The organism is Pseudomonas sp. E1BtOHC1, assembly GCF_058744285.1.
Genome location: NZ_CP196023.1, coordinates 980,172 through 1,204,120, shown reverse-complemented (window position 1 = coordinate 1,204,120; position 223,949 = coordinate 980,172). Strand labels below are relative to the sequence as shown.

Genomic DNA, 223,949 nt, shown 5'->3' with positions numbered 1-223,949 from the left:
CCACTCATCTGCGACGACCTTGGCACGCGGGCGCGGTCGTTTTATTGAGTAAAGCTCCATTTGGGCAGACGCGACATTAAGTCGCACAAGGGCGAACGAACCGCGAGAGGTTACCATTTGCGACAAACTAAAAAACCAAACTGACATTACCTTTTTTCCCGCAACTGCTTCGCCCGCAGGCCAGGCCACTGGCAAAAAAATGGCCGCCACGACGAAAAAACCTCTAACTGCAATGGGTGACCAGTCGTCAGGTTCAGAGCGTTATACTCCCTCGCTAAATTTTGAATTCGACATACAAGGACTCGCCCATGAAAGCGTTCGGCAAAATCCTGGGTCTGGTAATTCTCGGGCTGTTGCTGATCATCGTGGCTCTCGGCTTCGCCTTGACCCACCTGTTTGATCCCAACGACTACAAAGAAGAGATTCGCCAGATTGCCCGCGACAAGGCCCACATCGAGCTGACGCTCAATGGCGACATCGGCTGGAGCCTGTTCCCCTGGCTCGGACTGGAACTGCACGACGCCGGCGTGGCCACCCTGGCCAACCCGACCCAACCTTTCGCCGACCTGCAGATGCTTGGTCTGTCGGTCCGGGTATTACCGCTGCTGCGCCGTGAAGTGCAGATGAGCGATGTGCGGGTCGAAGGCCTCAACCTGCGCCTGAACCGCGACAAGGATGGCCACGGCAACTGGCAGGACATCGGCAAGACCGCTCCTACCGACAAGCAGGCCGCAACCCCGGCCACCAGCACCGGCGAAGCGGGCCAGCCAAGCGTCGGCGCAGACAAGCCCTCGCAACCGATCCGCCTGGACATCGACAGCCTGACCGTGAACAACGCCCGGGTTGAGTACAACGATGAGCAGACCGGCAAGCAGTTCACCGCCGAAAGCATCCAACTGAGCACCGGGCCGATCCACGAAGCCAGCAACACCCCGGTCAAGCTCACCGCCTTCCTCGCCAGCACCCAGCCCGCCGTGCGCGTGCGCACCGAACTCAATGGCGAGCTGCGCTTCGACCGCGCCCTGCAGCGCTACCAGTTCGAAGACATGCGCCTGTCCGGCGAAGCTACCGGTGACCCGCTGCAAGGCAAGACCCTGACCTTCGCTGCCCAGGGCCAGCTGTTGCTGGACAAGGCCGCCAACGTCGGCCAGTGGACCGGCCTGAAAGTCTCCCTCAACCAGCTGCGCGCCCTGGGCGAACTCAAGGTCAATGACCTGGACAAGACCCCGCAGATCAGCGGCGGAATTTCCATTGCCCAGTTCGACCTGGCGAAATTCGTCGACAGCATCGGCCAGACCCTGCCGGCCATGGCCGAAGGCAGCCTGAGCAAGGTCGAGCTGGTCAGCCGCCTGCAAGGCACGCCCAGCAGCCTGGCCCTGGAAGACCTGAACCTGAAGCTCGACGACAGCGCCTTCAGTGGCCGCCTGGCCATCGAGGACTTCGACAAGCAATCCCTGCGCGCTCAGCTCAAGGGCGACACCTTCAATGTCGACCGCTACCTGCCGCCCAAATCCGCCGCAGCCAACAGTGCCGCCACAGCACGCAAGGCTGAGGTGCAAAGCAGCGAAGCCGACGCCATGGCCGGCGCCGGCACCACGCCGCTGCCCAACGCCCCGACCAAGGGCGCCTGGAGCACCGACAAGCTGCTGCCAGTGGAGCGCCTGAGCAAACTCGACGTCGATGCCGACCTGAGTTTTGGCCAGTTGACCCTGGACAAGCTGCCGATCCAGAACGCCGCGCTCAAGGCCAGCGGCCAGGGCGGCCTGCTCAAGCTTTCCAGCCTGCGGGGCGAGCTGTACAACGGCAGTTTCGAAGCCAGCGGCAATCTCGATGTGCGCCAGAGCACACCGCAGTTGAGCCTGCAGACCAAGATCAACCGCGTACCGGTGGAACGCATCCTGGAAAGCCAGGGCCAGAATCCTCCGGTCAAAGGCCTGGTGACTCTGAACAGCAACCTCAGTGGCAGCGGCAACAGCCAGAAAGCGCTGATCGATAGCCTCAACGGTACTGCCAGCTTCGTGATCAACAACGGCGTGCTGCTCAACGCCAACATCGAACAGCAGCTGTGCCAGGGCATCGCGGTGCTCAACCGCAAGAACCTCAGCAGCACGCCACGGGGCAAGGACACACCGTTCCAGGAGCTCAAGGGCAACCTGACGTTTCGCAACGGCGTGGCCAGCAACCCGGACCTGAAAGTGCGCATCCCCGGCATGACCGTCAACGGCAATGGTGATATCGACCTGCGGGTGCTGGGCATGGACTACCGGGTCGGCATCGTCGTCGAGGGCGACCTCAGCGACAATCCGGACCCGGCCTGCCAGGTCGGCGAACGCTTTACTGGTGTTGAACTGCCGCTGCGCTGCCGGGGCCCGCTGGAGCTGGGGGCCAAGGCCTGCCGCTTGGACAAGGACGGCCTGGGCCAGGTTGCCGCCAAGCTGGCCGGTGACCGGCTGCAGCAGAAGATCGACGAGAAACTCGGTGACAAGGTCAGCCCGGAACTGAAGAACGCACTCAAGGGGTTGTTCAAGCGATGAGAGCCGAGGCCTTTGCACCGGCGGTGCTGGACTGGTACGACCGCCATGGTCGCCACGACCTGCCCTGGCAGCAGGACATCAACCCGTATCGGGTGTGGGTCTCGGAGATCATGCTGCAACAGACCCAGGTCAGCACCGTGCTCAACTACTTCGACCGCTTCATGGCCTCACTCCCCACGGTGCAGGCCCTGGCCGAGGCCCCGGAAGACGAAGTGCTGCACCTGTGGACCGGCCTGGGCTACTACACCCGGGCGCGCAACCTGCAAAAGACCGCGAAGATCGTCATGGCCGAATACGGCGGCGAGTTTCCCCGGGACGTGGAGCAACTCACCGAGTTGCCGGGCATCGGCCTGTCCACCGCCGGCGCCATCGCCAGCATCAGCATGGGCCTGCGGGCACCGATTCTCGACGGCAACGTCAAGCGGGTGCTGGCCCGCTTCACCGCCCAGGAGGGCTACCCGGGGGAACCCAAGGTGGCCAAGCAGCTGTGGGCCGCCGCAGAACGCTTCACGCCCCACAGCCGGGTCAACCACTACACCCAGGCGATGATGGACCTGGGGGCGACCCTCTGTACCCGGAGCAAGCCCAGCTGCCTGTTGTGCCCTCTGGAGCGCGGCTGCGAAGCCCACATGCTCGGCCTGGAAACCCGCTACCCGATTCCCAAGCCGCGCAAGGAGGTGCCGCAGAAGCGCACCCTGATGCCGTTGCTGGCTAACCGCGAAGGCGCCATCCTGCTCTACCGACGCCCCTCCAGCGGGCTCTGGGGCGGCCTCTGGAGCCTGCCGGAGCTGGACGACCTGCAAGACATCCAGCACCTGGCCCTGCAGCACTCCCTGGAACTGGGCCAGCAACAGCAAATGCCCGGCCTGGTGCACACCTTCAGCCACTTCCAATTGGCCATCGAGCCCTGGCTGGTCCGGGTCGAAGAGTCGGCGCTGCACGTCGCCGAGGCCGACTGGCTCTGGTATAACCTCGCCACCCCGCCGCGCCTGGGCCTTGCCGCCCCGGTGAAGACACTGCTCAAACGCGCGGCCGAAGTCTTGAATGCAGGAGAGTCGTCATGACCCGCACCGTAATGTGCCGCAAATACCAGGAAGAACTACCAGGCCTGGAACGCCCCCCGTACCCGGGCGCCAAAGGCCAGGATATTTTCGAACACGTTTCGGCCAAGGCCTGGGCTGACTGGCAGAAACACCAGACCCTGCTGATCAACGAAAAGCGCCTGAACATGATGAATGCCGAAGATCGCAAATATCTGCAGGGCGAGATGGACAAATTTTTCTCCGGCGAGGAATACGCCAAGGCCGACGGCTACGTGCCACCGGCTGAGTAAACCCGTTGAAAATCGGGGGTGGAACGTAAGCGACGGTAATAATTAAACATTTTTTTCAAAACTTGCTTGACGCCCCCCTGAAAAACCCGTTTAATGCGCCCCGTTGCCCAGATAGCTCAGTCGGTAGAGCAGGGGATTGAAAATCCCCGTGTCGGCGGTTCGATTCCGTCTCTGGGCACCACCTTCAGCTTTCAGGTGGTGTTTACATCACGTGAAAGCAACCAGAAAACCCGCCTAGTGCGGGTTTTTTGTTGCCTGTCATTCAGCCCTTCCCTTCCCCCTGCTCGACACCCCGGCCTTCTTTCCTGCACAACCAAGCCGCTGCGCGACCATCACGCCACCCACACAGCGCATCACGCCTCGCTTTTTCTCAAGCGTTCACTTAAGCGAAGTACCATTTTGAGATAATCATCTTTTGATATTCGAGCAGAACCCCTATAGAACAGGGCCTATGGCAAAAAAATCATAGATAATTTTTTCGGCTTTCGAGATGTTTGCACAATGCCTGCATTCTTCCATCACGATCTTGAGCTGCTAAACCCATCCTTCGACTCCCCTCTGGTGGACGTGCTGAGCGAGCTTGAGCACCTTCGGCGCTTGCGATTGGAAGGCGATACGCCTCCTGCGGTCTTCTATCAGCTGAAAACGATCTTCCACATCCTGGAAAGCCTGGGTTCGGCGCGCATCGAGGGCAACCACACAACGCTTGCCGACTACATCGAGAGCAAGGTGGAAGGCACAGCGCAGGACTCCGACCCGTTACGCGAAGTGGCGAACATCGAAAAAGCCATGGATTACATCGAGCAAACCATTGGCCCGGGAACACCAATCACCGAGCTCACCATCAGAGAGCTGCACGCGATGACCGTCCAGGACCTGGAGCGAGAAGGCGATAAGACGCCTGGAGCGTATCGCCAGGGCGAAGTACAGATCGCTCAGGCCGCCCACCTACCTCCTGATGCCCTGATGGTACCCAGCTACATGCAAGAGCTGGTGGAGTTCGTCAATCGGGAGGACCTCCCCAAATACGACCTGATGAAAGTGGCCTTGACCCATCACCGGTTTGGTTGGATTCACCCATTTGGCAACGGCAATGGCCGCGTGGTGCGCCTCCTGACTTATGCACAGCTGATGAAATATGGCTTCAACGTCGATACGGGTGGCCGTGTACTCAACCCTACCGCTGTTTTCTTCAATGATCGGGAACGTTACTACGCCATGCTCGCCACCGCGGACCAAGGAACCAAGGCCGGGCTGGAGACCTGGTGCACTTACGTTCTAGAGGGCATTAGGGACGACCTGGAAAAGGTCAATCGCCTCACCGACTACCGCTACCTGACCCGGCACATCCTGGCTCCTGCCATTACCTTTGCTCGGGATCGACAATGGATCACTGCAGCGGAAGAAACGGTACTGACCACAGCGATCAAGTCAGGCGTTGTTAAGTCGAGCGACATCGCCCAGGTACTGCCCAAGCTGACTGCCGGACAAAGGACCTATCAAATAAAGAAACTGGTGGACCAGGGCATGCTATTGCCCATCAGCGCCAACGCCCGGCAATACACCATCGGTTTCTCCAACAGCTACCTCATCAGAGGAATGATCAAGGCGCTTCGAGAGCAAGGGTTCATACCGGCACCGCTTGAGGCGCCATGACACTCTCTCGGACTCTCCAAGGGCGCCCAGAATCAAACTGATCCTGGGGCTGGCGCAGCGCCCACGCCAATCAGAAGGCCTTATCCGCCCGCTCCATCGCCTGCCCCTGGGCCACATCGAGCAGAGCCACGCCATCACCGAGCAACAGCGCGGCGATGTCGGCGATCTGGAACAGGTCGCTGGCATCAGCCGTTTGCGCGGTCATGCAGGACAGGCTGTTCATCAGTTTGTGAAGGGCGCGTATGCGCTGATCAGCGCAAGCCCTCACCTGGTGACTGAAAGTAACCCGCCCACTCAGTGTTTGTGCCGATGATGAACATCAGGGAAGTGCGCATGGCTATGCCGGATCGGTGCGTGTTCGTGGGGATGGCTGTGGGGCTCTGAGCCGTCCCACTCAAAGCCGTGTTCATGCTGGTGGTGCTCGTCATGCCTATGGCGATGGTTGTGCGCGAGAGGCTCGTGCTGATGCTCGTGAACGTGGTGTTCCATCAAGTGAATCCACACGCCGATGGCCATCAGTGCCGCCGCCACCAGGAACCACAGGGAAACCGCCTCGCCCAGGATCAGAATCGACAGCGCTGCGCCAAGGAAGGGCGCCGTGGAGAAGTAGGCCCCGGTGCGCGCACTGCCCAGCCCTCGCAGGGCCAGGACGAACAGCACCAGGCTGACGCCGTAACCCAAAAAACCCACCAGCAGTATCGGCCCCAGCGTGGCAGCAGCAGGCAGTTGCGCGCCAACAAGCAACGCCAGGCCGGCATTGACCACCCCCGCCACCACTCCCTTGCTGCCGGCGATGAACAGCGCATCGGAGGCCGAGACCTTGCGGGTCAGGTTGTTATCGATGGCCCAGCACAGGCAGGCGAAGGCCACGGCCAGCGGCCCCAGCCAGTCATCAGTACCGGCGTGCTGCTGCGGCCACGACAAGACCACTCCACCCAACACGATCGCGAGCATGCCGATGACGATCCGGCGATCGGCGTTCTCCTTGAACACCAGCCACGCCAGCATCGCGGTGAGTACCGACTCCAGATTGAGCAGCAACGAAGCGCTGGCGCCCGCGGTCCGCGTCAGACCAAACATCAGCGCGACCGGCGCCAGCACACCACCAAACAGGATCGCCCCCAGCAGCCACGGCCACTCGCGCGCCGTCAGCCCCGCCGGCTGCCAACCCCGATCGCGAACGCAACGAACAATGGCCAGGCCCACACCACTGCCCAGATACAGCAGCCCAGCCAGGAGCATTGGCGGAACATTCAGCCCCAGCAGTTTGGCCAGTGGTGTGCTGGCGCCGAACAAGGCGGCCGCCGCCAGCGCGCAGAGAACACTCAAGCTCATGGTCGGATCACCCTTCAGGCTCATTGCAAGACGCTGAACATGATGACCCTGTCCATGTAGAAATGCCGTGAACCGGAGCGACGCAACCGCTTCACCCCGAAGCGGCATCCATCAACACCTTGAGCGCCGCATCGGCCTCGGCACGTTGTGCCTTGGTGGGTTTGACGGCAAATCGGCTGCGCTGCTTGTTGAGGGTCAGGTAGGCGTTGTCGCCATCGCCCCAGATGTAGGAGTAGATCAGCAGAAAACTGTCGGAGCCGGGCTGGCAGTAAGGGGCGACGCTGCGCAGCGGCGCCAGCAACTGGATCATCTCGCCATAGTTTTCAGTGAACTGCAGCAAGGCAAACTGCCAACGCCCTGTCTGCGGGTCGTAGTGAGAGGTGCCGCCCGCCCCCGCCCACATCTGCGCCACTTCCTGCAGGCTCTTCGCACCAGAATCCTCCAGCGACTCGGCATCGACCCGGGCCGAGCCGTACATGTCCTTGCTGTCGAACCACTTCTGCCAATCGTTGTAGGCGATCGCCGGGCGTGGCGGCGCGGCCATGGCTTGGGCGTAGTGCTCGGGCGTCATGCTGCAACGCAGATACACCGAGGAAGGCTCGCTCGCCTGCACCTGCCCGGTCGCGGCCAATAGCACCGCCAGCGCCAACCCTGTCCATGAGCGAAATTGCATCATTGTCATCCCTGATCCCTCGAAAAAAGGCCGCCAGCATACCCGCGCCGATGCTGATCCAGGGAACGGGCCGCCATCAGCAGCAGAACCCGATCAACACTGAGCGCCGGCAATCAGCCTCAGGCAGGCGCCTGCGCCGCCTGCCAATGCTTCATCTCCTCGGCGATAAAGTGCTGCACCAGATCGCTGTACAGCTTCTCGATGGCATCTGCGCTCAGGCCTTCGGCCTCTGCCCACTCGCGGCGGGTGGCGAGCATCGCCTTGAAGCGCTCCTCGGCCCGCACCGTGGCCGCCGAGGTCTTGAACTTCGACGCTGCCAGCACGTACTTGAAACGTGCACCCAGCAGCGCAATGACCGCTCGATCCAGGGCATCGATTTCCCGGCGGATGTCTTCCATGCCCTGGCATTGTTCCGGGCTCATCTGATTTTTCACTTCCATGCTCAACACTCCATCGGGGTCAGGGGCCCGGATTATTCTCACGGGCCGCAGCGAGAGTAAAGATGCCGGCGCCACCCGGCTGTCGGGCGCGCTGGCAGTTGCCGCGCCGTGGATCGGCCGGGTATTAATGGGCACACAAAAAAATATCGCTGACGCCGAATGCCGCTCCGGCACATTGCAGCCGCCAAGGAACAACCGTCCATGCCCCTGCTGTCCTCGCCCGACCTGCCTGCCGCACAACCCGCCATTGCCGGGCCGACACCTGGCCCCAGCGAAACCTTCAACGAACCGGCGGCGGACGGTTACCTGATCGGTGGCTGTGCCTGGCGCCACCCGCAAGCCGATCCAGCGCGACCGGTGGTGATCATCAACGCCGCGACCTCGGTGCGCTGCCGTTATTACTTCCGTTTCGCCGACTACCTGTTCGCCAACGGCTTCGACGTGATGACTTACGACTACCGCGGCATCGGCGAGTCGCGCACGGGCTCCCTCAAGGGCTTCAAGGCGTCCTGGTCGGATTGGGCTGCGCTGGACTTCGAAGCCATGCTGCAACGAGCCCAGCGCGAGTTTCCCGAGCAGCCGATCGATGTCGTGGGCCACAGCTTCGGCGGTTGCGCCGTGGGCCTGGCGGCCTCTGCCGGGATGATCCGTCGCGTGGCCACCATGGGCGCACAGTTCGCTTACTGGCGCGACTACGAACCCAGGCTGCGCTGGCGCATGCTGGGCAAATGGCACGTGCTGATGCCCCTGCTGACCTGTCTCTACGGCTACTTTCCCGGCAAGCGCCTGGGTTGGATGGAGGACACCCCCGCCGGCGTGGTCAGCGACTGGTGCACCCCACACACGCGCTACGAAGGCCGCCCCAGCGGCCGCAGGCTCGCTGGAGAACGCAACGGCCAGCCCTTCGCCCAAGTCACGGCAGCGATCCTCGCCATCAGCCTCAGCGACGACCCCTTCGGCACCGTGCCGGCCATCGAACGCCTGCTGGCTTACTTCAGCAACAGTCCGCGCACTCACTTGCGCATCGCCCCGCAGGAAATCGGCGAAACCGAGGTCGGCCATTTCGCCTTCTTCCACAGCCGTTTCGACACGCGGCTCTGGCCCATCATCCTGGGCTGGCTGCGCCACGGCGAACTCGACAGCCGCAGCCCGGGACGAGTAATCCCACGCGCCTGAACCACCCTTCTCGCCCGGTGGCAGATGCCCCGGCCGGCATTTACTGGCATCCTTGGCCGCCTGAAAGGTCGCCGCTGTCTGGCGACCCACGCGACACACCTCCAAGCATCAAGGTAAGACGCCCATGGCATCTGCGAACAAGCAACACAAAAGGGCCCAGCGGGCGAAAACCAAGGCCAAGCAAAACCGCGCCAAGCGCACTGCACCGACCTCTGAGCTGGAACTGGACCCCAACGACAGCCGCATCGACTTCGAATCGGTGGACCTGACCGAACTGTTCGTGAAAATGCGCGATGCCGAAAAAACCAGCCAGCAGGCGCTGTGCACGGTCTTCCTCTCGGACCCGCTGCTGGAGCTGGTCTATGAGCAGGAAGGCGAACAGGGCGCCACGGACTTCATCCTTGCGGCGCTGATGGAGTACCGCAACTGGTCCACCGAGGCCGACGAGGCCACGGCCCTGGCCTGGATCGAGTCCGAGGCCTTCCAGGCCGACTACATGGCCGCATCCCAGGCACTGTTCAGCGCCGAAGGCTGAGTTTCATCCGGGCATGAAAAAGGGCGCATTCAGCAATGAATGCGCCCTTTTCCGTTTCAGCTAAACAGCCTGGCGTGATGCTCAGGCAGCTTCCAGCCGAGGGATTTCCATGCCGACGTTGGCACTGGCGAAGCCCAGGTCGCCGCTGGCAATGGATTGAGCCTTGTAGCCTTCACCGATCAGATCGCGAACGTGCATCTTGTTGTAGATGAAGCAGAACACAAAGTTGCTGAAGCCAAAGGTGAAGAAGCCCACGGCGAACATGATGGCAGCCCATTTCCAGTCGGAACGGAACAAGGCCGGAATGAAGCCGAAAAGGAGCACGGTCCATGAGAAGCCGACTGGCGCTACTTTCATGGCGCCGGTGTTCGGGTTTTTGAAGATAATTTTAGTGAACGCCATGCGCGTCTCCTTGCCGCCCTTTTTTGAGAGACCAATGGCCGGGCGATCACCATTGAACCCTGAATGCTCGTTCTTCGAGCCGGGACTGTCGGGCATGCCGCAGGCAGGCGCGGACAATCAGGAACCAGGGCTAGTGCGCACGGATCAAGGGAGAGAGGCGAAGACGGATTCAGAGCCCCGACAAGCATTCAGTCCCTTGCAATACAGCGCTATTCCTTAGCTCCTCTCACGCTGGCACGCAAGAGCTCTTATCGAAGAGCGCGCAGGCTACTATTTCGCCAGCGGGCTGTCCATGAAACGCCATGTAACAAGTCACAGTTCCGACAAAAAAGGCCACCGTCAATGCTGACAGCCATCTTTTTGCCGCTCAAACAGCCAAATTTTCAGCATCCCCGGCCGGGGCCTTCGTCGTTGCCTGGTAATACTGCTCGGCACTGATTTCGCTGAGTGTCGCGTAGCCGTCGTACTGGTAAAAACGCTGCTTATCCCGAGCATAGCGGTCCGCGACAAACTCCAGGCTGGCCAGGTCGATGCGCTTGGCACTCACCGGGCGCCGGCCACAGAACAGCTTGCGCGTGCCCAACTGCAAGAAATCCGGATGAGGAACCCTCACTTCTTCCGGGCTGAACTCCACCTCCAGCGCCTTGCCGGCAGAAAACATCTGCGTCGCGCTGAAGGCGTAGCTGCCCATGAAGCGCGTGTGGGCCGGGTCGAGGTTCCTTTTTCTTTCGCTGTAGTAGTACACCGCGCCCTTATCCCTGGCCCAGCCATGCCCGCAGGACTCGAAGCTGGCCAGATCCGCCTTACCCAGCGGCTCAGGCGCCTGGTAAAAGATCCTGTGGCAAAAAACCGTCCGGCCATCGGCCAGGTAAGGCCCGCCCAGGGCACGGTACTGGTCGACGGAGGCTGAAGAAAATCGCTCCGGCACCTGGGTCTCGGCACGATGAAAGGGGATCAGGTACAAGCCGTTGGCATCACCGCACAGGTGTGTGTCCAGCAGCTTGAAACTGCCGGCATCCAGACCATTGATAGCGCGACCATGAAAGTGCACCTGGTGCCCCAGCTCAAACCCCAAGCCGATGGCGCGCAGGGCTGGCGTTGTCGACGCTGACACGCTGGGCTCCTGCAGACGGTGCCACCAGTAGCCCTGCAACTGCGGGTGAGCCTCGAAGAACGCGGCCCACTCCTGCAGCATCCCGTCATCGATCACCCCACCCGAACCGAGAGGACCGTGCTTGTCGCCCACCAGCACCGGCGAGTGGTGGTGCTCACCGCGCTCCAGCTGGGTTACCACAAAGCTCTGCACATCCACATCCAGCGGCTTATTGAACAGGTAGGCGCGATGCTCGTCGGCGTAGTAATGGAATCCCAGGTGACGAAAACTCGGGGCGTGGGCTCCACGCAGGCGGGTGCCATTGCAGTAGACAAACTGGTCATCCACGGCCACGTACGGGTCCGGAGTTTCACTGCGGCTCAAGACTCGGCCGGCAGCATCGAACACGGACTGAACGCGATTCAGCAGGCGAAAGTCGCCGACATAGCGCAGGTTTTTTCCGGTCAGGAAGTAGGCCCGCTGTGCGTCCTTGGCGTAGCGCTCGTTGAGCACACTGAAGGTGGCCAGATCGACGTTGTCGATGCGGTAGAAATACTCGTAGGCAATGCTTGAGCCCTGCTGCGCCTGGACGATCACCGAATGCCCGTCGGTGCCCCAGCGCTGGGCCAGCATCTGAAAGCCCTGCGGATTGGCTATCGGCAACGGCGAGCCGTCCTTCTGGTGCAGCGGCACACCGCCCCGACAGACCTGATCGTTGATCACCTGATAAGCCGGATGGTTGCTGCCACGCACCCGGTCCTCGGCGCTGGCGATCGCCCGTGCGCCCAGGAAGACCTTGGCCCCGTCACTGAACAGCACCGCGGATGAAGGCCAGTTCTCCGGCACCGGGTGCAGCAGTGCCAGGCGCTCAGGCTGTGCGCCCTCGATCACCGCCAACCCGTAGTCGTGACAAAAGTAGGCACGCTGCTGATCGCACCAATGGTCATGGCCCAGGCTCCGCAACCCGCGGCACACACGCATCGGCAACGTCTGCAACGGGTGGTAGCCATAACGGGCGAAGTAGCGGGGCAAGCCATAATAGTCGGCCCGCGCATCACGCAGCAGGTGCCGATGAACACGATGGCGCCAGAGCGGTTCGCCCTCTACCAGGAGGGAAACCGGGAACTGCTCGGCCGCGGCCTGAGAAGCCTGCTCAGCCGGCGTCCGCCCTTCAAGCTGCAGCATGAGGTAGACGTCCCGGGCGCGCTCTTCCACCAACAGCGCGCCCTCCACGAAGGCGAACCCCTGATGCCACTCAAGGTCGAGCATTTCCCACTCGGCAAAATCCATGTCCAAGTCCTTCATCGCTGCATCCCAAGCTGACCGAGCGGTGGATTATCAGTAGGCAACCTACCAGCGTAAAGCGCCCCGTCGCCAGACCGCGACTGAGCATCAGCCCGCCACAAACAGACACGCCAAATTGCATTCGGACATGAAAAAGGCCGCGGTCATCTCTGAGCGCGGCCTTTTTTACAAGCAGTGGAGCAAACCGTCAGCTCAGCGCCAGGGCACCATTGCGCTCGGCCTTGCGCCGACGGGCCACCAATAGGCCCGCAGCGATGACGATGACACTCAGCAGGCCGGTGGCGAGGATCTCCACCCGATGCTCTTCCTGGAACAGCATGATGCCCAGGATCGCGACGATGAACACGATCACCGCGTAGGTCAGGCCAGGGAACAGCCACATGCGGAAGGCGATTTTCTCACCGGCGGCCATGCGCTTCTGGCGCATGCGCAGTTGCGATACGGCAATCACCAGGTACACCAGCAAGGCGATGGCGCCGGAACTGGCCAGCAGGAACTCGAACACCGCAGCCGGAGCTACATAGTTGGCGAACACCGCAAGGAAGGCTGCTGCAGTGGACAGGATCACCGCCCAGTAAGGCGTGCCACTGGCATTGGTGCGCTTGGCGACCGCTGGAGCATCGCCCCGCTTGCCCAGGGAGAAGAGCATGCGCGAGGCGGTGTAGAGCGCCGAGTTCAGGCAACTGGTCACCGCCACCAGCACCACCAGATCAACGATCAGCTTGGCGTTGGGGATGCCCATGCGATCGAGCACGGTCTGGTAGGAGCCAACCTGGGCCAGGCTTGGGTCGTTCCACGGCACCAGAGCCACAACGATGAAGATCGACACCAGATAGAACAGACCAATCCGCCAGATCACCGAGTTGGTGGCCTTGGAGATCTGTTTGCCCGGGTTATGGGATTCCGCCGCAGCGATGGTGACGATCTCGGTGCCCATGAAGGAGAACATGGTGGTCAGCATGGCGGCCAGCACCGCGCCCATGCCGTTGGGCATGAAGCCCTGGGTGTCCACCAGATGCGAGACGCCGCTGACCTGGCTGTTGGGCAGCAAGCCGCAAATGGCCGCCAGGCCGAGGATCACGAAGCCGATGATGGCCACGACCTTGATCAGGGCAAACCAGAACTCGAATTCGCCATAGTTCTTCACGCTGAACAGGTTGGTGGCGGTCAGCAGCAGGGTAATCACCAGGGTAAAGACCCAGATCGCCACGTTGGGGAACCAGGCATGCAGGATGGTTGCAGCGGCGTTGGCTTCCAGCGGGATCACCAGCACCCAGAACCACCAGTACAGCCAACCGATGGTGAAACCGGCCCAGTGGCCAATGGCGCGATCGGCGTAGGTCGAGAACGACCCGGTATCCGGCGAGGCGACGGCCATTTCCGCCAGCATGCGCATCACCAGTACCACCAGGGTACCGGCGGCGGCATAAGCCAGCAGCACGGCCGGACCGGCCTCGGCGATAGCGTGGCCGGAGCCGACGAAGAGACCCGCGCCGATAACGCCGGCGATCGACAGCATGGTCACATGCCGTGGTTTGAGCCCCTGCTCGAGGTCATTGGAGAGTTGCGTACCGCTCATGAAAAGCACCTTTGCAACGAAAAAAGAGTAACTCCACCCGGTCTGCATTCGTTCTCGTAAAAAGAATTCAACAGGGCGTTCTTTATTTCGTACGCAAGAATTGCGCCAAAATGTTACAGAGTCCCGGGCAATAGGGGTTGGCGAGCCGACCGATGGAAATCCCAAGTCATTGAGAACAATGGCATTTCGCCATTTCGTTACCGGGTGACTCACTTTGTAGGACGAAACAATGCACCAGAAACACACCCCCAAAGTGCCTGATGCACAATTAGCAAGCAGATCCGTGACCTTTGGCCCGTTAACCCTTCCAACACCCGGCCAAAGCTGGCACCATCGCGCCTTTTTTTACGCGACACCTACCGGATTTCAGGCGGTTTCTGGGTTCAAACGGGCGTTCGGTTGTTGATGGGGCGACAGTCTTCTGTGCTGATGCGACAACCTGCCACACGCCGTCTGTTTACCTCCGGTAGCGCTGTTGGCTGCGATTCGAACCCTATGCTAGCTTGGCGCCTCGCCAGGAAGGCCGCCAACAGCAGGAGCACAATGAACTCTATGAGGACCGCACATGGCTGAGGCCACGCCCGCGCTTGAAATCCGCAACTTGCACAAACGCTACGGCTCTCAGGAGGTACTCAAAGGTATCTCGCTGACCGCACGCGACGGTGACGTGATATCGATCCTGGGTTCCTCCGGCTCCGGCAAGTCCACTTTCCTGCGTTGCATCAACCTGCTGGAAAACCCGCACCAGGGCCAGATCCTGGTGGCCGGCGAAGAGCTCAAGCTCAAGGCCGCGAAAAACGGCGAGCTGGTGGCCGCCGACGGCAAGCAGATCAACCGACTGCGCAGCGAAATCGGTTTCGTCTTCCAGAATTTCAATCTCTGGCCGCACATGAGCGTCCTCGACAACATCATCGAGGCACCGCGCCGGGTGCTGGGCCAGAGCAAGGCCGAGGCCATCGAAGTGGCCGAGGCGCTGCTGGCCAAGGTCGGCATCGCCGACAAGCGCCACGCCTACCCGGCCCAACTGTCCGGCGGCCAGCAGCAACGCGCCGCCATCGCCCGCACCCTGGCGATGCAACCCAAAGTCATCCTGTTCGACGAGCCGACCTCGGCCCTGGACCCGGAAATGGTCCAGGAAGTCCTCAATGTGATCCGCGCCCTGGCCGACGAAGGCCGTACCATGCTGCTGGTCACCCATGAAATGAGCTTTGCCCGCCAGGTCTCCAGTGAAGTGGTGTTCCTTCACCAGGGCCTGATCGAAGAGCAGGGATCGCCACAGCAGGTCTTCGAGAACCCGCTTTCGGCACGCTGCAAACAATTCATGTCCAGCAACCGCTAACGGAGCTACACGCATGCAGAGCTATAAGAAGATCCTCCTGGCCGCTGCCGTCACTCTGGCTTTCAGCGCCAGCGCTGCCGCCGAAACCCTGAAAATGGGCATCGAGGCCGCCTACCCACCGTTCAACAACAAGGATGCCAGCGGCCAAGTGGTCGGCTTCGACAAGGACATCGGCGACGCCCTGTGCGCCAAGATGAAAGTCGAATGCACCGTGGTCACTTCCGACTGGGACGGCATCATCCCGGCCCTGAACGCGAAGAAGTTCGACTTCCTGATCTCCTCGCTGTCGATCACCGACGAGCGCAAGCAAGCGGTGGACTTCACCGACCCGTACTACTCCAACAAGCTGCAGTTCATTGCGCCCAAGGCCAAGACCGAGTTCAAGACCGACAAAGCCTCGCTCAAAGGCAAGATCATCGGCGCGCAACGGGCGACCCTGGCCGGCACCTGGCTGGAAGACCAACTGGGCGACGACATCACCATCAAGCTCTACGACACCCAGGAAAACGCCTACCTGGACCTGACGTCTGGCCGCCTGGACGCGATCCTGGCCGACAAATACGTCAACTACGAGTGGCTCAAGAGCGAAGCCGGCAAGCCTTACGAGTTCAAAGGCGATCCGGTTGAAGAAAGCGACAAGATCGGCATTGCCGTACGCAAGAAAGATCCTCTGCGCGAGAAGCTGAACGCCGCCCTGAAGGAAATCGTGGCCGACGGCACTTACAAGAAGATCAACGACAAGTACTTCCCGTTCAGCATCTATTGATACTGACTTGCCTGACCGGCGCTCGCCCCCTGGGCGCCGGTCCTTAGCAAAGCCATCCAGACCCCATGAATATCGATCTCTACGGATTCGGCCCGGCGCTCGCCGCCGGCGCGCTGATGACCGTCAAGCTGGCCCTCTCGGCGTTATGCCTGGGACTGGTGCTCGGTCTGCTCGGCGCCTTGGCCAAGACTTCTCCGTACAAGCCGCTGCAATGGCTTGGCGGCGCTTATTCGACCCTGGTGCGCGGCGTTCCCGAGCTGCTCTGGGTCCTGCTCATCTACTTCGGCACGGTCAACCTGATGCGGGCCCTGGGCGAGTTCTTCGGCAACCCCGAACTTGAACTCAACGCCTTCGCCGCCGGGGTGATCGCCCTTGGCCTGTGCTTCGGCGCCTACGCCACCGAAGTGTTCCGCGGCGCGATCCTGGCCATTCCCAAGGGTCACCGCGAGGCTGGCATGGCCCTGGGCCTGTCGAAATGGCGGATCTTCACCCGGCTGATCATGCCGCAGATGTGGCGCATCGCCCTGCCGGGCCTGGGCAACCTGTTCATGATCCTGATGAAGGACACCGCCCTGGTGTCGGTGATCGGCCTGGAAGAAATCATGCGTCACTCGCAGATTGCAGTGACCGTTTCCAAGCAGCCGTTCACCTTCTACATGGTGGCCGCCTTCATGTACCTGGGCCTGACCGTACTGGCCATGACCGGCATGCACTTCCTGGAAAAACGCGCCGCTCGCGGCTTCGCAAGGAGCGCCCAATGAACTGGGAAGTGATCATCAAATGGCTGCCGAAACTGGCTCAGGGCGCGACCCTGACCCTGGAGCTGGTGGCCATCGCGGTCATCGCCGGCCTGTTGCTGGCGATCCCCCTGGGCATCGCCCGCTCATCACGGCTGTGGTACGTGCGCGCCCTGCCCTACGCCTACATTTTCTTCTTCCGCGGCACGCCGCTGCTGGTGCAGCTGTTTTTGGTGTACTACGGGCTGGCACAGTTCGATGCGGTGCGTGAAAGCGCTTTGTGGCCCTACCTGCGCGATCCGTTCTGGTGCGCCACCGTGACCATGACCCTGCACACCGCGGCCTACATCGCCGAGATCCTGCGCGGTGCGATCCAGGCCATTCCGCCGGGAGAAATCGAGGCCGCGCGGGCCCTGGGCATGTCCCGACCCAAGGCTTTGTTCTACATCATCCTGCCGCGCGCTGCGCGGATCGGCCTGCCGGCCTACAGCAACGAAGTGATCCTGATGCTCAAGGCCAGTGCCCTGGCCAGCACCGTGACCCTGCTGGAACTGACCGGCATGGCACGCACCATCATTGCCCGCACCTACCTGCCGGTGGAGATCTTCTTCGCCGCCGGGCTGTTCTACCTGGTGATGGCCTACGTTCTGGTACGCGGCTTCAAGCTGCTGGAACGCTGGCTGCGGGTCGACGCCTGCCAGGGACGCTGACCTTCCCCCGCTCCCGCGCGGGAGCGGGCCTGCCCGGACTCACCGCCCATGCCCTCGATCCTCCAAGGCCCCGCGCTGCTCGATCGTTTCCAGGCCCTGGACGGCTTCCTGCTTGAACACCAGATGCTCTGGCGCCCGCGTCCGTTCAACCATCTGCAACTGCCGTGGGAAACCGCTCATCCCGAACTGGCCCAGTGGTTGCGCCAGCGCTCCCTGGAAGACGCCGAAGCGGCCCACAACCACCCGGAGCAACTCCAGGCACCGGCGCCCTTTGCCCAACTGGCGGAACAGGCCCGAGCACTCGGCGCGGTGGGCGCACTCCCCATAAAGGCACTGCCCGCGCCAAACCAACGCCTCAAGGTCGACGTGCCCGGGCGCAAATGGCAGCAGATCGAAGCCTTCGCCACCTGCCTGCAATTCGACCGCACGCCGACTCACTGGCTCGACTGGTGCTCCGGCAAGGGCCACCTCGGCAGGCGCCTGCTGCAACCCGAGCAGCAACTGACTTGCCTGGAATACGACCCGGCGCTGATCGAGAGTGGCGAGCAACTGAGCCGGCACCACGGTTTGCCCGCCCGCCATCGGCAACAGGACGTGCTGGCCGATGACACGGCCCAGCACCTGCGCGCCGAGCACAGCCCGGTGGCCCTGCACGCGTGCGGCGATCTGCATGTGCGCTTGATCCAGCTGGCCAGCCAGCAGGGTTGTCCACAGCTGGCCATTGCCCCCTGCTGCTACAACCGCACCCGCGCCAGCCGCTACCAGGGCTTATCCACAGCCGCGCTGGCATCAGGCCTGGAACTGTCCCTGGAAGACCTGGCCCTGCCCATGAGCGAAACCGTCACTGCCGGCGCCCGAGTCCGGCGCCAGCGCGACACTTCCATGGCCCGGCGCCTGGCATTCGACCTGCTGCAACGGCAAGTGCGTGGCCTCGACGAATACCTGCCGACACCCTCCCTGCCCAGCCACTGGCTGGACAAACCCTTCGCCGACTACTGCCGCGACCTCGCCGCCCTCAAGGACTTATCCACAGTCGATTGCCAGGATTGGGCCGCGCTGGAAGTCGCCGGCTGGCAGCGCCTGGCCCAGGTGCGCAACCTGGAACTGCTGCGGGGCCTGTTCCGCCGCCCCCTGGAATTGTGGCTGGTGCTGGATCGCGGGCTGTTTCTGCAAGAGCAGGGCTATGCCGTGCGCCTTGGAACCTTCTGCGAAGCCCCCTTGACCCCGCGCAATCTGCTGCTGCTGGCAGAGCGCCGGTAACCGCCTGCGCCGACCCAGGCCCGTTGTGCATAACCACTGCGGCCAGTGACCTCACTAACGGACATCGGACACCCCATGGGAAACCCGCACCCCATTGAAAGTCGCCGATCACGCCGGGGGATGCCCCTCAACTTCACGAAAGAAAAAAACCAAGCTCATTACGCCTACTAGTCTCTAAGGCGAGCTGGACATGTGCAGCACTCAAGCCACAGCTCTGGCGCAACTAAAGCGGTCATTTTTCGACAGGAAGTCGCCAAGTCCACCCACACATACAGGGAGTTAACCATGAACGTCATAGACCCTCAGTCACACACCTACGAAACCCTGCAAAAGGGGTTCAACTTGCGCTGGCCGCCCAGTATCGAACAGGGCGCACAGCGGATTTATGTATGTACAACACCCGATGAAGTTCTGGCGGCAGCCAATACAGCACTGCGTGATGGCTATCGCATCACAGTGCGCAGTGGCGGCCACTGCTACGAGGGTTTTGTTTCCAACAAGTTGAGCGGCGAGACAGAAAGCCTGGCAATTATCGACATCGGTGAAATGAAAGGCCTGAAGTACGACGAAAGCCAATCCATCACGTCTCCCTGGGACAGCCAGAACAAGCAGTATCGATTCATGGCATTGACCGGCAATCAGAACTGGGACGGTTACCTGTCGCTGTACAAGCAGGCCGGGCGCACCATTCCTGGCGGCTCATGCTATTCGGTCGGTTTGGGCGGGCACATCAGCGGCGGCGGTTACGGTTTGTTATCGCGCCTTCAGGGCTTGACCGTGGACTGGGTAACCGGCGTCGACATGCTTGTGCCTGTGGAAAACTCGCGGCAACTGAAGTTCCGGCATGTTCGCGCAGACAGTCCATCAAACGAAGACAAGGCATTGTTTACCGCCTGTTGCGGGGCCGGCGGTGGCAACTTCGGCATCATCATCGGCTACTACTTCGACCAACTCCCCCAAGCCCCGCAAAAAGCCTACTGGATTCCCCTGGCCTACCCGTGGAAAGAGCTGATTCCCAACTTCTCGAACTTCCTGCGAGCCTATTGGCAATGGTTCTCGGATAACGACGCCAACGCGACCAGCCCGGTGGAAGGCGTAGGCAACGGCGGATTGTTCACCCTGCTGAAACTGAACCATGTGGATACCTCCGACCATGTGGTGCTGGCGATCCAATACACCGGTCCTAATGGCCTGGTCGGCGGCGCAAACGATATACCGCTCAACGACTTCATCAGCAAGATGAATGCCGCGGCGGGCATTACGCCGACCCTCCATGACGGTTTCATCGCACCCAACATTGCACCGCTCAGGCACCCGCTTGCCGGCAGGAAGTTCAGAGGGGCGGTGGCTGAACACACCGCGATGGATTGGCTATACGTCACTCAAATGATCAACGGCTCGGGCAACAATCAGCGGGGCAAATACAAGTCTGATTATCAGGTCGAACAATTCTCCGAGCAGGCCTGCAACGCGTTGCTGACCCACCTGACCGAAGCTACGCCAGACAAGCGCTTCAGCCAGTCCCTGGTACAGATCGACTCCTACGGCGGGGCGATCAATAAAAAGGGCATGGGAACCACCGCCGTTCCTCAAAGAAGCTCACTGCTTAAAACCCAATACCAGACGTACTGGACCCATGCTGCCGATGACTCGGTGCAACTAGCCTGGATTCGCAACATCTTCAATGCCGTGCACGGCGGCAAGCCGAAAAGACCCGCCTACGATGGCTGCTATATCAACTACCCCGATGTCGACATGAAGTACACCGATGCGGGCGCTGTAGACCCCAACTGGTTGAACTTGTACTACGGCTGGAACACACAACTCATCAACACACTTTGCAACCTGAAGGCCTCAATTGACCCCAACAACCTGTTTCGTCATGAAATGTCCATCCCGGCCACAAAGGCCGACTAGGTTCCGGCCCGGACCCAACGCAGGGGCCTAACCACAGCGTGCTCGGTCGAGCCTCCCGGCAGCCGTGCGCCATTGGCTTGATGAGCAGGCTGTGCGTTTCTGCGACAGGCTGTCGCGACCTGTGGATAAGTCTGTTGATGGAATCCTGACAAAGCCTTGTAATGCATGGCGCTGGAGCCCCTTCACAGGCTGGTCATTTTTTGTTCACAAAATAAAAGCCCGAAAAAACAGCCAGTTGCATAAAGATGAGAACGGCTCCACAAATCCGACAGTTCCCGACCCTGGCAACCCATCCGTTGTGCATAAACACCTGAGCGAACGGGCATAACGACCTTCGCTCAGGTGCCTTGCAACGACCTCAGGCAAGGGCCTGATACCGGCTCCTACTCATCGGCCCGCGCCGGAATCCACCACTCTTCGCCTCGGGCCGTGCTGATGTATTCCGGCCAGCGGAAGTCGTGGGGTACCTGGAAGTCCTTGGGCAGCAGCGGCGCCTGCCAGCGACTGCCGCCGATGCCGCCACCGGTGCGCTCGATGAACTCGGCCTTGGCCGCGCTGAGCAACGCCTCGTCGGTGAGCAGGTCCACCAGAGTCGCGGCAATGGTCTTGGCGGCGACCTCGATCATCGGATCGATGGTCTGGCGGATGCCCCCCAGGGCGTTGGACACCCAGTCCGGATAGACCGTCCCCGACGGCGCGCTGAGCATCGGTCGGGCCACCAGCAGGCGCACGGTCGGGCAGTGCCAGGTGTATTCCGGGTAGTCGTCGGAGGTCAGGTAGTTCTGCCAGGCCGGCATCTGCAGACGCATCTGGCGCTCGCATTCCTGGGGCTCGATCAAGGCTTCGGTGGCCGGCAGGAAGGGTCGTTCCATGGCTTCCAGACCGAGGTTGCGCTGGATCTCGCGGGCGATTTCTCGGGCTTCTTCGTCCCACTGCGGGGCGCCCACCGCCGCCAGGTTGTCGTAGGTGGCCTGGGCCATGACGTGGTTGGGCAGGCCGCCCCGGGACTTGCAGACCCAGGTCTTTTTCCAGCGACAACCGGTGGCCATGGCCGCGGCAGCGGCGTTGTTGTCCATCACTTGGGAGATGGTTTCAGCCTGTTCGATGGAGTCGCAACGCAGCAGGTACTGGATCTGCGACAGGTGCGGCGGCAGGTTGTCGGCGGTGGCCTGGCCGGCGGTGAGGATCGCCTCGTTGTAGCTCCACAGGCCGGTGAACGGCAGGGTCGAGCGGCGTAGGCTTTCGTTGAGGGTATAGAAATGCACCAGGGCATCGTTGGCCCCCGGAGCCCGGGCCGCCAAGTGATTCTGCGGAATGGGGCTGTAGCGGTCGGCAGCGATCCAGTTCTGCGGGTCTTCGCAGGTGAAGCTGTAGATGTAGGCGTAGGCGATGCCGCAGTGGGTGTCCCAGGTGGTGGTGTTGTTCAGCGGCAACATGTAGGTGGGGTGAAAGCTGATGGCGGCGTCGAGGTCGTCGTAATAACCCTTGGCGGCGTGGACCGGCTTGGAGGCGCGGAGCTTTTCCGCCGGCTCGCCGAAGAACCTGATGCTGCCCTGCAAGCCGAATTCCACCATGGTCGCCTTGGCCGCCAGGGCCCCACCGAGGGCGCTGATGCCCAGGGCCGAGTGCGGATCGGTGTGCCCCGGGGCGAAACGCGACAGGCCGTCCCGGGGCTGTTTGCGAGTGGTGGCCGCCTGGCAGTTGCCGGGCACCGCATCGTACTCGCCATAGGTGGCCAGCAGCGGTCCCTGGCCTTGGGTAAAGGTGGCGCAGAAGGCCGTGGGCATGCCGCCACTGCCGCGCTCGACGATGAAACCCTCGGCCTCCAGCAGCTCGACATACCAGGCGCAGGACTTGTATTCACGGAACGCCGGCTCGGCGTAATGCCAGATGATCTGGTGCCAGTCCGACAGTTGCTGGCGGTGGCGTTCAACCCAATCGAGAGCGAATTCTTTGTAGCGGGACATCCGCGGCACTCCTGGTTATCCAGGTTCCGGCCGGCCGCTGCCAGGACGCCTCGGCGCCCGCGCAAGACCTGCAGGACCTCTTGTTGTTATAGGGATGGTCCGGTCGGTTGCAGCCCGGATCGAGGTCCAGTATTGGTGAAGCGGTGATGACATCAATCGAATTTTTTCGCCAGCAATGTCAAAGAAAATTGACCAGTTCGGTGCCGCCACGGCCCATACTGCGACGCGGCCAGCCCCTCTCGGGGTCCTGCCTGGGCAGCATCCTGGCACCGGCCGGTTCCCTTCGAAGACAGGTTTCCTTGACCCGGAGTTTGCATGCGCTATCCCTCGATCACTGCCCTGCGCGCCCTCGACGCCGTGGCCCGGCTCGGTAGCGTGACCGCTGCCGCCCAGCAGTTGAGCCTGACCCGCAGCGCCATCAGCCACCAGATCATCAGCCTCGAACAGAGCCTGGGTTTTGCCCTCACCGAACGGGTGGGACGCGGCATCGGCCTGACCTATCAGGGCGAGTGCTATGCCCGGGAAGTGCGGCGCATCCTGGCGGATATCCAGGACGCCGGACGGCGCTTCGACGGCCTGGCGGTGTCGGGCAAATTGCGCATCAGCTGCAACCCGGGGTTCGCCAGTTTCTGGCTGTGCAATCACATCAACGGCTTCCTGCGCCAATACCCCCAGGTGCAGTTGCAGGTGGTCAGCCCTCGGGCCCAGGACGACACCAGCGACGCCGAGGCCGACCTGTTCATCGCCTATGGCATCGGCGACTGGCCGGGGCTGCTGGTGGAGCAGATCGTCACCCTGCGCTATTCACCGGTCTGCAGCCCGCGCCTGATCCATGCCATCGGCGGCCTGAAGAGCCCGCTGGACCTCAAGGACTTCCCGTTGATCCACATGAGCGACACCAGCGACTGGCGGGTCTGGCTGGCGGCCGCCGGTGCCAGCCAGGTCAACCCTGACCGTGGCATTACCTTCTCCGACGCCCATTGCGCGCAGTCCGCCTGCATCGCCGCCCAGGGCGTGGCCATCGGCGACAACCTGCTCAGCGGCGACGCCCTGGCCCGGGGGCTGCTGGTGCGCCCGTTCGATATCAGCATCAGCGCCCTGCGCGGTTATTTCCTGGTGATCGATCCGGCCAAGGCCGAGCGGCCGGCGGTCCAGGCGTTCAGCGACTGGCTGAAAAACCAGCTGCAGATCAGTGCCCAAAGCATCAGTGACAACCCGCTGATCGACCCTTGAAGGGGGCAACGACTGGGAAATTTCACTCACCAATGAGGCAAAAATTATTCCATTGATGTGGCGTTGCTTTTCACAATAATGAGTCCACCACCTGCTGCACACACAATAAAAACTCAATCGTGCAGGTGGGTTTCCGGGAGATCTCTGTAGTGTCCAGTAGCCCCTCGACTCAACTCAGCGCCCAAGGAATCAGCCAGTATTACGGCAACTTCACTGCCCTGGACGGCATCGATCTGGACGTTCGCCAAGGCGAATTCCTCACCCTGCTGGGCCCTTCCGGCTCAGGCAAGACCACCCTGTTGATGATCCTCGCGGGCTTTCTCACCCCCAGCGCCGGCAAGCTGCTGGAGCGTGGCATCGACATCAGCCGGCGCCCGGCAGAGAAACGCAACTACGGCATGGTGTTCCAGGGCTACGCCCTGTTCCCGCACATGAGCGTGGCCGACAACGTCGCCTACCCGCTGCGCATTCGTGGGGTGAAGGCCGAGGAGCGCCAGCGCCGGGTCAAGCACATCCTCGAAGTGGTGGGCCTGGGAGCTCACCTGCACAAGAAACCTTCCGAGCTGTCCGGCGGCCAGCAGCAACGGGTGGCCATCGCCCGGGCTCTGGTATTCGAACCGGACATGTTGCTGCTGGACGAGCCGCTGTCGGCCCTGGACAAGAACCTGCGCGAACAACTGCAGACCGAGCTGCAGCGCATCCACCGCCAGGTCGGCACCAGCTTCGTCTTCGTCACCCACGACCAGGGCGAAGCCCTGGCCCTGTCGACCCGGATCGCCATCTTCAACCAGGGACGGCTGGCGCAGATCGACACCCCGGAAGCCATCTACGACCGGCCGAAAAACCGCTTCGTCGCCGAGTTCCTCGGCAAGATGAACCTGTTTCCGCTGCAGGGCCTCTCCCGCAACGGCAGCCAGGCCAGCGGGCGCTTTGGCGACAGCCCGCTGCACGCCACCACAAACGGGGAAATCAGCAGCCAGCCGCAGTTGCTGGCGGTGCGTCCGGAACACATGACGCTGCACACCGAGCGACCGCAAGCGGGCGAGCACAACGTGCTGCCCGCCTGCCTCGGTGACCGGGTGTACCAGGGCTCCAGCACCCACCTGGCGCTGAATATCAGCCCGGAACTGGCGCCGGTGAACCTTTCGGTGCCCGGCGATCATCCCGGCGCCCGCTTGCCCAGTGGCACCCCGGTGTGGCTGAGCTGGCCGGTGCGCCACAGCTTCCTGCTGGAAGCCTGAACCGGCCACGCTCTCTGTCGATCGTTTTCGTAGAAAGCCAATAACAATATCGGCCGGCGCCTTGCACGTCGGCCTCGCGAGGACTTGCCCCATGAGCCAGCACCATCAACGCGACTGCATCGAAATCCTTATCGAAAAAGCCCGTGGCGGGCAGGTCAGCCGCCGCACTTTCATCCAGGCCATGGGGCTGCTGGCCGCAGTGCCCCTGGCGCTGCGCAGTGGCATCAGCTGGGCGGCGGACAAACCCCTGGTGGTGGTCAACTGGGGCGGCGATGCGCTCAACGCCTTCCGCAGTGCCTGGACCGACAGCTTCACCCAGAGCACCGGCATCCCGGTGCGCATCGACGGCGCCGGCCCCACCGAAGGGGCGATCCGTTCGCAGCTGGCCAGTGGCCGGCCGAGCTGGGACGTGGTGGACGTGGACAGCTACAGCGCCATGACCCTGGGCCGCGACAAGGTCCTCCAGCCCCTGGACTACAGCGTGGTGCAACGGGATCTGGTGGCCCCGGAGCTGTCCCACGAACACGGCGTCGCCGGTTACCTGTTCAGCTACGTGATCGCCTGGACAGTCAGAAATACGGCAACAACGGCCCCAAGGATTGGGCGGATTTCTGGAACGTGGAGAAATTCCCCGGCAAGCGCACCCTCTACAAGTGGATGAACGGCATGCTCGAGGCTGCGCTGCTGGCCGACGGCGTGGCCGCTGACCAGCTGTACCCGCTGGACGTGCCTCGGGCCTTGCGCAAGATCGATGAACTCAAGCCCCACGTCCTTTCATTCTGGGGCTCGGGCGCCGAAAGCCAGCAGTTGATGATCGAAGGCGAAGCCTCCATGGGCGCCATCTGGCACACCCGCGCCACCCTGCTCCATGAGGACAGCGAGGGCCGCATCAAGTGGGGCTTCGACAATGCCTTCCTCAACGCCAGCAGTTGGGGCGTGCTCAAGGACAACCCGGCAGGCGCCGCGCCGGCCATGCAGTTCATCCAGCACGCCTTGCAGCCCGCCGGGCAGCTGAAGCTGTTCGAAGCCCTGGGCAACGGCCCGTCCAACGCCGCCACGCAACAGTTGATGAGCGCCGAACAGCGGGAGATCAACTGCGCCTCCGAAGCCAACATGAAGAAGCAGATCTTCCTCAACACCCAGTGGTACGCCGACCACTACTCCAGCACCCTGGAGCAGTACCTGACCCACCTGTCCAAGTGAGCCGTCGACCATGAGTGCAACCCGAACCGCACGCCTGGAACGCAGCCTGCTGCTGTTTCCCCTGCCGTTGCTGCTGGTGGTGTTCTACCTGTTACCGTTCTTCGGCGTGGTGAGCTGGAGCTTCACCCTGCCCGAGCCCGGGATTGAGCAGTACCAGCGCATCGCCACGGACCCGGCGATCCACGACATGCTCCTGCGCACCCTGCGCCTGTGCCTGACCGTGAGCCTGCTGGCCCTGGTGATCGGCTACCTGCTGGCCTACTGCTGGGTGTTCAGCCCGCCGTTCTGGCAGCGCATGGTGGAAATCTGCGTGTTCATCCCGTTCTGGATCTCGGTGCTGGTGCGGGCCTTCGGCTGGCTGATCGCCCTGCGCAGCAACGGCGTGGTCAACGACAGCCTGCTGTCCCTGGGCTGGATCGATCACCCCTTGCAACTGACCCGCAACGAACTGGGGGTGGTGATCGGCATGCTGCACTTCATGATCCCCTATGCGCTGTTCCCGCTGCTGTCGAGCATGCGCCAGCTGGATCAACGGGTGCTGCTGGCCTCCCGCGGCCTGGGGGCCGGTGCGCTGCGGACCTTCTGGCAAGTGCTGCTGCCCCAGACCCTGCCGGGGCTGCTGGGGGCCTTCATCATGGTGTTCGTGTTCTGCCTGGGCTTTTTCATCACCCCGGTGCTGCTGGGTGGCGGGCAGACGGTAATGATCGCCGAGTACGTGTTCCTGCAGATGTTCCAGACCAGCAACTGGGGTCTGGGCGCGGCCCTGAGCCTGGTGCTGCTGACCCTGGTCAGCGCGCTGATCTGGCTGCTGCTGCGCATCACCCGTGTCAATCGACTGGTGGGTTGAGGTCACTATGAATACACATCGCACTGCATTGAGTACCCGGCTGATCGCCGTGGTCGCCATGGCCTTCATGCTGTTCCCGCTGCTGACGGTGATCCCGGTGTCCTTCACCGCCAAGCGCTACCTGTCGATGCCCGAGGGCAACTGGTCGCTGCGTCACTACGAGGCATTGCTGAGCAACCCCGACTGGCTGTCGAGCATCGGCCAGAGCCTGGCCATCGCCAGTGCCACCAGCCTGATCGCCACCTTGCTGGCGGTGAGCTTCAGCCTCGGCATCTGGTACCTGCGCTCGCGTCTGGCAACCCTGCTGATCGGCCTGGTGCTGCTGCCCATGGCCATTCCGCCGGTGATCTCGGCGCTGGTGCTGTACTTCATGGAAACCAACCTCGGGCGCATCGCCCCGGGCTGGGGCTACGACACCCTGCCCGGGGTGGTGATCGCCCACGTGGTGATGGTGGTGCCCTATGGCGTGGTGACCATGCTGGTGGCCCTGAGCCAAGTGGACCGGCGCATCGAGCTGGCCTCGCGCAACCTGGGGGCCAGCCTGATGCAGACCACCTTCCTGGTGATGCTGCCGAACCTCAAGCTGGGGATCTTCTCCACCGCGCTGCTGAGCTTTGCCCTGTCCTGGGAGGAGGTGGCGGTGACCCTGTTCATCACCAGTGTCGACGTCAACACCCTGCCCCGGCGGATCTGGAGCGGCCTGCGGGATAACGTCGATCCTAGCGTGGCGGCGATCTCGGTGCTGCTGATCGGCCTGACCCTGCTGGTGCTCATGGGCCGCCTGGCCCTGCAGTACGCCGCCCAGCGCCGCGCCCGCTCCTGATTGCCCCCTGTGGCGAGGGAGCAAGCGGCCTCGCCACACAGCCCCTCCACAGCCCTCCCCCGCGTCCGGCTATTCGCCACCGAGCTGACCGAAGTCATGCCTAGTCCCCCCGGTTTTGTCCGATAGTGCGCAGCTCGCTCACTCGGTTGCCCAGGCTCTTCTAGACTCAACGGGTGGTCGTATTCGGAACTGAGCAAGTCGCTTTCGTGCGGATCAATCAGAGGCAGCGTGTCAAGCTGCCCTTTATGCCCTGAACAGGTGCGGCAACGACCGCACCGGGTACAACAAGATACCCATTCAGGGTGCATGGCCAACGGCCTGAAACGCCGCGCTACCGTGACGTGGCAACAAGTGCCGCAGCCGACACTTTCGGACAGCCGACAACCACCAGGTTTGTCCGTGACCGTGAGGAATTGCTGTATGCCTGATGAAACACTGCATCTGCCGTTGATCCACACCCTGCTGGAGCGTCACAAAGGCTCCCCGGGTGCGCTGTTGCCGATTCTCCACCAGATCCAGGAAGAGCTCGGCTACATCCCCGATCTGGCCGTCCCCGAAATCGCCCATGCACTCAATCAGAGCCAGGCGGAAGTGCGCGGGGTGATCAGCTTCTACCATGATTTTCGTACCGCACCGCCGGCGCGCCACATCCTGCGCCTGTGCCGCGCCGAGTCCTGCCAGAGCCGCGGCGCCGAGCAGCTGGCGGCGCAACTGCGCGCACGCCTGCAACTGGATGACCACGGTAGCAGCGCCGACGGCTCCATCAGCCTGCGGCCGGTGTACTGCCTGGGGGCCTGTGCCTGTTCGCCGGCCCTGGAGCTGGACGGACAGTTGCATGCCCGGGTCAGCGCCGAACGTCTGGATGCGCTGCTGGACAGTTGCCGGGAGGACGCGTGATGCCAAGCCTCTATCTGCCCTGTGATTCCCTGGCCCGGGCCGTGGGCGCCGACGCGGTGGCCGACGCCATCGCCGCCCAGGCCGAGCAGCACCAACTACCGCTGCAACTGCAACGCACCAGCTCCCGTGGCCTGTACTGGCTGGAACCGCTGCTGGAAGTCGATACCCCGGACGGACGCCTGGGCTTCGGCCCGGTGAGCGTCGCCGACGTACCCTCGCTGCTGAACGCCCTGCAAGACGCTCCCGCCAGCCATCCCCTGGCCCTGGGCCGGGTGGAAGACCTGCCCTACCTGAAGAGCCAGCAACGCCTGCTGTTCGCCCGCGCCGGCATTACCCGGCCGCTGTCCCTGGCGGACTATCGGGCCCACGGCGGCTTCGAGGGCCTGAGCCGCGCCGTCGCCCTGGGCGGTGACCAGACCGTGGCCGCGGTGCTCGACTCCGGCCTGCGGGGCCGCGGCGGCGCGGCCTTCCCCGCCGGGATCAAATGGCGCACCGTGCGCGACACGCCGCAGCAGCAGAAGTACGTGGTGTGCAACGCCGACGAGGGCGACTCCGGCACCTTCGCCGACCGCATGCTGATGGAAGGCGACCCGTTCCTGCTGATCGAAGGCATGGCCATTGCCGGTATCGCGGTCGGCGCCAGCTACGGCTACATCTACGTGCGCTCGGAATATCCCCAGGCGGTGGCGACCCTGCGCGAAGCCCTGGAAATCGCCCGGGATGCCGGTTATCTCGGGGCCAATGCCGGCGGTAGCGGCCAGGCGTTCGACATGGAGGTGCGGGTCGGTGCCGGGGCTTATATCTGCGGCGAAGAAACCGCCCTGCTGGACTCCCTGGAAGGCAAGCGCGGCATCGTTCGCGCCAAGCCGCCGATCCCGGCGCTGCAAGGCCTGTTCGGCCAGCCGACCCTGGTGCACAACGTGCTGACCCTGGCCTCGGTGCCACTGATCCTGGAAAAGGGCGCGCCGTTTTATCGCGACTACGGCATGGGCCGCTCCCTGGGCACCATGCCCTTCCAACTGGCGGGCAATGTGCGTCACGGCGGCCTGGTGGAACGGGCCTTCGGCCTGACCCTGCGCGAGCTGGTGGAAGGCTACGGCGGCGGCACCGCCAGCGGTCGGCCGCTGAAGGCTGCGCAAGTCGGCGGCCCGCTCGGCGCCTGGGTGCCCCCTGCACAGTTCGATACGCCGCTGGATTACGAAGCCTTCGCCGCCATGGGCGCGATGCTCGGCCACGGCGGTGTGGTGGTGGCCGATGACAGCCTGGACATGGCCCACATGGCGCGCTTCGCCCTGCAATTCTGCGCCGAGGAATCCTGCGGCAAATGCACCCCGTGCCGCATCGGCTCGACCCGCGGCGTGGAGGTCATCGACCGCCTGCTGGCAGCCCCCGATCAAGGCCGGCGCGATGAGCAGGCGCTGATCCTCAAAGACCTGTGCGACACCCTGCAATACGGCTCGCTGTGCGCCCTGGGCGGGATGACGTCCTATCCGGTGGCCAGCGCCCTGAAGCACTTTCCCGCCGACTTCGGTCTGCAGCCCTCGGAGGCCGACCAATGATCAGTATTTTCGACCCAGCCACAGACATCGACCTCAATGCCGTGGACTTCGGCACCCCAGCCCGCGACAGCCAGGTGCAAGTCAGCCTGAACATCGACGGACGCAACATCAGCGTGCCCCAGGGCACCTCGGTGATGCGCGCCGCCGCCCTGCTGGGCACCACCATCCCCAAGCTCTGCGCCACCGACAGCCTGGAAGCCTTCGGCTCGTGCCGCATGTGCCTGGTGGAAATCGACGGCATGCGCGGCTACCCGGCTTCCTGCACCACCCCGGTCAGCGAAGGCATGGTGGTGCATACGCAAACGCCAAAGCTGGCGACCCTGCGCCGCAACGTGATGGAGCTGTACATCTCCGACCACCCGCTCGACTGCCTGACCTGCTCGGCCAACGGCAACTGCGAACTGCAGACCGTGGCCGGCCAGGTGGGCCTGCGGGAAGTGCGCTACGGCTATGACGGCGCCAACCACCTGGACGATCAGAAAGACACCTCCAACCCCTACTTCGACTACGACCCGAGCAAGTGCATCGTCTGCAACCGCTGCGTGCGCGCCTGCGAGGAAACCCAGGGCACCTTCGCCCTGACCATCAGCGGCCGCGGCTTCGAATCCCGGGTCGCGGCAGCCGGTGGCGACAACTTCCTCGACTCCGAATGCGTGTCCTGCGGCGCCTGCGTGCAGGCCTGCCCGACGGCGACCCTGATGGAAAAAAGCGTGGTGGAAATCGGCCAGCCGGAGCGGGCGGTGATCACCACCTGCGCCTACTGCGGGGTGGGCTGCTCGTTCCGCGCCGAGATGAAGGGCGACCAGCTGGTGCGCATGGTTCCGGACAAGAACGGCCAGGCCAACCACGGCCATTCCTGCGTCAAGGGCCGCTTCGCCTGGGGCTACGCCACTCACCCTGACCGCATCACCAAACCGATGATCCGCAAACACATCAGCGACCCGTGGCAGGAAGTCAGCTGGGACGAAGCGGTGACCTACGCCGCCAGCGAGCTGCGGCGCATCCAGTTCAAGTACGGCCGCGACTCCATCGGCGGTATCACCTCCAGCCGCTGCACCAACGAAGAAACCTACCTGGTGCAGAAACTGGTGCGGGCAGCCTTCGGCAACAACAACGTCGACACCTGTGCGCGGGTCTGCCACTCGCCCACCGGCTACGGCCTCAAGCAGACCCTGGGGGAATCCGCCGGGACCCAGAGCTTCGACTCGGTGATGCAGGCCGACGTGATCCTGGTAATGGGCGCCAACCCCAGCGACGCCCACCCGGTGTTCGGCTCCCAACTCAAGCGGCGTCTGCGTGAAGGGGCCAAGCTGATCGTCATCGATCCGCGACGCATCGATCTGGTGGACTCGGTGCACGCCCGCGCCGAGCTGCACCTGGCTCTGCGCCCGGGCACCAACGTCGCCATGCTCAATGCCCTGGCCCATGTGATCGTCACCGAAGGGCTGGTCAACCAGGGGTTCGTCGACGCCCGCTGCGAGCCGGAAGCCTTCGCCCAGTGGAGCGCCTTCGTCAGCCGCGCCGACAACTCGCCGGAAGTGCTCGGCGCCATCTGCGGCGTCCCCGCCACCGACATCCGCGCTGCCGCGCGCCTGTACGCCACCGGCGGCAACGCCGCGATTTACTACGGCCTGGGCGTCACCGAGCACAGCCAGGGCAGCACCTCGGTGATGGGCATCGCCAACCTGGCCATGGTCACCGGCAACATCGGTCGCGAAGGGGTCGGGGTGAACCCGCTACGGGGGCAGAACAACGTCCAGGGCTCCTGCGACATGGGCTCCTTCCCCCACGAGCTGCCGGGCTATCGGCACATCTCCAACCAGGCGGTGCGCCAGGAGTTCGAGCAGGCCTGGAACGTCACCCTGCAAGCCGACCCCGGCCTGCGCATTCCCAACATGTTCGAAGCGGCCCTGGGCGGCAGCTTCAAGGGCCTGTACTGCCAGGGCGAGGACATCGCCCAGAGCGACCCCAATACCCAGCACGTGACCGCGGCCCTGTCGGCCATGGAATGCGTGGTGGTGCAGGACATCTTCCTCAACGAAACCGCCAAGTTCGCCCACGTGTTCCTGCCGGGCTCCTCGTTCCTGGAAAAGGACGGCACTTTCACCAACGCCGAACGGCGCATCTCCCGGGTGCGCAAGGTCATGGAGCCCCTGGGTGGCAAGGCCGACTGGGAAGGCACCCTGGCCCTGGCCGCGGCCCTGGGCTACCCGATGCACTACAACCATCCTTCGCAGATCATGGATGAAATCGCCCGCCTGACCCCGACCTTCACCGGCGTCAGCTACGCCAGCCTGGACCGCCACGGCAGCCTGCAATGGCCGTGCAACGACGCCGCGCCGGACGGCACGCCGACCATGCACATCGACGAGTTCGTGCGCGGCAAGGGGCGCTTCATGCTCACCGGCTACGTGCCCACCGACGAGAAGGTCAATGGCCGCTACCCGCTGCTGCTGACCACCGGGCGCATCCTCAGCCAGTACAACGTTGGTGCCCAGACCCGGCGTACCGACAACGTCGCCTGGCACGCCGAGGACCGCCTGGAAATCCACCCCACCGACGCCGAGAGCCGGGGCATCAACGAAGGCGACTGGGTCGGCATCGGCAGCCGCGCCGGGCAGACCGTGCTGCGGGCCCGGGTTACCGAGCGAGTGGCGCCGGGGGTGGTCTACACCACCTTCCACTTCCCCGAATCGGGGGCCAACGTGATCACCACCGACAACTCCGACTGGGCCACCAACTGTCCGGAGTACAAGGTCACGGCGGTGGAAGTCAGCCGCGTCTATCACCCTTCCGAATGGCAGAAACGCTACCAGGCCTTCAGCGATGAACAGCATCGCCTGCTGGACAAGCGCGGCCGCTCCCGGGATGGCAAGGCGGAGGTGCGCCGATGAGCACCGCCAACTTGATCAAGATGGCCAACCAGATCGCCGCCTACTTCGTCAACGAGCCCAATCAGGACCAGGCGGTGCTCAACGTGCGCAACCACATGCAAATGTACTGGACCCCGGCCATGCGCAAGGAACTGCTGGCCTGGCAGACCGAGCAGCAAGGAGCGGACCTGCACCCTCTGGTGCAGAAAGCCGTCAGCCACGCAGGATGGGAGGCCTAGGCAAAGGCTCCCCGGACGGCTGAACGCCGGCCGGGGACATTCACTGACCGGGGCAACGCTGATCCGCTGGAGGCCTGGACTGGACCGCCAGCGGCAAGGTTGCCCCCGGTTTGCTCAGCGGCAGCAACTGGTACACCGCAAACGCACACATCGCCTGCACCTCGCCTCCGGCCACCGGGATGTAATTCAAGCCGACAAAGGCTTCGTAACTCTTGCCCGGCTCGAACAGCACCACCTTCTTCACCGGCGCACAGGTGCGATAGGTACTGCCATAACTGCCTGCAGCCACACCTCCCCCTTCCAGCAGAAAAGGCCTGCCGGCGGGCACCCGATACTCGGTGACGACCTCGGTGTAAGCCCCCTCGCCCATACGGATCGCACCCACATAGGACGGCAGCTTCGGCGCGAAACGCGGCAACATGTCGATCTGCCTCGGCTGCAGCGGGAACTGCGGATAGTTGATGTTCGCCTGTTGATCGCTGCCGAAACGCCCGGCCTTGGCCAGGCGCTTGCTGTCACCCTGGCAACCGGCATAGGCCTCACCGCGCACCTCGCCATTGGTGATCACCCGCAACTGCGCCGTCGGCACGCCAAGGGGCGGTTCCGAATAAGGCAGCACCGGCTTGACGCTGCAGGCGCCGAGCAACGACAGCAGCGCCAGCAAGGGGATATTTCCGGGGTTCATGACTGATCTTTCCTTTGTCTGAAGCGGCATAAGCGGCTGAGCAGGCTATCGGCCGAGTGAGGGCAGTCTGCACTGAATCATCGGCCAGGCAACCGCTGTTTGACAGGCGCCTGAGTCGGCACTAGCTTCCAAGGCCGTGCCTTTGAGTCAGCAACCAAAAACTCAGGTGAACCCAGTGCTCAAGCCCAATCCCTTGCACCACAACCAGCCCCCTCCGCGCGTTGCAGTGTGCCCCCGGCAACCGGCTCCCCTTGCCCTGCGCACTCGACGCCTTCTGCGCCCGATTTGCCGTCGCGGCATGAACAGATCGCTGCCAACGCTCGTCCCGCCCTATTAAGCGTCTCTTGCCGAACACCCCTGGCGTGTTCGTTGCTGCGTCTCACTGATCTTCGTTTACACACCTGGAACGCTTCGCTCTGGAGAGCGCTGCAGTGCGCGATAGGAACCCCCTAAAGGACTAGCGAGCCCGGCTGATGCCCGGGCGGGAGCCTCTATCCATGTCACAAAAAGTGATCGCCTTCTTTCCTGAAGCCGCCTACGGGCCGGCGTTGAACTCTGTGGGTATCGCCCAGGCCTGCGAGGCACTCGGGCACAAGGCCGTATTCCTCACGGACCCTGGCATGCAAGGCGTGTATGCCAGGTTCGGCTTTGAGGAACACCGGGTGAACATGTCCGCGCCGATGCCGGCCGCAGAGATGGCCCGTTACTGGGTCGACTTCATCAACGGCCACCTGCCGAACTTTCGCAAAACACCCCTGGAGCAGATCGACACCTATGTGAAGGAATGCTGGGCAGAGATCGTCGATACGGCGAAATGGGCGCAGAAGGAACTGCCTGCGGTGCTGGCGAGGGTCGAACCCGATCTGATCTGCGTCGACAACGTCGTGATGTTTCCCGCGATCAAGCAGTACCGCGCGCCCTGGGTGCGCATCATTTCCTGCTCGGAGAATGAAATCGGCGACCCGGACATCCCGCCGCACCTGTCCGGGATGAGCGTTCAGGACAAAGCCGGTCATGACGGTTTCCGAGCGCGCTTCGAGGAAGTGATCCGCCCGATCCACGAGGACTTCAACCTTTTCCTCCAGGCCCAGGGCGAGAAACCCTATCCCCTGGGCACCTTCTGCGAACCCTCGCCGTTCATGAACCTGCTGCTCTATCCCGATGCCGTCCGCTTCAAGCGACGCCACCCATTGCCTGCCGAGCGCTTCCACTACCTGCAAGGCAGCGTGCGCAAGGACAGCCCCTATGAGATCCCCGAGTTCCCGGTACAACGCCACCAGCCATTGCTGTACGTGAGCTTCGGCAGCCTGGGCAGCAGTGACATCCCCTTGCTCAAACGCCTGATAGACGCCCTCGGCAAACTGCCCTATCGAGCCCTGGTCAATGTCGGCGAGCACTTGGACCAGTACCCGGTATTGCCGGACAACGTACAGATTGCCGACTGGCTGCCGCAGCCCTCGGTGATCGCCCAGGTGGACGTGGTCATCCACCACGGTGGCAACAACAGCTTCACCGAGTGCCTGTACTTCGGTAAGCCGGCCATCGTCATGCCCTACGTCTGGGACGGCCATGACAACGCCATGCGGGCCCAGGAAACCGGCCACGGCTTCCGGCTCGACCGTTACCAATGGACCGAAGCGCAACTGGCCGAAGCCCTGAGCGCCTGCCTCAACGACAGCGTGCTGAGCCAACGCCTGCAACGCACCAGCGCCCAGATGCAATCACGCCAGGGCACCGAAGAAGCCGCACGCCTGCTCGATGACCTCCTCAAGCGCGAGGTCCGGCCCAACCTTCGAAAGGGAGTGCAACACAAGGAGCGCGACCGATGAACACACCGCTGCTACAGGACCCGCTGCAGATCACCGAGCTGCAGGATTGGGGCGAGATACCAGAGATGCTGGAAGGCCAGTCACGGGTTGCCGGCGTGCTTCTGCACAAGGGCGCACAAGGCCAGTCGGAATGCGGCCTGTGGCGCTGCACTCCCGGCAAGTGGAGGTGCCATGTGACCCGGGATGAGTTCTGTCACTTTCTTGAAGGGCGCTGCACCTATGTCCATGAGTCCGGGGAAGTGATCGAAATCCGCCCGGGCAGCAGCGCGTTCTTTCGCCAGGACTGGAAAGGCACCTGCACCGTCCACCAGACGATCAAGAAGGTCTACATGATTCGCTGAAAGCCGTTACTGAGGGCTCTTCATTCACCCAGGGTTTCAAGGACAGAACAATGACCAGTTTTACCTGTGAAAGCGCTTTGTACTTTATCAATCCCCACTACCTGACACCCGCCAGCGGCCGGCTCCGCGAAGTCTTCGACCCGGCGACCCTGGAGCGCGTCGGGCGCATGGGCCTCGGCGAAAAGGCTGATGTGCAAGCTGCCGTGAATGCCGCCAATGCGGCGCAACAGCAATGGGCCAGAGTGGATACCCGAAGCCGGGCCGCACGCCTGCACGAACTGGCCGAGAGCATAGAGAAAGCGGCTGGCCTCAACCGTGAAGTGGCGCGGCTGATGACCCTGGAGACCGGCAAGCCCTTTCCGGAAGCCATGGGCGAGCTGGCCAACTGTGCGTCGGTTTTCCGCTACTACGCGGAGATAGCACGAGACGATGCCGGCAAAGTGGCAGGCACCACGCAAACCGGCTCATTCCAGCATGTGCGCTATGAGCCCTATGGGGTCAGCGTGCACATCATGCCCTTCAACTACCCCATTCTGCTGATGTGCTGGACCGTCGCGGCCTCCCTGGCTGCGGGCAACGCCTGCATCATCAAACCGGCGGAAAGCGCCACCCTCTGCACCCTGAAATTTCTCAGCCACTTCACCCGCCTGTTGCCAGGCTTGGTGTGTTGCGTACCGGGGGATGCCCTCACCGCCCAATTGCTGGTGCAATCATCCGGCACCCACGCGGTGGCCTTTACCGGAGGTATCGCCGCTGCCCACGCCGTGGCCGTGACCTGTGCCGATCTGATGAAGCCTTGCGTGATCGAGGCCGGTGGCAGCGATCCGATGATCATCTCCAAACACGCACCTTTGGACGTCGCGGTAGCGGGCGCAGTGACCGCCGCCTTTCATCTGAGCGGACAGATCTGCACCTCGGCCGAACGCCTGTACGTGGTCGACGACATCTATGAGGCATTTGTCGCCCGCTTCGTCGAGCAGACCCGCCAACTGCGGATTGGCCACGGCCTGGAGCGCTCCGAGATCGGACCGCTGGTCAGCGAAGCAGCACGCGACAAAGTCATACGCCTGGTGGAAGACGCCGTGTCCAAAGGCGCCCGCGTGCTGTGCGGCGGGCGCATCCCACAGGACCGCCCTGTCGGCTGGTTCTACGAGCCGACCATCCTCAGTGGCGTCACCGGTGACATGGCGATCCTGCAAGAGGAATGCTTCGGGCCAGTGGCGGCGGTCTGTCGCGTCGCCGATTTCGACGAGGCCATCCGCCGCGCCAACGACTCGCCATTCGGCCTGGGAGCTTCACTGTTTTCCACCAACCTGACCGAATCGATGGAAGCGGCCGAACGCCTTGAAGCGGGCATGGTATGGATCAACAACCCCCTGGTGGACAACGACGCCCTGCCATTGAGCGGCTGGAAAATGTCAGGGATCGGCAGCGAACTGGGCCGCCAGGGACTGGACGCGTTTCGCCGTTCGAAGATGGTCATCATCGACCACAAACCACGGATTCAGAGCTGGTGGTACCCCTATCCCGACAGCGTGTTCCATGACGCCCAGAGCGAGCTGGAGAAACAGGACAAGGCATAGCCAACGCGGCAAGGCCCGCCTCCTCCTGGCACAACGCCCACCCTGGCCACAGAGCCTTGCGACGCCCCTCAGCCCAGAGGGGCGCAGCGCTCAATCTTCCCGGCTGACAGGATTCACCGAGGAGCGCGGCCAGCGCCCTCAACAGGCCACGCAAAAATAGTCAGATTTCAGGGGTTTACAGAACCCCGCCAATCGCTATAATCGTCGCCCTAACACGCCGGTATAGCTCAGTTGGTAGAGCAACTGACTTGTAATCAGTAGGTCCCGGGTTCGACTCCTGGTGCCGGCACCACATTAGGCTCCATTGCATTCCACCGAATGCTCTGGAAGCCCCGAAAACCCGCCCTTTGGCGGGTTTTTTCGTTCCAGGACCCTCTGTCGGGATCCAACAAAATCCCCCTTCCCCGAGGGTATGTTAGGGGTACTGCGATTTTCCGGTCAGGAGCGCGTACCCCTATGCCACGTCTAGCGATCCCTCTCAGCGACCTGCAATGCCGCACGGCCAAAACCCGCGAGCGCGCCTACAAACTATTCGACGGTGGCGGCATGTACCTTTTCGTCAAACCCAATGGCGTGAAGACCTGGCGCTTGAAGTACACCAAGCCCAACGGCAAGGAAGGTACGCTCATCATCGGCAATTACCCCATAGTTACCCTTTCCGTCGCACGACGTAAGCGAGACGAAGCCAAGGCGTTGCTGCTCGACAACCTCGACCCAATGGAAGAAAAGAAGAAGGCCAAGATCGTAGCCCAGCGGGCGGCACTGCTTTTCGAAACCGTCGCCCTGGAGTGGCACGCTGATATGTCCCGCCGCTGGACCGAAGGACACGCGAAAACCGTAATGAGCCGACTGCGCACCCACGTCTTCCCGCTGATCGGCCAACGACCCATCGCTGAACTCGATACCCACGACCTGCTAGAGATCACCCAGCGCATCAAGGAACGCGGCACCATGGATGTGGCGTTAAGGGTACAGAACTACTTATCCACCATCATGCGCGGGGCCAAAAGAGCCCGGCAGATCACCATGAATCCTGCACTGGATCTGGCAGGCTCGATTCACGCGCCGCGCACAGTCCATCGCCCGGCCCTCCCCCTCAACCGCCTACCCGAACTGCTACACCGTATAGACAACTACAACGGCCGCGAACTGACACGCCTCGCCGTCCTGCTGACGTTGCATGTATTCGTCCGCTCCAGCGAACTGCGCTTCGCTCGATGGAGTGAATTCGACTTCCAACGCGCCATGTGGGAAATCCCCGACACCCGCGCACCGATTGAAGGGGTACGCAACTCCACACGCGGGACCAAGATGAACGGCGACATTCAAATGGTCCCGCTCTCGCCGCAGGTCATCGAAATACTGGAGCGCCTGCGCAGCCTCAGTCGCTTTTCAGAGTTAGTGCTACCGGGCGACCACAAGTACTGGAAGCCCATGTCCGAGAACACGGTGAACACCATGCTGCGCAACGTCGGATATGACACCAGCAAGGACGTGTGCGGCCACGGCTTCAGGACTATGGCCTGTAGCTCCCTGCTGGAGTCCGGGTTATGGACCGACGCAGCCATCGAAAGACAAATGAGTCACAAGGAACGCAACCGTGTGCGTGCCGCGTATATCCACAAGGCCGAATTCCTCGAACAGCGCAGGCTGATCATGGTGTGGTGGAGCAACTACATCGACGCCAACCGCCATGGGCATGTGACACCCCACGAATTCGCTCACCCAGTCGGCGACAACATCACGGCCCTACAAAATAGCCGTGGCGCATCCAAACGTAGGTAAGCCTGTGAGATCACCGCTGTCCGCCCTTCCCACGCGGGTCCATCCAAGCGGGGCTGCAAAGCCGCCCTGCTTGGATGGACCTCATTTAAAAAATCTAAAACCCACGCAAATTGTCTGTGGAAAACCATAGATTTCCACCGGTGGATAATTTCATCCACAGCCGAAGAATTCCCGAAAATTCGAGCCTTGACCCAAATTATCCACAGGCGTAGAAAAGATCGGGCAAAGCGCTGTCGTTGACAGCAACCCAGGTAGCCAGAACCCTTAAGGCTATGCCACACCGTGGTGGTTCACCCAAAGTGCGATTAGCGTCCGGCGGCTCGCACGGTCACTCACCGAGTGATGGATGCCTACTTCAGATCATTGCCATTGCGGCAAATACATCCCCCTACCCAGCTGCCCTGCAGCAACCTATCCGCTTGGCCATTTCACTGCGCCAATGCGCCCGTCTCTTTCTTCTGGAAAGAGACGGGCGATCCAACCGCTGCTGCAGCCCAACTCGTACAAGGCCTTGCGGCATTCCCCCTCGTGACAATCGGCGTGACAAACACCGAAGTCACCAGCAACAGCGATGCAGATGATGGTGCCGCAGTCCAGGGAATGGGCTGCACCTGACTGACAGTCAGGCATGCCCCGGTCATCGCATCACTGCCTTCACCCGACTCAGGATCTCGCGGCACCGGTCTCGTCAGCCAGTGCAGCCTCCACCCGCCCACTTTCTCGGAAGTGTTCAGTAGGCCAGATCATGAGATGCCCAAGCTCCCGGTCGTAAGGAGTCGCCAGTCCCGCGTTAGTGGACACCCCTCACAGGTCGCAGGGGCCTTGATCCCTGATAACACTCAACATTCTTGGCGGGATGACGTGGGGAAGGTTTTAAAGGTTTGGCTTCGAGAGGAGTTTGATCATGGCATTGGTAGGTAGACGGGACGGGCGCAATTTTGGCTATGGCCGGCAACTGAGTTATGCCGGGCCACAGGCGCTACGTGATCTGTTTGGCGGCGGGCATTACGGGACGGTCAAAGCACACAGTGATCGTTGGCTGGCGTTTGCGAATGTGCAAAATTACCGATGTCCACATTCCATAAAATGTGGACATCTGTAAAAGATGATCGCAGAAATAGTCAATCGTTTTGCTGGTAGGAGATGCAAATCTCAGGTGAGCTTCGCCTTGCTAGGTGCCGAATCTATGGGGCGGCGTCGGCGGCCACGAAGGGTGCGCTGTAGAAAAAACTCCACCTACTTGGTTCGATGGTCACTCCACCATTTGGCATACGCATGAGGCAACCGGAAATTTCAGACGCGGTTGCCCCTTGGAAATCCACGTACGTCGAACCTATCGAGGGGAGGCATCAGCCTCTCATGCGGTTTCCCCGTTAGCGAGGCGGTTGAATGAGAGTGACGTAGGTGCAGAGAAGGGTGATGAGGATGCTCGTGAAAGTGATCGTGTTGGCGTAGCTGGAGAGGAATGCTTCCATGTTGGTTTTTCGGTGAGGGCACCCTGAAGATTGCCCATGTTAAAAAACCTTTTCAAGCTCATGACGAGGCGTGGGCGAGAACATACAGCCCCGCAAGCAAACGCCTTGAAACGCAGGTTTGTGCAGCTTCGGAGAGGTGAGGAGGTTATGGTCGGGCCTGGCTAAGAAGGCCCGGCCCATGTACAAGCATGCCGAAGTTATCCGGGGGCTTAGACGAAGTGTCGGGTTCTCTGCAAAATCCTTGCGATTAAACCTGCCTCAGCTGGGCGCACCCGTTGCTTGGGAAATGCCAGCACCTTGCGTTCAGGTAGCGGGAAAGCTCTCGCAGATTCGATGAAAGCGGGTAGGGGTAGGTATGACTGATCTTTGGAGTCATATGGGTCAAAGCTGAGCGCCAACTGAACTCCGACTTCACGCACGCCCGCTTCGTCAACGTTCTTCATAAAAATACTCCACTATTCCTAGCAGCAAACCAGATCCGCTAAATGCCGCGGGAGGATAGTCCCTGTACGATGAGAGATTCAAGGGTCGGAATAGCTTCTATTGTGACGAATGCGACGGGATGCGCTTCCCTGGAGTGCATATTTCCTTCGGCGTTTTTCCGGCCCAGGGGGTGAGCGGAGAAAAAACGAAGGAATCGAGAGGGAGCCACACCGTCGAACGGCATCACTCTGACCTTATCTGTCTCGTTTTCATTTTCAGTTATAGCATCCTCGTGCAGCTTTGTTGCGAGGCTCTTTCTGTAGGGTTCCAAGAAATAAACCTCCCGGACACCCGCAGCAACAATATGCCGAGCACATGAGTGACAAGGATAGGTGGTGACAAACAACTTTCCACCCCGGATTTTTCCCCCATCAGTACCGCCAGCACTCAGCAGCGCGTGCATTTCGGCATGCACAGCTCGCGAAAATTCAATAAGGCTCTTGAGCTGTGATTTCTTCCGGATTACCTGATACACCTGTTCGCGTTTGTCTTCCTCGATAAGGCCTTCGCTGGCCAGGAGATCGACAATTGCGTTGGACATGACCCTTTTTTCTTGGTCATTGGAGCAAAAACCACCCTCCAAGTTCCAGCAACGCCGATCTTCGTCGGGTGAGCTCCCATACGTTTCAGTTTGATAAAGCCCACCGAAAGCCTTGGGTACATCATTCCAGCCGGTAGCGAGAATCTCACCATCAACACTAGTGATAGAGGCGCCTACCTGCCGGGAAAGACAAGCTGAATTTCGTGCAGCTGAAAATGCCGCATACATCGCCCGCTCATTCAGTGTAGGGGTCGCAATCACCGTTCCCAGCATGAGGTCAAGAAAGCGTTTTACCCGACCTTTACGATGTGTATCGGTGGTTTTTTCTACGCGGAGGAAGAAGTCAGCTTGAGGAAACGTGTCTTCGACCCGCTGACCGTGGTCGATCTCTTCACCAGAATCTCTATCGATTAGATCGTGAACGTGATCGCCTGGGCCTTTAGAGCGTTCAAGTCTGGCGATTCGCATCTCAATTGGCGAATACACGCCCACAACATGGAGCATATCTCCGTATACGGAGCGCAGCAGCTTCAGCTCGTCGATATGTTTAATCGAGTCGATGATGTGGCAGTATCGAACAGTGACCTTAGGCACGACCGCCGACTCTGCAGTTTCGAAAAGGTCAGGTTCACGAGCTTTTTCCGATGCTTGCTGAGCCTCCTCGCGCTCCAAAGTGATTCGCCTAATCGCGAACCGAGCCAGAATTTCGTTTCCATACTCGGCGCGAAGCTCATTTCCCGCTTCGATTAGGTTGCGTATTGATTTCTCAGCCGCCAAGGCTTTCTGCTTACGAATTTCATCGCTCAGCCTAATGATGTTTACTTTTTCGTAGCTATAGTCATTCCCGAGCAGGAGCTCTTGGAAAGTCTGCGCGACGTCATGTAGCGGAGTGCCCATCGGCCCGCACAAAGCGATGATAATTTCAGGTGTGATTGTCTTCCCAATTGCACCTATGTCGTCGAAGTGCCCGCTCTTGTCGCTGTTCGCTGAAGCTATGAGGCGAAAGTCTGGTGCTGCCATAACGGATCCCTGTCAGGTAGTGCGCGTTTGGCTTGATCATCGCACATTGCCATCACTTGTTTGTAGTTTCGCGACGAAAGAATGAGTTGTGATTGATTCAGAAAGCTATCTATCACCGCGTGCTGAATTTTGGCGACTGAATTACAGTTGAACCATGCCGTAGGGTTCACTGTAGGCTAATTTTGACACCTCAATCTCTGCGCACGTCTAAAACTTGGATACCAGCATAAATTGGACACCTCATGCATAGCCTTCTTCTTGGAAATGGCATTAACCGCGTAGCGATGCAGAGAGGTTGGAACGAAATTCTTCAGGAGCTGGCGCTGGCATTTGATGGCCTGGATTTGGTCCCCGGCATTGAATCAAAGCCACTGTCCATGTTCATAGAGGAGTTATGTGCCAGATCTACCCTGTCATTCCAGAAAGCTGAGCATGCGGTAAAGGTTGAGTTCGCCAGATTGCTCAAACAAATTCAGTCGGTCGAGGCTCACGAAAGAATTTGTAGTCTATTCAGTGTGATCATGACCACAAACTATGACTTCACGATTGAGGAGGTCTTTGCAGGACCACTCCACTCCCCTACGTTCCTTGCGCCTGAATCGAGATACAGCCTCTTTCGCCGGCATACCGCCGGAACAAAGGATGTCTGGCATGTACATGGTGATGTAGCCCGACCTGGGTCAATGGTTCTCGGGTTTGACCATTACGCTGGGTACCTGCAAAAAATCCGCAACTACGTAACAGATTCGGTCGAGGTTAAAGGTCATCCACACGGACGCGTTGGAAGCCCGGTAAAAGGGGGAAACCTCGACTTTACTGAAAATCGCTCCGTCTATTCTTGGGTGGATTATTTCTTGCGTGACCACATACATATTGTGGGGTTGGGCTTGGATTTTACGGAGATCGATCTCTGGTGGCTTTTGTTGCACAAACGGCGACGTCGGCACCAAACGGGGCAGGTTTTTTACTATCACGTGTCACTCGATACGGAAGCAAATGAAACGCCTGTCACGTCGTTACTGCGGTCACTTAATGTCAACGTGGTTCCAGTCGTCGCGGGGAGCTATCACGACTGTTACCTAAAAGTGGCTGACCTTATAGAACGGCAAATCGCATTTTTTCCTGGTCTTCACCCCATTCCGCCACGTTATGACGAAAGCCAATCGTGCGCGCCAATGGTGGCCAGCACCCGCTCTGCGCAGGGCACGCTTAAGTTTCCGAGACGGAAAAAGCTTGGGTGAAGAGGTCCCAGATTTGGTGGGTTAAGGGGCCGGATAGTGGGATCTGGTCTATAAATAAAATGGGTAAAAACTTCAAGGAGACCCGCCAATGAGTAAGCCCCAAGATAGAACGATTTCCCAGCGGCCGGATGGGACTTGGGAAAATAAACGCAATGATGCTGACAGAGCATCCAGTGTCCATAAAACCCAGGCCGAAGCACAGGAGGCTGCTCGCGAAATGCTTCGAAATCAGGGCGGCGGTGAAATGACCACAAAAGGAAGGGATGGGCAATTTAGAGCTAAGGACACGATCTCCCCAGGAAACGACCCACGCGGTACGAAAGGGTAATTTTACTGCCTCAAGCCCGCATAGAAGTGAATCGCCCCGGAGTGTCTAGACACATCGAACGGCTGCTTTTGGCAGTCTGCTGCCTGTCGCCACGGCAGCTTTTGGCGGATTCCTACCTATTCTCGACGGAGGGGATGATCAACAACGTTCGAATTCGGGAGGTTTACCATTCCGTATGCGGCTCTGAATTACTTGCAGACGGACAACGTGCTGACATCTAAAAAATCCCGAGTTCGATTCCACCGAACGCCATAACTAGCTGATTTATTTATAGTTACTAGTTGGGGTACGCCGAATTTTCCAGCGAACTCCAGACGCCCGGAAAACCTAGTCTCGCCGAAACATACCGTTCGTCTGGTGCCGGCACCATACAAAACGAAGCCCCTGCAGAAATGCAGGGGCTTTGTTGTTTCTGGATCCTGGGTAATTTCATAGACGCCCGCTCAAGTTATCCACAGCCGCAGAATAGATAGAACAACGGCTGTCTTCGAGCGCCATTCAGGCAGCCAGCATCTTTAAGGCTCAGCCACGCCCTGTGTGGTTCTCACAACGTGCGATCAGCGGCCGATGGCTCGCAAGGTCACCAGGACCTCGTTCCCAGATAACACTCACCATCCACCTAGCCTTGTCCTTTCTAAAACAGCTTGCTCCTTGAACTCCCTATATGCGCGCTGCGGTGCGAAGGGCGAAACCATTGTGTTCGCTGCGTTGCAGTTAGCACGACTTCGGCAAAAGTTTTGCGCTAGTGTTTCCCTGCGGGCCAGGAGGGCGTTCACGCGCATGGCCTTTAAAAAGGGGCAACCGCTTATGACGAACGCTACGCCATCCATCAAACTCAGTACTCTTCGGCAAATTGCCCCCTACCTGAGCCTGCGTGGGGTGTCGCCGCTGGAGTTCTTTCGGCGTTACGGCATTTCTCCTCATGTTTTTCAAAACCCTGATGCCTGGGTACCCCGGGCGGTCTGCTTTCACATAGCCAACGAAATGGCTGCTATCGCCCAGGACCCTTTCGGGGGGGCCTGTGTGGGACACCTGATCGAAGTACGCTCACTCGGCGCCTGGGGCGAATTGATATTGGGCTCAAGCAACCTCGCTCAGGCCTGTGCAGTGGCGTCGATCCACACGGACTTACTGCATCAGGGAGGAGAAGTCAGAATCGTCACCGAAGGCCGTACGACGAAACTGATCCACCGATTTACCGGGCAGCACGGGGCGGATCCGAAGCAGGTCATTCTCGGCACGCTGGCGCTGCTCAGAAAAGTACCGCTCATGTCCGGTGAGCCTGGCGCCATACGCGTGCATCTGCAAAACCCAAGGGAAAGAGGAGATGAGGCGCTGGAGGAGTACCTGGGGCCTCATCTGGAAATGAACGCGCAGCACAACATGATCGAATTCGACCGTGAGCTGCTCGACACCCCCCTGCAGCCCGGTCGGGATGATGCCTGGAAAGTCACCGAAGCCTTGAGGTCGACAGCGCAAGCAGCAGGGGTGCTCATCGAGCGGATAGCGGACCAGGATCAATCCAAACTTGGCGTGATCTCGAGGAACATGGGGCTGTCTTCTCGAACATTGCAGCGGCGTCTTAAATCCTGCGGTATCGACTTCGAAGACTTGCGTGACGAGACTCGCCGCAGTGAAGCACTTCAACTCATTGCCAGCGGCAGATACACCGCGACCGAAATTGCCTACATGGTGGGCTACAGCGATCAAGCGCACTTCACCCGTGCCTTCAAGCGTTGGACCGGGAGTTCACCGTCGCGCTATCGCGCCATCTTGAAACACGATCGCTAACTGACTTTTCTTCCTCCCTCGCCCCTCTTGCGCCCAAGTAACTGGCTGACTTCCAAGTCCGTCTTCGCGGCACGCGCTCGCTTGGCTTTTGGCACCAAATGGCAAGTTTCCAGCAGGGTGTTCTTATAAAGTTTGAACAGCTGATGCCCACTTAAACGCCCACGAGGTTTAAATGTCCTGTTCATCCACGGCCTGCATTGTCGCTCTGACATTGGCAACTTTCGGCAGCGTTAATGCTCAGCCGTCCGCTGATACGACGCTCTTGGTAGGTGTCGACAATTTTATCCGTGCCGAGTCCGACCTCTACATGGGCAAGACCGTCGCGGATGGCGGCCTGGGTCGGTTTGTACATAACCGCGAACCGGTTCCCATCGACGCGCAGAATGTCATCCGCATGAATCGCGACACGCTGTATTCGTCGGCCGTGTTCGACCTCGATGCCGGCCCGGTCACCATCACATTGCCTGAAGCCGGCGGGCGGTTCATGTCGATGCAAGTGGTCAATGAAGACCACTACGTACCCGCGGTCATTTACGGTGCCGGCGACCATACGCTGACGAAAGAGGTGATCGGTACCCGCTATGTCTTCGTCGCCGTCCGCCTGTTCTTCGATCCCACGGAGCGCAAAGACCTTGAGCAGGTGCATGTACTGCAGGACGCAATCAGGGTCAGCCAGGCCAAGGCCGGGGAATTCGTGGTTCCCAAGTGGGATCAGGCCAGCCAGAAACAGATGCGCGATGCCCTGGCTGTCCTGGGTTCGACAATACCCAACTACAACCAGTCCTTTGGCCCCAAGGGCAGGGTCAATCCGATCCATCACCTGATCGGAACAGCGACCGGCTGGGGCGGAAATCCCAGCAAGGACGCCATCTACCTCGGCGGCGTGATACCGCGCAACGATGGAAAAACCGTTTACCGCCTCAAGGTCGGGCAGGTGCCGGTCAACAGTTTCTGGTCGGTGAGTGTGTATAACGCCGACGGGTACTTCCAGAAAAACCCATATGACGTCTATTCACTGAATAACCTCACGGCCCAGAAAAGTGATGACGGCTCGATTGTCATCCAGTTCGGGGCTTGCGACGCCAAGATCGTCAATTGCCTGCCGACCACGCCCGGTTGGAACTATACGGTCAGGCTCTATCGGCCAAGCAACGAAATACTCAATGGCCAGTGGAGTTTTCCCCAGCCGCAGCCCATCGGGCTCTAGTCAAGGCATCCACTAAGAAGTGCTGAAACTTACAAATAAGCGCAAACGCCGCCACGCCCGATAGTGCCAATCAAGTCGGGGGCATCTCTGCCTTGAAGAGTTCTACAGCCAAGGAAATAAACAATGACAACCCAAGGTGCTTATCACTTCTTGCTGCATCAACTGCTGCTCATTAGCGCCTTGGCCACGGTATTGCCGGCACAGGCGGACGATGCAAACGGCACTGCGTCCGTGACAGTAGGCGGCGGATTGGCCGTTGGTCCCTTGTACGAAGGTTCCTCACGGTATGCCGCTTTCCCTTCGCTGAAACTCGAGGCGGTCTTGCCTACCCAAGACTGGGGCACCTTTACCGCGGCCTTCCCAGAGGGACTGCGTTGGGACTTGCCGGGGCTGTCGCCTTTCGGGGTGGCGCTGTTGATTGGCTATGACCAGGGGCGCAAGGAGCGGATTCATACCCTGGACGGCCGTGACGACTACTTGAAAGGCATGGGCAATCTGGACAGCACCGCCCTGGTGGGAGCGGAAGTCTATTGGATCCTGCCGGCCGGCCGCCTGTTCGTGCGCGGCCTGCAATCGAGCCAAAGCCGAAATTACGGTGGCGAACACCTGGGCCGTACCGCGTACCTGGAGGCCGGGGTTGCCACGGACTATGCATTGTCCTCGACCTTGACCCTGGACTCGACGCTGTACGGCACCTGGAGCAACGAGAACGACATGATGGCGCGCTTCGGCGTCACCGCTCAGCAAGCGGCACGTACCCGGTTCGATGAATACCACCCAGGCGGCGGGATGCGCGACGTGACCCTGAAACTGGGCCTCACCTGGCAATGGCAACCACAGTTGGCGCTAGAGGGCGGCATCAAGACCTACGCGCTGGTCTCCGATGCCCGCAACAGCCCGCTGACGGGAGAAAAGGTGGGCGCAGGCGCCTATCTGAACGCGCTGTACCGGTTTTGATCGACCGGAGATATCGGCGCCATTCGATACAGGGATAGATCAAGGAGCAATCGATGAAAAAACTACATAAGCCGTGGGGGATGATCCTGTCCCTGGCCGGCCTGTTCGGGTCGGGATCGGTGTTCGCCGAAGATGCCGCCACCACGGTCACGGACCCGAACTTCAAGCTGGCCCCAGGCTACCTGGACCCGGCTGACTTGCCTGTACGCCTGGCGCTGCTCGGCGCGCCCCCCAAGCCAGATTCTGCAGCGCTGGCGCGGGATGAAGAAGCCCGGCGTGCAGCGCTGGCGCTGCGCGGCACCGCCCGGGAGAAACTCGCGGCAACGGATGCGGAACTGTCGTTCCCAGGCCCGGCGAAAACATTTTCCTGCGCCCTGGATACGCCAATCACCGAGGAAAATACACCGCATCTTTATCGCTTGATGCAACGCACCCTGAGCGATGCCGGCGGTTCTACCTATGCCGGGAAGAATGCCTACAACCGTCCCCGTCCCTTCGTGGTGCATGAGGAAGGAACGTGCCGCAAGGACATGGAACCGCTGTTGCTCACGGACGGTTCCTGGCCGTCCGGCCACTCTGCCGCCGGCTGGGCCTGGGGCTTGGTTCTCGCCGAGATTCAGCCTGAGCGTGCCACCGAACTGATGACCCGCGGGTTGGCATACGGCCAGAGCCGGGTCATCTGCGATGCACACTGGCAGAGCGACGTGGATGCAGGCCGCATCATGGGCGCCGCCACGGTGGCGAGCCTGCATGGCAATCCGGAGTTCCTGGCGGATCTGGCGGCCGCGAAAGAGGAGGTCAAGACGGCTCAGAAGGCCGGTCTGAAGCCGACAGAGGACTGTGCGGCAGAGCGCGTCGCGCTCTCGCTGACCCAGCACTGATCGGAGAAACCCCATGATGCACAGCGACAACCTCCGCTCGCCTTTGCTGCGCAAGCGCGCCCGCTTGGCACTGCTGGTTGGCGCCTTCGCCACAGCCGGCTGCAGTCTGCCGACTGTGGCCATGGCGGCAGACAGCGATGACTGGCACTTCAACGGCGGTCCCTACCTGTGGGGCGCCGGTATTCGCGGACACGTAGGCCACCGCAGCACCGGGACCCAGTTTATACAGTCCGACTTCTCGGACATCGCGCGCACTGTCGATATGTCGGTGATGCTGATGGGCGAGGCGCGACGCGGGCCCTACAGCGTGCTCACCGACCTGATGTACATCGACACCGATACCCGCAACCGCCTGCCAGCGGGCGCCCCGGCCTCCAAGCTTGAGGTGGAAGGCAAGACGGCTTCCGGATTTCTGGGAGGCGGGTACACCGTCTTGGGTGATGAAAGTCATCGGCTGGACGTGGCCGGCGGAGTGCGTGTCTGGTACAGCAGCACCACCATCAGCCTGCATGGCGGGCCTGCCGGCGGCCTGTCCGGATCCGACCGGGCTACCTGGGCCGATGCCATGGCGGGGCTGCGTGGGCACTATGCGGTGAATGAGCGCTTCTGGTTGTCGTCATGGGGAATGGCGGGCGCGGGACAGTCTCGGGAAGACTGGGATCTGGCCGCGCTGGCGGGCTGGGAGTTCTTGCCGGGCTTTTCTGCGGTGGTTGGTTACCGGGCCATGGGAGTGAACTATCGCCATGACGGTTTCGTCTACGACATTGTCCAGAAGGGGCCACTGCTGGGTATTAGCGGGCGCTTCTGAGGCCTTCACAGTAAAACTGCCACTCCGTGCAGGAGCTGTCACTGCCCCAAACAGATGCTCTTCATGATCAAATAGCCGCCGATTCCAGTGACACACAGGCTGAACATGAAGCGCATCGCCGTATCGATCCTGGCCCTGCTGGTCAGTTCCACGCTCCTTACCTCCCCCGCCCTGGCCGGCGATGCCGAAGCCGGTGGCAAGCTGTTCAAGCGCCTGTGCAGCGGCTGCCACAATATCGGGCCTTCGGTGCGCAGTTCGTTCGGGCCGCAGCTCAACGGCATCATCGATCGCCCGGCAGGCAGTGCCCAGGACTACCAGTATTCGACGGCAATGAAGTCGTCGGGCATCGTCTGGACCCGGGACAAGCTCATCCAGTACCTGGAAGACCCGAAAGCCGTGGTACCCGGCACCCGGATGATTTTCTGGGGGCTGAGCGATGAAGAAAAAATCGATAATCTGTTGGCCTATCTGCAGACCTTCCCCTCCCCCTGATCCAAGCTCGTTTGCCTACAAGGATGTTTTGATGAAGTTTCCTCTGCTGTCGCTTGCCGCCACGGGCCTGGCCCTGGCTGCGTTCATGCCCCAGTTGCAGGCCGCCGGTTTCGACTGCGCCAAGGCCTCGACCCGGGTGGAGAAAACCGTCTGCGACACGCCAACCCTGTCCGCCAAGGACGATGAACTGAACCGCCGCTACAAGGCGCTCAAGCACCTGCAGGTGTTTCGCCTGTTGCAAGCCCAGTGGCTGCGGGAGGTACGCGACACCTGTATCGACAGCGACTGCCTGGAGGGGGCCTACCGGGCCCAGGTGAAGATGCTCACGCTGTTGCCCCTTCCTCCGGCGCCCGGCAAGGGCGAGCTGCTGCCGATGGACCCCACCCGGCAGTACCGCCTGCAGGACCCTGAAGACTGGCAGCGCTTCACCCTGGCCAGGTTCACCGCCGCTCCTGCCCAGGGCGATCAGCAGATCGTCGACGCCCAGGTGCTTGATGGCGTGCTGCATGTGGTGCTGTTCGTCGGTCAGTACCAGAAAGGGCGGGAAGGCTATGTCGGCACACTCTACGAATACGCCGATGACCAGCCCGGTCTGCATCCCATTGCCCGGGATATCGGCTTTGTCGGCTGGGCCTCTCCGGGGGCCAACGATCAGGGCCAGCGCCTCGCCGGCATCGTCGACGGCGTGCTCTATTACCGCCAGCGCAGCGGCGGCGAACTGCAGCAAGGCATGAGCTATCGCCTGGGCTCGCGCAGTGCTCCCGAAGCCAGCCAGCAGGTGTTCCAGTCGCTCTCCAACACCCTGCGCCATGCCCGGGCGCGGGTCGGCCAGGATCTCAATCAGGAGAACTACAGCCTGTCCCTGGACTACGACCAGCAGAGCAACAACACCTACACCGAGAACGTCACCGAGCACAATGACGTCGAGGCTGGCTGGAGCATCGTCAATCCCACCTGGAGCGAAACCCGCCCGGTGATGTACTTCGACAACGAAGGGCCGCGGGCCTGCATCTGGCGGGTCGACGTGCAGTACAAGGTGCTGTCCAAGATCGTCCCGGAGCATGAGGCGATTTCAGCCCGTCCTGTGGATATCCATGGCCGGGAGGCGGTGGTGTACCTGGAAGGCGATCAGTTGAAATTCGCGATCAATCCGGATGACTGAAGGGCCAGGTTGCTGAAAAAAGGCTCGCCAAACGGCGAGCCTTTTGCATTGCGCCGGCAAGGCTCTGCTCAGGGCAGGCTGATCTTGTATTCGGCCAGCTTGGCCTGGTGCTGCGGTTCGACGTACTTCGGGTTCACCCGCTTGGCGAACTGGGTAAAGTCGGCGCGGGCATCGTCGGTCAGGCCCAGTTTGTCGTAGGCCAAACCCCGGTGGTAGAAGGCCCAGGCATAGTCCGGCTGCTTCTGCAGGCCGGCGCTGTAGGCTTCGGCCGCCTCGCGGTATTGGCCCAGGTCGTAGAGGGTCTGGCCCAGGTGGTAGTAGGTCGGCATGTTGAAGCCGGTGCCCTTGCCCGCCTCGCCCAGGTTGGCGTCGAGGTTGGATTGCACCAGTTCCAGGGCCTTTTGCGGGTTGCCCGACTCACGATAAAGACGGCTCAGGTCCAGCACCGCACGGGCATCGGGCTTGGGGCCCAGCTCGATGGATTTTTCCTTGGCGCTGATGGCTTCCGGGTAACGCTTGAAGCTGGCGTAGGCATCGGACTGCAACCAGTACACCAGGCTCTGCATCGGCTTGGACAGTTGGTTTTTCGACAGGCACAGATCGGCCTCTTGCAGCACCACATCGAACTTCTCGGCCTTGGAGGCCTGGCCCACCAGACGGCAATGGGCGTAGTTGATCTGGTCCTGGCTCTGCAGGCTGGCGCAGCCGGTGACAGCGAGAATGCACAGCAGCAGGATCGACCCGCGAACAGACAATGAAGGCATGTTTTTCAATCCAGCAGGTGAGCGTTGAGGTCAGGGCGATAGACCTGCAGCAGCGGCGCGGTGACCGTGCCCTGCAGGCTGCAGAAGATCGTGGTGCGCCCGGAGATCGGGGCGCCGGTGGTGCCTGTGTCGATGCTCAACACACGCTCGACGAAACCGAACGGCGTGGCCACGCCACCTCCCGCCAAGCCTTCGGTACGCCACTGGTCGATCGGATCGCCGACACGGCGGATCTCCACCCGGGTCATGGCGCTGCGATCGGCTTTCAGGCGGCTGTTGTCGCGCAACAATGGCTTGAGCGCGGCGGCTACATCCTTGGGTTCGCCCTCGGCGATAAAGCCCCAGAACAGCAGGTTGCCCACCGATTTCAGCGACTGGGCCTCGTTGTAGTAGCCCACCAGGCGCACGCCGTTGACCAGCAGCGGCTGGTCGAAGGCCTGGTAGCGACCGCCTTCCTGCAAGGGGTTCAGGACCTTGGGCGCACTCACTGCACCGTATCGGGCCAGACTCAGGGTGCCCGCCGGTAGTCGGGCCGTGTTCAGGCTCTGGAAGAATTGCCCATCGCAGCGGGAAAACTCGCTCAGCAGCTGCTCGGACGCAGTCGCTTGCTGGCCGTGGGCGATGCTGGCGACGCTCAGCAGGCACAGGCCGGATAGCAGGGTACGGAACATCGAAATCATCCGTGATGCAAAAGAGGGAGTGGAACTTTAACAAAGAAGGGTCAGGCGCGGGGCCGCGCTATGCCATGCAGCGCAATGCATGAGAGGACGCCCCCGCAGGCGCCCTCCCTTGCCGCCTGTCAGGCGATCAATGGTGCATGGGCGCGGTACCGCCCTGACCATCGGACAGCTCGATGCTGACGTTCTGCATCATGCCCTGGTCCTCGTGATCGAGGATGTGGCAGTGCAGGACGAACTCGCCGATGTAACGTTCATACCGAGTGCGCGTGTACAGGGTGTAAGGGCGCCCCTGCTTGTCCGGTCCCTTGACGAACAGGGTGTCTTTCCACACGCCCTTGAGCCCGGCGTACTGCTTGTCGGTGGGGTCGGTCGGGTCGATCGCCCCCGGCTCGCTGAGGTCGGTGCCGTCCGGACCGATGATCTTCACCACCTGGAACGGATTGACGTGAATGTGGAACGGGTGGCTGGCATAACCGGAACTCAGCACCCAGGTTTGCGCCGTGCCCAGGGTCAGGTGGCGATTGATGGTTCCTGGCTCATACGGCTTGACGTCGTCCATGCTGGTGCCCACCTCGAACTTGGGATTTTTCTCGTCATCTCGGTTGATGTAGAACATCAGCCGCTCCTCCGGCCGGTCCTTCACTTCCTCGTCGCGGACGCTCTCGTGAGGAACGAACCGGGTTAGCTTCATCCCGCTCTTGAGGTCATTGACGATCTGGCTCTGCACATCGGACGGCATATTGCGCTGCGCCGAATCCACCAGCACCTGGGTCAAGTAGGCATTGCTGTCCTTGACCTCGGTGCCTTGCTCGACATCGACAAACCCGAGTATCTGCCGGCCACTCGCTGCCTGGGACACGCCGCCATTGGCCGTTTGCGCAGCGTCGACCACGCAGTAGCGTCCGGCTTGCGGGAAGAGCATCAGCAGGTCGTTGCGATAGCCGGGCTGCAAGGTGACCTGGCTAAGTGTTTGCGCCTGGCCCAGGGTCAGACCATCGGCAGCGATGACTTGATAGTCCACCGGTTCGCCGACGCATTGCTGACTGACGAAAGCATCGGCATCCGCTGCGGCAACGCCCGCATTGCTCTTTTGCAGGGCGCTGTCGGCGAGCTTGCGAAACTCCAGCTTGATGGTGTCGCGTATGCCCGCATGGACCAGGCGCCAACGTTCCACCTGACCGGTGCGGGCCTTGTCGAAGATCGGCTGCACCTGGCCATTGATACTGGTGTAGCGTCCCGACTGGCCCCAGCTCTTCGGCGTGAACTGGGCAAAGTCCTCGACCACGCCGACCTCGCCCGGATCGCATTGCCAATCCACGCTCTTGTCGCCCGTCACAGGGTCGGTCTTGACCCCTTTGCAGGCATAGGGAATTTGCTGCAATACCAGCAGGCGCTCGGTAAAGGCCTGGCCATCGGCCGACTTGAGCAAGGTGTCGATATCACCGTTGGCTTGCCCACTCGGCAGCCGGCTGCCGTGGATGATCAACGCTCCGGCCATGCCACTGGCGACCTGCAACGCGGTGGAACCATGCCGATGGGGGTGGTACCAGAAGGTTCCGGCCGGGTGGTCGGCGGGGATGTTGTACTCGTACTGGAAGCTGATCTGGGGATTGATCGACAACAGCACGTTGTCGCTGTTACCGGCGGGACTGACCCACAAACCATGGGAGTGCAGGTTGGTGCTGTTGAAGCACTGGGGCTTGTCGGGCTCGGCGGAATGGGCACTGCACGGCTGGTCGTCCTTGGCCTTGAGCTTGTTGTTGAGGGTGATGCGTACGGTGTCGCCCGGCGTCACATCGATGGTCGGGGCCACGAAGGGGGCCTGGGGATTGACCCCGGTGCCCTGATAGCTGCGCAGGTTCACTGGCACATTGCGCCCGGTGGCCGGGTCAAAAATCGTGCTCTTGGTGTAATCGATGTTCAGGATCAGAGCGCGTTCGATACCGCCCTGGGAGGATGCTGGAAGAGTGCTCAAGACAGTGGCCTTGGACGACATCAGCAGTGTGGTTTCTCCGGTTTTCTGTCGCGGCGCCTGCTGTTCCAGGCTGCCGGGATTCTCGAATGTCCGTGCGGCTGCTTCGGCCGTTGCTGGGGTAATCGCGCACGCCACTGACAACAGGATTCCTGTGCCCAAGGCGTTGATCGGCTGGGTTGCTTTCATGGTGTTCTCCTGTGCTCCAGGAAGGTAGAGACCGGACGACCCGCAGCAGAGCGGCGGCAGGACGAAACAACATCGGCCAAGCACAGGGATCGGCGTTACGCAGCAACTTGTCCCGCATCCATTGCGGCTGAAACCTCATCCCTGATGGCATAAAGCTAGTGGGAAACGCCCGAAAAGCAACGCGACACGCCCGTTCACCGCACATTCTTCCCGACCACGCCCCTCCCCCACTCTGGCGGCCTCATTGCGCTCAGATCGCAGGCACAAAAAAGCCCCGAACCAGTCGGGGCTTTTTCCATTGCGCCACCTGAAGTCAGGCGGTGATCAGGCGTTCATCAGAACACGTTGATCGGGTAGTCGACGAACACACGCAGTTCGTTGCCACCCACGTTGTACTCGGAAGACTTCTGCGAAACCCGCAGTACCGAGCTACGTACTTTCACACTCAGGTCCTTGGCTGGACCGCTCTGTACCACGTACTTCAGCTGGTTGAAGATTTCCCGCTCGCTGCCGCCAGTGGTGGTCGAGGTGGTGATGTTGTCGCCACGCACGTAGGCCACGTTGTAGGTCAGGCCCGGTACGCCGAAGGCGCCGAAGTCCAGACCGTAGCCCAGCTGCCAGCTGCGCTCGTCTTCAGCGTTGAAGTCGGACCAGTAGGAGTTGGCCAGGTAGATGGTGTTGCCGCCATCGCCCACGCGGTTCTGACCACGCTGGTAGCCGCCGTAGGCATAGCCCAGGTGGCTGTCGCCGGTGCTGCGCTGGTGCGCCAGGGTGAAGGAATGCGGGCCAGTGGCGAAAGTGGCTGCCAGGCTCCAGATCTTGTTGTCTTCGCCGCCAGCCTTGGCCTTCTGCGCGTAGGACTTGTCCAGCTCGGTACGGTAACCGTTGAAGTCCAGGGTCAGGGACTGGTCGGTGGCCAGTGGGAACACGTAGTTCAGGTTCACGTATTGTTTCTTCAGCACGTCTTCGACGTCGGAAGCGTACAGCGCGCCCTTGAACTGTTCGGTGAACTGGTAGCTACCGCCCAATACGTTGATCGACTTCAGGCCACCACTGTCACGGCCTTCGGCGCTCTTGCGCGATTCGGCGGTGAAGTGACCGGCGTTCAGCTCCAGGCCCTTGATCTCCTTGGAGGTGATCAGGGTACCGGTGTAGCTTTCCGGCAGCAGACGCGAGTTGTCGTAGTTCAGCACCGGCAGGGCCGGCATCTGATCACCGTAGGTCAGCACAGTGTTGGACAGGCGGAACTTGACCGCTGCACCGAACTTGCTCAGGTCATCGGCGGCGTTGCCGCTGTCGCCTTGCTTGAAGAAGTCGATACCGCCAGCACCGCTGCGGCCCTTGCCACCGTCCAGACGCAGTGCGTACAGGCCGAAGGCGTCAACGCCCACGCCCACGGTGCCCTGAGTGAAACCCGAGGAGAAGGTGCCGATGGCAGCCTGGCCCCACTCGGCCTTGTCCTTGTTACCGTCTTTGTAGTCACGGTTGATGTAGGCGTTGCGCAGCAGCACTTTCAGGCTGCTGTCTTCGACGAAGCCCTTGGCATCGGCCTGGCCGTCGGCCATGGCCTGTGTAGCGCTCAAAATCCCCAGTGCAATCAAGCAGATCCGCTGTTTCGACATTTTATTTTCCTTATTACGGTTTGATGACGCGCTGTGAGCTCTTTCGGCTATGGCGTTTGAACGCTCTTCTACCGTCGAAACAAAAAAGCCCGACCGCGGGTGATCGCGGCGGGCCTTTTATTATTCTGAAATATGGCTCTTGGCCACAGGCGTTGGGGCGAATCCTATCCGCGCCTTTAACAACGTGTCAATTTCGTGAATCGTCTTTGAATAGCTGAAAATATTCTAAGAACTGCGGGCTAGAGCATTGCCAGCTGCACACTGTGACTGTCGACGAACTGTTCGAAATGGGTGACCTTGCCCTCTTTCAGCGTCCATAGATGGGCCACTCGCACATCAATAGGCTTGCCCGAGCCTTTATAGATGCCCTGATAGTTGCCATAGGCGAACACCTTGTCGCCCTGGGCCACATAGTTTTCCACCTTGAAGGTGAAGTCCTGCCACTCCGATCCCAGGCGCTTGAAAACATGCTCCAGCACCGCCTCGAAACCGACGTAGGTGCCGGCATAGGGAAAGCCCGCCGCTTCGGTCCAGCGCGCATCGGGGGCCAGGGCCGCCGCGGTGTTGCGCGCATTTTCCTGGGAGTTGGCACCTTCGTAGGTGCTTTTGATCAACGCTAGGTTATCCATGGGTGACTCCACACAGGTCAGGTGAGATCAGAGCGCGCAACCGTCCAGGCCACAGGCCTGGAGCGCGCCATGTTGAGGGTCGCTACTGGCGCCCTGGGAAGCCTTCAGCCACTGCGCGAAGGCCTCGGGCTTGCCCAGCCAGGGGCTGACATCGAGCAATTGATAGCGGCCGTCCCGCTCCAGCGCCAGGGTCGGGAAACCCTGGCCGCCGACTTTGGCCAACAGCGCCCGGCTGCTCTTTATATGCTCATCCAGCTCAAGGGCCACCGCCTGATCGTAGGCGACGGCGAACGGCTGCGGGGCAAAACCCAGGGTCTGCGCCAGTTCCAGCAGGACGTCGCGATCGGCAATCCGCCGGCCTTCCAGGTAGTGGGCCGTCTGCAGGCGCCCCAGCAACTCCAGTCCACGACCGCCCAAGGCTTCGGCCGCCAATACAGCGGCGATCGGCGGTGCCGAGTCGAAAACCGCCGAGTGGTCACGCAACAAGCCCTCGAAATAAGCCTCGCCAAAAGGTTGCCCGGTGTACTCGGCGATGCGCCGGTCATGGGGCATGACGTAATCACGCAGCTGCGGCGACACCGACTGGCGGTTGCGGCCGGTCATCATGCCCCCGGCATGGGCCACCACCGGCAGCACTGCCTGGGCAGCCTGGACCAGTGGCTTGGCGCCATAGCACCAACCGCACAGCGGGTCATAAATGTAGTGAAGGGTGGCCGAGGACATGGGGGACTCCAACAGGATCTTGAGAATTCGATGGCACGCAGACTATGCCCCGGACGTCAGGGAAAAAACCTCGAAATGGTTTTTAGTCTGTTGCTGTATCCGGTCGAATCGGTCCGTTTAGCCCGTGTATGCGGGCAGATACGCCGTCGACACAATTAGAAACAATAGAGCAAGGGAACTTTTAGCGAATAATTAACATAAGTAAATAGCACGCATTATCATTCGCACCCCTCGACTCACCTTCCTTTCGGATGCGCTTCAGATGCCTGCCCATTTCCGCCTTACGCCCCTGTCACTGGGACTCTGCACCCTGCTGACTGCCGGTTTTGCCTGTGCCGCCAGCACCACCCTGCCAACGACCTCCATCAGCGCCGAAGCCGAGGCCGACCCCGACGATCCCCGGGTCAAGGAAGTCAGCACCGCGACCCGCACCGCCACCGCAGCGCGCTATGTGCCCCAGGCCATCGACACGATCAAGACCGCCAACGTACTGGACTACGGCCACAACGATCTGGGCAGCGCCCTAAGCGGCATTCCCAACGTCAGCAGCGGCTCCGACACCCGCTTCGACAGCCTGCGGATTCGGGGTTTCGATGCCAGCAACGACTTCTACCTGGACGGCGTCCGCGACGACAGCCAATACGTGCGCGATCTGCACAACATCGAGCGCATCGAAGTACTCAAGGGCCCAGCGGCAGTGCTCTACGGTCGTGGCAGCCAGGGCGGCATCGTCAACCGGGTGAGCAAGCTGCCGGAATTCGGCCGCCGCTCCAGCGTCGAGGTCCAGGGCGGCAGCCAGGATCTGCGCAGCCTGTACGCCGACCTCAGTGCCGATCCGGCAGAAAACATCAGCCTGCGCCTGAACCTGGGCAACCAGGACCAAAACAGTTTCCGCGACGGCGTCAGTGGCAACCGCCAGCTGTTTGCACCGTCCATGAGCTGGCAACTGACCCCGGACTTGAACTGGCTGGTGCAGTACGAATACAGCCGCTACAACCGCACCCCGGACCGCGGTATCACCAGCCTCAACGGACGTCCGGCGAACGTCGGCCGGGAAACCACCTACGGCGACCACCGCGATTACATCGACGACAAATCCCAGTCCTTGCGCTCCAAGCTGACCTACGAGCTCAACGACAACTGGCAACTGCGCCACACACTGGCCGTGTTCAAGCTCGACAGCGACTTCGACAACACCTACCAGACCGGCTACAACGCCAACACCGGCAAAGTACAGCGCCAGCGCTGGCAGCAGGACCTGAAGACTCGCAACATCTACAACAACACCGAGCTCGAAGGCCGCTTCGACACCTTTGGCCTGGAACACCGCCTGCTCACCGGCATCGAGATCGGCAGCCAGCGCCGCGACCCGATCCTCTACAACGCCGCCACTTCCGGACCGGGCAGCCAGGCGGTGCCCGCCGTGGATCTGTACAACCCCAATCCGTACCAGAGCCACACCGGCCGCATGCAGGTTTCCAGCAACAACCACACCGAGGTCGAAAGCCGAGCGCTCTACGTGCAGGACCAACTGCGCCTGAACGATCAATGGCAATTGCTCGCCGGCCTGCGCTACGACAACTTCGATGTCGAGACCACCAACCGCCGTACCGGGGTGTCCGACAGCCGCGACAGTCACAGCGTCAGTCCGCGCCTGGGGGCAGTCTGGACGCCGCTGGAGCACCACTCGTTCTATGCCTCGTGGAGCAAATCGTTCTCACCGGTAGGCGGCGGCCTGATCGGCATCACCCCGAACGCGGCCGGCAACGGCAACGACCTGAGCCCGGAGCTGACCCGGCAGAAGGAAGTCGGGGTCAAGAGCGACTGGCTGGGCGAACGCCTGAGCACCACCCTGGCGGTGTACGAGCTGGAGCTCTACAACCGTCGCACCACCGATCCGCTGGATCGCAACATCATCCTGATGACCGGCCTGCAACGCTCCCGGGGTATCGAGTTGACTGCCAACGGCAAGATCGTCGGCAACTGGTACCTGCGTGGTGGCATCGGCCTGCAGGACGCGGTGGTGGTCAAGGACAACAACGGTTTCGAAGACAAGCGGGTGAATAACGTGGCCAAGCGCAATGGCAGCCTGTTCATCACCTGGAAACCGGAACTGGGCTGGTACGCCGAGACCGGCCTGACCCTGGTGGGCGACCGCTACGCCGATGGCGCCAACACCGTGGTGCTACCGGGCTACGGCCGCTGGGATGCCCTGGCCGGCTACCGGCACAAGGACTGGGACGTGCGCGCGGCGTTGAACAACATTGCCGACCGCGAGTACTACAGCTCCGCCACCAGTGCCTTCCAGATCCAGCCGGGGGAGCCCCGCAGCCTGGTGGTCACCGGCAACTACCGCTTCTAAAAGAGCGGCCAAAAAAAAGCGCTGCCATCCCGGCAGCGCTTTTTACAATCCATTGTCTTTCTATCCTTTCACCACATCCCACAGTGCTTGCAGTTCCGCCTCGCTGAGCAATCCAGCGGGGTAACGATCAATGATGATCCGGCGCGGATCAGGTTCCCTGATCTGACGCGTTCCATTGGACTTCAACCATTGCACCAGCACCTGCAGCGACTCGTTATTCATTGCCAAGGGATGGGGTGCCCGCTCGCTGACCATATTCATTCCAGCGCTCTCTCCTGGTTCCTGAGCGGCCTAACTTATCCAAGGTTTATGACAGAACAACAAAAGTTCCACCTGTCTCAGAATCACCACGAGACAGATACAAGAGCTATGCCAAAGTGCCAGGTGGCTCGACATACGGCCATGAAAAAGCCCGCAACCCATCTGGGCTGCGGGCTCGCTGAAAAGCATCAGCGGCGGAACCGGTCCGACGCCGTCAAACAGGCGACAACATCTGTTACAACGGCACTCAATTCCGCTGCGGCGCGGGCTGTTGTTGGGTAAGGCAATGGATATTGCCGCCACCCAGTAACAGTTCGCGCCCTGGCACCATCACCACTTCATGCTCGGGAAACAGCTCCTGCAGAATGGCCTTGGCCTGGGCATCCATCGGGTCGTCAAAGCTCGGTGCAATGATCCCACCGTTGACGATCAGGAAGTTCACGTAGGAACCCGCCAGGCGCACTGAAGGATTGCGCTCCTGGCTGCCTTGCACCGCATCCACACCAGCACATTCCTCTTCGGTGGCATACAGCGGACCGGGAATCGGCATCTTGTGCACCTTGAAAGTGCGGCCCTTGGCGTCGCGGGTGTTTTCCAGCACCTGCATGGCCGCCTGGCAGCGAGGATAGTTCGGGTCCTGGGGGTCGTCGGTCCAGGCCAGCAGCACTTCGCCCGGGCGCACGTAGCAGCAGAAGTTATCCACATGACCGTCGGTTTCGTCGTTGTACAGGCCATCCGGCAGCCAGACGATCTGCTCCACCGCCAGGTGCTCGCGCAGCACCGCCTCGATCTGCTCACGGGACAGATGCGGGTTGCGGTTGTGATTGAGCAGGCATTCTTCGGTGGTGATCAGCGTGCCTTCGCCGTCGACGTGAATCGAACCGCCTTCGAGCACGAAGCCTTCGGTGCGGTACTCCTGGCAACGCTCGATCTCCAGCACCTTGCTGGCCACCTGCTCGTCACGGTTCCACGGCGCGTAGAGGCCGCCTTCGAAGCCGCCCCAAGAGTTGAAGCCCCAGTGCACACCGCGCACTTCGCCGCTGTGGTTGATGACGAAGGTCGGACCGGTGTCGCGGACCCAGGCGTCGTCGCTGGACATCTCCACTACACGGATATTGGGTACGTCCAGGCGCGCCCGGGCATTTTCATACTGGGCCGCGGACACGGCCACGGTCACCGGTTCGAAGCGGGCGATGGCCTTGGCCACCGCCGCGTGGGCAGCCTGGGCCGGCTTACCGCCCAGACGCCAGTTGTCCGGACGCTCGGGCCAGATCATCCAGGTCTGGGTCTGGGTCGCCCATTCGGCCGGCATGTAGAAACCGTCGGCGCGCGGCGTGCTGTGCAAAGTGCTCATAGTGTTCAGGACTCCAGGGAACCGTCGAGGGTTTTCAGCGCGCCATAGAGGTTCGGACGACGGTCACGGAAACTGCCCCAGGCGCTGCGGATGTGCTCGAGCTCGTCGAGGTCGAAGCTGTGCACAAGGATACCTTCTTCGGTTTGGTTGAGCTCCTGAACCTTCTCGCCGAACTGATTGGCGATGAAGGATGAACCGTAGAAGGTGATGTCGTAGCCGTCCTGCTCTTCATTGCCGATGCGGTTGCTGGCGATCAACGGCATCAGGTTGGCCCCGGCGTGGCCCTGTTGCACACGCTGCCAGTGGTCACGGGAGGAAATGCTCTTGTCGTGAGGCTCGCTGCCGATGGCGGTGGGGTAGAAGAGCAGTTCCGCCCCTTGCAGGGCCATGCTGCGGGCGCACTCGGGGAACCACTGATCCCAGCAGATGCCCACGCCGATCTTCGCGTAGCGGGTGTTCCACACCTTGAAGCCGGTGTCGCCCGGGTTGAAGTAGTACTTCTCGTGGTAACCGGGACCGTCCGGGATATGGCTTTTCCGATAAATCCCGAGGTTGCTGCCATCGGCATCGATGATCGCGATGCTGTTGAATCGCGCGCGCCCCGCCAGCTCGTAGAAGCTGATGGGCAGCACCACTTGCAACTCCCTGGCGACTTTCTGGAAGTGCGCGATGGCGACGTTGCTATCGACCGTGGTGGCCAGTTGCAGGTAGTCCGGGTTGGGCTTCTGGCAGAAGTACGGTGCCTCGAACAACTCCTGGATCAGGATGATCTGCGCGCCCTTGGCGGCGGCTTCACGGACCAGTTTTTCTGCGGTTTCCAGATTAGCCTCAAGGTCCCAGGAACAAGCCATCTGGGTAGCGGCGACAGTAACGATACGGCTCATGGAACAACTCCCGGGCAATGGACGCGGTCGATGACAACGGATAGGAAAAGGGCAAGGCACGATGAACTTGCGCCCGGCGATGGCCACTTTATATCCGATAAATATCGACTTTAGAAGCCAGGAGAATCGTTAAACCAAAAAATATTCGACAAAATACCGATAACAATCGAGTAAGCATAAACACATTCGCCGGCCAGCCGGCCCCCACAGAAAGGTGTAGGAGCCGGCTTGCCGGCGAATGGAAATGAACGCAAGCGAACGACGAAGCCTTACAGATCCTCGCCCAGCACCTTCGACAGCATGTCGACAAAGAAGTCCACGCTCCGCCGGCTGGTGACCATCGGCGGCTTGATCTTGAGGATGTTCAAATGATCCCCGGTGGGCTGCATGAAGATCCCCAGTTGTCGCAGACGATCACACAGCAAAGTGGTCTCCTCGGTGGCCGGCTCCAGGGTCTGGTGATTGCGGATCAGCTCCAGCCCCAGGTAGAAGCCGGAGCCATGCACCGCCCCCACCAGGGGATGCAGATCCTTGAGCGCCTCCAGGCGCTGCCTGAAATGCTCACCGACCACCTGGGCGTTCTCCCAGAGGCCCTCCTCCTGCATCACATCCAGCACTGCGATGCCGATGCGGCAACTGACCGGGCTGCCGCCGGATGAAGAGAAGAAATAGCCCTCGGCCTCCAGCGCCTCGGCAATCTCGCGACGGGTGATCACCGCCCCAAGAGGCTGGCCGTTACCCATGCCCTTGGCCATGGTGATGATGTCCGGCACCACGCCCTGCTCTTCGAAGCCCCAGAAGAACTTGCCCATGCGTCCATAGCCCACCTGGACCTCATCGGCGATGCATACGCCACCCCGGGCCCGAACCCGTTCGTAGACTTCCTGCAGATAACCCGGCGGCAGGGAAATGCCCCCGGCGTTGCCATACACCGGCTCACAGATAAACCCGGCCAACTGGCGATGCTGCTCGTCCAGCTTGTGCAACTGCTGGTCAACGCTGCGCAGGTACTGCGCTGTACTGTCCTGGCCGCGAAACTCGCCGCGATAGGTATTGGGCGCCGTTACCGGGTGCACCCAGTCCGGACGGCTGGTCAGCGCCTGGGGGTTGTCGGCGATGGAGGTGGACACCGCATCGGCCGCCACCGACCAGCCGTGATAGGCCTCCAGCACGCTGAGCATGTCGCGCCCACCGCTGTAGGCCCAGGCCAGGCGAATCGCCAGGTCGTTGGCCTCGGTGCCGCTATTGACCAGGAACACCCGGTCCATGGAATCCGGCGCCAGGGCCAGCAGGCGCTCGGAGAACTCGGCGATCGCGGCATAGTGAAAACGCGAGTTGGTATTGAGCAGCGACCATTGGCGCGCCGCCTCGGCGGCCATGCGTGGGTGACCGTGGCCGAGCACCGCGACGTTGTTGAGCATGTCCAGGTAGGAGCGCCCTTGCATGTCGATCAGGTGATTGCGCCAGCCCCGCTCGATCCGCGGCGGGTCGACGTAATAGTGCTTTTGCGAGCGGGCAAAGCTGGCGTCGCGACGCTCCAGCAGGGTCTGCGGGTCCAGTTCCGGCTCGGCATCGCAGGCCAGCCCCAGCAGGGCTGCCGGAGAAGGGCACAACGCTTGCCAGGCAAGCGCCCGGGAAGGGCTACAGAACAGCGGCGGTTCCAGCTCAGCCGCTCGGCACAGCTGCACCTTGAGCCGGCCATCGGCTACCACGGCGCCCAGTACCTGCCCCTTGACCAGGGCCGCGCCCGACTGCAACGACGGCTCGACGCCCCACAGGCGCACGCTCAGCGCCGGACCATCCAGGCGCAACAGGCCGTTTTCGGCACGGTGCAGCACACCGGCGAACGGCGCCTCTACCGGCGTGCCTGCCGGCACTTGCAATTGCACATGCAACGGGCAGGTTTGCGGTTCCTGGGCTCTGTCGGGACAGGTCCGCGACAAACGGTATTGGCCGTAGCGACTGGCGGCCAGGCCATGGGCAACACCGGCTTCGGCCAACAGGCGATCATCGATCCCCTGCTGCTCCCAATTACCGGCTTCGAAGTGCGGGCTGAGCACTCCCAGGTCGATCAGGGCGAACTCGCGACCCACCAGGCTCGGCAGCAGCGGAACGAACCCGTCACTGCCAATGGCCGGCAAGGACTCCCCGACAGCGCTGAGGATCGCCGCTTCCATGAGCTCGAAAGACACGGCGCTGGCGACCCGGAAAATCTCCCACTCGTGCAGCAGATTGGCGCGGCTGTAGGCGTTGCCCGGGTCGATGCCGACCTGCTGCTCGCCACTGAGCACCAGCACCGCGGCCCGGGCCACGATCAAAGGCCAGAGCGCCAGCAACTCGGCCCGTTGCAGCGGGTTGATCTGGTGATAGGCCTGGATCGCCGGCAGGATGCGCAGCGGATCGCCCTCGGCGTGATGCAGCAGTGCAGCGCACGTCACCGACAGATCGGTGATGCGCCAGGTCCGGATCAGGTCGCCGAAATCGATCACCCCCTGCAGCTGCCAATGGCGCGCGGCATCCCGCTGCCAGACCACGTTGTCATCGGTGATGTCCATGTGGATCGCCTGCACCGGCAACAGCTCCTGCAAGGGCTGCAGGCGACGTTCGGCACGCTGCGCGGTGTCTGCGATCAAGGCCCGTTGCTGCGGGTCCTGGATGACCGGTAACAGGTGCCCGATCAGCGCCTGGGCATGCCGGGCATCCCATTGCAGGGTGCGCTCGAGCCCCGGATGCTGAAAACCTTCCAGGGCCAGGTCCATCTGCCCGCAGAGCCGGCCCAGGCCTGCCACCAGTTCGTCCCCCAGGTGCGGCAGGTGGGTCAGGGAGCGGCCCTCTATATAATCCAGCAGCCGCACGTGCAGCGCTTGCCCGGCAATCTCCAGGGACAGCAGGTCCGCACCGTTTTTCGCCGGAATCACCCTGGGTACTCGCAATTCGGGGTATTGCTGCAGATGCTGGAGGCCCGCGTGCTGCGCCTGCAACTCCAGGGCTGAATAGTCGCCGCGGCAGATCTTCAGGACAAAGCGGCCCTGGGGACTGTCGAGGCGATAGTTGAGGTCTTGCTGGCTCCCCAGGGACTGCACGGTGCCTTGCAGGCCGTAATGGGTTTCCAGCAGCTCCAGCGCTTGCTGTGCGGTGACCTGAGGGCTGGGCAGACTGGCGCGGTGGATCAAGGTGGCGAGCAACATACAACGATCCCTGGAATTGTTATAAGCCGCTTATATCGCCATTGCCCAAGGCGTTACGCAACCCCAAAGAACGGGAAACAGACAGGCACCTTCCCCGCTTCAAAGCTGCACTTTGCGAAATTTCCGACCGTACGCGGTGAAATCGACTGATGGCGCCTATTGCACCTCAGGCGCCGTGTCGACAAGCTATGCTGCATTTTTTGCGGTAAATGATCGTTTTCAAGGACACAGGCCCTCCAACATGCGCATTCTCGTCACCGGCGGAGCCGGATTCATCGGCTCGGCTCTGGTCCGCCATCTGATCCAGCACACAGAACACGAAGTGCTGAACCTGGACAAACTGACCTACGCAGGCAACCTGGAATCGCTGCAGAGCATCGCCAGCGACAGCCGCTACGAATTCGTCAAGGCCGATATCGTCGACCAGGCCACCGTCAGCGCCGTGCTCGCACGCTTCCAGCCCCACGCGATCATGCACCTGGCGGCCGAGTCCCATGTCGACCGCTCCATCGACGGGCCGTCCGACTTCATCCAGACCAATATCGTCGGCACCTACAGCCTGCTGGAGGCAACCCGCGCGTACTGGCACAAACTGCCCGAAGCGGAAAAGGCCGCTTTCCGCTTCCACCATATTTCCACCGACGAGGTCTATGGCGACCTGCATGGCGTCGACGACCTGTTCACCGAAACCACGCCCTACGCTCCCAGCTCGCCCTACTCCGCCAGCAAGGCCGCGTCCGACCATCTGGTCCGCGCCTGGCAGCGCACCTATGGCCTGCCGGTGCTGATCACCAACTGTTCCAACAACTATGGCCCGTTCCACTTTCCCGAGAAGTTGATCCCCCTGGTGATTCTCAATGCCCTGGCAGGCAAACCGCTGCCGGTCTATGGCAATGGCCTGCAGGTACGCGACTGGCTGTACGTCGAGGATCACGCCCGGGCGCTGTTCAAGGTGGTGACCGAGGGCGTGGTCGGTGAGACCTACAACATCGGTGGCCATAACGAGCAGAAGAACATCGACGTGGTACGCGGCATCTGCAGCCTGCTGGAAGAACTGGCCCCGCACAAACCCCAGGGTGTCGCGCAATATGCCGACCTGATCACCTTCGTCCAGGACCGCCCCGGCCACGATCTGCGCTACGCCATCGACGCCGGCAAGATCGAGCGGGAGCTGGGCTGGGTGCCGGACGAAACCTTCACCAGCGGACTGCGCAAGACTGTGCAGTGGTACCTGGAAAACCTCGAGTGGTGCCGCCGGGTACAAGACGGCAGCTACCAGGGCGAACGCCTGGGTTCCACCGACATCAAGGATCTGATTGCATGATTAAAGGCATTGTTCTGGCGGGCGGCTCCGGCACCCGTCTGCACCCCATCACCCTCGGTGTCTCCAAGCAGCTGCTGCCGATCTACGACAAGCCGATGATCTATTACCCGATCTCGGTACTGATGCTGGCCGGCATCCAGGACATCCTGATTATCTCCACCCCCCAGGACTTGCCGCAGTACCGCAACCTGCTGGGTGACGGCAGCCAGTTCGGCGTGCGCTTCAGCTATGCCGAACAGCCTTCGCCGGATGGCCTGGCCCAGGCATTCCTGATTGGTGAAGAGTTCATCGGCAATGACCCGGTGTGCCTGATCCTGGGTGACAACATCTTTCACGGACAGTACTTCGGCGAACAACTGTGCGATGCCGCCAAACGCAGCTCCGGCGCTACGGTATTCGGTTACTGGGTCAAGGACCCGGAGCGCTTCGGGGTCATCGACTTCGACAGCGAAGGCCGCGCCCTGTCCATCGAAGAGAAGCCCAAGAACCCAAAATCCAGCTACGCCGTCACCGGCCTGTATTTCTATGACAACGACGTGGTGCAGATCGCCAAGGCGGTCAAGCCGTCGCCCCGCGGCGAACTGGAGATCACCGACGTCAACAACGCCTACCTCAAGCGTGGCGATCTGCATGTGGAGCGTTTTGGCCGGGGCTTTGCCTGGCTCGACACTGGCACCCACGATAGCCTGCTGGAGGCTTCGCAGTACGTGCAGACCATCGAGCACCGCCAGGGTTTGAAGGTCGCCTGCCTGGAGGAAATCGCCTACCAGAACCAATGGATCAGCCGTGAGCACCTGCTGGAGCGCGCCGCCTACTTCGGCAAGACCGGCTATGGCCAGTACCTGTTCACCCTGGCCGGGGAGGCACAATGAAGGTCATCCCTACCGACCTGCCCGGCGTGCTGATCATCGAGCCCAAGGTGTTCGGCGACGAGCGTGGGTTTTTCTATGAGAGTTTCAATGCCAAGGCCTTCGCCGATGCCACAGGCCTGGATACTCAGTTCGTCCAGGACAACCATTCACGCTCGCAGAAAGGCGTGCTGCGTGGCCTGCACTATCAGTTGCAGAACACCCAGGGAAAACTGGTGCGCGTGACCCAGGGCGAAGTGCTCGATGTGGCTGTCGATATCCGTCGCAGCTCGGCGCACTTTGGTCAATGGGTAGCCGTACGCCTCTCGGCCGAAAATCATCGCCAGCTCTGGGTTCCCGAAGGGTTCGCCCACGGTTTCGTGGTGCTCAGCGACTTTGCCGAGTTTCTCTACAAGACCACCGACTATTACACCCCGTCCGCCGAGCGCAGCATTCGCTGGGACGATCCGACCCTGGCCATCGACTGGGAGCTCACCGAGCCCCCGCAACTGTCCGCCAAGGATCAGGCTGGCACCCTGCTGAGCGAGGCCGATCTGTTCCCATGAACACTCCCCTGAAAATCCTCATCAGCGGCCAGCACGGCCAGGTTTCCCGCGAGCTGCAGCAGCGGCTCGGCGACCTGGGCGAACTGGTGGTCCTTGGTCGAGACCAGTTGGACCTGAGCCACCCGGAACAGATCCGCCAGCAGGTCCGCACCATTCGCCCGCACCTGATCATCAACGCCGCCGCCCACACCGCCGTCGATCAGGCCGAAAGCGAGCCGGAGCTGGCCTTTGCGATCAATGCCAGCGCTCCCGGGATCTTCGCCGAGGAGGCCCTGGCGCTGGGTGTGCCACTGATTCACTACTCCACCGACTACGTGTTCGACGGCCGCAAGGACACGCCCTACGTGGAGGAGGACGAGCCCAATCCGCTGGGGGTCTACGGCCAGAGCAAGCTGGCGGGCGAACGGGCCATCAACCAGGTACAGGGCCAGCACCTGATCCTGCGCACCAGCTGGGTCTATTCCAGCCACGGCAAGAATTTCCTGCTGACCATGCAGCGCCTGCTGCAGGAACGACCCGAGCTGCGGGTGGTGGCCGACCAGATCGGCGCGCCCACCTGGGCCGGCACCATCGCCAACAGCACCCGCGCCCTGATCGAACGCTGGCAGTCCGGGAATCACGGCGCCTGGGGCACCTACCACCTCACCGCCCACGGCGAGACTTCCTGGTTCGGTTTCGCCCAGGCCATCGGCGAGCAGTTGCTGGCCCTGGACAAGCCTTGCGCGGTGCTCGAAGCCATCCCCTCCAGCGCTTACCCGACCCCGGCTCCCCGGCCGCTGAACTCACGCCTGGACTGCAGCCGCCTGGCTCGGGAGTGGGGCGTGATCCAGCCGGACTGGCACAGCGCACTGCGCGAGTGTCTTGCCGAGCAGGGCTAGGCATAATGCGCCTGTATCCACAGGCGCCATTTCCATGACCGCACCTCTTCCCCGTCGTCCCCGCTGGCGCAGCCTGGCACTGCTGGCCCTGTGCCTGGCGCCGTTGCTGTGGCCGCTGGAGCACTTGGCCGAGCGCTACTATCGCAACGAGCTGACCAGCCAGAATCGCCAGACCCTCGACCTCTACGTGGCCAACCTGCTGGGCACCCTGCACCGCTACGAAGTGCTGCCGCAGATCCTCGGCGACCTGCCGGCGCTGCGGGCGGTGCTGGGCGCCCCGGACGACGGCGTGACCCAGGGCAACGCCAACCGCCTGCTGAAAAACATCAGCGCCCAGACCGGCGCCGAAGTCATGTACCTGATGGACACCAGCGGCAAGACCCTGGCGGCCTCCAACTGGGACAAGCACGACAGTTTCGTCGGGCGCAATTTCGCCTTCCGCCCCTACTTCAGCGAAGCCATGGCCGGACGCCTGGGACGCTTCTTCGGCCTGGGCACCACCTCGGCCAAGCGTGGCTACTTCTTCGCCGCTGCGGTGCGCGACGGCGAACGGATACTCGGCGTGCTGGTGGTCAAGGTAGACCTGGACCACACCGAAAGCCTGTGGGGCAAAACCCCGGAACAGCTGTTGATGACCGACCACAATGGTGTGGTGATCCTCACCTCGCGCCCTGAATGGCGCTTTCGTGCGACCCGTCCTCTGAGCGACGAGGAACGCCAGGCCATCGTCGCCATCCAGCCCTACCCAACCCGGGACCCGCGCCCACTGAACCTCAATCCCGATGCCTGGCTGACCCAGACGCAACAGATCGAGGAAACCCGCTGGAGCGTCAGCATCCTCGCCCCGCGCACCCTGATCGATCGCCCGGTCCGCACCGTGGTGGCGGTCGGCGCCGCTGCGCTACTGGTGCTGATGCTGCTGCTCGGCCTGATGATGCAGCGCCGCCGCCACTACCTGGAGCGGATCGCCTTCGAAGCCAAGGCCCGACGCGAGCTGGAGAGGCGCGTGGCCGAGCGCACCAGCGATCTGGAGAGCCTCAACCGGCGCTTGAAACAGGAAGTACTGGAGCGCGAAACCGCTCAACAGGAGCTGGTGCGCGCCCAGGACAATCTGGTCCAGGCCGGCAAGCTCTCGGCCCTGGGCACCATGTCCGCGAGCATCAGCCACGAACTCAACCAGCCCCTGGCGGCCATCCGCAGCTACGCGGAAAACGCCGAAGTGCTGCTGGACCATCAACGCACCGATGACGCCCGGGGCAACCTCAAGCTGATCAGCGAACTGACCGGGCGCATGGCCTCGATCATCGCCCACCTGCGAGCCTTCGCCCGGCGCGATCACCACGCCCCGGAAAGCGTCGCCCTGCAACCGGCCCTGGACGATGCCCTGGCCCTGCTGGCCAAGCGCCGCCGGGCCATGGAAGTGGAGCTGATCCGCGACCTGCCGGCCGCCACCCTGTGGGTCGAGGCCGGGGAAACCCGTCTGCGCCAGGTGCTCGGTAACCTGCTGGCCAACGCCCTCGATGCCCTGACCGAAAAGGGTCCGCCGCGCAAACTCTGGCTGAGTGCCGAATCCACCGCCACAGGCGTCAATCTGTACATCCGCGACAATGGCCCGGGCTTCTGCATGGAGGCTCTGGGACGCGCCGGAGAGCCGTTCTACACCACCAAGACACGGACCCAGGGACTGGGCCTGGGACTGGCGATCTGCGACACCCTGATGCGCGCCTTCGGCGGTGAATTGTCGTTCGCCAACCACCGCGAAGGCGGCGCCCTGATTACCCTGCGCCTGCGCGCCGGGGCCCCCGGAGTGAGCCTGCAGCCCTCCGAGGATCGCGGGGTATGAAGCGCAGCGGCCATTCGTTAGCAACCACGCCCGGCCCAGCGATGCCGGCCACGACACAACCTGGAAAGTGACCGATGACCCGTCCCGACAGCCTCGACCCTCAGCTGCAAGTGGTGTTGATCGACGACGATCCTCACCTGCGCCAGGCCCTGAGCCAGACCCTGGACCTGGCCGGCCTCAAGGTGCTGTCCCTGGCCCAAGCCCAGGGCCTGGCCCCGCGCCTGGAGCGGGACTGGCCGGGGGTGGTGGTCAGCGACATCCGCATGCCCGGCATGGACGGCCTGGAACTGCTCACCCAATTGCATGCCCAGGATCCCGAGTTGCCGGTGTTGCTGATCACCGGTCACGGCGATGTGCCCCTGGCCGTGCAGGCGATGCGCGCTGGCGCCTATGACTTTCTGGAGAAGCCTTTCGCCAGCGATGCCCTGCTCGACAGCGTACGCCGCGCCCTGGACTGGCGGCGCCTGGTGCTGGACAACCGCAGCCTGCGCCTGGCCCTCAGTGACCGCCAGGAACTGAGCGCGCGGCTGGTGGGCCAGTCAGCGCCGATGCTGCGTCTGCGCCAGCAGATCGGCGCCCTGGCGGCGACCCGGGCCGATGTGCTGATCCTGGGCGAAACCGGCGCCGGCAAAGAAGTGGTAGCCCGCGCTCTGCACGATCTTTCCGGGCGGCGCAACGGACCGTTCGTGGCGATCAACGCCGGGGCATTGGCCGAATCGGTGGTGGAAAGCGAACTGTTCGGCCACGAACCGGGAGCCTTCACCGGCGCGCAGAAACGCCGCATCGGCAAGTTCGAATTTGCCAACGGCGGCACCCTGTTCCTCGACGAAATCGAGAGCATGAGCCTGGATGTCCAGGTCAAGTTGCTGCGCCTGCTCCAGGAGCGAGTGGTGGAGCGCCTGGGGGGCAACCAGCTGATCCCCCTGGATATCCGCATCATCGCCGCGACCAAGGAAGACCTGCGCCAGGCCGCGGACCAGGGGCGCTTTCGCGCCGACCTTTACTACCGCCTGAATGTGGCACCGCTGCGCATTCCACCGCTGCGCGAACGCGGCGAAGACGCGCTGATGCTGTTCCAGCACTTCGCCGACGAAGCCAGTACCCGCCACGGCCTGCCGCCCCAGGAACTGCAACCCGGACATCGTGCCCTGCTGTTGCGGCATAGCTGGCCGGGCAACGTGCGGGAACTGCAGAACGCCGCTGAACGCTTCGCCCTGGGCCTGGAACTGGCCCTGGACAACAACGAGCCGGACCACCCTGCCATCGCCGCTCCGACGCTGATCGCAGGCGGCCTGAGCGAACAGGTGGAACACTTCGAAAAGAGCCTGATCGCCGCTGAACTGACGCAACCCCACAGTTCGATGCGCAGCCTTGCCCAAGCCCTGGGAATACCGCGCAAGACCCTGCACGACAAGCTGCGCAAACACGGCTTGAGCTTCGCCGACGGCGGCACCAGCCACGCCAGCGATGAATCCGAATGAGCCGCACCGTCAACCCTTCGACCCTTGAGGCCCGTGCATGAACCGCGACAGTCGCTACCTGGAATCCATCCTTCACCACGACATTCCCCTGACCCGGGACATGGGCCTGAAGGTGCTCGACTGGCAGGCTCAACGACTGCGCCTGCAACTGCCGCTGGACGCCAACGTCAACCACAAGAGCACCATGTTCGGCGGCAGCCTGTACTGCGGCGCCGTGCTGGCCGGTTGGGGCTGGCTGCATTTGCGGCTCAAGGAGCAAGGGATAGATGACGGGCATATCGTCATCCAGGAAGGGCAGATCAGCTACCCGCTACCGGTAACCGGCGATGCCGTGGCGATCTGCACTGCACCTGATGACAAGGTCTGGAAGAAATTCCTCTCGATGTACCAGCGCTACGGTCGTGCCCGCCTGACCTTGCACAGCCGCGTGGTCAACGCCGGCAGCGAAGAAGACGCCGTACGCTTTGCCGGCCAGTACGTCCTGCACCGCTAACCCGTTTCGGAGCCGGCTCACATCTGTAGGAGCTGGCTTGCCAGCGAAGAGGCGGGAAATTCTTGCACAGAACTCAAGGGCCCCTTCGCCGGCAAGCCGGCTCCTACACAAGGGGCGGCAGAGGCAAGTCGCCGCGGGGCGATCAGGAGCGGGCCAGCTCCAGCAGCTTTCCGCGCCACGGCGCCTTGGCCGGCAGCGCCAGGAAGAAGCCGTTGAGCAAGGACTCCCGGGGTGGATAGCAGAACGGTGCGCCCGCAAGATCCAGCACTTCTCCACCCGCCCCTTCGAGCACACCCTGGGCCGCAGCGGTGTCCCACTGGGAAGTCGGCGCCAGGCGCGGATAACAGTCCGCCGCGCCTTCGGCCAGCAGGCAGAACTTCAGCGAACTGCCGATATTGGCCAATTGCAACTCACCCAGGGCAGCGCTCAAACCACTGAGCAAGCGCTCCTGCTCCGGGCTTGAATGGCGCCGACTGGCCACCACGGTAAAGGCTGCGCCCGGCCCCGGCTGCTCACGCACCTGGATCGCTTGCGGCGGCTGCCCCTGATCCACGCGCCAGGCCCCCAGGCCGGCACCGCCCAGGTAGCAGCGGCCATTGGTGGGCATCGACACCACGCCAAACACCACACGCCCCTGTTCGATCAGGGCGATGTTGACGGTGAACTCTTCACTGCCGGAAATGAATTCCTTGGTGCCGTCTAGCGGGTCCACCAGCCACCAGCGCTGCCAACCGGCGCGAGTGGCCTGGGGAATATCGGCATCTTCTTCGGACAGCACCGGAATGCTTGGGTCCAGTGCCGTCAGGCCAGCCACGATCAGGTGATGGGCCGCGAGGTCGGCAGCGGTCACCGGCGACTCGTCGGCCTTATGCTCGACGGCCACATCGGCACGCCAGAACGGCAGGATCGCCTCACCGGCGCGCAAGGCCAGCTCGGCCACCGGCGCCAATAAAGGATGGGGAAAATTCATCGAGTTCATGCTCATGCTGGAAAGGCTCCGCGCTGGCTCAGCAGGTCACGGGTCAGGTACAGCGCCGCCAGGGCCCGGCCTTCGCTGAATTGCGGATTCTGCGCCAGGCTGGCCAGCTCGCGCAGGTTGACCTTGTCGACCCGCATCGGCTCCGGCTCGTCACCCTCCAGGCGCTCTTCATACAGATCGGTGGCCAATACCACCTGGATCTTCTGGCTCATGTAGCCCGGGGACAGCGACAGCTCGGTCAGGTGCTCCAGCTGCCGTGCGCCAAAACCGGCCTCTTCCTTGAGTTCACGCTCGGCCGCCGCCAGCACATCTTCCCCCGGCTCGATCAGGCCCTTGGGCAGGGACAGCTCGTAGGCGTCGGTACCACCGCAATACTCCTCCACCAGCACCGCATGCTCCGCATCGAGCATGGCCACGATCATCACCGCGCCGTAACCCGCCCCCTTGCCCACCAGGCGCTCATAGGTGCGCTCGACGCCATTGGAGAACCGCAACTGCACCTCTTCGACACAGAACAGACGACTGGTGGCGACGATCTCGCGGGCGAGTACAGTGGGTTTCTGGCGCATAGCGGGCTCCTTGGCGATAGCGGGTTACTATACAGGCTGTTTTCTTACCGCTGGAGAAGTGTTCAATGGCCCTGCTGCCCTGGTGCGATATCGATACCGTCCTGCTGGATATGGACGGCACCCTGCTGGACCTGCACTACGACAACCACTTCTGGATGGAACACTTGCCCCAGCGTTACGCCGAGTTGCACGGGGTCAGCCGGGCCATGGCCGAGCTGGAACTGCAACCGCTGTTCGAACGCAACGCCGGCCAATTGCAGTGGTATTGCCTGGACTTCTGGAGCGCCGAGCTCAAGCTCTCGGTGCGTGAACTGAAGCTGGAGACGGCTCACCTGATCGCCCTGCGGCCGGACGCCGACACTTTTCTCGCGGCGATCAAGAAGGCCGGCAAGCGGGTGATACTGATCACCAACGCTCATCGTGACTCCTTGTCGTTGAAGCTGGAGCGGATCGAACTGGCGCCTTACTTCGAGCGCCTGATCAGTTCCCACGACTACGGGTTCCCCAAGGAGAATCCACAGTTCTGGGATGCACTGCAGGCCGATATTCAATTCGATCCGGCCCGCAGCCTGTTTATCGACGACACCCTGCCAATTCTGCGCAGCGCGCGGGATTTCGGCGTGGCGCAGTTGCTCGCGGTGAGCCAGCCGGACAGCCGCAAAGGGCTGAAGGACACGGCCGAGTTCGCGGCAGTGGGGGATTACCGGGCGTTGATCGAAGGGTTGTGAAGCCCTTCGCGGGCAAGCCCGCTCCTACAGAACCCGTAGGAGCGGGCTTGCCCGCGAAGAAGAGGGTCGATCATTCAGGAATGCGCAGCACCTGGCCCGGGTAGATCTTGTCCGGGTGGGACAGCAGCGGCTTGTTGGCCTCGAAAATCTTGTTGTACTTGTTGGCGTCGCCGTATTGCACCTTGGCGATGGCGCTCAGGGTGTCGCCCTTCTTCACGGTGACGAAGACCGCAGAAACCGCCACGGGACCGGTCACCGTTATCTGGTCCTCGACACTGCCGACACCGGCGATGTTGCCCAGGGCCAGGAGGATTTTTTCCTTCTCTTCCTGGGTCGCCACTTCACCGCTCACCGTGACCTTGTCACCTTCCACCGTGGCGTGAACATTGGGATTGCCCAGGCCGACCTTTTCGATGTGCTCCTTGAGCTGCTCGCTGGCATTGGCGTTGCCCGGGGTCAGCAGGTCGATCAGTTTTTCACCGGCTTCTTTCACAAAGCTGAAAATGCTCATGTCGCACACTCCTTGGTTGATAGATCCAGACGCGAAAGACTAGACCAGCCTGGGGCAATGAGGTTCCCGGGCGACCAGTGACCCAAGGCCCTGCCGGCACGGTAGAATCCCGGGCTTTTGCCGCTCCGGAGCGAAGATGGACCTCAAGCAGCTGAAATTCCTCATCGCCCTCGACGAAACCCGCCACTTCGGCCAGGCCGCCGCGCGCTGCCATATCACCCAGCCAACCCTGTCCATGCGCCTGCGCAGCCTCGAGGAAGAGCTCGACCTGCCCCTGGTCAACCGTGGTCAGCGCTTCGAAGGCTTTACCGCACCCGGCGAACGGGTGCTGGCCTGGGCCCGGAGCGTCATGACCGCCTATGACGGCTTGCTGGCAGAGGCCGCTGCGTGCCGGGGCAATCTGGTGGGCACCCTGCGCCTGGGGGTGGTGCCGTTATCGAGCTTCGACCCTCTGCCGCTGATGCAGCGCCTGCATGCCGAACACCCCAACCTGCGCTTCGAACTCTCGTCCCTGAGCTCGGAGCAGATCCTCGAACAGTTGGCGAGCAATCGCCTGGACCTCGGCGTGTCCTACCTGGATCGCCTGGACAGCGAGCTCTTCGACGCCCTGACCCTGGACCCGACCCACATGGGCCTGCTCTATGACCAGCGGTATTTCAGCTTCGGCGAACAGCCCCTGAGCTGGGAGGCGCTGATCGAACTGCCCCTGGGCCTGCTCACCAGCGGCATGCACTTTCGCCAGTCCATCGACCACCACTTCCATGTTCGCGGGCTGCAGCCGCAGCCGGTGCTGCAAACCGACGCCGTCCATCAACTCGTGCGCATGGTCCACGGCGGCCTGTGCTGCGCAGTGATGCCCCTGGACAGTGGCCTGGAGATCCTCACCGAACACTTGCGCCTGCACCCCATCGCCGACGCGCAGACCCTGGCCCGCCTGGGCCTGATCATGCGCCGCAGCGCGCCGCGCTCGGCCCTGGCGCAAGCCTGTTTCAGCCTCTACCAGGAATCCTTCAGCCATTGTTGATCGACGCCATCTATCAATAGATCAGTACTAGCAATTAGACGCGACACAATGCCGCGCTTAGTCTTGGGACCCGATGACCGCTGGTCCCTCACTCAATGCCAGCCCTGGCAACTCCCGCAGCCGCGCTCGGCGCCCGCCAGACCCACAACCACCCAGAGCGCCCGTCAGCGGATGACACCCGCCAGGCCCGTGCAATGGCCGCGTCATCACCGCCTCAACCTTGCCCACCTGCCGCAGAACTGTGCGCCGCGGGTCCACAGCCCCGCGATGGAGAAGCCCTGTGAGTACACACAACCAAGCCGATCAGACACCCGTTGCCCGCTACAAGCCCTACAAGGGCCCGGCCGGTGGCTGGGGTGCCCTGATCAGCGTGGCCCAGGCCTGGCTGACCAGCGACAACGCGCTGAAGAACATCCGCATGATGCTCAAGACTAACCAGAACGGCGGCTTCGACTGTCCGGGCTGCGCCTGGGGCGATTCGCCGGAAAGCGGCATGGTCAAATTCTGCGAGAACGGCGCCAAGGCGGTGAACTGGGAAGCCACCAAGCGCCGGGTGGACGCGGCCTTCTTCGCCAAGCACAGCGTCACCTCCCTGCTGGAGCAAAGTGACTACTGGCTGGAGTACCAGGGCCGGCTGACCGAGCCAATGCGCTACAACGCCGAAACCGACCGCTACCAGCCCATCAGCTGGGAAAATGCCTTCAGCCTGATCGCCAAGCACCTGCGCAACCTGCCCAGCCCGGACATGGCCGAGTTCTATACCTCGGGCCGGGCCAGCAACGAAGCGGCGTACCTGTATCAACTGTTCGTGCGCGCCTACGGCACCAACAACTTCCCCGACTGTTCGAACATGTGCCACGAGGCCAGCGGCGTAGCCCTGGCGCAAAGCGTCGGGGTCGGCAAGGGCACCGTGACCTTTGACGATTTCGAACACGCGGACGCGATTTTCGTCTGGGGCCAGAACCCCGGCACCAACCACCCGCGGATGCTCGAACCGCTGCGCGAAGCAGTCAAGCGCGGCGCCCAGGTGGTATGCGTCAACCCGTTGAAGGAGCGCGGCCTGGAACGCTTCCAACACCCGCAGAATCCGCTTGAAATGCTCACCAACGGCAATCGACCGACCAACACCGCCTACTTCCGCCCGGCCCTGGGCGGCGACATGGCGCTGCTGCGGGGTATGGCCAAGTTCCTTTTGCAGTGGGAGCGCGATGCGCAGAAAGCCGGGACGGCGTCGGTGTTCGACCATGACTTCCTCAACGCCCACACCGCCCACGTCCTCGATTACCTGGGCACCATCGACGACACCCCCTGGGAGCAGATTGTCGAGCAGTCCGGCCTGACCCTGGTGGAAATCGAGCAAGCGGCACGCATGTACGCCAAGGGCAAGAACGTGATCATGTGCTGGGCCATGGGCATCACCCAGCACCGCCACTCGGTGCCGACCATCCAGGAAATCGCCAACCTGATGCTGCTGCGGGGCAACGTCGGCAGGCCTGGCGCCGGGTTGTGTCCGGTGCGTGGCCACAGCAACGTGCAGGGCGACCGCACCATGGGCATCAACGAACGCCCGCCTGTGACATTCCTCGATGCCCTGGAGCGGCGCTTCCAGTTCAAGGTTCCTCGGGACAACGGCCACAACGTGGTCGAGGCGATCCACGCCATGCTCGAAGGCCGCTCGAAGGTATTCATCGGCCTGGGGGGCAACTTCGCCCAAGCCACTCCGGACAGCCCGCGGACCTTCCAGGCCCTGAGCAATTGCGACCTCACCGTGCAGATCAGCACCAAGCTCAACCGCAGCCACTTGGCTCATGGCAAGGACGCGCTGATCCTGCCATGCCTGGGTCGCACCGACATCGACCAGCAGGCCGGCGGCCCGCAAGCGGTGACCGTGGAAGATTCCTTCAGCATGGTCCACGCCTCCAACGGCCAGTTGCAGCCACTGTCGTCGCAGATGCGCTCCGAGCCATGGATCCTCGCCGGGATGGCTGCCGCGACCCTGGGCAGCCAACCGGTGGACTGGAACTGGCTGGCAGCGGATTACGGGCGCATCCGTGACCTGATCGCCGACACCATTCCCGGCTTCAAGGACTTCAATGAACGGCTCAAGCACCCGGGCGGTTTCTACCTGGGCAACAGCGCCGGCTCGCGCCAGTGGAACACCCCTTCGGGACGCGCCAATTTCCGCGCCAACCTGCTGCCCAAGGACCTGATCCACGAACGCACCCGAGCCACCGGGCAACTGCCGGACCTGATCCTGCAGTCCATGCGTTCCCACGATCAGTACAACACCACCATCTACGGCCTCGATGACCGCTACCGCGGGGTCAAGGGGCAGCGTGACGTGCTGTTCGCCAACGAAGCGGACATCATCCGCCTGGGCTTCAAGCCGGGGCAGAAAGCCGACATCGTTTCCCTGTGGGATGACGGCCGCGAGCGTCGGGTCAAGGGCTTCACCTTGCTGGCCTTCGACATCCCGGCCGGCCAGGCTGCGGCCTACTACCCGGAAGTGAACCCGCTGGTACCGTTGGAAAGCACCGGCGATGGCAGCCACACCCCAACGTCCAAGTTCATCGCCATCCGCCTGGAAGCGGCCAGCGACAACGGCCTGATCATGGCTCGCTCGGCCTGATGCCTGACTTGAGGGCCTCTTCGCTGGCAAGCCAGCCCCTATGGTTGACAGGTAAGCCGTAGGAGCCGGCTTGCCGGCGAACGCTTCCCCACGACTCTGAATCGCGGACACAAAAAAGGCCGCTCTTGCATAAAAGCGGCCGTTCCGAAGTAGCTAAAGACCCGTAAAAACCACTTAAGTTCCGCAATAAAAACAATAAGTTACGAGATTGTGTACAACTCGTGCTATTCGTCGGATTTCGTTTGTAAGCGTCGTGGTACAGCCTCAGGATCGCGCCGTCATCCCTTTGAGGCTCATGTATGAAGTTCTCCTCGATTCTCTTGTTGTCCCTTGGCCTGGTCAGCGGCATCGCCTCTGCTGGTGGCACCACTGAAGCAGGTGTGGGCGGCGCATTGGGCGGGGTTCTAGGCTCGGTGGTCGGTCAGCAGATCGGCGGCAATACCGGTTCGGCCATCGGCGCGGCCCTGGGCGGCGCAGGCGGCAGTGCGGTGGGTGCAGACAAACGCAGCCGTGGCCAGGCAGCCATTGGCGGTGCCCTGGGTGCAGCCGGCGGCAACGTGGTCGGCCGCAGCATGGGCGGCAATACCGGCAGCCTGATCGGGGCCGCGGCAGGCGGTGGCGCCGGCGGCGCATTGGGCAACTACATGGGCAATGAAAGCGCCCGGGAAGATCGCGACTACCGTGGCCGCGACGACCGCCGCTACTACCGCGACGGCCACCGTGGCCGTGGCCATGCCTACGGGCATCGCAAACACCGTCACTATCGCGACTGATCTGGCCGACAGGTATCGGGGTCAAACCACCAGCAGGTGCTCCAGGGCCGCTCGCAACGCGGGCGGAATCGGCACCGGCTGGTTCGACCGCCGATCCACGAACACATGGACGAAACGCCCCGCCGCACAGGCATCCGCTTCTCCCGCCTTGAACACCGCCAGTTCGTACTGCACCGAACTGTTGCCCAGCTTGCCGACCCGCAGGCCGATCTCGATACGCTCGGGAAAGGCGATGGAAGCGAAGTAGTCGCAGGCCGAGCTGACCACGAATCCCACCACCTCGCCGTCATGGATATCCAGCCCGCCCTGTTCGATCAGGTAGGTGTTCACCGCCGTGTCGAAGAAGCTGTAGTAGGTGACGTTGTTCACATGGCCGTAGACGTCGTTGTCGTGCCAGCGGGTGATGATTGGCTGGAAGTGGCGATAGTCGCCACGTTGCGGCATAGGCTCGGACATCGGGGGCTCTCTCCCATGGATTGAAGGCCGGGCGATCGGTTGATCGCCCGGCATTTCACCGCAGACACCCAAGCCTGGGCAAACCCTTTTGAGCCCCTTGCGCCGGTGGCTTGTCAGGCGGCCAGATGAGCCTCGCACCACTCACGCACGGCAGCGTATGGATAGTCCTCCAGTGCCGCGAACCCCGGGATACTGCGCGCCTTGAGTTTGGTGAACAAGGGCACGCTGATGCCGCAGAGAAAGCGCGTCAGCCGCTCCGCTCCCGGCACATCGCCGGTGTGCTGCTGATGCCTGTGGATAAAGTCGCCGCACAGCCCGTTGAAGTTTTTATCCACAAGCGCGGGCAATACGGGTGGTTCCGGCAGTCGTGGTACCTGGCCATGACAGACCGAACAATGCCCACAACGCTGGGGCGCCTGATCATCACCGAAATACTGCGCCAGGCGATGCCCCAGACACTGCTCGGTGGCAAACAGGTCGAGCATGGCGTGAATCCGCGCAATCTCACTGCCCTCATGCCGGGTGAAGTAAGCGTGCAAGTCTGTGCTCAAGGCACCGGCATCGAAGTCGGTTTGCAGCAGGCTGTAGACCTCGGTCATCTGCTTACTTTCCAGCTCCACCCAACCCTTCTCCTGGAAATAATCCAGGGCCTTGACCACCCGGTTGCGCGGCGCCTGGTACTGCTCGTAGAGCGCGTCGAAATTCACCGTGGCCCAGGTCCGGGCCCGGCTGGAGGTGTTGATGACGGCCTGGACGAAGTCCCGGCGCTCGCCTTCGAAACGCGCCAGCAAGGCCTCAGGCTCCAGCAGGAACTTGAAGCGGTACTCAGCGAAGTAGGCATAGCGTGGGGCGATCAGGCCCCGCAACTCCAACTGCACCAGCAGGGTCTTGAGTGGCAACTGGCGGATGTTGCTCTGGTCCGCCAGAGGCCCGAGCAGAAACTCCCATTGTCCTTCCGGCACCGACGCCTGCAATTCATCCAGCACACAGCGAATGCCGCTCAACTCAGGAGTGTCGCCGTAGACGAAATTCTCCAGCACGTTGAGGCTGTCGCGGTTGGCCAGCACCAGGCAATCCGATGGCTGGCCGTCGCGCCCGGCACGGCCAATCTCCTGGCTGTAGTTCTCGATGGACTTGGGCAGATCGAAGTGCACCACGTTACGGATGTCGCTCTTGTCGATGCCCATGCCGAAGGCGATGGTGGCGACGATGCAGTTGCTGCGCCCCTCCATGAACCGCCGCTGGATCGACTCGCGCTGCTCATGGGGCAACCCCGCGTGGTAGGCCTCGGCGGCGATGCCCTGGCGACTCAAGTGCTCGGCGATCTGCTCGGCGGTCTTTTGCAGGGTCACGTAGACAATGCTTGGCTGCCCGGCCCGCTCGCCCATCCACTGCACCAGGCGCTGGCGCTTGTCGGCGCCGCGCACCGGTTCCACCAGCAGGTTGAGGTTGGGCCGATAGAAGCCGGTGGTCACCACGTCGGCCACGTCGATGGCGAACTTGGCCTGCATGTCGGCGATCACCTTAGGCGTCGCCGTGGCCGTCAGCAGCAGGGCCTGGGGAATGTTGAACTGGCGCTGGTAGTCCGGCAGCTTCAGGTAGTCGGGACGGAAGTTGTGGCCCCATTCGGAGATGCAGTGGGCCTCGTCCACCACCAGCAGGGAAATCGGCACCTGCTGCAAAAAGTTGCGGAAGCGCTCGTTCTTCAAACGTTCCACCGAGATCATCAGGATCTTCAGTTCACCGGAGCGGGCCCGAGCCATGACGTCATTGGCGTCATCGCGGCTCTGTGCCGAATCGATGCTGGCGGCAGCGATGCCGTGGCGCTGGAGAAAGGCCAACTGATCCTGCATCAACGCCAGCAGCGGCGAGACCACCAGGGTCAGATGCGGCAGCAGCAAGGCCGGCAACTGGTAGCACAGGGACTTGCCGGAGCCAGTGGGAAAGATCGCCGCCGCCGAGCGCCCGGCCAACACCGCGCTGATCGCGGCCTCCTGGCCCGGACGAAACTGTGGATAACCGAAGACCTGTTCGAGGGTGCTGTGCATAAGGGTCACTCCTTTGACCGCTGACCTGTCCTTGAAGACTAGCGGCACAGGTCGGCGGTTCGAGAAAAGGTCGTGGAAAAACAGATACCGGATGATACCGGGCGAAGGGGACGACAGGACCTAACGCAAGCTTCGGCAGTCCAGCCATTGCACGCCATTGTGCCGATTGGCCTCGAGCAGTGCCGGCACCGCCTGGGGCGCCTTGGCGTGGGTGTCATGGAACAGGATGATGCCACGCCGCCAGAGCAGCATCAGGGTCTGCACCCGCTGGACGGCAGCCGGCGCACTGACCTTCTTGCTCCAGTCCTGGGAGTCGATGTTCCACAACATCAGTTGCAGCCCCTGGGCCTTGAAGAACGCGGCGCTGTCGCTGCGTCGTTGCCCGTAGGGCGGACGAAACAAGGGCTGGTATTCATCCGTCAGGGTGCGATTGACCAGGTTGGCGCTGTGGATCACCGAGTTCTGCCACTCGCGCCATGAGGAGTGGGATTTGTGCTCCCAGCCATGTACGCCAACGCACTGACCGTCGTACAACTCGCGCATCTGCACAGCCGATGAATGGCTCAGACGCGCCTGAAAAGAGTCTCCCAGGACAAAGAACAGGCCATGCAGATCCTGGGCACGCAGCACATCGATCAGTTGGTCTGTACGCCCGTCGTACATGCTCGGGCCGTCGTCGAAGGTCAGCAGGAACTGACGGTCAGCCAGTTCATCGCCCAGCCGCTCTGCCGGGTCCATGCGCTGGATCTCGCTGCTGACGCTCGGGAACAGCGCCGCCAAGCGCAACTGCTCATTCAGGTACTGAAGATGAAACAGCGCACTGGCCTCGGCCCAGCTGCCATAAGTGGCCTTGCTGCCACCGGTGAAACTGACCACCAACTGCCGCAGCTCGCCGAGGTTGCGCACCGGCAGGCAGAACGGTGCACCTTCGCAGTCCTGGCTGGCCAGGCGGTAGTTGTTCAGCAACAACTCCCAGAAGCGCTGACGCACCTGATTCACTGACTTCAGATCCAGCTGCCTGACTCCGAGCCGCTGCTTCAAGGCCTGTTCGTCCAAGGCTTCGCTGGCCAGCAGCGCCTTGCCAAACATCAGAATCTCACCCCGTGAGGCAGTGTCGAATTCCGCGGCGCTGGTCAGGGCATTCGGCCAGCCACTGCGGTCGATGGTGGCGAACACCTGCGGCCCGGCCGCCTGGGCCACGCCGCCGGACAGGCACAGCGCCAGCAACCAGGGGAAAACACGAAATCGCATACCAACCTCCATAAATGCACAACGCGCCACTGCCGGCGCGTTGTGGAGATAACTTCTGCCTGTGTGATCAGCGGTTTTGCAGCCGCTCTATGGCCTTGTCGTACACCGGGTTGGCCTTCTGCTCCCGGGCTTTTTGGTAGTGTTCAAGCGCCGTGGCCAACTGCCCGGCGTCCTCGTAGATGCGCGCCATGTCGTAGTAGGCACTGGCGCGAATGGTCGATGCGGCCGGGCCGCTGGCCAGGGCGATGGCCTTGCGATCAGCGGCAAGGGCCTCATCCGGACGGCTGTTCTTGCGATTGGCCAGGGCCAGGTTGCTGTAGGCCTGGGCAAAGCCCGGGTCGAGCTCGATGGCTTCGCTGTAGAAGATCCGCGCCCCGCCGAAATCGCCCTTGCGGTAGGACTCCTCGCCTTTGAGGTTGAGGCTCTTGGCATCCACCGGCCCGAAGTCCTTGCCCACCACTTCATCGATGGACTTGGCATTTTCCAGCAGCGGGTCGAGCGCGCTCATGACCGACTCCGGCTCCTCGCTGCCTAGCAGCAGCCGATCGATATCCTGCAGGCGGCCATCGGCAGTCAGGCGAAACACCACCCACAGATTGCCCTTGCGGTTCTGCGGCACGCGGTAGCTGCGGATCAGCGCAGCGCCTTTATAGACAAAGACCCGCGCTTGGCTGCGGCCCAGGCGCAACGCTTCGTAGTTGGTGCTGTTGGTGAAGTCGTGCACGGCAAAGACGTAGGCGTCGCCCGGCACACGCTCATCGATGGTGATGGTTTCCGGGCGGCTGCTGTCGCTGCTGTCTGCCTCCAGACGGGCTCCCGGCCCCTTGCCGGTGGCGAAGTACAACAGCTTGTGGGGATAACTCAGATGAGCATCGAGGTCTTCACCCGGCGCACTCCAACTCACCACCACGCGCAGGCTTTCGGGGTTGTCCAGCACCGGACTCAGGGCGTAATTCAAGCCCTGGCACGGGCACTTGACCCGCAGGTCGGCGTAGCCGGCTTTACGGATCAGCAACTCACTGGCCGGCGAATCGGTTACCTGGGCCGTCAGGGTTACCCGGCCCTGGGCATCGGTGCTTCCTGAAACCTGAGTCGCGCCCTGTTGCACCTGCACCTGGGCATCGGCCAGCGGCGCGCCCTTGGCCAGCGCATCCAGCACCTGGATCGACAGCGCCTGAGCCTGTACCGAGCTCGCCAGCATCCCTAGCCACAACAGCGCCGCGAGGCGAAAAAAAGCCATAACAAAATCCCTGTAGATAAGGGTGACCGGGCCTCTGCCCCGGCCCACCAGCCAGCGGCGAACCATACACAGTTTTGCCCGCCAATGCTCGGTCCAACCAGGGAAATACCGGGCAAAAAAACAGTGCCAAGCTCTCGAAATGGCCCGCTGGCGCAACCACTTGGTGACTTGCAACTCAGCCGGAGAATCGCCGTACACTCCACCTTCTCAAACGCCGCAAGTGAACTCCGATCATGCAACTGGCCCCTGGCTTTCCCGACGACGCCACCATGCGCCAACTGATGCAGTTGCTGCATGAAGAAATCGGCCTGCCTGAGCGCAAGACCCTGCGCCTGAGCACCGCCATCAATCTCGACCTGGGCTGCGACGGCGCCGATGCCCGGCATTTGCTGCACGCCCTGGAAGAGCAGTTCGGTATCGACTTTGTCGACTTCGACAGCTATCGCTACTTCCAGCCCGAAGGCTTCGACCCGTTTCAGAAACGCCGGGCCAAGGGCCGGGGCGACAAGGTGCCGCTGACCATCGGCATGCTGTACCAGGCGATCAGGCAACAGCGCTGGGACACCCAGGTGCTGGAAGCGCTCTAACCCCGGCAGGGTCAAATCCGCCCTCGAAAAACATCCGCAGCAGCGGCCTGACTCGCTCAGTAACGAACTGGCGCACCCAAAATTAAGTGCTAATATTCTGGCAGTTTTAGTTAAAAAACACAGGAATAATGGCACATGGCTAAGAAAACCGCCCCACTCCTGCCGGCCACAAGCAAGCTGCTCGATGCCTTTGGCGAACGCCTGAAACTGGCTCGACTGCGGCGCAAGCTGACCGCCAAGCAAGTGGCCGAACGCGCGGGCATGTCACTGACCACATTGCGTTCCCTGGAATCGGGCGGGTCCGGCGTGACCATGGGTGCCTACCTGTCGGTGATGCAGGTGCTGGGGCTGGAAAAGGACCTGGAGCAACTGGCAGCCCGCGATGAGCTGGGCCGCCAGTTGCAAGATGCCCGGCTCTTGCCGGGAGACAGCAACGCACCAGGCAAAGCAAGCCGCGCCCCCAGCCTGCGTTCGACCAAGGCGCCTGCTGCCGGCCTGACCCTGCATGAAGCCGCGGCCGAGCCGATCCCCCCAGCGCCGCCCTCGGCGGACTTTCCGATCAATACCCAGTCGCTGAGCAGCCTCCTGAAGCCCGCGAAAAAGCGCACACCCAGGATCGATGAGCCATGACCCTGATCGCTGTATATGCCGATTGGGAGTCTTTGGGCGGGCCAAGGCGCCTGGGCTGGCTGCATTTCGGGACAGTCCGCGCTGCCAGCGTCTTCGAGTTCGAATATGACCCCGCCGCACTGCTCGATCCCGAGCTGACCAGCATTGCCCTGGACCCGCGCATCGGGCGATTCACCGGCCGGCAATTCAGCGGCCAGCAGCAAAACCGCTTTGGCGTGTTTGCCGACTCAAGCCCCGATCGCTGGGGCCATCTACTGATGCAACGCCGGCTGGAACGGGACATTCGCGAAGGCCTGGCGCCCGCCGGCACCCGCCTGCAGGACGCCGACCTGCTGCTGGGGGTGCATGATCTGTATCGCGTCGGCGCCCTGCGCTACCGCCTCGATGACCAAGGCCCGTTCCTGGATGATCGCGACGGCCTCGCGGCGCCGCCCTTCGTCGAACTGCGGGCCCTGGAACAGGCCAGCCGCGCCCTGGAAAACGATCCGCACAACAGCGCCGCCGACGGCGGCCAATGGTTGCGCATGCTGATCGCCCCGGGGGGATCACTGGGCGGCGCCCGCCCCAAAGCCAGCGTCGCCGACGACAAGGGCCACCTGTGGATCGCCAAGTTTCCCAGCGTCCGCGACGAACATGACGTCGGCGCCTGGGAGATGCTCCTCAACGCCCTGGCCAGCCATTGCGGCTTGCGAGTTCCCGAGGCAATGGCGCAACGCTTCGCCAGCGACCAGCACTGTTTCATGGTCAAGCGCTTCGACCGCACCGAAGCGGGCGGCCGACTGCACTTTGCCTCGGCCATGACCCTCACCGATCGCAGCGACGGCGACGACGCCTCCACTGGCGCCAGCTACCTGGAACTGGCCGAAGTGCTGATCGCCCACGGTGCGCAAACCCGTGCCGATTTGCGTGAGCTGTGGTCGCGCATGGTCTTCAACCTGCTGGTGTCCAACAGCGACGACCACCTGCGCAACCATGGCTTCATGCTCGAACCCGGGCGCGGCTGGCGCCTGTCACCGGCCTACGACATGAACCCCTGCGCCCACGCCAGCGGGCTGAAACTCAACATCAGCGAAGCCGACAATGCGCTGGACCTTGAACTGGCACGGGAAGTAGCGGCATATTTCCGCCTCGGTCGTGCAGAGGCAGAAGGCATCATCGAACACTGCCAGAGCGTGGTTCGCCAATGGCCCACCCTGGCCCAGGCCCTGGGGCTGTCACGGCGTGAACAAGAACGCATGGCCCCGGCGTTTCGACTCGCACAGCAGTAAACAGTACGGCCGTTGGGCTCCGCCAACCCGTCAATCGACAAGGACAGTCAGTGGACGTATTGATGGGCTTGCTCGCCGCCCTACTCTGGGGCGGCACCGATTTTCTCGTGGGGCTCAACGTGCGCGCCGTGGGCGTGAAACGTGCGGTGTTCTTCAGCCAGAGCCTGGGGTTCACCCTGATGAGCCTGCTGCTGGCGATCTTTCCCGCCATCCTCTACAAGGCCATGGCCGCGCCCGCGCAGGTCTGGCTGATGGGCGTGCTCGCCGCGGCCTTTACCGTCTCCGGCGCCCTGGCCCTGGGCAAGGCCTTCGCCCTGGGCAAAGCCTCCATCGTCGCCCCATTGGTGACCTCCTACGGCGTGGTCACCACCCTGCTGTCCTGGGCCAGCGGCGAACAGATCAGCCTGCTGCAACTCATGTGCATCCTGTTATGCGTGATCGGCGTGATCCTCTCCAGCCTGCACTCGGACAGCAAACTGCCCCACAGCACCGCCGCCGGCCGCTCGATCTTCTTCGCCCTGCTCTCGGCCGTTCTGTACGGCACCAGCTTCTGGCTACAGGGCCGCTACACCCTGCCGCAACTGGGGCCGATCAGCATGCTCTGGCTGGGTTACGCCGTGGGCAGCGGTGTGATGCTGCTGATGGTGCTTAAAGTCGCGGACGGGCTGAAGATCCCGCCGCTGAGAAACTGCGGCCTGCTGGCCTCCACCAGCCTGATGAACCTCGGCGCGTTCTTCGCCTTTTCCTGGGGCGCCATGAGCGGCTCGGTGTCGGTGGTGACGGTGATCAGCACCCTCTCCGGCGGCATCGCTGCGGTACTGGGCTATGTGTTCTTCAAGGAGCGGCTGACGGCGGTGCAAGTGACCGGCGTGGTACTGGTGTTGCTGGGGGCGTTGGTGTTGCATCTGAAGACGTGAGCCTTTCTGTAGCCCACAAAAAAGCCGCCCCGAAGGGCGGCTTTTTCATGGCAGGCCGAGGCTTACAGCTTTGGACCTGCAGCCTTGATCGCGTCGCTCACGTCGAACTTCTTGAAGTTCTCGATGAACAGGCCGGCCAGGGCCTTGGCGGCTTCGTCGTAGGCGGCTTTGTCAGCCCAGGTGTTGCGTGGGTTGAGCAGGCCGGTTTCGACGCCCGGTACGGCTTTCGGCACGTCCAGGTTGATGATGTCCAGGTGCTCGGTCTCGGCACCGATCAGCGCGCCGCTCTGGATCGCTGCAATCACGCCACGGGTGGTGGGGATGTTGAAGCGTTTGCCCACGCCGTAGCCACCGCCGGTCCAGCCGGTGTTGACCAGGTAGACCTTGGAGCCGAAGCCGCGGATGCGCTTGATCAGCAGCTCGGCGTACTCGCCCGCCGGACGCGGGAAGAACGGGGCGCCGAAGCAGGTGGAGAAGGTCGACTTGATGCCCGAGCCCGAACCCATTTCAGTCGAGCCCACCAGAGCGGTGTAGCCGGACAGGAAGTGGTAGGCGGCTTGTTCTTCGCTGAGGATCGAGACCGGCGGCAGTACGCCGGTCAGGTCGCAGGTCAGGAAGATCACGGCGTTAGGCTCGCCACCGAGGTTCTTCGGTGCGCGTTTTTCGATCAGCTCGCGCGGGTAAGCGGCGCGGCTGTTCTGGGTCAGGCTGTCGTCGGCGTAGTCGGCCTTTTTGTTGGCATCCAGAACGACGTTTTCCAGGACCGCGCCGTGCTGGATGGCTTTCCAGATCACCGGCTCGTTCTTCTCCGACAGGTCGATGCACTTGGCATAGCAACCGCCTTCGATGTTGAACACCACGCCCACGCCCCAGCCGTGTTCGTCGTCACCGATCAGGTAACGGCTTTCGTCGGCGGACAGGGTGGTCTTGCCGGTGCCCGACAGGCCGAAGAACAGGGTCACGTCGCCCTCTTCGCCCATGTTGGCGGCGCAGTGCATCGGCAGTACGTCAGCAGCTGGCAGCAGGAAGTTCTGCACGGAGAACAGGGCTTTCTTCATTTCACCGGCGTAGCGCATGCCGGCGATCAGCACTTTCTTGGCCGCGAAATTGATGATCACGGTGCCGTCGGAGTTGGTGCCATCGCGCTCTGGCTCGCAAACGAAGTTTGGCGCGTTGAGGATCTGCCACTCGTCTTTGCCACCGGCGTTGTACTGCTCGGGGTTGATGAACAGGCAACGACCGAACAGGTTGTGCCAGGCAGTCTCGGTGGTCATTTTCACTGGCAGGTAGTGCGCCGGATCGGAACCTACATGCACGTGGGAAACAAAACGCTCGCGCTCGCCCAGGTAGGCTTCAACGCGGTCCCACAGGGCGTCGAACTTGGCCGCCGGGAACTTGCGGTTGATCGGGCCCCAGGCGATAGCGTCCTGGGTGCTGGGCTCTTCAACGATGAAACGGTCCACTGGCGAACGGCCGGTACGATGACCGGTGCGAACCACCAGAGCGCCGGTATCGGCCAGTTCGCCCTCACCGCGGTTCAGGGCTTCTTTGACCAGATCATCCACACTCAGATCGGTGTACACGGCGTTATTGGCTTGCGTCATGAGGTTCCCCGTCGGCCATTGGCCGAGTGCTCCAAACGTTTTGTAGTAGAAACTCGCGCACTACTACCGCGAAAAAAGTGCGCCGGATTATGCCAGAAAAGCCCAAAAATAGTAGGGTCCTCCCGTCAGTACGGCGTAATTCCGGCGTTTGCCAGGTGATTTACCTGCGCTGAACCGTTTTAGTGACGAGTATCTGACGGTGTGTCGACGCCTGCTCCAGCAAACAATTGCGCGATATCGGCGGCATCAAACAGATAACGCTCGTTGCAGAACTGGCAATCGATCTCGATGCTGCCGCCATGCTCCACCACCAGCTCCTGAGCATCTTCCAGCCCCAGGCTGACCAGCGCATTGCCCGAGCGCTCACGGGAGCAACTGCAGCGGAAACGCAGCGGTTGCACGTCGAACAGGCGCACGGCTTCTTCGTGGTACAGGCGGTGCAGCACGGTTTCGTTGTCCAGGCTCAGCAGTTCATCGGCGGTCAGGGTGCTGGCCAGGGCGGTGAGATGCTGCCAGCTGGCGTCGCGCTCTTCCTGATCGCGCAGGCGGTCGGCGGGCAGTTGTTGCAGGAGCAGGCCACGGGCACTGCGGCCGTCGGCGTAGAGCCAGAAACGGGTACCGGTCTGTTGCGACATGACGAAGTAGTTGGTGAAGCATTCCGCCAGGCTGGCGCCGTCCAGGTCGACAATGCCCTGGTAGCGCTGGCCATGTGTCGGGTCCACGGTCAGGGCCAGGACGCCGTTGGGCATCAGGTCGGCGAGGGTCGCGTCGGGGGCGATCTGCGCCGCGTCGTAACGGGCCAGGCCACGGATCTCGCGCTCACTGGAGCACTCGATCATCAGCAGCGGCACCGGGCCTTCGGAGCGGGCCTGGAGAATCAGCAAGCCATCGAATTTCAGGGTGCCGACCAGCAACGATGCCGCCGCCATCAGTTCGCCGAGCAACTGTGCAACCGGCTCGGGATAGGGGTGTTTGGCGAGGACTTCCGCGTAACTGCGCTCCAGCGCCACCAGCTCGCCGCGGGTGTCGTTCTCATCAAAGATGAAGCGTTGAGTGAAGTCGGTATCCGGCAAATCAGTCATAGGTCTGGGTATCTGAATGATGACAAAAAGGTTACAAGCACCGAAAATTACGATTTTGCACCATGAAGGTGCAGTTTTTGCGGTGATTGGAGATATTTTATGAACAATCCGGGTTTGTTCCAAGCAAGGTGGAACCTGGGCAAGCTGGTTCTGTGCAATTTACTCCCTTTGGCCCTGCTGGGATTCTGGTTGTGGCCGACCGGGCAGATGTACTGCCTGATGTTCGACGAGTGGCTGTTCCGTCACCTCAACACTCCCCTGGCAACAAACTCCACCTGGCTGCACATCTGGGCCGTGGCCAGCCTGCGCCCCTTCGATATCGTGGTCGGCCTGATCATGCTCAGCCTGCTGATTCGCGGTGACTGGGTGTTCAAGGCGGTGGACGTGCGCCGCGCGTTTTTCGGCTTCCTGTCGATCCTGATTCTCATGGTGGTGATTCGCGCACTGTTTTCCAAGCTGGTGGCGCTGATGAACTGGCAACACAACAGCCCGTCCATGGTGCTCGAAGGCGCCGTGCACATGAGCGACTACTTCCCCGGCTGGGAAAAGACCTGGGAACTCAAGGACCGCTCCAGCCAGAGCTTCCCCGGCGACCACGCTTCGGTGCTGCTGATCTGGGGCCTGTTCATGGGGATCTTCAGCCGCAGCGCTGGCCAGTTCCTGATCGTTTGGGGCCTGACCCTGCTGTTCATGATGCCGCGCCTGGTGGCGGGCGCGCACTGGGGCCAGGACGACTACATCGGCGGCGTGCTGCTGGCGGTGCTGGCCCTGGGCTGGGGCTACTACACGCCGTATGCGGCGCGGATGTCGAACTTCCTGCTGCGCCTGACGCACCCGCTGTTCAAGCTGATGACCCGGATGCCCGTGCTATCGCGCATGAGCGTGGTCCGTTCCAGCAGCCTGCTGCGCTGATCAGACCTGCAGGAGGCGGCTGGCTGGCGAAGGCGTCCTCAAGGGCCCATTCGCCGGCAAGCCGGCTCCTACGGTTTCATTCGTGACTGCTGCCGTGGAATTTGAATAGATCACGGCGCTGTTTCTTGCTCGGTTTGCCATCGGTGCTGACCCCCAGGGCACCAGCCTTGCGCTGGGCCGCCGCGGTTTCTCGCTTGGCGATGCTGGCTTCGGTTTCCGTGTAGAGCGTCTGCGCCTCGGGAGCGCCACGACGGACAATGGAAAGGGCCTGGACCACCACGGTACGTTCGTCGAAGCCGGCGCGAATCTGGTATTCATCGCCTACCCGCGGCTCCTTGCCCGGTTTGCAGCGCTCGCCACGGTGATGCACCTTGCCACTTTCGATGGCCGCCTTGGCCAGGGCACGAGTCTTGTAGAAGCGCGCTGCCCACAGCCATTTATCCAGACGAACCTTGTCCTCTTCTTCCTGCTTGTGCGCCACTGGAATTCCTCTCGGTGAAAAATGTCGCAACTGTACAGCCCGCCTACGGGCTCTCATAAATCCTGCCGCTCACCTAAAATAACCCAGGTTGCGCCCTGATACGCGAGGAGTCCCTGTGACTGACTTCCCCACTACCCTGACCTCGCCCGGCAATCGCTGCGAAGGTTGCCAGCAAAGCCAACCCCTGGGCTTCGATTTTTCCTTCGCCTACCAACCCATAGTCGATCTGCGGGACCAGTCGGTCTTTGCCCACGAGGCCCTGGTGCGCGGGACCAATGGCGAAGGCGCCGCAACGGTGCTGGATCAGGTCACCGACAGCAATCGCTACCGTTTCGACCAGCTTTGCCGTACCCAGGCCATCACCACGGCCGCACAGTTGGGGATGCAAAGCCACCTGTCGATCAACTTCATGCCCAACGCCGTGTACCGGCCGGAACTGTGTATCCGCAGCACCCTGGAAGCCGCCCGCGCCCAGCACTTTCCCCTGGACCGGCTGATTTTCGAAACCCTGGAAAGCCAGCACGTAGATAACAGTCGCCATTTGACCAATATTCTGCGTGAATACCGCGAATTCGGCTTCAAGACCGCCATCGATGACTTCGGCGCGGGGTACTCGGGGCTGAACCTGCTGGCGGATTTCCAACCCGACCTGATCAAGCTCGACATGGCGCTGGTGCGCGATGTCCATCAGGATCGCGTACGCCAGGCGATCATCCGCGCGATTGTCACAATGTGTGCGGAGTTGGGGGTTACAGTCATTGCCGAAGGCGTTGAAAGCGCCGATGAACGGGACTTTCTCGGCGACTGTGGAATTTATCTGATGCAGGGTTACTGGTTCGCCAAACCTGCATTCAAAGCCCTGGCCGAGGTTCCGGCTGCGGCCTGGAAAAGCTAATTGCGGATTTCCCATATTTGAAGACTTTTGACCATTTGACCGTTGTCGGTCTGCGCGAATGGGTGGCGCTTCCTGATCTGGGAGTGGCCGGCCTGCGCGCCAAGATCGATACCGGGGCCAGTACCTCCAGCCTGCATGCCACCGAGATCGAGCCCTTCGAGCGCGACGGTGAGCAGTGGGTGCGCTTCAATGCCCACTTGGGCAGTGTGGTGCAGTTGCGTCACCGGCGCTGCGAAGCGCCGCTGGTGGCGATGAAAACCATTAAAAGCTCCAACGGCCAGGCCCAGGTGCGCTATGTGATCAGCACCACCCTGGCCCTGGGGGATCGCGTGTGGCGGGTGGAATTTACCCTCGCCTGCCGCAAGGCCATGCGCTATCGCCTGCTGCTGGGTTCCAAGGCCCTGATCGACGGCCAGTTGGTGGTCAATCCGGGCATCAAGTACGTACAAGACAAACCGGTGTTCCCGGTATCCACTACCTCTGCCACAGGTGTTGCATGAAGATCGCTGTGCTGTCGCGTAACCCGCGTCTGTATTCCACTCGTCGTCTGGTCGAGGCCGGCACCGAGCGTGGCCATGAAATGGTAGTGGTCGACACCCTGCGCGCCTATATGAACATCGCCAGCCACAAGCCGCAGATCCACTATCGCGGCAAGCCCCTGGAGGGCTTCGACGCGGTGATCCCGCGCATTGGCGCCTCGGTGACGTTCTACGGCTGCGCAGTGCTGCGCCAATTCGAAATGATGGGGGTGTTCCCCCTCAATGAGTCGGTGGCCATCGCCCGCTCCCGGGACAAGCTGCGTTCGCTGCAGCTGCTGTCACGGCGCGGCATCGGCCTGCCCGTGACCGGCTTTGCCCACTCGCCGGACGACATTCCCGACCTGATCGAAATGGTCAACGGCGCGCCCCTGGTGATCAAGGTATTGGAAGGCACCCAGGGTATCGGCGTGGTGCTGTGCGAAACCGCCACCGCGGCGGAGTCGGTGATCGAGGCCTTCATGGGCCTGAAGCAGAACATCATGGTCCAGGAGTACATCAAGGAAGCCGGCGGCGCCGACATTCGCTGCTTCGTGGTGGGGGACAAGGTGATTGCGGCAATGAAACGTCAGGCCAAACCGGGGGAGTTCCGCTCCAATCTGCATCGTGGCGGCAGCGCCAGCCTGATCAAGATCACCCCGGAAGAACGCATGACCGCGCTACGGGCGGCCAAGGTCATGGGCCTGAGCGTGGCGGGGGTGGATATCCTGCGCTCCAATCACGGGCCGCTGGTGATGGAAGTCAATTCCTCACCGGGCCTGGAAGGGATCGAGACCACCACCGGCAAGAACGTGGCAGGGATCATCATCGAACACATCGAGAAGAATGGCGGGCCGAATATGACCCGGACCAAGGGCAAAGGCTAGGGATCGCGTTGCCGGCCTTTCGCTGGCAAGCCAGCTCCTACGGGCGATGTGCTGCCTATAGGAGCGAAGCCCTGATCAATCCGCATCACGGGGCAGCAGCAGCCCCAATGGCAAGCGCACCCGCGCTTCCAGGCCGCCGTCGGGGCGGTTGCGCAGCTCCACATTGCCGCCATGCATGGCGGCAATCCGTTTGACGATGGCCAACCCCAGGCCGGTGCCCTTGCCACCCCGGGCACGGTCGCCACGGGTGAAGGGGTTGAAGATCGCTTCCAGCTCCGAAGGGTCGATCCCCGCACCACGATCCATCACGCTCAGCACCACGTAAGGGGCATTGGTGTCGCCGGACACATAGGCCGCCACTTCGACTTCCGTGCCCGCGTGATTCAAGGCGTTGCCGATCAGGTTGTTGAGCAGACGCTTCATCGACACCCGACGCAGCGGGAACGGCTGGATCGGCTCCAGGCGCAGGTGCACCCGCTCTTCATTCTGGTTGTAGGGCGCTGCCACTTCGCGCACCAGATCGCTGAGATCGACCTCTTCCACCGACTCGTCGCGACCGTCGCGGATAAACGCCAGGAACTGGTCGAGGATCGCATCCATGTCCTCGATATCCCGGACCATATCGTCGGTCAGGTCGGTGTGAGCGCCCATCAATTCCAGTGACAGCCGCAGGCGGGTCAGCGGCGTGCGCAAGTCATGAGATACCCCGGCCAGCATCAGCTCCCGTTCACGCCCCGCCTGCTCCACGTCTTCGGCCATCTGGTTGAAGGCGCGATAGACCTCGGTCATCTCGCTCGGTGTGTCGCTGATGGGCAGGCGCACACTGCGCCCCTGGCCCAGTTGCCGAGCGGCGTAGACGAGACGCTTGAGGGGCTGGTTGAGCTGGCTGACGAAGATCCACGCCGAGGCGGTGGAAAGCAGGCCGATGGCCAGGAACCAGCCCAGCACGCTCCAGATCTTCTGCCCTCGCAGCGGGTGGGGATACAGCGGCACCTTGAGCCAGCCATCCCCCAGGCTCGGCGCCCGTACCCAAAGTGCCGGAGGTGCATGCATGCGCAGGCGCACTTCGGTGTCGGCACCCAGTTCAGCCTGCATCTGCCGCTGATAAATCTCACTGTAGGGCCAGTGCTGCTCGCCGGCCGGCACGCCGCTGCCCACCACCTTGATCAGCCCTGCGGCCTCGGCGATCTGGTCGCGGTTGGATTCGTCGGCGGCCCAGTAGGCGCGCAGGGTCAGGGCCACACCGTGGCTGTATTGCCGGTCCACCAGCACGTCCTCGTTCATCAACAGATAAACCAGGGTCAATGCCTTGGAAAACAGCACCACGATCAGCACCAGCCACAGGGTGCGGGAGAAGAAACTCTGGGGGAACCACAACGGGGTTTTCATAACAGCCAATACACACTTTGCAGGAGCGACTCGCGCTCGCACAGTTGCGGAATGCGAACGCCCGGGTCGTTGCCGGCCCGGGCGTTCGCTCCTACAAATCACCTATCACTTGGTCGCGGTGCCATCCGGCACGAAGACATAACCCACGCCCCAGACGGTCTGGATATAGCGCGGCTTGGAAGGATCGGGTTCGATCATCCGCCGCAGGCGGGAGATCTGCACGTCGATGGAACGCTCAAGGGCATCCCACTCGCGGCCACGGGCCAGGTTCATCAGTTTGTCCCGGGTCAGCGGTTGGCGGGCGTTCATCACCAGCGCCTTGAGCACCGCAAACTCACCGGTGGTAAGCATGTGCACTTCATCGCCACGCTTGAGCTCGCGAGTGGCCAGGGACAGTTCGTAGTCACCGAAGGTCACGCTTTCGTCTTCGCTGCCCGGCGCACCCGGCACCGGAGCCGACTGGCGACGCAGCACGGCCTTGACCCGAGCCATCAGCTCGTCAGGGTTGAACGGCTTGGCCAGGTAATCGTCGGCGCCCAGTTCCAGGCCCTTGATGCGGCTCAGCTCGTCGCCCTTGGCGGTGAGCATGATGATCGGGATCTGGTTGTTGGCGCTGCGCAGGCGGCGGCATGCGGTCAAGCCGTCTTCGCCGGGCAGCATCAGGTCGAGAACCACCAGATTGAACACTTCGCGACCCAACAGACGGTCCATTTGCTCGGTGTTCGGTACAGCACGGGCACGGTAGCCCTTGCTGACGAAGAAACGCTCCAGCAGGCTGCTCAGACCCGGATCGTCGTCAACAATAAGAATTTTTTCGCCTTCAGCAGTTTGTGCAGTGCTGCTCATTGGATGCTCCTCTAATCTCGGTGCGCATTATGGCGTAGCTGCCGTTATACGCACCGTGTGCATTGTTAGCAGATTTTTCCTCTATCGCCAGCAAACCCGCTGTCGGCCTGAGGCTGGCGATCACCCCGCAACGGCTAACGCTGGGTATAATGCGCCGCCTTTTGTGTTGGGCAATATCTGATCAGTACGACTTCGGCCGGTTTATTTATTTGTCTGGGCCGGCAGTATTTTTTCGATTTCACGGGTCAACAGGCAGCCTTTTGATCCAGGTGGCGGCGCGGGCCAGGCCGCTCAACCAGACTCGCCGGACCTTATTTTCGTGCCCGCGGGCCTGCTTTCACACATTTGTCAGGTGGTTTTATGGACAGCATCAACAGCCGCATTGCCGAGGAACTCGGCGTACGCCCACAACAGGTCGAAGCGGCCGTCGCTCTATTGGATGAAGGCTCCACCGTGCCCTTCATCGCCCGCTACCGGAAAGAAGTTACCGGCAGCCTCGATGACACCCAACTGCGTCATCTGGAAGAGCGCCTGCGCTACCTGCGAGAACTCGACGAACGGCGGATCAGCATCCTCGCCAGCATCGAGGAACAAGGCAAACTGACCCCGGAATTGGCCCGCGACATCAAACTGGCCGACACCAAGACCCGCCTCGAAGACCTTTACCTGCCCTATAAGCAGAAGCGCCGCACCAAGGGCCAGATCGCCCTGGAAGCCGGCCTCGGCGAACTGGCGGACGGCCTGTTCAACGACCCGAGCCTGGCCCCGGAAGCCGAAGCCGCCCGCTTCGTCAACGCCGAGAAAGGCGTAGCCGACGTCAAGGCCGCCCTGGAAGGCGCCAAGTACATCCTCATGGAGCGCTTCGCCGAGGACGCCGGCCTGCTGGACAAGCTGCGCAACTTCCTCAAGCAGGAGGCCACCCTCAGCGCCCGCGTGGTCGCCGGCAAGGAAGAGGAAGGCGCCAAGTTCCGCGACTACTTCGAACACGACGAACCGCTGAAAAGCATGCCGTCGCACCGCGCCCTGGCGATTTTCCGTGGCCGCAACGAAGGCATTCTCAGCTCCGCCCTGAAAGTCGGTGACGAGCTGCCGGGCACCATGCACCCATGCGAAGGCATGATCGGCCAGCAATTCGGTATCCAGAACCAGAACCGCCCCGCCGACAAATGGCTCGGTGAAGTGGTGCGCTGGACCTGGAAGGTCAAGCTCTACACCCACCTGGAAACCGACCTGCTGGGCGAGCTGCGCGACGGCGCGGAAACCGAGGCGATCAACGTTTTTGCCCACAACCTGCACGACCTGCTGCTGGCCGCCCCGGCCGGCCCGCGCGCCACCCTGGGCCTGGATCCGGGCCTGCGCACCGGCTGCAAGGTGGCGGTGGTGGATGCCACCGGCAAGCTGCTGGATCACGCCACGGTCTACCCGCACGTACCCCACAACAAGTGGGACCAGACCCTGGCCACCCTGGCCGCCTTGTGCGCCAAGCACGCGGTGGACCTGATCGCCATCGGCAACGGCACCGCCAGCCGCGAGACCGACAAGCTGGCCGCCGAGCTGATCAAAAAATACCCAGCCATGAAAATGACCAAGGTCATGGTTTCCGAAGCCGGTGCATCGGTGTACTCGGCCTCGGAACTGGCGGCCAAGGAATTCCCGGACCTGGACGTGTCGATCCGTGGCGCGGTGTCCATCGCCCGCCGCCTGCAGGATCCACTGGCGGAACTGGTGAAGATCGACCCGAAATCCATCGGTGTCGGCCAGTACCAGCACGATGTGTCGCAGCTGAAACTGGCCCGCGGCCTGGACGCCGTGGTCGAGGACTGCGTGAACGCCGTCGGCGTCGACGTCAACACCGCTTCCGTGGCCCTGCTGGCGCGGATCTCCGGCCTCAACGCGACCCTGGCGCAGAACATCGTCAGTCACCGCGACGAACACGGTGCCTTCAAGACCCGCGCCGCGCTGAAAAAGGTCGCCCGCCTGGGTGAAAAGACCTTCGAACAGGCCGCCGGCTTCCTGCGCGTCATGAACGGCGACAACCCGCTGGACGCCTCGGCGGTCCACCCGGAAGCCTACCCGCTGGTGCAGCGCATCGCCGCCGACACCGGCCGTGACATTCGCTCGCTGATCGGCGACAGCGGCTTCCTCAAGCGCCTGGACCCGAAGAAATTCACCGACGAAACCTTCGGCCTGCCCACCGTCACCGACATCCTCCAGGAACTGGACAAGCCCGGCCGCGACCCGCGTCCGGAGTTCAAGACTGCCGAGTTCCAGGACGGCGTCGAAGACCTCAAGGACCTGCAACTGGGGATGATCCTCGAAGGCGTGGTGACCAACGTCACCAACTTCGGCGCCTTCGTCGACATCGGCGTGCACCAGGACGGCCTGGTGCACATCTCGGCGCTGTCGGAGAAGTTCATCAAGGACCCGCGTGAAGCGGTGAAGGCCGGCGACGTGGTCAAGGTCAAGGTCATGGAAGTCGACATCCCGCGTAAACGCGTGGGCCTGTCGATGCGCATGAGCGACACCCCGGGCGAGAAGATCGACGGTGCCCGCGGTTCTCGTCCAGGCTCGGCGCCCCGCTCCTCCCAGGGCAATGCGCCACGCAAGGAAACCACCGCTGCCGCTCCAAGCAACAACGCCATGGCCTCGCTGTTCGCCAACGCCAAGCAGTTGAAGAAACGCTGATGCAGATCCCCGCCGGTCTGACCGAAAGCGCCTTCAGCCAATTGCTCGGTTGCCGTCTGCAACGCTTGGAAACAGGCGAGGCGGACGTCGCTCTGGAGCTGACCCCGCAGTTGCGCAATCGCGGGCAGAAGCTCCACGGCGGGGCGATCTTCAGCCTGGTGGACATTGCCATGGGGCTGGCCTGTTCCAGCACCCACGGCTTTGACCAGCAGAGCGCCACCATCGAGTGCAAGATCAACTACATCCGCGCCGTGGCCGAGGGCGAGGTGCTGTGCCGGGCCAAGGTGATCCACCCCGGCCGCCGCACCCTGGTGGTGGAAGCGGATGTGATCCAGGGCGACAAACTGGTCGCAAAAGCACAAGGCACCTTCGCGGTCCTATAGCTGCCTGCCCTCAAATTGGGTTAATTTCGGCGCTGCGAAAGCGGCGTCGGGGTTTTCTTGCCCGCGCTGAAGCCAGATTCAAGGATGGAGTGTTGGCGTTTCCAGGCGAGTCGGCTTGACTCAAAAACAAGGCGAAAACGCCAGTTTTAACTTCACCCTTGTAGACCGTCCTGCCCACCCCCATATTGGGGCGACTGACGCGTGAAGGAATCCAACTTGAGCGAACTTCTCAACCGCCGCCTGGCTCTGCTCGGCGAGCGCGCTAACCTCTCCCTGCTCGAGCAGTGCCTGCACGGTATCGAACGTGAATGCCTGCGTGTCACCGGCGAAGGCCGCCTGGCACAGACCCCGCACCCGGAAGAACTGGGTTCCGCGCTGACCAACGAACAGATCACCACCGACTACTCCGAGTCGCTGCTGGAATTCATCACACCGGCCCTCGCGGACCCGGCGGACACCCTGGCCAGCCTCGACAAGATTCATCGCTTCGCCTACAGCAAGCTCGGCAACGAGTACCTGTGGAGTCCATCGATGCCGTGCCCATTGCCGGCCGAGGAAGACATCCCGATCGCCTATTACGGCACCTCCAACATCGGTCAGCTCAAGTACGTGTACCGCAAGGGCCTGGCCCTGCGCTACGGCAAGACCATGCAGTGCATTGCCGGCATCCACTACAACTTCTCCCTGCCGGAACAGCTGTGGCCGCTGCTCAAGGACGCGGAAGGCTTTGTCGGCAGCGACCGTGACTACCAGTCCTCGGCCTATATCGCGTTGATCCGCAATTTCCGTCGCTACAGCTGGCTCTTGATGTACCTGTTCGGTGCCTCGCCGGCCCTGGACGCGGGCTTCCTGCGCGGCCGTTCGCACCAGCTGGAACAGTTGGACGCCGAAACCCTGTACCTGCCCTACGCCACCAGCCTGCGCATGAGCGACCTGGGCTACCAGAGCCAGGCCCAGGCCGGCCTGACCCCTTGCTACAACGATCTGAACAGCTACACCGACAGCCTGCGCAAGGCCGTGGCCACGCCTTACGCGCCTTACGTGGAGGTCGGCACCCACAAGGATGGCGAGTGGGTTCAGCTCAACACCAACATCCTGCAGATCGAAAACGAGTACTACTCCAACATCCGCCCCAAACGCGTGACCTACACCGGCGAACGGCCGATCCAGGCGCTGATGGCCCGGGGCATCCAGTACGTCGAAGTCCGTTGCCTGGACATCAACCCCTTCCTGCCCCTGGGCATCGATGTCCAGGAAGCCCGTTTCCTCGACGCCTTCCTGCTGTACTGCGCCTTGAACGACAGCCCGCTGTTCGAGAACAACGAGTGCGGCAACGCCACCTCGAACTTCCTCGCCGTGGTCAAGGAAGGCCGCCGCCCGGGCCTGCAACTGCAACGCCGGGGCCAGCCGGTGGAAATGAAAGAATGGGCCGCCGAACTGCTGGAGCAGATCGCGCCGTTGGCCGCCCTACTCGACCAGAGCCACGGCAGCGACGTGCACAGCAAGGCGCTGGACGCCCAACTGGCCAAGGTCAAGGACTCGTCCCTGACGCCTTCGGCCCAGGTGCTGGCGGCCATGAGCGAACACAAGGAAAGCTTCAGCCAGTTCTCCCTGCGCCAGAGTCAGGTGCATGCCGAGTACTTCCGCAGCCAGCCCCTGGCCAAGGAAGAACAAGCCGCCTTCGAAGACGCGGCGCGCAAATCCCTGGAACAGCAAACCGAGCTTGAGCAAAACGAAGTGGGTGATTTCGACGTGTTCGTCGGCGCCTACCAGGCCAGCATCCTGGCCATCAGCAACTAGATCCGTGGCGAGGGAGCTTGCTCCCTCGCCACAATAGCCTGCGGGCCAGGCCCACGAATTTCCCCTCATAAGCTAATGCAAATAAGTTATTTATTTCTGCATTCTTAGATCATTTAGTCTCCTCCCACGCCGATCACCGGCCGCCTATGAGGAGCACCCCCATGAAGCTGCATTTCCCCCTTCGCCTCCTGGCGGCCGCGTCCCTGGCCGCTGCGAGTTTCTTTGCCCAGGCGGCCGACGTTACCGTCGCCTATCAGACCACCGTCGACCCGGCCAAGGTCGCCCAAGCCGACGGCAGCTATGAAAAAGCCACCCAGGCCAAGATCAACTGGCGCAAATTCGATAACGGTGCCGACGTCATCGCTGCTATCGCTTCCGGCGATGTGCAGATCGGCTACCTGGGCTCCAGCCCGCTGACCGCCGCCATCACCCGCAAGGTGCCGGTGGAAACCTTCCTCATCGCCACCCAGATCGGCGCCGCCGAAGCCCTGGTGGCCCGCGACGGTTCCGGGATCAAGAGCCCTCAGGATCTGGTCGGCAAGAAGGTCGCCGTGCCGTTCGTTTCCACCGGCCACTACAGCCTGCTGGCGGCGCTGAAACACTGGAACATCGACTCCTCGAAAGTGCAGATCCTCAACCTCGCGCCACCGGCGATCATTGCCGCCTGGAAACGCGGCGATATCGATGCCACCTACGTGTGGGACCCAGCCCTGGGTGTGGCCAAGGAAAACGGCAAGGTGCTGATCACCTCCGGTGAGCTGGCCAAGTTCGGCGCGCCGACCTTCGATGCCTGGATCGTGCGCAAGGACTTCGCCGAGAAGCACCCGGAAATTGTCACGGCCTTCGCCAAGGTGACCCTGGATGCCTATGCCCAATACCGCAAAGACCCGCAAGCCTGGCTGGCCAACCAGGGCAACGTCGACAAACTGGTGAAGCTCTCCGGGGCCAAGGCCAGCGATATCCCGCTGCTGCTGCAAGGCAACGTCTACCCACTGGCCGCCGATCAGGTGGTCAGCCTCGGCGCCCCGACCACCAAGGCCATCACCGACACCGCGGTGTTCCTCAAGGAGCAAGGCAAGGTCGAGGCGGTACTGCCGGACTACGCCCCTTACGTCAGCGCCAAGTTCATCACTGAATAACCCGCGACCGGACAGGAGATAGCCGTCATGGCCTTGCTACAACTGGAGCGCATCAGCGCACAGTACCCCGGCGCCGCCGAACCGGTGCTGGCGGATATTTCCCTGACCCTGGGGCCACAGCAACTGCTGGTCGCCCTGGGCCCCTCCGGCAGCGGCAAGACTTCGCTGCTGAACCTGATTGCCGGGTTCGTCGACCCCAGCGCCGGGCGCATCAGCCTCGACGGCGTGCCGGTCAAGGGCCCCAGCGCCGAGCGTGGCGTAGTGTTCCAGGACGACGCCCTGCTGCCCTGGCAGGACGTGCTGGCCAATGTCGCCTTCGGCCTGGAGCTGGCCGGAGTAGCTCGAGACCGGCGTGAAGCCCGGGCTCGGGAGATGCTCGCCCTGGTGGACCTTGCCGGTTTCGAAAAGCGCCGTGTCTGGCAGCTCTCCGGTGGGCAGAAACAGCGCGTGGGCCTGGCCCGCGCCCTGGCCGCCGACCCGCGAGTGCTGCTGATGGACGAACCCTTCGGTGCCCTGGATGCCTTCACCCGCGAGCAGATGCAGGAGCTGTTGCTGCAAGTCTGGCGCCGCACCGCCAAGCCGGTATTCCTGATTACCCACGACATCGAAGAAGCGGTGTTCCTCGCCACCGACCTGATCCTCCTGGCCCCCAACCCGGGGCAGATCGTCGAACGCCTGAACCTGGACTTCGGCCAGCGCTACGCCGCCGGCGAATCGGCGCGGGCGATCAAGTCCGACCCGTTGTTCATCGAAACCCGCGAACACGTGCTGTCCCGGGTGTTCTCCCAACGCAGCGCCACCCAGCAGCAGGAGCGCCCATGACCAGCTACGAGATTCCCGCCACCGCCACCGGCGATGCCAACCCGAAAGCGCCATTGCCGGTGCGCCGCAGCCTGAGCACCCGCTGGATCAGCGTGCTGACCCTGATCATCCTGCTGGCCCTGTGGTGGGCGGTGACCGCCACCGGCCTGATCGAACCGCTGTTCCTGCCGCCACCGGCCGCCGTTCTGCAAAAAGGTTGGTTGCTGGCCACCAGCGGCTACATGGATTCCACCCTCTGGCAGCACCTGGCGGCAAGCCTGCAACGCATCGGCCTGGCCCTGGGCTTTGCCGTGCTGACGGCCATTCCGGTGGGCATCGCCATTGGCGCCAACCGCATCGCCCGTGGCGTGCTGGACCCACTGATCGAGTTCTACCGGCCGATACCGCCACTGGCCTATCTGCCGCTGATCGTTATCTGGTGCGGCATTGGCGAGCTGTCCAAGGTGCTGCTGATCTACCTCGCCATCTTCGCCCCGATCGCCATCGCCACCGCCACCGGCGTGCGCACCGTCGACCCGGCCAAGCTGCGCGCCGCCCAGTCCCTGGGCGCGACCCGGGCGCAGCTGATTCGCCACGTGATCCTGCCCAGTGCCTTGCCGGACATCCTCACCGGCGTGCGCATCGGCCTGGGCGTGGGCTGGTCGACCCTGGTGGCGGCGGAGCTGATTGCCGCCACCAGTGGCCTGGGTTTCATGGTGCAGTCCGCCGCGCAATTCCTGGTCACCGATGTAGTGGTGCTGGGGATACTGGTGATTGCCCTGATCGCCTTCGCCATGGAGATGGGCCTGCGCGCCCTGCAACGCAAGCTGGTGCCCTGGCACGGCCAATCCCACTGACAACAAATCCCCCTCTCCTGTGTAGGAGCCGGCTTGCCAGCGAAGAGGCCCGCAAGCTTAGCGCCGCCCTCCCGGCCGGCTCCTACACACAGCGAATACGAGAACAACCATGAGCCTGACCCTCACCCCTTTAAGCTCCGCCCTCGGCGCCCAGATCAGTGGCGTCGATATCAGCCAGCCGCTCAGCGTCGAGCAGCGCGATGCCATCGAGCAGGCACTGCTCAAGCACCAGGTGCTGTTCTTCCGCGACCAGCCGATCAACCCACAGCAACAGGCGCGCTTTGCCGCCCACTTCGGTGACCTGCACATTCACCCGATCTACCCCAATGTGCCGGACCAACCGCAAGTGCTGATCCTCGACACCGCCGAAACCGACGTGCGCGACAACGCCATCTGGCACACCGACGTAACCTTCCTGCCGACCCCCGCCATGGGCGCGGTGCTCAGCGCCAAGCTGCTGCCGGAATTTGGCGGCGACACGCTGTGGGCCAGCGGCATCGCCGCCTACGAAGCCTTGTCCGAGCCGATGAAAAACCTGCTGCAGGGCCTGACCGCCACCCACGAGTTCATCAAGTCCTTCCCTCTGGAGCGCTTCGGCAACACCCCCGAAGACCTGGCGCGCTGGGAGGAAACCCGACGCAAGAACCCACCGCTGTCGCACCCGGTTATCCGCACCCATCCGGTGAGCGGACGCAAGTCGCTGTTCGTCAACGACGGCTTCACCACCAAGATCAACGAACTGTCCGAGAGCGAAAGCGCAGCCATCCTCAAGCTGCTGTTCACCCACGCCACCCGCCCGGAATTCACCATCCGCTGGCGCTGGCAGGAAAATGACGTGGCGTTCTGGGACAACCGCGTGACCCAGCACTATGCGGTGGACGACTACCGTCCACAGCGCCGAGTCATGCACCGCGCGACCATTCTTGGGGATGTACCGTTCTTTCGCTGAAACGCGGGGGATGCAGCAAGCCCCGGCCCCGCTGAGCGAGGTCGGGGAAGGCTGGCTATTTCACGCTGGCGGGAGCTTTCTTCTTGCGATTGCCGATATGAATCGCCTGGCCATTCACCGACAGGGCGGCTTCATGCAGGGCTTCGGACAGGGTCGGGTGGGAGAACACCATCATCCCCAGGTCTTCGGCGCTGGTGCCGAACTCCATGCCGATCGCGCCTTCCTGGACCAGTTCCGCAGCGCCCGGTCCTATCACATGCACCCCAAGTACCCGGTCGGTGCCCGCATCGGCAATGACCTTGACCAAGCCGGCGGTGTCGTTGGCCGCCATGGCGCGGCTGCTGGCGGAGAACGGGAAGGTGCCGATGTTCAGCTCGATGCCCTGGGCCTTGAGGGCCTGTTCGGTCTGGCCGACCCAGGCGATTTCCGGGTGGGTGTAGATCACTGACGGGATCAGTTCGTAATTGAGCGGATGGTGATGCCCGGCAAGGCTCTCGGCCACCATCACCCCTTCTTCCGAAGCCTTGTGCGCCAGCATCGGGCCGCGTACCACGTCGCCAATGGCGAACACCCCCGGCACGCTGGTCAGGCACTGACCGTCGACGTGGATGAAGCCGCGCTCATCCAGCTGTACGCCACTGTCAGGCGCCAACAGGTCGGTGGTCAGGGGCCGACGACCCACGGCGACGATCAGGCGGTCGAAGGTCTGCTGCTTGTCTTCGCCGGCCTCGCTGAGGCTGACCTTGACGCTGTCGCCCTGCACTTCGGACGCCGTCACCCGGGCACCCAGACGGATATCCAGGCCTTGCTTGCCAAGGATCTTCTGCGCTTCCTTGGCGATCTGTACGTCCACTGCCGGCAGGAAGCTGTCGAGGGCTTCGAGTACCGTCACTTCGGCGCCCAGGCGGGCCCAGACCGAGCCCAGCTCCAGACCGATGACACCGGCGCCGATCACCCCCAGGCGCTTGGGCACGCGGGTGAATTCCAGGGCTCCGGTGGAGTCGACGATCACCTTGTCCGTCAGCGGCGCGGCGGCGATATCGATAGGCCGTGAGCCGGGGGCGAGAATGATGCTGGTGGCGCTGATGCGCTGGGTGCTGCCATCGGCCGCGGTGACCTCCACTTCCTTGTTGGCCAGCAACTTGCCGTGACCTTCCAGCAGGGCCACGCCATTGGCCTTGAACAGCGAGGCGATGCCGCCGTTGAAATTGCGTACCACGCCGTCCTTGCGCGCCAGCATGGCCGGCACGTCCATCTGCGGATTGCTGATGCCGATGCCGTGCACCTCGAAACCGTTGCGCGCCTCGTAATAGTGATGGGAGCTGTCCAGCAACGCCTTGGAGGGAATGCAGCCCACGTTCAGGCAGGTGCCGCCCAGAGCGGTCTTGCCGTCCTTGCCCTTGTAGCGCTCGATACAGACCGTCTTCAGTCCCAGTTGCGCAGCTCGGATCGCCGCGACGTAGCCGCCGGGACCCGCGCCGATAACGATCACATCGTATTTTTCACTCATTGATTGCCGTCCTTTGCACAGACAAAATCGACCACGGCTCCCATGGTCGCGTTGTCCTTGAGAATTTTCAGGTGGCCAAGCCCTCGGGTTTGCAGGACTTGCCGGTGACGCAAGCCTTCAGCGAAGGTTTGCAGGTCATCTGCCGGGACTTCCTGATCCTGCTGGTCATGCACCAGCAGCACCGGGATATCCACCTGGTGGCCATAACGACTGACCGCCAGGCTGCTCATGTCCTTCTGATAGCGTTGCTCAACCAGAAGTTGCATGCGTTGTCTGACGTCATCGTTGATCCACAGAAAGGCCGCAAAACGCCGTACGACGTTTTCGATGTCGGCCGGCGCGGCAACCAGTACTGCACGCTGGAAGTCCTTGCCGACCGGGATGCTCAAGGCATACCCGGCGGCAGCGCCGCCCAGGGAATGCCCGATCACCGTATCAAACGGCCCCAGTTGTTTCTGCACCTGATCCAGCATGCTGACGAAGGTCGGCAGCGAGGCTTGCCGGCCACCGCTGCCGCCATGGCCGATGCAGTCGAAGGACAGCACTTCACAGCCCTCCTCCAGCAACAGCGGAATCAGGTACTGCCACTGGGTACTGGCGCCACTCCAGCCATGCACCAGCACCACCCGCCGGCGGACCTGTTGCGGGGTCCAGCGGAAGCAACGCAGCCGCCCTTCCTCGGTGTCCAGGTCCTGCACCGTGGCGCTGGGCAGCGTCAGCGGAAAATGCTGGCGCAGCCGTTGCGGTGTGGTGAACATCTTCAGCGCCCGCACCGCAGCACGCCGAGGAAGCAGCCGCGACTCAATCCAGAAACTGCAACGCAGCAGCCCCAGAACCCCGTTATAAATGCCCTTGAAGAGCATTTTCCTGAAGCTGCGGCGCCGGCCCTTGGCAGGTGCCGACGGTTGCTCTTGGGTCGCCATCTTCCTTCCTCATCGACTACAGGTTTCAAGCGTTGGCTTACAGCTTCACCATGTTGAAGTCCAACTTGCTCACGCCACATTCCGGGCAGGTCCAGTCTTCGGCAATGTCGTCCCAGGCGGTGCCCGGAGGCACCCCCGAATCGGGATCGCCAAGCCGTTGATCGTAGATCCAGCCGCAAATCAGGCACATCCACAGGCCGGACTCGGCCACAGCGTTTTCAGCATAGGTCGTCATGGGTGGTTAACCATCATCAAAGGGTTGTGCGTTGTTCTCATGCGCTGGCCTGAGCCACTTCGGCCACCTTGATGTTCTGTGCCAGGAACTGCGCCACCTGCTCCACCACTGCAGCATCGGAGAGGATGCGCACGTGGCCGAGCCCGGACACCGGCTCCAGCTTCGCCCAAGGCATCAGCGTGGTGATCTGCTGCGCCTCGCAGAACGGCACGATCGGGTCGTTGAGGTCATGCAGCACCAGCGTCGGCAGTTGCAGGGCATTGCCCAGCGCCGGGATGTCCCAATGCTGGACCGGCACACCATTGCGCTTCCACAGTTCGCGGTGCATGGCATCGACGATTTGCGGCTTGAGTTTGAGGTAGCCATTGGCCCAGCGCTGGATCACCACCGGCAGGTTGGCCGGCGAACCCAGCAGGCACAGGGCCTTGATCCGATGGGTCTCGGCCAGTTCGGCCAGGGCACCGGTGGCGGCGATACCGCCCAGGGAGTGAGCGACGATCCCCACCACATCGCCCAGGGCGACAATGGCCGCTTTCACCGCATCCTTGAACTCGGTCATGGTGCTCAGCGAGCCCGGCGAGATGCCGTGGGCCGGAGCATCGAAGGTTGCGACCTTGAAGCCCTGGCGCTGCAGTGCACGAGTAAAGGAGTACAGGCTGCGACTGTCCGCCCCCCAGCCATGGACCAGGAGAATGGTCTGGTCGCCCGTGCCCCACTGGTAGCCATGGGGAACGCCCGCAATGCCCTTGATATGGAAACGCTGGGCGCCCAGGGGACTCATTTCCTTGTCCGGCTGCTTGATGTATTCCCGGGTATAGCCGAACAGGTCCGTGGCCTTGGCGCCGGCGGTGTCCACCGAGAGTGTCCCCAGCACGCCCATGTAGCTGCGCAGCATTTGCTGCTTCAGGGTCAGCGGGCTGTTGGCCGCCTTGGCGCCTGGCGTGCTGAGGTCCCCGGTCGCCTGGGCCGGCTGGTCAAAGGACTCATAGAAGCCATTGACCGGGTCGTACAGGTGGCAATTGCGCGCCACGTGCCATACATCCTGCACGGTCATGGGCTTCTCGCGGACCATGCCCGGGAAGGCGGTCTTCAGCGCTGCCTGGGCTTCGGGCAGGTTGTAGTGGGGAATGATCGGCGCCACGTGGTGCGCGGTGTGCACCGAAATGTAGTGAGTCAGGAACAGCAACCACTTGGGGTACATGTAGTCAGTGGTCAGCAGCAGTCGGCTGCTGTTGAAGCTCCAGTGCTCCTTGGTCAGGAACGGAGTCTCATCGCTGATGTGATGCATCATGGTGGTCAGGCTGAACCAGGCATGGGTCGCCAGCCACGGGGCGACGAAGTACAGGAACAGCCCGGTGAAGCCGGTGAAGTACACCAGGGTCGGCAGGTAGATCAGCGCAGCCACCACCATGAACAGGATCGAACGACGCACTTCGTTGCGCGCTTCGAGCTTGTGGAACATCGACGGGCGAAAGCCCGAGTGACGCTGGTAGTTGACCGTGCCCAGCCAGAACAGCCAGGTGCGGGTGCTGCTGTAGACCAGCTTGTCCCACCAGGGCATGGCGTCGTATTGCACGCGCAGTACCGGGCGCCAGTCGACGTCCATTTCCAGGTTGTTGGTGTTGGCGTGGTGCATGTTGTGCATGTGGCGCCAGCCGTGGAACGGGTACAGCAACGGCAGCAAGGCGATATGCCCGAGGATGTGGTTGAAGCTGCGATTGCGCGAGAACGAGTTGTGCCCGCAATCGTGAGCCACACAGAACAAGCCCCAGCCGCCCAGGCCCGCCACCAGCCACAGCGGCAGGTAGAACATCCAGTGCACGTGGGCGACCGCCACTATCGCACCGATGTAGAGCATGTAGCTGACGACGAAGCTGAGCATCCCGCGCCATACCCGAGGCTGATACAGGTGCTTAGGGATTGCGTCAGTCAGACGCAGGCCTTCGATCTCCTGTGAGCGTCGGAGCAGGTCATTGAATTTATCGTTTTTTTGCGAAGGCATCTGTGCAATGGCCATGGCCAAGCTCCTGCGAAGTCAAACTTCGGATGTGGTCAGTTCGTTGGCCAGGTATTTGGACAAGTCATCGATGCTGGAGTATTCGAACAGCAGGGCCGGGGACAGGCGCTGCTCCATGAACTTCTCCAGGTCGCCCGCCACCTTCACCGCCACCAGCGAGTCGAGGCCGTAGGACTCGAAGCTGCGGGCGGTATCGACCTGGGACGGATCGATCTTCAGCAGCGCACCCATTTTCTGCACCAGCCAATGCTTGATGCTCTCTTCGTTGAGTTCGACCGCCGCCTGTTTTTTCTCCGAGAAGCTCAGAGTGCTCAGCAAATTGGAAATGAAGTTGGCCATAGGATCTTCCTTGATGAGTAGGATGGTTTACAGATCAGACGATCCCGTTGCTCAGGATGCGGCCTGACGCTTACGGACTTTGTCGATCATTGCCTGGGACGGTGAACGCAGGTCTGAGACCAGTCTCAGCTTGCCCATTAACGCCAGTGTCCAGCCCGACAAGTCGGGCTCCCACCAATGCACGCCATGCCGGTACCAGGCAGGGAATGCGTGGTGATTGTTTTGCAGCCCCTCGCCAAAGGTGAGGAACGCGACAATCCAGTTGTTGGTGCTCTGGTCGTGGGTCACGAACGGCCGGGCGCCATAGCGGTGGCAAATGGAGCCCACGCACCAGGCCGCCTGGTTGGCAACGAAGATCCGCGCCAGGCCGCCAAAAATCAGGCCGCTCCAGGCACCGGACCAGCTCTGGGTGACCAGGCCGCCAATGATCCCCGGCAGCACCACGCCCAGAGCGACCCAGAACAGGTAGGTCTGGTTGTAGAAGAACAAACGACGGTCACGCAGGATGTCGGGGGCGAAGAAGTTCCAGCTCGACATGTCCGGCGCCAGCATCCACGGCATGTGCGCATGCCACAGGCCCTTGGCGCGCTCCAGGCGGCTCTGGCCCATCAGGTTCGGCGAATGCGGATCACCGTGCTGGTCGCTGTAGGTGTGATGCCGGCGATGGGTGGTGACCCAGAACAGGATCGGACCCTGGGCCGCCATGGAGCCGGCGATCAGCATCAGGCTGCTCATCAGGCGCGAGGTCTTGAAGGCGCGATGGGCCAGGTAGCGGTGATAGCCCATGGAGACGCCGAACATCTGGATCGCGTAGAACGCCCCGAAGAGGATGAAGTCCAGGGCGTGCACCTGACCGGTGACCCACAGGCGGATCGCCTCGAAGGCACCGAACAAGGGAACCAGCATCACCGCCAGCGCAATGCGCGCCTTGGTTCTGGCGGCTGCCGGACTCAGCTGCGCGACCCCGTTGATCTCTGGAGTTGCTGTGGTTGTGAGGATCTCGTCCATGAATAGCTTCCTGTGAGGTAAGTACCGGCAATCAGCTTTCTGTAGGTTCTGCAGCGGCGGGCGCACCAGGACGCTTCACGTCCCAAGCCAGACCGCACAAGGCCAGCAACTCGATGAACCAGCCACCGATGTCCAGCTGCCAGGGCTTGAGCCCGGCGTGAGCCAGCGCCGGAAAGGCGTGGTGGTTGTTGTGCCAACCGCCGCCGACCGTTGGAATCGCCAGCCAGAACACATTGCGGCTGGTGTCCCGAGTCGGATGGTCACGGCCGCCGACCCGATGGGCGAAGGAGTTGATGCACCAGGTGGCGTGGTCCACCAGGAAGATCCGCACAAAACCGCCCCACAACAGGCCACTCAGTGCGCCTTCCCAACTGCGGGTAATCAGCCCGCACACCAAGGTAGGAAGCAGCAGGCCGAGAATGATCCACAGGTAGTAGCGCTGGTTGATCTGCATGATCAGCCGGTCGCGAATCAGGTCGGGAACGAACTGGCTCCAGTTCTGCTTTCTCAGGCTGAACAGCCAGCCCAGATGGGCGTGCCACCAGCCTTGGATATTGCCGACAAAGCCTTCCTTGAGCGGACGCGGCGAGTGCGGGTCGCCTTCCTTGTCGGTGAAGGCGTGATGCTGGCGATGGGTGGCCGCCCAGAACAGGATCGGGCCCTGGGCCGCCATCGAACCGGCGATACCGAACAACGCAGTGACCACCGGGCCGGCCTTGAACGCATGGTGGGAAAAGAAGCGGTGCATCCCCACTTCCACCCCCAGAGCGGTCAGCAGGTACATGCTGGCCAGCGCAGCAAATTCCAGCCAGCCAATGCCCTGCTGCCAGGCCAGGACCAGAGCGACCACGGTGCCCACCGCCGGCACACCCACGGTCAGCCAGGCCAGTTGACGCTCGCGATGACCGGTACGGTCGATATGAGGATTCATGGCCGTCATGACAGAGCATCCGTAGGGGTTTTAAGGGGTTGTGCCGAGGCCGCTGCAGCCGAACGTCCGGCTCCGTAACGCGCCAGGCTGTCGTTGAGCAGGGCCTGCCGGGTGGCCTGACGCTGGACCTTGCCGCTGGTGGTCAGCGGGATGCCGCCCATGGGCGCCAGATGGATACGCGCCGGGGACACGCCAAACTGGCTGACCAGGGTGCTGGTGATCAGCTGGCGCAGTTGTTCCTGCTGGGCTTCGTCGAGCTTTTCGCTGCGCTTGATCTCGACCACGATCGCCAACTGCTCCTGCTGGCCGTTATCCACGCCCACCGCCACACAACCATTGCTGCGGATGCGCGGGTCTGCGCTCTCGACCGCCAGCTCCAGGTCCTGGGGATACAGGTTGCGACCGGCGATGATGATCAGATCCTTGAGGCGGCCGGTGACGAACAGTTCATCCCGATACAAGGCCCCCAGGTCGCCGGTGCGCATGAAGTGTCCGTCGACGCCCGGCAACTTGGCGCGGAACACTTGCTCGCTCAACACCTCCTTGCCCCAGTAACCGGCCCCCACGTTGTCGCCCTGGACCCAGATCTCACCGATCTGGCCGTCGGCGACCGGCTGCAGGCTGACGGGATCGACAATCGCCAGGCGCAAGCCCGGGGCCACCCGTCCGCTGCTGACCAATGGCAGCGCGAACCCATCCTCGGCGTCGACAATGGCCAAGGTCCCGGTGGCGAGCTGGTCCCGATCCACCTGGGTATTGAATGCCGGTTCGTCATGGGGTTTGCCCGAAACCAGCACCGTCGCCTCGGCCAGCCCATAGCAGGGGCCCAGGGCCGCAGGGTTGAAGCCGGCGGCGGCAAAGCGCTCGGAGAAACGCGCCAGGGTGCTTTGCCGGACCGGTTCGGCCCCACAGTAGATGGCCTTGAGTTTGCTCAGATCGAGGGCTGCCAGCTCGTCATCGGTGATGTTTTCAACACACAGATCAAAGGCGAAGTTCGGCGCGATGGTGACGTCGGCGCCATACCTGGACACCGCATCCAGCCAGCGCAATGGCCGCTGGACAAAATGCCCGGGGCTGATGAGCACGGTGGGAAAGGCGTCGTAGATCGGCTGCAATATGCCGCCCATCAGGCCCATGTCGTGATAGGGCGGCAGCCAGCTGCAGCCCACGCGATCCTTGGCCTCGCCCATCCATTGGCTGGCGCTGCGGCAATTGCTATAGAGGTTGGCGTGGGTCAGCATCACGCCCTTGGGCGCGGAGGTGGAACCCGAGGTGTATTGCAGCAGGGCCAATTGACCGGGGGTCACAGCCTGCCCCTGCCAAGATGAATTCTCTGTGGCCAGCTCTTGCGGATCGACCCATTGCGGCGCGGGCACATCACCCTGCAGCAAGGCGTTGACCCGCTCCTGGGAGCGCATGAAACGCGAGCTGGTCAGCACGATCTGCGGATGGGCGTCGGCACAGATCAACGCCAGACGCTCCAGGCCTCGGGTCCCCACTGGCGGGAAAGCGGGAATCGCCACCGCACCGGCCAGGAACAGACCGAACAGCGAAACGATGTAGTCGATACCGGTCTCGAACAGCATCAGCACCCGTTTTCCCCGGGGCTCGAAAATCTGCAGCGCCGCGGCCAATCGTTGACTACGCTGCCACAGTTCGGCGTAGCTGATGGGCGCCTCCTCTTGCTCGCCATCGAGCAAGTGAATAAAGGCTGTCGCATCAGGTTGAAGCCAGGCGCGATAAGCCAGTACTTCGGTAACCGAACTTAAACATTCGATTCCCAGGGTGCCGGCCAGCGCCAGATCATCCACTGCTAGATGCGCCGAGAAGGTTTGATTGACATCATTTAGATAATCACGAGGCACGGCGTAGTTCATTCAAAATCCTTTTTAAATGGAGAGCCATATATTGACCTAATGGTCGTTTATTATTTTCAGCACTAAGGAACCGAACAAACGCCCCTAAGAAGGGGAGCTCTTACTAGGCAGTAGACAAGATGTCATTTTATTGACAGAGCGAAGCATTCACTTGATGAATGCATTTTTTCTTATATGTCCCACTGGGAATAGCGTGGGCAGAGAAAGTTAGATTTGGACGCGTTGAGAAGTCTGCCATCAGCTTGTATATTTTGCTAATGCACAAATGGACACTTACAGGGAGAAAATGGACATGGATGTGCTCACGTTGATCGCGCTGGAAGGAGCCATGGGGTCAAGTGTGGCGATCACCCTGGATGTGCTGCGTACTGCCAACCAGGTCGCCGAAGTCATGGGACGCCCCACCATTACCTGGAAGATCATCGGCAGCAGTGAGTCCGTACGAATGCGCAATGGCATGCGCCTGGATGCACTGCCGCTGGACAAGGCCCAGACCATTGAAGGCAGCATGCTGGTCATCCCTGGGCTGGGGCTGGAAAACACCCAGGAGCTGGATTTCTTTGGCTGTCGCCGGGAAAAGAGGCAGCCGGGCCTCAGTCAGTCCACCGAGCTCATTGACCGGCTCGGGCACAACGACATCCGCAAGCTGAGCAAGCTGGTGCAAGAACATCACCTGCGCGGGCAAGAGACTGCGGCGTCCTGCTCGGCGGTTTTCGTTCTGGGGGAGGCAGGGATTCTCGAGGGCCGGACCGTCACCACTCACTGGCAACTGTACGACACCTTCAAGCAGCGATATCCCGAGGCGATACTCGACACAAAGCGCATGCTTATTCATGACGGAAATATGATTACTGCAGGCGCAGGCATGTCGCAAATGGACCTGATGCTCTATGTACTGCGCAATAAGATGGGCAATCAAATTGCCGAACTGACCATGCGCTATCTACTGATAGATGGTCGACCTGCGCAATATCACTACATGGCCCTATCCAACTTACAAACAGAAAATCGCGAAGTACTGATGCTGGAGAAGTTCATCGAGGACTGCCTGCCCAACGTTCCGCCATTGAGCACCATTGCCGAGCATTTACGGATCACCGAGAAGACCTTATCGCGCAGAATCCGCAGCGCCACGGGTAAGCCGCCCATGGCCTTCATTCAGAAAGTTCGCCTGCAACATGTTCAAAGTTTATTGGAAACTACCAATATGAGCATTGAAGAAGTTGCCTTTAAAGTGGGCTATTCCGACGCGACGGCACTACGTCGATTGATGTGGAAGAGCATGGGCTGCACTCCGAGCCAGTTGCGCAAGGCCAGGTCCGGCCCACCGATCATCTAATCAGCAAGCACTGGAGCCATCACTTCTCATCCTCGGCCGTGCCTGGTGCGGCCGGGGGAACCTTGCACAGCGGCACCAGCAACAGCGCCACCACGAACATCATGGCCATCAGGCGAAATACATCGCCAAACGCCAGGGTCAGGGCTTCACGCCCCACCAATCTGCCGAGAATGCCCTGGGCCATCAGGAATGCGTGGCTGGAGTCGGGAGTATCGGCAGCGATCTTCAGGGCCAGTTGCCCCATCAGTTCCTGGGCCGCAACAGCCTTGGCACCCAAAGATTCCGACAGACGCAGCACCTGGGTTCGGGCGTCGTCCTGCAGCCAGGTATTGACCGTTGCGATGCCAATGGCGCCTCCCAGGTTGCGCATCAAGTTGAACAGACCGGAGGCCTGACGCAATTCGACGCCCTGGAAAGAACTCAAGGCCATGTTCACGCTGGGAACGATGCAGAGCATCAGGAACAGGCCCCGGGCAACTTGAGGAACCAGCAGCTCATCGAATCCCCAGTTGGACGTGACCCGGGAAGTCAGCCACAGGCTCAGTGCCAGCCCCAGAAAGCCCACCGAGATGATCAAGCGACGATCAACCTTCTCCGAAGCCCGGGCGGCAATGATGGTACTCACCAGTTGCCCGATCCCCACGACGAAAACGGTGGTGCCGATTTCCAGGCTGTCGAAGCCACGCACTCGACCGAGAAACACCGGGACCAGATAAGTCGAGGAATACAGGCCGAAACCAATCACCAGGTTCAACAGACAGGCGATGGAAAAGGTCCGGTCGCGAAAGGGCACCAACGACACAATCGGATTATTCGAATACAGCGAGCGCTCAATAAACAAACCAAAGGAGACAATGGAAACCCAGGCCGCAATGACAATCGCGCTATCGCTGAACCAGTCCTTGCGCGGCCCCTCCTCCAACACGTACTCGAAGCAGCCCAATGCCAGGGCCATGGCCACAAAGTGCAGCCAGTCGATACGCCGCAACATCGACAGATCGGGACGATCCACATCGATCAGCAGCGCAGCGCCAATACAGATCAGCAGCCCTGGCAGCACGTTGATAAAGAAGATCCAGCGCCAGTCCAGGTAGAAGGTCACCAACCCGCCCACCGTGGGGCCCAGCGTCGGCGCCAGCACCGCGGTCATGCCGAGAATGGCCGGGACCATCGCCCGTTGCTTGCCCTCGAACAACACGAAACCCACGGCAAACACCGTAGGTACCATGGCCCCGCCGGCGAAGCCCTGCAGGGCCCGCAATACAATCATCGACTCGATGTTCCAGGCCATCCCGCAGCCAATGCTGAACAGGGTAAAGAATGCCGCACTGGCAGAGAACAGCCAGCGGGTGGAAATCGCCTGGGCGAGGAAGGCCGAGAAGGGAATCATGATCAGTTCGGCGATCAGATAGGCGGTCTGCACCCAGCTCACTTCATCAGGACCGGCACTGAGTCCGGCCTGCACATCGTTCAGGGATGCCGCCACGATCTGGATATCGATCAACGCCATGAACATGCCAAAAGCCATGATGGTGAAGACCAGAAACTTGCGTCGGGTGGACTGTTGACCAGGCTGTGCGCCTGCGTCAGGGAGGTCGGATACGCTTGTCGTCACGGTAGGTACTTCCCTGTAGTATTGCGACCGTCATATGAATATTATGATCGTAATTCAAATCAGCATGGAGCTTCAACATGGAGCAGAGCACCCAGACTCAGAACGCCATCCTGCAAGCCGCGCAAGAGACGGAAAAGCCGCGCAAGCGCTCCAAACGCCCTCTGATCGCTGGCGCCATCGCCATGACATTGGTGGCGGTCGGGGTGGGCTGGGTGCTGATGGCGCCTTCAACTGAAGCCACGGACGACGCCTACATCGCTGCCGATGCCACCTCCGTCGCGCCACGGGTTCATGGCCTGGTGACCGAAGTCCTGGTCAAGGACCACCAGACTGTGACTGCCGGACAGCCCCTGGTGCGCATCAACAGCGAAGAGTTCGATAGCCGAGTCGCCCTGGCCGAAGGCGATCTCGCCGACAATCAAGCCCAGGTCGCCCTGGCCCAAGCAGCCCTGACGATCCAGGATGCCGAGCAGCGCCTGGCCAACGCTCGGGTACTGGCGGCCCGCACCTCAATCCGCACCAACCAGGCCGAGTCCAAGCGCGCAGGAGCTGAACGCAACCGTTTCGATACCCTGGTCACGACCGGCGCCGTGGCGCGCAACGAAGTAGAGAAGTACAGCACCCAGGCGATCTCGGCAGAGCAAGGTCTTGCCTATGCCCAGGCCATGCTGCAAGTGGCGGAAAACGACCTTGCCGTCACTTCAGCCCAACGCGAACGCCTGCAGGCGCAGCTGCAAATGGCCAAGGCCAAGGTGGTGACAGCGAAAGCCCGACTGGAGCTGGCGCAACAGGACCTGCGACACACCACGGTCTATGCGCCAATGGATGGCACCGTAGGCAATCGGCAGATTCAAGTAGGGGACTATGTGCAACCGGGCTCACGCATGCTGACCCTGGTGCCGCTGCATGACCTTTATGTACTGGCCAACTTCAAGGAAACCCAGACTCAGCACATGTACCCGGGCCAATCCACCCGCATCAAGATCGATGCCTTGCCGGGCGTGAGCATCGTCGGCACCGTGGAAAGTCTGGCGCCGGGTTCAGGTTCGACCTTCGCCCTGCTGCCCTTTGAACCGGGAACCGGCAACTTCACCAAGATAGTGCAGCGGGTTCCGGTACGCATTCGCTTCAACGCCGACCAACCGGGTCTCGAGCGCCTGCGACCGGGCCTGTCGGTCACCGCGAAAGTCGACCTGGACGACTCTCAGGATCGGGCCGTAGCCAGCACCCAGACCTCGCTGAAAGTCAGCGCCAACACCCCCGCTCCAGCGCAATGACTGGGTCCGAGAGCTTCACCCACCGCCCCGCTCCAGGCGGCCAGACAGCCCCCTACAGATGGCTCTGTTGGGGGCTGTTTGCTCAGCGCAGACCCTGAAGGTTTTACTCTGCCGTCGATGGTCTTTCCCACAGGTTGATCCGACCCTCTTTGGCGAAATGATCGATTTCCGCCAGTTCCTCCACGGTAAAACTCAGATTCTGCAAGGCTCCGACGTTCTCGATGATCTGCTCCGGCCGGCTCGCCCCAATCAGCGCCGACGTCACCCGCGGATCGCGCAGGGTCCACGCCAGGGCCAACTGCGCCAGGCTCTGGCCGCGATTCCTGGCGATCTCGTTGAGGGCCCGCACGTGGGCGATATTGGCCTCGGACAAATGAGCGGCCTGCAACGAACCACCGCCCGGACGATTGACTCGCGCATCCTCGGGAATGCCATTGAGGTACTTGTCGGTGAGCAGCCCCTGGGCGAGCGGCGTAAAGGCGATGACCCCAACCCCAAGCTCGTCGGTGGTATCCAGCAAATCCTTCTCCACCCAGCGGTTGAGCATGTTGTAGGCCGGCTGATGGATCAGCAGCGGCACCTTCCACTCCTTGAGCAGCGCGGCGATTTCCCGGGTTTTCACCCCGGAGTAGGAAGAAATGCCGATGTACAACGCCTTGCCCTGTTGCACTGCGCTGGCCAGGGCACTGGCGGTTTCCTCCAGCGGGGTATCCGGGTCGAAACGATGGGAATAGAAGATATCCACATAATCCACACCCAGGCGCTGCAGGCTCTGGTCCAGGCTGGCCAGCACATACTTGCGCGAACCTCCGCCCTGGCCGTAAGGCCCTGGCCACATGTCCCAACCGGCCTTGCTGGAGATGATCAACTCATCGCGATAGGCCTTGAAATCTTCCCGCAGCAGCCGGCCGAAATTGATCTCGGCGCTGCCATAGGGCGGCCCATAGTTGTTGGCCAGATCGAAGTGATTGATACCCAGGTCAAAAGCCGTGCGCAGCAAGGCGCGCTGGGTGTCGATGGGCGTGCTGTCACCAAAGTTGTGCCAAAGCCCCAGGGACAGCGCCGGCAGCACCAGGCCACTGCGGCCGACACGGCGATAGGGAATGGAGTCGTAACGGTTTTCGGCAGCTATGTAAGTCATCGAATCCTCTCTGGGTCAGATCTTTGCAAAACGACTAACGTCGATAAATTCACATTCCTGTAGGAGCCGGCTTGCCGGCGAACAAGCCTTCAAGCCTGGCACCGCCCTAACGAGCACCTTCGTTGGCAAGCCAGCCCCTACAACAAACCGTTGTTACACAAACTGATTCTTCGGCCGTGCCAACCCCAGGTTTTCCCGCAGCGTGCGGCCTTCATATTCAGTTCTGAACAGCCCGCGCCGCTGCAGTTCCGGAATCACCCGGTCGGCAACATCGCGTAACCCGCCAGGCAGATGCGGCACCAGCACATTGAAACCATCGGCCGCGCCCTCCTCGAACCAGGCTTGCAGCTCATCGGCAATCTGCGCGGGCGTACCGATCAGACTGTAATGCCCACGGCCGCCGGCAATCTTGCGCCCTAGCTGGGCCAGGGTCAGGTTGTCCTTGCCGGCCAGTTCGGTGAGCAGCTTCTGGCGGCTCTGCTGACCGCTGTCGGTCAGCGGCAATGGCGGCAAAGGTGCATCCAGCGCAAAACCAGACAAATCGAAATTGCCCAGCATCCGCCCAAGCAGAGCCACCCCCACTTCGGGCTCCACCAACTCCTGGAAAGATTCGAACTTTTCCCGGGCCTGGTTTTCGCTGTCCCCCACTACCACGAACACCCCGGGCATGATTTTCAGCGATTCCGTACTACGATCGTACTGCTCAAGACGCCCTTTCAGGTCGGCATAAAAGGCCTGTGCGGCGGCCAGGGAGGGCTGCGCAGTGAACACCACTTCAGCAGTCTGGGCCGCCAGCTGACGACCGCTCTCGGAAGAGCCGGCCTGAACGATCACCGGATAACCCTGCGGCGGACGCGCCACATTCAACGGCCCTTTGACCCGAAAGAATTCGCCACGATGCTCCAGTAAATGCTGCTTATTCGGATCGAAATACTCGCCACTGGCCTTGTTCCGGACAAAAGCATCGTCCTCCCAACTGTCCCAGAGCCCGGTGACCACCTGATAGAACTCACGGGCTCTGCGATAACGTTCGGCATGTCCGAAATGTTCGTCACGACCGAAGTTCTGCGCTTCGGCGGCATTGTCGGAAGTCACCAGATTCCACCCCGCCCGCCCCCCTGAAAGATGGTCCAGCGAAGCGAATTTACGTGCTACGTGGTACGGTACGTTATAGCTCGTAGTGCTAGTGGCAATAAGCCCTATACGCTCGGTCACAGCCGCCAGGGCCGAAAGCAAAGTCAAGGGTTCGAAGTAGTCGGAGCGCGCCATGCGGCTGGCGATGGTGCCCGTAGCGGCTGCCAGGCTGTCGGCGACAAACAGTGCATCGAAGCGAGCGGCTTCGGCGATCTGCGCCAGTTCTTTATAGACTGCAAAATCCAGCCCTGCCTGGGCCGGCACATCCGGATGACGCCAGGCGGCTACGTGGTGACCAGTGGCCATAAGAAAGGCGCCGAGCTTGAGCTGGCGAGTGGAACGGGACATGGATCACTCCTTGTTTCATCCTGCAAAAGAGACACCCCAACGCCCACCGTAGGAGCTGGCTTGCCAGCGAAAGCGCCCTCAAGACCTGCGCCCATCTCGCTAGCCCATTCGCCGGCAAGCCGGCTCCTACAACAGCCTGTTGGTGACAGACACAACGGCCGCTATCACCGCCTCCACCGTAGGAGCTGGCTTGCCAGCGAAAGCACCCTCAAGACCTGCGCCCATCTCGCTGACCCATTCGCCGGCAAGCCGGCTCCTACAACGGCAAGGGCATCAGAAGTCTTTGCGCAGCTGTACGCCGAAATAACGTTCGTCATCGCGAGGCACCGCGCGATAGATGTAGTTGCCGCCACTGGCCAGCAAGGGCGAATAGGATTTGTCGGCAAGGTTCTTGCCCAGCAAGGCCACGCGCCAACCGTCGTTGTAATCCGCCAGGGCGATGCTGGCGTTCCAGATACCGTAGGCGCCCTGCCGGGTGTCGAGGTTCTGGCTGATGTCGTACTGCACTTCGCTCTGCCAGCTGTAGTCGGTGCCCAACTCGATATCCAGGCCGTTATCCAGCGGGATGCTGTAGTCGGCCCGTACGTAGCTTTTCCAGTCCGGACTGAAGGGCAAGGGTTTGCCATTGACGTTACACGAGGCAGCCGCCCCTGGCGGGCAGGCAAACTCGTCGATCCGCGCCCGGGTGTAGGCCAAGGCTCCAGAGAACTTCAGTTGCTGGGTGGCCTGCAAGGCGTAGTCCAATTCGACGCCTTCAGTGCTGACGCTGCCGGCGTTGATCAGCCGAGTCACCACCTGCCCGGCCACGGTGTCGAAGAAGTTGGCCTGGTAGTTGTCGTACTCGCTGTGGAACACCGCCAGATTGGTGGTCAGGCGATTGTTCCAACTGCTGGCCTTGATCCCGGCTTCCCAGGTGTTGGAAGTCTCGGGCTTCAGCGCGTCGGTGTCCCGGGGCTGCATGTTGAAGAAGACGTTGTAGGCCGGCCCCTTGTAGCCTCGGGAATAGGTCAGGTAGCTGGTGATGCTGTCGCTGAGGTCGTATTGCAGCCCCAGGCGACCCGACCAGCCATCTTCGTCCACCGAGCCGGAGCTGCGGGTACCCGGCTGGATACCACTGACCGTGGTGGCCGAAGTCGAGACCCGCCGGTGGTCGTATTTCAGGTCGTCATGGGTCCAGCGCAAGCCGGCAATGCCCCGAAAATCCTCGGTGAAATTCAGCGTGCTTTCACCAAACACCGCATAGCTGTCATTGGTGGTGCTGTAGTCGGCAATCCCGCGGTTGACGCCGGTGGTCGTGGTCAGGGTGCGCTGGTAGGTCTCCTCGTCCTTGCCATGCATGTAGAACAGGCCACCGACATACTCCAGGAACTGCCCCTTGGGCGACGCCAGGCGCAATTCCTGCGAGTACTGGTTGTAGTCCAGGTCGCCCTTGTCGGCGGTCCCTGGGAAGGCTGCCGTCACGCTCCCGAGTCGGTCGCCATCCTGATACTGGGTGTTGTTCCAGCCACGCCAGGCGGTGATGGAAGTCAGGGTGTAGTCACCCAGATTCCAGTCCAGCTGCCCGGACAAGCCCTTGTTGACGTCCTCCACGTGGGTCCGGGTATCGGTGTTGATATCGCGGTTGTCGCTGCTGGCCCGGACCGGGTTCAGGGCATTGGCGAAGGCCGGGGTCAGGGCCTTGCTGACCACGCCATTGGGCGCGTCGTCATGGGACTGCATGTAGTCCGCGGCCAGGGTGAACTTGAGGTCCGCGCTGGGGGTGAACTCCAACTTGCCGCGCACGCCCTTGCGGTTGTAGCCGTTGACCTCCTGGCCGTTGTGGCGGTTATCCACATTGCCGTCGTAGCTGCCGAACAAGGTGGTGACAGAGCCTTTGAGGGTGTCGGGAATCAGGCTGCCGCCAATGCCGAAGCGGGTGCGACTTTCATTGCCGCTGTAGTAGGACTGATCGATGTAGCCGTGGGTCTGGGCAGTGGGGGCTCTGGTGACGATATTCAGCACCCCGGCCGAGGCGTTCTTGCCGAACAGGGTGCCCTGGGGACCGCGCAGCACCTCGATCCGTTCCAGGTCCAACAAATCCAGGGTGGCCTGCCCGGGCCGGCCGTAAACCACACCGTCAATCACCGTGGCCACCGTCGGCTCGACCCCGGGCGACGTGGAAATAGTGCCCACGCCGCGGATGAACAGCGAAGTGTCCTTGTTCGAAGCACCGGTACGAAAATTCAGCGATGGCACCTGCTGCACGATGCTCGCCACGCCGTTGCGATTGTCCCGCTCCAACTGCTCGCCATCCACCACCGAAACCGCCACTGGCACTTTCTGCAGCGACTCTTCGCGGCGGGTGGCGGTGACCGTCACCGACTTCAGCGTCGGCTCCTGATCCTGCGCCGTTACCGCGCTTTGGGCGGCGTAGGCCCCCGGTAACGGCACCGCAGCCAACCCCGCCAATAGCCAGCCCAGATGTGGACGAAATGACGTAGCGGCACGAATCGATTGCCGGAGCCTGAACTGTTCCCCAAGAAAATTCTGCATGCTGCACCTGCTGGAAAATGCCCCGAACCGCTGCCGATCTGCGCCGGCAGCGCCTGAAATCTGTCTTGGGCATTCGCTCGAGCGAGTAGCAGACATGGCGCCTTGTTAGCGCTAACATCGCCAGTATCGACAAGCACTTCATAGAGCGTCCAATACTGAAAAATTACTTTTATATGCCTTTTGGTTCAGTCCAAGGAAAGCGCTCATGACCACTGACCCAACGCCTGTGCGCAAGCGCCGCGGCGCCGGCCGCGTGACCCTGAACACCGTGGCCCGCCAAGCCGGGGTTTCGGCGATCACCGTATCGCGCTACTTCAACCAGCCGGACAGCGTCTCCCCCGAACGCCGGGAACGCATCGCCGCCGTGGTGGCCGAACTCGGCTATGTGCCCAATCTGGTGGCCGGCGGGCTGGCGTCGGCCCGGGGCAGGATCGTCGCCATGGTCATTCCGAACATTTCCGGACCGATCTTCGCCCAGACCATCCAGGGCTTCAGCGACACCCTCAGCCGCCATGGCTATCAGTTGCTGCTGGCGTCCAGCTACTTCGACGCGAAACAGGAAGAAAGCGCGGTACGGGCCTTTCTCGGCTGGTCGCCGGCGGCTCTGGTGCTGACCAGCCACTTCCACAGCCCGGGCACGGAAAAAATGCTCGCCGAAACCGAGATCCCGCTGATCGAAACCTGGGATTACCAGCCACAGCGCCAGCCCATGCAGATAGGTTTTTCCCACTTTCAGGTGGGGGTCAGCGCGGTTCGCCACCTGCACGCCAAGGGCTATCGGCGTATCGCCTTCGTGCAGAACAGCGCGCCTGGCGATTTCAGCGCCCTTGAACGGCGCGACGGCTACCTGGCGACGCTGGCCGAGCTTAAGTTGCCGTCCTGGGTGTTCGCCCCGGATGCCGACCGTGCCCCCTTCGAGGCCGGAAAACAGGCCATGGAAACCCTGATGGACGGCTCAGAGCGCCCCGACGCGATCATCTTCGCCAACGACAATCTGGCCGCTGGCGGCCTGCTGGCGGGGCAACGAGCCGGGCTGAGGATTCCCGAAGAATGCGCGGTGCTGGGCTTTGGCGACTACCCCTTTGCCGAGATGCTGCTGCCAAGCCTGAGCACCATCAAACCACCGGCACTGGAAATCGGCGTATTGGCCGCAACCCGGGTCCTGGAGAGTCTCGGGGTACTGCCAACCCATGGCGAAGTGCAGCGCCTGAACCTGCTGCAATGCCAGGTGATCGAGCGTGAAAGCACCTAGCCTCAGGCCGACAGTTCGCGCAGCGCCGCGGCAGCCAGGAACCCGGAGCGCGAGCGGTAGCGCTGGTCACGCTTGACCGTCTGATCGATGCGCTCCAGCAGGTGTTCCGGCAGGGTGGCATTGAAGCGCACCGACTTGCCGAAATACGGCGTCACGTCGAACTCCACCACGCCCCATACGCCCCCGACGTAGTCGGGGTTATCCAGGTGATCATCGATCTCGTGCACCTGAGGCAAGGGCTCGCCGTCCACCTCAATCTTGCCGACCATCTCCCGACAGCGCATAACCCTGCCCTGTGGATACCGAACCATCAGGCACCTTATCCAACCAAGCACGTCGAGATACACACTGTACACACCTGGTTAATCAATACGCTGATATCCCAATGCCTGCTCGTGAGCACAGGAGACGGCTTGCCGACCAAGAGACCCGTCTCGTTGCATCAGATGCTCTGATTTGCCACCTATGCTCCATGAACAGGCCGGCAAACACTCCGTGCCGGCTGGCGCGACATCGTCCGACCGCTCCTGCAGGAGACGCTTTCCATGCACACCACCATCATCATCACCTTCGGCCTGATTCTGCTGGCGCTGCTGCTGTTTATCGGCGAACGACTGGGCTTTGCCCGACAGACATTGAGCTATGGATTTATCGGATTGTGGCTGGCGTTGACGGTGATCAACGGCGCAGTGGGGATGGTCACCGCCCATCAGCCCCTGAGATCGGAGCTGATGGTCGGCAGCCTGGTGTTTGCCGTGCCGGTACTGGCCCTGGTGCTCTACCTGCTGTTCACCAGGGCCTGAGCGCCTGGCTCAGCGCACCAAATGCAGGAACTGCATGTGGCGTTCGTACTGGTCGAGGATGTCGTTGATGATCTGCTCCTTGGTGTAGCCCATCAGATCGTAGTCCTGACTGCCCTCGGCCAGGTGCACCTCGGCCCGGTAGTAACGGCGGTTGCGCAGCTCTTTGGGGCCCATGCCGCCACGGGCGAAGGACGGGGTGAAGTACCCGCGCATCTGCACCTGATAGATGAACGGATGCTGGTCGCCATGGCCGATTTCCAGGCTGACATTGTCATTGGCCGGGTCCGGCTGGGTCACCACGTTCAGGCCTTTCTCGACGAACACCGCGGTTACCTCTTCGATGGCCGGGCGCACCGTCTGATCGAGGAAGCGATACACCTCGTCACGGGACGGGAAATGCACCGCCTGGCTCAAGCGCTGGCGCCAACCGCCCTTGCCCCGTCGCGAAGGCGCTACCGGTGCCAGGGAATGCAGTTGGGCGATACGCCGCTGGGACTCCAGGTAGAACGCCTTGTGCAACCCCCACATCATCAACAGCAGAATCAGCGAGAACGGCAGCGAGGTCAGCACCACCGCCGACTTCAGCGAGTCGATGCTGCCGGCGAACAACAGCGCACTGGTGACCAGGGCGGTCATCGCGCCCCAGAACACCCGCAGCCATTTCGGCCCATCCTCATCAGCGTTGCCGCCTTTGGCCGACAGGGTCGAGAGCACCACGGTGCCGGAGTCCGCCGAGGTGACGAAGAACACGAAGCTGATGAACACCGTGACCGCGATCACGGTCTTGCTCCAGGGATAGGTTTCCAGCAACAGGTAGAGGGTCATCGACGGGTTGTCGATGGCCGACATGCCCAGGGCACTCATGCCGTGGTTGAGCACCTGGTCGATGGCGCTGTTACCGAAGATCGACATCCACGCCAGGGTGAAGCCCAGGGGAATCAACAGCACGCCGAAGACGAACTCACGAATAGTCCGGCCACGGGAAATCCGCGCGATGAACAGGCCCACGAACGGCGACCATGCAATCCACCAGGCCCAGTAGAACACCGTCCAGCCGCCCAGCCAGTCGCTGGGCTTGTTATAGGCATAGACGTCGAAACTCTTGGTCGGCAGAGCGCCCAGGTAGTCCCCAAGATTCTGGATCAGGGTGTTGAGCAGGTGCTGGGTGGGGCCGGCGAACAGCACGAACAGCAGCAGCGCCACCGCTAGCAGCATGTTGATGTCGGACATCACCCGCACGCCCTTGTCGACTCCCGACACCGCAACAATGATCGCCGCCCCCATCATCAAGGTGATCAGGCCGACCTGAATCCACTGGGTGTGGGCAATGCCAAACAGGTAGTCGAGACCGGAGTTCAGGTGCAGCACGCCAAAGCCCATGTCGGCGCCCAGGCCGAACACCGTGGCGATGATGCCGAAGCCGTCCACCGCGTAGCCGATAGGACCGTTGATGCGCTTGCCGATCAGCGGATACAGCGCCGAACGCAGAGCCAGCGGCAGGTTATGCCGGTAGGCGAAATAGGCCAGGGCCATGCCAACGAACGCGAACACCCCCCAGCCATGCAGCCCCCAGTGCAGAAACAGCAACTGCATGCCCTGACGTGCCGCCTCGGCAGTGCCGGCCTCGCCCTGGGGCGGTTGCAGCATATGGGTCAGGGGCTCGGAGACGCAGAAGAAGAACAGGGTGATGCTGATCCCGGCGGCGAACAGCATGCCGGCCCAGGACAGGTAACTGAACTCGGGTTCGTCGTGGTCGGCACCGAGCTTGATCTTGCCGTAGCCGGACAAGGCGGTGACCACCACGAAGACCAGGTACAGGGTCATCGCCAGCATGTAGTACCAGCCGACCGTGTTGGCCGCCCAGTTTTGCGCCGCCAGGAGCCAGGCGCCGGCCTGTTCCGGCATGGAAATCACCACCACGCCGAAGATCAGGATAAAGCTCGCGGCGAAGTAGAACACCGGAGGGTTCATGCGAATCAGAGTATTCGCGGAGGTGGATGGCGCACTCATGAAGGGTGCACCTCGAAGGGATGAAACATGGCTGAAATGTACGGACTCAGCAAAGGCAAGCCTCCTGTTGTGAGCGGGCAGCGAACCACCGGTTTAACTTGAACGAGCGTTCAAGTTAAACATGGATAGGCGCTCGAGGACTAATCGCAGGGCTCAGCGGTACTGTCAGTACGCTAGCTCAAGGAAGGGTATGACGTATGTCGCACGCAATCGTTCCGCCCGAAAAAGCCCCTGCTCGGAAACGGCCTCACTCCCGTAGGAGCCGGCTTGCCGGCGAAGAGGCCGGCAAGTCCTGCATCGCTCTCAGGGACGCCTTCGCTGGCAAGCCAGCTCCTACACAAGCCAGCGCCTACTTCTGCGAGCCGTCGTCGTGCTGCAGGTTGGCTTGGGTCAGGTTACAACCGGCCGGCACGCTGCGGGTCAGCCAGACGTTGCCGCCAATGGTCGAGCCCTTGCCGATGGTGATGCGCCCCAGGATGGTCGCGCCGGCATAGATCACCACATCGTCCTCGACGATCGGGTGGCGCGGGTGGCCCTTCTGCAACTGGCCATCTTCGTCCGCCGGGAAGCGCTTGGCGCCCAGGGTCACCGCCTGGTAGATACGCACCCGCTCGCCGATGATCGCGGTCTCGCCGATCACCACGCCCGTGCCATGGTCGATGAAGAAGCTGCGGCCGATCTGCGCCCCGGGGTGAATGTCGATGCCGGTGGCCGAGTGAGCGATTTCCGAGCTGATCCGCGCCAGCAACGGCAGGCCGGCGCGATACAGATGGTGCGCCAGGCGGTGGTGAATCACCGCCAGGATGCCCGGGTAGCACAGCAGCACTTCATCCACACTGCGGGCCGCCGGGTCACCGTGGTAGGCCGCCAGCACGTCGGTGTCCAGCAACACCCGCAGGCCCGGCAGGGCCAGGGCGAAATCCTGGATCAGGCGGATCGCCCTGGCGTTGACCTCGGCGTCCGCCTCGCCGTTCTGCCGCGCTACATAACGCAGCTCCAGGCGCGCCTGAGCCAGCAAGGCATTGAGCGCCGCGTCCAGGGTGTGGCCGACGTAAAAGTCTTCACTCTCTTCGCGCAAGTCCACCGGCCCCAGGCGCATGGGGAACAGAGCACCGCACAGGGCTTCCAGGATCTCCGCCATGGCCGCTCGCGACGGCAATTCGCGCCCGCCCTGCTCGCCACTGACCCGACCGTTGCGGGTACGCCACTGATCACGGGCATCACGCAATTGCCCCACGATGGTCTGCAATTGCCAATGGCTGGAACGCTCGCTCACGATAAGACTCCTTACTCGGGCAGCCGGACAATCTGGCCGCGCAAACGGCGATCACTTTACGCCCCGCCAGGGCCGCGCTTAAGAACTAATTGTGTGGCTTCAAGCACTTTTTCGCATAAGCGATTGGCGGTTGCCCGGGCAAATATCGCTGCCTATAGTCCTTGCACCTTCCCTGTTCCGTGCGGACTCATGATCAAACAACAGCTTGCCCGCTTTAACCGTCTCGACCTGCTCGGTTCTACCACCGCCCTGGAAAAACTCGAACGCCTGTCAGCCTGGATCGGACGCGACATCTACGTCAAACGCGACGACACCACACCCCTGGCCATGGGCGGCAACAAGTTGCGCAAGCTCGAATACCTGGCCGCCGACGCCCTGGCCCAGGGTGCCGATACCCTGATTACCGCCGGCGCCCTGCAGTCCAACCACGTACGCCAGACCGCAGCCCTGGCCGCCAAGCTGGGGCTGGGCTGCGTGGCCCTGCTGGAAAATCCCATCGGCACCGAAGACCCCAACTACCTGGGCAACGGCAACCGCCTGCTGCTGGACCTGTTCGACGCCAAGGTCGAATTGGTGGAAAACCTCGACCAGGCTGATGAACAGTTGCACGCTCTGGCCGCGCGCCTGCGCAGCAACGGCAAGAAACCCTACGTTGTGCCCATCGGCGGCTCCAATGCCCTGGGCGCCCTGGGTTACGTGCGTGCCGGCCTGGAACTGGCACAGCAGATCGAAGACAGCGGCCTGGAGTTTGCCGCGGTGGTGCTGGCCTCCGGCAGCGCCGGCACCCACAGCGGCCTGGCCCTGGCCTTGAGCGAAGTACTGCCGCAACTGCCGGTGATCGGCGTGACCGTGTCCCGCAGCGACGAGGACCAACGGCCCAAGGTCCAGGGCCTGGCCGAACGCACCGCCGAACTGCTGGGAGTGAAGCTGCCCGAGGCTTTCAACGTGCAGTTGTGGGACGAGTACTTCGCTCCCCGTTACGGCGAACCCAATGCCGGGACCCTGGCGGCGGTCAAGCTGCTGGCCAGCCAGGAAGGCCTGCTGCTGGACCCGGTATACACCGGCAAGGCCATGGCCGGCTTGCTGGACGGCGTCGGTCGCCAGCGTTTCAACGAAGGTCCGATCATCTTCCTGCACACCGGTGGAGCCCCGGCGCTGTTCGCCTATGCCGGCGCCTTCGCCTGATCCTTTGCGCCGCCCCGATGACGCCTTCGCTGGCAAGCCAGCTCCTACAGGATGTGCACCGTGAAGGCTTTTTGTAGGAGCCGGCTTGCCGGCGAATAGGCCCGCAAACCTGGCGTTGCCCTCGAAGACGCCTTCGCTGGCAAGCCAGTTCCTACGGGATGTGCGCCGTGAAGGCTTTTTGTAGGAGCCGGCTTGCCGGCGAACAGGCCCGCAAACCTGGCGTCGCCCTCGAAGACGCCTTCGCTGGCAAGCCAGCTCCTACGAGGGGTGAGTCGTTCATGCGACATAAAACCAAATGGAATAACAAAGTGAATTTATATTATTTTTAAACCTATAGACATCACTTTATAGTCGCGCCGCAGGCTCATTTGCCGCGAGACGCATAAGCTGCATTTAAGGCAGGATAAAGCGTTACTTTCGGCTCACCGATTGGCCTGCATCTCCCACCCGCATCGTGCATAAGAAATCACAGGGGCTTGTCATGAATTTTTCCGTACTGCGTCGAAATCTGCTGATCGGCACACTGGGCCTGGCCCTCGGTGCCGGATTGATGGGACAAGCGGTTGCCGGCGAGCAACTGCAGAAAATCAAGGATGCGGGAGTGATCAACGTTGGCCTGGAAGGCACGTATCCACCGTTCAGCTTCGTCGACGAAAACGGCAAGCTGGCCGGCTTCGAAGTGGAGTTCTCCGAAGCCCTGGCGAACAAGCTCGGGGTCAAGGTCAAGCTGCAACCGACCAAATGGGACGGCATCCTCGCCGCCCTGGAGTCCAAGCGCCTGGACGCGGTCGTCAATCAGGTGACCATCTCTGAAGAGCGCAAGAAAAAGTACGATTTCTCCACCCCCTACACCGTCTCCGGGATCCAGGCCCTGACCCAGAAAAAGGATGAAGGCAAGTTCAAGACTGCCGCCGACCTGGGTGGCCACAAGGTCGGCGTGGGCCTGGGCACCAACTACGAACAATGGCTCAAGGACAACGTCCCCACCGCCATCATCAAGACCTACGACGATGATCCGACCAAGTACCAGGACCTGCGCGTAGGCCGTATCGACGCCATCCTGGTGGACCGTCTGGCCGCCTTCGAGTTGATCAAGAAAACCAAGGACACCCTGGTGGTTTCCGGCGAACCCTTCTCCCGCCAGGAAGCCGGTGTGGCCCTGCGCAAAGGTGAACCCGAGCTGCTGGCAGCGGTGAACAAGGCGATCGAAGAGCTGCGGGCCGACGGCACGCTGAAAAAGCTCTCGGAGAAATACTTCAACGCTGACGTCACCCAATAATGGAAGCAGGTCTGCAACTGGCGCTGGATTCGGCGCCATTTCTCCTGAAGGGCGCGTACTACACGGTCATCCTCAGCCTCGGCGGCATGTTCTTCGGACTGCTGCTGGGCTTTGGCCTGGCCTTGATGCGGCTGTCGCGCTTCAAGCTGCTGAGCTGGATTGCCCGAGTCTACGTGTCGTTCTTTCGCGGCACGCCGCTGTTGGTGCAACTCTTCGTGATCTATTACGGCCTGCCGCAACTGGGGCTGGAACTGGACCCGTTGCCCGCAGCGCTGATCGGTTTTTCCCTGAACATGGCGGCCTACGCCTGTGAAATCCTCAGGGCCGCCATCGGCTCCATCGAACGCGGCCAATGGGAAGCGGCCGCCAGCATCGGCATGACCCGGGCCCAGACGCTACGCCGGGCTATCCTCCCGCAAGCCATGCGCACCGCCTTGCCGCCGCTGGGCAACAGTTTCATTTCCCTGGTCAAGGATACGGCCCTGGCCGCCACCATCCAGGTGCCGGAACTGTTCCGCCAGGCGCAGCTGATCACCGCCCGCACCTTCGAAATTTTCACCATGTATCTTGCCGCCGCTCTGATCTACTGGATTCTCGCCAGCGTGCTCGCGCACCTGCAGAACCGTCTGGAAGAGCGGGTCAATCGGCACGACCAGGAGTCTTGAAGCCATGATCGTGGTGGAAAAACTGACCAAGCAGTTCAAGGGCCAGACCGTACTCAACGGCATCGACCTGGAGGTCAAGGAAGGCGAAGTGGTTGCCATCATCGGCCCCAGCGGCTCGGGCAAGACCACCTTCCTGCGCTGCCTCAATTTTCTTGAAGAACCGACCAGCGGACGCATCAGGATCGGCGACATTGCCATCGACAGCCAGATCCCCCTCAACCAGCAACAAGGCCGGATACGCCAGTTGCGCCAGCAAGTGGGTTTCGTGTTCCAGAACTTCAACCTGTTCCCCCACCGCACCGCCCTGGAGAACGTCATCGAAGGCCCGCTGGTGGTAAAGAAAACCCCACGGGACCAGGCCCTGACCCTGGGCCGCAAGCTATTGGCCAAGGTCGGCCTGGCGGGCAAGGAAGACAGCTACCCCAGGCGCCTGTCCGGCGGCCAGCAACAGCGTGTGGCGATTGCCCGGGCCCTGGCCATGGAACCCCGGGTGATTCTGTTCGACGAGCCCACCTCGGCCCTCGATCCGGAGCTGGTGGGCGAAGTACTGGCCACCATCCGCAGCCTGGCCGAAGAGAAACGCACCATGGTCATCGTCACCCACGAGATGAGCTTCGCCCGGGACGTGGCCAACCGAGTGATCTTCTTCGACAAGGGCGTGATCGTCGAACAGGGCGAAGCCAAGGCGCTGTTCGCCAACCCTCAGCAAGAGCGCACGCGACAGTTTCTGAGCAAGTTTCTCCAACCCGGCACATGAAGCTTCAATCCCCCATCGCCGGCTGCCCGCTCCCACTCCAGGCCATGGAGGCCTGATGCTGGCGCCACAGAAAATCCACAACCTGCTCCGGCTCTCGCCCCAGGCCCGGTGCGACTACCTGATTCGCAAGGTGGCGGATTTCCAGGTCATCTGGGGGCTGTTCGCTGACGGCTGGGCCACCGCCGGCTCTGCCCAGGCCAGCGCCATCGCGTTCTGGCCGGAGGCGGACTTCGCCGCCTTGTGTGCCCATGGCCCATGGCACGGCTTTGAACCCAAGCCCATTGAGCTGAGCCATTTCCTCTCTCACTGGCTGCCCGGCATGCAGCGCGACGCCACGCTCTGCCTGGTGTTTGCGGATGTGCACGGACAAGGCCTGTTGCTGCCCCCCGAGTCACTGCTGCAATCGCTCACCCACGAGCTGGATCAGTACCAGTAACGCCTGCGGCGCAGCCTTAAAGTTCACCGCTGAGCGCCTCACTTCGCGTGTTTCTATCCCCCTGTCCGTGTTCTTTTCTGCCGACGAAAAATGCTCGCCGACCTCTGCCGCACACCGCGCCAGCCCGCAGCCACTGGGCCGCAACCGGCCATCCTGCCGTATACGTAAACCCCTTCTATTCATATTCCTAAAAGTTAGTTTATTTAATTTTTATACGCGCATAGGGTATATGCACCGGACCACCGGACATTCTTGATTCTGATTTCGCCGCACGAACGCGGCATATCCATGAGATGTGAGGTAGGTATGGTCCGGAACACAATCACCCCAGTGCAGATCGCCAGGGCATTGCGTGCAGCCAAGGAGTGGCGCTGATGTCCAGTCTGGTCGAAGCTCAGGTCCAGAGTGACCTGGATATTGCTCCCCTTTTGTTGCCCGCACGGGTTTTGCGCAACGACGCCGAAGCCCTTCAGGCCGCCCATGAACTGGCGGACGTTGCCCGCCAGCAAGCCGCCCAACGTGACCGTCAGCGCAAGCTGCCCTGGGCGCAGATCGAACAGTTCACCCGCAGCGGCCTGGGCAGTATTTCCATCCCCCGCGCCTACGGCGGGCCACAGGTTTCCTTCGTCACCCTGGCTGAGGTCTTCGCGATCGTTTCCGCGGCCGACCCGGCCCTGGGACAGATCCCGCAGAACCAGTTCGGCATTCTCAACCTGATTCTCGGCTGCGGCACCGAGCGGCAGAAAAAACAGCTGCTGCAGAGCGTCCTGGAAGGCTGGCGCATCGGCAATGCCGGGCCGGAACGCGGCACCAAGAACACCCTGGAACTCAAGGCGCGGATCACCGCCGACGCCGACGGCCATGTGATCAATGGCCAGAAGTTCTACTCCACCGGCGCCCTGTTCGCCCACTGGGTAGCGGTCAAGGCACTCAACGAGGAAGGCCGCCAGGTGCTGGCCTTCGTCCGCCGTGGCACCCCAGGCTTGCGCATCGTCGACGACTGGTCCGGCTTCGGTCAGCGCACCACCGCCAGCGGCACCATCCTGCTCAACGATGTGCGGGTCGAGTCCGAGCTGGTGCTGGACAACTGGCGGATCAACGAGTCGCCCAATATCCAGGGTGCGGTTTCCCAACTGATCCAGGCCGCCATCGACGCCGGCATTGCCCGGGAAGCCGTGGCCGATGCCATCGCCTTTGTCCGTGAACGTGCCCGCCCGTGGATCGACGCCAACGTCGAGCGGGCCAGCGATGACCTGTATGTGATCGCCGACATCGGCAAGCTGCAGATCGAACTGCACGCCGCCGAAGCCCTGCTGCGCAAGGCCGGGCAGGTGCTGGATCAGGTCAGCGCGGCGCCGATTACCGCCGAGTCCGCCGCCCGCGCATCCATCGCCGTGGCCGAAGCCAAGGTGCTGACCACCGAGATCTCGCTGCTGGCCAGCGAAAAGCTCTTCGAGCTGGCCGGCAGCCGCGCCACCCTCGCCGAATTCAACCTCGACCGTCACTGGCGCAACGCCCGGGTGCACACCCTGCACGACCCGGTGCGCTGGAAGTACCACGCTGTCGGCGCCTACCACCTGAACGGCACGCTGCCGGCTCGGCATTCCTGGATTTAACCGCCCAGAACGCTTTTGACCAGATCTCTGGAGAAACACATGTCTCTTTCTCAACACGTCGCGGTCATCACCAGCGATGAACAAGCCCTGATTGTCGCCAGCGACCTGGCGGAAGATTTCAAACGCGACAGCGCCCTGCGCGACCGCGAACGGCGCCTGCCGCACCCCGAGCTGGAAGCCTTCACCCGCTCTGGCCTGTGGGGCATCAGCGTGCCTAAGGAATACGGCGGCGCCGGTGTGTCCAACGTCACCCTGGCCAAGGTCATTGCCCTGATCGCCGAGGCCGACGCCTCCCTGGGGCAGATTCCGCAAAACCATTTCTACGCCCTGGAAGTGCTACGGGTGAACGGCAGCCCTCAGCAGAAACAGCGGCTGTACGCCGAAGTCCTGGCCGGCCGCCGTTTCGGCAATGCCCTGGCCGAGCTCGGCACCAAGACCGCCCACGACCGCACCACCCGCCTGAGCCGCGACAGCAGCGACCAGGGCTACCGCATCGACGGGCGCAAGTTCTACGCCACCGGCGCCATCTATGCCCAGCGCATTCCCACCTCGGTGGTGGATGAGCACGGCGTGCAGCAACTGGCCTTCGTCCCCGCCGACGCCCAGGGCCTGAACGTGATCGACGACTGGAGCGGCTTCGGCCAGCGCACCACCGGCAGCGGCTCGGTGCAATTCGAAAACGTGTGGGTGGACGAGGCCGACGTGGTGCCGTTCCAGAGCGCCTTCGAACGCCCGACCCCGGTCGGCCCCTTGGCGCAGATTCTCCACGCCGCCATCGACACCGGCATCGCCCGCGCCGCCTACGAGGACGCCCTGCGCTTCGTTCGCACCAAGACCCGGCCATGGATCGACTCCGGCCACGACAAGGCCACTGAAGACCCGCTGACCATCAAGAGCTTCGGCCACCTGAGCATCCGCCTGCACGCCACCGAGGCCCTGCTGGAGCGCGCCGGGGAATTCCTCGACAAGGCCCAGGCCGAGACCAACGCCGACACCGTGGCCGCCGCGTCCATCGCCGTGGCTGAGGTCCGCGCCCTGAGCACGGAAATCTCCCTGGCCGCCGGCAGCACCCTGTTCGAACTGGCAGGCAGCCAGGCAACCCTGGCCGAACATGGCCTGGACCGCCACTGGCGCAACGCCCGGGTGCACACCCTGCACGACCCGGTGCGCTGGAAGTACCACGCGGTGGGCAACTACTACCTGAATCAGCAGAACCCGCCGCTGCGGGGGACCATTTGATGGCCGCTCCTGAAACGGTGAAGAAAAAGATCCTGCTCAACGCCTTCAACATGAACTGCATCGGGCACATCAACCACGGCCTGTGGACCCACCCGCGGGACAATTCGACCCAGTACAAGACCCTCGAATACTGGACCGAACTGGCCCAACTGCTGGAGCGCGGGCTGTTCGACGGGCTGTTCATCGCTGACATCGTCGGGGTCTACGACGTCTACCAGAACTCGGTGGACGTGCCCCTCAAGGAGTCGATCCAACTGCCGGTGAACGACCCGCTGCTGCTGGTTTCGGCCATGGCCGCTGTCACCAAGAACCTGGGCTTCGGCCTCACCGCCAACCTCACCTACGAGGCGCCCTACCTGTTCGCCCGGCGCCTTTCCACCCTCGACCACCTGAGCCGTGGCCGAGTCGGCTGGAACATCGTCACCGGCTACCTGGACAGCGCCGCCCAGGCCATGGGGCTCAAGGAGCAGATCGAGCACGACCGCCGCTACGACCAGGCCGACGAGTACCTGGAGGTGCTGTACAAACTCTGGGAAGGCAGCTGGGAAGACGACGCGGTACTCAATGACCGCGAGCAACGCATCTATGCCCAGCCGGAAAAAGTGCACAAGGTCGAGCACCAGGGCGAGTTCTACCAGGTCAGTGGTTACCACCTGTGCGAACCGTCGCCGCAACGCACCCCGGTGCTGTTCCAGGCCGGCAGCTCGGATCGCGGCCTGCTGTTCGCCGGGCGCCACGCCGAGTGCGTGTTCATCAGCGGACAGAACAAGGCGGCGACCAAGGCCCAGGTGGACAAGGTCCGCGCCAGCGCCGTGGCCGCCGGACGCAACCCCGAGGACATCAAGGTGTTCATGGGCCTCAACGTGATCGTCGGCGAGACCGAGGAACTGGCCTGGAAGAAGCACGCCGAGTACCGCAGCCACGCCAGCGCCGAAGCCGGGGTGGCGCATTTTTCCGCGTCCACCGGGATCGATTTTTCCCAGTACGAGATCGACGAACCCATCCAGTACGTGAAGAGCAATGCCATCCAGTCGGCCACCAAGAACCTGCAGAACAACGACTGGACCCGGCGCAAGCTGCTGGACCAGCACGCACTGGGCGGCCGCTACTTCACCGTGGTCGGCTCGCCGCAGCAGGTGGCCGACGACCTGGAGTCCTGGATCGCCGAGACCGGCCTGGACGGCTTCAACCTGACCCGCATCGTCACCCCGGAAAGCTACGTCGACTTCATCGACCTGGTGATCCCCGAACTGCAGCGCCGCGGCTCCTACAAGACCGCCTACGACGACGGCACCCTGCGGGAAAAACTGTTCCACGAAGGCCGCAAACTGCCTGAACGACACACCGGCGCGGCCTACCGCCGCTAACCGCTGCGCCGGCAAGCCGGCTCCTACACACCTCACCTGTAGGCGCTGGCTTGCCAGCGAAGAGGCCAGCAAAACCTGCACATTCCCTCGCCCCGACTTGGACCCTGACCCACATGAAAACCAAACGCCTGCGCCACCCGGTCAAAGCCCTGGCCCTCGCCCTCGGCCTGTTCAGCAGCGCCGTCTTCGCCGCTGACGCGCCGCTCAAGGTCGGCACCACCGCCGCCTTCGCCATTCCCCTGGAGGCCGCCGTGGAAGAGGCCGGCAAGCAGGGCCTGAAGGTGGAGCTGGTGGAGTTCACCGACTGGATCGCGCCCAACGTCAGCCTGGCCGCCGGCGATATCGACGTGAACTACTTCCAGCACATTCCCTTCCTGGAAAACGCCAAGGCCGCTGCCGGTTTCGATCTGGAGCCCTTCGCCCCGGGCATCATCAACAACGTCGGCCTGTACTCGAAAAAATACAAAAGCTTCGCCGAACTGCCACAAGGCGCCAGCGTGGCCATCGCCAACGACCCGATCAACAGCGGGCGCGGCCTGCAACTGCTGGCCAAGGCCGGTCTGATCACCCTCAAGCCGGGCGTGGGCTACAAGGCCACCGAAGAAGACATCGTCAGCAACCCGAAGAAGATCAAGATCCTCCAGGTCGAAGCCGTGCAACTGGTGCGTGCCTATGACGACGCCGATCTGGTCCAGGGCTACCCGGCCTACATCCGCCTGGCCAAGACCTTCGATGCCGGCTCGGCGCTGCTGTTCGACGGCCTGGACCACAAGGAATACGTGATTCAGTTCGTGATCCAGCCCAAGAGCAAGAACGACCCGCGGCTGATCAAGTTCGTCGATATCTACCAGCACTCGCCAGCCGTTCGCGCCGCCCTGGACAAGGCCCACGGCAAGCTCTACCAAGCCGGCTGGGAAGGTTGAAATGAGTGTCGCGACGCTCCAGCGCAAGCTGCCAGAAGCTGCGCCCCAACGCTCCGGGCAGACCGAGCTGCACCCTGACCTGAACCGCGCCCAGGTGCGTTTTATCGGCCTGGGCAAGACCTACCTGGGCCAGCAGGGGCCGGTGCAGGCCCTGCACGGCATCGACCTGGCGATCCAGCGCGGCGAAGTGTTCGGCATCATCGGCCGCAGCGGCGCCGGCAAGTCGTCGCTGATCCGCACCATCAACCGCCTGGAACAACCCAGCAGCGGCCGGGTGCTGATTGATCAGGTGGACATCGGCGACTTCGACGAAGACCGCCTGGTCGCCCTGCGCCGGCGCATCGGCATGATCTTCCAGCACTTCAACCTGATGTCGGCCAAGACCGTATGGCACAACGTCGAGCTGCCGCTGAAGGTGGCCGGCGTGCCCAGGGCCGAGCGCGAGCGCAAGGTCCGCGAGCTGCTGGAACTGGTGGGTCTCAAGGACAAGCACAAGGCCTACCCGGCGCAGCTGTCCGGCGGCCAGAAACAACGCGTGGGGATCGCCCGGGCCCTGGTCCACGATCCCGACATCCTGCTGTGCGACGAAGCCACTTCGGCCCTGGACCCGGAAACCACCCAGTCGATCCTCGGCCTGCTCAAGGAGATCAATCAGCGCCTGGGCCTGACCATCATCCTCATCACCCACGAGATGGCGGTGATCCGCGACATCTGCGACCGGGTGGTGGTGCTGGAACATGGACGCATTGTCGAGCAGGGCCCGGTCTGGGAAGTCTTCGGCAACCCGCAACACGAGGTCAGCAAGACCCTGCTGGCGCCCTTGCAGCACGGCCTGCCGCAAGAGCTGCAAAACCGCCTGCACAGCCAGCCGACGGCGGCCGACGCGGCGCTGGTGCTGAGCCTGCGTTTCACCGGCGTCAAGCATGAAGAGCCGGACCTGGCGGCGCTGTTCGGCGCCCTGGGCGGTCGCGTGCGCCTGCTGCAAGGCGGGGTGGAACGGATCCAGGGCCACGCCCTGGGGCAACTGCTGCTGGCGGTCCAGGGCTCGCCTCTGGGCGCCGAGGAACTGCGCCAGCGCGCGGGGCACTGGGCACAACAGGTGGAGGTACTGGGCTATGTGGTTTGATCGCTTGTTGCAGGGCATTCTCGACACCCTGCTGATGGTCGGCGTGTCCTCGCTGATTGCCCTGCTGGCGGGGATTCCCCTGGCGGTGATCCTGGTCACCAGCGGCAAGGGCGGGATCTACGAGGCACCGACCCTGAACCGGGCCCTGGGGGCCTTTGTGAACCTGTTCCGCTCGATCCCGTTCCTGATCCTGATGGTGGCGCTGATTCCCTTTACCCGGCTGATCGTCGGCACCACCTACGGCGTGTGGGCGGCAGTAGTGCCGCTGACCATCGCCGCTACGCCGTTCTTTGCGCGCATCGCCGAAGTCAGCCTGCGGGAAGTGGACCACGGCCTGATCGAAGCCGCCCAGGCCATGGGCTGCCGCCGTTGGCACATTGTCTGGCACGTGCTGCTGCCCGAAGCGTTGCCGGGCATCGTCGGCGGTTTCACCATCACCCTGGTGACCATGATCAATTCCTCGGCGATGGCCGGCGCGATTGGCGCGGGTGGGCTCGGGGACATTGCCTACCGCTACGGCTACCAGCGTTTCGACAGCCAGATCATGCTCACGGTGATCGTGCTACTGGTGATCCTGGTGGCGGCGATCCAGCTGGGTGGCGACCGTCTGGCGCGGGTGTTGAACAAGCGTTGAGGGTTGTGGTGTCCGTTCGCACGCCTTCGCGAGCAAGCTCGCTCCTACCAAGGACGGTAATCATCCCGTAGGAGCGAGCTCGCTCGCGAACAGGCCGCCAGTCCGTCATTGGCGGTATATTGGCCGCCTCCTCTCTAGCCACGCAGCCCGCCATGAAACTCGCCCCCGACGATCTCGACAGCATCACCGCCACCACCCTCGGCCACTACCAGCAGGTGGCCGAGGACTTTCGTGAAGGCACCCGCGACCACGACGTCAGCCAGAACATCGACGCGCTGCTGCGGCATATCCAGGGCCCGACGCCCTTCACCGTGCTGGACTTGGGCTGCGGTCCGGGGCGTGATCTGCAAACCTTCACCCGCCTGGGCCACGTGGCCATCGGCCTCGACGGTTGCGAGCGCTTTGCCCAGATGGCCCGGGAGGACAGCGGTTGCGAAGTCTGGCAACAGGACTTTCTCAAGCTCGATCTGCCGGCGGGTCACTTCGACGGCATCTTCGCCAACGCGGTGCTGTTTCATATCCCACGCCAGGAACTGCCGCGGATACTCAAGCAGCTGCATGCCAGCCTGAAGGACGGCGGCGTGCTGTTCAGCTCCAATCCGCGAGGGGAAAACCAGGAAGGCTGGAACGGCCCGCGCTATGGCGCCTACCACGACCTGGCGGCCTGGCAGGCACTGCTGACTGATGCCGGGTTTGTCGAACTGGAGCACTACTACCGCCCCGCCGGCCTGCCTCGCGAACAGCAACCGTGGCTGGCCAGCGTCTGGCGCAAGGCCTGATCCACCCACAACACCGCCCGGCTTGCCGGCGAAGACGTCTGAAAATCAAGCGCCTGCCTTGCGGGCCCCTTCGCTGGCAAGCCAGCTCCTACGGAACTGCACAAATCCTCTGTAGGAGCCGGCTTGCCGGCGAAGGCGTTTCCGGATCAGGCGCCCGCCTCTCGGGCCTCTTCGCTGGCAAGCCAGCTCCTACTGAAATAGCCAGCTCCTACGGGGCGGTGGGGCGGTTGCGGTCGGTGTCTTGGCTCGGCTCCTTGATCTTGTACCAGGCCACGTACAGCGCCGGGAGGAACAGCAAGGTCAGCAAGGTGGCAACGATGATGCCGCCAATCATGGCGTAGGCCATCGGCCCCCAGAACACTTCGCGGGCAATCGGGATCATCCCCAGGCTGGCCGCCGCGGCGGTCAGCAGGATAGGTCGACGCCGATGGTGGGTGGCTTCCAGTACCGCGTCCCAAGGGTGATAACCCTCGCGCTCGTATTCGTCGATCTGGGTCACCAGGATCACCGAGTTGCGGATGATGATGCCGATCAGCGCAAGAATCCCGAGGATCGCCACAAAGCCCATGGGCGTGCCCGTGGGCACCAGGGCCAGGACCACGCCGATCAGCCCGAGGGGCGCAACGCTGGCCACCAGGAACAGCTTCTGCACGCTGTGCAGCTGGATCATCAGAAAGGTCGCCATGAGGAACAGCATCAGCGGCACCACTTTGGCGATCGGCCCCTGGGCCTTGCCGCTTTCCTCCACGGTGCCGCCGGTGGCCACCGAGTAGCCGGCCGGCAACTGCGCGGCAAACTGCTCGATGTCCGGCTTCAGTTGCTTGACCAGATCCGTGGGCTGGATCGCGTCGCGCACTGCGGCCTTGATGGTGATGGTGGGTTTGCGGTCGCGGCGCCACACCAGCGGCTGCTCCAGTTCGTAGCGCACCGTGGCGAAGGCCAGCAGCGGAATCGAGGTGCCATTGGGGGTGACGATCTGCAGGTTCTGCAGGGTTTCCGGTGAGTCGCGTTCACTGTCGTCGGCACGGCCGACCACGTTGATCAGGTAGATGTCGTCATGCACCTGGGTCACGGTGGAGCCGCTGACGATGCTGTTCATCAGTTGCGCCACGTCTTCGGAGGACAGCCCCAGTTGCCGCGCCTTGTCCTGGGCGATGTCGATGCGCAGCACTTTGCCGGGTTCGTTCCAGTCGTAGATGATCTCGCCGATGTGCGGGTTCTTGTCCAGTTCAGTGGCCAGGTCGATGGCGTGCTTGCGCACCTGGTCGATGTCCTTGCCGCTGACCCGGTACTGAATCGGCCGCCCCACTGGCGGGCCCATTTCCAGGGCCTGCACATAGCTGCCGATGCCGACGAAATCTTCGCGCAGGCGCTTCTGCAAGCGCTGGGTCAGCGCCGTGCGCTGCTCCAGGCCCTTGCTGACGATCACCAGTTGGGCGTAGTAGGGGTTCTGCAGTTGCTGGTCCAGGGGCAGGTAGAAACGGATCGCGCCCTCGCCGATGTAGGTGCTCCAGCGCTCGATGTCCGGGTCGTCCTTGAGGGTCGCTTCCAGCCGGTCCACGGCCATGCGGGTCTCGTTGATCGAGGCGTTCTGCGGCAGGTTGAGGTCCACCAGGATCTCCGGCCGATCGGAAGACGGAAAGAACTGGTTCTGCACGAAACGCATGCAGAACACCGAGGCGAAAAACAGCAGCACGGTGATGCCAATCGCCCACCAGCGGTTGCGCATGGCCCAGAGCAAGCCGCCATTGAAGGCGCGACCGACGCGCCCCGGCTCCTCGGAGTGGGGTTTGACGTTGGTGCTGAGGATGTGGATGCCGATCACCGGGGCAAACAGCACCGCGACTATCCACGACACCAGCATGGCCACGGCGATCACCGCGAACAGGGTGAAGGTGTACTCACCAGCGGAGCTGGCATTGAGGCCGATGGGCACGAAGCCGGCCACGGTCACCAGGGTCCCGGTGAGCATCGGGAAGGCGGTGGAGGTGTAGGCGAAGGTCGCCGCCTGCTCCTTGCTTTCGCCCTTCTCCAGGCGCGTGACCATCATCTCCACGGTGATCATGGCGTCGTCCACCAACAGCCCCAGGGCAATGATCAGCGCCCCCAGGGAGATCCGCTGCATGGTGATGCCGCTGTACTCCATGAACACGAAAACCATGGCCAGCACCAGCGGGATCGAGCAGGCCACCACCAGCCCGGCGCGCACCCCGAGGCTGATGAAGCTCACCACCAGCACGATGATCACCGCCTCGAACAAGGCGCTGGTGAAACCGCCCACCGCCTCCTGCACCACCTCGGCCTGATCGGACACCTTGTGCACGCCGATGCCGATCGGCAGGTCGGCGGTCAGTTGGTCCATGCGCGCATGCAGGGCCTTGCCGAAGTCCTGGATGTTGCCGCCCTTCTTCATGGCAATGGCCAGGCCGATGGCCGGCTGACCGTTGAAACGGAACAGCGGTGTAGAAGGGTCGACGTAGCCGCGACTGATGTCGGCGATGTCCGCCAGGCGATAGAAGCGGTCGTTGAGGCGCAGGTTGACCGTGGCCAGGTCCTTCTCCGAGGCGAACTGCCCCGAAGTGCGCACCGAGATCCGCTCCGGCCCGGCCTCGATCACCCCGGCCGGGGTCACCGCGTTCTGCGCTTGCAGGCTTTGCAGGACCTGGCGCTGGTCGATGCCCAGGGCCGCCAGCTTGCGCGTGGAGAAGTTCAGGTAGATGACTTCGTCCTGCTCGCCGACCATCTCCACTTTGCCCAGGTTCGGCACTTCGCGGATCTGCGCCCGTACCTGTTCCACGTAGTCGTGCAGCTGGCGCATGCTCAGACCATCAGCGGTGAAGGCATAGACCGAGCCGAACACATCGCCGAATTCATCGTTGAAACCCGGCCCCTGCAAACCCTGGGGAAAGTCGCCGCGGATGTCGTTGATCTTCTTGCGCACCTGGTACCAGATCTCGGGGATGTCCTTGGCACTGGTGGTGTCGCGCAGGTAGACGAACACCGTCGATTCGCCGGGGCGGGTGTAGCTTTTCACGTAGTCGAGAGAGTCCAGCTCCTCGAGTTTTTTCTCGATGCGGTCGGTGACCTGCTTCAGGGTTTCTTCCTGGGTCGCGCCGGGCCAGCGGGTCTGGATCACCATGGTCTTGATGGTGAAGGACGGGTCTTCCTCACGCCCCAGGTTCATGTAGGAAAACACGCCCATCAGCAGCGCAACGAACATCAGGTACCAGACGAAGGACTGATGCTTGATCGCCCACTCGGACAGGTTGAAGCTCCCTTTGCTGTCAGGCGTCATTGTGCGCGGTCCTCATCGATTTTGACTTTCTGCCCCGGCTTGAGGCTGTTGACCCCGGCACTGACGATGCGCTCGCCGGGCTTGACCCCCTGGCTAATCAGCGCCGAATCGCTGTCGCGGCTGAGCACCTTGATCTCCCGGGGGGCAACAGTCTGGCTCTGCAGATCGATGACCCAGATCCGGGTCTGGCCATCCACCTCTTGCAGGGCCGTCAGGGGCAACTCGGTGCGCGGCTCGATGGCGGAGCTCAGGGTCACGCTGATGGCGGTGCCCAGGCGAAAGGCCTCGGGGGTGTCCTTGAGGGTCAGGCGGGCGCGACGGGTACGGGTCGCGCTCTGGGCCTGGGGCTCGATCTCGCGCACCGTGGCCGTGGTGCTGATGCTTGGATCGAGCTGGGCCGCGACCTTGAACTCCACGTCCGCCGGCAGTTGATCCACCAGGGTCGCCGGCAGGTCGATCACCGCTTCCTTGATCTCCGGCCGGGCCAGGGTCACCACCTGCTGGCCGGCGGTCACCACCTGCCCGGCTTCGGCGTTCCAGGCGGTGACCACGCCGCCGTGATCGCTGCGCAGTTGGCTGTAGTTGAGCTGGTCCTGGGCCTGGCGTACGGAAGCCTTGGCCTGATCCAGGGACGCGCCGGTGGTCTTCAGGTCGGTCTGGGCGATGTCCAGTTGCGCCTGGGCGCCGACACCACGGTCGAACAGCTCCTGCTGGCGCCGGGCATTGGCCTGGGCGTTGATCCACTGCGCCTGGACCTTGGCCAGATCGCCCTGGGCGGCCCGCAGCTGGTTCTGCTGATCGGTGGGGTCGAGGGTCGCCAGCAAGTCCCCGGGACCCACTTCGGCGCCGACATCGACATTGCGGTTGGCAATCCGCCCCGGCACCCGGAAGCCCAGGTTGGTTTCATAACGGGCCTGGATGTTGCCGGCAAAGCGCCCCAGGCTTTCCTCGGATTGCGGTGCCACCTGGATCGACAGCACCGGACGCACCGGCTCCGGCGCCGGTTCTTCCTTGGAGCAGCCCAGTAGCAAGGTGCTGACCCATAACAACGGCAACAGGCGCTTCATGGTTGTGCTCCCTGACCCTGGGTGGCCGAGGCAATCTCGACGAACATCCCCGGGTGCAACAACTGCCCTCCGGCCACCACCACTTTCTCGCCCCCCTTGAGGCCGTCGCTGATGATCACCTTGCCGGTCAGGTAACGCCCGACCTTGACGCTGTGCAGCACGGTCTTGCCGTCCTCGCCCACCAGCCACACCGCCGGCTCGCTGAGATTCTTGGTCAAGGCTGACCAAGGCAGCACCACCGTGGCCTTGCCATGGGCCCGGGCGGTGGCACTGACCACCGAGCCCAGGTCCATGCCCGCCGGCAGTGAATCGAGCACCACCTTGACCTGCACCGTACCGCTCTGGGCCGAGACCACCGGGGTCACCTCGCGGACTTTGCCGGTGGTCGCCACCTTGGGGTTGTCCAGCAGGCTGATGTGGATGGTTTCCTGGCCCGGCGGCTGCATCAGCAGCGATTCATAGACGTTGAATACCGCATCGCGCTCGCCGTCCCGGGCCAGGCTGAAGATCGGCATGGTGGCCTGCACCACCTGGCCCACCTCGGCCTGGCGTGCGGTGATCACCCCCGGCGCCTCGGCCACCAGCTCGGTGTAGCTCAACTGCTCCCGGGCATTGGCCAACTGCGCCTGGGCCGCGCTCAAAGCGCTCTGGCTGCTACGCAGGGCGGCCTGGGCCGAATCGTATTCGCTCTGGCTGGTGTAGCCCTTGGGCAAGAGTTTCTGCTGGCGGACGAAGGCTGCGCTGGCCTGCTTGACCCGTGCCTGTTCGGCAAACACCGCGGCAGCGGCGGAGTCGACATTGGTCTGCAAATCCTTGGGATCGAGCCGGGCCAACACCTGCTGGGCGGAAACCCGGTCGCCGACATCCACCAGACGCTGGATGATCTTGCCGCCGACACGGAACGACAATTCGGTCTGCACCCGGGCCTGGACGTCACCGGTGAGGGTCACCGACGGGGCAAAATCGCTGCTCTGCACTTCCTGGATACGCACCCGCGGGCGCTCCTTCTCGGTCGGCTTTTCCGCTCCGCAACCGCCGAGCAGAGCCAGCAGACTCAGCCCCACTATCCACCTCGATTTGAGACCAGCCATGCAGGCTCCTTGTGCTTGATCGTCGCGCCAGTGACGTTACGACTGTGAGCTTAGAACAGGGTTCAACCCTTGCACGCCGGTCTCATCAGTGAGGGCTTCGGTGGCGAGGGAGCTTGCTCCCGCTCGGCTGCGCAGCAGCCGCAACGGCCCTCGACGCGCTCTATCCTGGCAAGCACAACCTCGGTTTCGAGGGCCGCCGCAAGCAAGCTCCCGCTCTACAAATCAGGCACACTGCGCACCACGCAACAGGAGACCCGGCATGCTCAAGACCCTGGCGGTGGCCAATTACCGCTCCATCAACAAACTGGTGATTCCCCTCGGGCGACTGAACCTGATCACCGGCGCCAATGGCAGCGGCAAGTCCAACCTGTACCGGGCCCTGCGCCTGCTGGCAGAGACCGCCCAGGGCGGCGTGGTCAACGCCCTGGCCCGGGAAGGCGGGCTGGATTCGACCTTCTGGGCCGGGCCGGAAACCCTCACCCGGCGCATGCGCAACGGCGAAGTGCCGATCGAGGCCAGCGTGCGCTCTTCCAGCAAGCGCCTGCGCCTGGGCTTTGCCGCAGAAGACTTCAGCTACGCCATCGCCCTGGGTTTGCCGGAGCCCAGCCGCTCGGTGTTTTCCCTGGACCCGCAGATCAAGAAGGAATGCATCTGGTCCGGCCCCTTCTACCGTCCCGCGAGCCTGCTGGTGGACCGCGACGGCCCGCTGATCCGCGCGCGTCAGGGCCGCAGCTGGGATGTGCTGGCCCAGCACACGCCGGACTTCGACAGCCTGTTCGATCAGGTGGGCAGCCTGCGCGGCTCGCCGGAAGTGCTGCAGATGCGCGAGTTCATTCGTCGCTGGCGTTTCTACGATCACTTTCGCAGCGACAGCGAAGCCCCGGTGCGCCAGCCGCAGCTGGGTACCCGCACTCCGGTGCTGCATCACGATGGCCGCGACCTGGCGGCGGCGTTGCAGACCATTCGCGAGATCGGCGACCCCGAGGCATTACAGGCAGCCATCAGCGACGCCTTCCCCGGCGCACGGCTGAACATCGCCCCGCTGCAGGGTGGACGCTTTGCCATCGAGTTCTATCAGGAGGGATTGTTGCGGCCGTTGTCGGCGGCGGAACTGTCGGACGGCACCTTGCGCTACCTGTTGCTGGTAGCGGCCCTGCTGACCCCGCGCCCGCCGAGCCTGATGGTGCTCAACGAACCGGAGACCAGCCTGCACCCGGACCTGTTGCCGGCCCTGGCGCGCTTGATCATCAGGGCTTCAGAGCAGTGCCAGGTGTGGGTGGTGTCCCACGCCCGGCGCCTGATCGCAGCCTTGCAGGAAGACCCCGAGTGCAACTGCATCGTGCTGGAGAAAGAGCTGGGCCAGACCGGCATCGTCGGCCAGCGCCTGCTCGACGAACCGGCCTGGTACTGGCCCGATTGAACCCTCCCCGCCGGCCCCGATTGCCATGCCCCCGTCGTAGGAGCCAGCTTGCTGGCGAAGAGGCCCTCAAGCCCTGCATCGCCCTCGCGGACGCCTTCGCTGGCAAGCCAGCTCCTACAAGGCTCAAACGCAATACGCCCCCCCGTAGGAGCCAGCTTGCTGGCGAATAGGCCCTCAAGCCCTGCATCGCCCTCACGGACGCCTTCGCTGGCCAGCCAGCTCCTACGCGAAGGGAGGAGGGGTCAGCCCTGCCATTTGCCGCCTTCGACAATCACGCTCTCAGGCTTGGTGTCGTCGCTCAGCTCTTTGCGCACGTACTGGTCATACAGCTTGAGCAGGTACTTCTCTTCGCCCAGCTTGGCCAGTTCGGCATTCACCCAGTCCCGCAGTTCGATGTTGCCCTTCTTCACCGCCGGGGCAATCGGCGCCTGCTCGCCCAGAGTCTGCGGCAGTACACGGTAGCCCGGGTTCTGCTTGGACCAGCTGAACAGAATCAGGTTGTCCTGGGCGTAGGCATCGCCACGGCCATTGGCCAGGGCTTGCAGGGACTCGGTGTTCTTCTCGAACTTGAGCAGTTTCCAGTCCGGGTGGTTCTGGGTCAGCCAGATGTCCGCAGTGGTGCCGGTGGTGACGATGGTGGTGCGGCTCGCCAGGTCATCCAGGCTCTTCACCACGCTGCCTTCAGGCACCAGGGCCTGTACCGCCACCTTGAGGTTGGGGTTGGTGAATTCCACCGCTTCCTTGCGCTCCGGGGTCACGGTCATGTTGGCCAGGATCAGGTCGACCTTGTCGCTCTGCAGGAAGGGAATGCGGCTGGCCGGTTCCACGGCGACGAATTCGACTTTGTTCTCGTCCCCCAGCAGGTCCTTGGCCAGTCGCCGGCCGATGTCGGTATCAAAACCCACATAGCGCCCGGTTTCATCGACGAAACCGAACGGCGGCTTGTCGGTGAATACACCGACGATCAGCTTGTCCCGGGCCTTGATCTTGTCCAGGTAGCCGGCCGCCGGCGCGGCGCTGGCAGCGGTGGCCGCAGGCTTGGGTGCCTCGGCGGATTTATCGCAGCCGGCCAGCAGGGCCAGACCGAACAGCGGCAGTAACAACAGCGAAGACTTGGCAGTTTTCATAAGAGCTCCAGTTCCTTTTTAGGGGCTTTCTTGGGCAGTGCTTCAACGAAGGAGAACTTCTCCAGGAACTGCTGCGCGCGTGCGCTCTGCGGGTTCGTGAAGAAAGCCTCGGGGGTGTTCTGTTCCACGATGCGCCCGCCATCCATGAACACGATGCGGTCGGCCACGGCCCGGGCGAAGGCCATTTCATGGGTGACGATCAACAGGGTCATGCCGTCCCGGGCCAGGCCCTGGATCACCTGCAGCACTTCCTTGACCATCTCCGGATCAAGGGCCGCGGTGACCTCATCGAACAGCATCACCTGGGGGTTCATGCACAACGAGCGGACGATGGCGATGCGTTGCTGCTGGCCGCCGGACAACTGCCGGGGAAAGGCTTCGCGCTTGTCCAGCAGGCCCACCCGCTCCAGCAGCGTTTCGGCCTGGGCCCGGGCTTCGCGGGGCTCGCGCTTTTGCACCTTGAGCGGCCCGAGGAGGATGTTGTCCAGCACATTCATGTGGGGGAACAGGTGGTAACTCTGGAACACCATGCCGATCTGCTGGCGCACCAGACGCCAGTCAGTGCCGGGGCTGAGCAGCTCGCGCCCGGCGAAACGCAGGTGGCCGCTGTGGGCGGTTTCCAGGCCGTTGAGGCAGCGCAGCAGGGTGCTCTTGCCGCAGCCGCTGGGGCCGAGGATGACGATCACCTCCCCTGCGGCCACGCTGAGGTCGACCTCCTTGAGCACCTGCTGCGGGCCAAAGAATTTGTTGAAACCCTGGAACTCGATCAATGCGCTCATGCTTGCGTCCAGCGCCGTTCCAGCACGCGAGAGGCGGCCGACAACGGGTAGCAGATAAAGAAGAAAAACAGGAACAGAACGCCGTAGATCAGCACCGATTCGTAGGTGCGCTCGATGATCTGCTGGCCAACCTTGATCACGTCCACCACGCCGATCAGCACCGCCAGGGAACTGGTCTTGATGATTCGCGTGTAGACGTTGATGGTCGGCGGCGTCATGCGTTTCAGCGCCTGGGGCAGCAATACGTAGCCGTACAACTGGACACCGGAAAGACCGATGGACAGGCCCGCTTCACGCTGGCCCCGGGGCAGGGATTGCAGGGCCCCGCGCACCACCTCGCCGACTTCGCTGGCGCCCCACAGCGACAGCACCAGCACCGCGCAGGTGAAGCTGGGAATGCTGATGCCGAAGAAGATCGGAAAGCCGAAGAACAGCAGGTACAGCCAGACCAGCACCGGGATCGCCCGGAACAGCTCCAGGTAGATCCGCAGCGGCACGTCCAGCACCTTGCGTTGCAGGCTGCGCAGCACACCGTAGAGCACCCCGCCCAGGGTGCTGAAGGCAATGCTCAGCAGGGAAATCGACAAGGTCTGCGCAGCGCCCCGGGCCAGTTGCGGCAAGGACACCAGCAGTAACTCAAGACCCGAACTGGCCATGTTGCAGCCTCCTTTCCAGACGGCTGAGCAACAGCGACAACGGCAGGAACAACAGCACGCAGATCAGCGTCAGCACCGCGAGCATTTCGTAGGTCTTGTAGTACAGGGCGATGTAGCTCTTGGTGGTGTAGAGAATTTCCGGCACCGCCACCGCCGAGACCACGGTGGTTTCCTTGAGCAGGAAAATGAAATTGGCGAACAGCGACGGCAGGCTGAGAATCCCGGCCTGGGGCAGGATCACGTAGCGCAGCAACTGCCACTGCGACAGGCCAATGGAGCGCCCCGATTCCAACTGCGCCTGGGGTACGGCTTCCACGCCGGCCCGCAGCACTTCGGTGAGGTAGGCACCGCCGAGAAACGTCATGGTGATGATCGCCGCGGTGAAGCCGGAGACCTTGATTCCCAGGGCCGGCAAGGCGAAGTAGACGAAGAACAGCTGGATCAGCAGCGGTGTATTACGCGCCAGCTCCACGTACAGGCCTATCAGCCGGTGCAGATAAGGGGTGCGAAACACCAGAAGCGTGGCGTTGATCAGGGCCACCAGCAAGGAAGTGCCGATGGCGATCAAGCCGACCTGCAGGGTCACCCCCACGGCCTTGAGAAAGGCCGGCAAGGTGCTGAGGATAAAAGCGTAATCGAGGGTCATTGAAAGTCCTGGACGCCGCTGGGGTACAGCGGCGGTGGTGCAGTCCATGGGGCGATGGGTAACCGCCCGGCTGCGGCAACTTTATAGCTATAAAAAAAGATTTTAAATACCGTTAAAGCATATTGATATCACCCAAAAACCTAACCCGCGGATTTGCCGGGCTGGCGCAGGGCTACTACCTTTTCTACCGGGTCGAACGGAGCTTTCGCGCCCACACCCCACCACTGGACGCTGAACCTCTCAAGGACGACCGTCATGGCCGATGCAAAGACCCCGCAACCGCTGGACCCCCACGAATTGATGAAATGGCTGACGGCGTTGCGCCGAGCCACCCAAGCCACCGCCAAGAGCGCTCCGCTGTAGCAGTTTGCTTGTGCAGGAGCAGGCTTGTGTAGGAGCTGGCTTGCCAGCGAAGGCGCCCGTAAGAGCGATACAAATCTCGAAGGCCTCTTCGCCGGCAAGCCGGCTCCTACGGGAGTTGAGTGATGGCGTCCAAAAAGCGCTGCATCCCCCAAGCGCGCCTCGCCAGGCTTCTACGACTTTCGCGGGCGCAATAAAAAACGCCGACGCTGTGATAGCCGTCGGCGTTCAAACCTTGAAGGGGTTTGTCGCGTCAGTAGCCTAGTTCATCAGAACGCCGGCAGTACTGCACCGCTGTATTTCTTCTCGATAAAGGCTTTGACCTCTGGGCTGGTCAGGGCCTTGGCCAGCTTCTGGATGGCCGGGCTGTTCTTGTTGTCCGGACGGGCCACCAGGTAGTTCACGTAAGGCGAATCGGAACCTTCGATGATCAGCGCATCCTTCGCCGGGTTCAGACCGGCTTCCAGGGCGTAGTTGGTGTTGATCATGTCCAGGTCAACCTGATCCAGGACCCGTGGCAGCATGGCCGACTCAAGCTCCTTGAACTTGAAGTTGTGCGGGTTCTTGGCGATGTCCTTCGGCGTGGACACGGCGTTCTTCGGGTCCTTGAGCTCGATCAGACCGGCCTTCTGCAGCAGGATCAGGGCGCGGCCGCTGTTGCTGCCTTCGTTGGGAATGGCAATGGTGGCGCCATCTTTCAGCTCGGCCAGGGACTTGACCTTCTTCGAGTAGCCGCCGAAAGGTTCGACGTGCACACCGATCACGGTTTCCAGGTGGGTGCCCTTGCCTTCGTTGAAGCTCTTCAGGTACGGCAGGGTCTGGAAGTAGTTGGCGTCCAGACGCTTCTGATCGACCTGCACGTTGGGTTGCACGTAGTCGGTGAAGACTTTGATTTCCAGGTCCACGCCTTCCTTGGCCAGGGTTGGCTTGATCAGCTCGAGAATCTCGGCGTGGGGCACCGGGGTCGCGGCTACGACCAGCTTCTCGCCGGCCTGGGCAATACCTGCGCTCAGGGCTGCCGCCAGTGCGGTGAACAACAGAACTTTTTTCATGCAAGGTCCTTAGGTGTCGGAATCGACGACGGCTTCAAATAAGGTGCTTATCAAGGTGCCAGTGATGTGCCACTGCTGGCGTGGAGCGGACAATACCGAGATTTTTTATTCCCGAACAATATCTTTTGTTCACGTTCATATTCCATTTTGTTCATACAGCATCCCAGCGCTCTGGCCTGCGATTTCCCGCCTGTCGGACCAACCTTTCGTAGGAGCCGGCCGGGCGGCGCTGCGCTTGCCGGCGAACAGGCCCTCAGCCTTGCATCGCCCTTGCGCACGCCTTCGCTGGCAAGCCAGCTCCTACGGTGGCCGGGGTTTCAGGTCAGGGCGGTGCGTTGCAGCAACAGGTGCAGCGCCTGGCGCTCGGCAGCGGATCCGCTGTCGCCGATCTGCCGCAGCAGCTGCTCGATCTGCTCCAGCGGCGAAGGCGTCGGTGGCAGGTTGAGATGCTCCGGCAGGATCTCCTCGCCACCACTGACCAGCAGCGCAAAGTGAATAACGTTTTCCAGCTCCCGGGTATTGCCCGGCCAGCTGTGGCGTTCCAAAGCTTGCTGCGCAGTTTCGCTGATCAGCGGCACCGGCAGGTCCAGGCGCTGGCTGTAGATCCCCAGGAAGTACTCGGCCAGGGATTCGATATCCCCGACCCGCTCGCGCAGCGCTGGCAATTCCAGCTGGCCCTCGCTGAGGTAGCGGTACAGGCGCTCATGAAACTTGCCCGCCGCCACCGCCTGGGCCAGGTCGATGCTGGTGGCCGCCACCAGGCGCACATCCACCGGGCTCGGTTGCTGGGCGCCGACCCTGGTCACTTCGTGGTTCTCCAGGGCTGCCAGCAGCTTGGTCTGGATCGGCAGCGGCAAGTCGCCGATCTCGTCCAGGTACAGGGTTCCGCCATTGGCCGAACCGAACCAGCCGGCACGGCTGCTGGCAGAACCGCTGAAACTGCCGGCGGCATAGCCGAACAGTTCGGCGTCGGCGTAGGTGGGGCTGATGGCTCCGCAGTTGACCGAGACGAACAACCCGCCGCGATCACTGGCACGGTGGATATGCCGGGCCAGCAGCTCCTTGCCGGTCCCGGTTTCACCACGGATCAGCACCGAGATCGCCCGGGGCGCCAGTTGCTCCAGCTCTTCACGCAGTTGCCGCGAACGCGGATCGACGAACACCAGCGCCTTGGCGCGGATGCTCAGGGGGCTTTTTTCCGCATCGGGAAAGGTCAGCAGCGGCTGACCGAAAGGGGTGTGAGGACTCATGGCAGACTCCCGCCCAAAACCGCCTGAGGACGGGGGCGTTTAAACAAGAAAAAGACGGTCAGGCACGACGCAGGGCGTGTTGTTCCATGCGGTTCTGCAGGCGATAGAGATAGGCGAATCCCTGCTCCCAGCGCTGGTGGCCGGACTTGACGTTGATATGCCCGGCTCCCGCCAGAATCCCGGCTTCGGCGCCCCAGTCGCGGGCCAGCTCCAAGGCACGCGGCGCACTGACGGCGCTGTCGTTGTCCGAGCTCACCACCTGGCTGGGGAACGGCAACAGGTCCCGAGGGATAGGCGCGAAATTGCGCAGGGCCGGCGCACAGGCCGGGCGCTCGACATCCGCCGGCGCCACCAACAGCGCACCGCGTACCTGGCGCAGCGCCGCTACGGGCGCGCGAGCCGCCCAGTGAGCCACGGTGATGCAACCCAGGCTGTGGGCAATCAGGATCACCGGCGTGTCGTCGATGGCGATGGCTTCCGCCAGGGCCGCTACCCAGTCTTCGCGACGCGGCGTCAGCCAATCGGCCTGCTCCACCCGCGCACTGTTGGGCAGGCTGTTCTGCCAATGGGTTTGCCAATGATCTTCTGGCGATCCTTGCCAGCCCGGCACAATCAAGTAGCGAATGGATTCGTTGCGCATGGGGAACTCTCCTGCTGCGTGTCTGTTCCCGGACGAGTATAGGGAGGGGATTTATATTCGTTAAGGAATAAGAAGCTATTTATTAATACCTTAAATGAATATGAAAATCCCTTCGCCCTCCGCAGGAGCCGACGCGATTTCGCTGGCGGTCTTGTAGGAGCCGGCTTGCCGGCGAAGAGGCCCCTCAAGCCTTGCGCCGCTCTCAAGGACGCCTTCGCTGGCAAGCCAGCTCCTGCAGCTGGCGCGATTTCGGTGGTGTTCTTGCCGGCGAAGGGGCCAACGGGAGGGCATGTCGGTGGGGGGCTTTGCAGGTGGGTTTTCGTCAGGCAAAAAAAAGGCCGCACCCTGCCAAGGAGACGGCCTGAAAAGTCGTGGCTTTGTTGCTCGGTTTCAGCGCGCGGTAATCACCGACAGCTTGGTGATGCCCGCACGCTCGATGGACGCCATGGCCCGGGCCACTTCCCCGTAGTTGACGCCATCGTCGGCCTGCAGTTGGACCCGCACTTGCGGGTCCTTGAGCTTGGCCGCTTGCAAATTGGTTTCCAGCAGATCCGGCTGGATCTCGTCCTTGTTGATAAAGAGTTTGCCGGCGCCGTCGATGCTCACCACCAGCGGGTCCTTCTGCTCCACCGGGGCCACGGCCTCGGTCTTGGGCAGGTTGATGGGAATGGCGTTGGTCAGCAGCGGCGCGGTGACGATGAACACCACCAGCAGTACCAGCATCACGTCCACCAGCGGGGTGACGTTGATCTCGCTCAGCACCTCATCGCTGTCTTGGGTGGAGAAGGCCATATCAGGACGCCTCCTTCACTTTCTGTTGACTGCCCTGGGCCGCAGCCTTGTGCACGCTCGGGTGGATCAGCACACGGAACGAGTTCTTCTGCGCCAGGCTGTAGAAGTCGTGGGCAAAGTCATCCAGGTCCGCAGCCGTGAGCTTCAGGCGCCGCAGGAAGTAGTTGTAAACCAGCACCGCCGGCACCGCGACGGCGATCCCCACGCCGGTGGCCACCAGGGCCGCGCCGATCGGCCCGGCCACGGTTTCCAGGCTGGCAGAGCCCGCCGCGCTGATGCCTTTCAAGGCTTCCATGATCCCCCACACGGTGCCGAACAGACCGATAAAGGGCGAGGTGCTACCGATACTGGCGACCACCGCCAAGCCGGTTTCCAGGGAGCGGCGCTCACGCACGATCTGCTGGCGCAGGGCGCGTTCGAGACGGTCCTGATGGTTGATCGCCTGGCTCAGGTCCGCGGCATGGGGCGCTTCGCCGACCTGGATCGCCGCATAGCCGGCCTGGGCCACGCGGGCCGCCGCGCCGGGCTGGGTTTCACTCAGGGAGGCGGCGGAGTCGAGGCTGGACGCCGCCCAGAACTGATTGTGGAACTTGCGATCCTGGGACTTGAGGCGGGCGAACTGCACGCCCTTGACCAGGGCCAGGCCCCAGGTGGCGACGGAGAAGACCACCAACAGCCAGATCACCGCGCTTTCGATGGATTCCAGTGGAGATGCCAGTAACGTCATGATGTGTTCCCTCTGTGTAAGCGTTTAGCGCGCGTTATTTGATCGGCCTTGCGGCTCAATGAATCTTGAAATCGATGGGTACGCTGACCCAGCCGTCTTGGGCCACATCGCCCTGCTTGGCCGGGACGAAACTCCAGCGCTTGACCGCAGCCAGGGCCGCATCGTCGAGTTGCTGGCGACCGCTGCTCTTCTGAATCTGGATCTCTCCGGGCTTGCCGCTGGCCAGCACATGCACCCGCAGCAGCACCGTGCCTTCCCAACCCCGGCGCTGAGCCAGTGACGGGTACTCCGGCGCCGGGTTCTTCAGGTACGCGGCGCTGGCGGAAGCCGGGGTCACGGGAGCCGGGGCCGGTGGCGCGGGCGCTGCCGGGGCGGCTACTGGCGCCGCAGGTTGCGGCGCCGCCGGGGTCTGCTGCACCGGCTTGGGCGCCGGTTTCGGCTCGGGCTTGGGTACCGGTTTGGGCTTGGGTTTAGGCACCGGCTTGGGCGGTGGCGGCTTGACCGCCAGCTCGTCCTCCACCGGAGGCGGCGGCTCCACCACTGGTTGTACCGGCACAGGCGGAGGCGGCTCCACCACGGGCGGTGCCGGGTGCGAAAATTCGATGGTCATGGGCGGAATTTCCGGCGGCACGATGGGCAGCACCGGGGTCGGTTTCTGGCTCAGCCAGTAGATCACTGCACCGTGCAATACCAGAGCCGCGACGCCCAGAAGAATCGCCTCACGACGACGCAATACCCCCTTGGGCGTCCGTTGCAGACGTAATTGGCCCAGCGGCGAGCGGTGAGGCCGGCCGAGGTCGACCAACTCGCCGCTCGGTGCCTGGCGCCACAGCACCTCGTGTGCACTGGCGGCGGTCTGGACATTGCCCATGGATTCACTCCCTACGATCTTTTGAAAAACCCGGCACCGGCGTTTGAACAACCCCCACGCAACGGTGCCGCGGGTCAATGATCAGTGCCCCACGCTTATCTCTTAAAGTAATCTTTCAAGTTATAGATAGATCGAAACGGAATATTGGACTCACCAGAAACAGCCCAGGCCCCGTGATTCAAGGGCTGTAGCCAAGAGGAAAAAACGTCATGCCTTGCAGGCATTGAAAATATTCCCGCAAAGCATCGAAACAGGCCTGTTAGTGCAGAAAACAATAGAACTCCATTGCACTCGCAACTCACTTCAGTGGCCATGCACTTAATAAACTTTACAAGCGCACACGACAAAGCCGCTGAAATAGCCCGCGGCCCTATATAAGGCAGCGCGTATTCAGCGGCTGTTTGTTATCGAACGTGTTATTGCTTGACGAACTCGCCGCTCAGGCCGACCACATCGCCACTGAAGTTGCTGCGGGCACCGGAGGCACGCAACCGGGAATAGTTGTGATCGGGAGAGAACAGTGCCCAGGCCTGGTAGCCGTAGCCATCGTTGTAGCCAGATACATTGATGATGGTCGGCTGCCCGGTGCTGTTCTGGAAGTGGTAATGCCCGGCGACGCTGTACTTGACCCCGGCCTGGGTCAACTCACCGCTGAACGAACCGTTGGAGTCGTTGCCGTCGGTCACGACCAGACGGGCGTCAGCGTTGGAGTTTACATAGGTTCCATTGATGCTCGACATAATGCGGGTTTCCTTATGCGATTGAATGTTTCGTCCAATGAAGCAAGTTCCTCCCGGAACTCACAAACCCAGCATGGTCGACGTTTATAACTCTGTCCAAAACAAACTTGAGCAATAACTAATTAAATAGCTATAGCCTGCAATCGGCTCTCTATAAGTTATGACCGAAACTAAAGCATTTATAACTTCCCCGTGTTTTAAACTTGCGGCTTGACGCTGGCCACTGCTCGCAACTGCTCCTGTAATGCCTTGCCGGCCCGACTCAAGCCGCTGCCGGCGTACAACGCCAGGCGCACGCCCTGGATATCCGGCAAACCGCTGTCGGCGTCGAGAATCCGATGCCCCTTGCCCAGCACCCGCACCGGCAGCAGGCTGATGCCCAGGCCCGCCGCCACCGCCGAGCAGACACTGGCCAGGCTGGCGCTGGAATAGGCGATGCGCCAGGGCCAGCCGCCGACTTCCAGGTGGTGGAGCATTTCCTGGCGATACAGGCCACCCACCGGAAACGCCACCAATGGCAGCGGATCACGGCCAAAGGCCGGCTGGCGCAGGCTGTCGACCCAGCACAGCGGCTCGGGCCAGGAGTCCAGGCAGTCGTCGCTGTGGCCCATCTGCTTGACCAGCAGCAGGTCGAACTCGCCACGGCGGAACTGGCGCAGCAATTCCGGTCCCAGACCACTGGTGACCTCCAGGCGCACCGCCGGATAGTCGCGACCAAAGCGCGAGAGCATCGGCATCAGGCGCTCGGCGGCGAAGTCTTCCGGCACCCCCAGGCGCAGCACTTCCTCGCCGCGCTGGTTGATCAAGACATCACTGGCCTCCTCATGCAGAGCCAGGATGCGCCGGGCATAGGCCAGCAGGCGCTCGCCCTCCACCGTGGCCACCACCCGGCGCTGATCGCGGTCAAGCAACTGGCAGCCCAGACTCTCCTCCAGGCGCCGCACCTGCTGGCTCACGGTGGACTGGGTCAAGTGCAGGCGCTCGGCCGCGCGGGTGAAGTTCTGGCAGTCGGCAACCGCCACAAAACTGCGCAGCAACACGGGATCGAACATTGCTCACCACCATCCTGATAGCCACTGATTGGCATGATTATATTTAATTTCAGAATACTAACGAGCTTCACCATACTCCCCTTTCATCAGCAGGAACGGGAGGTTCCCATGCAGCTCAAGCTGTCCTTCAAACGCGGCCTGATGGCCATGGGTCTGCTAACGGCGGGGGTGGTCATGGCCAGCGACAACTCGCTGCTGGATGCAGTACACAAGGGTCGGTTAGAGCAAGTGCAGCAACTGATCCAGCAAGGCGTAGCCCTCGACGATCGTGGCCTGGACGGCAGCAGCCCGCTGCTGGTGGCCACCCGGGATAACCGTATCGAGATCGCCCGGGCGCTGATCGAGGCCGGGGCCGACGTCAACCGCAAGAACCTGATCCAGGACAGCCCCTACCTGCTGGCCGGCGCCAGCGGTCACAACGAAATCCTCAAGCTGACCCTGGCCCATGGCGCCGACCTCAAGAGCACCAACCGCTACGGCGGCACCGCCCTGATCCCGGCCTGCGAACGCGGCCATGTGGAAACCGTACGTCTGCTGATCAAAGCCGGCGTCGACCTGAACCACGTCAACCACCTGGGCTGGACCTGCCTGATGGAAGCCATCGTGCTGTCCGACGGCGGCCCGCCACACCAGCAGATCGTCGCCCAACTGATTGCCGCTGGCGCCGACCTGAACCTGCCGGACCGCGCCGGCCTCAGCCCGCTGCAACAGGCCGAACGCCGTGGCCAGCGCGCCATTGCCAAGCTGCTGCGCGATGCCGGCGCTGCCTGAAGCCCCCTTTTTAGGAACCTTGCATGCACGACGATCAACACTACCTGCAACGGGCCGTTGAACTGGCCCGGCACAATGTCGAACAGGGCGGCCGTCCGTTCGGCGCACTACTGGTGCGCAACGGCCGGGTGCTGGCCGAAGCGGTGAATGAAATCCACCTCAGCCAGGACCCCACCGCCCACGCTGAAATGCTGGCGATCCGCAGCGCCAGCCGGCAACTGGGTCCGCGCCTGGACGACTGCGTGATCTACGCCAGCGGCCAGCCCTGCCCCATGTGCCTGGCCGCCATGTACCTGTGCGGCGTCTCCCGCGCGGTGTTCGCCGCCAGCAATGAACAGGCGCAACCGTTCGGCCTCTCTACCGCAGCCATCTACCAAGAGCTGAGCCAGCCCCTTGAGGCACAGCGCCTGCCGATGCTGCACCTGCCCCAGGCGGCAATGGCCGCCCTCTACCAGGACTGGCAGGAGCGCCATGCAGCGAACTGAATCGATATTCAAGACCCTCGCCGGCTGGGCGCTGCTGGTGTGCCTGGGCCTGAACCTGCGGCCGATCCTCAGCTCGGTCAGCCCATTGCTCAACGAAATTCGCGGCGCCACCGGCATGAGCTTCCAGAGCAGCGCCTGGCTCACCAGCCTGCCAGTGATTTGCATGGGCCTGGTGGCCCTGCTGGGCGTGCGAATCGAAGCCCGCCTCGGCGAACGCGGCGGTGTGTCCCTGGGTTTGCTGCTGGTGTTGCTGGCCTGCCTGGTGCGGCTGTTCTTCGGCCAGGCCGCGGCCTTGCTCGCCACCGCCCTGCTCGGCGGCGCCGGAGTGGCCTTGATCCAGGCCCTGGTGCCGGCGCTGATCAAGCGCCAATTTCAACAGCGCGTGGCCCTGGCCATGGGCGTCTACTCGGCCTCGCTGATGGGCGGTGGCGGCATTGCCGCCCTGCTCAGCCCGCAGGTGGCCAGCCACTTCGCCAACTGGCAAGTGGGGCTTGGCATCTGGCTACTGCCGGCCCTGGCCGCGCTGCTGCTGTGGCTGTGCCTGCCACTGGGAGCCGGGCGCCGCACAGGCGCCGTAGCGCCGACCATCAAGCTCTGGGGCAACCGTCGCGCCTGGCTGCTGGCGCTGTATTTTGGCCTGGTGAACTGCGGCTACATGAGCATGGTGGCCTGGCTGCCGGCCTACTACCTGCAACTGGGCTGGAGCGCCACCCAAAGCGGCTCGTTGCTGGCCTTCATGACCCTGTTCCAAGTGACCGCCGCGCTGCTGATGCCGGCCCTGGCCCAACGCAGCGTCGACCGCCGACCGCTGCTGGGCATCAGCCTCGCGGCCCAGGCCGTGGGCTTTCTCGGGTTGCTGCTGTGGCCCTTGCAGAGCCCACACCTGTGGGTAGCCTTGATCGGCTTCGGCCTCGGAGCGTGCTTTGCCCTGAGCCTGATCCTGACCCTGGATCACCGCCGTGATCCCCGGGAAGCCGGACAACTGGCGGCCTTCGTCCAGGGCGTGGGCTTTCTGATCAACGCCATCTCACCGTGGCTGAGCGGCTGGCTGCGGCAAGTCACCGGCAGCTTTGTCAGCGCCTGGTGGGTGCTGATCGTCGGCGTACTGGCGATGCTGCTGTTGACGCGAATCTTCAGCCCGGCCAGTTATCAGGCCTGTGTCCAGCTCGACACAGCGCCACAACCGGCCTGACAGCGGTCCTCAAACCAGCCGCCTGCCAGCGCAGCAGGTGGCTTTCTTTATGTCTCCACAGCACCACTATCCTTTTCAACCGGCTAAGATCGGCCGCCGACGCCACTCACCCCAACTGGCACAGACTCAACTCAGGACACTGGAGAAGCGATGGACGCTGCAACGATCGGCCGCTGGGTAAACAGCCTCGGGCTCAGCCATGCAGAACTGGTCGCCCGGGGAGAGCGTATCAAGCCCCCGACGGACAAGATCTACGACGAATTCGAATGGCTGACCGTGACCGTCGAGCCCGGCCTGATGCTGGACTTCTGGGAAGACAGCCTGGCCCTGGAAAAGGTACTGATCGAGCTCATGCCCCTTGAAGAGGGGCGCTCGTTCTACAGCGGCGAACTGCCCGCCCCGTTCTCACGCAGCATGACCCGCGCCGACATTCGCGAGCTGTTGGGCACGCCCCTGCGCTCGGGGGAACGCAGGCCATCAGCCGATGGGCAACGCACGCTCAACGCCTGGGAGAGCTACCGCCTGCCGGAGCCTCTGCATCCCAGTGCGCGGGTTGGATTCGTCTATAGCGCCGACATGCAGATCAAGGTCCTGTCGTTTGACTTACTGGAACCCCATCGCGACTGACCCGCCGCCCCATCTTCAGGCCGGCCGGCAGGCCGCCGTCAGATTTTGATCTTGATCTTCTTGCCCCCTTAGACACGATGGCCGAACGCAGGCATTGAGCCGTGGGTAACCCGGCAGGACGCCGGGTTAGCCGCCCCAGGCCATGGATGGCCTGTGGCGGCGGCCCACGGATCAATGCCGGAGAGAGGGCACGCCGAGCCTAGGCGAGGCGCCGAGTGGAGGGGCAAAGCCCTTTGGTTACTTTGGGGCCCCAAAGTGACTCGCCGTAAGGGCGAAACCGCCAGCCGCCACACCCGCAGCAACGGATATGTACACCCATAACACCGCAACCTCAGATTTTACGGTCGCTACGCGCCGGGACGCCGGCCGCCCGGGCGGGAGCAAGCTCCCTCGCCACATCATCATTCCAAGCTATAGCCCCAAGGCATTCACAAAGAAATAAATTATTGTAATTCGATAATTACTTATCAATAATTCACCACCCCCCAAGTTTTGCAAGGAATGACGCATGAACCCCCAAATAAATGGCTCAGCCCAATACCGCTTACGACGGGTCGGCCTGCTGGCCGCGATCCTGGCCTGGGTCATGGGCGTGGTGGAGCTTGGCGGCAACGCCGGACTCTGGATCTACAGCAAAGACCAGGTCCTGAGCGCCCTGCTCAGCGTATTCGCCGACCACTCGCCACGCCTGCTGGAAGCCGACTTCAAACTCTCGTCCGCAAGTTTCACCCTGCTGGTGATCCTCGACTTCCTGCCCCTGCTGCTGTCGAGCTTCGCCCTCTGGCTGACCGGGGTGTTCTTCCTGCGCCTGTCCCGCGGCGAAACCTGGAGCGATCGCAACATCCGCATCCTCTGGCGCGTGGGCATGCTGTGGATCGTCGCCCCGGCCACTTTCCCCATGGTGGAAACCCTGCAAGGCCTGGCCCTGTCCATCGACCTGCCAGCGGGCCAGCGGATTCTGCAGATTTCTGCTGGTTTCTCGTCCTACGCGGCCTACGAGGTGGTCAAAGGAATCTTGCTCTGCTCATTTTCCATTATCATGCGCGACGCCAAAGTCCTCAGTGATGAGCACAGTCACTACATATAGAACAATGAGATGACCATTATCGTTCGGCTTGACGTTGTCATGGCTAAAAACAAGATTCGCTCGAAAGAGTTGGCCGCCATCCTGGGCATTACCGAGGCCAATCTGTCGTTGCTGAAAAATGGCAAGGTCAAGGGGATGAAAATCGAGACCCTGGACAAACTCTGCGCCGCACTCGACTGCCAACCCGGCGACTTGCTGGAATACCAGGCGAGCGAGCCCGCGTAACCCCCCCGCGTTTGTTTGATCCGAGTCCCGATCGTTAAAGCCTTATCCATTCATCACGTTGCACGTTGGCTTATTCATGACTCGTTACCTGCTCTGCCCGCTGTTTCTGTTCGTCCTGCTTTTGACCGGCTGCGCCAACAAACTCGAAGTGGCCATCGACGCCACCCCGGCCCAAGACTACTACTTCGATCCAAAGGCTCCGGTGCTGGTGACCGTCAACAGCGCCAAGGAGGCCCAGGGCCTCAAAGCCAGCTACTACCTGCGCGACATGGTCGCCGCCCTTCATGGCATGGGATTTACGCAGGTGTATACCGAATCGTCGCTGCCGAAAAACCACCCGCCGTTTCGCATGAACATTGCCCTTGATGTGGGCAGTAAAAAGACCAGCTATCGCTACACCGCCACCGACTACGGCCAGGTGCCCAGCAGCACTAAAACCACGTGCATGCCCGGCAAGCACCAACAGACCGTGTGCACCAGCACCCCAACGATGTCCTACCGCGCTATCGGCTCCTCGGAACGCACCGGCTACACCACCCTTTCGACCTTCAACATCCAGGCCAAGGACGAGCAGAGCCGGCGCACGGTATTCCTGCTGCGGGCCTCGTCCTACAACGAGGACTGCCAGGACGCCAAGGTCGAGGATTTCCTGGTGCAGGAGAGCCTGGACAACCTGGACTTGCGCAACCGGGTGCAGCGCAAATACACCGTCACCCTGCCCGAAGGCCACAGCTGCAACTAAGCGCCTACCACCCACCGGGCGACACGCCTACAATCGCCCCTCGACGCCCGCCCGATCCCCCATCGGGCGGGCGCGGCCCCTCAACGACAAGGCGTATGTCGAGCATGACCCTGGATTGGAATGCCTGGGAAATAGAACCCGGATCGGCGGTGGACGAACAACTGATCGCCCAGGTGCAGCAACGCCTCGGCGTCGAATTCCCGCCGCTGTATCTGCAGTTGGTGCAGTACGCCGCGGCCGCCACGCCGGGGATCGGCACCTTCCCCTATGGCAACGGCTACGCCTGCCTCAGCGAGTTCTTCGATTTCAGCCTGAACAACCAACCCTGGACCCTGCTCTGGTACGCCAGCCCCGGCCGTGTGCCGGGGCTGGCCGCAGGTTGCCTGCCGATTGCCCGGGACGCTGGCGGTCTGCTGATCTGCCTGGACTTCAACAGCCCGGGCGTAGCGGTAGAAATCTTCGACCCCGAGAGCGCCGGCCGCTACCCGGTGGCTGCCGACTTCCAGGCCTTTGTCGAGCTGTGGCAAGCATGAATACACCGCGTAAATGGATAGTCGTGCCCACCAGCAAAGACGCCCAACAGCGCCTGGATCTGGACCAGTGCCTGCCGGGCGACCTGGAGGAGCTGGCGCTGTCCGCAGCACAGTGGACGACCCTGTCGCGCAGCGACCTGCTACCGAACTTGAACCGCGCCCTGGACACTCTGATCGACGACTACGAAGACGCCTCGATCCAGGGTCAGGCCGCCCTGGCCACGGCGTTGTCGATCCTTACCCAGACCGCGACGGCGGAGGATGAACTTATCCACAAGCTCATCGCCCTGAATCGACTGGCCCTGGAACGGGACACCGGCCTGTTCTTCTACTTCTGAGGTCCTCCCCAGAGCGGCTCCCGCAGCTCATTTGTGGCCAGGGCGCTTGCTCCCGCTGGGGCGCCAGCCCGACCTGACCGGAGCCGCAGCACGGCCTCAAGCTCAGATCCCCGCGCTGGCACTGGCCTGTTTCAGCCCCGACTCCGGCACGCTCACCGCCGTTTCCGAACGCGGTGTGCCCTGGGGCACCCAGTCGTAGCCCACCGGCAAGGCGCGGTACACCCAGTTGCTGATGGCCTCGCTGCCCGGAGCCTTGCCCAGGTAAGGGCTGACGTATTCCCAGACGATTTCGCCGCTGGCAGTGACCTGGAAGAAACGCCCGTTCATGCCCTCGTCGATCAGCGTGTTGCCGTTGGGCAAGCGCCGCGCGCTGCTGATGAACGAGCTGTAGAAAGCCCAACCCGGCTGCCGGGAACTGGCAGCGCTGTACTGCCAGACAATCTGGTTCTTGATCGGGTCGATCTCCAACACCCGGGAACCGGCGATCAGCCCCAGGGGCACCGAGGGATAGCCTGCCGTGCCCTGGTTGTCGAACACCAGCAAGTGACCTGCCCCCGGCAAGCCGGCAGGAATGATGTGGGCATCATGCTGGCCGACGAACTGGTCCACCGGACGCGGCACCTTGGCCACGGTCTTGGGGTTGATCGGCGCCAGGTTTGGCCCCAGACGCCAGACCACCTTGCCGCTGTGCTTGTCGAGGATGGCAATGAAGTTGGCGTTGCGGGAATCGATCAGCAGGTTGTCCGGGGCGAAGCGTTTGTCACCCGCGTCGAACCACTGATTGGGGCCCACCACGCTGAGGTTGTTGATGTGCAAGTAGTCGGGGTTATCGGTGCCGTACACCAGCTTCAATTGCGCCGCAGTGAAACCGACTTCCTTGAGGTGCTCGGAGGCCAGCCACTGCCATTTGACCTGGCCGTCGGGGCTGACTTCATAGATCGCATCGTCGATCACCTGAGGCACCTTGAAGCCCGCCACCTTGTGCACCTTGTTGGCCAGCACCAGGGTGTTGCCATTGCTCAGGCGGCGCTGGTCGTGGTGCTGCTGGGCGGCGCCACCGGGTGCCTGGTCGCCCCACTGCCAGACCACCTTGCCGCTCCAATCCAGCTCGCCGACGCTCTGGTTGCCCAGGCCGTTGCCCGCCGAACCCAGGGGCCCCGGCTCCTTGTCCTTGAGCTGTAACAGCACCCGGCCGCGCTCGCCGTTCACCAGTTGCGGGTCGATGATGGCCGCGGGGAAACCCGCCTGGGGCCAATTCTTGACCTCGTTGCCGTTCATGTCGATCAGGTGCGTCTGTTTATCGGCGCCGCTGAAAATCACGTACTGATTGAAGGCCTTGTCCAGGTCGTAACGGGTCACTCCGGTGGGATAGACGCTGGGGGCGGCCTGCACCGCCGAGGCCAGCAAGGTGGCGCAGATCAACAAAGGCAAAGAGGTTTTGACGCGCAGCATGACGAGCACTCCTGTTCAGGTCGAAGGGCGCCGGATAACCCGGCGCAAGGTGCGTGAAGCCGGGTTTCAGAAGTCGTAGCGGCCAGTGACACCCAGGGTTCGCGGTGTGCCCAGCAGGCCTTCGTAACCGCCGTTGCCGCCGGTCCAGAGGGTGGTGTAGTAGGTCTTGTCGAAGGCGTTCTTCAGCCACAGCGAGACGTCCCACTGGCCCTGTTCGTAGTTGCCGCGCAGGCCGGTGGAGAGGTTGACCACGGCGTAGCTGGGGATCTGCCCGTACTGGGAATCCTCCACGGTGCCCACGGCCTTGGAGCGGAACGCGTAGCTGGCGGTGACGTACTCTTCCAGGCCGTTGTCCAGGTTCCACTTGTATTCGCCGTTGGCGTTGCCGATCCATTTCGAGGCGCCCACCACCTGGTGGCCGCTGAGGTCGCACGAGGCCGGGGCGCCGGGGCGCAGGCTGACTTCCGGCGGGCATGGCGCGTCCTTGTAGGACAGGTAACGCACGTCGTTGTAGGAGCCGTTGAGGTTCAGGGTCAGGCCACGAATCGGCACCAGGGTGCTTTCCACTTCCACCCCCCGTGAGCGCACCGAACCGGCGTTGGTCAGGTACTGCACGCGGTTGGCATCGTCGTAGGCGTTGGTCTGGTAGCCATTGACCTGGGTCCAGAACAGGTTGGCGTTGAGTTGCAGGCGGCGGTCCCACAGGGTGCTCTTGAAGCCCAGTTCCGCGTTGTTGGCGCGCTCGGTGCCGATCAGCAGCGAATCGGCGCCGGCGGTGGGCGCCGAGCCCACCGTCAGGTTGACCCCGCCGGATTTTTCACCGTGGGACAGGGTGGCGTAGCCCAGCAAGTCGTCGGTGATGCGGTAGCTGAGGTTGAGCAGGCCCGAAGGGCTGGTGCTGTACTGGTTGAGGTCGCCGGAGTCATAGGCCCCGGTGCGCCCGCGGCGAGCGTTGGCGGCAGCCCCGGCCACCGCCGCGCCACCCAGCGGTGCGTTGCGGCTGACCCAGGCACTTTTTTCCTCGTAGGTGCCGCGCAGGCCGGCAGTGAAATCCAGGCGCTCGGTGAGGTGCCAGGTGCCCTGGGCGAACAGAGCGAAGCTGTTGGTCTGGATGTGCCCGTTGCCGACGCTGCTGACGTTGCTCAGGGCGCCGGCCGGGGTGCCGTTCCAGATGTCCGCCTTGGGTCCGTAATAGGCGAAGGATTTGTTGTCCAGGTCGGAGCCGAAGTAGTAGGCCCCGAGCACGTAGTCGAAGAAACCACCCGTGGGCGAGGCCAGACGGAATTCCTGGGACCACTGTTTGTCCTCCACCGACACCCCGGCGTTGTAGGTGGCCGCCACGTTGAGGCCATCGTCGTTGCGCGGGGTGAAATTCCACCAGCGGTAGGAGCTGACCGAAGTCAGGGTGAAGTCGCTGGGCAGGGTCCAGTTGGCCTCCAGGGACGTGCCGCCCTGGAACACCGTGACATGCTGGTCGTTGTCCAGGTTGACCTTGCGGTGCGAACCGTTGACCAGGGTCGCCCCGGCCGCCGCCGCACGCGACTCATAGACATTGGTGCCATTGATGGTCGGCCCGGTGCTGTACAGCACTCGGGTGCCGGCACTGGAGTCCTCTTCGTTGTAGTCGCCGATCCAGCGCAGGTTGAAGCTGTCATTGGGCTTGTACAGCAACTGTCCGCGAAAGCCCTGGCGTGATCCGCCGTTGAGGTCATGGCCGTCGAATTCGTTCTTGATGTCGCCGTCGCTGCGGGTGCGATAGGCGGAAAAACGCCCCGCCAGCTCATCGGTCAGCGGCCCGGAAATGGTGCCCTTGGTCTGGAAGTAGCCGTCCTCGCCGAGGGAGGTTTCGATGCTGCGCTCCGGGGTGAAGCTCGGCGCCCGGGTGCTGATGTTGATCACCCCGGCGGTGGTGTTCTTGCCGAACAGGGTGCCCTGGGGACCGCGCAGCACTTCCAGCTGTTCGATGTCCATCAGGTCGAACACTGCCATCCCCGGCCTTCCGAGGTAGACGTTGTCAATGTACAGCCCGACGCTGCCTTCCAGGCCGTCGCTGGCCGGGTTGTTGCCCAGGCCACGGATCGACACGCTGGACTGGCGCGCATGCATGTAGGCGACGTTGACGCTGGGCACCAGTTGCTGCAGGTCCTGGATGCGATAGACCCGCTGGCTCTCCAGGGCCTGGCCGCTGACCACGCTCATGGGCGTGGGCACGCTCTGCGAGCTTTCCTCGCGACGCCGGGCGGTCACGGTCACCGTCTGCAATTGGCCGTCGTCGGCCTTGGCCTTGTTGGCGCTGCTCTTGGCCGGGGCGGCTTGCGGCGCCGCGGCGTCTTCGGCCCAGCTGGGCGTCCAGCTCGCGCTGCCGGCCAGCAACAGCGCCAGGGGCAGGCGCTTGAGCCGCCGGTGCGAGAGGGGTGAAGCAAGGGACAACGGGCTCATGGGCGGCTCCTGGTCAGAAAATATACAGCCTTGTATATTCCTTAAAGTTATTTATTTATGTTTTTACAAAGATTTACTGCATAAGAGATTGCCTTTATAAGGAGTCGACCTAATGCATAGCCAATGCATTTCCCCGATATTTTTTATGTGAAAAATGCATATCGATCTGCGCCAGCTCCGTCACTTCATCGCCCTCGCTGAACAGCGCAGCTTTGTCGCCGCTGCAGCGGCGGTGAACCTCTCGCAATCAGCCTTCAGCCGCAGCATTCAGGCTCTGGAACACAGCGTCGGTTGCCAGTTGGTGGATCGCGGGCGCAAGGACCTGGCGCCCACCAAACAGGGCCAGTTGCTGCTGGAACATGCGCGCCGGCTGGTCAGCGGGGCCCAGCAGATGGCCAACGAGATCAGCCAGTTCAATGGCCTGGAGGCCGGCGAACTGCGCTTCGGCTGCGGCCCGGCACCGGCCTCGGGATTGATTCCCCGAGCCATCGGCAGCTTTATCGGGCGTTACCCCAAGGCCCGGGTGCAGTTCCAGGTGGATGATTGGCAAAGCCTGAGCAAGCGCCTGCTCAGCGAAGAGTTCGAGTTCTTCGTCGCCGACACCCGGCACTTCGAGGCCGATCCGGACTACCTGACCCAGCGCCTGCGCCCACGCAAATGGCATTTCTGCTGCCGCGCCGGGCATCCCCTGGCCCAGCGCGCCAGCGTCAGCGCCGGAGAACTGATGAGCTACCCACTGGCGGTGACCATCCGCCCGCCCAACCTGCGCAAGGTCATCGTCGACCTCTGCGGCAAGCCGGACTTCACCCCCAATGTGGAATGCGAAAACAGCTACAGCCTGCTGGGGGTGGTCATGCGCTCGGACGCCATCGGCATCGTCGGCTCCTACAGCGACGCGTTGCACAACGCCAAGGGCGAACTGGTGTGCCTGAAGATCGACGGCCTGGCCGATGACCTGGAAGAGCTCTACACCCGCTACGGCATCGTCAGCCGCGCCGGCTATCGCCTATCGCCCCTGGCCGCGGCGATGATCGAAGAGATCAAGGCCATCGACGAACAGGACGAGGACCTGTGCAGCCTGGACAACCTGGCAGTCTGAGCCACCTGCATGCTCTCACCGTAGGAGCCGGCTTGCCGGCGAAGAGGCCCTTGAGCCTTGCAGCGCTCTCAGTGACGCCTTCGCTGGCAAGCCAGCTCCTACAAGGCCACGCCGTCCGCACACGGCGTGGGGGGGCCGGTCGGTATTGCATAAAACGCATCGAAACTATTCGGCAAATGCGCTTGCCGGAAACCACCGCCGGAGGCGAAAAACCTCGCCTGTCTTCCCCTCGGTGAACCCCATGTCCAATACCCTTCCACCCGTGCGCAATGTGCTCTACATCATGTGCGACCAGCTGCGCCGGGATTACCTGTCCTGCTACGGCCACCCCCATCTGCACACCCCGAACATCGATCGTCTGGCCGCTGCCGGGGTGCGCTTCAGCCGCGCCTACACCCAGGGCACCATCTGCGGTCCATCGCGCATGTCGGCCTACACCGGGCGCTATGTCAGCAGCCACCAGGTGGCCTGGAACGCCGTGCCCCTGCCCCTGGAGGAGCTGACCCTGGGCGACTACCTGCGGCCCCACGGCATTCGCACCGCGCTGGTGGGCAAGACCCACGCCACGCCCAATGTCGACGCCCTGCAACGCCTGGCCATCGACCCCGAAAGCCCGCAGGCCGAGGCGCTGAACGAGGTCGGCTTCGAGCCCTACTTGCGCCACGACGGCATCTACCCCGACGACCCGATCTTCGACGACAAGCGCGATGCGGCGCCCTACACCCACTACTTGCGCAATCTGGGCTACGACGGCCGCAACCCCTGGCACGACTGGGCCAACGCCGGGGCCGGCGAGCAGGGACAAATCCTCAGCGGCTGGAAGATGCGCAACGCCCACCTGCCGGCCCGAGTCGCGCAAGAGCATTCGGAAACCGTCTACACCACCGACCGCGCCATAGACTTCATCCGCGAACAGGGCGAACAGCCCTGGTGCCTGCACCTGTCCTACATCAAGCCCCACTGGCCCTATATCGCACCCGCGCCCTACCACGCCCTGTATGGTCCGGAACAGGTTATCCCGGCCGTGCGCGCCGAGCCCGGGCAACTCAGCGATCACCCGGTCTACGCCGCCTTCCGCCAGCATGAGGAAAGCCTGAACTTTTCCCGGGATGAGGTGCGCCTGAACGTAGTGCCGACCTACATGGGGCTGATCAAGCAGGTGGACGATCAACTGGGCCGACTGTTCGATTTCCTCCAGAACAACGGCCGTTGGGACGACACGTTGATCGTCTTCACCAGCGATCACGGCGACTTCCTCGGCGACCATTACCTGGGGGAAAAGGAGTTTCTACTGGAGCCGGCGGTGGGCGTGCCGTTGATCGTCCGCGACCCGCGCACAGCGGCGGACACCAGCCGCGGCAGCGTGGATGAACGCCTGGTGGAAACCATCGACGCCCTGCCGACCTTCCTCGATGCCCTGGGGCTGCCGGGGGCCGAACATCGCCTGGAAGGACGCTCGCTGATCCCGCTGCTGCACGGCGCCGAAGCGGACTGGCGCCGCTACGCCATCAGCGAATACGACTACGCCTTCCAGGCGCCTGCGCGGGAGCGCCTGGGCCAGCCCATCGACCGCTGCCGCATGACCATGGTGCGCAGCGAACGCTGGAAGTACCTGGCCTATGACGGCTTGCGCCCGCAGCTGTTCGACCTGCACAACGACCCACAGGAGCTGCATGACCTGGGGGCCGACCCGGCCTATGCCGCGGTGCGTGAGGAACACCTGGAGTATCTGCTGCAATGGCTGCGCGGCCTGAAACGCCGCACCACCATCAGCCATGAAGAAATCGACCTGCGCGGCCAGCGTTTTCGCTATGGCGAACCGGAAAGCGAGAAGCTGGTGCAGATCGGCGTGTGGTAACCCCCGGCAACCTTCCATCCCGTAGGAGCCGGCTTGCCGGCGAAGAGGCCCTCAAGTCTTGCAGCACTCTCAGGGGCGCTTTCGCTGGCAAGCCAGCTCCTACAGCGGGCAGGTTCATCGCATAAATTTCCGTAGGGGCGCTCAGAGGCCTTTGAGGGTCTGGCTGCGTTGGCCGTGGACGCCCACCGGAACGTCGCCCTTGAGGGTCACGCGGCGCACGATACGGTCCTGGGTGCCGTAGTCGTCCACGGCGTAGTGCTGGGTCGAGCGGTTGTCCCAGATCGCGACGTCACCCGCGCTCCAGCGCCAGCGTACGGTGTTTTCCAAGCGGGTGACGTGGCTCTGCAGCAGGCCGAACAGGTGCGCCGAATCAGCCTGGGAATAGCCCTTGATGCGCTTCACGAAATGCCCCAGCACCAGACTCTTTTCGCCGCTCTCGGGGTGCACGCGAACGATCGGGTGCTCGGTCTCGAACACTGTGGAGGTGAACACTTTGCGATAGCGCTCCAGCTTCTCGGCCGAGACGTCCGGCTTGGCTCCTGCGTAGTCGTATTCGTTGCTGTGCACCGCCCAGAGCTTGTCCGCCAGTTCCCGCAGTTCCGCCGAAAGTTCGTTGTAGGCAGTGGCGGTGTTGGCCCACACCGTGTCGCCGCCGGAAGCCGGGGCCACCACCGAGCGCAGGATCGAGGCTTTAGGGTAGGCGTCGACGAAAGTCACGTCGGTGTGCCAGGAGTTGGCGCGCTGGCCCTCGGCACCGTCCAGCTCCAGCAGGTAGCGGGTACCGTCGCGCACCGGCACGGTGGGGTGGGCCACGGGCTCGCCCAGCAGGTGGGAGAAGGCTTCCTGGCTCTGGTCGTCGAGGTGGGTCTGGCCACGGAAGAAAATCACCTTGTACTGCACCAGCGCCTGCTGGATGGCTTCCACGGTGGCGGCGTCGAGCTCGCCGGAGAGTTGCACGCCACGGATCTCGGCGCCGATGCGACCGGCCACCGGGTGGATATCAAGGGCATGAACAGCGGGTTTAACGGCTAAGGCGGCATTGCTCATCAGATACACCCTCATCGACTGCTTACGGTTGGAACCGCCGCGAAACAACGCTCTATCTATATTCAATTTAGATCTAATAGATAACTACATGCTTCGTTGACGGAATAAGAGCTTGCATTTAAAACCTCATTCCTCACTCGTCGCAAATGCCTTCGAGCTATTTTTCGGATGCCGGGAAAGCATATGGATCTTCGCCAATTGCGTTACTTCATCGCCCTCAATGAACACCGCAGTTTTGTCCGCGCCGCCGACGCCATGGGCATCACACAACCGGCGTTCAGCCGCAGTATCCAGGGCCTGGAGCAGGAGTTCGGCTGCGTGCTGGTGGACCGTGGCAACAAGGATCTGCGCCCCACCCCGGAAGGCCAGGTGGTGCTGCAGCACGCCTTGAGCCTGGTCCAGGGCGCGGCCTTGCTCAGCAGTGAAGTGACCCAGATGACCAAGCTCGATGCCGGTGAGGTGCGCTTCGGCTGCGGCCCGGCGCCGGCGGTGAAGCTGGTGCCCGATGCAGTGGCGCAGTTCACCAGCGCTCATCCGAAAGTGCGCACCTGCTTTGCCGTGGACAACTGGGAAAAACTCAGCCGCAGCCTGAACCGCGAAGAGATCGAATTCTTTATCGCCGACATCCGCCATTTCGAGGCCGATCCGAACTACCAGACCCAGCCCCTGACGCCCAAGCGCGGGGTGTTCTTCTGCCGTCCCGGGCATCCGCTGCTGGCCAAGGAGAGCCTGTCCACCAACGACATGTTCGACTACCCCCTGGCCACCACCCTGATCCCCCCGGGGATTCGCAAGCTGCTGGCCAACCTCAGCGGGCGCATCGATTTTTCACCCACTATCGAAACCGAGCATTTCCCGGCCCTGGTGAAGATCGTCCGTCAGTCCAATGCCATCGGCGTAGGCACCGCCGAGGCCTTTGCCGAAGACATCGAGCAGGGTTCGCTGGCGTTGCTGCACTGGCGCAACCTGCCGCAGAACATCGACAGCCTGAATGCCCGCTGCGGCATCGTCAGCCGCAGCGGTTTCCGCCTGTCGCCGGCGGCGCGCAAGTTGATCGAGGTATTGGTGGCGGTGGATCGGCAGGGGCACGCCATCGCCGTGTAGAACAGCTTCGCCGGCAAGCCGGCTCCTACAAGATCCCGCACGATATCCCCGCCGACCGTAAGCGCTGGCTTGCCAGCGAAGAGGCCCTCAAGACCGCCCTCGCCGACAAGCCGGCTCCAGAGTCACGCAGGAGCCTGCTTGCCGGCGAATGGTGCCGACCTCAAAGACCGGCAGCGGCCAACTGCGGTGCAACCCAGGCATCCACCTTGAAGGGCTTGCGGATCAACCGTTCCTTGGCCGCCAGATCCACCGAGTCCTGCAGTTTGCCGAGGAACACCGGGTCCAGGGTCGAAGGGAAGATCTCGCTCAAGCGCTGATCCTTCAAATCATCCTGCAAGATTACCGGCGGGTAACTGGCCAGCCCCGAGACCAGCTGGATATAGGCGTCCTTGTTGCTGTCCTGGGTCAGCCACTGCACGGCCTGCTGCTGAGCCTTGAGCAGTTTTTCCACGGCCTCTGGATGCTCGTCGACAAACTTGCCGGCGCCCACCAGCACGCTCTGCACGCTGCCGGCGCCGCCCAGGTCCTTGGTGCTCAGGGGCAGCTCAGCCAGCCCCTTGCTGCGCAGGGCCGAAAGCCCGGTGCTGCCCCAGGACGCATCGATCTGCTTGGCCGCCAGGGCCGCCACCGCCGCGTTGAAGTCGAGGTTGACCACTTTCAGGTCCTTCTCGCTCAAGCCCCGGCTGGCCAGGGCCGCATCGAACGAGAGCTGGGTAGCCGTGCCACGGAACACCGCTACACGCTTGCCCTTGAGGTCTTCCAGGGTCTTGATTCCCGAGCCCGGCACCACGCCCAGGTAGTGCTTGACCCCACGGGCCGAGGCGCTGAGCAGACGCGTATCCAGGCCATTGGACTTGCCGATGATGGCCGCCAGATCCCCGAGATAGGCCAGGTCGACCTGACCGTTGGCGAAGGCCTCGTTGATCACGGGCCCGGCGCCCTTGAAGAAATTCCACTGGATCTTGATGCCCTGGTCGGCAAAGGCCTTTTCAAAGATCTGTTGCTGGCGCAGCACATCCACCACCCCGCCACCGCTGTGCTGGGTGCCGGCGCTGAGGTCGGGCACGGCGATGCGGATTTCCTTGAGCTCGGCGGCCTGGGCCAGCAGCGGCAGGCAGCCCAGCAGTCCCGCCAGGGCCGGCGCGGCGAACAAGCTGATGACGCGTTTGAAGGGAAGGTTCATGGGTGCGGCTCCTGGTGACAAAGGCTGTGAGGAGCAGAAGGTAGGCACGGAATCGATCAACATTTAAATACTATAAATTCACATTTTAATAACCATATTGAATAAACCAGCTGTCACGGGCGTCCCCGGGGACATGCATGAAATGCATGAAAAATATTCTTCAAATGCATTGGATGCGTGTCGGCTAGAAGCCTTAAATGGCTTCTCTTATCGCTTAATAGAATTGATGAGAATTTTAATAGATCACAAACGCATATCACGTAGAAGCCGGCTTGCCGGCGACGAGGCCCGCCAACCCTGCATCGCCCGCAAGGGCTGATTCGCTGGCAAGCCAGCTCCTACGGCATCGACCAACGCCATGCAGTACCCGACGACGGAGGTCATCCATGGCCCGTGTTTCCCTGCTCAGCCTGCCCCTGGCGGCGCCGTCCGATGGACGCCCGGGCTGGACCGTAATCCATCAGCGCCTGTTGCCCTGGCTGCTGCCCCTGAGCCTGTTCGTCCTGTGGTGGCTGGCCAGCCGCAATCAATGGATGAGCGAGCAGATCCTGCCGGCCCCGGCCCTGGTCTGGAGCAGTGCTCTGGAGCTGGCCCACGGCGAGCTGTGGAGCCATCTGGCAATCAGCCTGCAACGGCTGTCCTGGGGCTTGTTGGCAGGCATCGCCGCCGGCGCCCTGCTGGGGGGGGCCCTGGGCTTCAGCCGGCGCCTGGAGCGTTTGCTGTTCCCGACCTTCGGCGCCCTGGCGCAGATCCCGACCCTGGCCTGGATTCCCTTGTTCATGGTGTTTTTCGGCATCGGCGAAGTGCTCAAGCTGGTGGTGCTGATCAAGGCCATCGTGGTCCCCGTGACCCTGCACACCCTGGTGGGCGTGCGTGATGCCCAGCCCAAACTGCGGGAAGCCGCCGCAGTGCTACGCCTGCCCCCGGCCTTGCTGATCCGCCGCCTGGTGCTGCCGGCCGCGCTGCCGGCGTTCATGGCCGGGGTACGCCTGGCCCTGGCCACCGGCTGGACCTCGTTGCTGGCGGTGGAACTGCTGGCCTCCAGCGAAGGCATCGGCTACTTGATGGTCTGGGCGCGGCAGCTGTTCATGCTGGATATCGTCTTCGTGTGCATCCTGGTGATCGGCGTGCTGGGGGTGTTCATGGACCGCGGCATCGGCTGGCTGGATCGCCAGCTGGTGCACTGGCCGCACCCGGCCACCGCTGCACTGCGCCGTGGCCCGCGCTATGCAGGCTGGCAGCGCCTGCAACCCTGGCTGCTGCCCCTGGCCTTGCTGGCCCTGTGGCAAGTGGCGAGCGATCGGCAGTGGGTCGATGCCAACATCCTGGTGAGCCCGCTGGCGGTCCTCGCCACCACCGTCGACGGTCTTCTGGACGGCAGCTTGCTGGGAGGCATGGGCCTGAGCCTGGGCCGCGCCCTCGGCGGCCTGGCCCTGGGTGGCGGACTGGGCTTGGCCTTTGGCTTGCTGCTGGGGCTGTCGCGCCTCAGTGAACGGCTGCTGGGCCCGACCCTGGCCGCCATTCGCCAGATCGCCATTTTCGCCTGGGTGCCGTTGCTCACCGCCTGGTTCGGCCTGGGGGAACTGGCCAAGTGGGTGTTCGTCGCCCTGGCTGCCTTCTTCCCGTTGTTCATTGCCACCCAGCGCAGCGTTGCCCAGCTTTCGCCACAACTGGCGGAGGCCGCCCAGGTGCTGCGCCTGAACCTCTGGCAGCGCTTGCGGCGCCTGGTGCTGCCCGGCGCGGCGCCGGGGATTTTCGCCGGCCTGCGCATCAGCCTGATCTACGCCTGGATGGGCACCATCGGCGCGGAATACTTCATGCCGTCCAACGGCGGCATCGGCAGCCAGATGATCAGCGCCCAGCAACTGCTGCGCATGGACCTGATCATGGCCGGCATGCTGCTGGTGGGCCTTACCGGGGCCCTGCTCAACCTGCTGGGCCAACAACTCGAAACCCGCGCCACCCGCTGGAGACACGCATGAACGCACCCCTGGTCAGCTTCAATCACGTGGGCAAGAGCTTCCCCGTCGCCGGTGGCGAGCTGGAGGCGATCCGCGAATTCAACCTGGACATCGCCGACGGCGAATTTGTCGCCATCGTCGGCTCCAGCGGCTGCGGCAAGTCCACCCTGCTGCGCCTGCTGATCGGCCTGGATACCGAGTTTCGCGGCGAGATCCGGGTCGATGGCCAGGCCGTCAGTGGCATCGGCAGCGAACGCGGCATCGTGTTCCAGGAGCACCGTTTGTTCCCCTGGCTGACCGTCGCCGAGAACATCGGCCTGGGCCTGGTCAACGAGCCCCTGAGCGCTGCCGAGCGCCAGCGGCGGATCGATGATTTCATCGAGCTGGTAGGGCTCAAGGACTTTACCCGGGCCTATCCCCATCAGCTCTCCGGCGGCATGGCGCAACGGGTGGCCATTGCCCGTGGGCTGGTGGCCAGCCCGCGCATTCTGCTGCTGGACGAACCTTTCGGCGCCCTCGATGCCCTGACCCGCCAGCAGATGCAGGACGAACTGCTGGCGATCCGCGAGCGGGCAAGAATCACCACGGTGCTGGTGACCCACGATGTCGAGGAAGCGATCTTCCTCGCCGACCGGGTGGTGGTGATGGCGCCGCGCCCGGGACGGATCAAGCGTGTGGTCCAGGTGGCGTTGGCGCACCCACGCCAACGCAGCAGTTTCGACTTCCACCAACTGCGTGAAGAACTGCTCCACGAACTCACCAGCGATGATCACTACCAGGCGCCGCAGCCGGTGCAGATCCGCGACCTGCCCTTGACCTTCATTGCTTGCTGAACAGGAGTGCCACGATGCCGCAACGTCCCAACTTTCTAGTGATCCTGGCCGACGACCTGGGCTTCTCCGACCTCGGTGCCTTTGGCGGCGAGATCGCCACGCCGAACCTCGATGCCCTGGCCTTCAACGGCCTGCGCCTGACCGATTTTCACACCGCCCCCACGTGCTCGCCGACCCGCTCCATGCTGCTCACCGGCACCGACCATCACATCGCCGGGATCGGCACCATGGCCGAAGCCCTGACCCCCGAACTGATCGGCAAGCCGGGCTACGAGGGTTACCTCAATGACCGCGTGGTGGCCCTGCCGGAGCTGCTGCGCGAAGCCGGCTACCAGACCCTGATGAGCGGCAAATGGCACCTGGGGCTGACCGCAGAGCGCGCGCCCCATGCCCGGGGTTTCGAGCGTTCGTTCTCGCTATTGCCAGGAGCGGCCAACCACTACGCCTTCGAGCCCACCTACGACGAACACACCCCCGGGCTGCTGAAATCCACTCCGGCGCTGTACATCGAGGACGACCGTTTCATCGATGAACTGCCGGCGGATTTCTATTCCTCCGATGCCTTCGGCGACAAGCTCTTGCAGTACCTCAAGGAGCGCGACCAGAGCCGGCCGTTCTTCGCCTATCTGCCGTTCTCGGCGCCCCACTGGCCGCTGCAGGCCCCCGAGGACATCGTCGCCAGATACCGTGGCCGCTATGACGCCGGCCCCGAGGTGCTACGCCTGGAACGCCTGGAAAGACTCAGGGCCCTGGGCCTGATCGATGCCGAGGTTGAGCCCCACCCACTGATCAATCTGAACACCGAGTGGGACGCCCTGAGCGATGAACAGCGGCAGGTTTCGGCACGGGCCATGGAGGTGTATGCGGCGATGGTCGAGCGCATGGACTGGAACATCGGCCGAGTGGTGGATTACCTGCGCCAGCAGGGGCAGCTGGACAACACCCTGATCCTGTTCATGTCCGATAACGGCGCCGAAGGCGCGCTGCTGGAGGCCTTCCCCAAGTTCGGCCCGGAGCTTTTGACCTACCTCAACCAGCACTACGACAACCGCCTGGAGAACATCGGCCGGGCCAACTCCTACGTCTGGTACGGCCCGGCCTGGGCTCAGGCCGCCACCGCGCCGTCACGGCTGTTCAAGGCCTTCACCACCCAAGGCGGGATTCGTGTGCCGGCGCTGCTGCACTACCCGCAGTTGCCGCTCAAGGGGCAGATCAGCCATGGCTTCGGCACGGTGATGGACATCGCCCCGACCCTGCTCGACCTGGCCGGCGTGCGCCACCCCGGCAAGCGCTGGCGCGGGCGCGATGTGGCGCCACTGCGGGGCAAGTCCTGGCTGGGTTTCCTCTCCGGCGAGACCGCCCGGGTGCATGACGAACACACGGTGACCGGCTGGGAACTGTTCGGCCGCCGGGCGATTCGCCAGGGCCAGTGGAAGGCGGTGTACATCCCCGGGCCGGTGGGCCCGGCGACCTGGCAGCTGTATGACCTGGGCCAGGACCCGGGGGAGATTCACGACCTGGCCCAGCGCCAACCGGAAAAACTGCGCACGCTGCTGGAGGAATGGCAGCGCTATGTGGATGAAACCGGGGTGATCCTCAGCGAATCGCCGTTCCAGCCGGATTGACCCTGTGGGAACCGGCTTGTCTATGAACCGGCACCTGGAGGAGCCCGCTTGTGGAGGAGCGGGCTGCGCCATGACGCAGGCCTCAGCCTCGGGTGATGGCGCAGGCCGGGGTTGTCGGCAGCTCCTTGACCACGACGTAATGCCCCGCCCGGTTTTTCTTGACCAGCAACGGCGAAGCGAACAAGTAGCTGCCGTGCAGGTTCTGGTCGACAAAACAGATGGTGATGCCCTGGCTCCCCCGCTCCATCACCCTGACGCTGTAGATCCAGCTTTGTTCTTCATCCACCGCGCTGTAGCTGCCCTCGGCGCCTGCATCCTTCTCGTAGACCCGATAGGGCGTCTGGCCCAGCGTGGTGCCGTCCGGGTAGTGCCTCGGCCTTAAGGAATTGCGAAAGCCGTTCACTTCCAGATGCTTCAAGATACTCAGCGCCAGCGCCTCGTCGCTGCCAGTTGCCACCGAGTCGGCCAGCGACAGGCTGCCCACACTCATCAAGGCACCGGCAATCAATAGCCTTACCGCACTGTTCATACCCTCTCCCTGTCGATGCCCATCCACGGGCACTGGTCTGTTCCCGGCGCCACGTTACCTTGGCTTAACGTTATCGATCCTTGGATATTTAACCAGAAGAGGGTATGCCCACTCAGGCCCGGGCCTTATGCGCCGTTTGCGGCGCCGCCTGCTCCTCACGGGTAAAACGGTTGGCCCGGGCAAAGGTGCCAAAATCATTGAAGCGCACCCCCATCTCGGCCATCACTTTGTGTGCCACCGATGCCGTCAGCTGGCGAATGTAGAAGGGTTCCTTGACCACGAAATGATGGATGCCGTGGGTGCTGCCGAAGTTGCAGCAGAAGGCCTGCAGCGGCCACATCCACCAGGGGTTGAGCACCTGGGTCTGCTGGATCACGTTGCCCGGTTCGATATCGCCGTAGTAGTGCATGTTGGAGCTGACGAAATGCAGGCAGAAGGTGCGCAGCACGTTGGGACCGATGATCACCACCACGGCGATATCGATGTAGTGCATCAGCGCCAAGGTGTCTTGTGACCACTGGATCGGGCTGCCGAGCAACGCGGCGACGCCATTGGCCCCGTGGAAGCCGATGAACACATACCAGGCGCCCCAATGCAGCAATGCCAGCGGCGCGTACACCGCCAGGGTACGGCTGAGGATGCCCAGCTTGCGCTTGGCCCCCGGCGCCCGCAGCAGGCGGATGAAAGCCGCCATCATGTTGTCCCCCACCATCAGCAGCCGGACGATGCCCCAGGGCTCGCCGTTGGTGATGGCGCGCTCCTCGATATCGGTTTCGCTGCCCGACACCTTGTGGTGATTCAGGTGCAGATGACGCCGCACCCAAGGGTTGATGGTGCTCGGCCGCGCCAGCCAGACCAGCGCCAGCATCAGGTTGTGGGGCAGGCGCTGCTTGCGGAAGTACATGCTGTGGATCAGGTCGTGTTCCAGCTCGTGGGTCAGCGAGGCGAAAAAGGCATTGAGCAGCAGGCAGGCCCAACCGGCCAGGTAACCGCCGACATAGAGCGCCGCTGCCCCCAGCATCCCGGACAGGGCAAATACCAGAACCCCAGCGCCCAGGGCGTCCTGATGCCGCAACACGGGGAAGCGCTGGCGCAATTCATCGCCCCGGGCCAAGACTACCTGGCGGATATGCGCGGCTCGCTGTTGTGCGTTCATCCGTTCGGGGCTTGCGCAAGTACCTTGCATGATTCCATCCTCTGATCAGTGATGTGTGCATCCTGCCCCGGGCCCCGGCTCCGGGCGCTAGCCGTAAACGCCAACCTGTTGACCGGACGCGCCAATCGCATGACCGAAGCCACTTCCCTTGCCAGCTGGACCCGCGCCTTGCGCAAGCAACTGGACGCCCTCGACCTCGACAGCGGCGCGCTGTGCCGCGAGGCCGGACTCGACCCGCAATTGATGGACGACCCCAACGCCCGCTACCCGCTGTCGGCCACCACCCGCCTGTGGCATCTCGCAGTCAAGGCCAGCGGCGATCCGGCCATTGGCCTGCGAGTCTCGCGTTTTGTCAGCCCCACCACCTTCCATGCCCTGGGCTACGCCCTGGTGGCCAGCGGCAGCCTGCGGGAAGTCTTCGAGCGCATCGTGCGTTATCACCAGGTGGTCAGCGACGCCCTGGAACTGGCCCTGACCCGGGAAGCGGACCGCTACCGGTTCTTCCTCAAGGTGCCGGAAGGCTCGCCGCAACCGGCCTTCGAGGCCATCGACGCCTTTGCCGCGATCTACGTGCGCACCTGCCGCAACCGCCTGGGTCGCGACTACGCGCCACTCGCCGTGCAACTGCGGCGCCCCGCCCCGGAGGACCCCAGCCAATGGCACAAGGTGTTTCGTTGCCCGGTGCAATTTGCCGCGGCCGACGACTGCCTGGAATTCGGCCTGCATGATTTCGACAGCCATCTGGACGACGCCAACCCGGAACTGGCCGAGCACAACGAAGCCGTGCTCAAGCGCACCCTGTTGCAACTGCGCCCCCTGACCTGGGAGCGCAAGGTCCGCGGAGTGATCGAAGCCCAATTGCCGGAAGGCGAACCCTCCGCGGAACGGGTGGCCCAGGCCCTGCACCTGAGTTTGCGCAGCCTGCAGCGGCACCTGGCAGATGAAGGCACGCGTTTCGACACCCTGCTCAATGAATGCCGGGAGAACCTCGCCCTGCTGCACCTGCGGGACCTGGAATGCTCCCTGAGCGAGATCAGCTACCTGCTGGGCTTTGCCGACGCCAGCAGCTTCAGTCGGGCATTCAAGCGCTGGACCGGAATGACCCCGGGGCAGTTCCGGGATGGGATGCGTTGAGCCCCTGCGCCGGCAGTCGAAGCGGCCGATGAAAACGTCCCCCACAAAAGTCGTCGCGAAACGCCCACCTGGCCTACACTAAAAAATGCATCAAATATGATGCATTAGAGAATTTTTATTAAAAAAGCACTGTATATGATGCGGAATAGCGCCCATGGAAAGCCTTGGACAACTGATCCGAACCCTGCGCAAAGAGCGAAAACTTTCGCAGCAAGCGTTGGCAGAGCAGTACGGCATGAGCCGCGCCACCATCTCGGGGATTGAAAACAACACCATTACGGAAATCGGCCTGCGCAAGGTCGAAGCCATTCTCAATGGTTTTGGCTACGAGCTCAGCGCCGTGCCCCGCCCTCGGCAACGCCCGACCCTGGACGGCCTGAAACAGGCGCATTTCCATGACTGAGGAACAGCGGCTGCACATCCGTGTGGCCAACACGATGGTGGGCACCCTCGGCCGTGGTCAGGCACAGGCGGATTCGGTGTTCACCTACAGTGCAAGCACCTCGCCCCGTGACGCGATCTCCCTGACCATGCCGCCACGCCTGGCGAGCTATGACTGGGACCGGGGCCTGCTACCGGTGTTCGATATGCACCTGCCGGAAGGCTCGCTGCGTGATGAACTACTGCGCCGTTTCAGCAAGGCGGTGCGGGGTTTCGATGATTTCGCCCTGCTATCGATCGTGGGGCCGCACCAACTGGGCCGGGTGGCCATCAGCACAGCACCATCACCCCAGGTCCCCCTGCCGGAAACCAGCCTGGAGGACCTGTTGGTGCATGACGGTGCCGAGGGCCTGTTCGAGGATCTATTGGCGACCTATGGCCAGTACTCAGGCGTTTCCGGGGTGCAGCCCAAAGTCCTGATCCGCGACAGCACCAACAGCGTCGAACGCCTGACCCATCGCGGCGCCACTCATTTGGTGAAGGCTTTTCGCGCGGATCAATACCCGCACCTGGCCGCCAACGAATTCTTCTGCATGCGTGCGGCGCTGCATGCCGGCCTGCAAGTACCGCAGATCGAGCTCAGCCAGAATGGCCAGTTCCTGGTGGTCAACCGTTTCGACCTGAACGCCCAGGGCTACCTGGGTTTCGAGGATTTCTGCGTGCTCAACGCCTGGCCGGCCAAGGCCAAGTACGACGGCTCCTACGAAGGCGCGGCGAAACAGATCAAGGCCTTTGTCTCACCCCCTCTACTGAACCAGGCCCTGGAGTCGTTCTTCAAGATCGTGGCGTTGTCGGCCGGACTGAGAAATGGCGATGCTCATCTGAAGAACTTCGGCGTGCTGTACCCCGACACGGATGTGGATGCACCCGTCAGTCTGGCCCCGGCCTTTGATCTGGTCACCACCTCGGTCTACATCAAGGCGGACAGCCTGGCGCTATTGCTGGGAGGCTCCAAGGCCTGGCCCAAACGCAAGGCGCTGCTGCGCTTCGCCCGCACGGCCTGCAACCTCAGCGAAGGTCGCAGCCATGAACTGTTGCAACAGGTCGAGCACGGCATGGCACAGGCGATGGGCGAGATGCAGGTCTATAGCGCTGCCCATCCCGCGTTCAAGGGCATGGCCGAGGCCATGAGCGCGGCCTGGAAAACCGGTGTGGTACGCAGTCTGAGGAGCTGATCCGATCACCGTTAAAGAACGGGGAAACCCAGTTCGAACACCGTTGCCCGGGCCTCACTGGTCACCCGCACCTGGCCGCCATGCAGCAGCATGATCGAGCGCACGATCGCCAAACCCAGGCCGCCGGAATCTCCCGGTTCGGCCCGGGACGGATCGACCCGGTAGAAGCGGTCGAACAACCGGGGCAGATGCTCAGGGGCAATCGCCGGGCCCTGGTTGTGTACCTGCAGCCAGCACCAGCCCGGTTCGTTGCGACGGCGCAGATGGATCACAGAATCCGCATCAGCATGCCGCACGGCATTGGCCAGCAGGTTGCCCAGGGCCCGTTGCAGCAGTTGCTGGTCGGCCCGCAGTTCACCGGAAAAGCCGTTCTCCAGGCGGATCTGTCGGTCATCGGCCAGGGCTTCGAAGTAGTCGCACAACTCGGCGCCAACCCCGGCCAGCGATAGCGGGCGCAGATCCAGCACCTGCTCGGCCTGTTCGGCACGGGCCAGGAACAACAGGTTCTGGGCCATGCGCGTGAGCCGTTCGAATTCTTCCATGTTCGAGGCCAGCACTTCCTGGTATTCCGCTGCGCTGCGGGGCTGGTTCAGGGCCAGGCCATTGCTGCCCAGCAGGTTGTGCAAGGGGGTACGGATCTCGTGAGCGAGGTCCGCGGAGAATTGTGACAGGCGCTGAAAGCTCTCTTCCAGGCGCGCCAGCATGGCATTCAGGGCCTGCACCGGCTCATGGAACTCGGCGGGGATGCCGGTGGTGTGCAAGCGTCGGTCAAGGCTGCGCAGGTCGATCTGGCGTACCGACTCGCTGAGCTGGCGCAGGGGTAGCAAACCGCGACGCAACAACAGCAGCCCCAGGGCAAACGCCAGCACCGCCCCCAGCCCCACGGCCAGGTACAAGCGCAGGCGGTAACTGGCGAGTATCTGCTCACGCTCGCTGAGGATCTTGCCGGCCACCACGGTCAGGGCCTCGCCCTTGGGACCGCTGGCCTGGCCCGCGATCAGGGCCACCGGGACCTCATCGGTGCCCGCCCAGAGGCTGACATCCCCGCGTTGCGGACGCAGCTCCTGGGCAATCGGCCTCAACTCGGGCAAGTGCTGTTGTCGGGGATTGATGCCGATCACTGTCGAGCCATCGGCCCGCAGCACCAGCAACAGGCTCTGCTGATTGCCCAGCATGTTCTGGTACAGCCGCGGCCGGGCTTGCAGGGCATCGAGGCTGTCACTGTCCTGGAGCAAGGCGCGTACCTGTTCCAGACGGCCCATCAGGGCGAGATCGTCACGGTAGGCGATCTCCCCGGCCAGGGAGCGGTAGAGAAACACCCCGATGCCACTGAGCACCAGGGCGCAGACGGCGGCAAACGACAGGGCCAACCGCCAGGCAATGGAACTAGAGCGCTGCATCCGGGGCTTCCAGCTGGTAACCGACGCCACGCACGGTGTGGATCAGCTTGGGCATGTAGGGATCGTCGACCTTGGCCCGCAGGCGCCGCACCGCAACTTCCACCATGTTGGTGTCGCTGTCGAAATTCAGGTTCCACACCTGGGAAGCGATCAGGGTCCGCGACAGCACTTCACCCTGGCGGCTGGCCAACAGGTGCAGCAGGGCGAATTCCTTGTTGGTCAGGGCGATGCGCTGGCCGCCGCGACTGACGCGACGGCGCAGCACGTCGATCTCCAGGTCAGCGATGCTGAAGGATTCGGCTTCACGCAGCGGTCCGCGGCGCAGCAGGGTGCGGACCCGAGCCAGCAGCTCGGCAAAGGCGAAGGGCTTGAGCAGGTAGTCGTCGGCGCCCAGCTCCAGGCCACGGACCCGGTCTTCGATGGCGTCCTTGGCAGTGAGGAACAGCACCGGGGTGGCGCCGCGCTGGCGGATCAACTGCAGCAACTGCCAACCGTTGAGGCCGGGGAGCATCACGTCGAGGATGATCAGGTCGTATTCCTGCTGCTCGATGAAATAGCGCCCGTCCAGGCCGTTCAGGGCCACGTCCACGGCGAATCCGGACTCTCCGAGCCCCTTGGCAAGGAAATTCGCGGTTTTGGCTTCGTCTTCAACTACCAGCAAACGCATGGTGCACCTCGGGAATGATCGGCACAGGCTAGGCGCCTGTGGCGCGCTTGCCCATTACAAACTTGTAATCCAACTGACGAGGTTCTGACGAGGACGGCTGGCTAAGGTGGCGGCCTGTCTTTACGGAGCCTTCCCATGATCTGCAAAACCCTTGTTCTAAGTCTTGGTCTGGGCCTTGGTCTGGGCCTTGCCGGCAACGCCCTGGCCGCCCTGGAACTGCCCCGTCACACCGAGCTGGACCTGGCCACCGCCCGTCAGTTGGCAGACGCCAGTCTGGCCCAGTGCACGGCCGTGGTGTCGGTCCTGGACCGAGGCGGCAACCTGCTGGTGACCTTGCGCAGCGATGGCGTAGGCCCGCACAACACCGTCGCCAGCCAGCGCAAGGCCTATACCGCGCTGTCCACCAAGACCCCGAGCCGGCTGTTCGCCGAACGGGCGCGCAATAACCCCGACGCGGCCAATCTCAATACCTTGCCGGAGCTGTTGTTGCTCGGTGGCGGCATTCCGTTGTTCGCCGGCCAGGAGCTGGTGGGCGCGATAGGGATTGCCGGTGCCGGGGGGGCCGCGCAGGACGAGGAATGTGCGCTCAAGGCGGCGCAGAAAGTCGGTTTGCGTGCCGCACTGTGAGGCGCGCCGGATTGTTGTTTTTTTGATCAATGCACTGAGGAGTCTTTCATGAACTTTTTGCGTAATGGCCTGGCCGCTGTCGGCCTCTGCGGTCTGTCGAGCCTGGCCTTGGCGGCGGGCAATCCCTTGAGCGTGCACGTGCTCAACCTGGAGAACGGTTTGCCCTCGCCGGGGGTCAAGGTGACTCTGGAGCAGCATGTGGGCCAGGACTGGAAAGCCTTGTCCAGCGGTGTGACCAACGAGCAGGGGCGGATCAGCGAGCTGTTTCCCGCGGGCCAGGCCCTGACTGCTGGCGAATATCGGGTGGTGTTCAAGACCGGTGAATACTTCAAGCAGGCCAAGCGCGAGACCTTCTTTCCGGAAATTCCGGTGATCTTCGAGGTCAAGCAGACCGAGCAGCATTACCACATTCCGTTGTTGCTCAGCCCGTATGGATTCTCGACCTATCGTGGTTCGTAGGAGCTGACTGCCGGCGAAGGCGGTCTTGAGGGCCTCTTCGCTGGCAAGCCAGCTCCTACGGTAGGCAGAGACATCGCGGGGGATTTTGTAGGAGCCGGCTTGCCGGCGAAGGCGGTCTTGAGGGCCCCTTCGCTGGCAAGCCCGCGCCTACGGGGGGCCAGCGAGGGCGCGCAGGCGGTCGGTGTCGAGGATTTCGATCTCGCCATAACTCAGGCGCAGGATGCCCTGGTTCTGCAGGTCCTTGAGGATCTGGTTGGTGGTCTGGCGCGAGAGCGAAAGCATCAGCGCCAGTTGCTCCTGGGGCAGTTGCAGCAGGTTGCGGCGCTGGGCCACTTCGCCATAGCCGGCAGCGATCGCCAGCAGGCGACTGGCCACACGGGCCGGCGCCGGCATCAGGCTCAGCTGTTCCAGGTTGATGAAGGCCAGGCGCAGTTTGTGGCTCATCAACAGGGCAAACTGGCGCCAGTACTGCGGCTGTTGCTCCAGCAGTTGCAACAAGGTCGACTGCGGCACCTGAAGCAAGGTGCAAGCACCCTCGGCATAGGCATCGTGGGTGCGCGGCTGGCCGTCGAACAGGCAGATCTCGCCAAACCAGTGGGGCGCTTGCATCAGGCTGAGCAAGGCTTCCTTGCCCTGTTCGCTGACCGCTCCCACCCGTACCGTCCCTTCCAGCACCGCGTACAAACCGCAAGGCGGATCACCCCGCAGGAACAGGCATTGCCCCGGCGCCAAGCGGCGCAGGCGGGCACCGGCGAGCAAACTATTCTGTAAGGAATCCGGCAGGTGGCTGAACCACTGGCCGGTCATCAGGCATTCACGCCACTGCTGCATGTCCATGAACAGGTCTTTTCCTCAAGGCATCGGCGTGATTGTCGCCTAGCTGACAGTGCCGTGATCGGTGGCCGGGCATGATCCAGCCACCCTAACGGAGGAACAACAATGAAAAGCCTCGTTGATCATCTCAGTCAATACGCCGCCTACCACCGCGACCCGCGCAATATCGCCAGCCACTTTATCGGCATTCCCATGATCGTGGTGGCAGTGGCGGTGCTGCTGTCCCGGCCCACCTGGCCACTGGCGGGGATGGTGGTGTCGCCGGCCGTGCTGCTGGCCCTGGCCTCGGCCGTGTTCTACCTGCGCCTGGAGTTGCGCCTGGGGGTGTTGATGAGTGTGCTGATGGGCCTGTCGGTCTGGGCCGGGCAGGCGCTTGCAGCGCAAAGCACCGGACTCTGGTTGAGCAGCGGCCTGGGCCTGTTCGTGATCGGCTGGGTGATCCAGTTCATCGGCCATTACTACGAGGGTCGCAAGCCGGCCTTTGTCGATGATCTGTCGGGCCTGATCGTCGGCCCACTGTTCGTGGTGGCCGAACTGGCGTTCCTGCTGGGGCTGCGCCATGACTTGAAACAGGCCATCGAGCAGCGTTCGGGTCCCGTGGCCCTGCGCCAGAAAAAAGCCATGATCTGAAGTCCCCGGCCGGGCGTGCCGACTGCACGCCCGGCCAGGACGGGTCACAAACCGCCAAACTCCACTCGCACCGTCAGTGCGCCCTGGTTGTCCTGCAGGCCGACACCGTAACGTCCGTCCAGGTCGTCATTGATGCACAGCTGCAACTCTCCGCGCTGGCCCGCCGGAATCTGCGCCAGATCGCCGATCAGAAAGGGCGTGCCTGCGCTCCCGACGCGGCCGATCAGTGCCCCCTCACTGGCCCCCGGCAAGGTATAGCCGGACTTGGCGATGTAGGCCGGATTACCCTGGCCGTCCACCATGCCCCCCGCCGGACTGGCGGACCAGTGCCCACTGACGTAGCGCACCCGCTGCGCACTGATCCCATTGAGTTGCACCCCGGTGCCTTGCCAAGGCTGATTGGCCTGGACCGTCAGCGTACTGGCCTTGAGCTCGTTGGCGAGCACGTCGGCGGCCTGGAACGACAGCGCGGCGATGGTCAGGCTCGGATTGGACGTGCCGCTGCTGGGAAATACCCCGTCTCCCACCAGGAACAGATTGGGGTGGTCCCAACTGCGCTGATGCTTGTCCACCACCGAATACTTGCGGTCGGTGCCCATGCGATAAGTGCCCATCAGGTGCCCGGCCCCCTGGAAGCTGTAGGGCTCTTCATCGTAGATGAAGAACCCGGGGTTCTTCTCCCGTGTCGGTTTGAGATCAGTGAGTTCGGTAGCCCCCAGCAGCTCGGTGATGATGTAGGTGGCGGCCTGCCGGGCCTGCTTGAAACCCTCCTTGGTGTAGTCCGACAGGTCGTAGTGAATCTCCGGACGGGGGATACCCAGGCGATCCTTGTACTCGGTGGAAGGCAGGATGTAGCAGTCGGCGTGATCCGGATCCTTCTCCACCTGTTCCACCAGGAAGGCAATGCGGAACTGGCGGATCAGGCGGTCGTTGAGGGCACGGATCAGGTCCGCTCCAAACAACGCCTGGGGATCATGCTTGTCCCCCGGCAACGGGTTGGTGTGGCTGTTGTTCTGGCCATCGATCAGGTCGCACACCGTGGTGTAGGGATCGCCGATCGGCCAGTTCAGGCCCTCGTTGCCAATCTCAATGCGCCAGGCCGCCCGGCGGCTGCGAAAGGCCCCATCGCGCAGGCTCTCGATGCCCGCCGTGGACACCGGCCCACGATAAGGGAACACCGTCTGCCCCGGCGGCATCAGCCCCCAAGCCAGGTAGATCGGGTGGTCCGACAGGCTGCGCCCGACCTGGCCACTGCTGTTGGCCACGCCATTGGGTGCCTCGGGACAGGCTGAGTTGAGCAACAGCTTGGGGGTCTCGATGGCGTGGGCGGCGATCACATAGTGCTGCCCGAGGGCCACGCCATTGGCGGTGGGCGGGCCGTCCCCCAGCTGGTACTGGATGAACTCGATACCGCTGATGCTGGACTTGCCATCGACCCGGACCTTGCTCGCCACGCTCTTGTACAGCACCCGAACATTGCCGGTCTCCAAGGCCTTGTTCAGGGTCACCGTGGCGTCGTACTTGGCCTGGATCGGGCAGATCGGCGTGCAGTTGGTATTGCCCGCACAGACCCGGCGCCCGGCGTAGGGCTCGGAGTTGCGCCCGGCCGGCGTCGGGCTCACCAGCAGCGGCATGCCGGCGAACGAATGGCCCTTGAGCGCCTTGACGAAACGCTCGTCCACCAGGGACAGAGGAATGCTGTGCATGGGGAATTGGTAGTCCTCGGGAAAGGTCATGCCCAGGTAGTCCTGGTCACCCACATCCGCCGCCACGCCGATCTCCGCCTCGGCGCGGCAGTAGGCGCTTTGCAGATCCTGATAGCCGATGGGCCAGTCGACCCCGACGCCGTACAGCGACTTGAGGCGAAAGTCATTGGGCAGCATGCGCAGGCAGGTGGCGACCCAGTGCCAGGTGGTGCCGCCGCCCACACGCTCATAGGTGCTGGTGAAGGCCAGCGGGCCTTTCTGCACCAGGTAACTGGTCTGTGGGTTCTGCCAGCCGTTGATCAGGTCGGCAATGGTCGGCCGTGGCGCATTCTGCTGGGCCGGCTGCAGTTCCGGATAAAGCTGCGGCTGCAGGTTGCTGGCCGGAGGGTAGGGCGACTCCGGGGTCTTCAGGGTGGCGTTGTAGAAGCGCTCCATGTATTGCGTGCGATTGGCCGGAATGCTCGGCCCGGACTCCAGCACCAGGACCTTGATCCCGGCCAGACCCAGTTGATAGGCGATGATGCTGCCGGCCAGGCCGGCGCCGACTATCACCACATCCGCTTGTTCTGTGCTCATGACGAAGCTCCTTGCTGCCCCTTGGCGGGCACACCGGTAAAGGCCTCCAGGCTCGGCGGCGTCTCGTTCCAGTAGCCGAAATGAAACTGGCTGTAGCCCATGGGATGGGCCTGGGCGGCCTTCCAGGCCCAGCTTTGCTGGTACGCCAGGTCGGACACGACCCACTGTTGCCCGGCCTTGAAGCTGCTGGCGTCATAAGGCTGGTACCAGACCCCCAGCAGCCACATTTTCATGATCGAACGACAGGCCTTGGCCGCAGGTGTGGCCGCCGGCTGGCCGTTGCTCATCAGCAACGCCCGGGCGATCTGTTCCGGGCTCTGCTGGTCGGCCACCAGGCCGGCGTATTGGCTCAGCAGGTCATTGAGTTGGGCCTCGGTCATCTTCGGGCGGATATAGGCCAGAAACTGGCTGGGCAGGTCGATGGGGTCGATCGACGGCGCCAGCAAGGCCGTGCCGATCCCCAGCAACGCCGAGGACAGGCCGACAAAGTTCTCACGCTCGGTGCTCATGGTTTGCTCCCTGCGGCGCCAGTGGATTGGGCACGCTCCAGCAGATAGGTGAAGTCGGCGAAAGTGGTGCGGGGGTTCTGGGTGACCCGGGTCGTCGCGTTGTTGTGGCAGTCCATGCAACTGGAGGACGCCTGGGGCACCGTGCCCTGGATAAAGGTTTCCAGGGTGGCGTTGGCGAGGAAGGTCGGGGCCGGGCTGCCCAGGGGATTGGTCGGCGACGGCGTCTCGCAGTCGGGGGCCGGATCGGCGGGCCATTGAGTGTCGATCATCTGGTAGTTGGCCCAGACACTCTGAGGATTGGCCGTGCGCAGCAGCGCCTGGTAGGTGCTGTTCAGCGCCTTGGCGGCCTCGGTCAGCGGGATGTCGCGGACGATCTGCGACGGCGTGGCCTTGACCGCCGGGTTCCAGGGCCGGGGCGGCGGCTCGTTGACCTTGGCCGGGCTGGCAGCGTTGTAGAACAGGTACGGACCTTTGCGCTGCTCCGGTGGGGTGGTTTTTTCCGGCACGTTGTCCACGTGTTCGAAGGTCGACCAGACCCACTGCGGCGCCAGCGCGGTCTTGTGCACGATGTGCAGGCCCACCAGTCCTACCGACTCGGCCTTGCACGACTCTTCCACGATGGGCCCATGGGTCGGATCGCTGTTGCCGGGGGTATAGACCAGGGCGTCCACCGTATGGAAGCGGCTGCGCTGGTCGTTGCCGTCCAGCACCTTCCACGAGGCCTTGACCATGATTGCGCCGAGCTTCTGGTGGGGACTGGAGCTGCAACTGAAGGCCACGCGGTTGTTCGGACTGGCGGCGAAATACGCCTGCTGGCCCTGGACGCTGTACAGGCCCTTGTCGACGATATCGTTGAACATCGGCCGGTTGACCACGATTTCGTTGCGGGTGTAGGTGCCGCTCTGGTCCACCAACGGGCCGCTCTGGAACGGCTGGATGAATTCGTCGAGGACACCCGCGACCTTGCCCATCTGTTGCAGCAGGCGCCCGGACTTGAGCCCTTCACAGGGCTTGGGAAGGATCGCCGGGGCATCCCAGGCCAAGGGCTTCTCGCCCTTGGCCCGGAAGATCTGATAGCTCTCTTTCCAGCCTTCCCAGACGGTGGGGCCGTCCTCCTTGCCGATGGGGCCAGTGCCGGGACTGCCGTCTTCCTGGGCCGGCCAGTTGAGGGCGATGAAGGTCTGCCAGGACAGCACGTCAAAATCCCGCTGCAGGCTTTCCAGGGTCGGTGCGGGAGGGGCGGTCACTGCGACGTCGTAGGGTATGCGCGAGGACAGGTCAGGTGGCGCGAGCGCCAGGGCCAAAGGGCTGAGCAGTGCACCGCATAGTGCACAACCGAACCTCGGACCGGGCCGATAGACTTCCTTTTTCATGCTTGTCTCCTTGGCATCAGGCTGGCCAGGAGACAGAACGCCGGTCCTTCATGGACTCTTCAATTGCGCCCTCCTGGCACCATTTCCAGCGTAGATAAGGAATGTTGCGGCCAGGGGACGGGCCATAGATCGAATCGAGCTAGCAGCAATAGCCGAACGCCATCACCCGCCGTCGATACGCGACACACTCTCCGTAGGAGCCGGCTTGCCGGCGAAGAGGCCCCCAAGCCGGCTGCAAACCTGGCGGACGCTTTCGCTGGCAAGCCAGCCCCCTGCGAGACGTGGGGCTCGCAGGAGGTGCCGGCTGGAGTCAGAGGCTGGAGTGTTTCTGCCAGACCTTGGGCTTGAAGAACAGGGTCTCGCCACGGGCCAGGCCGATCAGGCTGTCGTGGTCTTTCACCACTTCGGCTTCGATCAGTTCGCTCTGGCCTTCGACCTTGAGGGTGACCCGGGTGGTGGCGCCCAGGGGACGGATGTCGCGCACTTCGGCGGCGTGGTGGTCTTCCAGTTCCGAACGCGACAGCGACACTTCGTGGGGACGGAACAGCACGTGGTTGTCCTCCCCCAGGTGCAGGCGGTTGGAGTCACCGAGGAAGTGGTAGACGAAGTCGCTGGCCGGGTTCTCGTAGACCTCCCCCGGGGAGCCGATCTGTTCGATCACGCCCTTGTTCATCACCACGATGCGGTCCGCCACCTCCATGGCTTCTTCCTGGTCGTGGGTGACAAACACCGAAGTCAGGTTGATGTCTTCGTGCAGCCGCGCCAGCCAGCGTCGCAGCTCCTTGCGCACCTTGGCGTCGAGGGCGCCGAAGGGTTCGTCCAGCAGCAGCACCTTGGGTTCCACCGCCAGGGCGCGGGCCAGGGCGATACGCTGGCGCTGGCCGCCGGACAGTTGCTCCGGGTAGCGATCGGAAAGCCAGTCCAGTTGCACCATGTTCAGCAACTCATGGACCTTCTCGGCGATCTTGCTCTCGCTGGGACGCTGGTTCTTGGGCTTCATGCGCAAGCCGAAGGCAACGTTGTCGAACACGCTCATGTGGCGGAACAGGGCGTAGTGCTGGAACACGAAACCGACGTTGCGATCACGCACGTCGTGGCCGGAAACGTCCTCACCGTGGAAGACGATGCTGCCGTCGTCCGGGGTTTCCAGGCCGGCGATGATCCGCAGCAGGGTGGTCTTGCCGCAGCCGGACGGGCCGAGCAACGCCACCAGCTCGCCGCTGTGGATATCCAGGTTGATGCTGTTCAGCGCCTTGAAGGCGTTGAAGTTCTTGCTGACGTTACGGACTTCGATCGACATGACTTATTCCTCCGCGGCGCTGGCGCGCAGGCGGTTGATTCGGGATTCGCTCCACTGCTTGAGCAGCAGGATGAACAGCGCAAGGATCAGCAACAGGCTGGCGACGGCGAAGGCGGCCACGTGGTTGTACTCGTTGTAGAGGATTTCCACGTGCAGCGGCAGGGTGTTGGTGACCCCACGGATGTGCCCGGACACCACCGATACCGCACCGAATTCGCCCATGGCCCGGGCGGTACAGAGCACCACGCCGTAGATCAGGCCCCATTTGATATTGGGCACGGTGACGTGCCAGAACATCTGCCAGCCATTGGCCCCCAGCAACCTGGCGGCTTCCTCTTCCTGGGTGCCCTGCTCCTGCATCAGCGGGATCAGCTCACGGGCGACGAAGGGCACGGTGACGAAGATGGTGGCCAGGACGATACCGGGCAAGGCGAAGACGATCTGGATGTCGTGATCCGAAAGCCACGGGCCGAACAGGCCCTGGGCGCCGAACATCAGCACATAGACCAGGCCGGCGATCACCGGCGACACCGAGAACGGCAGGTCGATCAGGGTCACCAGAATACTCTTGCCACGGAACGAGTACTTGCTCACGCACCAGGCGGCACTGACCCCGAACACCAGGTTCAAGGGCACCGAAATCAGTACCGCGATCACCGTGAGCTTCAACGCCGACAAAGCATCGGGTTCGAAGATCGCTTCAAAGAACGCACCGATGCCCAGCTTCAAGCCCTGGGACACCACGATGAACAACGGCAACAGCAGGAACAGGGCGAAAATCAGCCAGCCCAGACCAATCAGCACCCGTCGCGAGGTGGCACTGCCACGGCGGGCGGCGTTGGCGGAGGACGCTGCAGAAATAGACGATTGGGACATGTTCGCGCCTCCTTAGGGTCGTTCGATGCGCCGCTGCAGCAGGTTGATCAGCAGCAACAGGACAAAGGAAACCACCAGCATCAGCACGCCGATGGAAGTGGCGCCGGTGTAATCGTACTGGTCGAGCTTGACCATGATCAGCAGTGGCAGGATTTCGGTCTTCATCGGCATGTTGCCGGCGATGAAGATCACCGAGCCGTACTCGCCGACGCCCCGGGCGAAGGCCAGAGCAAAGCCGGTGAGCCAGGCCGGCAGCAGGGCCGGCACCAGGATATGGCGAAACACCTGCCAGGGCTTGGCCCCAAGGCAGGCGGCGGCCTCTTCCACTTCACGGGGAATGTCCGCCAGCACCGGCTGCACCGTGCGCACCACGAATGGCAGGGTGACGAAGGTCAGTGCCAGGGTGATGCCCAGAGGCGTGTAGGCAATCTTGAAACCCAGGTCGGTAGCGAACTGTCCCACCAGGCCGGTGGGCGCGTAGAGCGCAGTCAGGGCGATGCCCGCCACGGCAGTGGGCAGGGCGAATGGCAGGTCGATCATGGCATCGATGATCTTGCGCCCGGGGAAGGTGTAACGCACCAGGACCCAGGCCAGCAGGGTACCGATGATGCCGTTGATGATGGCCGCATACAGCGCGGTACCGAAGCTCAGCTTGAGCGCGGCGAGCACCCGTGGCGCCGAAATGATCGCCCAGAACTGTTCCCAGGTGAGTTGCGCGGCATGTACGAACATCGCCGCCAGGGGGATGAGCACAATCAGGCTGAGGTACACCAAGGTGTAGCCCAGCGTCAGCCCGAAGCCGGGTATGACGGGGGAGATACGACGCGACATAAGAGTCCTTGGTTAGCGGAACCGATACGCAAAACCCGCAACTGAATGCGGGCTCTACCTTGTAGGAGCCGGCTTGCCGGCGAAAGGGCCTGCAAGTCGTGCATTGCCCTTCAGGACGCCTTCGCTGGCAAGCCAGCTCCTACGGAGGGTCGGGTTTACTGGGCCGTGTAGATCTGGTCGAAGACACCACCGTCATTGAAGAATTTCGGTTGGGCAGTTTTCCAGCCGCCGAAGTCCTTGTCGATAGTCACCAGGTCCAGTTTGGGGAACTGCTGGGCATATTTGGCGGCTACGTCCTTGTCCCGGGGACGGTAGAAGTTCTTCGCGGCGATTTCCTGGCCGGCCGGGCTGTACAGGTGCTTGAGGTAGGCCTCGGCGATCTCGGTGTTGCCTTTCTTCTCGGCGTTCTTGTCCACCACCGCCACCGGCGGCTCGGCAAGGATCGACAGCGAAGGCACGACGATGTCGAACTTGTCGGCGCCGCCGTCTTCCTTGAGGGCCAGGAAGGCTTCGTTTTCCCAGGCCAGCAGCACATCGCCCTGACCGTTGTTGACGAAGGTGATGGTCGAGCCGCGAGCACCGGTATCCAGCACAGGCACGTGCTTGAACAGCTCCTTCACGTATTCCTGAGCCTTGGCTTCGCTGCCACCGGCTTTCAGGCCGTAGGCCCAGGCGGCAAGAAAGTTCCAGCGGGCGCCGCCGGAGGTTTTCGGGTTCGGGGTGATCACCGAGACGTCTTTCTTGATCAGGTCGCCCCAGTCCTTGATGCCTTTGGGATTGCCCTTGCGCACCAGGAACACGATGGTCGAGGTGTAGGGGGTGCTGGCGTCGGGCAGGCGTTTCTGCCAGTCCGCCGGCAGGGTCTTGCCGAGCTTGGCGATTTCATCGATGTCACCGGCCAGGGCCAGGGTCACCACGTCGGCGCGCAGGCCGTCGATCACCGCCCGGCCCTGTTTGCCGGAACCACCGTGGGATTGCTGGATCTTCACGTTGTCGCCGGGATGCTCTTTCTTCCAGAAGCTGGTGAACTCGGCATTGTAGTCCTGGTACAGCTCGCGGGTCGGGTCGTAGGACACGTTGAGCAGTTCGTAATCCTTGGCAACGGCGGAACCGGCAAAAACGGCACTGGCGAGGGCGGCCAGGGCATAACGGCGAATCGACGACATGATGGAGCTCCCGAAATTTTTTAATGTGCTGGCATTTTTCTTATGGCGAATCAGTCCCGCATTCGCGGGCGAACGCTGGGGTTCAGGCTGGGGGTCATGGATGACGCCCTCCGGTTATCCAGTCGGGCCTCTCGATCACGAGAGGGTGATGCGGCGTTCAGCTGGGTTTGTTGCCGGGCTGCTGCAGACGGAATTTTTCCTTGCGTTCGATCTGCACGACCTGGGCGTTGTGCACGGTGATTTCCACCGCACCGAAACGCAGGTCGCGCAGGGCGCTTTGAATTTCCCGCAAGATGGTTGCTTCGTCCTGGCCGTCAACGCTACGTAGAGATGCGCTCATGGTGCTGCTCCTGAGTGAGATGTGCCTGGCAGTGGCGGCACTGCTTGCGGCGTGGGAGCAATAGTAGATAGGCGCGGATATTCTTAAAAATACTATTTAAGAATGTTTATATAACCAGAAGAAATTATTTGGCGGGACACGGGCTTACGCCGCAAGAGCCCCCTGCAACCGTCGCCGCAACGGCTACAGGGGCGGCCATCAGCGGATCTGCGGAGCGTTGCTCCAGACTAGTTGTTCAGCGGGCACCGGCCTTCCGAACCAGTAGCCCTGGCCCAGATCGCAGCCATGTTCGAGCAGGAACCGCGCCTGCTCCGCTTGCTCGATACCCTCGGCGTGAACCTGCATGCCCATGCTCTGGGCCAGGGCGATGATCACCCGGGAGATCGCCGCATCGTCTTCATCGAACGGCAGGCCGGCGACAAAACCCTGGTCGATCTTGAGTTTCTGCACCGGCAGGCGCTTGAGCCGCAGCAAGGAGGAATAGCCCGTACCGAAGTCGTCGATAGCCAGGCGAATGCCCAGTTCACGCAGGCGGTGCATCTGCTCCAGTGCCACTTCGGGATCGTCCATGACCGCACTCTCGGTGACCTCCAGTTCCAGGTAGGCCGGATCCAGGCCCGTGTCGTGCAGCACCTGGGCCACCTGCTGGTACAGCTCGCTGCGAGCGAACAGACGAGTCGAGACATTCACTGCAACAAACGACAGCACCACGCCCTCGGCCTGCCACTGGCACATCTGCCGACACGCCTGCTGCATGACCCAGGCGTCGATCTCGCCAATCATCCCGGTGCGCTCGGCAATCGGTATGAATTCCGCCGGCGACACCAGGCCGCGTTCGGGATGTTCCCAGCGCACCAGGGCCTCGACGCCGATCAGGCGGCTGCTCTTGAGATCGTGCACGGGCTGGTAGTAAACCCGCAGCTCCTGCTGCTCCAGGGCCCGGCGCAGTTCGAAGGCAATCTCCACCCGTTGCTGGGCATGGGCGGTGAGTTCTTCGGTGTACAGGGCATAACCGTTGCGCCCGGCACTCTTGGCCTTGAACAGCGCCGCGTCGGCGTTGCGCAGCAACTGACTGGCGCTCAGGGCATCACTGGGGAACAGGCTGATGCCGATGCTGGCGTTGATCACCACCTGCTGTTCACCCAGCTGGAAGGGCTCCTTGAGGCCGTCGATGATGCGCTGGGCCAGGGCCGCGGCCTGCACCAGTTGCGGGCAGCTTTCCGCCAGCACTGCGAACTCGTCGCCCCCCAGGCGCGCCAGGGTCATGCCCGGGCCGAACATGGCCCCCAGGCGCCCGGCCACGGCCTTGAGCAACTGGTCGCCGACGTTGTGGCCGAGGCTGTCGTTGATCATCTTGAAATGATCCAGGTCGATCATCAGCATGGCGCAGCCGCGCTTGTGGATCTGCGCCGACGCCAGGGCCTGTTCGGCGCGATCGGTGAACAGCAGGCGGTTGGGCAGGTCGGTCAAGGGGTCGTGGTGGGCCAGGTGGGCCAGTTCGTGCTCGGAATCCTTGATGGCACTGATGTCGGAGAACACCGCGACATAGTGGGTGAGCTCGCCTTGCTCGTCGCGGATCGCGCGAATGCTCTGCCATTGCGGGTAGATCTCACCGCTCTTGCGCCGATTCCAGATTTCGCCACTCCATTCGCCGGTTTTCTGCAGCGAGTCGAACATCGCCTTGTAGAAGTCCGGCGAATGGTGACCGGACTTGAACAGGCTCGGCTGGCGACCCAGCACTTCTTCGCGCTGATAGCCGGTGATCTCGATGAAGGCCCGATTGACGTGGACGATCTGGCCTTGGGTATCGCTCACCAGCACGCCCTCGCGGGTGCAGTCGAATACCGCTGCGGCCTGACGCAGGCGTTCGCGGTCCTTCTGCTGATGGCGCAGCCAGCGGTCGGCTCCCAGCACCCGCAGCAAACGCGCCCGGGCAAAGAAGATCAGCACCGCGCTGACCACCGCCCAGACGTAACCACTGATCATCTGCCAGTGGGCCTGGTCAGCGAATTCATCGAAGAAACTGCTCAATAAATAACCACTGAACTGCAGCCACACCAATGACAGCAGCAGGTAAAGCAGCGCGGCACGCAAACCATTGCGATAAGAAACCGACATAAGCCCGTCTATTTCCACACGAAAAGTTTGGGATTATAGAGGAAGAAACATTCCGCCACTCTTATCTGAAAGGGCGACTGGTTTTCTCAGTGAGCTTAGTGATAATGCCTGAGCTGTTTTTTTCTTTATCGAGGGCCTTATCGCCTATGTGGTATGAAGGTTTACTTGGCTTGTCCGCCTGGCAACTGGTGGCAGTCACCCTGTTGATGACTCACGTGACCATCGTTGCGGTCACGATCTATCTGCATCGCTATTCCGCGCACCGTTCCCTGGAACTCAACGCCGGCCTGAAACACTTCTTCCGCTTCTGGCTGTGGCTGACCACGGCGCAGAACACTCGCGAGTGGACCGCCATCCACCGCAAGCACCACGCCAAGTGCGAGACCGTCGACGACCCCCACAGCCCGGTGATCAAAGGCCTGTCCACGGTGCTGCGCAAGGGCGCGGAGCTGTATCGCGAAGAAGCCAAGAACCCGGAAACCCTGCGTATCTACGGCAAGAACTGCCCGGAAGACTGGATCGAACGCAACCTGTACAGCCGCTACAAGCTGGGCGGTATCGCGCTGATGGCGGTCATCGATCTGCTGCTGTTCGGCACCATCGGCATCACCATCTGGGCGATTCAGATGATGTGGATTCCGTTCTGGGCCGCCGGCGTGATCAACGGCCTGGGCCACGCCGTCGGCTACCGCAACTTCGAATGCCGCGACGCCGCCACCAACCTGGTGCCCTGGGGCATCATCGTCGGCGGCGAAGAACTGCATAACAACCATCACACCTATCCCAACTCGGCCAAGCTCTCGGTGAAGAAGTGGGAGTTCGACATGGGCTGGGCCTGGATCAAGCTGTTCAGCCTGCTGGGGCTGGCCAAGGTCCAGCGCGTAGCCCCCATCGCCCACCGGGTCGAAGGCAAGGGGCACCTGGACATGGACACCGCCATGGCCATCCTCAACAACCGGTTCCAGATCATGGCCCAGTACCGCAAGCTGGTGATCGGCCCGCTGGTGAAGCAGGAGCTGGCCAAGGTCGATCACTCGGTACGCCACCAGTTCCACCGTGCCAAGCGCCTGCTGTCCCGGGAAACCAGCCTGCTGGAAGACCGTCACCACCTGCGTATCCAGAACATGCTGGAGCACAGCCAGGCGTTGAAAGTGATCTACGAGAAACGCCTGGCCCTGCAACAGATCTGGGTCAAGACCAGCGCCAACGGCCACGACATGCTGGCGGCGATCAAGGACTGGGTCCACGAGGCCGAGGCCAGCGGTATCCAGTCCCTACGGGACTTCGCCAATCAACTGAAAACCTACTCCCTGCGCCCCAACGCAGCCTAAGCCAAAGCCCCTCGCCACAGGCTGGCGAGGGGCGGCTCCGACCGTCCGGCGGGCGCTCGCAGTATCGCCGTCACGGCCGGGAACTTAGCGTCCGATCCCCTATCTCAAGCAACACTTCGCCACCCAGGCGGGCTTGGTTGTAGCCGCTGTCGAACTTGGCGCGGCACGCCCTTTGAGATCTGTGCCGATGGTCAATAAGAACCCACACATTCCATCTTCGCTTCCCCAGTGGCCCGAGGCCGCGCAAACCCTGATGGCCCTGATGCACGCACAGGGCGAAGTCGCTCGCCTGACCGAGCGCGAGCAGCTGTTCAGCTCCTTGCTGGTCAGCGTCAACGCGGTGCTCTGGGCCTATGACTGGGAACATCGCCAGGTGCTCTATGTCAGCCCGGCCTATGAGCGCATTTTCGGGCGCCCCGCAGGCCTGCTATTGGCGGACTACAACCAATGGCGCAACAGCATCTATCCCGATGACCTCGAATACGCCGAGCGCAGCCTGGCCCAAGTGCTGGAAAAGGGCGCGGTGGAAGATCGCGAGTACCGCATCATCGACGCCGAAGGCCAGGTGCGCTGGCTCAGCGACAAGTGCTTCATCAACCGCAATGCCGAGCCCGGCCAGCGCCTGATCGTGGTGGGCATCGCCGAAGACATCACCGACAAGAAACAGCTGGAGGCCGAGCTGCAACGCCTGGCCACCACTGACGTGCTGACCCAGAGCAGCAATCGCCGACACTTCTTCGAGTGTGCCAACCGCGAGTTCGAACAGGCCCGATTGCAGGGCTCGCCCCTGGCCTTCCTGTTGCTGGATATCGATGATTTCAAGGTGGTCAACGACACCTACGGCCATCCCGAAGGCGACATCGTTCTGCAGCGCATTGCCGAGAGCGGACGTGCAGCACTGCGTCGGGGCGACCTGTTCGGACGCATCGGCGGTGAAGAGTTTGCTGCGGTGTTTCCAGGGTGCGCCGCGGACATGGCACGCCAGGTCGCCGAGCGCCTGCAGCGGGAGATTCAGCGCCAGAGCTTCAGCCACCAGGGTCAGGTCTTCAGCATCACCGTCAGCCAGGGTCTGACCAGCCTGCGGCGGGAAGACGAAAGCCTCGACAGCCTGTTCGCCCGCGCCGATACGGCCATGTACGAAGCCAAGCGTCAGGGCAAGAACCGCATCGTCAGCGGCTGACCGCCATCCCGTAGCAGCTGGGTTGCCAGCGAAGGCACTCCTGAGGCTTGCACAAAGCTCGAAGGCCCCTTCGTCGACAAGCCGGTTCCTGCGGCGGTTCAGCCTTTGCGCAGGCGGGAAAGCTCCGGCAAGCCGACTTTCAGCAGACGCGCCGTCTTGCTGCGGGCCACCTCTTCCACGCCTTCATGTTCGGTCAGCCGTGCCAGTTGCGCCGCCAGGTTCATCACCAGGGCTTCGCGGGAATAGACGCCGCCGCCCAACTGGTAGATCGAGGCGATCAGTTCACGCAGTTCCAGCGGCATGCGCCAGCGGGTGCGCAGCGCCGAGCCATAGGCGGCACCGAAGCGCTCCAGGGCATCACCGATTTCTTCCTGCTCATCCAGTTCGCCACCGGCCTGCTGCCACTCTTGCAGACAGCGCAGCAACGCCAGGTCGCCCAGGCGGTGCAACAGGCCCGCGCAATAGCAACGCTCCTGATCCAGGTCCAGCAGGCGGGCCAGGGTCCGACCATATTCCGCCGTGTGCAGCGACAGCTCCCAGTAGCGCTCGGCATAGTCCGCAAGGGCCGGATCGCTCAGGCGCGCGCTGCGCTTGAGGGCCAGGCCGAGAATCAGGTTCATGCTCTGCCCGGTACCCAGCCGGTGCAGGGCCTGGGACAGGGTCTGTACGCCTTCACCATTGTGTTGCGCAGCACTGTTGGCGGCGCAGATCAGCACGGCAGTGATTTGGGGGTCGGTGCGGATCTCCTCCTCCAGCAGCTTGAGGTCCAGCCCGTCGGGGTTGAGGCTGCGCTTGACCGCCAATTGCACATCGGTCAGCAACGGGGCGCCGTCGGCGATCTCGCGACGGCGTTCAAGAAAGGTCCACAGGGTCATGCCCGGGGCCAGGGTCGGCACCTCGCAGGAAACCTCCTGGCCAGCATCCAGCAGCAGCCCCTGCAGACGCTGGGTCAGGCCTTCCATGTTCAAGGGTTTGGTCAGGTAGGCAGTGGGCGCCAGAGGCAAGGCCTCGCGCACGCTGGCACTGTCGCTGCGCACGCTGAGCAAAATGAATGGCTGCAATGGGTTGCGCTTGCGCTGGCGCACGGAGCGCAGCAAGGCGAGACCGTCGATGCCCGGCAACTCCCAGTCGGCAATGATCAGGTCATAGGGTTTGGCACTCAACAGTTCCAGGGCTTCCTGACCGTCGGCACACAGATCCAGGCGTGCGTCACAGCGAACGTTGAGTAGCACTTGCTTGAGCAAATCGCGGGACCAGGGATCGGCCTCGGCAATCAGCACACGAGGTACAGCGGGTAAATCAACAGCGGTCATGCAGCACGCTCCCTAGGCAATCCTTTGCACCTTAGTCAATGCGCGGGCTTCCATACAGCGCAAATCCCCTATGGACCGCCTGGGGATGAAAAAAACCCGCCGAAGCGGGTTTTTTTGTCGATCAGGTCACAACACCGTCAACTCAGAGTTCAGCGAAGCACTCTTCGATGATGGCCAGGCCTTTGTCCAACTGCTCGTCCGGCGAGGTCAGTGGAACCAGAACCCGCAGTACGTTGCCGTAGGTGCCGCACGACAGCAGGATCAGACCCTTGTCGCGAGCCTTGGCCACGACCTGCGCCACAGCAGCGGCGTTCGGCTTGTGGCTGTCGCCGTTCTCGAACAGCTCGACCGCGATCATCGCGCCCAGGGCACGCACTTCACCGATCACCGGGTACTTGGCCTGGATGGCTTTCAAGCCGCTGACCAGGCGCTCGCCCACGGCCTTGCAGCGGTCCAGCAGGTGCTCTTCTTCGAACACTTCCATCACCGCCAGAGCGGCTGCACAAGCGATCGGGCTACCGGCGTAGGTACCGCCCAGGCCGCCTGGAGCGATGGCGTCCATGTATTCGGCCTTGCCGCAGACACCGGCCAGCGGGAAGCCGCCAGCGATGGATTTGGCGAAGGTGGTCAGGTCGGCGGCAACGCCCATCTGTTCCATGGCGAAGAAGGTGCCGGTACGGCCGGCGCCAGTCTGCACTTCGTCAGCGATCAGCAGGATGCCGTGCTGGTCGCACAGGGCGCGCAGGCGCTTCATGAACTCTTTGGGCGCGACGTAGAAGCCGCCTTCGCCTTGTACCGGCTCGATGATGATCGCAGCGATATCACGGGGCTCGGCGTCGTTCTTGAAGATGCGCTCGATGCTGGCGATGGAGTCGTCGATGCTCACGCCATGCAGTTCGTTGGGGTACAGCGCGCGGAAGATGCCGCCTGGCATCAGGCCCATGCCGGCCGAGTACGGCACGACTTTGCCGGTCAGGCCCAGGGTCATCATGGTGCGGCCGTGGTAGGCGCCGGTGAAGGCGATCACGCCGGCGCGGCCAGTGGCGGCACGGGCGATCTTCACGGCGTTTTCCACGGCTTCGGAACCGGTGGTCACCAGCAGGGTTTTCTTGGCGAAGTCACCTGGAACCTTGGCGTTGATTTTCTCGCACAGTTCCACGTAAGGCTCGTAGGCCAGGACCTGGAAGCAGGTGTGGGTCAGCTTGTTCAGCTGCTCGGTCACCGCGGCGATGATTTTCGGGTGTACGTGACCGGTGTTCAGCACGGCGATGCCGCCGGCGAAGTCGATGAATTCGCGGCCTTCAACGTCGGTGACGGTGGCGTTCTTCGCGCTGTCGGCGAAGATCGGGTGAATCTGGCCAACACCGCGCGGTACAGCGGCTTCACGGCGTTTCATCAGGGATGCGTTGGTCTTGCTCATAGTGTCCTCATTCACCGCTGCTAAAGCGGTGTGATTCAAGGGTTGCGGGGCGGGGAAGCGCCTGCGACAGCATGCGATGATCGACTGCCGGAGCCTTCCCGGGCCACCTTGAAAATTACGTTTTTTACAGCGGCGCAAAGGGACAGCGCTCTCGTGCCCTCTGCGCTTGAAGCGAAATCAGATGCCCAGGCAGAGGTACTTGATTTCCAGGTAGTCCTCGATGCCGTACTTGGAGCCTTCACGGCCCAGGCCCGAGGCCTTGATGCCGCCGAACGGCGCCACTTCGTTGGAGATCAGGCCGGTGTTGACCCCGACCATGCCGTACTCCAGAGCCTCGGCCACGCGGAACACACGACCCAGGTCGCGGGCATAGAAGTACGAAGCCAGGCCGAACTCGGTGTCGTTGGACATGGCGATGACTTCAGCTTCGTCTTTGAAGCGGAATAGCGGCGCCAGCGGGCCGAAGGTTTCTTCCTTGGCCACGGCAGCGTCTTTGGGCACGTTGACCAGAATGGTCGGCTCGAAGAAATTGCCCTCCATGGACTTGCCACCGGCCAGCAGGGTCGCGCCTTTTTTCAGGGCGTCGGCGATGTGTTCCTGGACCTTGGCCACGGCTTTTTCATCGATCAGCGGGCCGGTGGTGGTGCCTTCTTCCAGACCGTTACCGATCTTCAGCTTGGCCACGGCCACTTTCAGCTTCTCGGCGAAGGCGTCGTAGACCGAGTCCTGGATGTACAGGCGGTTGGCGCAGACGCAGGTCTGGCCGTTGTTGCGGTACTTGGAGATGATCGCGCCTTCGACGGCCTTATCCAGATCGGCGTCGTCGAACACGATGAACGGCGCGTTACCGCCCAGTTCCAGGGACACTTTCTTGATGTCCTTGGCGCATTCGGCCATCAGTTGGCGACCAATCTCGGTAGAGCCGGTGAACGACAGCTTGCGCACGATCGGGTTGCTGGTCAGCTCGCCGCCGATGTCGCCGGCACTGCCGGTAACCACGCTGAGCACGCCTTTCGGAATCCCGGCGCGGTGCGCCAGTTCCACCAGGGCCAGGGCCGAGAACGGGGTTTGCGAAGCGGGCTTGATGACCATGGTGCAACCGGCGGCCAGGGCCGGGCCGGCTTTACGGGTGATCATCGCCGCCGGGAAGTTCCACGGGGTGATGGCCGCGGTCACGCCGATCGGCTGCTTGATCACGATCAGGCGCTTGTCAGGCTGGTGACCAGGGATCACGTCACCGTAGATGCGCTTGGCTTCTTCGGCGAACCATTCGATGAAGGAGGCGGCGTAGGCGATTTCGCCCTTGGCTTCGGCCAGCGGCTTGCCCTGCTCCAGAGTCATCAGGCGACCCAGGTCGTCCTGGTTTTCGATCAGCAATTCATACCAGCGGCGCAGCTTGGTGGCGCGCTCCTTGGCGGTCAGGGCACGCCAGGCCGGCAGGGCCTTGTCGGCGGCTTCGATAGCGCGGCGGGTTTCGGCGGCGCCCATCTTGGGTACGGTACCGAGGATTTCACCGGTAGCGGGGTTGTTGACCTTGATCGTCTGACCGTTGTCCGCGTCGACCCAAGCTCCATCGATGAAGGCTTGTTGGCGGAACAACTGGGCGTCTTTGAGCTGCATGTCGGCTTCCTTAACAGCACCGCGCATACGCGGGGCGAATTGTGATTGTAAAAAAGGCGCCCTGTCAGGCATGGACCGCGCTGGCGCGTCTGCAAGCCTTGGACAAAGCTGCCGTCAGGAAAATCGTTCACTGGGTAAAAGCACGAAAATGTCGCACACAAGGATAGACGTGCGCTTGGGCACCCAGGCAAGAGCGTTTGAAATCTCAAACGAATCCTAGGGTCAACGGGGGTAAAGGACAATAGGCTGTTCGAAAAAAAGAACGTAAAGGCGCCTAGCGGTAAAAAATCCGCATCAACCTCCCATGCTGCCGGGCAAAAGACAACGCCCCCGGGGCCTGCAGACCGCGGGGGCGTTGGCGTGACGCCAGAGGAAGGATCAGCTACTGAACGACTTGAGCACCGTCAGCAGACTGGTGAGGTTGTCGGCCACGCCGCCCTGGGCGACTTTTTCGGTGGCCGACGCACCGGCAGTGGTGTCGACGCTGTAGATCTGCATCACGCCCTGGTTGGTCGCGGCCTGGGCCAGGGTGTTTTGCTGCTGCTGGGCCGAAACCGAGTTCTGGAACAGGATGGCCACGGATTGGCCCATGGACTGGTAGACGGTACCCATCGCCATGGCCGGTGCTTCGGCAACGACCTTGACGTTGGTCTGGGTGACGGCATCGGTGATTTGCGGACTGACTGTGCTCATAAAAACTCCATTTTTTTTGCAGGAAAGTTCAACGGGGGATCAGCCTTTCAGCCACTCAGCCCTGGAAGGACTTGAGTACTGTCAGCAGGCTGGTGAGGTTGTCGGAGACCCCGCCCTGGGCAACCTTCTCGGTCGCGGCGGCGCCGGCGGTGGTGTCGACGCTGTAGATCTGCATCACGCCCTGGTTGGTCGCGGCCTGGGCCAGGGTGTTTTGTTGCTGCTGCGCCGAGACCGAGTTCTGGAACAGGATCGCGGTGGCCTGGGCCATGGATTGGTAGATGGTGCCCATCGCCATGGCCGGCGCTTCGGCGACGACTTTGACGTTGGTCTGGGTGACGGCATCGGTGATTTGTTCGTTTACAAGTGGCATGGCTCAACTTCCTTTGTTAGTACACGGAGCATTCCGTGTCATTGAGTGAACGTGGCAGTCGTTTTGCTGTGAACCGTGGGGCCTGGGACCCTCGGCTTATTTCAGGGGGGGCTTATTGCCCACTGCCGGCAGTCACCTGCTTGAGGGTGTCCTCGACCTTTTGCGCCAGCTCGGCCATTCGCGCTTCGATGGCGGCTTTCACCTCCTGCTGCACCAGGGTGCTGATCAATGCCTTGAGCGCCGGATCATCCGCCGGGGCCGGGGCCGGGGGCGGTGACGCCGGAGCAGGGGCAGAAGCCGCGGCCTGGACCTGCGCCTGGGAGCCGGCCGCGCTAAGCAATTGCTGAAGCAGCAGGTCGCGGGTCTGGGGATTGTCGGGACCGGGGGCTGCGGGTCCGGCCAACTGCTCGATCAGCTGCCGGGTGCGTTGCTCGTCCGCCTGAATCACATCCAGGGCACGCTGACGGGCCTGATCAATGCTGTTCTGCGAGGCCTGGACCAGATCCACCGACTTGTTCTGCACAAAGGCCTCCAGCACCTGGCGTTCGACAACGGTCAACGGGCGCTTCAAATAGGTTTCGGCAAAACTGAGGATCGTCGCTACCGCCTTGGGGTCTTCATTCGCCATTTCATGCTCCTTATTGATGAATGACGTTGAAGGGCTGGGCACCGGGTCCGTCGAACTTCAACGCCAGGGGTGACAAGAGAGGACGCATGGACACACGCCTCTCGGACACATCACCCCCGAGCGCCTTGCGCGCCCGGGGGACGTGTTCAGGATGACGACGGTCGATTGGCCAGGGTGGCGCTGTACTTGGCGATACTGGCGTCAATCTTGTCGATGGCCACACTCGCAGCTTCGGCTTCCATGGCGCCCGCAGCGGCGGCCACCGCGGCCGCCGCGCCCACCATCAGGTCGGTGGCGAGGACGCCGAGCGCATCCTCGGCGGCGCCTTTCACGTTCTCTTTGACGATGTTCTCGGTCATCTGCTTGAGCAGCACCGCCTGAGCTGCCAGGGCCAGCTTGCTGACTCCGTCGAAATACCCCGCGGCCGACTGCGCCACCAGGCCGGCAGCCTGGCTGATCATCATGTCGGGGGCTATCGCGATCTGCGCCGGGGCATAGCTGAAGGTCTGGGCATTAGTGAACTGCACCGCCTGGACGATCTGACTGTTCAGGGCATCGGTGCTGTCGGTGCTGGGCGTGCCGGCCTGCTTCAGCAACTGCGCGTTCATCGTCTCCATCACCGAAGGTTGCGCTGCAGCGGCGGACGGCGGTGCAGACGCAGGGTCGGGCGCCGAATCGGTGCCCGTCGACGCGGGCTCACTCGCCGCCTGAGAGGCGGCCGTTTCAGCCGCCATACCGGGCCCGGCAGCCGCGCTCGCGGATTCATCGGCCGCGGCTGCGGGTGGGGTTTTCTTCTTGAACCACGCCATGACGATTCTCCCGGGCTATCAGCCCTACTCGCCGATCGCCATGATCAGCGCCACGGCCTTGGACACCACCGCGTTGGAAATCTGATTGAGCGCCTGCTGGCTGTTGACCGCGTTCTGCAACGACAGGCCCGCCGAGTGACTGGCCACCTGATACAACGAGGCGATGGCCTGGGCCGGGGCTTCGGCCACCACCTTGACGTTGGTCTGGGTGACGGCATCGGTGATCTGCGAGTTGACCATTGGATCTGGCATACATCTCTCCTTAGATGGAATGGCCCACCGCAGGGACGGCGGCGCCGGCTACAGCGTCGAAAACAGGCTCACTGAACAAGAACGCCCCAGGGGGCCTGCTGTGAATCTTGCGGATGCTTCAACGCAACGCCGCCCGTAACAGCTGCACATGCTTGCGCGCCAAGGGCTGGTTCATTCCCAGCTCGGCGGCAATGTGTGGATAGGGCAGATCGTCGACAAACTTCAGTTCAAACAGTCGGCGCTTCTTGAGGGGCAATTGCGCCACCCGTCGACTCAGCAGGGCCAGGGTTTCCAGCAACTCCACCTGCTCCAGCACCGACATCTGCGGGGCCTCCAACTGCTGCAGAGGGTCCTCTTCGAAATCGGCGAAATCCACAAATAGGCGCTGCTCCCGAGCCCGTCGGCGGCAACTGTCGACAAACACATGATCGAGGATCAGGAACAGAAAACCCTGAGGGTCGCGAATACGCTCCGGCGAACGGCGAAAGAACAGCAGCGCCTTGATCGCCGTGGCCGCCAGCCACTCCTGGGCGCCATCGGCATTGCCCCGCGCCAGCTTCCGGGCGCGGCGCTGCAACCCGGGGAGCACCGCCTTCCAGCTCTCCTCAAACAGATGGTCCGCCAGCGCTGCCTGCAGACCGTCTTGCATGGAACAATTCATCTCCCGCACCTCCCTGTGCCCCGTGACTGCACGGATATGGCTGCAGGGTGCGCTGGGCCGAACGGCCGATGCAGCGGGAAAAACTACCGCTACGGCCCGGGTTTCCGGGGATTGCACAGGGCCATGGAAAAGGGATGCAAGCCGGCGTGGACGCCTCGAGTCGACATAGGTATGATGTCGCCCGCACTGCATCCGTAGCTCAGCTGGATAGAGTACTGCCCTCCGAAGGCAGGGGTCGTGGGTTCGAATCCCGCCGGGTGCACCAGCTTTAACGAGAAAGCCCCAGGTCTGATGACCTGGGGCTTTTTTGTTTCCGTGTACCGGCGTTGCCGGCAGAAGCCTCATTAACCACCTGATCCAGGACGTCACCTCGCAATTGGAGGCTGTCCCGGTGGGGCGCGACTTGCTACATTCGCAGCCCCCCGGACAGGAGGTCCCCATGCTGCACCATCCGCCGTTCAACCCACCCTTCGAGCCAGCAGTACGTCATTGGGTCACCTGCTTCATGGGCTATGACATGCCTGCGGCACTCAATGCCGAACTGAGCCGCTACAACCCCAATGATCCCGAAGACCGTGAATACCTGATCCGCCACTACGTGCTGGCGCGGGACTACCCCCAGGAAAATTTCCGTCATCGACAACGGCTGGTAGAGGTCCTGCAAGCGGCCCTGGATGATCCGGACTACGACTTCGAACAGGTCTGGGAGCCCAGCGAGGATGACTACGAGGACGATCAATGGCCCAGCAGTTGGCCGGGGGTGCTCGACGACAGTCGGGACTTCTTCCAGCGTCTGCTGATCGCGGCCCGGGAGCTGTGGCACGAAGACCTGACCCGCGCGCAGTTACCTTCACTGGCAGAGTGCCGGGCGATCCCCGCTCGGGACCGGGGCCCCCGTGACTGGCTGTTCAGCATCGACAACAGCGAGGCCTGGAGAGCGGTCTTCAATGAGGCGGCCACACCCTATGACCTGAATACCCCAGGCCCAGTGTTTCAAGGCGAGCAACTGAGCCTGCGCCTGTCCGGAGCCCTGGGGCGGCTGTCCGTACCTGGCAACTGGCCGGCGAGCCAGGCCCCAACCCATTGCAGCTTGCGGCTCAACGTCCGGGGCATTAGCGAACTGGCCGCCAGTGGCAGCCGGTTCGACGGGGGCATGCGCACCCAACTCACCCGCCTCAACCCCGGTTATCACCTGCGCCTGGAAATCGGTTTGGACTGCGTGATCGAATGCGTGGCGCTGTCCGTGAGCATCACTGACGTCAAGGGAACAGCAGATGAAAAGCAACTTTGAAGAGGCCCTGGAGCGTCAGGAGATACCCCAATTTTTTCGCGGCCAGGGCCCGTACCTGACTCGGGACGGCGATTGGGACGAGCACCTGTACTGCATCAACTGGCCGGGGATTTTCGCTTACCTGCGGGACCACGCCGACGGCGCACAACAGCTGAGCAGCGCCTTCGAGCTCTACGTGTACAGCGTCGTGGAAACCATCGAGGATTGCTTCGGCCTGCGGGAAAACCTGTTCGGCTATTACTCGACCCGGACCCGCTGGGCGCCCGACAGCAGTGATCTGCTGGCGCAGTTGCCGGAGCCTTGCCGGCGGCGCATCGTCCAACGCCTGAGCTGGTATCGCTGGCAAGTGGAAAACCACGCCCGGTTGCTGCCGGAGCGGGCCCGGCGCATGACCGCGGACGGTGCCTGCGCCGAGTTCATCGACCTGCCCGCCTTGCCCTACAGCTGAACCCGGCGGCCGCCGGGATCATTCATCCTCGGCGGCTGCAGCATCTTGCTCCAATGGCTCGGCATCGTCCGGCGCCTCTTGATCGTCGCCCTCTTCAGCCTCTTCAAGGCCGAAGTCCTTGCGACTTTCCTTGATGGCCTGACGGATATCCGCGCCCTTGATCGGGCAGTTCAACATTGCCGCTATACGGTCGATGCGGGGTGCCATGACCGGCCTCTCACTTTCTGGAAACTGGGCAGATAGTGCGCGCTTTCCATGACGACAGCCAACCCCCGCACTTTATTGACGACGCAAGGCTTGCAGGCGTGCGTCCAGATCCTCCTGTGGATACTTTTCATGCAGCTGGAGCAGCAGCTCGGCCGCCTCACGGCTCTGGCCGTCATCCCACAGACGCAATACCGTCTGCAGCTGCTCATCCAATCGCTGGATCGTCCGGGGCTCGACCGCGGCCGACATGCGCTTGGCCATCTTGCTCGACTCGGCCCTGGGCTTGGCCATCGCAGGAGGCGCTTGGTCGCTGAACGCTTCCATCTGTGGCGCCGCGGTAAAACTGCCGACAGGGGCCGCAGGATCCATGGGCGCAGGGGCGGCAGGCGCCGGGGCACTCAAGGCCCCGGCCAGCTCGGTGGAATGCGCAGCCAGGCGCGCCATGGGCGCAGCAGGAGCTGGAGCGGGCTCGGGGACAAAGGCCTGCTCTTGTGGATAGTGCTGCGCAGAAGGCCGCAGCAAACCGATGACCAGCGCCACGCCAAACAGGCTGGCAAAGGCCAGTTGATAGCGCGGCCGTTGGCAGGCCCGCATCCAGCGCTGCCAGAGACTGGGTTTGGGCGCGGGGGCTTCGCGGCGCGCGGTGGCCAGGATCATCGCATCCAGATGCGCCGGCGGTTCTTGGGCACTGTGTTCGCGAATATGCGCCAGCATCTGCTCTTCGGCTGATGGGGTCTGTCGGGCGTCAGTCATGTGAGTACCTCCTCGGCCAGGAGCCGACGCAATTTTTTCAGCGCGTAGCGGAAACGGCTTTTCACCGTTTCCAGCGGCGTTTGGGTCAGGCTGGCGATCTCTGGCAGTTCCAGGTCGCCGTGGGCCCGCAGCAGGAACACCTCGCGCTGGTCTTCGGGCAAATCCTGCAGGGCGGCTTCGATACGTTGCTGGTCGCGGCACAGGCTCAGTTGCTGTTCGGGACCGGGAGCGTGGTCGGTTTCGCCATGCAGTTGTTCGTCGTAGCTGTCGTGCAGCGGGTTGCGCTGGCCGTGCTTGCGCCAGTGATCGATCAGCCGGTTGCGCGCGATCTGATACAGCCAGGTACGAAAGCTGGCCCGGCCCTGGGGCTGGCTGGCACTGCGGATCAGGCTGAGCCAGGTTTCCTGGTAGATCTCCTCCGCCAGCTCGGCCTTATTGCACAGGCCCAGTACGAAGCGATACAGGCCCTGGCGATGGCGCTGGTACAGCACCTCGAAGGCCGCAGGCTCTCCGGCGCGATAACGCGCCAGCAGCGCTTCATCACTGCTGGCATCGGTGGACACTTGGGGAGCAGACATAGGGCGGATGAACTCCTGTTCACTGCTCGTTATGGGTCTATTCAAGGCGGCTCTGCACTTGGCTCATGTCCACCGGCTGAGCCTCGACCTGGGCGGCATTCCCAGTCTGGGTTTTCGGCGCCTGAGTTTGCAGACTTTGCGCCAGTTCCACCAGTTGCACGAACTCGCCCCGCAGCCCGTAAGGATCGTCGCCCTTGGCGCCACGGGCCAGCTTGGCGGTGTCGGTCAGGCTGAAGTTGCCGGTGTAGCGGCCGTCCTTGAGTTGCTGGGAAAACGCCGCCACCGCAGCGGCGAAGCGCAGGTCCGGGCTGGCCTCAGCCAGTTTAGCCGGCTGCTGCGCGCTGATCGGCCGTTCGATCAAGCGGCTGCTGCCACCTTCCGGCGCCTTGTAGCGCACCCGCAGCATCGCCAGTTCGCCATTCCTGCCACTCTGTTCCGGCACCTTGGCCTGGGTATAACGCAGCGGCTCCAACCAGCCCTTCTCGCCCGCTGGGACGATTTCATACAGCGCGGTAACCGTATGCCCGGCGCCGATTTCCCCGGCGTCGACCTTGTCGTTGCTGAAGTCTTCACGCTTGAGGGCACGGTTCTCATACCCCAGCAGGCGGTACTCGCTGACCTGGGCCGGGTTGAACTCCACTTGCAGTTTCAAGTCCTTGGCCACCACTGCCAGGGTCGAGCTGAGCTGGTCCACCAGCACCTTGCGCGCTTCGCGCAGGTTGTCGATGTAGGCGTAGTTGCCGTCCCCGGCATCGGCCAGTTGCTCCATCAGGTGCTCGTTGTAGTTATCCACACCGAAACCCAGGGTGGTCAGGGATACGCCGCTCTTGCGCTTCTCGGCGGCCATGGCCTTGAGGCTGTCGAAGTCGCTGACGCCGACGTTGAAGTCGCCGTCGGTGGCCAGCAGGATGCGGTTGATGCCCTTGTGGATAAAACCCTGCTGGGCCATCTGATAGGCCAGCTGGATACCCGAGGCGCCCGCCGTGGAACCACCCGCGGTGAGCTGGTCGATGGCGGTGCGAATCTTCGCTTTGTCACGTCCGGAAGTGGGCTCCAGCACCACCCGCGATTCACCGGCGTAGACCACCAGCGACACCCGATCCTGATTCCGCAGTTGATCCACCAGCAGCTTGAGGGTGCTTTTCACCAGGGGCAGGCCTTCGCGGCGATCCATGGAGCCGGAGACATCCACCAGGAACACCAGATTGGCCGGGGCCAACTCTGCCACCGCGCGGTCCGAAGCCTTGATGCCGATGCGCAGCAAGCGGGTGTGGGGGTTCCACGGCGAGGGCGCCAGCTCGGTGGTCACGCCGAAGGGCGAGCCGTCGCTGGGCAGGGCGTAATCGTAGGGGAAGTAATTGACCAACTCCTCCAGGCGCACCGCGCCTTCCGGCGGCAGGCTGCCCTGGTTGAGCAAACGGCGGACGTTGGCATAGGCGCCGGTATCGACGTCGGCGCTGAAGGTCGAGACCGGTGCTTGGGCAACGCTGTGGATCGGATTGTCCGGCAGTTTCTGATACTGCTCACGGGCCTCGTCACGGTAGCCGGCCATGATCGAATCACCGGCGGCGATGGGCGCCGGCATCGGTGCCGACAACCTCATGGGATGCGCAACGCGCTTGGCCATGGCGGCATCGGCGTGCTGCGCCTCGTACTGCACTTCGGGCTCAGCCTGCAGCGCCCCCTGGGTCGAAGCCCCTGCGGCGGATTCAGGCTTGGACGATACACCGCAGCCGGCAACCGCCAGCAACAGGCCGGCGGCGAAACCCTGGGCGGCCGGACGAAGAAAATGCAGAGGAAGGGACATGGGGGCTGACCTCGGAAAGAAATGATCCATTCCCCCCTTCAGACGAAGCCCCTTGGCGATTCGGGTTAAGCCCCCAAAAAAATTTCACTCAACGGGAGTAGCGGCGTACCACACTGCTGTTACGCAACACGTGGCCGTTGATCTTCTCCAGCAACTGGGCCCGGGTCAGCCCGGCAGGCAGGGCTTCCGGCGCCAGGTCCAGGGCATAGATCTGGATGATGTAATGGTGCGCGCTGTCGCCCACTGGCGGGCATGGGCCCATGTAGGCGGTGCCGTTACGGCTGTTGAGCCCGGCCAGCCCTTCCAGATTCGGCTTGGTGCCGGCGCCGGCCGGGATCTGCCGAGTGGTGGGCTTGATGCCGTAGTGCACCCAGTGATCCACACCCTGGCCCTTGGCGCCGTCCGGATCGTGCATGACGATGGCATAGCTCAAGGTCCCGCTGGGGCCCGCGGTCCAGTTCAAGGCCGGAGAGTTGTTGTGCCCGCCACAGCCTTTGGCATCACTGGCGTTGCCGGTGGTGAACAGCCGGTCATCCGAGACCCCAGGGATATTCAGGGTGAAACGCTCCTGGGCCTGCACGGGAAACTGCAGGCACAGCAGCACGGCACCAGCGGCCAGCCAAGTATTGCGGGAGGCAAAGCGAGACATACGAAAGCACCTTTTTGCGGATGAGATCGAGGGGGCCACAAGACTATAGCCTGCACCAAAGAGCGCGCCGCTTTGTGCGCGGCGCGGGAGAGATTGAGCTTGAGGATGGGGTAATTGTAAATGAATATTTCAGATAGAAAGCGCAATGGCGAGCACAATCCACCGCCGGCCAGAAAGGGCGGCGGGCCACCCGCCCGCCTCCTGAAATGATGCGCAGACCTCAGCCCTGGTGGGCCTGCATGTACTGACGCAGCAATTGGTTGATCCGCGTCTGGTAACCCGCGCCCTGGCCCTTGAACCATTCCAGCACATCGGCGTCCAGGCGGATGGTCACGGCCTTCTTGCCCGGCAGATGCACCTCGGCTCGGCGAAAGAAATCGTCATCCAGCTCGGGGATATCTGAAGTATCGATGCTCTGGTCATCGGTTTTCGCCAGGCGATCCCAGTCAGTTTTCGATCCGTTGGACATAGTATTTAGCCTCCCGTTTAGTGGCTTTACGCGCCGAGATGATGCGCACCGCATGACCCCGCTGCTCGGTATGGACCACCACGCCCACCAGGGTCCTGATCCAACCAAGGCTGATCCAGCGTTCCTCGCCATAATCCAGGCGCTCATCGCGCAAGGACAGCACCGGGCGCTGGAACATCAGCACGGCATCGTTGAAATCGATGCCGTGCTTGAGGAGGTTGGCGTGATTCTTGGCCTCGTCCCATTCAAAGTACATGAGCAATTCCGTATTTACAAATGTACATACAGGCTAGCCGACCAGCAGTAAAAAACACCTGGGGAAAACACTTGGAAATACAGTCGCAAGCAGGACGGTTGTGAGCGGAAAAAGCCCTACAACGTTCTCGGAAAAGACGCCACCACACTTGCCTTGCACCGTCGCAAGCCCGGGGCTTATAGTCCGGCCGTCGCCCATATGGCGACCTGGTTTGGCGACCGGAATAACGAATGCGAAAGCTGTTTGCTTGTTTGCAGGCTCTTTTGCACCCGCAACGCTGCTTTATGGCAGCTGTGCGCGGGAGACCTTCGGGTCTGCCGGTTTCTCGTTGCCGGCTCGCCAACCTGCGTACAGCTGCCACCCATTCGTTTGGCGACGATTGAACGGTAGCTTTCTACCAATCAAACGAGGTGTGCCAATGAACCGCTACATGCCGATAACCGGCCACGACTGCCTGATTCCTTCCCTGCTGATCGACACCCAGGCGCCCATCGATGTGCTGCACGACGCCGCAGCCTTTCGCATCCGCGCCGCGACCCAACTGCTGGAGAACTTCGCCGCCGATACCCTGCGCAGTGAACCGGTGGTTTTGCAGGAGCTGACCCTGGTGTGCAGCATCCTGCTGCGCGATGGTTGTGATCTGCTGGATGTGACATCACGGCGCCTGCAACCGCAGGCCGAACTTTAAACACCCCAGGGCGGCTTCCCGGCCGCCCGCTTTTCATAAGGAAATGCCATGCATAAACCCCCAACAGAACTCCCCCAGCGCCAGATCCGCGCGCTCTACGACGACACCACCATCCGCGTCTACCAGGCCTACTCCGAGAGCATCGCCGACGCCGCCCTGGCCCACGGCACCTTCGTTTCCCCACCGTTCAAGATGGAGCGCATGACCTGGATAAAGCCGTCCTTCCTGTGGATGATGTACCGCGCCGGCTGGGGTTTTAAGGACGCCGGACAAGCGCGCATCCTGGCCATCGACATCAGCCGCGAAGGCTTCGAATGGGCACTGGCGAACGGCTGCCTGAGCCATGCCGACGAGTCCATGAGCAAGGAAGAGTGGTTGAAGTTGAAAGACCAGTCACCGGTGCGCATTCAATGGGACCCGGAACGGGATCTGTACTTGCGGCCACAGGAACACCGAGCGATCCAGATCGGCCTGAGCAAGGAGGCCGTGCAGCTGTACGTGAACCAGTGGATCAAGCGCATCACCGATGTCACGCCCCTGGCGCACTCGATTCATCGGCTCATCCAGCAAGGTGATTTGGACGGCGCCCACCGCCTGATTCCGCAAGAACAGGAATATCCCACTCCCCGCGAGTATCAATGAATCGCCCTTGGCGGCAGCTCAACCATCAGCGACGCCTGCCGTACATCCTCAGGACTGAGGCGCAAACACCGCATGACAACCACTCTCCAGACAGCAAAACGCCCGGGCTGTCGAACAGCGCCGGGCGTTGAGCTTTACGGTCGGAGGACGCCAAAGACGCCCTCACCCAGGGCTTACTGCAGGGCGCCAGCGCCACCCATTTTGCTCATGACAAAACCAACGAACTGCTCGACGGTCATCTTCTGACCGTTGAAATTCACTTCGTTATTGGCGTAGTGCAGCGACGACACCACCGCATTGCCTTCCAGCTTGGCCAACTGAGTGGCCAGGGCCATGGCGCTGAGCATTTCCGCGGTAGCGGCGCTTTGCTCGGCGATCTGCTTGGCATCGGTCTGGCCTTCGGCCTGGGCCTGCAAGGCAGCCACGTCCGCCACCATCGGCTTGGACAGCGACAGTTTGGCGTCCAGCTGACTGATCAGTTGCTTGCCCAGCTCAGCCGGCGGCAGCTCCAGGCTCTGCGGCTTGGCCAGATCCAGGCTCAGGCTGAAACGGCTTTCACCACCGGCGGTCTTGAAGGCCAGGCTTTCAAGGGCGATCTGTGGTTTGGCTTCCAGGACCTTGTTCACCGCGGCACGTACCTTGACCTGCTCGGCGTCGGACATTTGCAGTTCCGGGGCCGGTTCGCCCTCGGCAGTGGCCTCGGTGGCAGCCTTCTGATACGGCTGCAGCACGGTCTGGTAGACCTGGAGCAGATCGAGCATGCCCTGGCTGTCGAGGTTCTTCATGCTCCAGAGCATCTCGGCCGAACCCACGGTCTTGCCGTCGAAGGCGATTTCGCCCACTCGGTAATCCGCACGGCCCGCCACTGTGCTGCCGGTTTCTTCGCTGAAGGTCTTCTGTTCGAAGTTCTTCAGGGTCAGCACCGATTGCTTGTCACCGAAGGTGGCCTTGGTGCTGGTGAGTTCCAGGGTGTTCTGGCCCATGTAGTAGCCGAAGCTGCTCTTTTTCAGGTTACTGGCCAGGGTCAAGCCGTTGATTTCCAGCTTGCCCGGGGCCTTGTCCGGCGAGCTGAGCGAGAGGCTCAGGCTGTCCATGTAGCCGTCGACCTTGGCTTTCTGGCGGTTGTCGCTGACGCTGAAGGTGGAGTTCAGGCCGGAGAACTTCAGGCTGCTCTGCTCATCCAGGGCCAGTTCCATCGGAGCGAAATCCAGGGTGCCCTCGGCGGACAGGTCGTAGCCGACATTGACCACGCCCTTGAACGGAGCCACGCCTTTGGTGGCGGCAAACCATTTGTCGGTCTGCGGGCTCTTCTCCAGTTCGTAATGGCTGGTAGCCATGACCGGCAGCCACTTCAGGCGCACCAGGCGGGAGAAAGGCAGCGGGCCGTGCTCGATGTGATCGGTGACCAGCAATTCCAGATCGCCTTGGAACACATCACCCTGGCCCTTGAGGCGATAGTGAGCGGTGCTGCTGAACAGGCCACGCTCCAGGGACACCAGTTCGATGGTCGCGGTGGCGTCATAACCGATCAGCGCCGCCTGCAACTCTTTGTTGCTCTCGACGATCTGCTGCTGCACAACGCCTTCCAGCTTGGTGCCGGTGTACCAGGCGCCGCCGACACTGATGGCACCTACCGCGACGACGATTCCTAACAGTACGCCTGCTGATTTATTCATGTCTGACCCGATCAATATCCGTTGTTTGAAGGTGTGGTCGTCTTCCCTGAACCCATGACGGGTTGCGGCTCGACTCCGCGTAAAACCGGCGCAGATTACCACTGGCGGCTAGCGCGAGCCCAATCTTTGAATGTGAAAAACCGTGGAGCGCGGGGATGCGGGGCCTGCAGCCGCTGACCGGCAGCGGCTACAGGGCCGGGAGGCAGGTTTCAGGAGTATTCGACTTCCAGGGCATCGAGCTGATGGTCGAAGCTCTTGAGACGGGCGCTCCAGGTGTAGACCAGCACTTCGAAATCCCGGTCAATCACCGGGCTGTTGCCACGGGACTCGCCACGGGGATCACAGAAATCCAGCTGGTAACGCTCCCGCGCCATGGCGGTGGCGACATCCGACAGTTCCCGGGCATTGTTCAGCCAATGGCGCCCGTCATCGGCCTGTTTGTCCAGCAGGATGCACTGCTTTTTCAGGGCTTCCAGGCTCTTTTCCAGAGGGGTGCCGGTGAGTTCGCCCATGACTTCGGCGAAGGTCCGCCCCGGCTGCCAGTAGCTCCCCCAGAAGTAACGGTCGAACACGGTTTCAACCCGGCGCAGAGCCACCTTGGTGTCCCAGATCATCACCAGGGTCTTGCTCTGTTCGAGCTGTCTTTTCTTGATTTTCTGACTCTGCAACGAGGCCCAGGCCACCACGCCGATGGCCATCACCGCGATCAGCGCGCTGGCGCTGTCGAGGAACACCATGGCCTTGTCGATCTGATGGGCCAGCATGATGCCGTAGAAGTAGGTGGCAGACAGCAGCACCAGTGCACAGAGCGCACACCAGAAGCCCGGAGCATAAGGGTTTTTCATTATTGGAATCCCCATGACCATCACATGCTTTGATCGGCTGGAAAGCCCATTGCACGCAGGACGTTTCCAACTGATCAAAGCATAGCAACGGCCTCAGGGTTTCGCGGGTTGCGAGCCTTGCGTTCGTCCGCTTTCCCAACCGCCGCCCAGGGCCAGGAACAGATCGATCTGGCTCATCGCCACCTGAGTATTGGCCGCCGCCAGCTGCGCGCGCATATCGGTGTAGGTACGGGTGGCTTGCAGATCGGCGAGGAAGGAAGCGCGTCCGGCCTGGAAAAAACGGTGAGTCTGGTCCGCCGCCAGTTGCGCCGACTGCTCGGCATCCGCCAGGGCATCGCGGCGTTGCAGCTGGGCACTGTACTGGGCCAGGCCGGTCTGGGTTTCACGAATGGCGTTGAGCACCACCCCGTCGAAATGGGCCAGGGCGCCCTGGCTCGCCGCTTCGGCCTCATGAATGCGTTCACGGGCGCCGTTGGCCGGTATGGTCCAGCTGATCAGCGGGCCGAAGCCCCAGCGGTTGGTGGAAGGCTTGCCGAGGTTGTCGAGAATGCCCACGGTGCCAACCGTGGCACCGATGCTGATATCGGGATAAAGAGCTCCGGTGGCGACGCCGATTTCTGCGGTGGCGGCGGCCAGCCGGCGCTCGGCCTGGCGTACATCGGGACGACGCTTGAGCAGTGCCGCGCCGTCGCCCACCGGCAGCAACTGGGCGATATGGGGCAGCTCGGCGCAACGGGCGGTGCCGGCGGGCAGTTGCTCCACCGGTTTGGCCAGCAGCATCGACAGGCGGAACAGCCCCGACTGGCGCGCGGCTTCATAACGCGGCAGTTCGGCGCGCAGGGACTTGAACTGGGTCTGGGATCGGGTGACCTGGGTTTCGTCACCGCGCCCGGCATCGCGCAAGCGCTGGGTGAGCTCGGTGCTCTGGGCTTGCAGGCTCAGGGAGTGTTCGGCGATTTCCCGCTCTTCGTTGGCCGCGCAGACCTGGGTATAGGCGCGCACCACGTCTGCCACCAAGGTGATACGCGCCGTATCTGCCGCCGCCTGGGTGGCATCGGCATTGGCCTTGGCTGCCTCGATGCCCCGTTGCAAGGTGCCGAACAGGTCGAATTGATAAGAGGTGCTGATGGACAGGTTGCCGACGTTGGCCACCGGTACTTTTTCCGGCAGCAGGAAGGCTTCGCCGGACTCCTGCAGACGCTCGACCCCGGCCTTGACCCCGCCGCTCCAGCCACCGGCGGCCTGGGCCTCATCCACTTGGGCACGGGCACGGGCCAGGTTGGCCGCCGCCACCCGCAAATCGGTGTTGGAGGCCAGTGCCTGCTGCACCAACTGGTCCAGGCGCGGGTCCTGATACAGGCGCCACCAGTCCACAGGCACCGGCGCCGACACCACATTGGCACCTTTGGCGGTCAATTCGCCCTGCAGATCCTGGCGTTGCAGCGCCGCGTCCTTGGGCAGGCGGTAATCCGGCCCGACCATCTGACAGGCCGAGAGCAGCAGGCCGAGCCCGGCCAGGGCCAAACGTGCGCCGCTGTTCATTGCCCGGGCTCCCGCTTGGCCTGGTCGTCGAGGATCGACACCGTGGCGGTACGCCCGGCGATCATGCGGAAGTCCGCCGGCACCTCATCGAAAGCGATGCGCACCGGAATCCGCTGGGCCAGCCGCACCCAGCTAAAGGCCGGGTTGACGTTGGGCAGCAGATTGGAGCCGCTGCTGCGATCACGGTCCTCGATCCCGGCGACGATGCTTTCCACATGCCCGCGCAGCCGCGCGCGGTCACCGATCACGCGGATGTCCACGGCCTGACCGACATGGATGCCGTCGAGCTTGGTCTCTTCGAAATAGCCATCGATATGGAAGGAGTTGCTGTCCACCACCGAGAGCACCGGGCGACCGGCGGTAACAAACTCCTGGGTCCGCGGTGCGCGGTCGTTGACGTAGCCGTCCACCGGGCTGCGTACCACCGAACGGTCGAGGTTGAGCTGGGCGCTGTCCACCGCCACCTGGGCCTCGGCCAGTGCCGACTGGGCACGGGCTTCGCGGGACTGACTCTCTTCCAGTTGCTCGCGCGGCACCAGATTGCCCAGGCCACGGTTGCGCTTGGCTTCGCGCTGGGCCTGGGCCAGGGTTTCCTGACGGTCGGCCAGGGCGGCCTTGGCCTGGCGCAGGGCCAGCTTGAAACGGTCCTGATCGATGCTGAACAACACCTGGCCGCGCTTGACCAACTGGTTGTCGCGCACTTCCACCAACTGGATCAGTCCGGACACGTCTGGTGCGATCTGCACGATGTCGGCACGGATATGCCCATCCCGGGTCCAGGGCGCGAACATGTAGTACATCACCATGCGCCAGACCACCACGACCGCGAAGGTCACCACCAGTAACGTCAGGACCACACGGCCAATGGTCAATAAAGGTTTTTTCATGTCATCAGGTATCGACTGAGAGAGTCCACGGCGCCCAGTAGCAGAGCGTAGAGACCCACGTTGAACAGCGCCCGGTGCCAGACCAGACGATAAAAGTGCAAGCGCGTCAGCACCCCGTGCACCAACAGGTACAAGCCATAAGTGATGCCCATCAGCACCAGCAGCGTGGGC

Annotated in this window: 205 protein-coding genes, 3 tRNA genes and 3 pseudogenes (1 of these 211 only partly in view); 109 read left to right on the top strand and 102 right to left on the bottom strand. The window is 62.7% G+C overall.

The features are described 5' to 3' along the window. Nucleotides 1-308: 308 nt before the first annotated feature. The 5 genes from ACSSVC_RS05580 (at nt 309) to ACSSVC_RS05560 (ending at nt 5,523) form a co-directional block, all read left to right on the top strand. Complete coding sequence (locus ACSSVC_RS05580) at nt 309-2,534, top strand: AsmA family protein (protein ID WP_346634183.1); 2,226 nt, start codon at nt 309-311, stop codon at nt 2,532-2,534. Then, a complete protein-coding gene (gene mutY / locus ACSSVC_RS05575) occupies nt 2,531-3,598 on the top strand; it encodes an A/G-specific adenine glycosylase (protein ID WP_404938073.1) in 1,068 nt (355 codons plus the stop codon). The genes ACSSVC_RS05580 and mutY overlap by 4 nt, the downstream gene beginning before the upstream one ends. Beyond that, nucleotides 3,595-3,867, top strand: coding sequence for an oxidative damage protection protein (locus ACSSVC_RS05570; RefSeq protein WP_015633824.1), 273 nt, complete (start codon nt 3,595-3,597; stop codon nt 3,865-3,867). The genes mutY and ACSSVC_RS05570 overlap by 4 nt, the downstream gene beginning before the upstream one ends. A 105-nt stretch (nt 3,868-3,972) precedes the next feature. Further along, nucleotides 3,973-4,048, top strand: a tRNA-Phe gene (locus ACSSVC_RS05565). 320 nt (nt 4,049-4,368) lie between these two features. Continuing rightward, nucleotides 4,369-5,523, top strand: coding sequence for a Fic family protein (locus tag ACSSVC_RS05560; protein ID WP_404938072.1), 1,155 nt, complete (start codon nt 4,369-4,371; stop codon nt 5,521-5,523). Between the two features lie 70 nt (nt 5,524-5,593). Here ACSSVC_RS05560 and ACSSVC_RS05555 read toward each other — a convergent pair whose 3' ends face one another. From ACSSVC_RS05555 to ACSSVC_RS05540, 4 genes are all read right to left on the bottom strand, one after another. Continuing rightward, complete coding sequence (locus ACSSVC_RS05555; RefSeq protein ID WP_346634180.1) at nt 5,594-5,746, bottom strand: hypothetical protein; 153 nt, start codon at nt 5,744-5,746, stop codon at nt 5,594-5,596. Nucleotides 5,747-5,817: 71 nt separating this feature from the next. Continuing rightward, nucleotides 5,818-6,858 carry a DMT family transporter gene (locus tag ACSSVC_RS05550; RefSeq protein ID WP_492612062.1) on the bottom strand — a complete coding sequence of 347 codons (1,041 nt, stop codon included), beginning with the start codon at nt 6,856-6,858 and terminating at the stop codon, nt 5,818-5,820. Between the two features lie 91 nt (nt 6,859-6,949). Continuing rightward, a complete protein-coding gene (locus ACSSVC_RS05545; protein ID WP_346634178.1) occupies nt 6,950-7,540 on the bottom strand; it encodes a hypothetical protein in 591 nt (196 codons plus the stop codon). 110 nt (nt 7,541-7,650) lie between these two features. Then, on the bottom strand, nt 7,651-7,971 hold the full coding sequence (locus ACSSVC_RS05540; protein WP_346634177.1) for an isochorismate lyase: 321 nt from the start codon (nt 7,969-7,971) through the stop codon (nt 7,651-7,653). A 201-nt stretch (nt 7,972-8,172) separates the two neighbouring features. Here ACSSVC_RS05540 and ACSSVC_RS05535 point away from each other — a divergent pair, with 201 nt between their 5' ends. Beyond that, nucleotides 8,173-9,147 (top strand): alpha/beta hydrolase family protein, encoded by a 975-nt coding sequence (locus ACSSVC_RS05535; RefSeq protein ID WP_492612061.1) that lies wholly within the window; start codon nt 8,173-8,175, stop codon nt 9,145-9,147. 124 nt (nt 9,148-9,271) lie between these two features. Then, nucleotides 9,272-9,682 carry a hypothetical protein gene (locus ACSSVC_RS05530; RefSeq protein WP_346634175.1) on the top strand — a complete coding sequence of 137 codons (411 nt, stop codon included), beginning with the start codon at nt 9,272-9,274 and terminating at the stop codon, nt 9,680-9,682. A gap of 81 nt (nt 9,683-9,763) precedes the next feature. Here ACSSVC_RS05530 and ACSSVC_RS05525 read toward each other — a convergent pair whose 3' ends face one another. The 3 genes from ACSSVC_RS05525 to gabP all read right to left on the bottom strand — a co-directional run bounded on the left by ACSSVC_RS05525 (nt 9,764) and on the right by gabP (nt 14,061). Then, nucleotides 9,764-10,201, bottom strand: coding sequence for a hypothetical protein (locus ACSSVC_RS05525; RefSeq protein ID WP_430962727.1), 438 nt, complete (start codon nt 10,199-10,201; stop codon nt 9,764-9,766). Between the two features lie 250 nt (nt 10,202-10,451). After that, on the bottom strand, nt 10,452-12,482 hold the full coding sequence (locus ACSSVC_RS05520; protein ID WP_492612060.1) for a DKNYY domain-containing protein: 2,031 nt from the start codon (nt 12,480-12,482) through the stop codon (nt 10,452-10,454). 187 nt (nt 12,483-12,669) lie between these two features. Then, nucleotides 12,670-14,061, bottom strand: coding sequence for a GABA permease (gene gabP, locus ACSSVC_RS05515; protein WP_346634173.1), 1,392 nt, complete (start codon nt 14,059-14,061; stop codon nt 12,670-12,672). Between the two features lie 565 nt (nt 14,062-14,626). On the opposite strand from gabP, the gene ACSSVC_RS05510 reads away from it, so the two are divergent. The 6 genes from ACSSVC_RS05510 (at nt 14,627) to ACSSVC_RS05485 (ending at nt 20,790) form a co-directional block, all read left to right on the top strand. After that, the gene (locus tag ACSSVC_RS05510) at nt 14,627-15,400 is read left to right on the top strand and encodes an ABC transporter ATP-binding protein (RefSeq protein ID WP_346634172.1); all 774 of its coding nucleotides are present in this window, start codon (nt 14,627-14,629) and stop codon (nt 15,398-15,400) included. Between the two features lie 13 nt (nt 15,401-15,413). Further along, entirely contained in the window at nt 15,414-16,166 is a 753-nt protein-coding gene (locus ACSSVC_RS05505) for an ABC transporter substrate-binding protein (RefSeq protein WP_233321810.1), read from the top strand. 65 nt (nt 16,167-16,231) lie between these two features. Continuing rightward, the gene (locus tag ACSSVC_RS05500) at nt 16,232-16,927 is read left to right on the top strand and encodes an ABC transporter permease (protein WP_233321811.1); all 696 of its coding nucleotides are present in this window, start codon (nt 16,232-16,234) and stop codon (nt 16,925-16,927) included. Next, nucleotides 16,924-17,613 carry an ABC transporter permease gene (locus tag ACSSVC_RS05495; RefSeq protein ID WP_170002027.1) on the top strand — a complete coding sequence of 230 codons (690 nt, stop codon included), beginning with the start codon at nt 16,924-16,926 and terminating at the stop codon, nt 17,611-17,613. The genes ACSSVC_RS05500 and ACSSVC_RS05495 overlap by 4 nt, the downstream gene beginning before the upstream one ends. A 48-nt stretch (nt 17,614-17,661) precedes the next feature. Then, nucleotides 17,662-18,873 (top strand): methyltransferase, encoded by a 1,212-nt coding sequence (locus ACSSVC_RS05490; RefSeq protein WP_346634171.1) that lies wholly within the window; start codon nt 17,662-17,664, stop codon nt 18,871-18,873. A 285-nt stretch (nt 18,874-19,158) separates the two neighbouring features. Continuing rightward, complete coding sequence (locus tag ACSSVC_RS05485; protein ID WP_346634170.1) at nt 19,159-20,790, top strand: BBE domain-containing protein; 1,632 nt, start codon at nt 19,159-19,161, stop codon at nt 20,788-20,790. A gap of 383 nt (nt 20,791-21,173) precedes the next feature. Here the strand turns inward: ACSSVC_RS05485 and ACSSVC_RS05480 are convergent, their stop codons facing one another. Continuing rightward, complete coding sequence (locus tag ACSSVC_RS05480; protein WP_404938066.1) at nt 21,174-22,757, bottom strand: zinc-binding metallopeptidase family protein; 1,584 nt, start codon at nt 22,755-22,757, stop codon at nt 21,174-21,176. A gap of 315 nt (nt 22,758-23,072) precedes the next feature. On the opposite strand from ACSSVC_RS05480, the gene ACSSVC_RS05475 reads away from it, so the two are divergent. The 9 genes and pseudogenes from ACSSVC_RS05475 to ACSSVC_RS05435 all read left to right on the top strand — a co-directional run bounded on the left by ACSSVC_RS05475 (nt 23,073) and on the right by ACSSVC_RS05435 (nt 33,672). Then, a complete protein-coding gene (locus tag ACSSVC_RS05475) occupies nt 23,073-23,990 on the top strand; it encodes a LysR substrate-binding domain-containing protein (protein ID WP_492612059.1) in 918 nt (305 codons plus the stop codon). A 149-nt stretch (nt 23,991-24,139) separates the two neighbouring features. Next, entirely contained in the window at nt 24,140-25,231 is a 1,092-nt protein-coding gene (locus tag ACSSVC_RS05470; protein WP_346634167.1) for an ABC transporter ATP-binding protein, read from the top strand. Between the two features lie 91 nt (nt 25,232-25,322). Next, a pseudogene (locus ACSSVC_RS05465) lies at nt 25,323-26,434 on the top strand (ABC transporter substrate-binding protein). Between the two features lie 10 nt (nt 26,435-26,444). Next, entirely contained in the window at nt 26,445-27,281 is an 837-nt protein-coding gene (locus ACSSVC_RS05460; RefSeq protein ID WP_102882151.1) for an ABC transporter permease, read from the top strand. A 7-nt stretch (nt 27,282-27,288) separates the two neighbouring features. Continuing rightward, nucleotides 27,289-28,104, top strand: a complete 816-nt coding sequence (locus ACSSVC_RS05455) for an ABC transporter permease (RefSeq protein WP_077933215.1) — start codon at nt 27,289-27,291, stop codon at nt 28,102-28,104. Nucleotides 28,105-28,524: 420 nt separating this feature from the next. Then, entirely contained in the window at nt 28,525-29,001 is a 477-nt protein-coding gene (locus tag ACSSVC_RS05450) for a formate dehydrogenase subunit gamma (protein ID WP_346634165.1), read from the top strand. Continuing rightward, the gene (locus tag ACSSVC_RS05445; RefSeq protein WP_446439546.1) at nt 29,001-30,560 is read left to right on the top strand and encodes an NADH-ubiquinone oxidoreductase-F iron-sulfur binding region domain-containing protein; all 1,560 of its coding nucleotides are present in this window, start codon (nt 29,001-29,003) and stop codon (nt 30,558-30,560) included. Before ACSSVC_RS05450 ends, ACSSVC_RS05445 begins: the two co-directional genes overlap by 1 nt. Then, complete coding sequence (fdhF, locus tag ACSSVC_RS05440; RefSeq protein WP_492612058.1) at nt 30,557-33,454, top strand: formate dehydrogenase subunit alpha; 2,898 nt, start codon at nt 30,557-30,559, stop codon at nt 33,452-33,454. The genes ACSSVC_RS05445 and fdhF overlap by 4 nt, the downstream gene beginning before the upstream one ends. Then, complete coding sequence (locus ACSSVC_RS05435) at nt 33,451-33,672, top strand: formate dehydrogenase subunit delta (protein ID WP_123724168.1); 222 nt, start codon at nt 33,451-33,453, stop codon at nt 33,670-33,672. The genes fdhF and ACSSVC_RS05435 overlap by 4 nt, the downstream gene beginning before the upstream one ends. 40 nt (nt 33,673-33,712) lie before the next feature. Here the strand turns inward: ACSSVC_RS05435 and ACSSVC_RS05430 are convergent, their stop codons facing one another. After that, on the bottom strand, nt 33,713-34,357 hold the full coding sequence (locus ACSSVC_RS05430; protein ID WP_404938062.1) for an amidase: 645 nt from the start codon (nt 34,355-34,357) through the stop codon (nt 33,713-33,715). A gap of 497 nt (nt 34,358-34,854) precedes the next feature. Here ACSSVC_RS05430 and ACSSVC_RS05425 point away from each other — a divergent pair, with 497 nt between their 5' ends. The 6 genes and pseudogenes from ACSSVC_RS05425 to ACSSVC_RS05400 all read left to right on the top strand — a co-directional run. Then, nucleotides 34,855-36,186: a nucleotide disphospho-sugar-binding domain-containing protein gene (locus ACSSVC_RS05425; protein ID WP_492612057.1), complete on the top strand. Its 1,332-nt coding sequence runs from the start codon at nt 34,855-34,857 to the stop codon at nt 36,184-36,186. Beyond that, entirely contained in the window at nt 36,183-36,527 is a 345-nt protein-coding gene (locus ACSSVC_RS05420) for a cupin domain-containing protein (RefSeq protein ID WP_346634160.1), read from the top strand. The genes ACSSVC_RS05425 and ACSSVC_RS05420 overlap by 4 nt, the downstream gene beginning before the upstream one ends. Nucleotides 36,528-36,577: 50 nt before the next feature. Beyond that, a complete protein-coding gene (locus tag ACSSVC_RS05415) occupies nt 36,578-38,110 on the top strand; it encodes an aldehyde dehydrogenase family protein (protein ID WP_492612056.1) in 1,533 nt (510 codons plus the stop codon). A 216-nt stretch (nt 38,111-38,326) separates the two neighbouring features. Then, a tRNA-Thr gene (locus ACSSVC_RS05410) sits at nt 38,327-38,402 on the top strand. 164 nt (nt 38,403-38,566) lie between these two features. Next, nucleotides 38,567-39,895 carry a tyrosine-type recombinase/integrase gene (locus ACSSVC_RS05405; RefSeq protein ID WP_492612055.1) on the top strand — a complete coding sequence of 443 codons (1,329 nt, stop codon included), beginning with the start codon at nt 38,567-38,569 and terminating at the stop codon, nt 39,893-39,895. A 904-nt stretch (nt 39,896-40,799) separates the two neighbouring features. Continuing rightward, nucleotides 40,800-40,943, top strand: a pseudogene (locus ACSSVC_RS05400) (integrase domain-containing protein); the annotation flags it as partial. A 636-nt stretch (nt 40,944-41,579) separates the two neighbouring features. On the opposite strand, the gene ACSSVC_RS05395 reads toward ACSSVC_RS05400, so the two are convergent. Together ACSSVC_RS05395 and ACSSVC_RS05390 are read right to left on the bottom strand one after the other, a co-directional pair. After that, nucleotides 41,580-41,813: a hypothetical protein gene (locus ACSSVC_RS05395; RefSeq protein WP_492612054.1), complete on the bottom strand. Its 234-nt coding sequence runs from the start codon at nt 41,811-41,813 to the stop codon at nt 41,580-41,582. Between the two features lie 38 nt (nt 41,814-41,851). Beyond that, entirely contained in the window at nt 41,852-43,414 is a 1,563-nt protein-coding gene (locus tag ACSSVC_RS05390) for an anti-phage dCTP deaminase (RefSeq protein ID WP_200645621.1), read from the bottom strand. A gap of 242 nt (nt 43,415-43,656) precedes the next feature. On the opposite strand from ACSSVC_RS05390, the gene ACSSVC_RS05385 reads away from it, so the two are divergent. The 9 genes from ACSSVC_RS05385 to ACSSVC_RS05345 all read left to right on the top strand — a co-directional run bounded on the left by ACSSVC_RS05385 (nt 43,657) and on the right by ACSSVC_RS05345 (nt 52,281). Next, a complete protein-coding gene (locus ACSSVC_RS05385) occupies nt 43,657-44,655 on the top strand; it encodes an SIR2 family protein (protein WP_492612053.1) in 999 nt (332 codons plus the stop codon). Nucleotides 44,656-44,743: 88 nt separating this feature from the next. After that, entirely contained in the window at nt 44,744-44,983 is a 240-nt protein-coding gene (locus tag ACSSVC_RS05380; protein WP_072459170.1) for a DUF2188 domain-containing protein, read from the top strand. Between the two features lie 807 nt (nt 44,984-45,790). Then, nucleotides 45,791-46,774 carry a helix-turn-helix domain-containing protein gene (locus ACSSVC_RS05375; protein ID WP_446439549.1) on the top strand — a complete coding sequence of 328 codons (984 nt, stop codon included), beginning with the start codon at nt 45,791-45,793 and terminating at the stop codon, nt 46,772-46,774. A gap of 172 nt (nt 46,775-46,946) precedes the next feature. Next, nucleotides 46,947-47,981, top strand: coding sequence for a DUF1254 domain-containing protein (locus tag ACSSVC_RS05370; protein ID WP_492612052.1), 1,035 nt, complete (start codon nt 46,947-46,949; stop codon nt 47,979-47,981). 123 nt (nt 47,982-48,104) lie between these two features. Then, nucleotides 48,105-48,938, top strand: a complete 834-nt coding sequence (locus ACSSVC_RS05365; protein ID WP_446439551.1) for a MipA/OmpV family protein — start codon at nt 48,105-48,107, stop codon at nt 48,936-48,938. A 53-nt stretch (nt 48,939-48,991) separates the two neighbouring features. Then, a complete protein-coding gene (locus ACSSVC_RS05360; RefSeq protein WP_346634156.1) occupies nt 48,992-49,819 on the top strand; it encodes an acid phosphatase in 828 nt (275 codons plus the stop codon). A gap of 13 nt (nt 49,820-49,832) precedes the next feature. After that, nucleotides 49,833-50,627, top strand: a complete 795-nt coding sequence (locus ACSSVC_RS05355) for a hypothetical protein (protein ID WP_346634155.1) — start codon at nt 49,833-49,835, stop codon at nt 50,625-50,627. Between the two features lie 105 nt (nt 50,628-50,732). Continuing rightward, nucleotides 50,733-51,119, top strand: a complete 387-nt coding sequence (locus tag ACSSVC_RS05350) for a c-type cytochrome (protein ID WP_346634154.1) — start codon at nt 50,733-50,735, stop codon at nt 51,117-51,119. Between the two features lie 31 nt (nt 51,120-51,150). Further along, on the top strand, nt 51,151-52,281 hold the full coding sequence (locus ACSSVC_RS05345; protein ID WP_346634153.1) for a lysozyme inhibitor LprI family protein: 1,131 nt from the start codon (nt 51,151-51,153) through the stop codon (nt 52,279-52,281). Between the two features lie 68 nt (nt 52,282-52,349). Here the strand turns inward: ACSSVC_RS05345 and ACSSVC_RS05340 are convergent, their stop codons facing one another. The 6 genes from ACSSVC_RS05340 to ACSSVC_RS05315 all read right to left on the bottom strand — a co-directional run bounded on the left by ACSSVC_RS05340 (nt 52,350) and on the right by ACSSVC_RS05315 (nt 58,860). Beyond that, nucleotides 52,350-53,045: a tetratricopeptide repeat protein gene (locus tag ACSSVC_RS05340; protein WP_446439553.1), complete on the bottom strand. Its 696-nt coding sequence runs from the start codon at nt 53,043-53,045 to the stop codon at nt 52,350-52,352. Between the two features lie 5 nt (nt 53,046-53,050). Next, complete coding sequence (locus ACSSVC_RS05335) at nt 53,051-53,716, bottom strand: hypothetical protein (RefSeq protein WP_346634151.1); 666 nt, start codon at nt 53,714-53,716, stop codon at nt 53,051-53,053. Nucleotides 53,717-53,852: 136 nt separating this feature from the next. Continuing rightward, nucleotides 53,853-55,886 carry a multicopper oxidase family protein gene (locus ACSSVC_RS05330; RefSeq protein WP_346634150.1) on the bottom strand — a complete coding sequence of 678 codons (2,034 nt, stop codon included), beginning with the start codon at nt 55,884-55,886 and terminating at the stop codon, nt 53,853-53,855. Between the two features lie 335 nt (nt 55,887-56,221). After that, on the bottom strand, nt 56,222-57,508 hold the full coding sequence (locus tag ACSSVC_RS05325) for an OprD family porin (RefSeq protein WP_346634149.1): 1,287 nt from the start codon (nt 57,506-57,508) through the stop codon (nt 56,222-56,224). Nucleotides 57,509-57,747: 239 nt separating this feature from the next. After that, the gene (locus ACSSVC_RS05320; protein WP_402893089.1) at nt 57,748-58,137 is read right to left on the bottom strand and encodes a nuclear transport factor 2 family protein; all 390 of its coding nucleotides are present in this window, start codon (nt 58,135-58,137) and stop codon (nt 57,748-57,750) included. A 27-nt stretch (nt 58,138-58,164) separates the two neighbouring features. Further along, nucleotides 58,165-58,860: a DsbA family protein gene (locus tag ACSSVC_RS05315; protein WP_346634147.1), complete on the bottom strand. Its 696-nt coding sequence runs from the start codon at nt 58,858-58,860 to the stop codon at nt 58,165-58,167. Between the two features lie 262 nt (nt 58,861-59,122). Between ACSSVC_RS05315 and ACSSVC_RS05310 the strand changes: the two genes are divergently transcribed. Then, nucleotides 59,123-61,222: a TonB-dependent receptor gene (locus ACSSVC_RS05310; RefSeq protein ID WP_446439557.1), complete on the top strand. Its 2,100-nt coding sequence runs from the start codon at nt 59,123-59,125 to the stop codon at nt 61,220-61,222. A gap of 60 nt (nt 61,223-61,282) precedes the next feature. Here the strand turns inward: ACSSVC_RS05310 and ACSSVC_RS05305 are convergent, their stop codons facing one another. The 4 genes from ACSSVC_RS05305 to ACSSVC_RS05290 form a co-directional block, all read right to left on the bottom strand. Next, complete coding sequence (locus ACSSVC_RS05305) at nt 61,283-61,483, bottom strand: hypothetical protein (protein ID WP_123724184.1); 201 nt, start codon at nt 61,481-61,483, stop codon at nt 61,283-61,285. 247 nt (nt 61,484-61,730) lie between these two features. Next, the gene (aguA, locus tag ACSSVC_RS05300; RefSeq protein WP_346634145.1) at nt 61,731-62,837 is read right to left on the bottom strand and encodes an agmatine deiminase; all 1,107 of its coding nucleotides are present in this window, start codon (nt 62,835-62,837) and stop codon (nt 61,731-61,733) included. Between the two features lie 5 nt (nt 62,838-62,842). After that, nucleotides 62,843-63,721: an N-carbamoylputrescine amidase gene (aguB, locus tag ACSSVC_RS05295; protein ID WP_492612051.1), complete on the bottom strand. Its 879-nt coding sequence runs from the start codon at nt 63,719-63,721 to the stop codon at nt 62,843-62,845. A gap of 269 nt (nt 63,722-63,990) precedes the next feature. Then, nucleotides 63,991-66,909 carry an aminotransferase gene (locus tag ACSSVC_RS05290; protein ID WP_492612050.1) on the bottom strand — a complete coding sequence of 973 codons (2,919 nt, stop codon included), beginning with the start codon at nt 66,907-66,909 and terminating at the stop codon, nt 63,991-63,993. A 241-nt stretch (nt 66,910-67,150) separates the two neighbouring features. On the opposite strand from ACSSVC_RS05290, the gene rfbB reads away from it, so the two are divergent. From rfbB to ACSSVC_RS05255, 7 genes are all read left to right on the top strand, one after another. Next, the gene (gene rfbB / locus ACSSVC_RS05285; protein ID WP_346634142.1) at nt 67,151-68,233 is read left to right on the top strand and encodes a dTDP-glucose 4,6-dehydratase; all 1,083 of its coding nucleotides are present in this window, start codon (nt 67,151-67,153) and stop codon (nt 68,231-68,233) included. Continuing rightward, nucleotides 68,230-69,105, top strand: coding sequence for a glucose-1-phosphate thymidylyltransferase RfbA (rfbA, locus tag ACSSVC_RS05280; RefSeq protein ID WP_346634141.1), 876 nt, complete (start codon nt 68,230-68,232; stop codon nt 69,103-69,105). Before rfbB ends, rfbA begins: the two co-directional genes overlap by 4 nt. Next, on the top strand, nt 69,102-69,647 hold the full coding sequence (rfbC, locus tag ACSSVC_RS05275) for a dTDP-4-dehydrorhamnose 3,5-epimerase (protein ID WP_346634140.1): 546 nt from the start codon (nt 69,102-69,104) through the stop codon (nt 69,645-69,647). The genes rfbA and rfbC overlap by 4 nt, the downstream gene beginning before the upstream one ends. Continuing rightward, a complete protein-coding gene (gene rfbD / locus ACSSVC_RS05270; protein ID WP_346634139.1) occupies nt 69,644-70,525 on the top strand; it encodes a dTDP-4-dehydrorhamnose reductase in 882 nt (293 codons plus the stop codon). Before rfbC ends, rfbD begins: the two co-directional genes overlap by 4 nt. Nucleotides 70,526-70,559: 34 nt before the next feature. After that, nucleotides 70,560-72,368, top strand: a complete 1,809-nt coding sequence (locus ACSSVC_RS05265) for a sensor histidine kinase (protein ID WP_446439560.1) — start codon at nt 70,560-70,562, stop codon at nt 72,366-72,368. A 74-nt stretch (nt 72,369-72,442) separates the two neighbouring features. Next, nucleotides 72,443-73,849, top strand: a complete 1,407-nt coding sequence (locus ACSSVC_RS05260) for a sigma-54-dependent transcriptional regulator (protein WP_346634137.1) — start codon at nt 72,443-72,445, stop codon at nt 73,847-73,849. A 37-nt stretch (nt 73,850-73,886) separates the two neighbouring features. After that, a complete protein-coding gene (locus tag ACSSVC_RS05255) occupies nt 73,887-74,342 on the top strand; it encodes a YiiD C-terminal domain-containing protein (protein ID WP_346634136.1) in 456 nt (151 codons plus the stop codon). Between the two features lie 142 nt (nt 74,343-74,484). On the opposite strand, the gene cysQ is transcribed toward ACSSVC_RS05255, so the two are convergent. Beyond that, entirely contained in the window at nt 74,485-75,312 is an 828-nt protein-coding gene (gene cysQ, locus ACSSVC_RS05250; RefSeq protein WP_346634213.1) for a 3'(2'),5'-bisphosphate nucleotidase CysQ, read from the bottom strand. Between the two features lie 11 nt (nt 75,313-75,323). After that, the gene (gene nudE / locus ACSSVC_RS05245) at nt 75,324-75,890 is read right to left on the bottom strand and encodes an ADP compounds hydrolase NudE (protein ID WP_102862674.1); all 567 of its coding nucleotides are present in this window, start codon (nt 75,888-75,890) and stop codon (nt 75,324-75,326) included. Nucleotides 75,891-75,955: 65 nt separating this feature from the next. Between nudE and yrfG the strand changes: the two genes are divergently transcribed. Beyond that, nucleotides 75,956-76,618 carry a GMP/IMP nucleotidase gene (gene yrfG, locus ACSSVC_RS05240; protein ID WP_346634135.1) on the top strand — a complete coding sequence of 221 codons (663 nt, stop codon included), beginning with the start codon at nt 75,956-75,958 and terminating at the stop codon, nt 76,616-76,618. Between the two features lie 70 nt (nt 76,619-76,688). On the opposite strand, the gene lysM is transcribed toward yrfG, so the two are convergent. Next, nucleotides 76,689-77,129 carry a peptidoglycan-binding protein LysM gene (gene lysM, locus ACSSVC_RS05235; RefSeq protein ID WP_402893056.1) on the bottom strand — a complete coding sequence of 147 codons (441 nt, stop codon included), beginning with the start codon at nt 77,127-77,129 and terminating at the stop codon, nt 76,689-76,691. A gap of 136 nt (nt 77,130-77,265) precedes the next feature. Here lysM and ACSSVC_RS05230 point away from each other — a divergent pair, with 136 nt between their 5' ends. From ACSSVC_RS05230 to ACSSVC_RS05220, 3 genes are all read left to right on the top strand, one after another. Further along, nucleotides 77,266-78,153 (top strand): LysR family transcriptional regulator, encoded by an 888-nt coding sequence (locus ACSSVC_RS05230; protein ID WP_346634133.1) that lies wholly within the window; start codon nt 77,266-77,268, stop codon nt 78,151-78,153. A gap of 280 nt (nt 78,154-78,433) precedes the next feature. Then, nucleotides 78,434-80,782, top strand: a complete 2,349-nt coding sequence (locus ACSSVC_RS05225; RefSeq protein ID WP_446439562.1) for an FdhF/YdeP family oxidoreductase — start codon at nt 78,434-78,436, stop codon at nt 80,780-80,782. Nucleotides 80,783-81,081: 299 nt separating this feature from the next. Continuing rightward, a complete protein-coding gene (locus tag ACSSVC_RS05220; protein WP_123724200.1) occupies nt 81,082-81,555 on the top strand; it encodes a glycine zipper domain-containing protein in 474 nt (157 codons plus the stop codon). Nucleotides 81,556-81,576: 21 nt separating this feature from the next. Here the strand turns inward: ACSSVC_RS05220 and ACSSVC_RS05215 are convergent, their stop codons facing one another. The 4 genes from ACSSVC_RS05215 to ACSSVC_RS05200 all read right to left on the bottom strand — a co-directional run bounded on the left by ACSSVC_RS05215 (nt 81,577) and on the right by ACSSVC_RS05200 (nt 86,550). Further along, nucleotides 81,577-82,011, bottom strand: a complete 435-nt coding sequence (locus tag ACSSVC_RS05215; protein ID WP_123724201.1) for an acyl-CoA thioesterase — start codon at nt 82,009-82,011, stop codon at nt 81,577-81,579. A 113-nt stretch (nt 82,012-82,124) separates the two neighbouring features. After that, nucleotides 82,125-84,059 (bottom strand): RecQ family ATP-dependent DNA helicase, encoded by a 1,935-nt coding sequence (locus ACSSVC_RS05210; protein WP_492612049.1) that lies wholly within the window; start codon nt 84,057-84,059, stop codon nt 82,125-82,127. A gap of 120 nt (nt 84,060-84,179) precedes the next feature. Further along, on the bottom strand, nt 84,180-85,310 hold the full coding sequence (locus tag ACSSVC_RS05205) for a polysaccharide deacetylase family protein (RefSeq protein WP_346634130.1): 1,131 nt from the start codon (nt 85,308-85,310) through the stop codon (nt 84,180-84,182). Nucleotides 85,311-85,377: 67 nt separating this feature from the next. After that, the gene (locus ACSSVC_RS05200; RefSeq protein WP_404938051.1) at nt 85,378-86,550 is read right to left on the bottom strand and encodes a tetratricopeptide repeat protein; all 1,173 of its coding nucleotides are present in this window, start codon (nt 86,548-86,550) and stop codon (nt 85,378-85,380) included. Nucleotides 86,551-86,783: 233 nt separating this feature from the next. On the opposite strand from ACSSVC_RS05200, the gene ACSSVC_RS05195 reads away from it, so the two are divergent. The 4 genes from ACSSVC_RS05195 to ACSSVC_RS05180 all read left to right on the top strand — a co-directional run bounded on the left by ACSSVC_RS05195 (nt 86,784) and on the right by ACSSVC_RS05180 (nt 89,952). Next, nucleotides 86,784-87,137: a DUF1493 family protein gene (locus ACSSVC_RS05195; RefSeq protein WP_404938050.1), complete on the top strand. Its 354-nt coding sequence runs from the start codon at nt 86,784-86,786 to the stop codon at nt 87,135-87,137. A 135-nt stretch (nt 87,138-87,272) separates the two neighbouring features. After that, nucleotides 87,273-87,767, top strand: coding sequence for a helix-turn-helix domain-containing protein (locus ACSSVC_RS05190; protein ID WP_404938049.1), 495 nt, complete (start codon nt 87,273-87,275; stop codon nt 87,765-87,767). Next, nucleotides 87,764-89,035 (top strand): type II toxin-antitoxin system HipA family toxin, encoded by a 1,272-nt coding sequence (locus tag ACSSVC_RS05185; protein ID WP_492612048.1) that lies wholly within the window; start codon nt 87,764-87,766, stop codon nt 89,033-89,035. The genes ACSSVC_RS05190 and ACSSVC_RS05185 overlap by 4 nt, the downstream gene beginning before the upstream one ends. Nucleotides 89,036-89,097: 62 nt before the next feature. After that, complete coding sequence (locus ACSSVC_RS05180) at nt 89,098-89,952, top strand: EamA family transporter (protein WP_492612553.1); 855 nt, start codon at nt 89,098-89,100, stop codon at nt 89,950-89,952. Nucleotides 89,953-90,014: 62 nt separating this feature from the next. Here ACSSVC_RS05180 and ACSSVC_RS05175 read toward each other — a convergent pair whose 3' ends face one another. Together ACSSVC_RS05175 and hslO are read right to left on the bottom strand one after the other, a co-directional pair. Continuing rightward, on the bottom strand, nt 90,015-91,556 hold the full coding sequence (locus ACSSVC_RS05175; RefSeq protein ID WP_446439567.1) for a phosphoenolpyruvate carboxykinase: 1,542 nt from the start codon (nt 91,554-91,556) through the stop codon (nt 90,015-90,017). A 179-nt stretch (nt 91,557-91,735) separates the two neighbouring features. Next, nucleotides 91,736-92,638, bottom strand: coding sequence for an Hsp33 family molecular chaperone HslO (gene hslO, locus ACSSVC_RS05170; protein ID WP_346634125.1), 903 nt, complete (start codon nt 92,636-92,638; stop codon nt 91,736-91,738). A 99-nt stretch (nt 92,639-92,737) separates the two neighbouring features. On the opposite strand from hslO, the gene ACSSVC_RS05165 reads away from it, so the two are divergent. Beyond that, nucleotides 92,738-93,550, top strand: a complete 813-nt coding sequence (locus ACSSVC_RS05165; RefSeq protein ID WP_346634124.1) for a phosphatase PAP2 family protein — start codon at nt 92,738-92,740, stop codon at nt 93,548-93,550. Nucleotides 93,551-93,626: 76 nt separating this feature from the next. Here ACSSVC_RS05165 and ACSSVC_RS05160 read toward each other — a convergent pair whose 3' ends face one another. Continuing rightward, nucleotides 93,627-94,031 carry an RNA-binding S4 domain-containing protein gene (locus ACSSVC_RS05160; RefSeq protein ID WP_016966989.1) on the bottom strand — a complete coding sequence of 135 codons (405 nt, stop codon included), beginning with the start codon at nt 94,029-94,031 and terminating at the stop codon, nt 93,627-93,629. A gap of 115 nt (nt 94,032-94,146) precedes the next feature. Between ACSSVC_RS05160 and rimA the strand changes: the two genes are divergently transcribed. The 3 genes from rimA to rimK are packed head-to-tail and all read left to right on the top strand — an operon-like array spanning nt 94,147 to nt 96,328. Beyond that, nucleotides 94,147-94,926 (top strand): S6 modification regulatory phosphodiesterase RimA, encoded by a 780-nt coding sequence (rimA, locus tag ACSSVC_RS05155; RefSeq protein WP_346634123.1) that lies wholly within the window; start codon nt 94,147-94,149, stop codon nt 94,924-94,926. Nucleotides 94,927-94,943: 17 nt separating this feature from the next. Beyond that, entirely contained in the window at nt 94,944-95,426 is a 483-nt protein-coding gene (rimB, locus tag ACSSVC_RS05150; protein ID WP_007931742.1) for a retropepsin-like aspartic endopeptidase RimB, read from the top strand. Next, entirely contained in the window at nt 95,423-96,328 is a 906-nt protein-coding gene (gene rimK / locus ACSSVC_RS05145) for a 30S ribosomal protein S6--L-glutamate ligase (RefSeq protein WP_007931744.1), read from the top strand. The genes rimB and rimK overlap by 4 nt, the downstream gene beginning before the upstream one ends. 75 nt (nt 96,329-96,403) lie before the next feature. Here rimK and ACSSVC_RS05140 read toward each other — a convergent pair whose 3' ends face one another. Both ACSSVC_RS05140 and ompR read right to left on the bottom strand, forming a co-directional pair. Then, entirely contained in the window at nt 96,404-97,717 is a 1,314-nt protein-coding gene (locus ACSSVC_RS05140) for an ATP-binding protein (RefSeq protein ID WP_123724213.1), read from the bottom strand. Nucleotides 97,718-97,822: 105 nt separating this feature from the next. Continuing rightward, complete coding sequence (gene ompR, locus ACSSVC_RS05135) at nt 97,823-98,563, bottom strand: osmolarity response regulator transcription factor OmpR (protein ID WP_016966992.1); 741 nt, start codon at nt 98,561-98,563, stop codon at nt 97,823-97,825. A gap of 360 nt (nt 98,564-98,923) precedes the next feature. On the opposite strand from ompR, the gene ACSSVC_RS05130 reads away from it, so the two are divergent. The 7 genes from ACSSVC_RS05130 (at nt 98,924) to tauD (ending at nt 107,177) form a co-directional block, all read left to right on the top strand. Further along, on the top strand, nt 98,924-101,248 hold the full coding sequence (locus tag ACSSVC_RS05130) for a Tex family protein (RefSeq protein ID WP_492612047.1): 2,325 nt from the start codon (nt 98,924-98,926) through the stop codon (nt 101,246-101,248). After that, nucleotides 101,248-101,631, top strand: coding sequence for a PaaI family thioesterase (locus tag ACSSVC_RS05125; protein ID WP_011058654.1), 384 nt, complete (start codon nt 101,248-101,250; stop codon nt 101,629-101,631). The genes ACSSVC_RS05130 and ACSSVC_RS05125 overlap by 1 nt, the downstream gene beginning before the upstream one ends. Before the next feature lie 216 nt (nt 101,632-101,847). Beyond that, nucleotides 101,848-103,431, top strand: coding sequence for a glutamate--cysteine ligase (gshA, locus tag ACSSVC_RS05120; protein ID WP_346634121.1), 1,584 nt, complete (start codon nt 101,848-101,850; stop codon nt 103,429-103,431). 161 nt (nt 103,432-103,592) lie between these two features. Then, on the top strand, nt 103,593-104,570 hold the full coding sequence (tauA, locus tag ACSSVC_RS05115; RefSeq protein WP_404938045.1) for a taurine ABC transporter substrate-binding protein: 978 nt from the start codon (nt 103,593-103,595) through the stop codon (nt 104,568-104,570). A 27-nt stretch (nt 104,571-104,597) separates the two neighbouring features. Continuing rightward, nucleotides 104,598-105,392, top strand: coding sequence for a taurine ABC transporter ATP-binding subunit (gene tauB / locus ACSSVC_RS05110; RefSeq protein ID WP_346634119.1), 795 nt, complete (start codon nt 104,598-104,600; stop codon nt 105,390-105,392). Next, nucleotides 105,389-106,228 (top strand): taurine ABC transporter permease TauC, encoded by an 840-nt coding sequence (tauC, locus tag ACSSVC_RS05105; protein WP_492612046.1) that lies wholly within the window; start codon nt 105,389-105,391, stop codon nt 106,226-106,228. Before tauB ends, tauC begins: the two co-directional genes overlap by 4 nt. A 109-nt stretch (nt 106,229-106,337) precedes the next feature. Next, the gene (gene tauD, locus ACSSVC_RS05100) at nt 106,338-107,177 is read left to right on the top strand and encodes a taurine dioxygenase (RefSeq protein ID WP_346634117.1); all 840 of its coding nucleotides are present in this window, start codon (nt 106,338-106,340) and stop codon (nt 107,175-107,177) included. A gap of 55 nt (nt 107,178-107,232) precedes the next feature. Here tauD and lpdA read toward each other — a convergent pair whose 3' ends face one another. From lpdA to ACSSVC_RS05060, 8 genes are read right to left on the bottom strand one after another with little or no spacing between them, the layout of a single operon-like run. Beyond that, on the bottom strand, nt 107,233-108,687 hold the full coding sequence (gene lpdA, locus ACSSVC_RS05095; RefSeq protein WP_492612045.1) for a dihydrolipoyl dehydrogenase: 1,455 nt from the start codon (nt 108,685-108,687) through the stop codon (nt 107,233-107,235). Beyond that, nucleotides 108,684-109,610: an alpha/beta hydrolase gene (locus tag ACSSVC_RS05090; RefSeq protein WP_346634115.1), complete on the bottom strand. Its 927-nt coding sequence runs from the start codon at nt 109,608-109,610 to the stop codon at nt 108,684-108,686. The genes lpdA and ACSSVC_RS05090 overlap by 4 nt, the downstream gene beginning before the upstream one ends. Before the next feature lie 37 nt (nt 109,611-109,647). Further along, nucleotides 109,648-109,845, bottom strand: a complete 198-nt coding sequence (locus ACSSVC_RS05085; RefSeq protein ID WP_123724223.1) for a rubredoxin — start codon at nt 109,843-109,845, stop codon at nt 109,648-109,650. Between the two features lie 37 nt (nt 109,846-109,882). Beyond that, the gene (locus tag ACSSVC_RS05080) at nt 109,883-111,862 is read right to left on the bottom strand and encodes an alpha/beta fold hydrolase (protein ID WP_346634114.1); all 1,980 of its coding nucleotides are present in this window, start codon (nt 111,860-111,862) and stop codon (nt 109,883-109,885) included. Between the two features lie 18 nt (nt 111,863-111,880). After that, a complete protein-coding gene (locus ACSSVC_RS05075) occupies nt 111,881-112,201 on the bottom strand; it encodes an acyl carrier protein (RefSeq protein ID WP_123724225.1) in 321 nt (106 codons plus the stop codon). Between the two features lie 51 nt (nt 112,202-112,252). Continuing rightward, on the bottom strand, nt 112,253-113,209 hold the full coding sequence (locus ACSSVC_RS05070; protein WP_492612044.1) for an acyl-CoA desaturase: 957 nt from the start codon (nt 113,207-113,209) through the stop codon (nt 112,253-112,255). Between the two features lie 31 nt (nt 113,210-113,240). Continuing rightward, nucleotides 113,241-114,149 carry an acyl-CoA desaturase gene (locus tag ACSSVC_RS05065; RefSeq protein ID WP_346634112.1) on the bottom strand — a complete coding sequence of 303 codons (909 nt, stop codon included), beginning with the start codon at nt 114,147-114,149 and terminating at the stop codon, nt 113,241-113,243. Then, on the bottom strand, nt 114,146-116,017 hold the full coding sequence (locus tag ACSSVC_RS05060) for a fatty acyl-AMP ligase (RefSeq protein WP_404938041.1): 1,872 nt from the start codon (nt 116,015-116,017) through the stop codon (nt 114,146-114,148). Before ACSSVC_RS05060 ends, ACSSVC_RS05065 begins: the two co-directional genes overlap by 4 nt. Nucleotides 116,018-116,309: 292 nt before the next feature. Between ACSSVC_RS05060 and ACSSVC_RS05055 the strand changes: the two genes are divergently transcribed. Then, the gene (locus ACSSVC_RS05055) at nt 116,310-117,356 is read left to right on the top strand and encodes a GlxA family transcriptional regulator (protein ID WP_346634110.1); all 1,047 of its coding nucleotides are present in this window, start codon (nt 116,310-116,312) and stop codon (nt 117,354-117,356) included. 19 nt (nt 117,357-117,375) lie between these two features. Here the strand turns inward: ACSSVC_RS05055 and ACSSVC_RS05050 are convergent, their stop codons facing one another. After that, nucleotides 117,376-118,971, bottom strand: a complete 1,596-nt coding sequence (locus ACSSVC_RS05050; RefSeq protein WP_446439570.1) for a DHA2 family efflux MFS transporter permease subunit — start codon at nt 118,969-118,971, stop codon at nt 117,376-117,378. A gap of 77 nt (nt 118,972-119,048) precedes the next feature. On the opposite strand from ACSSVC_RS05050, the gene ACSSVC_RS05045 reads away from it, so the two are divergent. Then, nucleotides 119,049-120,248 carry an HlyD family secretion protein gene (locus ACSSVC_RS05045; RefSeq protein WP_404938039.1) on the top strand — a complete coding sequence of 400 codons (1,200 nt, stop codon included), beginning with the start codon at nt 119,049-119,051 and terminating at the stop codon, nt 120,246-120,248. 103 nt (nt 120,249-120,351) lie between these two features. Here ACSSVC_RS05045 and mgrA read toward each other — a convergent pair whose 3' ends face one another. The 3 genes from mgrA to ACSSVC_RS05030 all read right to left on the bottom strand — a co-directional run bounded on the left by mgrA (nt 120,352) and on the right by ACSSVC_RS05030 (nt 125,403). After that, on the bottom strand, nt 120,352-121,389 hold the full coding sequence (mgrA, locus tag ACSSVC_RS05040) for an L-glyceraldehyde 3-phosphate reductase (RefSeq protein ID WP_346634107.1): 1,038 nt from the start codon (nt 121,387-121,389) through the stop codon (nt 120,352-120,354). A 153-nt stretch (nt 121,390-121,542) separates the two neighbouring features. After that, on the bottom strand, nt 121,543-122,871 hold the full coding sequence (locus ACSSVC_RS05035; RefSeq protein WP_346634106.1) for an LLM class flavin-dependent oxidoreductase: 1,329 nt from the start codon (nt 122,869-122,871) through the stop codon (nt 121,543-121,545). Between the two features lie 273 nt (nt 122,872-123,144). After that, nucleotides 123,145-125,403, bottom strand: a complete 2,259-nt coding sequence (locus ACSSVC_RS05030; protein WP_492612043.1) for a TonB-dependent receptor — start codon at nt 125,401-125,403, stop codon at nt 123,145-123,147. A 205-nt stretch (nt 125,404-125,608) separates the two neighbouring features. Between ACSSVC_RS05030 and ACSSVC_RS05025 the strand changes: the two genes are divergently transcribed. After that, the gene (locus ACSSVC_RS05025) at nt 125,609-126,655 is read left to right on the top strand and encodes a LacI family DNA-binding transcriptional regulator (protein WP_492612042.1); all 1,047 of its coding nucleotides are present in this window, start codon (nt 125,609-125,611) and stop codon (nt 126,653-126,655) included. A 2-nt stretch (nt 126,656-126,657) separates the two neighbouring features. Here ACSSVC_RS05025 and ACSSVC_RS05020 read toward each other — a convergent pair. Further along, a pseudogene (locus ACSSVC_RS05020) lies at nt 126,658-126,903 on the bottom strand (type II toxin-antitoxin system HicB family antitoxin); the annotation flags it as partial. Nucleotides 126,904-127,200: 297 nt separating this feature from the next. Here ACSSVC_RS05020 and ACSSVC_RS05015 point away from each other — a divergent pair. Beyond that, on the top strand, nt 127,201-127,458 hold the full coding sequence (locus ACSSVC_RS05015) for a hypothetical protein (RefSeq protein ID WP_346634103.1): 258 nt from the start codon (nt 127,201-127,203) through the stop codon (nt 127,456-127,458). Nucleotides 127,459-127,467: 9 nt separating this feature from the next. Here ACSSVC_RS05015 and betT read toward each other — a convergent pair whose 3' ends face one another. Beyond that, a complete protein-coding gene (gene betT, locus ACSSVC_RS05010) occupies nt 127,468-129,429 on the bottom strand; it encodes a choline transporter BetT (RefSeq protein WP_185073422.1) in 1,962 nt (653 codons plus the stop codon). A 388-nt stretch (nt 129,430-129,817) separates the two neighbouring features. Beyond that, the gene (epsC, locus tag ACSSVC_RS05005; RefSeq protein ID WP_041115170.1) at nt 129,818-130,744 is read right to left on the bottom strand and encodes a serine O-acetyltransferase EpsC; all 927 of its coding nucleotides are present in this window, start codon (nt 130,742-130,744) and stop codon (nt 129,818-129,820) included. 189 nt (nt 130,745-130,933) lie between these two features. On the opposite strand from epsC, the gene ACSSVC_RS05000 reads away from it, so the two are divergent. From ACSSVC_RS05000 to ACSSVC_RS04945, 12 genes are all read left to right on the top strand, one after another. Continuing rightward, nucleotides 130,934-131,929: a D-cysteine desulfhydrase gene (locus tag ACSSVC_RS05000; protein ID WP_346634102.1), complete on the top strand. Its 996-nt coding sequence runs from the start codon at nt 130,934-130,936 to the stop codon at nt 131,927-131,929. Nucleotides 131,930-132,410: 481 nt separating this feature from the next. After that, nucleotides 132,411-133,208, top strand: coding sequence for a cystine ABC transporter substrate-binding protein (gene tcyJ, locus ACSSVC_RS04995; RefSeq protein WP_346634101.1), 798 nt, complete (start codon nt 132,411-132,413; stop codon nt 133,206-133,208). Then, nucleotides 133,208-133,873 carry a cystine ABC transporter permease gene (tcyL, locus tag ACSSVC_RS04990; protein ID WP_123724242.1) on the top strand — a complete coding sequence of 222 codons (666 nt, stop codon included), beginning with the start codon at nt 133,208-133,210 and terminating at the stop codon, nt 133,871-133,873. The genes tcyJ and tcyL overlap by 1 nt, the downstream gene beginning before the upstream one ends. 4 nt (nt 133,874-133,877) lie before the next feature. Beyond that, nucleotides 133,878-134,630 (top strand): L-cystine ABC transporter ATP-binding protein TcyN, encoded by a 753-nt coding sequence (gene tcyN / locus ACSSVC_RS04985; protein WP_346634100.1) that lies wholly within the window; start codon nt 133,878-133,880, stop codon nt 134,628-134,630. Nucleotides 134,631-134,685: 55 nt separating this feature from the next. Next, nucleotides 134,686-135,066 carry a DUF2750 domain-containing protein gene (locus tag ACSSVC_RS04980; protein ID WP_346634099.1) on the top strand — a complete coding sequence of 127 codons (381 nt, stop codon included), beginning with the start codon at nt 134,686-134,688 and terminating at the stop codon, nt 135,064-135,066. A 374-nt stretch (nt 135,067-135,440) separates the two neighbouring features. After that, complete coding sequence (locus ACSSVC_RS04975) at nt 135,441-136,682, top strand: SfnB family sulfur acquisition oxidoreductase (RefSeq protein ID WP_446439573.1); 1,242 nt, start codon at nt 135,441-135,443, stop codon at nt 136,680-136,682. A 39-nt stretch (nt 136,683-136,721) separates the two neighbouring features. Then, nucleotides 136,722-137,921 carry an SfnB family sulfur acquisition oxidoreductase gene (locus ACSSVC_RS04970; protein WP_346634097.1) on the top strand — a complete coding sequence of 400 codons (1,200 nt, stop codon included), beginning with the start codon at nt 136,722-136,724 and terminating at the stop codon, nt 137,919-137,921. Next, the gene (locus ACSSVC_RS04965) at nt 137,921-139,288 is read left to right on the top strand and encodes an LLM class flavin-dependent oxidoreductase (protein WP_346634096.1); all 1,368 of its coding nucleotides are present in this window, start codon (nt 137,921-137,923) and stop codon (nt 139,286-139,288) included. The genes ACSSVC_RS04970 and ACSSVC_RS04965 overlap by 1 nt, the downstream gene beginning before the upstream one ends. Nucleotides 139,289-139,401: 113 nt before the next feature. Next, complete coding sequence (locus ACSSVC_RS04960) at nt 139,402-140,211, top strand: MetQ/NlpA family ABC transporter substrate-binding protein (protein ID WP_346634095.1); 810 nt, start codon at nt 139,402-139,404, stop codon at nt 140,209-140,211. 1 nt (nt 140,212) lies between these two features. Then, nucleotides 140,213-141,337 carry a methionine ABC transporter ATP-binding protein gene (locus tag ACSSVC_RS04955; protein ID WP_404938037.1) on the top strand — a complete coding sequence of 375 codons (1,125 nt, stop codon included), beginning with the start codon at nt 140,213-140,215 and terminating at the stop codon, nt 141,335-141,337. Further along, complete coding sequence (locus tag ACSSVC_RS04950; protein ID WP_404938036.1) at nt 141,327-141,971, top strand: methionine ABC transporter permease; 645 nt, start codon at nt 141,327-141,329, stop codon at nt 141,969-141,971. Before ACSSVC_RS04955 ends, ACSSVC_RS04950 begins: the two co-directional genes overlap by 11 nt. Nucleotides 141,972-142,123: 152 nt before the next feature. After that, nucleotides 142,124-142,750: a class I SAM-dependent methyltransferase gene (locus ACSSVC_RS04945; protein ID WP_492612041.1), complete on the top strand. Its 627-nt coding sequence runs from the start codon at nt 142,124-142,126 to the stop codon at nt 142,748-142,750. A 208-nt stretch (nt 142,751-142,958) separates the two neighbouring features. Here ACSSVC_RS04945 and ACSSVC_RS04940 read toward each other — a convergent pair whose 3' ends face one another. The 3 genes from ACSSVC_RS04940 to ACSSVC_RS04930 are packed head-to-tail and all read right to left on the bottom strand — an operon-like array spanning nt 142,959 to nt 148,203. Further along, nucleotides 142,959-146,045, bottom strand: coding sequence for an efflux RND transporter permease subunit (locus ACSSVC_RS04940; RefSeq protein WP_492612040.1), 3,087 nt, complete (start codon nt 146,043-146,045; stop codon nt 142,959-142,961). Then, nucleotides 146,042-147,112 carry an efflux RND transporter periplasmic adaptor subunit gene (locus ACSSVC_RS04935; RefSeq protein ID WP_346634090.1) on the bottom strand — a complete coding sequence of 357 codons (1,071 nt, stop codon included), beginning with the start codon at nt 147,110-147,112 and terminating at the stop codon, nt 146,042-146,044. The genes ACSSVC_RS04940 and ACSSVC_RS04935 overlap by 4 nt, the downstream gene beginning before the upstream one ends. Next, nucleotides 147,109-148,203 (bottom strand): efflux RND transporter periplasmic adaptor subunit, encoded by a 1,095-nt coding sequence (locus tag ACSSVC_RS04930; protein ID WP_346634089.1) that lies wholly within the window; start codon nt 148,201-148,203, stop codon nt 147,109-147,111. Before ACSSVC_RS04930 ends, ACSSVC_RS04935 begins: the two co-directional genes overlap by 4 nt. A 259-nt stretch (nt 148,204-148,462) precedes the next feature. On the opposite strand from ACSSVC_RS04930, the gene ACSSVC_RS04925 reads away from it, so the two are divergent. Next, the gene (locus ACSSVC_RS04925) at nt 148,463-149,623 is read left to right on the top strand and encodes an AAA family ATPase (RefSeq protein ID WP_346634088.1); all 1,161 of its coding nucleotides are present in this window, start codon (nt 148,463-148,465) and stop codon (nt 149,621-149,623) included. A gap of 242 nt (nt 149,624-149,865) precedes the next feature. Here the strand turns inward: ACSSVC_RS04925 and ACSSVC_RS04920 are convergent, their stop codons facing one another. The 12 genes from ACSSVC_RS04920 to ACSSVC_RS04865 all read right to left on the bottom strand — a co-directional run bounded on the left by ACSSVC_RS04920 (nt 149,866) and on the right by ACSSVC_RS04865 (nt 160,315). Next, on the bottom strand, nt 149,866-150,750 hold the full coding sequence (locus tag ACSSVC_RS04920; RefSeq protein WP_346634087.1) for a transporter substrate-binding domain-containing protein: 885 nt from the start codon (nt 150,748-150,750) through the stop codon (nt 149,866-149,868). Continuing rightward, nucleotides 150,747-151,529: an amino acid ABC transporter ATP-binding protein gene (locus tag ACSSVC_RS04915; protein WP_253166916.1), complete on the bottom strand. Its 783-nt coding sequence runs from the start codon at nt 151,527-151,529 to the stop codon at nt 150,747-150,749. Before ACSSVC_RS04915 ends, ACSSVC_RS04920 begins: the two co-directional genes overlap by 4 nt. Next, entirely contained in the window at nt 151,526-152,185 is a 660-nt protein-coding gene (locus ACSSVC_RS04910) for an amino acid ABC transporter permease (protein ID WP_346634086.1), read from the bottom strand. Before ACSSVC_RS04910 ends, ACSSVC_RS04915 begins: the two co-directional genes overlap by 4 nt. Continuing rightward, entirely contained in the window at nt 152,166-152,831 is a 666-nt protein-coding gene (locus ACSSVC_RS04905; RefSeq protein WP_011058611.1) for an amino acid ABC transporter permease, read from the bottom strand. The genes ACSSVC_RS04910 and ACSSVC_RS04905 overlap by 20 nt, the downstream gene beginning before the upstream one ends. A gap of 629 nt (nt 152,832-153,460) precedes the next feature. After that, a complete protein-coding gene (locus tag ACSSVC_RS04900; protein ID WP_346634085.1) occupies nt 153,461-154,243 on the bottom strand; it encodes a MetQ/NlpA family ABC transporter substrate-binding protein in 783 nt (260 codons plus the stop codon). 317 nt (nt 154,244-154,560) lie between these two features. Further along, on the bottom strand, nt 154,561-155,493 hold the full coding sequence (locus ACSSVC_RS04895; protein WP_346634084.1) for a sigma 54-interacting transcriptional regulator: 933 nt from the start codon (nt 155,491-155,493) through the stop codon (nt 154,561-154,563). A gap of 58 nt (nt 155,494-155,551) precedes the next feature. Then, the gene (locus tag ACSSVC_RS04890; protein WP_253166919.1) at nt 155,552-156,133 is read right to left on the bottom strand and encodes an alpha/beta hydrolase; all 582 of its coding nucleotides are present in this window, start codon (nt 156,131-156,133) and stop codon (nt 155,552-155,554) included. A gap of 390 nt (nt 156,134-156,523) precedes the next feature. Then, nucleotides 156,524-156,925, bottom strand: a complete 402-nt coding sequence (locus tag ACSSVC_RS04885) for an ExbD/TolR family protein (RefSeq protein ID WP_346634083.1) — start codon at nt 156,923-156,925, stop codon at nt 156,524-156,526. A 1-nt stretch (nt 156,926) separates the two neighbouring features. Next, on the bottom strand, nt 156,927-157,652 hold the full coding sequence (locus tag ACSSVC_RS04880; RefSeq protein ID WP_123725356.1) for a MotA/TolQ/ExbB proton channel family protein: 726 nt from the start codon (nt 157,650-157,652) through the stop codon (nt 156,927-156,929). A gap of 55 nt (nt 157,653-157,707) precedes the next feature. Continuing rightward, a complete protein-coding gene (locus ACSSVC_RS04875; protein ID WP_265531645.1) occupies nt 157,708-158,523 on the bottom strand; it encodes an energy transducer TonB in 816 nt (271 codons plus the stop codon). Between the two features lie 416 nt (nt 158,524-158,939). Beyond that, nucleotides 158,940-159,263, bottom strand: a complete 324-nt coding sequence (locus ACSSVC_RS04870; protein ID WP_016963092.1) for a hypothetical protein — start codon at nt 159,261-159,263, stop codon at nt 158,940-158,942. A gap of 197 nt (nt 159,264-159,460) precedes the next feature. Beyond that, nucleotides 159,461-160,315: a LysR substrate-binding domain-containing protein gene (locus ACSSVC_RS04865; protein ID WP_346634082.1), complete on the bottom strand. Its 855-nt coding sequence runs from the start codon at nt 160,313-160,315 to the stop codon at nt 159,461-159,463. Nucleotides 160,316-160,423: 108 nt separating this feature from the next. Here ACSSVC_RS04865 and ACSSVC_RS04860 point away from each other — a divergent pair, with 108 nt between their 5' ends. The 9 genes from ACSSVC_RS04860 (at nt 160,424) to ACSSVC_RS04820 (ending at nt 166,315) form a co-directional block, all read left to right on the top strand. Beyond that, nucleotides 160,424-161,086, top strand: a complete 663-nt coding sequence (locus ACSSVC_RS04860) for an ankyrin repeat domain-containing protein (RefSeq protein WP_492612039.1) — start codon at nt 160,424-160,426, stop codon at nt 161,084-161,086. Nucleotides 161,087-161,109: 23 nt separating this feature from the next. Continuing rightward, nucleotides 161,110-161,571, top strand: coding sequence for a nucleoside deaminase (locus ACSSVC_RS04855; RefSeq protein WP_346634080.1), 462 nt, complete (start codon nt 161,110-161,112; stop codon nt 161,569-161,571). Next, entirely contained in the window at nt 161,558-162,763 is a 1,206-nt protein-coding gene (locus ACSSVC_RS04850) for a CynX/NimT family MFS transporter (protein WP_492612038.1), read from the top strand. Before ACSSVC_RS04855 ends, ACSSVC_RS04850 begins: the two co-directional genes overlap by 14 nt. 150 nt (nt 162,764-162,913) lie before the next feature. After that, nucleotides 162,914-163,390, top strand: coding sequence for a DUF6392 family protein (locus tag ACSSVC_RS04845; RefSeq protein WP_346634078.1), 477 nt, complete (start codon nt 162,914-162,916; stop codon nt 163,388-163,390). Nucleotides 163,391-163,898: 508 nt separating this feature from the next. Further along, on the top strand, nt 163,899-164,477 hold the full coding sequence (locus ACSSVC_RS04840) for a hypothetical protein (RefSeq protein ID WP_123725363.1): 579 nt from the start codon (nt 163,899-163,901) through the stop codon (nt 164,475-164,477). A gap of 9 nt (nt 164,478-164,486) precedes the next feature. Continuing rightward, on the top strand, nt 164,487-164,702 hold the full coding sequence (locus ACSSVC_RS04835) for a helix-turn-helix domain-containing protein (RefSeq protein ID WP_016963103.1): 216 nt from the start codon (nt 164,487-164,489) through the stop codon (nt 164,700-164,702). A 76-nt stretch (nt 164,703-164,778) separates the two neighbouring features. Then, the gene (locus ACSSVC_RS04830) at nt 164,779-165,444 is read left to right on the top strand and encodes a hypothetical protein (protein ID WP_492612037.1); all 666 of its coding nucleotides are present in this window, start codon (nt 164,779-164,781) and stop codon (nt 165,442-165,444) included. Between the two features lie 95 nt (nt 165,445-165,539). Next, entirely contained in the window at nt 165,540-165,977 is a 438-nt protein-coding gene (locus tag ACSSVC_RS04825) for an SMI1/KNR4 family protein (protein WP_404938031.1), read from the top strand. Beyond that, nucleotides 165,974-166,315, top strand: a complete 342-nt coding sequence (locus ACSSVC_RS04820; RefSeq protein ID WP_492612036.1) for a hypothetical protein — start codon at nt 165,974-165,976, stop codon at nt 166,313-166,315. Before ACSSVC_RS04825 ends, ACSSVC_RS04820 begins: the two co-directional genes overlap by 4 nt. 102 nt (nt 166,316-166,417) lie before the next feature. Here ACSSVC_RS04820 and ACSSVC_RS04815 read toward each other — a convergent pair whose 3' ends face one another. Together ACSSVC_RS04815 and ACSSVC_RS04810 are read right to left on the bottom strand one after the other, a co-directional pair. Beyond that, entirely contained in the window at nt 166,418-167,767 is a 1,350-nt protein-coding gene (locus tag ACSSVC_RS04815) for an aryl-sulfate sulfotransferase (RefSeq protein ID WP_492612035.1), read from the bottom strand. Between the two features lie 66 nt (nt 167,768-167,833). Continuing rightward, a complete protein-coding gene (locus tag ACSSVC_RS04810) occupies nt 167,834-170,206 on the bottom strand; it encodes a TonB-dependent receptor (protein WP_346634073.1) in 2,373 nt (790 codons plus the stop codon). A gap of 154 nt (nt 170,207-170,360) precedes the next feature. Between ACSSVC_RS04810 and ACSSVC_RS04805 the strand changes: the two genes are divergently transcribed. Beyond that, on the top strand, nt 170,361-171,305 hold the full coding sequence (locus tag ACSSVC_RS04805; protein ID WP_346634072.1) for a LysR family transcriptional regulator: 945 nt from the start codon (nt 170,361-170,363) through the stop codon (nt 171,303-171,305). A 241-nt stretch (nt 171,306-171,546) separates the two neighbouring features. Continuing rightward, on the top strand, nt 171,547-173,163 hold the full coding sequence (locus ACSSVC_RS04800) for an alkaline phosphatase family protein (protein WP_492612034.1): 1,617 nt from the start codon (nt 171,547-171,549) through the stop codon (nt 173,161-173,163). A 141-nt stretch (nt 173,164-173,304) separates the two neighbouring features. Here ACSSVC_RS04800 and ACSSVC_RS04795 read toward each other — a convergent pair whose 3' ends face one another. Next, nucleotides 173,305-174,210: a TauD/TfdA dioxygenase family protein gene (locus tag ACSSVC_RS04795; RefSeq protein ID WP_346634070.1), complete on the bottom strand. Its 906-nt coding sequence runs from the start codon at nt 174,208-174,210 to the stop codon at nt 173,305-173,307. 183 nt (nt 174,211-174,393) lie between these two features. Between ACSSVC_RS04795 and ACSSVC_RS04790 the strand changes: the two genes are divergently transcribed. Beyond that, entirely contained in the window at nt 174,394-175,314 is a 921-nt protein-coding gene (locus ACSSVC_RS04790; RefSeq protein WP_253130215.1) for a LysR family transcriptional regulator, read from the top strand. Nucleotides 175,315-175,474: 160 nt separating this feature from the next. Here the strand turns inward: ACSSVC_RS04790 and ACSSVC_RS04785 are convergent, their stop codons facing one another. Then, nucleotides 175,475-176,497 (bottom strand): ABC transporter substrate-binding protein, encoded by a 1,023-nt coding sequence (locus ACSSVC_RS04785; RefSeq protein ID WP_492612033.1) that lies wholly within the window; start codon nt 176,495-176,497, stop codon nt 175,475-175,477. 386 nt (nt 176,498-176,883) lie between these two features. On the opposite strand from ACSSVC_RS04785, the gene ACSSVC_RS04780 reads away from it, so the two are divergent. Genes ACSSVC_RS04780 through ACSSVC_RS04770 form a run of 3 tightly spaced genes read left to right on the top strand, consistent with a single transcriptional unit; the run spans nt 176,884 to nt 180,916 of the window. Further along, nucleotides 176,884-178,479, top strand: a complete 1,596-nt coding sequence (locus ACSSVC_RS04780; protein WP_346634067.1) for an ABC transporter permease — start codon at nt 176,884-176,886, stop codon at nt 178,477-178,479. Then, entirely contained in the window at nt 178,476-179,291 is an 816-nt protein-coding gene (locus ACSSVC_RS04775) for an ABC transporter ATP-binding protein (RefSeq protein WP_346634066.1), read from the top strand. Before ACSSVC_RS04780 ends, ACSSVC_RS04775 begins: the two co-directional genes overlap by 4 nt. A gap of 14 nt (nt 179,292-179,305) precedes the next feature. Continuing rightward, nucleotides 179,306-180,916 carry an arylsulfatase gene (locus ACSSVC_RS04770; RefSeq protein WP_492612032.1) on the top strand — a complete coding sequence of 537 codons (1,611 nt, stop codon included), beginning with the start codon at nt 179,306-179,308 and terminating at the stop codon, nt 180,914-180,916. A gap of 82 nt (nt 180,917-180,998) precedes the next feature. On the opposite strand, the gene ACSSVC_RS04765 is transcribed toward ACSSVC_RS04770, so the two are convergent. After that, the gene (locus ACSSVC_RS04765) at nt 180,999-181,445 is read right to left on the bottom strand and encodes a hypothetical protein (RefSeq protein WP_346634064.1); all 447 of its coding nucleotides are present in this window, start codon (nt 181,443-181,445) and stop codon (nt 180,999-181,001) included. Nucleotides 181,446-181,557: 112 nt separating this feature from the next. Then, nucleotides 181,558-182,631, bottom strand: a complete 1,074-nt coding sequence (locus ACSSVC_RS04760; RefSeq protein WP_492612031.1) for a fatty acid desaturase — start codon at nt 182,629-182,631, stop codon at nt 181,558-181,560. Nucleotides 182,632-182,730: 99 nt separating this feature from the next. Here ACSSVC_RS04760 and ACSSVC_RS04755 point away from each other — a divergent pair, with 99 nt between their 5' ends. The 3 genes from ACSSVC_RS04755 to ACSSVC_RS04745 all read left to right on the top strand — a co-directional run bounded on the left by ACSSVC_RS04755 (nt 182,731) and on the right by ACSSVC_RS04745 (nt 185,351). Then, nucleotides 182,731-183,735: an AraC family transcriptional regulator gene (locus ACSSVC_RS04755; RefSeq protein ID WP_346634062.1), complete on the top strand. Its 1,005-nt coding sequence runs from the start codon at nt 182,731-182,733 to the stop codon at nt 183,733-183,735. A 154-nt stretch (nt 183,736-183,889) separates the two neighbouring features. Continuing rightward, complete coding sequence (locus ACSSVC_RS04750) at nt 183,890-184,138, top strand: helix-turn-helix domain-containing protein (RefSeq protein WP_346634061.1); 249 nt, start codon at nt 183,890-183,892, stop codon at nt 184,136-184,138. Then, on the top strand, nt 184,131-185,351 hold the full coding sequence (locus tag ACSSVC_RS04745) for a type II toxin-antitoxin system HipA family toxin (protein ID WP_492612030.1): 1,221 nt from the start codon (nt 184,131-184,133) through the stop codon (nt 185,349-185,351). The genes ACSSVC_RS04750 and ACSSVC_RS04745 overlap by 8 nt, the downstream gene beginning before the upstream one ends. Before the next feature lie 11 nt (nt 185,352-185,362). Here the strand turns inward: ACSSVC_RS04745 and ACSSVC_RS04740 are convergent, their stop codons facing one another. Both ACSSVC_RS04740 and ACSSVC_RS04735 read right to left on the bottom strand, forming a co-directional pair. Next, complete coding sequence (locus ACSSVC_RS04740) at nt 185,363-186,751, bottom strand: heavy metal sensor histidine kinase (RefSeq protein WP_346634059.1); 1,389 nt, start codon at nt 186,749-186,751, stop codon at nt 185,363-185,365. Further along, complete coding sequence (locus ACSSVC_RS04735; protein WP_110722539.1) at nt 186,738-187,418, bottom strand: heavy metal response regulator transcription factor; 681 nt, start codon at nt 187,416-187,418, stop codon at nt 186,738-186,740. The genes ACSSVC_RS04740 and ACSSVC_RS04735 overlap by 14 nt, the downstream gene beginning before the upstream one ends. Nucleotides 187,419-187,553: 135 nt before the next feature. Here ACSSVC_RS04735 and ACSSVC_RS04730 point away from each other — a divergent pair, with 135 nt between their 5' ends. Together ACSSVC_RS04730 and uraH are read left to right on the top strand one after the other, a co-directional pair. Then, on the top strand, nt 187,554-188,045 hold the full coding sequence (locus ACSSVC_RS04730) for a GlcG/HbpS family heme-binding protein (RefSeq protein ID WP_346634058.1): 492 nt from the start codon (nt 187,554-187,556) through the stop codon (nt 188,043-188,045). A 48-nt stretch (nt 188,046-188,093) separates the two neighbouring features. Beyond that, on the top strand, nt 188,094-188,504 hold the full coding sequence (uraH, locus tag ACSSVC_RS04725) for a hydroxyisourate hydrolase (RefSeq protein WP_346634057.1): 411 nt from the start codon (nt 188,094-188,096) through the stop codon (nt 188,502-188,504). 147 nt (nt 188,505-188,651) lie between these two features. Here uraH and ACSSVC_RS04720 read toward each other — a convergent pair whose 3' ends face one another. Further along, a complete protein-coding gene (locus ACSSVC_RS04720; RefSeq protein WP_346634056.1) occupies nt 188,652-189,341 on the bottom strand; it encodes a Crp/Fnr family transcriptional regulator in 690 nt (229 codons plus the stop codon). Between the two features lie 102 nt (nt 189,342-189,443). Between ACSSVC_RS04720 and ACSSVC_RS04715 the strand changes: the two genes are divergently transcribed. After that, the gene (locus tag ACSSVC_RS04715; RefSeq protein WP_346634055.1) at nt 189,444-189,968 is read left to right on the top strand and encodes an Mpo1 family 2-hydroxy fatty acid dioxygenase; all 525 of its coding nucleotides are present in this window, start codon (nt 189,444-189,446) and stop codon (nt 189,966-189,968) included. A gap of 44 nt (nt 189,969-190,012) precedes the next feature. Here the strand turns inward: ACSSVC_RS04715 and ACSSVC_RS04710 are convergent, their stop codons facing one another. The 9 genes from ACSSVC_RS04710 to dibA all read right to left on the bottom strand — a co-directional run bounded on the left by ACSSVC_RS04710 (nt 190,013) and on the right by dibA (nt 200,763). Continuing rightward, the gene (locus ACSSVC_RS04710) at nt 190,013-192,250 is read right to left on the bottom strand and encodes a GMC family oxidoreductase (protein ID WP_346634054.1); all 2,238 of its coding nucleotides are present in this window, start codon (nt 192,248-192,250) and stop codon (nt 190,013-190,015) included. Beyond that, nucleotides 192,247-192,759, bottom strand: coding sequence for a sorbitol dehydrogenase (locus ACSSVC_RS04705; RefSeq protein WP_346634053.1), 513 nt, complete (start codon nt 192,757-192,759; stop codon nt 192,247-192,249). The genes ACSSVC_RS04710 and ACSSVC_RS04705 overlap by 4 nt, the downstream gene beginning before the upstream one ends. Next, entirely contained in the window at nt 192,756-194,132 is a 1,377-nt protein-coding gene (locus tag ACSSVC_RS04700) for a cytochrome C (protein ID WP_346634052.1), read from the bottom strand. Before ACSSVC_RS04700 ends, ACSSVC_RS04705 begins: the two co-directional genes overlap by 4 nt. Nucleotides 194,133-194,442: 310 nt before the next feature. After that, nucleotides 194,443-195,432 (bottom strand): sulfate/molybdate ABC transporter ATP-binding protein, encoded by a 990-nt coding sequence (locus ACSSVC_RS04695; RefSeq protein ID WP_346634051.1) that lies wholly within the window; start codon nt 195,430-195,432, stop codon nt 194,443-194,445. A 3-nt stretch (nt 195,433-195,435) separates the two neighbouring features. Then, nucleotides 195,436-196,308 carry a sulfate ABC transporter permease subunit CysW gene (gene cysW / locus ACSSVC_RS04690; RefSeq protein ID WP_346634050.1) on the bottom strand — a complete coding sequence of 291 codons (873 nt, stop codon included), beginning with the start codon at nt 196,306-196,308 and terminating at the stop codon, nt 195,436-195,438. A gap of 12 nt (nt 196,309-196,320) precedes the next feature. After that, a complete protein-coding gene (cysT, locus tag ACSSVC_RS04685) occupies nt 196,321-197,139 on the bottom strand; it encodes a sulfate ABC transporter permease subunit CysT (RefSeq protein WP_346634049.1) in 819 nt (272 codons plus the stop codon). Between the two features lie 155 nt (nt 197,140-197,294). Next, entirely contained in the window at nt 197,295-198,305 is a 1,011-nt protein-coding gene (locus ACSSVC_RS04680; RefSeq protein ID WP_346634048.1) for a sulfate ABC transporter substrate-binding protein, read from the bottom strand. 157 nt (nt 198,306-198,462) lie between these two features. Further along, nucleotides 198,463-198,645 (bottom strand): sulfur starvation response protein OscA, encoded by a 183-nt coding sequence (oscA, locus tag ACSSVC_RS04675; protein WP_022643503.1) that lies wholly within the window; start codon nt 198,643-198,645, stop codon nt 198,463-198,465. A gap of 198 nt (nt 198,646-198,843) precedes the next feature. Then, nucleotides 198,844-200,763, bottom strand: coding sequence for a phosphodiesterase DibA (dibA, locus tag ACSSVC_RS04670; RefSeq protein WP_346634047.1), 1,920 nt, complete (start codon nt 200,761-200,763; stop codon nt 198,844-198,846). Nucleotides 200,764-200,909: 146 nt separating this feature from the next. On the opposite strand from dibA, the gene desA reads away from it, so the two are divergent. Both desA and ACSSVC_RS04660 read left to right on the top strand, forming a co-directional pair. Next, the gene (desA, locus tag ACSSVC_RS04665; protein WP_346634046.1) at nt 200,910-202,094 is read left to right on the top strand and encodes a delta-9 fatty acid desaturase DesA; all 1,185 of its coding nucleotides are present in this window, start codon (nt 200,910-200,912) and stop codon (nt 202,092-202,094) included. Nucleotides 202,095-202,281: 187 nt separating this feature from the next. Beyond that, a complete protein-coding gene (locus ACSSVC_RS04660) occupies nt 202,282-203,274 on the top strand; it encodes a GGDEF domain-containing protein (protein ID WP_346634045.1) in 993 nt (330 codons plus the stop codon). 98 nt (nt 203,275-203,372) lie between these two features. On the opposite strand, the gene ACSSVC_RS04655 is transcribed toward ACSSVC_RS04660, so the two are convergent. The 9 genes from ACSSVC_RS04655 to ACSSVC_RS04615 form a co-directional block, all read right to left on the bottom strand. Next, the gene (locus ACSSVC_RS04655; protein ID WP_346634044.1) at nt 203,373-204,587 is read right to left on the bottom strand and encodes an HDOD domain-containing protein; all 1,215 of its coding nucleotides are present in this window, start codon (nt 204,585-204,587) and stop codon (nt 203,373-203,375) included. A gap of 142 nt (nt 204,588-204,729) precedes the next feature. Then, nucleotides 204,730-206,007, bottom strand: coding sequence for a 4-aminobutyrate--2-oxoglutarate transaminase (gene gabT / locus ACSSVC_RS04650; RefSeq protein ID WP_346634043.1), 1,278 nt, complete (start codon nt 206,005-206,007; stop codon nt 204,730-204,732). 177 nt (nt 206,008-206,184) lie between these two features. After that, nucleotides 206,185-207,627 (bottom strand): NADP-dependent succinate-semialdehyde dehydrogenase, encoded by a 1,443-nt coding sequence (gene gabD / locus ACSSVC_RS04645; RefSeq protein WP_102882696.1) that lies wholly within the window; start codon nt 207,625-207,627, stop codon nt 206,185-206,187. A gap of 378 nt (nt 207,628-208,005) precedes the next feature. Continuing rightward, nucleotides 208,006-208,320, bottom strand: coding sequence for a RebB family R body protein (locus ACSSVC_RS04640; protein WP_092318458.1), 315 nt, complete (start codon nt 208,318-208,320; stop codon nt 208,006-208,008). A gap of 55 nt (nt 208,321-208,375) precedes the next feature. Beyond that, a complete protein-coding gene (locus tag ACSSVC_RS04635; RefSeq protein ID WP_025128569.1) occupies nt 208,376-208,690 on the bottom strand; it encodes a RebB family R body protein in 315 nt (104 codons plus the stop codon). Nucleotides 208,691-208,802: 112 nt separating this feature from the next. Continuing rightward, on the bottom strand, nt 208,803-209,318 hold the full coding sequence (locus ACSSVC_RS04630) for a hypothetical protein (protein ID WP_492612029.1): 516 nt from the start codon (nt 209,316-209,318) through the stop codon (nt 208,803-208,805). Between the two features lie 146 nt (nt 209,319-209,464). Next, nucleotides 209,465-210,127, bottom strand: coding sequence for a hypothetical protein (locus tag ACSSVC_RS04625; protein WP_492612028.1), 663 nt, complete (start codon nt 210,125-210,127; stop codon nt 209,465-209,467). Nucleotides 210,128-210,151: 24 nt separating this feature from the next. After that, entirely contained in the window at nt 210,152-210,379 is a 228-nt protein-coding gene (locus ACSSVC_RS04620; RefSeq protein WP_011058560.1) for a RebB family R body protein, read from the bottom strand. Nucleotides 210,380-210,497: 118 nt separating this feature from the next. After that, the gene (locus tag ACSSVC_RS04615; protein WP_492612027.1) at nt 210,498-211,028 is read right to left on the bottom strand and encodes an RNA polymerase sigma factor; all 531 of its coding nucleotides are present in this window, start codon (nt 211,026-211,028) and stop codon (nt 210,498-210,500) included. A 200-nt stretch (nt 211,029-211,228) separates the two neighbouring features. Here ACSSVC_RS04615 and ACSSVC_RS04610 point away from each other — a divergent pair. The 3 genes from ACSSVC_RS04610 to ACSSVC_RS04600 all read left to right on the top strand — a co-directional run bounded on the left by ACSSVC_RS04610 (nt 211,229) and on the right by ACSSVC_RS04600 (nt 212,779). Further along, nucleotides 211,229-211,305: transfer RNA gene (locus ACSSVC_RS04610), tRNA-Arg, on the top strand. 174 nt (nt 211,306-211,479) lie between these two features. Continuing rightward, nucleotides 211,480-212,331 (top strand): hypothetical protein, encoded by an 852-nt coding sequence (locus tag ACSSVC_RS04605; RefSeq protein WP_346634039.1) that lies wholly within the window; start codon nt 211,480-211,482, stop codon nt 212,329-212,331. Then, nucleotides 212,315-212,779 (top strand): hypothetical protein, encoded by a 465-nt coding sequence (locus tag ACSSVC_RS04600; RefSeq protein WP_346634038.1) that lies wholly within the window; start codon nt 212,315-212,317, stop codon nt 212,777-212,779. Before ACSSVC_RS04605 ends, ACSSVC_RS04600 begins: the two co-directional genes overlap by 17 nt. 18 nt (nt 212,780-212,797) lie before the next feature. Here the strand turns inward: ACSSVC_RS04600 and ACSSVC_RS04595 are convergent, their stop codons facing one another. The 7 genes from ACSSVC_RS04595 to ACSSVC_RS04565 form a co-directional block, all read right to left on the bottom strand. Further along, a complete protein-coding gene (locus ACSSVC_RS04595) occupies nt 212,798-212,986 on the bottom strand; it encodes a hypothetical protein (RefSeq protein WP_492612026.1) in 189 nt (62 codons plus the stop codon). Nucleotides 212,987-213,058: 72 nt separating this feature from the next. After that, nucleotides 213,059-213,739: a hypothetical protein gene (locus tag ACSSVC_RS04590; protein WP_492612025.1), complete on the bottom strand. Its 681-nt coding sequence runs from the start codon at nt 213,737-213,739 to the stop codon at nt 213,059-213,061. Further along, a complete protein-coding gene (locus ACSSVC_RS04585) occupies nt 213,736-214,317 on the bottom strand; it encodes an RNA polymerase sigma factor (protein WP_346634035.1) in 582 nt (193 codons plus the stop codon). The genes ACSSVC_RS04590 and ACSSVC_RS04585 overlap by 4 nt, the downstream gene beginning before the upstream one ends. A 37-nt stretch (nt 214,318-214,354) precedes the next feature. Then, entirely contained in the window at nt 214,355-216,124 is a 1,770-nt protein-coding gene (locus tag ACSSVC_RS04580) for a vWA domain-containing protein (protein WP_492612024.1), read from the bottom strand. Between the two features lie 88 nt (nt 216,125-216,212). Continuing rightward, nucleotides 216,213-216,773, bottom strand: a complete 561-nt coding sequence (locus tag ACSSVC_RS04575; protein ID WP_346634033.1) for a YbhB/YbcL family Raf kinase inhibitor-like protein — start codon at nt 216,771-216,773, stop codon at nt 216,213-216,215. Between the two features lie 220 nt (nt 216,774-216,993). Then, nucleotides 216,994-217,242, bottom strand: coding sequence for a BrnA antitoxin family protein (locus ACSSVC_RS04570; protein ID WP_492612023.1), 249 nt, complete (start codon nt 217,240-217,242; stop codon nt 216,994-216,996). Then, the gene (locus ACSSVC_RS04565; RefSeq protein WP_492612022.1) at nt 217,220-217,498 is read right to left on the bottom strand and encodes a BrnT family toxin; all 279 of its coding nucleotides are present in this window, start codon (nt 217,496-217,498) and stop codon (nt 217,220-217,222) included. The genes ACSSVC_RS04570 and ACSSVC_RS04565 overlap by 23 nt, the downstream gene beginning before the upstream one ends. A 418-nt stretch (nt 217,499-217,916) precedes the next feature. On the opposite strand from ACSSVC_RS04565, the gene ACSSVC_RS04560 reads away from it, so the two are divergent. Together ACSSVC_RS04560 and ACSSVC_RS04555 are read left to right on the top strand one after the other, a co-directional pair. Next, the gene (locus ACSSVC_RS04560; RefSeq protein ID WP_492612021.1) at nt 217,917-218,186 is read left to right on the top strand and encodes a hypothetical protein; all 270 of its coding nucleotides are present in this window, start codon (nt 217,917-217,919) and stop codon (nt 218,184-218,186) included. A 48-nt stretch (nt 218,187-218,234) separates the two neighbouring features. Then, on the top strand, nt 218,235-218,828 hold the full coding sequence (locus ACSSVC_RS04555) for a DUF4291 domain-containing protein (RefSeq protein WP_446439590.1): 594 nt from the start codon (nt 218,235-218,237) through the stop codon (nt 218,826-218,828). 173 nt (nt 218,829-219,001) lie between these two features. On the opposite strand, the gene ACSSVC_RS04550 is transcribed toward ACSSVC_RS04555, so the two are convergent. From ACSSVC_RS04550 to ACSSVC_RS04530, 5 genes are all read right to left on the bottom strand, one after another. Further along, nucleotides 219,002-220,504 (bottom strand): YdgA family protein, encoded by a 1,503-nt coding sequence (locus tag ACSSVC_RS04550; RefSeq protein WP_346634029.1) that lies wholly within the window; start codon nt 220,502-220,504, stop codon nt 219,002-219,004. Nucleotides 220,505-220,713: 209 nt separating this feature from the next. Beyond that, the gene (locus ACSSVC_RS04545) at nt 220,714-221,349 is read right to left on the bottom strand and encodes an NADH:ubiquinone oxidoreductase subunit N (protein WP_346634028.1); all 636 of its coding nucleotides are present in this window, start codon (nt 221,347-221,349) and stop codon (nt 220,714-220,716) included. A gap of 93 nt (nt 221,350-221,442) precedes the next feature. After that, nucleotides 221,443-222,891, bottom strand: a complete 1,449-nt coding sequence (locus ACSSVC_RS04540; RefSeq protein WP_492612020.1) for an efflux transporter outer membrane subunit — start codon at nt 222,889-222,891, stop codon at nt 221,443-221,445. After that, the gene (locus ACSSVC_RS04535; RefSeq protein WP_346634026.1) at nt 222,888-223,778 is read right to left on the bottom strand and encodes an efflux RND transporter periplasmic adaptor subunit; all 891 of its coding nucleotides are present in this window, start codon (nt 223,776-223,778) and stop codon (nt 222,888-222,890) included. The genes ACSSVC_RS04540 and ACSSVC_RS04535 overlap by 4 nt, the downstream gene beginning before the upstream one ends. Next, nucleotides 223,775-223,949, bottom strand: the 3' portion of a protein-coding gene (locus ACSSVC_RS04530; protein WP_011058538.1) for a DUF1656 domain-containing protein. The gene runs 35 nt beyond the window's last position; the window shows 175 of its 210 coding nt (coding positions 36-210); its start codon lies beyond the right edge, outside the window; the stop codon is at nt 223,775-223,777. Before ACSSVC_RS04530 ends, ACSSVC_RS04535 begins: the two co-directional genes overlap by 4 nt.

What these genes read in the sequence shown, in the direction of transcription:
- ACSSVC_RS05580 (WP_346634183.1), top strand. Translation starts at nt 309, where the DNA reads ATGAAAGCGTTCGGCAAAATCCTGGGTCTGGTAATTCTCGGGCTGTTG.
- mutY (WP_404938073.1), top strand. Translation starts at nt 2,531, where the DNA reads ATGAGAGCCGAGGCCTTTGCACCGGCGGTGCTGGACTGGTACGACCGC.
- ACSSVC_RS05570 (WP_015633824.1), top strand. Translation starts at nt 3,595, where the DNA reads ATGACCCGCACCGTAATGTGCCGCAAATACCAGGAAGAACTACCAGGC.
- ACSSVC_RS05560 (WP_404938072.1), top strand. Translation starts at nt 4,369, where the DNA reads ATGCCTGCATTCTTCCATCACGATCTTGAGCTGCTAAACCCATCCTTC.
- ACSSVC_RS05555 (WP_346634180.1), bottom strand. Translation starts at nt 5,746, where the DNA reads ATGAACAGCCTGTCCTGCATGACCGCGCAAACGGCTGATGCCAGCGAC.
- ACSSVC_RS05550 (WP_492612062.1), bottom strand. Translation starts at nt 6,858, where the DNA reads ATGAGCTTGAGTGTTCTCTGCGCGCTGGCGGCGGCCGCCTTGTTCGGC.
- ACSSVC_RS05545 (WP_346634178.1), bottom strand. Translation starts at nt 7,540, where the DNA reads ATGACAATGATGCAATTTCGCTCATGGACAGGGTTGGCGCTGGCGGTG.
- ACSSVC_RS05540 (WP_346634177.1), bottom strand. Translation starts at nt 7,971, where the DNA reads ATGGAAGTGAAAAATCAGATGAGCCCGGAACAATGCCAGGGCATGGAA.
- ACSSVC_RS05535 (WP_492612061.1), top strand. Translation starts at nt 8,173, where the DNA reads ATGCCCCTGCTGTCCTCGCCCGACCTGCCTGCCGCACAACCCGCCATT.
- ACSSVC_RS05530 (WP_346634175.1), top strand. Translation starts at nt 9,272, where the DNA reads ATGGCATCTGCGAACAAGCAACACAAAAGGGCCCAGCGGGCGAAAACC.
- ACSSVC_RS05520 (WP_492612060.1), bottom strand. Translation starts at nt 12,482, where the DNA reads ATGAAGGACTTGGACATGGATTTTGCCGAGTGGGAAATGCTCGACCTT.
- gabP (WP_346634173.1), bottom strand. Translation starts at nt 14,061, where the DNA reads ATGAGCGGTACGCAACTCTCCAATGACCTCGAGCAGGGGCTCAAACCA.
- ACSSVC_RS05510 (WP_346634172.1), top strand. Translation starts at nt 14,627, where the DNA reads ATGGCTGAGGCCACGCCCGCGCTTGAAATCCGCAACTTGCACAAACGC.
- ACSSVC_RS05505 (WP_233321810.1), top strand. Translation starts at nt 15,414, where the DNA reads ATGCAGAGCTATAAGAAGATCCTCCTGGCCGCTGCCGTCACTCTGGCT.
- ACSSVC_RS05500 (WP_233321811.1), top strand. Translation starts at nt 16,232, where the DNA reads ATGAATATCGATCTCTACGGATTCGGCCCGGCGCTCGCCGCCGGCGCG.
- ACSSVC_RS05495 (WP_170002027.1), top strand. Translation starts at nt 16,924, where the DNA reads ATGAACTGGGAAGTGATCATCAAATGGCTGCCGAAACTGGCTCAGGGC.
- ACSSVC_RS05490 (WP_346634171.1), top strand. Translation starts at nt 17,662, where the DNA reads ATGCCCTCGATCCTCCAAGGCCCCGCGCTGCTCGATCGTTTCCAGGCC.
- ACSSVC_RS05485 (WP_346634170.1), top strand. Translation starts at nt 19,159, where the DNA reads ATGAACGTCATAGACCCTCAGTCACACACCTACGAAACCCTGCAAAAG.
- ACSSVC_RS05480 (WP_404938066.1), bottom strand. Translation starts at nt 22,757, where the DNA reads ATGTCCCGCTACAAAGAATTCGCTCTCGATTGGGTTGAACGCCACCGC.
- ACSSVC_RS05475 (WP_492612059.1), top strand. Translation starts at nt 23,073, where the DNA reads ATGCGCTATCCCTCGATCACTGCCCTGCGCGCCCTCGACGCCGTGGCC.
- ACSSVC_RS05460 (WP_102882151.1), top strand. Translation starts at nt 26,445, where the DNA reads ATGAGTGCAACCCGAACCGCACGCCTGGAACGCAGCCTGCTGCTGTTT.
- ACSSVC_RS05455 (WP_077933215.1), top strand. Translation starts at nt 27,289, where the DNA reads ATGAATACACATCGCACTGCATTGAGTACCCGGCTGATCGCCGTGGTC.
- ACSSVC_RS05450 (WP_346634165.1), top strand. Translation starts at nt 28,525, where the DNA reads ATGCCTGATGAAACACTGCATCTGCCGTTGATCCACACCCTGCTGGAG.
- ACSSVC_RS05445 (WP_446439546.1), top strand. Translation starts at nt 29,001, where the DNA reads ATGCCAAGCCTCTATCTGCCCTGTGATTCCCTGGCCCGGGCCGTGGGC.
- fdhF (WP_492612058.1), top strand. Translation starts at nt 30,557, where the DNA reads ATGATCAGTATTTTCGACCCAGCCACAGACATCGACCTCAATGCCGTG.
- ACSSVC_RS05435 (WP_123724168.1), top strand. Translation starts at nt 33,451, where the DNA reads ATGAGCACCGCCAACTTGATCAAGATGGCCAACCAGATCGCCGCCTAC.
- ACSSVC_RS05430 (WP_404938062.1), bottom strand. Translation starts at nt 34,357, where the DNA reads ATGAACCCCGGAAATATCCCCTTGCTGGCGCTGCTGTCGTTGCTCGGC.
- ACSSVC_RS05425 (WP_492612057.1), top strand. Translation starts at nt 34,855, where the DNA reads ATGTCACAAAAAGTGATCGCCTTCTTTCCTGAAGCCGCCTACGGGCCG.
- ACSSVC_RS05420 (WP_346634160.1), top strand. Translation starts at nt 36,183, where the DNA reads ATGAACACACCGCTGCTACAGGACCCGCTGCAGATCACCGAGCTGCAG.
- ACSSVC_RS05415 (WP_492612056.1), top strand. Translation starts at nt 36,578, where the DNA reads ATGACCAGTTTTACCTGTGAAAGCGCTTTGTACTTTATCAATCCCCAC.
- ACSSVC_RS05405 (WP_492612055.1), top strand. Translation starts at nt 38,567, where the DNA reads ATGCCACGTCTAGCGATCCCTCTCAGCGACCTGCAATGCCGCACGGCC.
- ACSSVC_RS05395 (WP_492612054.1), bottom strand. Translation starts at nt 41,813, where the DNA reads ATGAAGAACGTTGACGAAGCGGGCGTGCGTGAAGTCGGAGTTCAGTTG.
- ACSSVC_RS05390 (WP_200645621.1), bottom strand. Translation starts at nt 43,414, where the DNA reads ATGGCAGCACCAGACTTTCGCCTCATAGCTTCAGCGAACAGCGACAAG.
- ACSSVC_RS05385 (WP_492612053.1), top strand. Translation starts at nt 43,657, where the DNA reads ATGCATAGCCTTCTTCTTGGAAATGGCATTAACCGCGTAGCGATGCAG.
- ACSSVC_RS05380 (WP_072459170.1), top strand. Translation starts at nt 44,744, where the DNA reads ATGAGTAAGCCCCAAGATAGAACGATTTCCCAGCGGCCGGATGGGACT.
- ACSSVC_RS05375 (WP_446439549.1), top strand. Translation starts at nt 45,791, where the DNA reads ATGACGAACGCTACGCCATCCATCAAACTCAGTACTCTTCGGCAAATT.
- ACSSVC_RS05370 (WP_492612052.1), top strand. Translation starts at nt 46,947, where the DNA reads ATGTCCTGTTCATCCACGGCCTGCATTGTCGCTCTGACATTGGCAACT.
- ACSSVC_RS05365 (WP_446439551.1), top strand. Translation starts at nt 48,105, where the DNA reads ATGACAACCCAAGGTGCTTATCACTTCTTGCTGCATCAACTGCTGCTC.
- ACSSVC_RS05360 (WP_346634156.1), top strand. Translation starts at nt 48,992, where the DNA reads ATGAAAAAACTACATAAGCCGTGGGGGATGATCCTGTCCCTGGCCGGC.
- ACSSVC_RS05355 (WP_346634155.1), top strand. Translation starts at nt 49,833, where the DNA reads ATGATGCACAGCGACAACCTCCGCTCGCCTTTGCTGCGCAAGCGCGCC.
- ACSSVC_RS05350 (WP_346634154.1), top strand. Translation starts at nt 50,733, where the DNA reads ATGAAGCGCATCGCCGTATCGATCCTGGCCCTGCTGGTCAGTTCCACG.
- ACSSVC_RS05345 (WP_346634153.1), top strand. Translation starts at nt 51,151, where the DNA reads ATGAAGTTTCCTCTGCTGTCGCTTGCCGCCACGGGCCTGGCCCTGGCT.
- ACSSVC_RS05340 (WP_446439553.1), bottom strand. Translation starts at nt 53,045, where the DNA reads ATGCCTTCATTGTCTGTTCGCGGGTCGATCCTGCTGCTGTGCATTCTC.
- ACSSVC_RS05335 (WP_346634151.1), bottom strand. Translation starts at nt 53,716, where the DNA reads ATGTTCCGTACCCTGCTATCCGGCCTGTGCCTGCTGAGCGTCGCCAGC.
- ACSSVC_RS05330 (WP_346634150.1), bottom strand. Translation starts at nt 55,886, where the DNA reads ATGAAAGCAACCCAGCCGATCAACGCCTTGGGCACAGGAATCCTGTTG.
- ACSSVC_RS05325 (WP_346634149.1), bottom strand. Translation starts at nt 57,508, where the DNA reads ATGTCGAAACAGCGGATCTGCTTGATTGCACTGGGGATTTTGAGCGCT.
- ACSSVC_RS05320 (WP_402893089.1), bottom strand. Translation starts at nt 58,137, where the DNA reads ATGGATAACCTAGCGTTGATCAAAAGCACCTACGAAGGTGCCAACTCC.
- ACSSVC_RS05315 (WP_346634147.1), bottom strand. Translation starts at nt 58,860, where the DNA reads ATGTCCTCGGCCACCCTTCACTACATTTATGACCCGCTGTGCGGTTGG.
- ACSSVC_RS05310 (WP_446439557.1), top strand. Translation starts at nt 59,123, where the DNA reads ATGCCTGCCCATTTCCGCCTTACGCCCCTGTCACTGGGACTCTGCACC.
- ACSSVC_RS05305 (WP_123724184.1), bottom strand. Translation starts at nt 61,483, where the DNA reads ATGAATATGGTCAGCGAGCGGGCACCCCATCCCTTGGCAATGAATAAC.
- aguA (WP_346634145.1), bottom strand. Translation starts at nt 62,837, where the DNA reads ATGAGCACTTTGCACAGCACGCCGCGCGCCGACGGTTTCTACATGCCG.
- aguB (WP_492612051.1), bottom strand. Translation starts at nt 63,721, where the DNA reads ATGAGCCGTATCGTTACTGTCGCCGCTACCCAGATGGCTTGTTCCTGG.
- ACSSVC_RS05290 (WP_492612050.1), bottom strand. Translation starts at nt 66,909, where the DNA reads ATGTTGCTCGCCACCTTGATCCACCGCGCCAGTCTGCCCAGCCCTCAG.
- rfbB (WP_346634142.1), top strand. Translation starts at nt 67,151, where the DNA reads ATGCGCATTCTCGTCACCGGCGGAGCCGGATTCATCGGCTCGGCTCTG.
- rfbA (WP_346634141.1), top strand. Translation starts at nt 68,230, where the DNA reads ATGATTAAAGGCATTGTTCTGGCGGGCGGCTCCGGCACCCGTCTGCAC.
- rfbC (WP_346634140.1), top strand. Translation starts at nt 69,102, where the DNA reads ATGAAGGTCATCCCTACCGACCTGCCCGGCGTGCTGATCATCGAGCCC.
- rfbD (WP_346634139.1), top strand. Translation starts at nt 69,644, where the DNA reads ATGAACACTCCCCTGAAAATCCTCATCAGCGGCCAGCACGGCCAGGTT.
- ACSSVC_RS05265 (WP_446439560.1), top strand. Translation starts at nt 70,560, where the DNA reads ATGACCGCACCTCTTCCCCGTCGTCCCCGCTGGCGCAGCCTGGCACTG.
- ACSSVC_RS05260 (WP_346634137.1), top strand. Translation starts at nt 72,443, where the DNA reads ATGACCCGTCCCGACAGCCTCGACCCTCAGCTGCAAGTGGTGTTGATC.
- ACSSVC_RS05255 (WP_346634136.1), top strand. Translation starts at nt 73,887, where the DNA reads ATGAACCGCGACAGTCGCTACCTGGAATCCATCCTTCACCACGACATT.
- cysQ (WP_346634213.1), bottom strand. Translation starts at nt 75,312, where the DNA reads ATGAATTTTCCCCATCCTTTATTGGCGCCGGTGGCCGAGCTGGCCTTG.
- nudE (WP_102862674.1), bottom strand. Translation starts at nt 75,890, where the DNA reads ATGCGCCAGAAACCCACTGTACTCGCCCGCGAGATCGTCGCCACCAGT.
- yrfG (WP_346634135.1), top strand. Translation starts at nt 75,956, where the DNA reads ATGGCCCTGCTGCCCTGGTGCGATATCGATACCGTCCTGCTGGATATG.
- lysM (WP_402893056.1), bottom strand. Translation starts at nt 77,129, where the DNA reads ATGAGCATTTTCAGCTTTGTGAAAGAAGCCGGTGAAAAACTGATCGAC.
- ACSSVC_RS05230 (WP_346634133.1), top strand. Translation starts at nt 77,266, where the DNA reads ATGGACCTCAAGCAGCTGAAATTCCTCATCGCCCTCGACGAAACCCGC.
- ACSSVC_RS05220 (WP_123724200.1), top strand. Translation starts at nt 81,082, where the DNA reads ATGAAGTTCTCCTCGATTCTCTTGTTGTCCCTTGGCCTGGTCAGCGGC.
- ACSSVC_RS05215 (WP_123724201.1), bottom strand. Translation starts at nt 82,011, where the DNA reads ATGTCCGAGCCTATGCCGCAACGTGGCGACTATCGCCACTTCCAGCCA.
- ACSSVC_RS05210 (WP_492612049.1), bottom strand. Translation starts at nt 84,059, where the DNA reads ATGCACAGCACCCTCGAACAGGTCTTCGGTTATCCACAGTTTCGTCCG.
- ACSSVC_RS05205 (WP_346634130.1), bottom strand. Translation starts at nt 85,310, where the DNA reads ATGCGATTTCGTGTTTTCCCCTGGTTGCTGGCGCTGTGCCTGTCCGGC.
- ACSSVC_RS05200 (WP_404938051.1), bottom strand. Translation starts at nt 86,550, where the DNA reads ATGGCTTTTTTTCGCCTCGCGGCGCTGTTGTGGCTAGGGATGCTGGCG.
- ACSSVC_RS05195 (WP_404938050.1), top strand. Translation starts at nt 86,784, where the DNA reads ATGCAACTGGCCCCTGGCTTTCCCGACGACGCCACCATGCGCCAACTG.
- ACSSVC_RS05190 (WP_404938049.1), top strand. Translation starts at nt 87,273, where the DNA reads ATGGCTAAGAAAACCGCCCCACTCCTGCCGGCCACAAGCAAGCTGCTC.
- ACSSVC_RS05185 (WP_492612048.1), top strand. Translation starts at nt 87,764, where the DNA reads ATGACCCTGATCGCTGTATATGCCGATTGGGAGTCTTTGGGCGGGCCA.
- ACSSVC_RS05180 (WP_492612553.1), top strand. Translation starts at nt 89,098, where the DNA reads ATGGGCTTGCTCGCCGCCCTACTCTGGGGCGGCACCGATTTTCTCGTG.
- ACSSVC_RS05175 (WP_446439567.1), bottom strand. Translation starts at nt 91,556, where the DNA reads ATGACGCAAGCCAATAACGCCGTGTACACCGATCTGAGTGTGGATGAT.
- hslO (WP_346634125.1), bottom strand. Translation starts at nt 92,638, where the DNA reads ATGACTGATTTGCCGGATACCGACTTCACTCAACGCTTCATCTTTGAT.
- ACSSVC_RS05165 (WP_346634124.1), top strand. Translation starts at nt 92,738, where the DNA reads ATGAACAATCCGGGTTTGTTCCAAGCAAGGTGGAACCTGGGCAAGCTG.
- rimK (WP_007931744.1), top strand. Translation starts at nt 95,423, where the DNA reads ATGAAGATCGCTGTGCTGTCGCGTAACCCGCGTCTGTATTCCACTCGT.
- ACSSVC_RS05140 (WP_123724213.1), bottom strand. Translation starts at nt 97,717, where the DNA reads ATGAAAACCCCGTTGTGGTTCCCCCAGAGTTTCTTCTCCCGCACCCTG.
- ompR (WP_016966992.1), bottom strand. Translation starts at nt 98,563, where the DNA reads ATGAGCAGCACTGCACAAACTGCTGAAGGCGAAAAAATTCTTATTGTT.
- ACSSVC_RS05130 (WP_492612047.1), top strand. Translation starts at nt 98,924, where the DNA reads ATGGACAGCATCAACAGCCGCATTGCCGAGGAACTCGGCGTACGCCCA.
- ACSSVC_RS05125 (WP_011058654.1), top strand. Translation starts at nt 101,248, where the DNA reads ATGCAGATCCCCGCCGGTCTGACCGAAAGCGCCTTCAGCCAATTGCTC.
- tauA (WP_404938045.1), top strand. Translation starts at nt 103,593, where the DNA reads ATGAAGCTGCATTTCCCCCTTCGCCTCCTGGCGGCCGCGTCCCTGGCC.
- tauB (WP_346634119.1), top strand. Translation starts at nt 104,598, where the DNA reads ATGGCCTTGCTACAACTGGAGCGCATCAGCGCACAGTACCCCGGCGCC.
- tauC (WP_492612046.1), top strand. Translation starts at nt 105,389, where the DNA reads ATGACCAGCTACGAGATTCCCGCCACCGCCACCGGCGATGCCAACCCG.
- tauD (WP_346634117.1), top strand. Translation starts at nt 106,338, where the DNA reads ATGAGCCTGACCCTCACCCCTTTAAGCTCCGCCCTCGGCGCCCAGATC.
- lpdA (WP_492612045.1), bottom strand. Translation starts at nt 108,687, where the DNA reads ATGAGTGAAAAATACGATGTGATCGTTATCGGCGCGGGTCCCGGCGGC.
- ACSSVC_RS05090 (WP_346634115.1), bottom strand. Translation starts at nt 109,610, where the DNA reads ATGGCGACCCAAGAGCAACCGTCGGCACCTGCCAAGGGCCGGCGCCGC.
- ACSSVC_RS05085 (WP_123724223.1), bottom strand. Translation starts at nt 109,845, where the DNA reads ATGACGACCTATGCTGAAAACGCTGTGGCCGAGTCCGGCCTGTGGATG.
- ACSSVC_RS05080 (WP_346634114.1), bottom strand. Translation starts at nt 111,862, where the DNA reads ATGGCCATTGCACAGATGCCTTCGCAAAAAAACGATAAATTCAATGAC.
- ACSSVC_RS05075 (WP_123724225.1), bottom strand. Translation starts at nt 112,201, where the DNA reads ATGGCCAACTTCATTTCCAATTTGCTGAGCACTCTGAGCTTCTCGGAG.
- ACSSVC_RS05070 (WP_492612044.1), bottom strand. Translation starts at nt 113,209, where the DNA reads ATGGACGAGATCCTCACAACCACAGCAACTCCAGAGATCAACGGGGTC.
- ACSSVC_RS05065 (WP_346634112.1), bottom strand. Translation starts at nt 114,149, where the DNA reads ATGACGGCCATGAATCCTCATATCGACCGTACCGGTCATCGCGAGCGT.
- ACSSVC_RS05060 (WP_404938041.1), bottom strand. Translation starts at nt 116,017, where the DNA reads ATGAACTACGCCGTGCCTCGTGATTATCTAAATGATGTCAATCAAACC.
- ACSSVC_RS05055 (WP_346634110.1), top strand. Translation starts at nt 116,310, where the DNA reads ATGGATGTGCTCACGTTGATCGCGCTGGAAGGAGCCATGGGGTCAAGT.
- ACSSVC_RS05045 (WP_404938039.1), top strand. Translation starts at nt 119,049, where the DNA reads ATGGAGCAGAGCACCCAGACTCAGAACGCCATCCTGCAAGCCGCGCAA.
- mgrA (WP_346634107.1), bottom strand. Translation starts at nt 121,389, where the DNA reads ATGACTTACATAGCTGCCGAAAACCGTTACGACTCCATTCCCTATCGC.
- ACSSVC_RS05035 (WP_346634106.1), bottom strand. Translation starts at nt 122,871, where the DNA reads ATGTCCCGTTCCACTCGCCAGCTCAAGCTCGGCGCCTTTCTTATGGCC.
- ACSSVC_RS05030 (WP_492612043.1), bottom strand. Translation starts at nt 125,403, where the DNA reads ATGCAGAATTTTCTTGGGGAACAGTTCAGGCTCCGGCAATCGATTCGT.
- ACSSVC_RS05025 (WP_492612042.1), top strand. Translation starts at nt 125,609, where the DNA reads ATGACCACTGACCCAACGCCTGTGCGCAAGCGCCGCGGCGCCGGCCGC.
- ACSSVC_RS05015 (WP_346634103.1), top strand. Translation starts at nt 127,201, where the DNA reads ATGCACACCACCATCATCATCACCTTCGGCCTGATTCTGCTGGCGCTG.
- betT (WP_185073422.1), bottom strand. Translation starts at nt 129,429, where the DNA reads ATGAACCCTCCGGTGTTCTACTTCGCCGCGAGCTTTATCCTGATCTTC.
- ACSSVC_RS05000 (WP_346634102.1), top strand. Translation starts at nt 130,934, where the DNA reads ATGATCAAACAACAGCTTGCCCGCTTTAACCGTCTCGACCTGCTCGGT.
- tcyJ (WP_346634101.1), top strand. Translation starts at nt 132,411, where the DNA reads ATGAATTTTTCCGTACTGCGTCGAAATCTGCTGATCGGCACACTGGGC.
- tcyL (WP_123724242.1), top strand. Translation starts at nt 133,208, where the DNA reads ATGGAAGCAGGTCTGCAACTGGCGCTGGATTCGGCGCCATTTCTCCTG.
- tcyN (WP_346634100.1), top strand. Translation starts at nt 133,878, where the DNA reads ATGATCGTGGTGGAAAAACTGACCAAGCAGTTCAAGGGCCAGACCGTA.
- ACSSVC_RS04980 (WP_346634099.1), top strand. Translation starts at nt 134,686, where the DNA reads ATGCTGGCGCCACAGAAAATCCACAACCTGCTCCGGCTCTCGCCCCAG.
- ACSSVC_RS04975 (WP_446439573.1), top strand. Translation starts at nt 135,441, where the DNA reads ATGTCCAGTCTGGTCGAAGCTCAGGTCCAGAGTGACCTGGATATTGCT.
- ACSSVC_RS04970 (WP_346634097.1), top strand. Translation starts at nt 136,722, where the DNA reads ATGTCTCTTTCTCAACACGTCGCGGTCATCACCAGCGATGAACAAGCC.
- ACSSVC_RS04965 (WP_346634096.1), top strand. Translation starts at nt 137,921, where the DNA reads ATGGCCGCTCCTGAAACGGTGAAGAAAAAGATCCTGCTCAACGCCTTC.
- ACSSVC_RS04960 (WP_346634095.1), top strand. Translation starts at nt 139,402, where the DNA reads ATGAAAACCAAACGCCTGCGCCACCCGGTCAAAGCCCTGGCCCTCGCC.
- ACSSVC_RS04955 (WP_404938037.1), top strand. Translation starts at nt 140,213, where the DNA reads ATGAGTGTCGCGACGCTCCAGCGCAAGCTGCCAGAAGCTGCGCCCCAA.
- ACSSVC_RS04950 (WP_404938036.1), top strand. Translation starts at nt 141,327, where the DNA reads ATGTGGTTTGATCGCTTGTTGCAGGGCATTCTCGACACCCTGCTGATG.
- ACSSVC_RS04945 (WP_492612041.1), top strand. Translation starts at nt 142,124, where the DNA reads ATGAAACTCGCCCCCGACGATCTCGACAGCATCACCGCCACCACCCTC.
- ACSSVC_RS04940 (WP_492612040.1), bottom strand. Translation starts at nt 146,045, where the DNA reads ATGACGCCTGACAGCAAAGGGAGCTTCAACCTGTCCGAGTGGGCGATC.
- ACSSVC_RS04935 (WP_346634090.1), bottom strand. Translation starts at nt 147,112, where the DNA reads ATGAAGCGCCTGTTGCCGTTGTTATGGGTCAGCACCTTGCTACTGGGC.
- ACSSVC_RS04930 (WP_346634089.1), bottom strand. Translation starts at nt 148,203, where the DNA reads ATGGCTGGTCTCAAATCGAGGTGGATAGTGGGGCTGAGTCTGCTGGCT.
- ACSSVC_RS04925 (WP_346634088.1), top strand. Translation starts at nt 148,463, where the DNA reads ATGCTCAAGACCCTGGCGGTGGCCAATTACCGCTCCATCAACAAACTG.
- ACSSVC_RS04920 (WP_346634087.1), bottom strand. Translation starts at nt 150,750, where the DNA reads ATGAAAACTGCCAAGTCTTCGCTGTTGTTACTGCCGCTGTTCGGTCTG.
- ACSSVC_RS04915 (WP_253166916.1), bottom strand. Translation starts at nt 151,529, where the DNA reads ATGAGCGCATTGATCGAGTTCCAGGGTTTCAACAAATTCTTTGGCCCG.
- ACSSVC_RS04910 (WP_346634086.1), bottom strand. Translation starts at nt 152,185, where the DNA reads ATGGCCAGTTCGGGTCTTGAGTTACTGCTGGTGTCCTTGCCGCAACTG.
- ACSSVC_RS04905 (WP_011058611.1), bottom strand. Translation starts at nt 152,831, where the DNA reads ATGACCCTCGATTACGCTTTTATCCTCAGCACCTTGCCGGCCTTTCTC.
- ACSSVC_RS04900 (WP_346634085.1), bottom strand. Translation starts at nt 154,243, where the DNA reads ATGAAAAAAGTTCTGTTGTTCACCGCACTGGCGGCAGCCCTGAGCGCA.
- ACSSVC_RS04895 (WP_346634084.1), bottom strand. Translation starts at nt 155,493, where the DNA reads ATGAGTCCTCACACCCCTTTCGGTCAGCCGCTGCTGACCTTTCCCGAT.
- ACSSVC_RS04890 (WP_253166919.1), bottom strand. Translation starts at nt 156,133, where the DNA reads ATGCGCAACGAATCCATTCGCTACTTGATTGTGCCGGGCTGGCAAGGA.
- ACSSVC_RS04885 (WP_346634083.1), bottom strand. Translation starts at nt 156,925, where the DNA reads ATGGCCTTCTCCACCCAAGACAGCGATGAGGTGCTGAGCGAGATCAAC.
- ACSSVC_RS04880 (WP_123725356.1), bottom strand. Translation starts at nt 157,652, where the DNA reads ATGACGTTACTGGCATCTCCACTGGAATCCATCGAAAGCGCGGTGATC.
- ACSSVC_RS04875 (WP_265531645.1), bottom strand. Translation starts at nt 158,523, where the DNA reads ATGGGCAATGTCCAGACCGCCGCCAGTGCACACGAGGTGCTGTGGCGC.
- ACSSVC_RS04870 (WP_016963092.1), bottom strand. Translation starts at nt 159,263, where the DNA reads ATGTCGAGCATCAATGGAACCTATGTAAACTCCAACGCTGACGCCCGT.
- ACSSVC_RS04865 (WP_346634082.1), bottom strand. Translation starts at nt 160,315, where the DNA reads ATGTTCGATCCCGTGTTGCTGCGCAGTTTTGTGGCGGTTGCCGACTGC.
- ACSSVC_RS04860 (WP_492612039.1), top strand. Translation starts at nt 160,424, where the DNA reads ATGCAGCTCAAGCTGTCCTTCAAACGCGGCCTGATGGCCATGGGTCTG.
- ACSSVC_RS04855 (WP_346634080.1), top strand. Translation starts at nt 161,110, where the DNA reads ATGCACGACGATCAACACTACCTGCAACGGGCCGTTGAACTGGCCCGG.
- ACSSVC_RS04850 (WP_492612038.1), top strand. Translation starts at nt 161,558, where the DNA reads ATGCAGCGAACTGAATCGATATTCAAGACCCTCGCCGGCTGGGCGCTG.
- ACSSVC_RS04845 (WP_346634078.1), top strand. Translation starts at nt 162,914, where the DNA reads ATGGACGCTGCAACGATCGGCCGCTGGGTAAACAGCCTCGGGCTCAGC.
- ACSSVC_RS04840 (WP_123725363.1), top strand. Translation starts at nt 163,899, where the DNA reads ATGAACCCCCAAATAAATGGCTCAGCCCAATACCGCTTACGACGGGTC.
- ACSSVC_RS04835 (WP_016963103.1), top strand. Translation starts at nt 164,487, where the DNA reads ATGACCATTATCGTTCGGCTTGACGTTGTCATGGCTAAAAACAAGATT.
- ACSSVC_RS04830 (WP_492612037.1), top strand. Translation starts at nt 164,779, where the DNA reads ATGACTCGTTACCTGCTCTGCCCGCTGTTTCTGTTCGTCCTGCTTTTG.
- ACSSVC_RS04825 (WP_404938031.1), top strand. Translation starts at nt 165,540, where the DNA reads ATGTCGAGCATGACCCTGGATTGGAATGCCTGGGAAATAGAACCCGGA.
- ACSSVC_RS04820 (WP_492612036.1), top strand. Translation starts at nt 165,974, where the DNA reads ATGAATACACCGCGTAAATGGATAGTCGTGCCCACCAGCAAAGACGCC.
- ACSSVC_RS04815 (WP_492612035.1), bottom strand. Translation starts at nt 167,767, where the DNA reads ATGCTGCGCGTCAAAACCTCTTTGCCTTTGTTGATCTGCGCCACCTTG.
- ACSSVC_RS04810 (WP_346634073.1), bottom strand. Translation starts at nt 170,206, where the DNA reads ATGAGCCCGTTGTCCCTTGCTTCACCCCTCTCGCACCGGCGGCTCAAG.
- ACSSVC_RS04805 (WP_346634072.1), top strand. Translation starts at nt 170,361, where the DNA reads ATGCATATCGATCTGCGCCAGCTCCGTCACTTCATCGCCCTCGCTGAA.
- ACSSVC_RS04800 (WP_492612034.1), top strand. Translation starts at nt 171,547, where the DNA reads ATGTCCAATACCCTTCCACCCGTGCGCAATGTGCTCTACATCATGTGC.
- ACSSVC_RS04795 (WP_346634070.1), bottom strand. Translation starts at nt 174,210, where the DNA reads ATGAGCAATGCCGCCTTAGCCGTTAAACCCGCTGTTCATGCCCTTGAT.
- ACSSVC_RS04790 (WP_253130215.1), top strand. Translation starts at nt 174,394, where the DNA reads ATGGATCTTCGCCAATTGCGTTACTTCATCGCCCTCAATGAACACCGC.
- ACSSVC_RS04785 (WP_492612033.1), bottom strand. Translation starts at nt 176,497, where the DNA reads ATGAACCTTCCCTTCAAACGCGTCATCAGCTTGTTCGCCGCGCCGGCC.
- ACSSVC_RS04780 (WP_346634067.1), top strand. Translation starts at nt 176,884, where the DNA reads ATGGCCCGTGTTTCCCTGCTCAGCCTGCCCCTGGCGGCGCCGTCCGAT.
- ACSSVC_RS04775 (WP_346634066.1), top strand. Translation starts at nt 178,476, where the DNA reads ATGAACGCACCCCTGGTCAGCTTCAATCACGTGGGCAAGAGCTTCCCC.
- ACSSVC_RS04770 (WP_492612032.1), top strand. Translation starts at nt 179,306, where the DNA reads ATGCCGCAACGTCCCAACTTTCTAGTGATCCTGGCCGACGACCTGGGC.
- ACSSVC_RS04765 (WP_346634064.1), bottom strand. Translation starts at nt 181,445, where the DNA reads ATGAACAGTGCGGTAAGGCTATTGATTGCCGGTGCCTTGATGAGTGTG.
- ACSSVC_RS04760 (WP_492612031.1), bottom strand. Translation starts at nt 182,631, where the DNA reads ATGCAAGGTACTTGCGCAAGCCCCGAACGGATGAACGCACAACAGCGA.
- ACSSVC_RS04755 (WP_346634062.1), top strand. Translation starts at nt 182,731, where the DNA reads ATGACCGAAGCCACTTCCCTTGCCAGCTGGACCCGCGCCTTGCGCAAG.
- ACSSVC_RS04750 (WP_346634061.1), top strand. Translation starts at nt 183,890, where the DNA reads ATGGAAAGCCTTGGACAACTGATCCGAACCCTGCGCAAAGAGCGAAAA.
- ACSSVC_RS04745 (WP_492612030.1), top strand. Translation starts at nt 184,131, where the DNA reads ATGACTGAGGAACAGCGGCTGCACATCCGTGTGGCCAACACGATGGTG.
- ACSSVC_RS04740 (WP_346634059.1), bottom strand. Translation starts at nt 186,751, where the DNA reads ATGCAGCGCTCTAGTTCCATTGCCTGGCGGTTGGCCCTGTCGTTTGCC.
- ACSSVC_RS04735 (WP_110722539.1), bottom strand. Translation starts at nt 187,418, where the DNA reads ATGCGTTTGCTGGTAGTTGAAGACGAAGCCAAAACCGCGAATTTCCTT.
- ACSSVC_RS04730 (WP_346634058.1), top strand. Translation starts at nt 187,554, where the DNA reads ATGATCTGCAAAACCCTTGTTCTAAGTCTTGGTCTGGGCCTTGGTCTG.
- uraH (WP_346634057.1), top strand. Translation starts at nt 188,094, where the DNA reads ATGAACTTTTTGCGTAATGGCCTGGCCGCTGTCGGCCTCTGCGGTCTG.
- ACSSVC_RS04720 (WP_346634056.1), bottom strand. Translation starts at nt 189,341, where the DNA reads ATGGACATGCAGCAGTGGCGTGAATGCCTGATGACCGGCCAGTGGTTC.
- ACSSVC_RS04715 (WP_346634055.1), top strand. Translation starts at nt 189,444, where the DNA reads ATGAAAAGCCTCGTTGATCATCTCAGTCAATACGCCGCCTACCACCGC.
- ACSSVC_RS04710 (WP_346634054.1), bottom strand. Translation starts at nt 192,250, where the DNA reads ATGAGCACAGAACAAGCGGATGTGGTGATAGTCGGCGCCGGCCTGGCC.
- ACSSVC_RS04705 (WP_346634053.1), bottom strand. Translation starts at nt 192,759, where the DNA reads ATGAGCACCGAGCGTGAGAACTTTGTCGGCCTGTCCTCGGCGTTGCTG.
- ACSSVC_RS04700 (WP_346634052.1), bottom strand. Translation starts at nt 194,132, where the DNA reads ATGAAAAAGGAAGTCTATCGGCCCGGTCCGAGGTTCGGTTGTGCACTA.
- ACSSVC_RS04695 (WP_346634051.1), bottom strand. Translation starts at nt 195,432, where the DNA reads ATGTCGATCGAAGTCCGTAACGTCAGCAAGAACTTCAACGCCTTCAAG.
- cysW (WP_346634050.1), bottom strand. Translation starts at nt 196,308, where the DNA reads ATGTCCCAATCGTCTATTTCTGCAGCGTCCTCCGCCAACGCCGCCCGC.
- cysT (WP_346634049.1), bottom strand. Translation starts at nt 197,139, where the DNA reads ATGTCGCGTCGTATCTCCCCCGTCATACCCGGCTTCGGGCTGACGCTG.
- ACSSVC_RS04680 (WP_346634048.1), bottom strand. Translation starts at nt 198,305, where the DNA reads ATGTCGTCGATTCGCCGTTATGCCCTGGCCGCCCTCGCCAGTGCCGTT.
- oscA (WP_022643503.1), bottom strand. Translation starts at nt 198,645, where the DNA reads ATGAGCGCATCTCTACGTAGCGTTGACGGCCAGGACGAAGCAACCATC.
- dibA (WP_346634047.1), bottom strand. Translation starts at nt 200,763, where the DNA reads ATGTCGGTTTCTTATCGCAATGGTTTGCGTGCCGCGCTGCTTTACCTG.
- desA (WP_346634046.1), top strand. Translation starts at nt 200,910, where the DNA reads ATGTGGTATGAAGGTTTACTTGGCTTGTCCGCCTGGCAACTGGTGGCA.
- ACSSVC_RS04660 (WP_346634045.1), top strand. Translation starts at nt 202,282, where the DNA reads ATGGTCAATAAGAACCCACACATTCCATCTTCGCTTCCCCAGTGGCCC.
- ACSSVC_RS04655 (WP_346634044.1), bottom strand. Translation starts at nt 204,587, where the DNA reads ATGACCGCTGTTGATTTACCCGCTGTACCTCGTGTGCTGATTGCCGAG.
- gabT (WP_346634043.1), bottom strand. Translation starts at nt 206,007, where the DNA reads ATGAGCAAGACCAACGCATCCCTGATGAAACGCCGTGAAGCCGCTGTA.
- gabD (WP_102882696.1), bottom strand. Translation starts at nt 207,627, where the DNA reads ATGCAGCTCAAAGACGCCCAGTTGTTCCGCCAACAAGCCTTCATCGAT.
- ACSSVC_RS04640 (WP_092318458.1), bottom strand. Translation starts at nt 208,320, where the DNA reads ATGAGCACAGTCAGTCCGCAAATCACCGATGCCGTCACCCAGACCAAC.
- ACSSVC_RS04635 (WP_025128569.1), bottom strand. Translation starts at nt 208,690, where the DNA reads ATGCCACTTGTAAACGAACAAATCACCGATGCCGTCACCCAGACCAAC.
- ACSSVC_RS04630 (WP_492612029.1), bottom strand. Translation starts at nt 209,318, where the DNA reads ATGGCGAATGAAGACCCCAAGGCGGTAGCGACGATCCTCAGTTTTGCC.
- ACSSVC_RS04625 (WP_492612028.1), bottom strand. Translation starts at nt 210,127, where the DNA reads ATGGCGTGGTTCAAGAAGAAAACCCCACCCGCAGCCGCGGCCGATGAA.
- ACSSVC_RS04620 (WP_011058560.1), bottom strand. Translation starts at nt 210,379, where the DNA reads ATGCCAGATCCAATGGTCAACTCGCAGATCACCGATGCCGTCACCCAG.
- ACSSVC_RS04615 (WP_492612027.1), bottom strand. Translation starts at nt 211,028, where the DNA reads ATGCAAGACGGTCTGCAGGCAGCGCTGGCGGACCATCTGTTTGAGGAG.
- ACSSVC_RS04605 (WP_346634039.1), top strand. Translation starts at nt 211,480, where the DNA reads ATGCTGCACCATCCGCCGTTCAACCCACCCTTCGAGCCAGCAGTACGT.
- ACSSVC_RS04600 (WP_346634038.1), top strand. Translation starts at nt 212,315, where the DNA reads ATGAAAAGCAACTTTGAAGAGGCCCTGGAGCGTCAGGAGATACCCCAA.
- ACSSVC_RS04595 (WP_492612026.1), bottom strand. Translation starts at nt 212,986, where the DNA reads ATGGCACCCCGCATCGACCGTATAGCGGCAATGTTGAACTGCCCGATC.
- ACSSVC_RS04590 (WP_492612025.1), bottom strand. Translation starts at nt 213,739, where the DNA reads ATGACTGACGCCCGACAGACCCCATCAGCCGAAGAGCAGATGCTGGCG.
- ACSSVC_RS04585 (WP_346634035.1), bottom strand. Translation starts at nt 214,317, where the DNA reads ATGTCTGCTCCCCAAGTGTCCACCGATGCCAGCAGTGATGAAGCGCTG.
- ACSSVC_RS04580 (WP_492612024.1), bottom strand. Translation starts at nt 216,124, where the DNA reads ATGTCCCTTCCTCTGCATTTTCTTCGTCCGGCCGCCCAGGGTTTCGCC.
- ACSSVC_RS04575 (WP_346634033.1), bottom strand. Translation starts at nt 216,773, where the DNA reads ATGTCTCGCTTTGCCTCCCGCAATACTTGGCTGGCCGCTGGTGCCGTG.
- ACSSVC_RS04570 (WP_492612023.1), bottom strand. Translation starts at nt 217,242, where the DNA reads ATGTCCAACGGATCGAAAACTGACTGGGATCGCCTGGCGAAAACCGAT.
- ACSSVC_RS04565 (WP_492612022.1), bottom strand. Translation starts at nt 217,498, where the DNA reads ATGTACTTTGAATGGGACGAGGCCAAGAATCACGCCAACCTCCTCAAG.
- ACSSVC_RS04560 (WP_492612021.1), top strand. Translation starts at nt 217,917, where the DNA reads ATGAACCGCTACATGCCGATAACCGGCCACGACTGCCTGATTCCTTCC.
- ACSSVC_RS04555 (WP_446439590.1), top strand. Translation starts at nt 218,235, where the DNA reads ATGCATAAACCCCCAACAGAACTCCCCCAGCGCCAGATCCGCGCGCTC.
- ACSSVC_RS04550 (WP_346634029.1), bottom strand. Translation starts at nt 220,504, where the DNA reads ATGAATAAATCAGCAGGCGTACTGTTAGGAATCGTCGTCGCGGTAGGT.
- ACSSVC_RS04545 (WP_346634028.1), bottom strand. Translation starts at nt 221,349, where the DNA reads ATGAAAAACCCTTATGCTCCGGGCTTCTGGTGTGCGCTCTGTGCACTG.
- ACSSVC_RS04540 (WP_492612020.1), bottom strand. Translation starts at nt 222,891, where the DNA reads ATGAACAGCGGCGCACGTTTGGCCCTGGCCGGGCTCGGCCTGCTGCTC.
- ACSSVC_RS04535 (WP_346634026.1), bottom strand. Translation starts at nt 223,778, where the DNA reads ATGAAAAAACCTTTATTGACCATTGGCCGTGTGGTCCTGACGTTACTG.